This window comes from Phytoamicus setariae (assembly GCF_016722925.1).
Taxonomy (GTDB): domain Bacteria; phylum Pseudomonadota; class Alphaproteobacteria; order Rhizobiales; family Rhizobiaceae; genus Rhizobium_E; species Rhizobium_E setariae.
This window is the reverse complement of sequence record NZ_JAEQNC010000002.1, coordinates 339595-530476: the sequence shown is the minus strand read 5'-3', so window position 1 is coordinate 530476 and position 190882 is coordinate 339595. Positions and strand designations below refer to the sequence as shown.

179 protein-coding genes, 2 tRNA genes and 4 pseudogenes (1 of these 185 cut by a window edge) are annotated in these 190882 nt (G+C 58.8%); 100 read left to right on the top strand and 85 right to left on the bottom strand.

Going from position 1 to position 190882, the window contains the following annotated elements; genetic code table 11:
- Positions 1-152: 152 nt before the first annotated feature.
- A tRNA-Leu gene (locus tag JJB09_RS05240) sits at positions 153-237 on the bottom strand.
- Positions 238-441: 204 nt separating this feature from the next.
- Between JJB09_RS05240 and lipB the strand changes: the two genes are divergently transcribed.
- From lipB to JJB09_RS05205, 7 genes are all read left to right on the top strand, one after another.
- Positions 442-1158: a lipoyl(octanoyl) transferase LipB gene (gene lipB, locus JJB09_RS05235; RefSeq protein WP_201654115.1), complete on the top strand. Its 717-nt coding sequence runs from the start codon at positions 442-444 to the stop codon at positions 1156-1158.
- Positions 1159-1216: 58 nt separating this feature from the next.
- A complete protein-coding gene (gene rpe, locus JJB09_RS05230; RefSeq protein WP_201654112.1) occupies positions 1217-1894 on the top strand; it encodes a ribulose-phosphate 3-epimerase in 678 nt (225 codons plus the stop codon).
- The gene (locus JJB09_RS05225; RefSeq protein ID WP_201654109.1) at positions 1891-2637 is read left to right on the top strand and encodes a DUF2259 domain-containing protein; all 747 of its coding nucleotides are present in this window, start codon (positions 1891-1893) and stop codon (positions 2635-2637) included. Before rpe ends, JJB09_RS05225 begins: the two co-directional genes overlap by 4 nt.
- Positions 2637-3176, top strand: a complete 540-nt coding sequence (locus JJB09_RS05220; protein WP_201654106.1) for a hypothetical protein — start codon at positions 2637-2639, stop codon at positions 3174-3176. The genes JJB09_RS05225 and JJB09_RS05220 overlap by 1 nt, the downstream gene beginning before the upstream one ends.
- 91 nt (positions 3177-3267) lie before the next feature.
- Positions 3268-4569 (top strand): adenylosuccinate lyase, encoded by a 1302-nt coding sequence (gene purB / locus JJB09_RS05215; RefSeq protein ID WP_201654103.1) that lies wholly within the window; start codon positions 3268-3270, stop codon positions 4567-4569.
- 149 nt (positions 4570-4718) lie between these two features.
- Complete coding sequence (locus JJB09_RS05210) at positions 4719-6347, top strand: peroxidase family protein (RefSeq protein WP_201654100.1); 1629 nt, start codon at positions 4719-4721, stop codon at positions 6345-6347.
- Between the two features lie 120 nt (positions 6348-6467).
- Positions 6468-7235 carry an SDR family NAD(P)-dependent oxidoreductase gene (locus JJB09_RS05205; RefSeq protein ID WP_201654097.1) on the top strand — a complete coding sequence of 256 codons (768 nt, stop codon included), beginning with the start codon at positions 6468-6470 and terminating at the stop codon, positions 7233-7235.
- 25 nt (positions 7236-7260) lie between these two features.
- Here the strand turns inward: JJB09_RS05205 and JJB09_RS05200 are convergent, their stop codons facing one another.
- Positions 7261-8064 carry a DUF2189 domain-containing protein gene (locus JJB09_RS05200; protein WP_201654094.1) on the bottom strand — a complete coding sequence of 268 codons (804 nt, stop codon included), beginning with the start codon at positions 8062-8064 and terminating at the stop codon, positions 7261-7263.
- 113 nt (positions 8065-8177) lie between these two features.
- Positions 8178-9821, bottom strand: coding sequence for a long-chain-fatty-acid--CoA ligase (locus JJB09_RS05195; RefSeq protein ID WP_201654227.1), 1644 nt, complete (start codon positions 9819-9821; stop codon positions 8178-8180).
- A 214-nt stretch (positions 9822-10035) separates the two neighbouring features.
- Here JJB09_RS05195 and JJB09_RS05190 point away from each other — a divergent pair, with 214 nt between their 5' ends.
- Both JJB09_RS05190 and JJB09_RS05185 read left to right on the top strand, forming a co-directional pair.
- The gene (locus JJB09_RS05190; RefSeq protein WP_201654091.1) at positions 10036-11436 is read left to right on the top strand and encodes a hypothetical protein; all 1401 of its coding nucleotides are present in this window, start codon (positions 10036-10038) and stop codon (positions 11434-11436) included.
- 154 nt (positions 11437-11590) lie between these two features.
- The gene (locus tag JJB09_RS05185) at positions 11591-12145 is read left to right on the top strand and encodes an RBBP9/YdeN family alpha/beta hydrolase (protein ID WP_201654088.1); all 555 of its coding nucleotides are present in this window, start codon (positions 11591-11593) and stop codon (positions 12143-12145) included.
- 69 nt (positions 12146-12214) lie between these two features.
- On the opposite strand, the gene JJB09_RS05180 is transcribed toward JJB09_RS05185, so the two are convergent.
- Entirely contained in the window at positions 12215-12676 is a 462-nt protein-coding gene (locus JJB09_RS05180) for a DUF1476 domain-containing protein (protein WP_343228981.1), read from the bottom strand.
- 95 nt (positions 12677-12771) lie between these two features.
- Between JJB09_RS05180 and purC the strand changes: the two genes are divergently transcribed.
- The 5 genes from purC (at position 12772) to JJB09_RS05155 (ending at position 15409) form a co-directional block, all read left to right on the top strand.
- The gene (gene purC, locus JJB09_RS05175; protein ID WP_201654085.1) at positions 12772-13545 is read left to right on the top strand and encodes a phosphoribosylaminoimidazolesuccinocarboxamide synthase; all 774 of its coding nucleotides are present in this window, start codon (positions 12772-12774) and stop codon (positions 13543-13545) included.
- A gap of 49 nt (positions 13546-13594) precedes the next feature.
- A complete protein-coding gene (purS, locus tag JJB09_RS05170; RefSeq protein WP_201654082.1) occupies positions 13595-13837 on the top strand; it encodes a phosphoribosylformylglycinamidine synthase subunit PurS in 243 nt (80 codons plus the stop codon).
- Positions 13838-13853: 16 nt separating this feature from the next.
- Positions 13854-14177, top strand: a complete 324-nt coding sequence (locus JJB09_RS05165; protein WP_201654079.1) for a hypothetical protein — start codon at positions 13854-13856, stop codon at positions 14175-14177.
- Between the two features lie 118 nt (positions 14178-14295).
- Entirely contained in the window at positions 14296-14970 is a 675-nt protein-coding gene (purQ, locus tag JJB09_RS05160; protein WP_201654075.1) for a phosphoribosylformylglycinamidine synthase subunit PurQ, read from the top strand.
- A 49-nt stretch (positions 14971-15019) separates the two neighbouring features.
- Positions 15020-15409, top strand: coding sequence for a hypothetical protein (locus JJB09_RS05155; protein ID WP_201654072.1), 390 nt, complete (start codon positions 15020-15022; stop codon positions 15407-15409).
- Between the two features lie 15 nt (positions 15410-15424).
- On the opposite strand, the gene JJB09_RS05150 is transcribed toward JJB09_RS05155, so the two are convergent.
- Positions 15425-16288, bottom strand: coding sequence for a helix-turn-helix domain-containing protein (locus tag JJB09_RS05150; protein WP_246748578.1), 864 nt, complete (start codon positions 16286-16288; stop codon positions 15425-15427).
- A 129-nt stretch (positions 16289-16417) separates the two neighbouring features.
- On the opposite strand from JJB09_RS05150, the gene JJB09_RS05145 reads away from it, so the two are divergent.
- The 7 genes from JJB09_RS05145 (at position 16418) to JJB09_RS05115 (ending at position 23861) form a co-directional block, all read left to right on the top strand.
- On the top strand, positions 16418-17359 hold the full coding sequence (locus JJB09_RS05145) for a phytanoyl-CoA dioxygenase family protein (protein WP_201654069.1): 942 nt from the start codon (positions 16418-16420) through the stop codon (positions 17357-17359).
- 141 nt (positions 17360-17500) lie between these two features.
- Entirely contained in the window at positions 17501-19732 is a 2232-nt protein-coding gene (gene purL / locus JJB09_RS05140) for a phosphoribosylformylglycinamidine synthase subunit PurL (protein ID WP_201654066.1), read from the top strand.
- 14 nt (positions 19733-19746) lie between these two features.
- Positions 19747-19980 carry a BolA/IbaG family iron-sulfur metabolism protein gene (locus tag JJB09_RS05135; RefSeq protein ID WP_201654063.1) on the top strand — a complete coding sequence of 78 codons (234 nt, stop codon included), beginning with the start codon at positions 19747-19749 and terminating at the stop codon, positions 19978-19980.
- Between the two features lie 179 nt (positions 19981-20159).
- Positions 20160-20717: a hypothetical protein gene (locus tag JJB09_RS05130; RefSeq protein WP_201654060.1), complete on the top strand. Its 558-nt coding sequence runs from the start codon at positions 20160-20162 to the stop codon at positions 20715-20717.
- A 144-nt stretch (positions 20718-20861) separates the two neighbouring features.
- Complete coding sequence (gene grxD, locus JJB09_RS05125; RefSeq protein ID WP_201654057.1) at positions 20862-21200, top strand: Grx4 family monothiol glutaredoxin; 339 nt, start codon at positions 20862-20864, stop codon at positions 21198-21200.
- A 123-nt stretch (positions 21201-21323) separates the two neighbouring features.
- Positions 21324-22562 (top strand): multidrug effflux MFS transporter, encoded by a 1239-nt coding sequence (locus JJB09_RS05120; protein ID WP_201654054.1) that lies wholly within the window; start codon positions 21324-21326, stop codon positions 22560-22562.
- A gap of 69 nt (positions 22563-22631) precedes the next feature.
- Positions 22632-23861 carry a multidrug effflux MFS transporter gene (locus tag JJB09_RS05115; protein WP_201654051.1) on the top strand — a complete coding sequence of 410 codons (1230 nt, stop codon included), beginning with the start codon at positions 22632-22634 and terminating at the stop codon, positions 23859-23861.
- Here JJB09_RS05115 and JJB09_RS05110 read toward each other — a convergent pair.
- From JJB09_RS05110 to rpsD, 6 genes are all read right to left on the bottom strand, one after another.
- Positions 23851-24672 carry an inositol monophosphatase family protein gene (locus JJB09_RS05110; protein ID WP_201654048.1) on the bottom strand — a complete coding sequence of 274 codons (822 nt, stop codon included), beginning with the start codon at positions 24670-24672 and terminating at the stop codon, positions 23851-23853. The two genes, JJB09_RS05115 and JJB09_RS05110, sit on opposite strands and share 11 nt — an antisense overlap.
- Positions 24673-24742: 70 nt before the next feature.
- Entirely contained in the window at positions 24743-25588 is an 846-nt protein-coding gene (gene ttcA, locus JJB09_RS05105) for a tRNA 2-thiocytidine(32) synthetase TtcA (protein ID WP_201654218.1), read from the bottom strand.
- A gap of 135 nt (positions 25589-25723) precedes the next feature.
- Positions 25724-26170 (bottom strand): hypothetical protein, encoded by a 447-nt coding sequence (locus JJB09_RS05100; protein ID WP_201654046.1) that lies wholly within the window; start codon positions 26168-26170, stop codon positions 25724-25726.
- Positions 26171-26215: 45 nt separating this feature from the next.
- A complete protein-coding gene (locus JJB09_RS05095) occupies positions 26216-26779 on the bottom strand; it encodes a YceI family protein (protein WP_201654043.1) in 564 nt (187 codons plus the stop codon).
- Between the two features lie 12 nt (positions 26780-26791).
- Entirely contained in the window at positions 26792-27379 is a 588-nt protein-coding gene (locus JJB09_RS05090; RefSeq protein ID WP_201654040.1) for a cytochrome b, read from the bottom strand.
- Positions 27380-27472: 93 nt separating this feature from the next.
- Complete coding sequence (gene rpsD, locus JJB09_RS05085) at positions 27473-28090, bottom strand: 30S ribosomal protein S4 (protein ID WP_201654037.1); 618 nt, start codon at positions 28088-28090, stop codon at positions 27473-27475.
- Positions 28091-28454: 364 nt separating this feature from the next.
- Between rpsD and JJB09_RS05080 the strand changes: the two genes are divergently transcribed.
- Positions 28455-29438 (top strand): TerC family protein, encoded by a 984-nt coding sequence (locus JJB09_RS05080; RefSeq protein WP_201654034.1) that lies wholly within the window; start codon positions 28455-28457, stop codon positions 29436-29438.
- 137 nt (positions 29439-29575) lie between these two features.
- Positions 29576-29941, top strand: coding sequence for an MmcQ/YjbR family DNA-binding protein (locus JJB09_RS05075; RefSeq protein WP_201654031.1), 366 nt, complete (start codon positions 29576-29578; stop codon positions 29939-29941).
- Positions 29942-29943: 2 nt separating this feature from the next.
- On the opposite strand, the gene JJB09_RS05070 is transcribed toward JJB09_RS05075, so the two are convergent.
- Positions 29944-31452, bottom strand: coding sequence for a helicase HerA domain-containing protein (locus JJB09_RS05070; protein WP_201654028.1), 1509 nt, complete (start codon positions 31450-31452; stop codon positions 29944-29946).
- 181 nt (positions 31453-31633) lie between these two features.
- Between JJB09_RS05070 and JJB09_RS05065 the strand changes: the two genes are divergently transcribed.
- Both JJB09_RS05065 and JJB09_RS05060 read left to right on the top strand, forming a co-directional pair.
- Entirely contained in the window at positions 31634-32188 is a 555-nt protein-coding gene (locus tag JJB09_RS05065; RefSeq protein WP_343228984.1) for a flavodoxin domain-containing protein, read from the top strand.
- Positions 32189-32318: 130 nt separating this feature from the next.
- On the top strand, positions 32319-33305 hold the full coding sequence (locus JJB09_RS05060; RefSeq protein WP_210341654.1) for a flagellin N-terminal helical domain-containing protein: 987 nt from the start codon (positions 32319-32321) through the stop codon (positions 33303-33305).
- A gap of 83 nt (positions 33306-33388) precedes the next feature.
- On the opposite strand, the gene JJB09_RS05055 is transcribed toward JJB09_RS05060, so the two are convergent.
- Positions 33389-34603 (bottom strand): NADP-dependent isocitrate dehydrogenase, encoded by a 1215-nt coding sequence (locus tag JJB09_RS05055; protein WP_201654022.1) that lies wholly within the window; start codon positions 34601-34603, stop codon positions 33389-33391.
- A gap of 188 nt (positions 34604-34791) precedes the next feature.
- Here JJB09_RS05055 and JJB09_RS05050 point away from each other — a divergent pair, with 188 nt between their 5' ends.
- The 4 genes from JJB09_RS05050 (at position 34792) to murI (ending at position 37576) form a co-directional block, all read left to right on the top strand.
- A complete protein-coding gene (locus tag JJB09_RS05050; RefSeq protein ID WP_201654019.1) occupies positions 34792-35355 on the top strand; it encodes a hypothetical protein in 564 nt (187 codons plus the stop codon).
- Positions 35352-35897 (top strand): hypothetical protein, encoded by a 546-nt coding sequence (locus tag JJB09_RS05045; protein ID WP_201654016.1) that lies wholly within the window; start codon positions 35352-35354, stop codon positions 35895-35897. Before JJB09_RS05050 ends, JJB09_RS05045 begins: the two co-directional genes overlap by 4 nt.
- A 91-nt stretch (positions 35898-35988) precedes the next feature.
- Positions 35989-36792, top strand: a complete 804-nt coding sequence (locus JJB09_RS05040) for an RNA methyltransferase (protein ID WP_201654013.1) — start codon at positions 35989-35991, stop codon at positions 36790-36792.
- Positions 36776-37576, top strand: a complete 801-nt coding sequence (gene murI / locus JJB09_RS05035) for a glutamate racemase (RefSeq protein ID WP_201654010.1) — start codon at positions 36776-36778, stop codon at positions 37574-37576. Before JJB09_RS05040 ends, murI begins: the two co-directional genes overlap by 17 nt.
- 249 nt (positions 37577-37825) lie before the next feature.
- On the opposite strand, the gene JJB09_RS05030 is transcribed toward murI, so the two are convergent.
- The 5 genes from JJB09_RS05030 to recA form a co-directional block, all read right to left on the bottom strand.
- Positions 37826-38680: an AraC family transcriptional regulator gene (locus JJB09_RS05030; RefSeq protein WP_201654007.1), complete on the bottom strand. Its 855-nt coding sequence runs from the start codon at positions 38678-38680 to the stop codon at positions 37826-37828.
- A gap of 73 nt (positions 38681-38753) precedes the next feature.
- Positions 38754-40016 carry a GGDEF domain-containing protein gene (locus JJB09_RS05025; RefSeq protein ID WP_201654004.1) on the bottom strand — a complete coding sequence of 421 codons (1263 nt, stop codon included), beginning with the start codon at positions 40014-40016 and terminating at the stop codon, positions 38754-38756.
- A gap of 109 nt (positions 40017-40125) precedes the next feature.
- Positions 40126-41388, bottom strand: coding sequence for a diguanylate cyclase (locus JJB09_RS27020; RefSeq protein WP_201654001.1), 1263 nt, complete (start codon positions 41386-41388; stop codon positions 40126-40128).
- Positions 41389-41546: 158 nt separating this feature from the next.
- A complete protein-coding gene (gene alaS, locus JJB09_RS05015; RefSeq protein WP_201653998.1) occupies positions 41547-44204 on the bottom strand; it encodes an alanine--tRNA ligase in 2658 nt (885 codons plus the stop codon).
- 159 nt (positions 44205-44363) lie between these two features.
- Entirely contained in the window at positions 44364-45452 is a 1089-nt protein-coding gene (gene recA, locus JJB09_RS05010; RefSeq protein WP_201653995.1) for a recombinase RecA, read from the bottom strand.
- 234 nt (positions 45453-45686) lie between these two features.
- Here recA and JJB09_RS05005 point away from each other — a divergent pair, with 234 nt between their 5' ends.
- The gene (locus tag JJB09_RS05005; protein ID WP_201653992.1) at positions 45687-46628 is read left to right on the top strand and encodes a carbohydrate kinase family protein; all 942 of its coding nucleotides are present in this window, start codon (positions 45687-45689) and stop codon (positions 46626-46628) included.
- Between the two features lie 38 nt (positions 46629-46666).
- A complete protein-coding gene (locus JJB09_RS05000) occupies positions 46667-47599 on the top strand; it encodes a pseudouridine-5'-phosphate glycosidase (protein WP_201653990.1) in 933 nt (310 codons plus the stop codon).
- 99 nt (positions 47600-47698) lie between these two features.
- On the opposite strand, the gene JJB09_RS04995 is transcribed toward JJB09_RS05000, so the two are convergent.
- Together JJB09_RS04995 and cckA are read right to left on the bottom strand one after the other, a co-directional pair.
- Positions 47699-48241: a DUF924 family protein gene (locus JJB09_RS04995; protein WP_201653987.1), complete on the bottom strand. Its 543-nt coding sequence runs from the start codon at positions 48239-48241 to the stop codon at positions 47699-47701.
- Positions 48238-50886, bottom strand: a complete 2649-nt coding sequence (cckA, locus tag JJB09_RS04990) for a cell cycle histidine kinase CckA (protein WP_201653984.1) — start codon at positions 50884-50886, stop codon at positions 48238-48240. The genes JJB09_RS04995 and cckA overlap by 4 nt, the downstream gene beginning before the upstream one ends.
- Positions 50887-51167: 281 nt before the next feature.
- On the opposite strand from cckA, the gene JJB09_RS04985 reads away from it, so the two are divergent.
- From JJB09_RS04985 to JJB09_RS04970, 4 genes are all read left to right on the top strand, one after another.
- The gene (locus JJB09_RS04985) at positions 51168-52751 is read left to right on the top strand and encodes a flagellar biosynthetic protein FliO (protein ID WP_201653981.1); all 1584 of its coding nucleotides are present in this window, start codon (positions 51168-51170) and stop codon (positions 52749-52751) included.
- Between the two features lie 75 nt (positions 52752-52826).
- Positions 52827-53816 (top strand): sugar phosphate isomerase/epimerase family protein, encoded by a 990-nt coding sequence (locus JJB09_RS04980; RefSeq protein ID WP_201653978.1) that lies wholly within the window; start codon positions 52827-52829, stop codon positions 53814-53816.
- 2 nt (positions 53817-53818) lie between these two features.
- A complete protein-coding gene (locus JJB09_RS04975) occupies positions 53819-54733 on the top strand; it encodes a ribokinase (RefSeq protein ID WP_201653974.1) in 915 nt (304 codons plus the stop codon).
- A gap of 99 nt (positions 54734-54832) precedes the next feature.
- Positions 54833-55276, top strand: a complete 444-nt coding sequence (locus JJB09_RS04970; RefSeq protein ID WP_201653971.1) for a hypothetical protein — start codon at positions 54833-54835, stop codon at positions 55274-55276.
- A gap of 19 nt (positions 55277-55295) precedes the next feature.
- Here the strand turns inward: JJB09_RS04970 and JJB09_RS04965 are convergent, their stop codons facing one another.
- Positions 55296-55727 (bottom strand): CoA-binding protein, encoded by a 432-nt coding sequence (locus JJB09_RS04965; RefSeq protein ID WP_201654212.1) that lies wholly within the window; start codon positions 55725-55727, stop codon positions 55296-55298.
- A 73-nt stretch (positions 55728-55800) separates the two neighbouring features.
- Here JJB09_RS04965 and JJB09_RS04960 point away from each other — a divergent pair, with 73 nt between their 5' ends.
- Positions 55801-56136 carry a hypothetical protein gene (locus tag JJB09_RS04960; protein WP_246748575.1) on the top strand — a complete coding sequence of 112 codons (336 nt, stop codon included), beginning with the start codon at positions 55801-55803 and terminating at the stop codon, positions 56134-56136.
- A 6-nt stretch (positions 56137-56142) separates the two neighbouring features.
- Here the strand turns inward: JJB09_RS04960 and JJB09_RS04955 are convergent, their stop codons facing one another.
- On the bottom strand, positions 56143-56574 hold the full coding sequence (locus tag JJB09_RS04955) for a VOC family protein (protein ID WP_201653968.1): 432 nt from the start codon (positions 56572-56574) through the stop codon (positions 56143-56145).
- Between the two features lie 236 nt (positions 56575-56810).
- Between JJB09_RS04955 and JJB09_RS04950 the strand changes: the two genes are divergently transcribed.
- The 4 genes from JJB09_RS04950 to rpsI all read left to right on the top strand — a co-directional run bounded on the left by JJB09_RS04950 (position 56811) and on the right by rpsI (position 59274).
- Complete coding sequence (locus tag JJB09_RS04950) at positions 56811-57647, top strand: DMT family transporter (RefSeq protein ID WP_201653965.1); 837 nt, start codon at positions 56811-56813, stop codon at positions 57645-57647.
- Between the two features lie 31 nt (positions 57648-57678).
- The gene (locus JJB09_RS04945) at positions 57679-58116 is read left to right on the top strand and encodes a PaaI family thioesterase (RefSeq protein ID WP_201653962.1); all 438 of its coding nucleotides are present in this window, start codon (positions 57679-57681) and stop codon (positions 58114-58116) included.
- Positions 58117-58339: 223 nt separating this feature from the next.
- Complete coding sequence (gene rplM / locus JJB09_RS04940; protein ID WP_201653959.1) at positions 58340-58804, top strand: 50S ribosomal protein L13; 465 nt, start codon at positions 58340-58342, stop codon at positions 58802-58804.
- A gap of 2 nt (positions 58805-58806) precedes the next feature.
- Positions 58807-59274, top strand: coding sequence for a 30S ribosomal protein S9 (gene rpsI, locus JJB09_RS04935; protein WP_201653956.1), 468 nt, complete (start codon positions 58807-58809; stop codon positions 59272-59274).
- Between the two features lie 323 nt (positions 59275-59597).
- Here the strand turns inward: rpsI and JJB09_RS04930 are convergent, their stop codons facing one another.
- Positions 59598-59897, bottom strand: a complete 300-nt coding sequence (locus JJB09_RS04930) for a DUF982 domain-containing protein (protein ID WP_201653953.1) — start codon at positions 59895-59897, stop codon at positions 59598-59600.
- Between the two features lie 201 nt (positions 59898-60098).
- Between JJB09_RS04930 and JJB09_RS04925 the strand changes: the two genes are divergently transcribed.
- A complete protein-coding gene (locus tag JJB09_RS04925; protein ID WP_201653950.1) occupies positions 60099-60434 on the top strand; it encodes an antibiotic biosynthesis monooxygenase family protein in 336 nt (111 codons plus the stop codon).
- Between the two features lie 54 nt (positions 60435-60488).
- Complete coding sequence (locus JJB09_RS04920; RefSeq protein ID WP_246748574.1) at positions 60489-61619, top strand: transporter substrate-binding domain-containing protein; 1131 nt, start codon at positions 60489-60491, stop codon at positions 61617-61619.
- 40 nt (positions 61620-61659) lie between these two features.
- On the opposite strand, the gene JJB09_RS04915 is transcribed toward JJB09_RS04920, so the two are convergent.
- Entirely contained in the window at positions 61660-62538 is an 879-nt protein-coding gene (locus JJB09_RS04915; RefSeq protein WP_201653947.1) for a M10 family metallopeptidase C-terminal domain-containing protein, read from the bottom strand.
- Positions 62539-62732: 194 nt separating this feature from the next.
- On the opposite strand from JJB09_RS04915, the gene speB reads away from it, so the two are divergent.
- Positions 62733-63692, top strand: coding sequence for an agmatinase (gene speB, locus JJB09_RS04910; RefSeq protein WP_201653944.1), 960 nt, complete (start codon positions 62733-62735; stop codon positions 63690-63692).
- A gap of 84 nt (positions 63693-63776) precedes the next feature.
- On the opposite strand, the gene JJB09_RS04905 is transcribed toward speB, so the two are convergent.
- Positions 63777-65246: a sulfatase-like hydrolase/transferase gene (locus JJB09_RS04905; protein ID WP_201653941.1), complete on the bottom strand. Its 1470-nt coding sequence runs from the start codon at positions 65244-65246 to the stop codon at positions 63777-63779.
- Between the two features lie 385 nt (positions 65247-65631).
- Here JJB09_RS04905 and argC point away from each other — a divergent pair, with 385 nt between their 5' ends.
- The 4 genes from argC to JJB09_RS04885 all read left to right on the top strand — a co-directional run bounded on the left by argC (position 65632) and on the right by JJB09_RS04885 (position 69078).
- The gene (gene argC / locus JJB09_RS04900; protein ID WP_201653938.1) at positions 65632-66564 is read left to right on the top strand and encodes an N-acetyl-gamma-glutamyl-phosphate reductase; all 933 of its coding nucleotides are present in this window, start codon (positions 65632-65634) and stop codon (positions 66562-66564) included.
- Positions 66561-67415, top strand: a complete 855-nt coding sequence (locus tag JJB09_RS04895) for an aminoglycoside phosphotransferase family protein (RefSeq protein ID WP_201653935.1) — start codon at positions 66561-66563, stop codon at positions 67413-67415. Before argC ends, JJB09_RS04895 begins: the two co-directional genes overlap by 4 nt.
- A gap of 104 nt (positions 67416-67519) precedes the next feature.
- Positions 67520-68254, top strand: coding sequence for a LuxR family transcriptional regulator (locus JJB09_RS04890; RefSeq protein WP_201653932.1), 735 nt, complete (start codon positions 67520-67522; stop codon positions 68252-68254).
- A gap of 80 nt (positions 68255-68334) precedes the next feature.
- Positions 68335-69078: an acyl-homoserine-lactone synthase gene (locus JJB09_RS04885; protein ID WP_201653929.1), complete on the top strand. Its 744-nt coding sequence runs from the start codon at positions 68335-68337 to the stop codon at positions 69076-69078.
- A gap of 59 nt (positions 69079-69137) precedes the next feature.
- Here the strand turns inward: JJB09_RS04885 and JJB09_RS04880 are convergent, their stop codons facing one another.
- Positions 69138-70241, bottom strand: a complete 1104-nt coding sequence (locus JJB09_RS04880; protein WP_201653926.1) for a COX15/CtaA family protein — start codon at positions 70239-70241, stop codon at positions 69138-69140.
- A 77-nt stretch (positions 70242-70318) separates the two neighbouring features.
- Here JJB09_RS04880 and JJB09_RS04875 point away from each other — a divergent pair, with 77 nt between their 5' ends.
- Together JJB09_RS04875 and JJB09_RS04870 are read left to right on the top strand one after the other, a co-directional pair.
- The gene (locus JJB09_RS04875; RefSeq protein ID WP_201653923.1) at positions 70319-70543 is read left to right on the top strand and encodes a DUF2842 domain-containing protein; all 225 of its coding nucleotides are present in this window, start codon (positions 70319-70321) and stop codon (positions 70541-70543) included.
- A gap of 152 nt (positions 70544-70695) precedes the next feature.
- Complete coding sequence (locus JJB09_RS04870) at positions 70696-71934, top strand: GNAT family N-acetyltransferase (protein WP_201653920.1); 1239 nt, start codon at positions 70696-70698, stop codon at positions 71932-71934.
- 53 nt (positions 71935-71987) lie between these two features.
- Here JJB09_RS04870 and JJB09_RS04865 read toward each other — a convergent pair whose 3' ends face one another.
- Positions 71988-74207 (bottom strand): GumC family protein, encoded by a 2220-nt coding sequence (locus tag JJB09_RS04865; protein WP_201653917.1) that lies wholly within the window; start codon positions 74205-74207, stop codon positions 71988-71990.
- Between the two features lie 325 nt (positions 74208-74532).
- Here JJB09_RS04865 and JJB09_RS04860 point away from each other — a divergent pair.
- From JJB09_RS04860 to JJB09_RS04840, 5 genes and pseudogenes are all read left to right on the top strand, one after another.
- Positions 74533-75039, top strand: a pseudogene (locus tag JJB09_RS04860) (polysaccharide biosynthesis/export family protein); the annotation flags it as partial.
- Positions 75040-75043: 4 nt separating this feature from the next.
- On the top strand, positions 75044-76183 hold the full coding sequence (locus JJB09_RS04855; RefSeq protein WP_201653911.1) for a glycosyltransferase: 1140 nt from the start codon (positions 75044-75046) through the stop codon (positions 76181-76183).
- Positions 76184-76290: 107 nt separating this feature from the next.
- Entirely contained in the window at positions 76291-77850 is a 1560-nt protein-coding gene (locus tag JJB09_RS04850; RefSeq protein WP_201653908.1) for an undecaprenyl-phosphate glucose phosphotransferase, read from the top strand.
- Positions 77847-79097, top strand: coding sequence for an O-antigen ligase family protein (locus JJB09_RS04845; protein ID WP_201653906.1), 1251 nt, complete (start codon positions 77847-77849; stop codon positions 79095-79097). Before JJB09_RS04850 ends, JJB09_RS04845 begins: the two co-directional genes overlap by 4 nt.
- Positions 79094-80233 carry a glycosyltransferase gene (locus JJB09_RS04840; protein WP_201653904.1) on the top strand — a complete coding sequence of 380 codons (1140 nt, stop codon included), beginning with the start codon at positions 79094-79096 and terminating at the stop codon, positions 80231-80233. Before JJB09_RS04845 ends, JJB09_RS04840 begins: the two co-directional genes overlap by 4 nt.
- A 6-nt stretch (positions 80234-80239) precedes the next feature.
- Here JJB09_RS04840 and tmpB read toward each other — a convergent pair whose 3' ends face one another.
- Positions 80240-80827, bottom strand: a complete 588-nt coding sequence (gene tmpB, locus JJB09_RS04835) for a (R)-1-hydroxy-2-trimethylaminoethylphosphonate oxygenase (RefSeq protein WP_201653901.1) — start codon at positions 80825-80827, stop codon at positions 80240-80242.
- Positions 80824-81981: a 2-trimethylaminoethylphosphonate dioxygenase gene (gene tmpA, locus JJB09_RS04830; protein ID WP_201653898.1), complete on the bottom strand. Its 1158-nt coding sequence runs from the start codon at positions 81979-81981 to the stop codon at positions 80824-80826. Before tmpA ends, tmpB begins: the two co-directional genes overlap by 4 nt.
- Positions 81982-82074: 93 nt before the next feature.
- On the opposite strand from tmpA, the gene JJB09_RS04825 reads away from it, so the two are divergent.
- On the top strand, positions 82075-82962 hold the full coding sequence (locus tag JJB09_RS04825; RefSeq protein WP_201653895.1) for a LysR substrate-binding domain-containing protein: 888 nt from the start codon (positions 82075-82077) through the stop codon (positions 82960-82962).
- A gap of 9 nt (positions 82963-82971) precedes the next feature.
- Here JJB09_RS04825 and JJB09_RS04820 read toward each other — a convergent pair whose 3' ends face one another.
- Complete coding sequence (locus tag JJB09_RS04820; protein WP_201653892.1) at positions 82972-87615, bottom strand: beta strand repeat-containing protein; 4644 nt, start codon at positions 87613-87615, stop codon at positions 82972-82974.
- A gap of 254 nt (positions 87616-87869) precedes the next feature.
- Here JJB09_RS04820 and JJB09_RS04815 point away from each other — a divergent pair.
- Positions 87870-87946 (top strand) — tRNA-Pro (locus JJB09_RS04815).
- A gap of 219 nt (positions 87947-88165) precedes the next feature.
- Here JJB09_RS04815 and JJB09_RS04810 read toward each other — a convergent pair.
- The 7 genes from JJB09_RS04810 to JJB09_RS04780 form a co-directional block, all read right to left on the bottom strand.
- The gene (locus JJB09_RS04810; protein ID WP_201653889.1) at positions 88166-88483 is read right to left on the bottom strand and encodes a BA14K family protein; all 318 of its coding nucleotides are present in this window, start codon (positions 88481-88483) and stop codon (positions 88166-88168) included.
- A 542-nt stretch (positions 88484-89025) separates the two neighbouring features.
- Complete coding sequence (locus JJB09_RS04805) at positions 89026-89565, bottom strand: MerR family transcriptional regulator (protein WP_201653887.1); 540 nt, start codon at positions 89563-89565, stop codon at positions 89026-89028.
- 122 nt (positions 89566-89687) lie between these two features.
- Positions 89688-90011 (bottom strand): integration host factor subunit alpha, encoded by a 324-nt coding sequence (locus JJB09_RS04800; RefSeq protein WP_201653884.1) that lies wholly within the window; start codon positions 90009-90011, stop codon positions 89688-89690.
- Between the two features lie 113 nt (positions 90012-90124).
- Complete coding sequence (locus JJB09_RS04795; protein ID WP_201653881.1) at positions 90125-91096, bottom strand: beta-ketoacyl-ACP synthase III; 972 nt, start codon at positions 91094-91096, stop codon at positions 90125-90127.
- A 2-nt stretch (positions 91097-91098) separates the two neighbouring features.
- Positions 91099-92160, bottom strand: a complete 1062-nt coding sequence (gene plsX, locus JJB09_RS04790; protein ID WP_201653878.1) for a phosphate acyltransferase PlsX — start codon at positions 92158-92160, stop codon at positions 91099-91101.
- A 91-nt stretch (positions 92161-92251) separates the two neighbouring features.
- A complete protein-coding gene (locus tag JJB09_RS04785) occupies positions 92252-92812 on the bottom strand; it encodes a YceD family protein (protein ID WP_201653875.1) in 561 nt (186 codons plus the stop codon).
- Positions 92809-93360, bottom strand: a complete 552-nt coding sequence (locus tag JJB09_RS04780) for a ubiquinol-cytochrome C chaperone family protein (RefSeq protein ID WP_201654203.1) — start codon at positions 93358-93360, stop codon at positions 92809-92811. The genes JJB09_RS04785 and JJB09_RS04780 overlap by 4 nt, the downstream gene beginning before the upstream one ends.
- Before the next feature lie 265 nt (positions 93361-93625).
- On the opposite strand from JJB09_RS04780, the gene JJB09_RS04775 reads away from it, so the two are divergent.
- Positions 93626-94069 carry an outer membrane protein assembly factor BamE gene (locus JJB09_RS04775; RefSeq protein ID WP_246748590.1) on the top strand — a complete coding sequence of 148 codons (444 nt, stop codon included), beginning with the start codon at positions 93626-93628 and terminating at the stop codon, positions 94067-94069.
- A 72-nt stretch (positions 94070-94141) separates the two neighbouring features.
- On the opposite strand, the gene JJB09_RS04770 is transcribed toward JJB09_RS04775, so the two are convergent.
- From JJB09_RS04770 to ribH, 4 genes are all read right to left on the bottom strand, one after another.
- Positions 94142-96274, bottom strand: a complete 2133-nt coding sequence (locus JJB09_RS04770) for a sodium-translocating pyrophosphatase (protein WP_201653869.1) — start codon at positions 96272-96274, stop codon at positions 94142-94144.
- Positions 96275-96457: 183 nt separating this feature from the next.
- On the bottom strand, positions 96458-97690 hold the full coding sequence (locus tag JJB09_RS04765; protein ID WP_201653866.1) for an MFS transporter: 1233 nt from the start codon (positions 97688-97690) through the stop codon (positions 96458-96460).
- 12 nt (positions 97691-97702) lie between these two features.
- Positions 97703-98182, bottom strand: a complete 480-nt coding sequence (nusB, locus tag JJB09_RS04760) for a transcription antitermination factor NusB (protein WP_201653863.1) — start codon at positions 98180-98182, stop codon at positions 97703-97705.
- Positions 98183-98185: 3 nt separating this feature from the next.
- Entirely contained in the window at positions 98186-98644 is a 459-nt protein-coding gene (gene ribH, locus JJB09_RS04755; RefSeq protein ID WP_201653860.1) for a 6,7-dimethyl-8-ribityllumazine synthase, read from the bottom strand.
- A gap of 392 nt (positions 98645-99036) precedes the next feature.
- On the opposite strand from ribH, the gene JJB09_RS04750 reads away from it, so the two are divergent.
- Together JJB09_RS04750 and JJB09_RS04745 are read left to right on the top strand one after the other, a co-directional pair.
- The gene (locus JJB09_RS04750) at positions 99037-99462 is read left to right on the top strand and encodes a hypothetical protein (RefSeq protein WP_201653857.1); all 426 of its coding nucleotides are present in this window, start codon (positions 99037-99039) and stop codon (positions 99460-99462) included.
- A gap of 297 nt (positions 99463-99759) precedes the next feature.
- Complete coding sequence (locus tag JJB09_RS04745; RefSeq protein ID WP_201653854.1) at positions 99760-100098, top strand: PilZ domain-containing protein; 339 nt, start codon at positions 99760-99762, stop codon at positions 100096-100098.
- 40 nt (positions 100099-100138) lie between these two features.
- Here the strand turns inward: JJB09_RS04745 and JJB09_RS04740 are convergent, their stop codons facing one another.
- The 6 genes from JJB09_RS04740 to JJB09_RS04715 all read right to left on the bottom strand — a co-directional run bounded on the left by JJB09_RS04740 (position 100139) and on the right by JJB09_RS04715 (position 106021).
- Positions 100139-100744, bottom strand: a complete 606-nt coding sequence (locus JJB09_RS04740; RefSeq protein ID WP_201653851.1) for a riboflavin synthase — start codon at positions 100742-100744, stop codon at positions 100139-100141.
- A gap of 12 nt (positions 100745-100756) precedes the next feature.
- A complete protein-coding gene (gene ribD / locus JJB09_RS04735; RefSeq protein ID WP_201654200.1) occupies positions 100757-101848 on the bottom strand; it encodes a bifunctional diaminohydroxyphosphoribosylaminopyrimidine deaminase/5-amino-6-(5-phosphoribosylamino)uracil reductase RibD in 1092 nt (363 codons plus the stop codon).
- 64 nt (positions 101849-101912) lie between these two features.
- A complete protein-coding gene (gene nrdR, locus JJB09_RS04730) occupies positions 101913-102392 on the bottom strand; it encodes a transcriptional regulator NrdR (protein ID WP_201653848.1) in 480 nt (159 codons plus the stop codon).
- 261 nt (positions 102393-102653) lie between these two features.
- On the bottom strand, positions 102654-102920 hold the full coding sequence (locus JJB09_RS04725) for a hypothetical protein (protein ID WP_201653845.1): 267 nt from the start codon (positions 102918-102920) through the stop codon (positions 102654-102656).
- Positions 102921-103114: 194 nt separating this feature from the next.
- On the bottom strand, positions 103115-103516 hold the full coding sequence (locus tag JJB09_RS04720; RefSeq protein ID WP_201653842.1) for a hypothetical protein: 402 nt from the start codon (positions 103514-103516) through the stop codon (positions 103115-103117).
- A 96-nt stretch (positions 103517-103612) separates the two neighbouring features.
- On the bottom strand, positions 103613-106021 hold the full coding sequence (locus JJB09_RS04715) for an arylsulfatase (protein WP_201653839.1): 2409 nt from the start codon (positions 106019-106021) through the stop codon (positions 103613-103615).
- Positions 106022-106519: 498 nt separating this feature from the next.
- Between JJB09_RS04715 and JJB09_RS04710 the strand changes: the two genes are divergently transcribed.
- The 3 genes from JJB09_RS04710 to JJB09_RS04700 all read left to right on the top strand — a co-directional run bounded on the left by JJB09_RS04710 (position 106520) and on the right by JJB09_RS04700 (position 109625).
- Positions 106520-106873, top strand: coding sequence for a hypothetical protein (locus JJB09_RS04710; RefSeq protein ID WP_201653836.1), 354 nt, complete (start codon positions 106520-106522; stop codon positions 106871-106873).
- A 698-nt stretch (positions 106874-107571) separates the two neighbouring features.
- Positions 107572-108966 carry a selenium-binding family protein gene (locus JJB09_RS04705; RefSeq protein ID WP_201653833.1) on the top strand — a complete coding sequence of 465 codons (1395 nt, stop codon included), beginning with the start codon at positions 107572-107574 and terminating at the stop codon, positions 108964-108966.
- A 29-nt stretch (positions 108967-108995) separates the two neighbouring features.
- Positions 108996-109625, top strand: coding sequence for a hypothetical protein (locus JJB09_RS04700; RefSeq protein WP_201653830.1), 630 nt, complete (start codon positions 108996-108998; stop codon positions 109623-109625).
- A 48-nt stretch (positions 109626-109673) separates the two neighbouring features.
- Here JJB09_RS04700 and JJB09_RS04695 read toward each other — a convergent pair whose 3' ends face one another.
- From JJB09_RS04695 to JJB09_RS04655, 9 genes are all read right to left on the bottom strand, one after another.
- The gene (locus tag JJB09_RS04695) at positions 109674-110939 is read right to left on the bottom strand and encodes an adenylate/guanylate cyclase domain-containing protein (protein WP_201653827.1); all 1266 of its coding nucleotides are present in this window, start codon (positions 110937-110939) and stop codon (positions 109674-109676) included.
- Between the two features lie 559 nt (positions 110940-111498).
- A complete protein-coding gene (locus tag JJB09_RS04690) occupies positions 111499-111762 on the bottom strand; it encodes a hypothetical protein (protein WP_201653824.1) in 264 nt (87 codons plus the stop codon).
- A 140-nt stretch (positions 111763-111902) separates the two neighbouring features.
- Positions 111903-112388, bottom strand: coding sequence for a hypothetical protein (locus JJB09_RS04685; protein ID WP_201653821.1), 486 nt, complete (start codon positions 112386-112388; stop codon positions 111903-111905).
- A gap of 349 nt (positions 112389-112737) precedes the next feature.
- Positions 112738-113217 (bottom strand): DUF992 domain-containing protein, encoded by a 480-nt coding sequence (locus JJB09_RS04680; RefSeq protein WP_201653818.1) that lies wholly within the window; start codon positions 113215-113217, stop codon positions 112738-112740.
- A 276-nt stretch (positions 113218-113493) separates the two neighbouring features.
- The gene (glyA, locus tag JJB09_RS04675) at positions 113494-114783 is read right to left on the bottom strand and encodes a serine hydroxymethyltransferase (RefSeq protein WP_201653814.1); all 1290 of its coding nucleotides are present in this window, start codon (positions 114781-114783) and stop codon (positions 113494-113496) included.
- A gap of 243 nt (positions 114784-115026) precedes the next feature.
- The gene (locus tag JJB09_RS04670) at positions 115027-116328 is read right to left on the bottom strand and encodes a L,D-transpeptidase family protein (protein ID WP_201653811.1); all 1302 of its coding nucleotides are present in this window, start codon (positions 116326-116328) and stop codon (positions 115027-115029) included.
- 246 nt (positions 116329-116574) lie between these two features.
- Entirely contained in the window at positions 116575-117159 is a 585-nt protein-coding gene (locus tag JJB09_RS04665) for a hypothetical protein (protein ID WP_201653808.1), read from the bottom strand.
- A gap of 206 nt (positions 117160-117365) precedes the next feature.
- On the bottom strand, positions 117366-117878 hold the full coding sequence (gene ldtR, locus JJB09_RS04660) for a transcriptional regulator LdtR (RefSeq protein WP_201653805.1): 513 nt from the start codon (positions 117876-117878) through the stop codon (positions 117366-117368).
- A 166-nt stretch (positions 117879-118044) separates the two neighbouring features.
- Positions 118045-118473, bottom strand: coding sequence for a DUF6163 family protein (locus JJB09_RS04655; RefSeq protein WP_201653802.1), 429 nt, complete (start codon positions 118471-118473; stop codon positions 118045-118047).
- 114 nt (positions 118474-118587) lie between these two features.
- Between JJB09_RS04655 and hemB the strand changes: the two genes are divergently transcribed.
- Positions 118588-119601: a porphobilinogen synthase gene (gene hemB, locus JJB09_RS04650; RefSeq protein ID WP_201653799.1), complete on the top strand. Its 1014-nt coding sequence runs from the start codon at positions 118588-118590 to the stop codon at positions 119599-119601.
- On the opposite strand, the gene JJB09_RS04645 is transcribed toward hemB, so the two are convergent.
- Positions 119559-121700: a sensor histidine kinase gene (locus JJB09_RS04645; protein WP_201653796.1), complete on the bottom strand. Its 2142-nt coding sequence runs from the start codon at positions 121698-121700 to the stop codon at positions 119559-119561. The genes hemB and JJB09_RS04645 overlap by 43 nt on opposite strands.
- Positions 121701-121726: 26 nt before the next feature.
- On the opposite strand from JJB09_RS04645, the gene JJB09_RS04640 reads away from it, so the two are divergent.
- The 5 genes from JJB09_RS04640 (at position 121727) to JJB09_RS04620 (ending at position 127999) form a co-directional block, all read left to right on the top strand.
- Positions 121727-122422: a response regulator gene (locus JJB09_RS04640; RefSeq protein WP_201653792.1), complete on the top strand. Its 696-nt coding sequence runs from the start codon at positions 121727-121729 to the stop codon at positions 122420-122422.
- Between the two features lie 614 nt (positions 122423-123036).
- Positions 123037-125637, top strand: coding sequence for an Ig-like domain-containing protein (locus JJB09_RS04635; RefSeq protein ID WP_201653789.1), 2601 nt, complete (start codon positions 123037-123039; stop codon positions 125635-125637).
- Positions 125638-125776: 139 nt separating this feature from the next.
- The gene (locus JJB09_RS04630) at positions 125777-126247 is read left to right on the top strand and encodes an RDD family protein (protein ID WP_201653786.1); all 471 of its coding nucleotides are present in this window, start codon (positions 125777-125779) and stop codon (positions 126245-126247) included.
- A gap of 91 nt (positions 126248-126338) precedes the next feature.
- Positions 126339-127109, top strand: coding sequence for an arginyltransferase (locus JJB09_RS04625; protein ID WP_201653783.1), 771 nt, complete (start codon positions 126339-126341; stop codon positions 127107-127109).
- Positions 127110-127120: 11 nt separating this feature from the next.
- Positions 127121-127999, top strand: a complete 879-nt coding sequence (locus JJB09_RS04620; protein ID WP_201653780.1) for a DMT family transporter — start codon at positions 127121-127123, stop codon at positions 127997-127999.
- Between the two features lie 45 nt (positions 128000-128044).
- Here the strand turns inward: JJB09_RS04620 and parC are convergent, their stop codons facing one another.
- Positions 128045-130294, bottom strand: a complete 2250-nt coding sequence (gene parC, locus JJB09_RS04615; protein WP_201653777.1) for a DNA topoisomerase IV subunit A — start codon at positions 130292-130294, stop codon at positions 128045-128047.
- Positions 130295-130512: 218 nt separating this feature from the next.
- Here parC and JJB09_RS04610 point away from each other — a divergent pair, with 218 nt between their 5' ends.
- Both JJB09_RS04610 and JJB09_RS04605 read left to right on the top strand, forming a co-directional pair.
- Complete coding sequence (locus tag JJB09_RS04610; RefSeq protein ID WP_201653774.1) at positions 130513-130917, top strand: hypothetical protein; 405 nt, start codon at positions 130513-130515, stop codon at positions 130915-130917.
- Positions 130918-131298: 381 nt separating this feature from the next.
- The gene (locus tag JJB09_RS04605) at positions 131299-132489 is read left to right on the top strand and encodes a YdgA family protein (RefSeq protein WP_201653771.1); all 1191 of its coding nucleotides are present in this window, start codon (positions 131299-131301) and stop codon (positions 132487-132489) included.
- Between the two features lie 119 nt (positions 132490-132608).
- Here JJB09_RS04605 and JJB09_RS04600 read toward each other — a convergent pair whose 3' ends face one another.
- The 5 genes and pseudogenes from JJB09_RS04600 to JJB09_RS04580 form a co-directional block, all read right to left on the bottom strand.
- A complete protein-coding gene (locus tag JJB09_RS04600) occupies positions 132609-134549 on the bottom strand; it encodes a methyl-accepting chemotaxis protein (protein WP_201653768.1) in 1941 nt (646 codons plus the stop codon).
- 313 nt (positions 134550-134862) lie between these two features.
- Positions 134863-136308 carry a cell envelope integrity protein CreD gene (gene creD, locus JJB09_RS04595; protein WP_201653765.1) on the bottom strand — a complete coding sequence of 482 codons (1446 nt, stop codon included), beginning with the start codon at positions 136306-136308 and terminating at the stop codon, positions 134863-134865.
- Between the two features lie 212 nt (positions 136309-136520).
- Positions 136521-137006 carry an FUSC family protein gene (locus tag JJB09_RS04590; RefSeq protein ID WP_246748571.1) on the bottom strand — a complete coding sequence of 162 codons (486 nt, stop codon included), beginning with the start codon at positions 137004-137006 and terminating at the stop codon, positions 136521-136523.
- Between the two features lie 129 nt (positions 137007-137135).
- Positions 137136-137618 (bottom strand): FUSC family protein, encoded by a 483-nt coding sequence (locus tag JJB09_RS04585; protein ID WP_201653762.1) that lies wholly within the window; start codon positions 137616-137618, stop codon positions 137136-137138.
- 104 nt (positions 137619-137722) lie between these two features.
- Positions 137723-137887: pseudogene (locus JJB09_RS04580) on the bottom strand (transcriptional regulator); the annotation flags it as partial.
- Here JJB09_RS04580 and JJB09_RS04575 point away from each other — a divergent pair.
- Positions 137888-138055, top strand: a pseudogene (locus JJB09_RS04575) (SRPBCC domain-containing protein); the annotation flags it as partial. It abuts the pseudogene before it with no gap.
- Between the two features lie 67 nt (positions 138056-138122).
- Here JJB09_RS04575 and aspS read toward each other — a convergent pair.
- Both aspS and JJB09_RS04565 read right to left on the bottom strand, forming a co-directional pair.
- On the bottom strand, positions 138123-139913 hold the full coding sequence (gene aspS / locus JJB09_RS04570) for an aspartate--tRNA ligase (protein WP_201653759.1): 1791 nt from the start codon (positions 139911-139913) through the stop codon (positions 138123-138125).
- 205 nt (positions 139914-140118) lie between these two features.
- Positions 140119-141675 carry a coiled-coil domain-containing protein gene (locus JJB09_RS04565; RefSeq protein ID WP_201653756.1) on the bottom strand — a complete coding sequence of 519 codons (1557 nt, stop codon included), beginning with the start codon at positions 141673-141675 and terminating at the stop codon, positions 140119-140121.
- 424 nt (positions 141676-142099) lie between these two features.
- Here JJB09_RS04565 and JJB09_RS04560 point away from each other — a divergent pair, with 424 nt between their 5' ends.
- Together JJB09_RS04560 and rnd are read left to right on the top strand one after the other, a co-directional pair.
- Positions 142100-143239: an MFS transporter gene (locus tag JJB09_RS04560; protein ID WP_201653753.1), complete on the top strand. Its 1140-nt coding sequence runs from the start codon at positions 142100-142102 to the stop codon at positions 143237-143239.
- A gap of 128 nt (positions 143240-143367) precedes the next feature.
- Positions 143368-144534: a ribonuclease D gene (gene rnd / locus JJB09_RS04555; protein WP_201653750.1), complete on the top strand. Its 1167-nt coding sequence runs from the start codon at positions 143368-143370 to the stop codon at positions 144532-144534.
- Between the two features lie 72 nt (positions 144535-144606).
- Here rnd and JJB09_RS26890 read toward each other — a convergent pair whose 3' ends face one another.
- On the bottom strand, positions 144607-145359 hold the full coding sequence (locus tag JJB09_RS26890) for a calcium-binding protein (protein WP_201653747.1): 753 nt from the start codon (positions 145357-145359) through the stop codon (positions 144607-144609).
- 253 nt (positions 145360-145612) lie between these two features.
- On the opposite strand from JJB09_RS26890, the gene JJB09_RS04545 reads away from it, so the two are divergent.
- Positions 145613-146503, top strand: a complete 891-nt coding sequence (locus tag JJB09_RS04545; protein ID WP_201653744.1) for a calcium-binding protein — start codon at positions 145613-145615, stop codon at positions 146501-146503.
- Between the two features lie 56 nt (positions 146504-146559).
- On the opposite strand, the gene JJB09_RS04540 is transcribed toward JJB09_RS04545, so the two are convergent.
- The 4 genes from JJB09_RS04540 to JJB09_RS04525 all read right to left on the bottom strand — a co-directional run bounded on the left by JJB09_RS04540 (position 146560) and on the right by JJB09_RS04525 (position 152240).
- Complete coding sequence (locus tag JJB09_RS04540) at positions 146560-148086, bottom strand: Ppx/GppA family phosphatase (protein ID WP_201653741.1); 1527 nt, start codon at positions 148084-148086, stop codon at positions 146560-146562.
- Positions 148087-148140: 54 nt separating this feature from the next.
- Positions 148141-150327 (bottom strand): RNA degradosome polyphosphate kinase, encoded by a 2187-nt coding sequence (locus JJB09_RS04535; RefSeq protein ID WP_201653738.1) that lies wholly within the window; start codon positions 150325-150327, stop codon positions 148141-148143.
- A gap of 85 nt (positions 150328-150412) precedes the next feature.
- Positions 150413-151111 (bottom strand): DnaA regulatory inactivator HdaA, encoded by a 699-nt coding sequence (gene hdaA / locus JJB09_RS04530; protein WP_201653735.1) that lies wholly within the window; start codon positions 151109-151111, stop codon positions 150413-150415.
- A 1-nt stretch (position 151112) separates the two neighbouring features.
- Positions 151113-152240, bottom strand: coding sequence for an AI-2E family transporter (locus JJB09_RS04525; protein WP_201653732.1), 1128 nt, complete (start codon positions 152238-152240; stop codon positions 151113-151115).
- 356 nt (positions 152241-152596) lie between these two features.
- Here JJB09_RS04525 and purM point away from each other — a divergent pair, with 356 nt between their 5' ends.
- The 4 genes from purM to JJB09_RS04505 all read left to right on the top strand — a co-directional run bounded on the left by purM (position 152597) and on the right by JJB09_RS04505 (position 156740).
- Positions 152597-153670 (top strand): phosphoribosylformylglycinamidine cyclo-ligase, encoded by a 1074-nt coding sequence (gene purM, locus JJB09_RS04520; protein WP_201653729.1) that lies wholly within the window; start codon positions 152597-152599, stop codon positions 153668-153670.
- A complete protein-coding gene (gene purN / locus JJB09_RS04515) occupies positions 153667-154281 on the top strand; it encodes a phosphoribosylglycinamide formyltransferase (protein WP_201653726.1) in 615 nt (204 codons plus the stop codon). Before purM ends, purN begins: the two co-directional genes overlap by 4 nt.
- 643 nt (positions 154282-154924) lie before the next feature.
- Complete coding sequence (locus JJB09_RS04510) at positions 154925-155752, top strand: polysaccharide deacetylase family protein (RefSeq protein WP_201653723.1); 828 nt, start codon at positions 154925-154927, stop codon at positions 155750-155752.
- Positions 155753-155804: 52 nt separating this feature from the next.
- Positions 155805-156740 carry an omptin family outer membrane protease gene (locus tag JJB09_RS04505; RefSeq protein ID WP_201653720.1) on the top strand — a complete coding sequence of 312 codons (936 nt, stop codon included), beginning with the start codon at positions 155805-155807 and terminating at the stop codon, positions 156738-156740.
- Between the two features lie 10 nt (positions 156741-156750).
- Here JJB09_RS04505 and JJB09_RS04500 read toward each other — a convergent pair whose 3' ends face one another.
- Positions 156751-157338, bottom strand: coding sequence for an NUDIX domain-containing protein (locus JJB09_RS04500; RefSeq protein WP_201654194.1), 588 nt, complete (start codon positions 157336-157338; stop codon positions 156751-156753).
- Positions 157339-157417: 79 nt separating this feature from the next.
- Positions 157418-159532 (bottom strand): molybdopterin oxidoreductase family protein, encoded by a 2115-nt coding sequence (locus tag JJB09_RS04495; protein ID WP_201653717.1) that lies wholly within the window; start codon positions 159530-159532, stop codon positions 157418-157420.
- An 84-nt stretch (positions 159533-159616) separates the two neighbouring features.
- Between JJB09_RS04495 and JJB09_RS04490 the strand changes: the two genes are divergently transcribed.
- The 6 genes and pseudogenes from JJB09_RS04490 to JJB09_RS04465 form a co-directional block, all read left to right on the top strand.
- The gene (locus JJB09_RS04490) at positions 159617-160474 is read left to right on the top strand and encodes a 23S rRNA (adenine(2030)-N(6))-methyltransferase RlmJ (protein WP_201653714.1); all 858 of its coding nucleotides are present in this window, start codon (positions 159617-159619) and stop codon (positions 160472-160474) included.
- On the top strand, positions 160471-161274 hold the full coding sequence (locus JJB09_RS04485) for a metallophosphoesterase (protein ID WP_201653711.1): 804 nt from the start codon (positions 160471-160473) through the stop codon (positions 161272-161274). Before JJB09_RS04490 ends, JJB09_RS04485 begins: the two co-directional genes overlap by 4 nt.
- 125 nt (positions 161275-161399) lie before the next feature.
- Entirely contained in the window at positions 161400-161837 is a 438-nt protein-coding gene (locus JJB09_RS04480; RefSeq protein ID WP_201653708.1) for a hypothetical protein, read from the top strand.
- A 23-nt stretch (positions 161838-161860) separates the two neighbouring features.
- On the top strand, positions 161861-162514 hold the full coding sequence (locus tag JJB09_RS04475; RefSeq protein ID WP_201653705.1) for a ribonuclease T2 family protein: 654 nt from the start codon (positions 161861-161863) through the stop codon (positions 162512-162514).
- Positions 162515-162527: 13 nt separating this feature from the next.
- Positions 162528-163124 (top strand): glutathione S-transferase family protein, encoded by a 597-nt coding sequence (locus JJB09_RS04470; protein WP_201653702.1) that lies wholly within the window; start codon positions 162528-162530, stop codon positions 163122-163124.
- Between the two features lie 112 nt (positions 163125-163236).
- Positions 163237-163389, top strand: a pseudogene (locus tag JJB09_RS04465) (transposase); the annotation flags it as partial.
- A 23-nt stretch (positions 163390-163412) separates the two neighbouring features.
- Here the strand turns inward: JJB09_RS04465 and JJB09_RS04460 are convergent.
- Complete coding sequence (locus tag JJB09_RS04460) at positions 163413-163886, bottom strand: nucleoside deaminase (protein WP_201653699.1); 474 nt, start codon at positions 163884-163886, stop codon at positions 163413-163415.
- Positions 163887-164109: 223 nt separating this feature from the next.
- Entirely contained in the window at positions 164110-164748 is a 639-nt protein-coding gene (locus JJB09_RS04455) for an outer membrane protein (RefSeq protein ID WP_201653696.1), read from the bottom strand.
- Between the two features lie 360 nt (positions 164749-165108).
- On the opposite strand from JJB09_RS04455, the gene JJB09_RS04450 reads away from it, so the two are divergent.
- Positions 165109-165876 (top strand): SDR family oxidoreductase, encoded by a 768-nt coding sequence (locus tag JJB09_RS04450; protein ID WP_201653693.1) that lies wholly within the window; start codon positions 165109-165111, stop codon positions 165874-165876.
- Entirely contained in the window at positions 165873-167909 is a 2037-nt protein-coding gene (gene uvrC, locus JJB09_RS04445) for an excinuclease ABC subunit UvrC (protein ID WP_201653690.1), read from the top strand. Before JJB09_RS04450 ends, uvrC begins: the two co-directional genes overlap by 4 nt.
- Positions 167910-168542: 633 nt before the next feature.
- Here the strand turns inward: uvrC and JJB09_RS04440 are convergent.
- Together JJB09_RS04440 and JJB09_RS04435 are read right to left on the bottom strand one after the other, a co-directional pair.
- The gene (locus tag JJB09_RS04440) at positions 168543-169916 is read right to left on the bottom strand and encodes a PleD family two-component system response regulator (protein WP_201653687.1); all 1374 of its coding nucleotides are present in this window, start codon (positions 169914-169916) and stop codon (positions 168543-168545) included.
- Between the two features lie 10 nt (positions 169917-169926).
- Positions 169927-170298 carry a response regulator gene (locus tag JJB09_RS04435; RefSeq protein WP_201653684.1) on the bottom strand — a complete coding sequence of 124 codons (372 nt, stop codon included), beginning with the start codon at positions 170296-170298 and terminating at the stop codon, positions 169927-169929.
- Positions 170299-170418: 120 nt separating this feature from the next.
- Here JJB09_RS04435 and JJB09_RS04430 point away from each other — a divergent pair, with 120 nt between their 5' ends.
- From JJB09_RS04430 to JJB09_RS04415, 4 genes are all read left to right on the top strand, one after another.
- Entirely contained in the window at positions 170419-170736 is a 318-nt protein-coding gene (locus tag JJB09_RS04430) for a DUF3572 domain-containing protein (RefSeq protein ID WP_425523680.1), read from the top strand.
- Positions 170733-171383, top strand: coding sequence for a hypothetical protein (locus JJB09_RS04425; RefSeq protein WP_201653681.1), 651 nt, complete (start codon positions 170733-170735; stop codon positions 171381-171383). Before JJB09_RS04430 ends, JJB09_RS04425 begins: the two co-directional genes overlap by 4 nt.
- Positions 171384-171460: 77 nt before the next feature.
- Positions 171461-172756, top strand: coding sequence for a DNA polymerase IV (locus JJB09_RS04420; protein ID WP_201653678.1), 1296 nt, complete (start codon positions 171461-171463; stop codon positions 172754-172756).
- A gap of 147 nt (positions 172757-172903) precedes the next feature.
- Positions 172904-174142, top strand: a complete 1239-nt coding sequence (locus JJB09_RS04415) for a L,D-transpeptidase family protein (protein WP_201653674.1) — start codon at positions 172904-172906, stop codon at positions 174140-174142.
- Positions 174143-174144: 2 nt separating this feature from the next.
- Here JJB09_RS04415 and dnaE read toward each other — a convergent pair whose 3' ends face one another.
- Positions 174145-177636 carry a DNA polymerase III subunit alpha gene (gene dnaE / locus JJB09_RS04410; protein WP_201653672.1) on the bottom strand — a complete coding sequence of 1164 codons (3492 nt, stop codon included), beginning with the start codon at positions 177634-177636 and terminating at the stop codon, positions 174145-174147.
- Positions 177637-177744: 108 nt separating this feature from the next.
- Complete coding sequence (locus tag JJB09_RS04405) at positions 177745-178005, bottom strand: hypothetical protein (RefSeq protein ID WP_201653669.1); 261 nt, start codon at positions 178003-178005, stop codon at positions 177745-177747.
- Between JJB09_RS04405 and JJB09_RS04400 the strand changes: the two genes are divergently transcribed.
- Positions 177980-178585, top strand: a complete 606-nt coding sequence (locus JJB09_RS04400) for a hypothetical protein (protein ID WP_201653666.1) — start codon at positions 177980-177982, stop codon at positions 178583-178585. The genes JJB09_RS04405 and JJB09_RS04400 overlap by 26 nt on opposite strands.
- 4 nt (positions 178586-178589) lie before the next feature.
- Here JJB09_RS04400 and JJB09_RS04395 read toward each other — a convergent pair whose 3' ends face one another.
- Positions 178590-179255, bottom strand: a complete 666-nt coding sequence (locus JJB09_RS04395) for a hypothetical protein (protein ID WP_201653663.1) — start codon at positions 179253-179255, stop codon at positions 178590-178592.
- A 39-nt stretch (positions 179256-179294) separates the two neighbouring features.
- A complete protein-coding gene (locus JJB09_RS04390; RefSeq protein ID WP_201653660.1) occupies positions 179295-180194 on the bottom strand; it encodes a hypothetical protein in 900 nt (299 codons plus the stop codon).
- 251 nt (positions 180195-180445) lie between these two features.
- Between JJB09_RS04390 and pgsA the strand changes: the two genes are divergently transcribed.
- The 3 genes from pgsA to JJB09_RS04375 are packed head-to-tail and all read left to right on the top strand — an operon-like array spanning position 180446 to position 181765.
- Positions 180446-181036 carry a CDP-diacylglycerol--glycerol-3-phosphate 3-phosphatidyltransferase gene (gene pgsA / locus JJB09_RS04385; protein ID WP_201653657.1) on the top strand — a complete coding sequence of 197 codons (591 nt, stop codon included), beginning with the start codon at positions 180446-180448 and terminating at the stop codon, positions 181034-181036.
- On the top strand, positions 181033-181290 hold the full coding sequence (moaD, locus tag JJB09_RS04380; RefSeq protein ID WP_201653654.1) for a molybdopterin converting factor subunit 1: 258 nt from the start codon (positions 181033-181035) through the stop codon (positions 181288-181290). Before pgsA ends, moaD begins: the two co-directional genes overlap by 4 nt.
- A 1-nt stretch (position 181291) precedes the next feature.
- Entirely contained in the window at positions 181292-181765 is a 474-nt protein-coding gene (locus tag JJB09_RS04375; protein ID WP_201653651.1) for a molybdenum cofactor biosynthesis protein MoaE, read from the top strand.
- On the opposite strand, the gene JJB09_RS04370 is transcribed toward JJB09_RS04375, so the two are convergent.
- Positions 181762-182673, bottom strand: coding sequence for a branched-chain amino acid ABC transporter permease (locus tag JJB09_RS04370; protein ID WP_201653649.1), 912 nt, complete (start codon positions 182671-182673; stop codon positions 181762-181764). The two genes, JJB09_RS04375 and JJB09_RS04370, sit on opposite strands and share 4 nt — an antisense overlap.
- 48 nt (positions 182674-182721) lie before the next feature.
- On the opposite strand from JJB09_RS04370, the gene JJB09_RS04365 reads away from it, so the two are divergent.
- Both JJB09_RS04365 and JJB09_RS04360 read left to right on the top strand, forming a co-directional pair.
- Entirely contained in the window at positions 182722-183285 is a 564-nt protein-coding gene (locus JJB09_RS04365; protein ID WP_201653646.1) for a CGNR zinc finger domain-containing protein, read from the top strand.
- Positions 183282-183782 carry a hypothetical protein gene (locus tag JJB09_RS04360; RefSeq protein ID WP_201653643.1) on the top strand — a complete coding sequence of 167 codons (501 nt, stop codon included), beginning with the start codon at positions 183282-183284 and terminating at the stop codon, positions 183780-183782. The genes JJB09_RS04365 and JJB09_RS04360 overlap by 4 nt, the downstream gene beginning before the upstream one ends.
- 81 nt (positions 183783-183863) lie before the next feature.
- Here the strand turns inward: JJB09_RS04360 and ndk are convergent, their stop codons facing one another.
- Both ndk and JJB09_RS04350 read right to left on the bottom strand, forming a co-directional pair.
- Positions 183864-184286: a nucleoside-diphosphate kinase gene (gene ndk / locus JJB09_RS04355; protein WP_201653640.1), complete on the bottom strand. Its 423-nt coding sequence runs from the start codon at positions 184284-184286 to the stop codon at positions 183864-183866.
- 135 nt (positions 184287-184421) lie between these two features.
- Positions 184422-185111 carry a glutathione S-transferase family protein gene (locus JJB09_RS04350; protein WP_201653638.1) on the bottom strand — a complete coding sequence of 230 codons (690 nt, stop codon included), beginning with the start codon at positions 185109-185111 and terminating at the stop codon, positions 184422-184424.
- Between the two features lie 153 nt (positions 185112-185264).
- On the opposite strand from JJB09_RS04350, the gene JJB09_RS04345 reads away from it, so the two are divergent.
- Entirely contained in the window at positions 185265-185774 is a 510-nt protein-coding gene (locus JJB09_RS04345) for a DinB family protein (protein ID WP_201653635.1), read from the top strand.
- A gap of 48 nt (positions 185775-185822) precedes the next feature.
- Here the strand turns inward: JJB09_RS04345 and JJB09_RS04340 are convergent, their stop codons facing one another.
- Together JJB09_RS04340 and JJB09_RS04335 are read right to left on the bottom strand one after the other, a co-directional pair.
- Positions 185823-187430: a methyl-accepting chemotaxis protein gene (locus JJB09_RS04340; protein ID WP_201653632.1), complete on the bottom strand. Its 1608-nt coding sequence runs from the start codon at positions 187428-187430 to the stop codon at positions 185823-185825.
- Positions 187431-187432: 2 nt separating this feature from the next.
- Positions 187433-187759, bottom strand: a complete 327-nt coding sequence (locus JJB09_RS04335; RefSeq protein ID WP_210341653.1) for a hypothetical protein — start codon at positions 187757-187759, stop codon at positions 187433-187435.
- Positions 187760-188009: 250 nt separating this feature from the next.
- Here JJB09_RS04335 and JJB09_RS04330 point away from each other — a divergent pair, with 250 nt between their 5' ends.
- From JJB09_RS04330 to JJB09_RS04320, 3 genes are all read left to right on the top strand, one after another.
- A complete protein-coding gene (locus tag JJB09_RS04330) occupies positions 188010-189917 on the top strand; it encodes an ABC-F family ATP-binding cassette domain-containing protein (RefSeq protein ID WP_201653626.1) in 1908 nt (635 codons plus the stop codon).
- Between the two features lie 27 nt (positions 189918-189944).
- Positions 189945-190373, top strand: a complete 429-nt coding sequence (locus JJB09_RS04325) for a DUF1801 domain-containing protein (protein ID WP_201653623.1) — start codon at positions 189945-189947, stop codon at positions 190371-190373.
- Positions 190374-190546: 173 nt separating this feature from the next.
- Positions 190547-190882: the 5' portion of a Gfo/Idh/MocA family protein gene (locus tag JJB09_RS04320; RefSeq protein ID WP_201653620.1), read on the top strand. The gene runs 591 nt beyond the window's last position; only the first 336 of its 927 coding nucleotides appear in the window; it begins with the start codon at positions 190547-190549; the stop codon falls past the right edge of the window.

The following is a 190882-nucleotide window of genomic DNA, read 5'->3' as shown; positions in this document are numbered from 1 at the left end:
TCGTCCATAGAACCTCCGTTCTGTGTCGCGCATAAAATAGCGGTCCAAGCACGGAGGTCTCTCAACTACGATGTAGAACACGTCCAGTCCTCCACCGTAGGTGGAGGTTTACTTACTTCATAAAAAAACCCGGCACAAGGCCGGGTTGTTTTTGGTGCGGTCGAGAAGACTCGAACTTCCACGGGTTGCCCCACAGCGACCTCAACGCTGCGCGTCTACCAATTCCGCCACGACCGCATCGTGGTAGGCCGGAGCGTGTCCGGCGACGCAGCATTTAGCAAAAGGATTCTCGCGGCACAAGAGCGTATGCGAATAATTTTCCTTTTGTTTTCACATGCCTGTCACACCCGTTGATTTCCACCGGTTTGACCATCGTACCCTTGCTAAAGGGCCATAAATTATCCACATAAGCCCAAGAGTTTTCAGATGGATATATGAAGCATGGAACGCGGCAGTCTGACCTTACCAATGTTTGCTCCAGCCGGTTCTCCTCCGGTGCGTTGGCGCATTTCCGACCAGCCGGTCGACTATGCCGAAGCGGTGGAAACCATGGAAAACGAGGTCGCGCGCATAGCCAATGGCGAGGCCGAGGAACTGGTCTGGCTGCTCGAACATCCCCCCCTCTATACCGCCGGCACAAGCGCCGAATCGAAAGATTTGCTCTCGCCGAATCGATTCCCGGTGTTCCAGACCGGCCGTGGCGGCGAATACACCTACCATGGCCCCGGACAGCGGGTGGCCTATGTGATGCTAGACCTGAAGCGGCGCAGGCAGGACGTGCGCGGCTTCGTCTCGGCGCTCGAGGATGTGGTGATCGGCACGCTTGCGGATATGAACATCCGGGGCGAGCGCCGCGAGGACCGTGTCGGCGTGTGGGTCGAGCGACCGGAGCGCCCCCCGGTGGCTCCAGGGCTGCCGGCAGAAGACAAGATCGCCGCTATCGGCATCCGGCTGCGCAAATGGGTCAGCTTCCACGGCTTTTCACTCAACGTCGATCCTGAACTCGAACACTTCTCCGGCATCGTGCCCTGCGGAATTACCGGCTATGGCGTGACGAGCCTTGTCGATCTGGGGCAACTGGTGATGATGAGCGACGTCGATACGCTGATCCGGGCGAATTTCGAACGGGTCTTCGGCCCTGTTCGCAGGGACGCATAATCATTGCGGCGACCGGGTTGCGATGCTATTGCCGCCCGAAGAACCTCGGAGACACCTCATGACCAGACCCATCCGCATCGCCCCCTCCATCCTTGCCGCCAATTTCGCGAAACTTGGACAGGAAGTCACGGATGTTGTGGCAGCCGGCGCGGACTGGATCCATCTCGACATCATGGACGGGCATTTCGTGCCCAACATTTCCTACGGCCCGGACATCATCAAAGCGCTTCGGCCGCTGACGGATGCGACCTTCGACTGCCATCTGATGATTGCGCCTGCCGATCCTTATATCGAGGCCTTTGCAAAGGCCGGCGCCGACTACATTACCGTACATGCCGAGGCAGGTCCGCATCTGCACCGGTCCCTTCAGGCAATCCGCGCGCTCGGCAAAAAGGCTGGCGTCTCGATCAACCCGGCCACACCGGAAAGCGTGATCGAGTATGTCATGGACCAACTCGATCTCATTTTGGTGATGAGCGTCAATCCCGGCTTCGGCGGACAGAAATACATTCCCGCGGTCACCGACAAGATTGCCCGCATTCATGCGATGATCGGCGACCGGCCGATCGAACTCGAGGTCGATGGCGGCATTACAGCCGAGACCGCCGGCATGCCGGCCAGCGCCGGAGTCAACGTGCTGGTTGCAGGATCAGCCATTTACAAGGGAGCGGGACTCGACGATTATCGCCGCAATATCAGTGCAATCCGCGCGGCCGCGGAGAAAGCCAGGGGATGAACTTCTTCACGCTGTCGAGACTCCGTATCCGGGCCGTCGCCCTTGTCTTGTTGGTTGGCGCATCGCTCGCCGGCACATCTGCGCATGCCGGAGATTCTGCCCAGCTGGATGTGATCGGATTTTCGGCTGATGGCAGGATCTTCGCGTTCGAGGAATTCGGCGTGCAGGACGGATCCGGCTTTGCCTATTCCAACATCTATTTTCTCGACACGCAGGAAGACAAGTTCCTGCCGGGAACGCCCTTCAAGGTACTAGCCGCCGAGGAGATGACCCTTGGCAAGATTCGCAAGGCTGCGCGCGGCAAGGCGCTACCGCTGATCGACAAGTACGATCTCGAAAACAATCCGGGCCTGACCGTCGCGTACAATCCGGTTTCCGAAGCAGAGAGCAATCCGCACCGCCTGAAGTTTTACCGGTATCCGGTTTCACCGCCATTCGGCCCGGCGTTTACAGTGGAACTCAAGCCCAAGCTGTTTCCGGCACCGAAAACATGTCTCAACATGGAGGGCGCCTTCAGCGGCTTTTCGCTGTCCTTCACCGAGCCATCCAAGCATCTGATCTATGAAGACCAGCAGGTGCCTTCCAGCCGCTACTGCCCGAACGGCTACAGGCTCGGGGCGGTCATCGCCAGCGACGTCAACAGCGCTCCGGCGATGGTGATGATCCAGGTGTCCAATTTCGGCTTCGAGGGCAATGACGAACGCTGGATCGCCGTACCTGTCCGACTGACCGAGCAGCCTTGATGGCCGCGGACCTGCCCGCAACCAACAGCAATATCCTCAAGCGCCTCGGCGACAGTGTACCAGCACCGCTGCTCATTCTGCTCGGGTCCGCCATCTGGGGGATGCTGGTGGGCTTGGCCGCACTGATCGATCTCTATCTGCGCGATGGCCTGGCGACACACCGCTGGGTGGCGATCATTTCGCTCTATGTCTGTGGCGCGGCCGCGTCATTCGCACCCGGGTTGATGCTGGCAAATTTTGCCTGCGGCAGGAGCGGTGCGAAGGTGCGGTTCGTCGTTGGCGGGATCATCGGGTTTCTCTCCACCCACACCGCCACTGCCACCCTCTTTGCCCTTCAATACCGGGTGTTCTACGCCCAGTGGCATGCGGACTTCCCTTCCATCGTCTGGTGTTTCCAGCTGGTCTTCACCTCGGCTGCTGCAGTCTATCAGTTCACCGTCGATAGCCTCTATGTCTACTATCCCTGGGCAATCGTGCTGTTTGCTGCTTACGCGGTCTGGTTTGCGCGCCTGCGTGCCACAGCCGATCGATCCCGTTGATTGGACAGCGCCTCGGGATATCGCGCATTGTGATTGTCGCTGCCATTTGTTAGAGGAGCGGCAACTACCGTTACCCAGAAGGACTATCCCCATGATCCCGCGTTACTCCCGCCCCGAAATGGTCGCCATCTGGTCGCCGGAAACCCGGTTCCGCATCTGGTTCGAGATCGAGGCACATGCATGCTTCGCACTGGCGGAGATCGGCGTAATTCCCAAGGAGTCCGCCCAGACGATCTGGGAGAAGGGCAACGCGGCAAAGTTCGACGTTGCCAAGATCGACGAAATTGAAGCCGTCACCAAGCATGACGTCATCGCATTCCTGACCCATCTTGCCGAATTCATCGGCCCCGACAGCCGTTTCGTCCATCAGGGCATGACATCGTCCGACGTGCTCGACACCTGCTTCAATGTGCAGCTTGCCCGTGCCAGCGACATCCTGCTTGCCGACCTCGACAAGCTCCTGGAAGCACTCAAGCGCCGCGCCTTCGAGCACAAGGACACGGTAACCATAGGCCGCAGCCACGGCATCCATGCGGAGCCGACGACTTTCGGCGTCAAGATGGCACTGGCCTATGCCGAATTCGAACGCTGCAAGAGCCGCCTGATTGCCGCCCGCGAAGAAATCGCCACCTGCGCCATCTCCGGTGCCGTTGGCACGTTCGCCAATATCGATCCGCGCGTCGAAGAATATGTCGCCAAGGCGCTGGGCCTGAAGCCCGAGCCCGTCTCCACGCAGGTGATCCCGCGCGACCGCCATGCAATGTTCTTCGCCACGCTCGGCGTCATCGCCTCCTCGATCGAGCGTCTGGCAACGGAAGTCCGCCACCTGCAGCGTACCGAAGTGCTGGAAGCGGAAGAATACTTCTCGCCGGGCCAGAAAGGCTCCTCGGCCATGCCGCACAAGCGTAACCCGGTTCTGACCGAAAACCTCACCGGCCTTGCCCGCATGGTGCGTTCCTTCTCCATTCCGGCAATGGAAAATGTTGCACTCTGGCATGAGCGCGACATCTCGCACTCGTCCGTCGAACGCATGATTGGCCCGGATGCCACCGTGACACTCGATTTCGCCCTGTCACGCCTGACAGGCGTCATCGACAAGCTGCTTGTCTATCCCGACAACATGATGAAGAACCTCAACAAGTTCCGTGGCCTGGTACATTCCCAGCGCGTGCTTCTGGCATTGACGCAGGCTGGTGTGTCGCGCGAGGACGCTTACCGTCTCGTACAACGCAACGCCATGAAGGTCTGGGAACAGGGCAAGGACTTCCTCGAAGAATTGCTTGCCGACCAGGAAGTCCGCGCAGCCCTTTCCGAAGCCGACCTGCGCGAGAAATTCGACCTCGGCTACCACACCAAGCATGTCGACACGATCTTCAAACGCGTCTTCGGCTGAACCATGCAAGGTGGCGGCTAAAACCCGCCACCTACCGCCGGTGGGCAACATTCGGCCACTAGGTTGCATTTTGTAATTATGCAAATTTAGATTGTATTTATCTTCATAATCCAACATACTTCCGCCTTCCATCTGAGGGAGGCAGAACAATGGAACACGGAATCCATCGTACATTCGAAATCTCCGGGGAAGTCCAGTATATCGACGGAAAGCCGATCGACCCGCCGGGGCAAGGTCCCCGTTTCGGCCGCATATTCCCCCATACGCTGACCACACCGCCGTTCACGCCTGATGACTCCAGGCTTGAGGCGCTGGGTCAGGCCATGACGGAGGAATTCGAAAGCGGCGACAGCGTCATTACTGCCGGCTACACGTATTTCGGACAGTTTATCGATCACGACATCACCCGCGACGACACTGCCCTGCTGACGCCAGTTGAGCGACAAACGTTCGAGCCGGAACTGGTCAAGCAATTGCGGTCGCCGTCGCTGGATCTCGACAGCCTCTATGGCAAGCAAGGTGACGAGCAGAAGTTCATCGGCGCCGACGGATTTTCAATGCGCACCGGAAATACGACGGCAATCGAGGATGCCGGAGACTTTACTGCTGCGCGTGTTTTCGCAGGCCATGACATTCCCAGAGACAAGAACGGCGCGGGCGATATCGGCGACGACAGGAACGATGAAAATCTCTTCGTTCAGCAAACGCACACGCTGTTCCTGAGATTTCACAACAAGGTCGCGGCAGCAATTCGCGCTGCCGATGCCAGCCTTGCGCCTGCCGGGGTGTATTCCAAGGCACGCGACCTGGTGACAAGACACTATCAATGGCTGGTCCTCAATGACTTCGTCAGGCGCTTTTCCGATCCTGTGATTTTCAGCGCCATTCTCGGCACCCAGAACCTCAGCCTTGTGGATGCCATCGAGCCCAATCCACTGGTGTTCAAGATTACCGCTGCGCAGACGCCACCGATGCCGCTGGAATTCTCAGTGGCGGCTTACCGGATGGGCCATTCCATGGTCCGCGAATCCTACATCTGGAACCGGATCTTTAATTCGCCTGCGCTGGGCGATTTTCGGTTCTTCTTCCGATTCACACACCTGAAGGGCAATATCGGCAGGGATGGAGGAACCAGCACCTTTCCGTCCAACTGGGTTGCCGACTGGCGCAGGGTCTACCCAATGGAGGACGTCAAGCAGTTTTCGGACATTGACCGGGCAACCACCCCACTCAATCGAACCCGCAAGCTCGATACCCATCTTGCGCCGGTGCTTGGCAGAATTCCCTCCCCGGGCAGCGACGAGACGATCAATCTTGCCGCGAGCAACCTCAGGCGCGGCTCGCAAATGAAGCTGCAGTGCGGACAGGACATCGCGGATGCCATCATCGCGGCCGGCGACAACGAGACAGCCAAGTTGACACCCAGTCAACTGATGACCGGGCTGACAGAGACAATGCGCAAAGTCATTGCCGACAATGACTTTCACATCAAGACGCCGCTGTGGTTCTACATTCTCAAGGAAGCCGAGCTTTCGGGAGGCAGCCAGCTCGGCCGTGTCGGCTCGCGGATCGTCATCGAGACATTCCTGGCCCTCATCCGCTGTTCGCGAACGACGATCTTTTCGGCAAGCATTACCCAACCCGGCAAGCTGGACGTCTTTTCGCCCGCAGCCGACAGTCCGCTGCGCACTGTCGACGCCGAACCGCTGACCAGCATGGCTCACCTGATTGCCTTTGTCGGCGACGTCAATCCGCTTGGTGACACGCCAGGCGTCTGAACGAAGGGCTCTGGTTCCTGCGTGCCAGCGCCATCGTTCGCCTTTTGCACATAGGAGTCGTGGACACCCGCCCGATACTGGTGTTTGTATTGCTGCGATTTTCAAGGGAGGAATTGCAGCATGACAGGACGGCTTTCGGGGAAAATTGCAATCGTTTCAGGCGGCGCGACCGGTATGGGTGGCGCTGCCTCCAAACTGTTTGCGGCCGAAGGGGCAAAAGTCGCCATCATAGACCGCAATGCCGAGGCATCTGCTGCGACCGTCGCGGAGATCCAGGCCGCCGGCGGCGTGGCGATGTTTGCCACAGCCGACGTTTCCAAGGCCTCGGAGGTCAACGCCGCCGTCGCAGGGGTCGAAAAGGCCTTCGGACCGGTGACCGTGCTGTTCAACCACGCAGGCACGATCGTCATCAAGCCGTTTCTCGAAACCACCGAAGAAGAATGGGACTGGCTGCACGACGTGAATGTGAAGTCGATGTTCCTGATGACGAAGGCGGTGCTTCCCGGAATGATCGCCGCCGGCGGTGGGTCGATCGTCTGCACGTCGTCGATCTCGGCTGTAGCGGCCACGCCGATGGAAGTGCTCTATGACACCACCAAGGGCGCGGTGCACATGTTTGCCCGGGCCATCGCCGTGGAATTCCGCGACCGAAACATTCGCTGCAATGCCGTCTGCCCTGGTTTCGTTCGCACGCCGCACGGCCTTCGCGAAGTCAAGGACCTGCAAGCGCTTGGCGTCGATGTGTCGGAAGCTGCACTGGCAGCGCAGCAAGGCCGCATCTGCGAACCGGAAGAGGTTGCCCGGGCCGCCCTGTTTCTGGCAAGCGACGACGCGAGCTTCGTCAACGGCACCCATCTGTTTGTCGACAACGGGTTCACCGCACTCTGAAACGCACATGCCTTGCCGGCGCGCTTTAAAGCGCCGGCGGGCCGATCAATTTCCTGTAGAGGTGCCAGGTCGAATGGCCGAGAACCGGCAATACGACTGCCAGCCCGGCAAATATGGGTATCGAGCCGATCACCAGCAGAACGGCAACGATGAGCCCCCAGAACAGCACCGGTATCGGATTGCGGATGAGCGCCCGGATCGACGCGAGAATGGCCGGGAAAGCGCCGACATCACGCTCCAGCAGCAAGGGAAATGTCACCACAGAGACCGCCAGGGCCGCAACAGCAAAGCACAGACCTGCCAGATTGCCCCACAGCATCATCCGCCATCCATTGGTCGTGTAGAGTACATTGTGTACAAACACACTGAGTGTGGCCGGTGGCTCTGCGCCGAAATAGCTGACATACAGCTTCTGCGCCACAAGCAGCCAGATGATGAACAGTGCGAACAGCACCGAGGCCGACGCGATGATCGAGAACATGGCAGGCGAGCGCCGGACTTCCAATGCGTGCACCCAGGACGTATCGAGCCCCAATTCGCGGCGCCGGCTGATTTCATAGAGCCCTATGGCTGCGATGGGGCCGAGAATTGCGAAACCTGACGCCAGTGGAAACATCAACGGCAGCAGGTTGGCGCCCGCGCTCCACACCATCAGAACCACCCCGGCGATGGGGTACATGATACAGAGGAAAACGTAGTGAGATGGCTTTTCCTGAAAATCTTTAAGTCCGAGGCGCAGCGCGTCCAGAACTTCCAGAATGCCGATCTGCCGCACTTCAGGATAGACCATCGTGCCCTCGGCATTCGATACCACATGCAAGGTTCCCATGCTGGATCCTCCCGGGGTTATGCAATCGCGCCGAAAGAAATATCCTGCTCTTCCGGCTGATTGGCCAAGAGCGATCATATCGCATTGTCGGCGAAAAGTCGCCGAATAAAATCCTATCCCGATGGGCCGTCGACATCCGGCAGCTTGTAATCCCTCATTGTCTGCCGCAATTCTGTCTTCAGGATCTTGCCCGTCGCGGTGTGGGGAATGGCTTGCACGAACACAACATCGTCGGGCATCCACCATCGCGCGACCTTGGGCCGCATGTAGTCGAGGATGTCGGCCTTCTCAACCTGCCGGTCGGGTTTGAGAACAACGACCAGCAACGGGCGCTCGGTCCATTTGGGATGCGGCACTCCGATGACAGCCGCCTCGGCGACATCTGGATGTCCGACGGCGAGATTCTCCAGTTCGATCGATGAAATCCATTCACCGCCCGACTTGATGACATCCTTGGAGCGGTCAGTGACCTGCATATATCCTTCACGATCGATATGCGCGACATCGCCGGTATCGAACCAGCTTTCGTTGTCGAATTGCTCGGGGCTGCGGCCCTTGTAGTAGGATGCAGCGACTGCCGGTCCCCTCACCTTCAGACGGCCAAAGGTCTTGCCATCATGTGGCAACGCCTTGTTGGCGTCATCTGTGACCTTCATTTCGACGGTGAAGAACGGCAACCCCTGTTTGGCGATGACGTCGAGCCTGTCCGGCTCGGGCAAATCGGCATGCTCGGGCCTGAGCATGCTGATGGTGCCAATCGGCGACATCTCCGTCATCCCCCAACCATGCCGGACCTTGACCCCATACCTGTTCTGGAATGCTTCGATCATCGCCTTCGGCACGGCAGATCCGCCGATCACCACCCGATCGAGATCGGGCAGGCTGCCGCCTTCCCTCTCCATGTATTGCAGCAGCATCAGCCACACTGTGGGCACCGCGAGTGTCAACGTCACCTTCTCGCGCGTCAGCATCTCGTAGATCGACTTGCCATCGAGGCCCGGCCCGGGAAGAACAAGGCTGGCGCCTGCCATCGGCGTCGAAAATGCCGTTGCCCAGGCATTGGCGTGAAACAGAGGCACCACCGGCATCAGGGAATCGCTGCTGGAGATGCCGGCGACATCCGGAAACAGCGTGGCCATCGCATGCAGCACGTTGGAGCGGTGCGAATAGACAACGCCTTTCGGGTCGCCCGTGGTCCCCGATGTATAGCACATGCCGGCAGCGGTCTGCTCGTCGAACTGTTTCCAGGCAAAGTCGCCATCAACTTCCGCCAGCCATTCCTCGTAGCAGGCGACGTTGGCAAGCGGCGTCTCCGGCATGTGCTGGCGATCGGTCAGCACCACGATCTTGCGGAGCGACGGTACCTTGGGCGCGATCTTCTCCACCAACGGCAGGAATGTCAGGTCGACAAACAGCATGCAGTCTTCCGCATCGTTCATGATCCAGACGAGCTGCTCGGGAAAAAGCCGGGGATTGAGCGTGTGGTAGATCGCACCGATCCCCATGATTCCATACCAGCATTCCAAGTGGCGCCAGGTGTTCCAGGCCATGGTGGCCACCCTGTCGCCTTGGCCAACACCTTCCCTTTCAAGACGTTGGGCAAATGTAAGCGCCCGGCCGCGCACATCGGCATAGTTCGTCCGGTGGATCGGTCCTTCGACGGAGCGGGAAACAACTTCACGCGTGCCGTGCCAGTTGGCGGCATGGTCGAGGATCTTGTGGCAGAGAAGCGGCCATTCCTGCATCAATCCAAGCACCATGCCCTCCACTTATAATATTAATTCATTGGTCAGCTTAGTCCTTCGACGATTTTTCGCAAGAAGAACTCACGTTGTTGCAACACTACAAATAACAATTGAACTGCCGCCAAATAAAAGGTGCCGTACATATATTGCTGATCCAATTGTTACCGCATAGGAACAAGGCGCCGGCAAGACTAAGAGGGGCCGGCTTCGCCACAAGGGGACATGAATGAAACGGTCGAATAAAGGCGCCGCAATATCTGCGGCTCTGATTTCGCTTGGGCTGGCCTTTGCCGGCATTACGGCTGCACCCGCACACGCCGCCAGCGAGATCGAATTCCAGGCAAAGAAACTGAACGCCGATCAATTGCTGAAAAAGCAGCAGCAGGCCATCAGCTTCATCCTGAAGAACTACAAGGCCCTGCCGAAGGACAAACGCGGAAAATCCGCCCCATTCCTCAAGGCGCTATCGGCAACAGCCAAGAACATCAAGGCCGTGACTGCTGCGGCGCAGGCCAAGGACAACAAGAAATTCGCGGCAATTTTGCCGGAACTTGCAGCAAGTGTTGCCCAGGTCAACGCCACCTTCAAACTGTCCGGCATCAAGGACCATAAGGTAGCGCTCGGCGTGAAAACTTTGGACAAAGTCTGGTCCGAGTATCTCAAGCGCGTCAAGGGTGGCAAGGCGGCCAATTCGCAGGAGATCGCCACCAAGAACGGACGACGCATCAACGACATGAAGCGCCGTCTCGACACGATGGCGGCCAACAAGGCGATAACCAAGAACCAAAAGCGCGAACTCGATCAATTGCGCCGCCAGCTCGACAAGGCGTCGGATGCCAACAAACGTGGTAACCAGCAATGGTACGCGGTGATGCTGCTTGCAGATTTCGACGGTTACTACGCAGGCTATTACTACTGGTATTCCGCTTACGATCAGAACGATTCCGCATTCTATCGGGACTCATGGGAGTATTTTTCCACGACGTCGAGCTACTTCTATAGCGAAACCTCGTCCTACTACGAATCCTACTCCTGGGAGAGCTACGAGCTGAGCGTGGAAACGAGCGAAAGCTACGATTTCGAATATACGTCCGAGGAATACCAATCGTTCGAGAGCGAATACGAGAGCACCGAAGAGACGCTCGAAACGTCGGTCGAGGAAGAATATAGCGCAACCGAAGAAGACCAGTCGATCGAGCAGGCGGAAGACTACGATTCCAACGAGACCGTTGACGATGCGGCCGATAATCCGGATCCGGAAGCCGATGCTGCGTCGGATATGCAGGACGAGCAAGCCGATGCGGCCGACGACAATTCCTATCTTGACGATAGCACGGACGCTCAGGACATGACGACCGACGACCCTTCGGACGACCAAAGTGCTGACAGTCCCGATGCATCCGACGATGCCAGCGCAACAGCAGATGACGATGGACAAAACGACAGCGTCGCTGACGATGCGTCCGACGATGCCAGCATGGACAACGATAGTTCCGCTGATGAATCCTCCGCCGATGACAGCGCTTCCGATGACAGCTCTGCTGACGATAGCGCCGCAGATGACAGCGCGGCTGACGATAGTGCTGCGGATGACAGTGCGGCAGACGATAGCAGCGGAGACGAATAGTCCTTGCGCAGAGCCTCGCCCAGCCGGGCGGGGTTCATCTTGTGGCATCTGAAATTATACGTCGGGCCATCGGCAGCCGAAACCTGATCGTCCACCAGCCCCAGATTTTGCCGCAAAGCTTGACATCAGGCCGCACCGATCGCATTTGAACCGCATGAAAGCATCAGAAGCAGAAATACTGATCGTGCCTGGATACGGCAATTCGGGTCCAGATCATTGGCAGACCCGCTGGCAGTCCCGGCTGGCCTCGGCGCGCCGCATCGAACAGCATTCGTGGGACATGCCCGATCGTGAAAGCTGGGTAAGCCGGATTGCCGAGACTGTAAAGGCGGCTGAAAAGCCGGTGGTGCTTGTCGCCCACTCCCTCGGTATCGGGGCAGCCATTCACGCCTTGCCGGAGTGCAAGGAAAAGATCGCGGGGGCATTCCTTGTCGCTCCACCCGACCTTGTCCACCCCGACCTCCGGCCGTTGCACCTGAAAACGTTCGGCCCCTATCCGCGCGAACCGTTGCCGTTTCCATCGATGCTGGTGGCGAGCCGCAACGACCCGTACGGCACCTATGAACACGCGGGCGACATCGCCAACGCCTGGGGCTCGCTGCTGGTAGATGCCGGCAATTCCGGACACATCAACACAGAATCGGGACACGGCCCCTGGCCCGAAGGAACGATGGTGTTCGCACAGTTCCTTTCGCGCCTGAAAGCGTGAGACGCGGACTTTAAGGCACAAAAAAGCCGCCCCGAAAGGCGGCTTTGTAATTCGGATCTGTGTCCCGAATTAGCTGTTTTCGATCTGCTCAGCAGCAACAGGCAGAAGTTCCGCCAGTTTGGCGCGAACATCGTCGGCACCCTGCGGAAGACCCGCGGCGCTCAGGTCGCCAGCAACCTTGCGGATGACATCCTCATCACCGGCTTCCTCGAAATCAGCGGCGATGACTTCTTTCGCGTAAGCATCGGCGTCGGTCTTGCCGAGCAGAGCGCTTGCCCACAGGCCCAGCAGCTTGTTGCGACGCGCAATGATCCGGAATTTCTTATCCTGGTCATGCGCATACTTGTTTTCAAATGCTTTTTCGCGATCTGTCAGACCCGACATAGGCTTGTCTCCCGAGAATCTAGGACTACGTACTGAATTGTCGATGCCCATAAACCAAAAGCCCGCGCAAAGTGCAATCGATGTTTCTTCGCATGACAGGATCGTGACCAAACCGCTCGAATTCAGGGGATCAGGATGATCCGTCATTGTGGTGGTCGATCTTTTCAGTTAATGAGCGCATAAAAGAGTATCATGCGGCGGCATGGAAACGTGAGTCTCGCCGCCAACAAAAAGAGAAAAACATGAACAACCGCCGCCGCCGGATTTATGAAGGCAAGGGAAAGATCCTTTATGAAGGTCCGGAACCGGGTACGCTGGTGCAGTTTTTCAAAGACGATACAACCGCCTTCAACAAGAAAAAACACGAAATCATCGATGGCAAGGGCGTCATCAACAACCGGATTTCGGAGTTCGTCTTTACCCATCTGAATCGCATCGGCATTCCGACGCATTTCATCCGCCGCCTCAACATGCGCGAACAGTTGATCCGTGAAGTCGAGATGATCCCGCTCGAAATCGTGGTGCGCAATGTCGCCGCCGGAGAACTTGCGACCCGCCTCGGTATCGAGGAAGGGCTTGTTCTGCCGCGCTCGATCATCGAATTCTACTACAAGTCCGACGCGCTCGATGACCCGATGGTCTCCGAGGAGCACATCACCGCCTTCGGATGGGCAAGCCCGCAGGAACTCGACGACGTCATGGCGCTTGCCATCCGCATCAACGACTTTCTGACCGGCCTGTTCCTCGGCGTCGGCATACAGCTCGTCGATTTCAAGATCGAATGCGGCCGTCTTTATGAAGGCGACATGATGCGCATCATCCTTGCCGACGAGATTTCCCCGGACTCCTGCCGGCTCTGGGACATCGAGACCCGCGAACGGCTCGACAAGGACCGCTTCCGCAAGGACCTCGGCGGGCTCATCGAAGCCTACCAGGAAGTTGCCCGCCGGCTCGGCATCATCAACGAGAACGAACCGATCCGCGGCACGGGCCCGGTTCTCGTCAAGACAGATTGACGAAAACGCCCTCCCCGCAAGAGACCAAGAAGACGTTTAGAGGTTAGACATGATCAAGGCGCGTGTAGTCGTAACGCTGAAGAATGGCGTTCTGGATCCGCAGGGCAAGGCAATCGAGGGCGCGCTTTCGGCGCTCGATTTCTCCGGTGTCGGCGGCGTTCGCCAGGGCAAGGTTTTCGATCTGGTGATCGATCATGACGACAAGGCCAAGGCCGAAGCGGACGTCAAGTCCATGTGCGAGAAACTTCTGGCCAACACGGTAATCGAGAATTACACTATCGCTCTCTCCTGATGGTTGAGGTTGGAGCATGGCGGCGGTTGATGGTGATTTGATCCATGAAATGCTGAAGCGAATTCAGAGCGATATCTCGGCTGTGAAATTCGATATTTCTGGTCTCAAAACAGAAATGATCAACATTCGCGGCACGATGGTGTCGATCCAGATGGATATTCATAATATCTACAACCGGCTGGACCGGTCGGATCAACGTCTCGACCACATCGAAAACCGGCTGGAGTTGAGGGAGCTGTCTGAACGGGGTCAAGCTCCGCTCGATCCAAGCAGCTGTGGCATGACCTTGCCGCTGGCGAGGCTGGCGTCAACCCGCGAAGGGGTTCACATATCCTGTTGAGGGTCGACACCGCGCGGATGGCTTCGCAAGGTTATGCTTTTCTTGGCGCCGACAATGGCGTATGGCACACCGCAAAAGTCCTGCCAGAATTTTTGGCGCCCCTATCGGAGATCGAAACATGAAATCCGCTGTCGTCCAGCTCCCCGGCCTCAATCGTGACCGCGACATGATCGCAGCGCTGACCAAGATCTCCGGCAAGGCGCCAATCACCGTCTGGCAGACCGAAACCTCGATCCCCGACGATGTTGACCTCATCGTCATTCCCGGCGGATTTTCCTATGGCGACTATTTGCGCTGCGGGGCGATCGCCGCACGCATGCCGGTGATGCAGGCGATCCGTGAAAAGGCCGACAAGGGCGTCAAGGTCATGGGCGTCTGCAATGGCTTCCAGATCCTGCTCGAAGCCGGCATGCTGCCAGGCGCGTTGATGCGCAATGCCTCGCTGAAATTCGTTTGCCGCGAGATCAAGCTTGAAGTCGCCAACAACGACACCGATTTTACGCGTGCCTATGACAAGGGGCAGATCATCCGTTGCCCCGTCGCCCATCACGACGGCAACTATTTCGCCGATGCTGAAACGCTCGCGAAGATCGAAGGCGAAGGCCAGGTGGTGTTCCGCTACACCAAGGACACTAATCCCAACGGATCGATGAACGACATCGCCGGCGTCATCAGTGCGCGGGGCAATGTGCTGGGCATGATGCCGCATCCGGAAAACCTGATCGAAGCCGCACATGGCGGCAGTGACGGCAAAGGCATCTTCGCATCGGCGCTCGAAGTCATCGCCGCTTAAGGTTTACCCGCTAGAAGCTGCTGATCTGACCGATTGCCGGAGTGTATTCATGCGCCTTATCGTTTCCGCCGCTGCCCTTTCGGCGCTCGCTCTGCTTGCGGCATGTTCATCGAGCAAGAAGCCTGCGCCATCGGTTTCGATCGGCGCGCTGCCTGTGATGGAACGGGTGGCACTTGGTGCCAACCGCTGCTGGTTCAAATCCAAGGATCCGATGTTTGCCGCCTACAAACTGGCGCCGGAACTCAATTCCTTCTCCGGCACACCGCGTATCCTTCTGGTCAAGAAGCACGCCCCGGAAAGCCGGCCATTGCTCGTCGTGCAGGCGACCGGCAACCCGGCAAAGATGAGCGCGTTCGGACCGTTGATGGGTGATGGCGCCATCTCGGCTCGCGTCCACAAGGACGTCTACCATTGGGTACGAGGCGGCAACGGCTGCTAAGATCAGTGGAAGCCCCTAGCGTGCGAACGTATTCCTGAACGCACGCGGCGTGGTTCCCTTCAGCGCCTTGAACTGCTTGTTGAAATTGGAAAGATTGTCGTAGCCGACATCGGTGGCGACCAATGCGATCGGCTGTTGTGTGGCGATCAGCAACTGGCAGGCCCTGCCCACCCGAAGCTGGGAGATGTACTCGGATACGGTCATCATGGTGTGCCGTCGAAACAACCGGTGCAGCCCCGATTCGCTCAAATGCGCCGTTCTGGCAAGATCCGACACCGTCAGTCTCTCGCTATAATGCCCGTGCAGATGATCCAGGACACGCTCGATGCGCGGACGATCGCCTTCGGCAAATACCTGTTGGCGGCGATCCGGACTGGCAAGCGCCACTGACGCACCATCCTCAGACAGCAGCAGGAGTGCTTCAAGCAATCCCAACAACCGTTGTGAAGGCGATTGCTCGGTCATTGCCTCGATCAGCGGCCGGACCCTTTCGCCCATATGCTGCGAGAACTGAATTCCCCGCCCTGCCCGCGATGCCAAATCCTTCAGTCGGGAAAGTTCGGGCATTGTCTGGACAAGGCCCGAGAGCCACTCGGATGTGAACCATATGACCAGCGCCACATGCGGCCCGCTTTCGTCTTGCTTCAGGTCAGACGCCCAGGTGTGCGGCAGGTTTGGTCCGAGTAGGACCAGATCGCCATCGCCATAGGTTCCGATGTGATCACCAATGAAGCGCCGGCCTTCACTGTTGAGCGTCAGGGTGAGTTCGAACTCACGATGGAAATGCCATTGAAACGGAATCCCATCATCCAGCCGCCGGTTCAACAAAGCGGACGACTGGCCCTCGGCAATCACGGGCTTTTCAAAAAAAGGTTTCAAAAAAGGTCGTCTTCCTGTCGTTCTATGAAACTGCTTCGCCAGAATAGTATCAGAACTTGCCATTTCTTGACAACATGGCCATCTAGAATCCTGCATGATGGGTGGCAGAGCGAACAGGGAGGAAGCCTCATGAACATCCAGCCGACAGCGACCCGCGACAGCCATCCGACAACGAGGGGCATCGACGTTCAGTTGAAGGACATCGAAAAGAAGCTTCCGCTCCGGGTTCTTTCGACCCAGGATTGGCAGCACTGGATCACGAGGGGCTACGTTGTCGTTCGGCAGGTGGTTCCGTCGGCCAATATTGAGCGGCTGGTCAACCTGCTCTGGCAGTTCGATGAAAAGGACCCCAACGTGCCCTCCACCTGGTATGCGCCGCAGCGACGCGAGCACAAGATGAAGGAACTCAACAACACAGGCATGCTTGAGATCTATAATCACCAGTATCTCTGGGACAACAGACAGCAGCAGCGGGTCTACGACGTGTTTGTCGACATATGGGATCGAGAAGACCTGTGGGTGACGATTGATCGCGCCAACCTCAATCCGCCAAAGAAGGTGAAGGGTAACCCGAACGGCTTCATCCACTGGGACGTCGATACGTCGATCCGGCCGCTTCCCATCGGTGTCCAGGCTGTACTCAGCTTGAAGAAGCAGGATGGCGATGTCGGCGGTTTTCAGTGCGTGCCCGAACTCTTCTACAATTTCGACGAATGGGAAAAGACCCAGCCTGTCGACCGCGACCCCATGCACCCCGACATGACGGGTTTCTCTGCAGTAAACATCGAGATGGAGCCCGGCGATCTGCTGGTGTTCAACAGCCTGCTCGCACATGGCGTTCGGCCAAATCATTCTGAAAATCGCGTACGGATGGCGCAGTACATCTCCATGCATCCGGCCGAATGGGACAATGAAGCCGAGCGGCTGGAACGGATCCGCCTGTGGCGGGAACTCGATCATCCACAACGCGATGCCTTTCCGGGCGATCCTCGCGAATGGGAGAAGAAGAACGCCCGGACGGCAGATTTGTCACCACTCGGTGAGAAGCTACTGGGCCTCAAGCCCTGGTGACATGGCACCAGCGGCAGGCAAAACCTTGACGCCGGCAGTTTGTCCGCCCGCCCTGTTAATCCGGTCATTTTCCTGTCGCGCTTAAGTACTTCATGGTTTATAGGCAGGCGGACAGCGCCTCCCAACGAGCTTGAGATCCAGATGACCGTTTCCAACGACCGCCCCATCACCCCGGACCTGATCGCCAGCCACGGCCTGAAGCCGGACGAATATGATCGCATCCTGTCGCTGATCGGGCGCGAACCGACATTCACCGAGCTCGGCATCTTCTCGGCGATGTGGAACGAGCACTGCTCGTACAAGTCTTCCAAGAAGTGGCTGAAGACGCTGCCGACCAAGGGTCCGCGCGTCATCCAGGGCCCGGGCGAGAATGCCGGCGTGGTCGATATCGATGACGGCGATTGCGTGGTTTTCAAGATGGAAAGCCACAACCACCCCTCCTATATCGAACCCTATCAGGGTGCTGCCACCGGCGTCGGCGGTATTCTTCGTGACGTGTTCACCATGGGCGCGCGCCCTGTTGCTGCCATGAACGCCCTGCGTTTCGGTGCTCCGGACCATCCCAAGACACGCCACCTCGTATCGGGTGTCGTTGCCGGCGTTGGCGGTTACGGCAATTCGTTCGGTGTGCCGACCGTCGGCGGCGAAGTCGAATTCGATGCGCGCTACAACGGCAACATCCTCGTCAATGCGTTTGCTGCAGGACTTGCCAAGTCCAATGCCATCTTCCTCTCCGAAGCCAAGGGCGTCGGCCTGCCTGTCGTCTATCTCGGCGCAAAAACCGGTCGCGACGGCGTCGGCGGCGCGACCATGGCATCGGCGGAGTTCGACGAGTCCATCGAGGAGAAACGCCCGACCGTACAGGTCGGCGACCCATTCACCGAAAAGTGCCTGCTGGAAGCCTGCCTCGAACTGATGACGACCGGCGCGGTCATCGCCATCCAGGACATGGGTGCTGCCGGCCTCACCTGCTCGGCGGTCGAAATGGGCGCCAAGGGCGATCTCGGCATCGAACTCAATCTCGACCAGGTGCCCGTGCGCGAAGTGCAGATGAGCGCTTACGAGATGATGCTGTCGGAAAGCCAGGAGCGCATGCTCATGGTGCTCGAACCCGCCAAGGAAGAGGTCGCCAAGGCGATCTTCGTTAAGTGGGGCCTCGACTTCGCCATCGTCGGCAAGACGACCGATGACCTGCGCTTCCGCGTCCTGCATCAGGGCATCCAGGTCGCCGATCTGCCGATCAAGGATCTCGGCGATCAGGCGCCGGAGTATGACCGTCCCTGGACGCCGGCCGTCAAGCCGGCGCCGCTGGCTGCAAACGACGTGCCGCAGGCCGATGTCGCCGATGCGCTGATCAAGCTCGTCGGCTCGGCCAACAATTCTTCGCGCCGCTGGGTCTACGAGCAGTATGACACGCTGATCCAGGGCAACTCGCTGCAGCTTCCCGGTGGCGACGCCGGCGTGGTGCGTGTCGAGGGCCACAAGACCAAGGCGCTGGCATTTTCGTCCGACGTCACGCCCCGATATGTCGAGGCCGATGCGTTCGAAGGCGGCAAGCAGGCGGTCGCCGAGTGCTGGCGCAACCTGACGGCCACCGGCGCTCTGCCGCTGGCGGCCACCGACAATCTCAATTTCGGCAATCCTGAAAAGCCTGAAATCATGAGCCAGCTCGTGCATGCCATCAAGGGCATCGGCGAAGCCTGCACGGCGCTCGATTTCCCGATCGTTTCGGGCAACGTATCGCTCTACAACGAAACCAACGGCCAGGCGATCATGCCGACCCCCACAATCGGCGGCGTAGGCCTGATCGACGACTGGAAGCGCATGGCGCGGATCGGATTTGCCGAGGAAGACGAGGCCATCTTCCTGATCGGCGCACCGGCAGGATGGGGCACGCACATTGCCCAGTCCGTCTATATGCGCGACATCCACGGCCGCACCGATGGCCCGCCGCCTGCCGTTGATCTGCCGCTCGAGCGTAAGGTCGGCGATTTCGTCCGCGAACTCATTCGCGATGGGCTGGCCACCGCCGTGCACGACTGCTCGTCTGGCGGACTTGCTCTGGCCGTGACCGAAATGGCAATGGCCTCCAACATCGGCGCGACGATCGACATCCTCGAAGGTGCAGATCCGGTGGCCGTATTCTATGGTGAAGATCAGAACCGCTACGTTGTGACCGTCAAGCAGGGTGATCGCGATGAGGTACTGCGGCTTGCCGAAGCGCGCGGCATCTACGCACCGTTCATCGGCACCACCGGCGGGGCCTCGGTCCAGCTCGGTTCTGCACGCCCCGTTGCAATTGAACAATTGCAAAAGGCACATGAATCATGGTTCCCTGACTTCATGGCGGGCGAGTTGCCCGCCACCGAATAAGCAGGAGAAGTTCCATGCCGATGAACCCGGGCGAAATCGAAGACATGATCAAACAGGGCATCCCCGGCGCAAAGGTCGTGATCCGCGATCTGGCCGGCGATGGCGATCATTATGCCGCCGAAGTCGTTGCTGAGGCGTTCCGCGGCAAGAACCGCGTACAGCAGCACAAGATGGTCTATGACGCCCTGCAGGGAAAGATGGGCGGCGTGCTACATGCCCTGGCCCTGCAGACGTCCGCACCCGATTGATCGAACGCGTACCAAGCAGTCACGAATACGGCGCGCGCTTTGTCGCGCCGCACTCCTTGTATGAATCCCTTTCCGGTTGAACATTTTTTTGCGTAGCGGCCGTTTGAAATTCCGGCTGTCGCACGTTCTGTCTGGTGTGGTGCATCGCGCCGACTTGGGTCAATTTTTCAGGTGATTTCATGCTTAAGCCGTTTGCTCTCCTCGCAGCCTCGACGCTCGCCGCCGTAATCGGAACCAGTTGCCCTACCCAGGCCGGCGAGGTCGAATGCCATGCGAACAAGGAATACCATGTCGCCGTCCAGTCTTATGACGAGGATGCAGGATCGAGACTCGCCGTTACCGCGCTTAAGGGCAAGAAGAAATCCGCGCGCTGCACCTTTGATGCCTCCAAGGCGGATCTGCTTATCGGCGAACAGGGAGATCCATTGTGGTTCGACAAGCTCGCGGGCAAGTTCCTGATACTGCGACGGTCGACCGGACCTCAGGGGGATCTTGTCGTTTATGATCTCGAGAGCCGCAAACCCGTTCTGGATGTGCCTGCCGACGACTACGAACTGAGCGGCAACCGACTGTCTTTCTGGCAGAGGGAACGGCAAGCAACGGCGAAGGACTGCCCGACTTTTGCTGAAAACCAGGCGAATGGCTTGGGTTCCGTGATCTCGGTCAGGAAGACACTGGATACCAAAACGCTGAAGGTAGCTGCGACTACCGAGCAAAGGTGCGACGCGACACAGTGAATGTTCCTGCCAGACCGAGGCGCCATTTCGCAAATACCCTTCCAGTTTTGCCATTCGGCGGCTAGAATTTTTCAGGGCAGATTGCTATCTAGTGCACATGATACAAGCTGCGGATCTTGACCCCGCATGTGAAAGGACCACAAAATGAGCGGCATTAATGAATTCATCGACAATGAAGTGAAGACCAACGACGTGGTTCTCTTCATGAAGGGCACTCCGGACTTTCCGCAGTGTGGCTTCTCCGGCAAGGTCGTGCAGATCCTTGATTACGTCGGCGTGGACTACAAGGGCCACAATGTGCTTGCCGATGCTGACCTCCGTCAGGGCATCAAGGATTATTCGAATTGGCCGACCGTGCCGCAGCTCTATATCAAGGGCGAATTCGTCGGCGGTTGCGATATCGTGACCGAGATGTTCCAGTCCGGCGAACTTCAGCAGGCGCTGTCCGACAACGGCATTGCATTCAAGGGTCAGGCAGCCTGATCGCTTCTTGACTTCACGTCAGGCAATGAGGCGGGCCGGATTTCCGGCCCGTATCTTTTCCAGCTTTTTTTCTGGATGCGAGTGCTCCCGACCCGCATCAGCTTATTTAATTGCAGGTATTACATGCACGATGTCAGTTTGCAGGGCGGCGGCAGCCATGCCTCCACTCGCTCCAATTTGTCGATGTTCGAATTCATCGCGATGTGCGCGTCACTCGCGGCCGTCGCTGCCATGTCGATCGACATCCTGTTGCCGGCTCTGCCCGCAATCGGAACCGCCTTTGGTGTGGTCGATGAAAACAGCCGTCAGCTCGTCATTCTGGTGTTTGCCGTCACGTTCGCCGTTAGCCAGCTGTTCTACGGCCCGCTCAGCGACCGCTTCGGGCGCAAGCCTTTGATGGCCACTGGCCTGCTGCTCTACCTCGCTGGGTCGATTGCCGCCATTTTCACCAAGGACTTTACGTCACTGCTTGCCATGCGCGTCGTGCAGGGAGCCGGCGCGGCTGCATTGCAGGTCGTAACGATGGCGATGGTGCGCGATTGCTTTTCCGGTCAGGCCATGGGCCGCGTTCTGACGTTCGTCTTCACCACCTTCATGATCGTTCCGATCGTTGCGCCGACCATCGGCCAATCCTTCGAGCTTCTGGCGGGTTGGAAAAGCATCTTCATCTTCAACGCCGTCGCGGGCGGCCTTATCCTCATGTGGATGACGACCCGGCTCAGCGAGACGCTTGCGCAAAAGGATCGCAGGTCCCTCTCCTTCGGGAGCCTGTGGAGCGCGTTCAAGGAAATCTGCACCAACCGCATTACCGCGGGCTATGCAGTCGCCGGAACCATGACGCTCACATCGCTGTTTGCCTACATCGTCTCGGTTCAGCAGGTTTACGGCGAACTCTATGCATTGGGCACCCTGTTTCCGCTTGCATTTGGCGGCTCGTCCGTAGGCGTCGCGATAGCCGCCCTGTTCAGCGCACGGATCGTACGAAAACTGGGCATGCGGCCGGTCGCGCATGGTGCGCTGCTCATTTTCACCGCCTCCGGCCTGACACTGCTGGCACTGTCATTTGCCGGAACACCGCCATTCTGGGTAGCATTCACGTTGCTTTCCATCTGCATGATGTCTTTCGGCGTCTTGCAGGGTAATTTCAACGCGATTGCGCTTGAGCCGCTCGGCCACATCGCCGGCATTGCCGCAGCGCTCTTTGGCGTCGTGACTACCAGCATCGGCACTGTGCTCGGCGGCGTTGTTGGCCAGGCCTATAACGGCACCGTGACGCCACTGGCTTTTGCCTTCGGGATGGGCGGACTGCTTGCGACGTGCGCGGTCTTCTGGACCGAGCGCGGACGCATGTTCCGCGCCTGACGACCACATGGCCCGCGCCGGCATCCGGCTGACGTGAGCAAAAACATTACGCGTTCAGCGAGCTTTGCAATGTCCACTTCTCCCCGCACAGTATCCCGGCCCGAGTTCATCGCCATGATGGCAGCGTTCATGGCGCTCAACGCGCTGGCCGTCGATATCATGCTGCCTGCCCTTCCGAAGATGGGAGAAGCATTGCAGGTGGCTCACGAAAACGAGCGCCAGCTTGTGATCACGTCGTACCTTATCGGCTTCGGCATTGCGCAACTGTTCTTCGGCCCGCTTGCGGATCGGTTCGGCCGGCGCAAGCCGCTGATTGCCGGAGTGATCATCTACATCGTGGCCGCCGGGTTCGCTGTAATAGCCCCGACATTCGAGACCTTGTTGGCGCTGCGCTTCGTTCAAGGCATCGGCGCAGCATCGACGCGGGTCGTGGCCCAATCCGTGGTGCGGGACCGTTTTGCGGGACGCTCGATGGCCGAAGTCATGTCGCTGATCATGATGGTGTTCATGGTCGTTCCGGTCTTTGCTCCGGCGGTCGGCCAGTTGCTGCTTTTCTCAGGCCATTGGCAGCTTATCTTCCTGTTCATGGCGGCGCTGGCAATCGTCATCGGCATGTGGGGCTACTTCCGGATGGACGAAACGCTGGATCCAGGCAAGCGTCGGCCGTTGCATCCCGCCGTGGTTGCCGAGGGGTTCCGATTGGTGCTTTCCAACCGGACCGCGTTTTTCTACGGCATTTCCAGCATGTTCGTGATGGCTGCCCTGTTCGGCTTCATCGGCACCGCGCAACAGATCTATGTCGACATCTATGGATTGGGTTCATCGTTTCCGATCGCCTTCGGTTTCGTCGCGACGATGATGGCGATGTCATCGTTCCTGAATTCGCGCGTTGTCGGCGCGCTTGGCATGCGGCGCGTGGCGCATGCGGCATTGCTGACGTTTTGCACGCTCAGCGCGGTCATGCTTGCCCTGGCGAGCATGGAGATGCTGCCATTTACACCCTTCATGATCGTGTTCACATTGATCATGTTCAGCTTCGGCCTGGTCGGTTCGAACACGATGACGCTCGCCATGGAGCCGCTCGGCGCGGTTGCCGGCACTGCTTCCTCGGTGTTTGGCTTCATGCAAACGGTCGGTGGAGCCCTTATGGGCGCCATGATCGGCTATGCCTATGACGGGACGATCGTGCCCGTTGCCGCCGGCTTCTTCTTTCTGGCGCTGATCGCGATCGGCTGCGTGCTGGTCGCCGAAAAGGGCAAACTTTTCGGCGCCAGCACCCAATACGCCGTCAGAAAGTGAAAACCTCGCGTCGGAGAAGCTCCCAGGTCTCCTTGTCCGGCGTCAGGACCAGCCCACCATCAACATGGTGCGGCTGGTATGCCGAGCCATCGAAGCGTGCTGCGTAGGCACCGGCTTCCTGCGAGATCAGGGTTCCCGGCAAATGGTCCCAGGGCATCAACTTGTTGTACATGAGATAGTGCACGTGTCCCGACGCGAAGGTCCGATATTCGTGACCGGCGCAACGGTAGTTCATCAGGAAGCGGAGCTTGGCCATGTTGCCGAGCACGGTGGCACGCTTGCCGCCGGGCAGGTAGCCCGTCGAGGCCATGCCGTACATCTCGGCGAGCGGCGCTGGCGCGATGACGCTCAGCTTGGTGCGATGGCCGTCCGGCCGCACCTGCCAGGCACCGCCACCCTTTTCCGCCATGACCCAGTCATCGCCCATCGGATCGTAGATCAGGCCGGCAATCGTCTCGCCCTTGGAAACAACGGCAGCCATGACGGCAAACAGTGGAATGCCGGACGCGAAATTGAACGTGCCGTCGATGGGATCGATGACCAGCGCAAGATCGGCACCCGCCAGCTTCGGCAACAAGGCCGGATCATGGGCAACCGATTCCTCGCCGACGAACAATGCACCGGGCAGCACCGTATCAAGTCTTGCCTTGATGAAGCGTTCTGCCGCCTCATCTCCTTCCGTCACCAGATCGGAAGCTTCCGTCTTGATACGGATATCGCCGTCGCCCAGGCGACGAAAGCGCGGCAGGATTTCCGCCTTGGCGGCATCCCGCAACAGATTGGCGAGCGCTTCGATATCCAGCTTAGGCATGTTCATTGAATCCTTTCAGCGGCTTGGGAGGCGTGTTTGAAAAATTGAGTCACGTGTGAATAGTCACAGCTCAAGCCGTCAGTGCTGCAAAATCGAACAGCTTCGGGTCCATGAGGTGGGATGGATTGACGTGACCGAGCGCGCGCAACATCGTGTCCTTGCGACCGGGCATGCGCGTTTCGATATCGTTCAGCATCGCCTTCATTACATTGCGCTGAAGCCCGTCCTGTGAACCGCAGAGATCACACGGGATGATCGGGAACTGCATGGCAGTGGCAAAGCGCGCCAGATCGTCTTCGGCGGCATAAGCGAGCGGGCGCAACAGCATCACATCGCCCTCGTCGTTCAGAAGCTTCGGCGGCATCGATGCCAGCCGGCCGCCGTGGAAGAAGTTCATGAAGAACGTCTCGAGGATGTCCTCGCGATGGTGACCGAGTACGACCGCATCGCAGCCCTCCTCGCGGGCAATGCGATAGAGATTTCCGCGGCGAAGTCGTGAACAGAGCGAGCAATAGGTCGCTCCTTCAGGCACCTTCTCCTTCACGATCGAATAGGTATCGCGATATTCGATCCGATGCTTGACCCCGAGCGAGGTGAGATAGTCGGGCAGGATGTGCTTGGGAAAATTCGGCTGGCCCTGATCGAGATTGCAGGCGATCAGTTCGACCGGCAACAGGCCGCGCCACTTGAGTTCGAGCAGCAGCGCCAGCAGGCCATACGAATCCTTGCCACCCGATAGGCAAACAAGCCAGCGCTTCTGGCCGTTGAGCATGCCGAAATCGTCGATGGCCTGGCGCATGGAGCGCATCAGCCGCTTTCTCAGCTTGTTGAAGTTGGCCGATTGCGGAGCATGCGCATAAAGCGCCGCCATGGTGGCATCGCCGGCAAAGGCGCCATCGTCTTCGTCAGTCGGCATTTCGGGATTTAAGGTGAGCATCGGCCATCGCCCCTGCTGAATAAGGTCGAGACAGGCAATAAAGGATTAAGCTGCGGGGTCAAGCGATCCCCGTGCACCATCTCGCATTCACGGGTGCTTTTGACGGGCTGGGCGTCACATGCAGGGGTTCATCTCCGGGCGCCGGTTGATCTCGAGCAGCTTGTTGGTCGCAGCCTCGATCTCGGCCCTGGGTGGAATCGTCTTGGGATAGAAGACAAGCAGAGGCTGCCCCGGCACACAAACCCCGGCAGCATCGGCTTTCATGTTCTTGAGTACATCGTTGCTCAGCTTCCGCCTGCGCGCCTCAAGTGCCATCACAGATATCTTGGAGTTACGGAGGATGAAGGCATCCATCCTGCCGAGCGACCATTTCAAAGTATCGACGAATTCCGGATCCTTTCCTTTGAAGCATTTTTCCGCCACCGCGATCTGCGTGACCGTAATACTCCAGACGCAAAGTACAGGCCCACGGTTGCTGCTCAACGGTGGCTCCACTTCGGTGGCATGGGCACCCTGCCCTATCATGGAAAATAGCCCCAAAAAGAATATTACGAAACGCATGCCTTCTCCCTGAAACGACGGACCAGCCCCTGGGCAACGCCGCATCTATTGCCTGGCCCCGACCAGCATCATATCCAGCACCACGACATTCGAATAGACCGGCGCTCCGACATCCATACCGAACAACGCCCGCGACATCTTGCCGGTGACGTGGAATTTCAGCGTCCCGCCGGATCGCCCCCCGAACGCGACGGAAAACCGTGTCGGCCTGGTCACGCCTTTTGCCGTCAGGCGACCGTCGATGCTGGCGGTGTTATCGCCTGTTCGTTTTACGCTGGTGGAGCGAAACGTCACCACGGGATACTTGGCCGCATTGAAAACCGGCTCGGAACGTATGAATTCTTCCACGCGCGGATCGACCGCGCTGACGCTTGCGGGTTCCAGGGTGAAATCGACCTTTGAACGCGAGACGTCCCGACCATCCAGCTGGAACGATCCCTTGAAGCGCTTGAATTCTCCCGCGACGGCCGCGCCGCCCATCTGCGCGACGGAAAAATGTATGCGTGAGGACGGCAGCACGCGATAGCGGCCCGCCGCATCGCTGAATGCATCGGCTGAAGCGACCATCGGCCAAATAAGCAGGACGGCAATGAGCATCACTCGCTTCATACGGGCCTCCTGTCAGTTTTTATCGATACGGCTGTCCTTGCGACCGGCAAAGCCCGGCCTCACCATCTTCATCAGTATATCATCCCTGTGATGAAAATGATGCCTCAGCGCGGCAAGAATATGGACGGCAACCAGGAAGATCGCACCATAAGCGAGAAAGCCGTGAATGCTCGTCCACACCTGTTCCGAGTGCAACGAAATGCCCAGCGGAAGCGACGGGATGACGAACAGGCCGAAGAACCATGTGGCGATCGGCAAGGGTGAGGTCGAAACGACGGCCCAACCGGTCAGCGGCAGGACAAACAGTGCGAGATAGAGGAGGAAATGCGATCCCCGCGACAGCTGCTTTTCCACCTCCGGCATGCTTGCGGGCGGGGCCGGCCGCCATGAGCCCAACGCCCAGATTACGCGCAGAACAGCAAGCGCCAAAATCGTGAAACCCAACGACTTGTGCAACTGATAGAGATTGTATTGTGCCAGCAGGTCCTTGAGGCCCTGCATGTACCAGCCAATCCAGAACTGGCAGAGAAACAGCGCTGCCATGATCCAGTGGAACAGGAAGGAGACTAGACCCCAGGATTTTTCGGTGTTGCGAAGCATCATTTCATCCGGAGCGAGAAACTGGACGCAGTAGACAACAAAAAAGCCGCCCTTGCGAGCGGCTTTCTCAAAATTCGGATCGGGTTGATCAGATCAACGCGAGTAGAATTCGATGACCAGGTGCGGTTCCATGACGACGGCGTAAGGCACGTCGGCAAGCGTCGGAACGCGGATGAAGGTCGCCTTCATCTTGGAATGATCGGCTTCGACATAATCAGGAACGTCGCGTTCAGCGAGCGAAACGGCCTCGAGGACGATCGCGAGCTGCTTGGACTTATCCTTGACTTCGATGACGTCGCCGGCCTTGCAGCGGTAGGAACCGATGTTGACGCGGACGCCATTGACCTTGACGTGGCCGTGGTTGACGAACTGGCGGGCAGCGAAGATCGTCGGGACGAACTTGGCACGGTAGACGATGGCGTCCAGACGCGATTCCAGAAGACCGATGAGGTTTTCCGGGGTGTCGCCCTTGCGGCGTGCTGCTTCGTCGTAGGTGGCGCGGAACTGCTTTTCGGAGATATCGCCGTAGTAGCCCTTGAGCTTCTGCTTGGCCTTCAGCTGAACGCCGAAGTCCGAAAGCTTGCCCTTGCGGCGCTGGCCGTGCTGGCCCGGGCCGTATTCGCGGCGGTTAACCGGCGACTTCGGACGGCCCCAGATGTTCTCGCCCATACGGCGGTCGATTTTGTACTTAGACGATGCGCGCTTGCTCATCGCATTTCCTTTCGTTTTTATGCCCGTCTTGCGACCGGCTGTTGTTTAAGGAAACACGCCCTCCTCTGAGAAAGCCTTGCGGCCAACTCTGACAGGTTTCTCACATCAGCAAATGGAGAAGCCACGGGACATGCTCTATCTCCTGAGGCAGATGCCAACAGAAAACAAACACCGGGCTGGATTGGCCCGGAGTTGAGCGGCTTCTACGACCCGACCGGAAAAATGTCAATGTCAGGGTTGAAAAGAATCGTGACCTGCCCCACTTAGCGGTTCGCAACAGGATTCCGGGCCCCTCTGACGTGACTCCCGGACAGTCACGTGATGTCGGAATGAACAAGCCAACCTTGTCCGGTTCAGGTTGACTATGCAATTCCTCCATATTGAACTTATGGGCACCCCCGCATGGATGTGGGCGGTGTTTCTTTCCGTCGTTCTCGCTCTTCTGGCGCTCGATCTGGGCGTCCTGCACAAAGGCTCACGCGAAATCGGTATTCGCGAGAGCCTTTTGCTTTCCGCTTTCTACATCTCCATGGGCATCGCCTTCGGCGGCTGGATCTGGTTCCAGTCTGGCGAGCAAAAAGCCATCGAATACCTGACAGGTTTTGTCATCGAAAAATCGCTCGCGATGGACAACATCTTCATCATCGCGATGATCTTCTCGTATTTCGCGATACCCCGACAATACCAGCATCGCGTGCTGCTCTACGGCATCCTCGGCGTCATCGTGCTGCGCGGCATCATGATCGCGGCGGGCGCGGCCATCGTGGAGAACTTCCACTGGGTGCTCTATTTCTTCGCCGCCTTCCTGGTGATCACCGGCATCCGCATGCTGTTTTCGAGCGGTCACAGCGACGATCTCGAAAACAACCGCGTTCTGAAATTCCTGCGTAGTCACCTGCCGGTGACGAAGGATCTGCACGGCGAGAAGTTTCTGGTTCGCGAGGCAAATCCGGCGACCGGCAAGATGAAAACCTGGGTAACGCCGTTGTTGCTCGCCCTGATCATGGTGGAACTCGCCGACCTCGTGTTTGCTGTCGATTCCATTCCGGCAATCTTTGCGATCACGACGGATACGTTCATCGTCTACACCTCGAATATCTTCGCCATCCTTGGTCTCCGGGCGCTCTATTTCGCCCTTGCCGCAATGATCAACCGCTTTGCATACCTCAAGTATGCCCTGGCTGCGGTGCTGATCTTTGTCGGCTCGAAGATCTTCGTTGCCGACATGCTGGGCATCGCCAAGATCCCGCCTGCGCTGTCGCTCGGTATTACCGTATTCCTCCTGACGGCCGGCGTCGTCGGCTCGCTGTGGGCCACGAGGAACGAAAAACCGGCGCAGATTTCCTGACGCCAAACCAAAAAGAGGGCGCGCCGACCATAAGTCGGCGCGCCCTTCCACATTCCCCATATGCTTTTGCTTGTTGAACAACCTCGGCAAATCAGCAAGACTCCCGATACTGTGCAATGCAACACCCGGGAGGCGGCATGTCACTTTTCAAGCAAACGGCGTTCGATGCCTTCGCCGGTTCGCTGCCCGGCGTCACGTTCGTTGACCAATGGGAATCGCGTGTCGCCAAGGTCGGCGGCAAGGTCTTTGCGCTGTTGACCACCGGCAAGGACGGCCAGGAGCGCATCGTCTTCAAATGCCCCGAAGAATCCTTCGTCATCCTGACAGCGATCGACGGAATATCGCAGGCGCCCTATTTCGCCAAGCGCCAGTGGGTTTCTGTCTCGTCGCTGGCGGAGTTCCCAGAGCACGATCTCTCCACCTACCTCATGCGATCCTATAAAACTGTCTCGGCTTCGCTGACCAAGAAGCTGCAGCGCGAGCTCGGCATTATCGAGGATTAAACCTATTCCGCAGCGGGACGTTCCGCAGCGCTGTCATCCGGGTTGCCGGGCGCCGTTTCAGAACCAAGGTCCGGGAAGGCCGCAATCCTGTGGCCCAGCCGGTCCTGATGGATGACGACCAGTCCCTGTTCCTCAAAATAGGCAAGCAGCCGACGCGCGCGGCGTACCGAATGGGTGCCATAGGCCCGCGCAATCGCCGCGTCGGATGGACACGGCAGGCCAGCTATGGCGGCATTGGCCAGCACCAGGAACAGCGCCTTGAGATCATCCGTCACGCCGTGCGAAAGGCTTATCGCCTTCTGCCAGATCTCGGAGGCCTGCATTTCCTCATCGGCACCGGAGCGGATCACTGCCAATCTGTGGCGGAAATCGGGAAGAGACACGGTTCCGCCGGTCAGCCTGCGGATACGGCAACGAACGAGGAATTCCTGATAGAGCTCGGAGTCGGTGCGGAAGGCGGCGTCGTCCTTGTCGAGCACATCGGCAAGCGCCGAAGCGACCTGCTCCTCCCGTTCTTCCGGCGTCAGCTCCACACGTTTGGGGCGGGAAGGTTCGCGCGGCTCCGGGTCGATCTCGCGTGGCTTTGAGAGCTCGGCCAGGATATCGGTCGCCGGTCGGGGTGCCGGCTGCACATAACGCGGGATGGGCCGGAAAAATTCTTGCGGGTCGGGCGTTAGAATCAAATCGGCGGCGTCAGCATTGGCTTCGGGCAATGGCATCAGCTTGGGGCTAGACGAACGAGCCGAAGTCTCGACCACGCCGATCTCGACCTTCAGGGGCCGCTTGGTCAACGCCGGACCAAGCGCAACGAACGAACCGCGCGGCAGGTCGCGGAACATTTCCGCCTGCCGGCGATCGAGGCCGAGCAAATCGGCGGCGCGCGCCATGTCGATATCGAGAAAGGTGCGGCCCATAAGGAAGTTCGACGCTTCGGCCGCGACGTTCTTGGCGAGCTTGGCAAGCCGCTGGGTGGCGATCACGCCCGCCAACCCGCGCTTTCGGCCACGGCACATCAGGTTGGTCATTGCGCCCAGCGACAGCCGTCGCGCGTCGTCACTGACCTCGCCACTTGCGGCCGGGGCAAACAGTTGCGCCTCGTCGACCACAACAAGCACAGGATACCAGAAATCACGATCTGCATCGAACAGACCGTTGAGGAAAATGGCCGCGGCCCGCATCTGCTCCTCGGCGTCCATGCCTTCGAGCGACAGGACGCAGGAAACGCGATGCTGGCGCACGCGCGCCGCGATGCCGAGCAACTCGGCTTCGGTCCGCTCGCCTTCGATTGCCACATGGCCGTAGCGGTCGGCCAACGTGACGAAGTCGCCTTCTGGGTCGATGATGACCTGCTGCACCCAGCCTGCGGACTGCTCCAGAAGGCGGCGCAAAAGATGCGACTTTCCCGAGCCGGAATTGCCCTGGACCAGAAGGCGGGTCGCCAGCAATTCCTCGAGGTCGAGGGTAGAACGAGCACCGCCCTGCCCCACGCCCATGTCTATCGCTGCCGTCATCCTATTCCTCAGAAATATGCGAACCCTCCTTTAACAACGATTCGCCGTAGCGGGGCAGAAGAAATTGTCCAACTCACAGCGTTTTCACGAACCTGCGCCTGTTGCCACATGTTGATTTCGATCAACGCGCGGGACCACGGGTTCCGGCACGCTTACCTCGTCAGCATCTACCCGGAGCGATATCATAAAGATACTGATCGTTTATGCCACAATCGAGGGCCAGACGCACAAGATCGCCGAAACGATGGCTGCTAGCCTGGAAAAGCGAGGCCATGTCGTCGCCCTGACCAATTCCGCCGAGGCGCACGAATTTGGGCTGGAAAGGCCCGAGGCGGTCATTCTTGCTGCCCCCGTCCATGCCGGTCGTTACCCCACACCGTTCGTCGACTTCGTTCATCGGGAACAGGATTGGCTCAACGGCTTGGTTTCGGCGTTCGTGTCGGTCACACTCTCAATCCAGAGCGAACACGAGGATGAGCGCGCGCTGGCGCAAAAATACCCGGAAGCGCTCATGGCCGAAACGGGCTGGAAGCCGGACATGGTGCACCATGCCGCCGGTGCCCTGCGATATACCCAGTACGACTTCTTCAAGCGCTGGATCATGCGGGAGATCGCAAGGAAGGAAGGCGCCCGCCCATATGACGGCAATGACGTTGAATTCACGGACTGGACCGCGCTCGAAGGGTTTCTGGATAGATTCCTTGCCATGGCAAGTACGGCCGCAACGAAGGTTTAACCTAAACGCTAACCAAAGATTAACCCTAACGCTTAGGTGGTGATTAACTGCGACGCTGCAAGCTATGCATATGAATCAGTGCTTTGCCGGTTGCGGCGTTTTGCGACAGAAATGCTGGTTCGGTCAGGCCATGTTTTATCCATGTATTGAGTTCGGTAGCGCCGTGACGAGTATTGTTACAAATTTGGGAGCGATGGCTGCCGTCCAGCAGTTGCGCTTGATAGGAGCATCGCGGCTGGAAAGCCAGCAGCAGGTGGCGACAGGCTATCGCGTCGAGTCGGCGAAGGACAACACCGCCTACTGGTCGATCGCCACGACGATGCGATCCGATGGAAAGGCGCTTGCCGCAGCGGAGGATTCACTGGGATTGGGCGCGGCCGTCGTCGGCGTGGCCTATTCCAGCATGAACTTTGCCGTTGGCGTGGTCGATGAAATCAAGGCAAAGCTCGTTTCCGCCCGCGAACGGGGCGTCAATCTGGCCAAGGTCAATGCTGAGATTGTAGAGCTTCGCAACGAGCTCTATTCGATCGCAGACTCGTCATCGTTCAATGGCGAGAACTGGCTGCGCCGCAGCTCGCCTGCCGACGATGTCGACAAACAGATGGTAGGTTCGTTCAATCGCGATGCGAATAGCAACGTCGCGGTGACATCTCTGACTTATTCGTTTGCCAATGCCCAGGGTACCAATCACCTGATCGACGATGTCGACGGCAAAGGCATTCTCACGAGCCCACAATACGCCCGTGAACTCGGAACGGACACGGAATGGGTCCTCATGAAAGGCCGGCAAAGCGTCGGCCAGATCGAATTCACCCTGAACCAATCCACGACAACAGCAGACATTGACGAGATGATAAGCGTCACCGACAGGATGCTGCTTGCCATGACGGACGTTGCATCCAATCTGGGCTCGATGGTGTCTCGGATCAAGCTGCAGGAAAACTTCGTCATCGACTTGCAAGACAGCCAGGCACGCGGCGTTGGCCGGCTTGTCGATGCCGATCTGAATGCGGCTTCAGCACGGCTTCGCGCGGTCGAGACCCAAGGCAAGCTTGCCAATCAGGCGCTTTCGATCGCCAATGCCAGCCCGCTGGCAATGCTGCCGCTGTTGACCTGACTTTCCAGTCGACCAGACCCACATAGCAAAAACCCGGCCTCTTTCGAGACCGGGTTTTTGCGTTCAATCCAAATCAGATAAACTTAAGCGGCCATGGCCTTCTGCAGGTTCTCGTCGATCTTGTCGAGGAACCCGGTGGTCGACAGCCAGGGCTGATCCGGACCGATGAGAAGCGCCAGGTCCTTGGTCATGAAGCCGCTTTCGACGGTCGAGACACAGACCTTTTCCAGTGTGTCGCAGAACTTCGCCAGATCGGCGTTGTCGTCTAGCTTGGCGCGGTGCGCGAGACCACGCGTCCAGGCGAAGATCGAGGCGATCGAGTTGGTCGAGGTTTCCTGACCCTTCTGGTGCTGGCGGTAGTGACGGGTCACCGTGCCGTGCGCGGCTTCGGCTTCGACCGTCTTGCCATCTGGCGTCAGAAGCACCGAAGTCATCAGGCCGAGCGAGCCGAAGCCCTGCGCAACCGTGTCGGACTGAACGTCGCCGTCATAGTTCTTGCAGGCCCAGATGTAGCCGCCGGACCACTTCAGTGCCGAGGCGACCATGTCGTCGATCAGGCGATGTTCATAGGTGATGCCGAGCGCATCGAAATCGGCCTTGAATTCCGTCTCGTAGATTTCCTGGAAGATGTCCTTGAAGCGACCGTCATAGACCTTGAGGATGGTGTTCTTGGTCGACAGGTAGACCGGCCACTTGCGCATCTTGCCGTACATCAGCGAGGCGCGGGCGAATTCCTTGATCGATTCATCGAGATTGTACATGCCCATGGCGACACCGGCGCCCGGTGCCTTGTAGACTTCCTTCTCGATGACGGAGCCGTCTTCGCCGACGAACTTCATCGTCAGCGTGCCCTTGCCGGGGAACTTGAAGTCGGTGGCCTTGTACTGGTCGCCGAAGGCATGACGACCGACAACAATCGGCTGGGTCCAGCCCGGAACCAGGCGCGGCACGTTCTTGCAGATGATCGGCTCGCGGAAGATCACGCCGCCGAGGATGTTGCGGATCGTGCCGTTCGGGCTCTTCCACATTTCCTTGAGCTTGAATTCCTTGACGCGCTCTTCGTCCGGGGTGATCGTCGCGCACTTGATGCCGACGCCATGCTTCTTGATGGCATTGGCAGCGTCAACAGTCACTTGATCGTTGGTGGCATCGCGATTTTCGACCGAAAGATCGTAGTAGTCGATGTCGAGATCAAGATAGGGGTGGATCAGCTTGTCCTTGATGAACTGCCAGATGATGCGGGTCATCTCGTCGCCGTCGAGATCGGCGACCGGGTTTGCTACCTTGATCTTTTTCATGAATGTACCTCTTTGTTTTGCCGCGTTGGGATAATGGCGCGGCCCGCTTATTGGCGTCGGGTTCTGCCTATAACACCGCACGGCCCCAAGGCAAATATTGATTGCCCTTGCGACGTCGAATTGACGCAATTTTCAATCTCTGTTCCCTTGCGCCCACGATACAGGGAATCACTGCGAGGAATACTGCCATGCTTGGAACACGAACGATCGCCGCTTTGCTGCTGATGGCATCACCCGCGCTTGCAGCAGGACCGGAAGATCCGGTGAAATCCATCATGGATCTCGCCACCAAGCTCTGGAGCGACAGCGGCGCCGAGGGGCAGGACTATTTTGACAAGCAGCGACTGGATACGCTCTACTCCAAGGCTTTCGTCTCTGCCTACCAGCAAGCCGCGAAGTTTCCGATCTACGATGAGGCAGGCGGTCCGTTCGGCTATGACATCGTCACCAACAGCCAGGACGGCTGCCCGCTCAAGGATCTGGCCATCGTCAATCAGGGTGAGAAAGCCGGTGTCACCGATATCAAGGTGACGTTCAAACTCTACACTTGTTTTGACGACGACCCGACATACAAAGACGGGGTGTCGGAAGTGCATTTCGATGTCATCATGGAGAACGGCCAGCCGGTCATCGCGGATATCCATCGCGTTATCGAGGGCAAGGCGGACTCATTGATAACCGAAATGCAAGACATTGCCAAAAACGGCGGCGCCGCACCCGACGACGCGCCAACAGATCCGGAGCAGAAATGAGAAAGATAGCAGCAGCCGCCCTCCTCCTTGCCATTCCAGCCATCGCAGCGGCAGCCTCGCCGGAAGACCCGGTGCGGCGCATGATGGACGTCGCCACGGCACGCCTCGATGAACAATCATCCGGCGGCGATTATTTCGATACGCCACGGCTCGGCCGCGACTACTCCGGCCGCTTCGTTGAGGCATACACGGCTGCATCGAAGTATCCCGCGTACGACGACGGCTCGAGCAATCCCTTCGGATACGATGTCATCGCCAATGGCCAGGACGGCTGCCCCCTTGAAGACGTCACCTATCGCGAGGGCCAGAGCGATGGTGCGAAGAAGACTGTCGTCGTCAGGTTCAAGCTCTGGCAATGCATCCCGAAGGACGAGCAGGGCTATGACTCGATCAGCGAAGTCCGCTTCGACGTGGTGACGGAAAACGGCCAGCCCGTGATCGATGACATCCACCGCATGCGCGACGGCAAATGGGATTCGCTGGTCGCGGAGATGGCCGAGATCGTGAAGTTCGGCGAACAGAATGCATCGACGCCGCAATAAACCGATTCAAGTCGCTACCGCAGCGCAATGATTTTACAGGGCTAACAGCATCTGCTATCGGCGTCGGACATTTCTTTTTTCGAGATAGGCAATGTCCGGCACCAATAGCGAACTGGAACTGATCACCGGCGGCCCTGTGGTCGTACTCGTCGAGCCCCAGCTTGGCGAGAACATCGGCATGGTGGCGCGTGCCATGGCGAATTTCGGTCTGTCCGAGCTTCGGCTCGTCAATCCGCGCGATGGTTGGCCGAGTGAAAAAGCGCGTTCCGCTGCCAGCAAGGCCGATCATGTGATCGACGGTGCCGTAGTCTACGACACGCTGGAAGAAGCGATTGCCGATCTCAATTTCGTCTATGCGACAACGGCACGAGAACGCTATGGCTTCAAGCCGGTGCGATCGCCGGTTATCGCCGCCCAGACGCTGAAGAGCAGATACGACGCCGGCGAGAAGGTCGGCGTGCTCTACGGCCGCGAAAAATCCGGCCTGTCCAACGAGGAAGTGGCACTCGCCGACGAGATCGTCACCTTCCCCGTCAACCCCGCTTTCGCCTCGCTCAACATTGCCCAGGCCGTGCTGCTGATGTCCTATGAATGGATGAAACAGAGCATCGAGGCAGCCGAGCACACCCCATTTCAGGCGCTCGATCAGGAGCCCGCCACCAAGGAACAACTGTTCGGCCTGTTTGATCATATTGAAGAGGCACTCGACGCACGCGGCTTTTTCCGGCCTGCCGCCAAAAAGCCGAAAATGATCGACAACCTGCGTGCGGTCCTATCCCGCCGCGCCTTCACCGCGCCTGAAATCAAGGTGATGCGCGGCGTGATTTCCTCCCTCGACCGGTTTTCCCGCAAGCGACCGCGCGGTGCCGGCAGCCCGGATGATAATGATGAATGATACTGCAAAGCCGATCCTGGTGTTCGATTCGGGCATCGGCGGCTTGACCGTGCTTCGCGAACTGCGCGTACTGATGCCGGAGCGCAGCTTCATCTACATCGCCGATGATGCCGGCTTTCCCTATGGCAACTGGGCTGAGCCGCAGCTTCGCGAACGGCTGCTTTCGATCTTCAAAGAATTCATTCGCGATCATCAGCCAGAAGTATCCGTCATCGCGTGCAATACGGCGTTTACGCTGGCCGGCGCGGATCTGCGCGAGGCTTTCCCCGATCACACTTTCGTCGGCACGGTGCCGGCCATCAAGCCGGCAGCGGAACGCACGCGCTCCGGCCTGGTTTCGGTTCTCGCCACGCCGGGTACCGTCAAGCGCGCCTATACCCGCGATCTCATTCAGTCGTTCGCCACGCAATGCCATGTACGCCTCGTCGGCTCGCAAAACCTCGCCCGCATGGCGGAAGCCTATATCCGCGGCGATAAGGTTCCAGACGAGGATATCTCTGCCGAAATCGCCCAATGCTTCTACGAGAAGGATGGCGCCAAGACCGATATCGTCGTGCTCGCCTGCACGCACTACCCGTTCATGGCCAATGTGTTTCGCCGGCTGGCCCCATGGCCCGTGGACTGGATCGACCCGGCCGAAGCGATTGCCCGTCAGGCCCGCCGCAAAGTGCCGGCGCTGGAGCAGCTGGGCATCGAGCCGCATGTCGACCGGGCGATTTTCACATCAGGAAATCCGGATTTCTCGACAAGGCGGCTGATGCAGGGTTTTGGGCTCAGCGTTTAGTTCATGGCGCATCCCAGGCACATATGACTTCGAAGACCTCTCCGAATGCGGGCGTGAAATTATCTCGCGCACCGGGACGATGATGTTCGGGTTGGAAGTCCCTCGAGGGATGACTTTTATCGCCGATCCGCAGGGTGGAATGGAGAGCATGGAAAACATGCTCTCCATCATGATGGCTATCCGTTCTTATTATCCATAGGTCTGATGCGGCGCGAAATTTAAGATGCGACTTGCTTTAGGAAATCCCACCTACTTCAATGGCACGCAGATCTCCGTTAGCAATTCGGACGCAGGAACCTCGCGCGGATTGTTAACATAGACCTCGAAGAGTGGTGCGTCGCGCAATTCGCGGCCCGCTCCCTTCAACCACGTGCTATAGAGCCAGCGATAAGCAAGCTGCAGGTTGGCGTATGGTCCCTTGTGGGTAAGAACGGCGTAATCGCCACCTGCCGTATGAAAGCTCTTCAATCCTGCCGGCACAGTGGTCGCAGATGCCAGCACAACGCAAGCCGCCGACCGCAGTTGTTCGACCGCCACTGTATCGGGATCATCGAGGTAAAGCCCAAACATTTCCCTGACATCGCCCAGCCGGTCTGCTCCGGCCAGTTGCGAGAACAGTGTCGTGAAGGCCTTGTTGATCTCCATATACGAGCCGGCGTGGTCGATGCCGACCGCGCTTTTGTCGCTAAGCTTTCTAATACTGACGTCATACATGACGGTGTCTCCGTTTGGTTTCGGTTGCAACGGAGCGACATGCTTTCCCTGCTTTCGCCAAGCGGCCGGCGGTATTCCGTAATCCGCCCGGAAGATCCGGGTGAATGATTGCAGATTGGGATAGCCGCACTGCCTGGCGATATCGGCGATCGGCCTCGTTGTCGTGACGAGGTCGCCCGCCGCCCGATGCAGCCGGAGACGCTTGACCGTCATGGCCGGCGTCTCGCCCAGCACGGCGCGATAGATGCGGTGCCAGTGGTAGGCCGACATGCAGGCAATTTCCGCCAGCCGGTCCAGATCCAGTTCCTCATCCAGATGGGCATGGATATGGTCGGTAACGCGGCGGATGCGCTTTTCGTAGTTGATCCAGGGATTGCTGTGTTCGCTCATTTTCATTTCCGTTCGACGGAAACTCTGAACCACGGATCGATTTGACAAGTCTTGCTGACTTGCAAAATGACGATCATGCCCGGCCCGGCCTGCTACGGACCGAGATGCGGCTGAGGCGCTTCTTGGACAGGCTGATACGGCTTTCCTCGCCACCCTCGAAAATTTTCTGGAGGCGCATGGCCGGATGGAAGACGCTGGCGCGATTGCGGCCCTCGCGCTTGCTGACATAAAGTGCGTTGTCGGCCCCCGCCATCAGGTGATCGAAATCCAGTCCGGCTTCCGCAATGCTGGCAATCCCGATGCTGGTGGTTACCTTCAGCACATGGCCGTTGAAACGCATGTCGAGCGCCTCGACGCCAGTGCGAATTTTATCGATGAAGGCAACAGCTTCATCTTCCGAACGGCCCGCGACGAACAATCCGAACTCCTCACCGCCGAGACGGCCGAACACCATCCCGTCTTCCAACTCGCTCTCAACGTAACGCGCAAAAATCTGCAGGACCCGGTCCCCCGCCATATGGCCGTACGTATCATTGATTTTCTTGAAATAATCCAAATCCAGCACAGCCAGCGACGCGGCCTTGGGCTTGCGCGCAAGCAGTGCGCCCGTTTCGGAGACAAAATAGCGGCGGTTTGCGACCGACGTCAGACTGTCGACTTCAGCAGCCAGCTTGTAGCGACGTTCGGAGCGCTCGCGGATCAGAACAAGGAAAACGAAAGACGTGAATGTACTCTGCAGGAAGGCTTCGAGTGCCAATATCGTGAACCAGTTGACTTCTCGCAGGAAGGTTACCTCATCGAGCGGAAACTGATGGGCGAGCGGAATGCGCAACGAATAGAACACGGCGTGGCAGCCGTAGAAAACCACGGCCAGCAGTGCAGATGGCAGCCGCTCCTCTTTCCAGCTCGCAAATGCGGCGAATGCAGCCAGCACTGTGTAGGAGGAAACAATGGCCGAGATAATCATGATGCGAAGATTGAAGTCAGCCCGAACCGCCTCAAAGCAGATGAGCGAGAGTATCCAGATCCCCGGGCCGATCGCCAGCAAGCGCCAGTCGACCTTTTTTCGCGCAAACACCAGAAAACCTGCTCCGACCAGCGCGTAACCGGTGATAACTGCGGCGTTTCCGAGAGCGATGCCGAACCAGATGGGTGTTGATGTCCGGAACGCCAAAAGCACGAAACCGACGGTGATCATCCACATCGCCGCGCACCACCAGCCGACGGCTTTCTCATTGCGTTCGAACAGCCATACGAAGGACAGGACGAGCGCCAACACCAGTGACACCAATCCACTGCACAGCATCACAGTGAGAATACTGAAAAAATCCGGCAAAAAGCACCTCTCCTGATCAAGAGATGCAATAGCGCTAAAGGTTTAATAAAATGGCCAATACTTGCGGCGTGGCCCAATTTGACAAGCGTTGTTTACTTGCAAACCCAACCTATGCCCTGCCAGGCTTGCTGCGGATCGAAATGCGACTGAGACGTTTCTTTGACAGGCTGATGCGACTTTCCTCACCGTTCTCGAAAATCTTCTGGATGCGCATGGCGGGGTGAAAGACGCTGGCGCGATTGCGACCTCCATGCTTGCTGACATAGAGAGCGTTGTCGGCCCCCGCCATCAGATGGTCGATATCCAACCCGGCTTCCGCAATGCTGGCAATGCCGATGCTGGTGGTTACCTTGAGGACTTGGCCGTTGAAACGCATGTCAAGTGCTTCGACGCCGGCCCGGATTTTCTCGATGAAAGCCGCCACCTCCCCTTCGGAGCGATTGGCGACGAACAGCCCAAACTCCTCGCCGCCGAGCCGGCCGAACACCATACCGCCTTCCAGCTCGTTCTCTACATAGCGCGCGAAGATCTGTAGGACACGGTCACCCGCCATATGTCCATAAGTATCATTGATTTTCTTGAAGTAATCCAGATCCAGCACCGCCAGCGATGCGGCCTTGGGCTTGCGTGCAAGCAAATCACGCGTTTCGGAGACAAAATACCGGCGGCTTGCAACCGATGTCAGGCTGTCAATTTCGGCAGCCAGCTTGTAGCGACGTTCGGCGCGCTCGCGGATCAACGCGAGGAATACGAAAGACGCAAACACGCAGTGGACAAATGCCTCCAGCGAAACCACGGCATACCAGAGAGAACCGTAGTTTACCGAGACATCCTGCACCGGCGACACGATAACCATAGGGATGCGCACGACATAGAACAATCCATGGCTGGCATAGAAGGCGACGGCCGCCAGCAGCGACGGCAAGCGCTCGAGCTTCCACTGGCGCCAGCACTCCAATACCACCAGAAAGCAATATAGGCCGATCGCCAATGAACTGACGATAACTCGCTTGTTCACATCGTTGTGGACGGCTTCGAATCCATAGACGCAAACAAACCAGAAAGCCGAGCCTGCCAAAACCAGGGGCAGCTTGGCCTTCCTGCCGGCAAAGGCAGCAAATCCCGCTGCAATCAAACCATAAGCGACGATGGCCGCCGCATTGCCCAACCCTATTCCGAACCACCACGGCGTGACAGCCCGAAATGCCAGCAGGGAGGCGGCAAGCGTGCCCATCCACATGCTCAGGCACCACCAGCCAACAGCTTTCTCGCGCTTTTCGAAAATCCAGACGAAAGTCAGAGCAAGCGCGACCACCAGCGTCATCAGCGCCGTGCAGACCATGATTGTCGCTATGTTGAGTATGCCGACCACGCGCGCTCTCCATAAATCGAGAGCAGCCCTAAACCTAAAAATTTAAGAAAAAACGAAGCACATTCCATAAATTACAAGCGAGCCGGAAAATCACGTCAAATGAACACAAAAAAGGGGCGCTCGTGGCGCCCCTCCCATCAGCGAAAATCGCGTGTGCCTCAGCCGATCGCCGCAGCAACCGCCTCAATGGCGTTCTCCGCCTGTGCGCCATCGGGGCCACCCGCCTGCGCCATGTCAGGCCGGCCGCCGCCGCCCTTGCCGCCCAGTGCCTGAGAGGCGATGCGGACGAGATCAACTGCGCTGAAGCGTGCCGTCAGATCATCCGTAACCGCCACCACGGCGCTCGCCTTGCCATCATCGGACACGCCGACGAATGCTACTACGCCGGAGCCGGCCGACTTCTTGCCCTCGTCGGCAAGTCCCTTGAGGTCCTTCGGTTCCACGCCGGTCACGACACGGCCAAGGAATTTCACCCCGTTGATGTCGCGAATGCCATCGCCGCCAGCCGAACCGCCGCCGCCAAGGGCGAGCTTCTTCTTGACGTCAGCCAACTCGCGTTCCAGCTTCTTGCGCTCGTCCATCAGTGCTTCCACGCGACCGACAACGTCATCCGGCTGGACCTTGAGCACCGAGGCGAGTGACTTGACACGCTCATCCTGGGTCGAAAGGTACTCGCGCGCCGCCTCGCCGGTCAGTGCCTCGATGCGACGAACGCCTGCGCCCACCGCACTGTCACTGAGGATGCGGATCAGGCCGATATCGCCGGTCGCACCGACATGTGTGCCACCGCAGAGCTCGACCGAATAGGCTTTGCCGCTCTTGGAACCGTGCTTGGCCTTGCCCATCGAAACAACACGGACTTCGTCGCCGTATTTCTCGCCGAACAGAGCCATGGCCCCTTCAGAAATCGCGTCGTCGACACTCATCAGGCGCGTGGTCACAGGCGCATTCTGGACGACGATCTCGTTGGCCATGATCTCAACGGCCTTAAGTTCTTCCGCCGTCACCGGCTTGGGATGCGAGACATCGAAACGCAACCGCTCCGGCGCCACGAGCGAACCCTTCTGGGCAACATGCGTGCCGAGTATTTCGCGCAACGCTTCGTGGATCAAATGGGTCGCGGAGTGATTGGAGCGCAACCGGCCACGGCGGGCGTGATCGACTTCAAGCACGACGGCATCGGATACCTTGAGTGTCCCCTCGACGACTTCAGCATAATGGACAAACAGGCCGTCACCCTTCTTCAGGGTATCGCGAACCTCTGCCTTGCCGCCTTCGAACAGGATCACACCGGCATCGCCCATCTGGCCACCGGATTCGGCATAGAACGGCGTCTGGTTGACGACGATCTCAACTTTGTCTCCCGCCGAAGCGCTTTTTGCGGTGGCGCCATTGGATACGAGAGCCTGTACCACGCCTTCGGCGCGCTCGGTGTCGTAGCCCAGGAATTCCGTCGCTCCATGCGCTTCCTTGATCTCGAACCAGACCGCTTCGGTGGCAGCATCGCCAGAGCCTGACCAGTTGGCGCGGGCCTCGGCCTTCTGGCGCGCCATTGCCTTGGCGAACGCATCGGTATCGACGCTGATATTCTTCTGCCGCAGCGCATCCTGCGTCAGGTCAAGCGGAAAACCGTAGGTGTCGTAGAGTTTGAACGCTGTTTCGCCATCAAGTTCGCCGCCGTCGCTCAGGCCGGAGACGGCGTCGTTGAGCAAGCCCAGGCCGCGCTCGAGCGTCTTGCGGAAGCGGGTTTCCTCGAGCTTCAATGTTTCAGCGATCAGCCCCTCACCGCGCACCAGTTCGGGATAGGCCGCGCCCATCTGACCTACGAGCGCCGGCACCAGCTTCCACATCAACGGTTCGCGTGCACCAAGCAACTCGCCATGGCGCATGGCGCGGCGCATGATGCGGCGCAGGACATAACCGCGGCCTTCGTTGGACGGCAACACGCCGTCAGCGATCAGGAATGCGGCAGACCTGAGATGGTCTGCGATCACCCGATGGCTCGCACGGCGCTGGCCCTCGGCGTCGGTCGAGGTTGCCTCCATCGAGGCAGCGATCAGCGCACGGAAAAGGTCGGTGTCGTAGTTGTCGTGCTTGCCCTGCAGGAGCGCAGAGACACGCTCGAGACCCATGCCCGTATCGATCGACGGACGCGGCAGGTCGACCCGCTGGTCCTTGGTCACCTGCTCATACTGCATGAAGACCAGGTTCCAGATCTCGATGAAACGGTCGCCGTCTTCGTCCTTGGAACCCGGAGGACCGCCCCAGATATGGTCGCCGTGGTCGTAGAAGATCTCCGAACAGGGGCCGCAGGGGCCGGTATCGCCCATCGCCCAGAAATTGTCACTGGTGGCGATGCGGATGATCTTGTCTTCGGAAAGACCGGCGATCTTCTTCCACAGACCGAAGGCTTCATCATCGGTGTGATAGACCGTCACCAGAAGGCGATTGCGGTCAATGCCATATTCCTTGGTGATCAGGTTCCAGGCGAGTTCTATCGCGCGTTCCTTGAAATAGTCGCCAAAGGAGAAGTTGCCGAGCATCTCGAAAAAAGTGTGGTGTCGGGCTGTGTAGCCGACATTGTCGAGGTCGTTGTGCTTGCCACCGGCACGCACGCATTTCTGCGCGCTTGCTGCCGTCGAATACGGACGCGATTCAAGCCCGGTGAAAACGTTCTTGAACTGCACCATGCCGGCATTGGTGAACATCAGCGTGGGATCGTTGCGCGGTACCAGCGGCGATGAGGCGACGACTTCGTGCCCATTCCTACCGAAGTAATCCAGAAACGCAGACCGGATCTCGTTCACGCCACTCATATGATGCCCTTTATACCTGGTACGCCCGAAAGTGGCGCCTTTTTAAGTCTTTGGGCTTTTATCGTTCGGCTTTAACCATGTCCAGATAAACAAAGCGCCACCGGCATGATTTCCATGCCGGTGGCGCCACAAATTCAGGATCGTGCGCGAGGGTCTAAATCACGCCTCCAGCGCGTCGTCGCCGTCACCGGCCTCGGGACCACCATTCTCAAGGAACCGTTCGGCGATAAGACCGGCATTCTGGCGGATCGCAAGCTCGATCTCACGCGCCAGATCGGGGTTTTCGCGCAGGAACGTCTTGGCATTCTCCCGTCCCTGCCCGAGGCGCTGGCTGTTATAGGAGAACCACGCTCCGGACTTTTCGACGATGCCGGCCTTCACGCCGAGATCGACCAGTTCGCCCGTCTTCGATACGCCCTCGCCATACATGATGTCGAACTCGACCTGCTTGAAGGGAGGCGCCATCTTGTTCTTGACGACCTTGACGCGGGTCTGGTTGCCAACGACCTCGTCGCGCTCCTTGACCGAGCCGATGCGGCGGATATCGAGGCGCACCGAAGCATAGAACTTGAGAGCATTGCCGCCAGTGGTGGTTTCCGGCGAACCGAACATCACACCGATCTTCATGCGGATCTGGTTGATGAAGATGACCATGCAGTTGGAACGGGAAATCGACGCCGTCAGCTTGCGCAGTGCCTGACTCATCAGGCGCGCCTGCAGGCCCGGCAGGCTGTCGCCCATTTCGCCTTCGATTTCGGCGCGCGGCGTCAGCGCTGCAACCGAGTCGATGACCAGAACATCAATCGCGCCGGAACGCACCAACGTATCGGTGATTTCGAGCGCCTGCTCGCCGGTATCCGGCTGGGAGATCAGAAGGTTCTCGAGATCGACACCGAGCTTGCGTGCATAGACGGGGTCGAGCGCATGTTCGGCGTCGACAAACGCACAAATGCCGCCCTTTTTCTGCGCCTCGGCGATCGTCTGCAGCGCCAGCGTCGTCTTACCCGAGCTTTCCGGCCCATAGATTTCAATGATGCGCCCCTTGGGCAATCCGCCGACGCCAAGCGCGATATCGAGGCCGAGCGAGCCGGTGGGAACCGTCTCGATCTCGACCACATTCTCGTTCGAACCAAGACGCATGATCGATCCCTTGCCGAACGAACGTTCGATCTGGGAGAGAGCCGCGTCCAGTGCCTTGCTTTTGTCCACCGATTTTTCCTCAACGAGTCGCAATGAATTCTGGGCCATTCTGTCCACCTTTAGGTTAATCGTGTCAACGAAGCAATGCGCTGTCCATAGAAGACATGTACTCTATTTGTTCTCATTTGGCAATGCTGCGCCAAGTGACTGAAAAAGATATTTTTTCCGGTCTCCGTTCTATTTTTGTTTCGGCAATCTTTTCAACAGCTTGTAGGAGGTTACACTTGCCCTCGCCTGCACTTTGTCGCTAAGATGAGTAATTAACTGGATAGAATAGAGAGCATGGCAGAGATCCTCGTCCTGGGCGGTGCCCATATCGACCGGCGCGGCCGGATATCAGGCGCTACCGCTGTTGGCGCATCAAATCCCGGCGCATGGCACCAGGAGGCTGGCGGCGGCGGCTTCAATGCGGCGCGAAGCCTGGCGCGGCTCGGTCATACCGTGACGCTGATTTCGCCACGCGGTGGAGATGCGGACGGCGAAGCAGTCAGTCAGGCGGCCCGCGCGGCCGGCGTCATCGACCGGCCGTTCACGTTTCTCGACCGGCAGACTCCAAGCTACACCGCAATTCTGGAGCAAGACGGCAATCTGGTCATCGCGCTGGCCGATATGGAGCTTTACAAGCTGTTCAGCGCCCGACGGCTGTCGGTTCGCGCGGTTCGCGATTCCATTGAAGCGACAGACTTCCTGCTGACGGATGCAAACCTGCCTGCAGAAACGCTCGCCGAACTGGGCCGCATGGCCCGCCAGTTCGGCAAACCGCTGGCGGGAATCGGAATTTCTCCGGCAAAGGTCATCCGCTATGTTTCTGAACTCTCCAATTTCGACATGATATTCATGAACGAAGCCGAAGCTCGCGCTTTGACGGGCCGGGAGACGCCAAACTATCGCGAGTGGCCGTCGATCATGCGCCAAGCAGGACTGAAGGGCGGCGCGATCACCCGTGGCCGTGAAGAAGTGATTGCCTGGAACGCAACAGAGAGTGCCGCGCTGTTGCCGCCGCAACTGTCGGCTATCGGCGATGTCACGGGAGCGGGCGATGGTTTTGCCGCCGGTTTCCTGCACGCCACGCTCGAAGGCAAGTCGCTGCCGGCAGCACTTTCAGTCGGGGTCGCCTCGGCGCGGCTGGCGCTGGCCAGCGAAATGGCGACTGCGGAGAATTTGACGCAGGCATTGCTGGCCGATACGCTTGCCCTTGTGCCTGAAGCCGAAATAGTGTTGTAAACCCGCCCTTACGCATTCTTCAATTCAGGATCAGATCCATGACAACATCCGCGCGCGCCCCCTTTCCAGTGACCTATTCCGCAGAGGTCGCACAGGCCAAGACCGACGGCAAGGCGATCGTGGCTCTGGAATCGACGATCATCACTCATGGGATGCCCTATCCCGGCAATCTCGACATGGCAAAGAGCGTCGAGGCGATCATTCGCGAGAATGGAGCCGTTCCCGCCACGATAGCCGTCATCGATGGCACCCTGCATATCGGCCTGGAGGAAGATACGCTTGAGCAACTTGCCCGCACGACAGACGCCATGAAAGTGTCGCGTGCCGATCTCGCATTCGCCATTGCTGAACGCCGGACGGGCGCCACCACCGTGGCTGCAACGATGATCGCGGCCGCGCGGGCCGGCATCAGGGTTTTTGCGACAGGCGGCATCGGCGGCGTGCATCGCGGCGCAGAAGAAACCTTTGACATCTCGGCCGACCTCGAAGAGCTGGCCCGCACGCCGGTCATCGTGGTTTGCGCCGGTGCCAAGGCGATCCTCGACATTCCCAAGACGCTCGAAGTACTGGAAACGCGTGGCGTTCCGGTGGTTACGGTCGGGCAGGACGAATTCCCGGCCTTCTGGTCGCGCAATTCGGGCCTCACGAGCCCGCTCCGCCTGGATGATCCTGCCGGCATTGCCAATTTCCAGCATACACGCGAGGAACTCGGCATCGGCGGCGGCATGCTGGTCGGCAATCCCGTGCCCGAGGAAAACGAGATCCCGCGCGACGAGATGGAAATCTACATCAACCGGGCGCTCGACAATGCCGAAGAAGACGAGATCACCGGCAAGGCGGTAACACCCTATCTGCTGTCGAGCATCTTCCACCTCACCGGTGGACGCAGCCTGGCAACCAACATCGCCCTGGTTGAAAACAATGCCCGACTGGCATCGCGGATTGCCGTGGCCCTCATCGCCAAGGCCTGACCCGGCACTACGCCTGCGCTGTGGTACGTCACAGCGCAACCGGCCTTTTCGCAAAACCCCATGAATCAGAAGCGATTCATGGGGTTTTGTCTTACCCTCTTAAAAGCCCGGATTTGTTTTCAGGAATTCTGCTTCTTCATCAGTGGTGTGGCGGCCGACCACCTCATTGCGGTGTGGAAAACATCCGAAACGGGCGACGATATCGTGATGACGAACGGCGAAGTCGAGTGTGTTGGCATCGCCAAGCGCCCGGTATTGATCGACGCTGTCCTTCTGGTCGCGCAACGCCTCGCTGTGCATCAACGGCAGATACATGAACTGCCGCTCGGTCACCGACCGGCCCTGATCCAATCCCTCGGCGAGGATCGTGCGGCACAGCGTCCGCGCCTGCTGGTCGCTTTCGAATGCACGTGGCGAATTGCGAAACATGTTGCGGGGAAACTGATCCAGGACGATGGTCAAAGCCAGCGCACCATCTGACGTTTGCGCCCATTGGTTCAGCTCGCCCGCCTTGGCCCGCTCGTAGAGCGCAGCAAATCTCTGCCTGATCTCCTCGTCGAACGCATCGCTACGCTCGAACCAGAAGGCTTGTCTTTCGGGGGCGAACCAGAAATCGAGAACGGCCTTGATTTCGTCGTTCATTCCGAACCCTCCCTTTTGCTTTCGATCCCGTCAAGCATCTCGCGCACGGTGGTTGCCAGCTGCTTCAATGTAAAGGGCTTTGGCAGGAAGCCAAACTTCGACCCCTCTGGCAGGTTGCGGGCGAAAGCATCCTCGGCAAAGCCGGAGACGAAGACGAACTTCATGTCGGGATAGAGCTTGCGGATCTCGCCGAGCAGCGTCGGGCCGTCCATTTCCGGCATCACGACGTCCGAAACGACCACGTCCACCTTGCCATCAAGTTCCTCGAGGATCTCAAGCGCCTCGACGCCGGAGCCCGCCTCATGCACCGTGTATCCGCGCGCTTCCAGCATCCGCTTGCCGCCGCGGCGAACCGCTTCCTCATCCTCGACCAGCAGCACGACTGCCGATTTGCCCGTGAGATCGAGCTCTTCGGCGGCCGCCACCGGTGCCGTACCCTGGCCCGTTCGGGCTGCGTCTCCGACAGCCGGCGTCGGACCGGAATTGTCTGCACCGTTGGAATCTGCTGTTTCCACCACAATATGACGCGGCAGGAAGATATGGAAAGTCGTGCCCTTGCCGATTTCCGACTCCGGGAAAACATAGCCGCCGGATTGCTTGATGATGCCGTAGACCATAGACAGACCGAGACCGGTGCCCTTGCCGATATCCTTGGTGGTGAAGAACGGTTCGAAGATCTTGTCCATGATCTCCGGCGGTATCCCGGTTCCGGTGTCCACCACGTCGATGAGCACGAAATCCTCGGCCGGCAGGCCGCGGAAATTCAGTTCCGCCGCATCGGCAGCAGGCAGATTGCGCGTCCGGATGGTCAAGATCCCGCCGTCGGGCATGGCGTCGCGGGCGTTGACCGACAGATTGACCATGACCTGCTCGAACTGGGACAGATCGGTTTTCACCGGCCAGAGGTCGCGGCCATAATCGACTTCGAGTTTCACCTTGGTTCCGGAAAGCATGCGCGTCACCAGCATGCGCAGATCGCCGATCGCGTCGGTCAGGCTGATAACCGCCGGTCGCAGCGTCTGCTTGCGCGAGAACGCCAGCAACTGGCGCACCAGCACTGCGGCGCGGTTGGCGTTGCGCTTGATTTCCATCAGGTCGGCAAAGCTGGAATCCGACTGGCGCGCCTGCAGCAGCAGATGGTCTGAGGACAAGAGGATCGCCGTCAGCACATTGTTGAAGTCATGCGCGATACCGCCGGCCAATGTGCCCACGGCATTCATCTTCTGTGTCTGCGCCATCTGGCTTTCCAGCGCCTTCTGCTGCGTTGTCTCGACCGCATAAACGATGGCCGCCTCTTCCGGCGCCTCCTCGGACTGGTCGATCACCGCATTGACATAGAAGCGGAAATAGCGGCCTTCCTCGGTCGGGTGGCGTGCTTCGACCGGTTCGATATCGACCTTGCGATCCTTGGCGGCGGCCAGGGCGGCATGCAGTCGCTCCCGTTCGGTCTCGGGCACGATGCCGAAGAGGAAATTGCCCTCGGCCTCGCCTGCCCCTGTCACACCCGAAAACAACTTCATGAACTGGGTGTTGGTCCTGAGGATGCGGCCGCTTCCGTCAACCGAGGCGATCGCCATCGGCGTATTGTTGAAGAAGCGGTTGAAGCGCATGGCGGCGGAAGAATCGTCATGCGCACCCTGCTCCTCACGTCCGCGCTGCAGAACAATGGTGCGGCTTTCGCCCGGAGCACCATCCTTGGCGGCGGAAACGCGATGAACGATGCGCACCGGCAAGCTTTGTCCGTTTGCCTTGCGGAAATCGAGATCGAGCGTTTCGGTACGTTTCTGGCCGGGCTCGGGATGGATGGTTTCCAGCCGCGTCAGGCCCTCGCCCGCGCAGATGTCACGGATCATCATCGAGCCGGGCTCGAACTTTGTCAGATCGATGCCGAGCCAATCGGCAAGCGTCGCGTTGACATAGAAGATTTCGCCCTTGCGGCCAGCGGAAAAGAACCCCGCGGGCGCATGGTCGAGATAGTCGATTGCATTCTGCAATTCGCGGAAGAACTTTTCCTGTTCCCCACGCTCAGCGGTGATGTCGGAAATCTGCCAGATGAAGAAGGGACCGCCCGGCTCCTCCTCTATGGTCAACGGCCGCGCCTTGAGCCTGTACCACCAGGCTGGCTGCCCCTGATTGTCGCTCTGACCGAGCGGGCGTGGCAGGCGGAATTCCTCATATCCGGACTTGCCCTCCATCAGCCCGTTGGTCAGCCTATAGACCGCCTCCGTCGATTCCCGATTGCGCGACAGAAGATGTTCGAGCGAAACCGGTCCGACCTGCTCTGCACCCGTCAATCGCCCATAGGCGGCGTTGGCATAGACGATGCGCCCCTTGCGGTCCGTAATCAGACTTCCATCCGGATGGCTGTTGAGAACTGCGCGGGCGACCGTATCGGTGCGGTTCTGCGGCATCACCTCGACGAACCCGATGACAGCCGAGACCAGGAAGAAAATGCCCGCCATCGCCAGCACGCCGAGTATGCCAAGCACGATCTCGTTTTCGAGTTGATCCCTGAACCATACGAACGCAGCCGCAGTTGCCAGGAGCACGACGGCAAGCAGGACGAGGCGCAGCACAGTGCCGGGCCGTTGCGAATTCTCAACAACCGGCTTCAGGTGGTTGTTCGCTTCATTCAGCTTCGTCATCCAGTCCTCAATCTGCCGCCGGAAAGAATCCAACGCGTTGACGCTGTTCCGGTCTCGAATCATCATTATCAATTCGCAACTTCATCACAAAGCGCTTGAAGCGGTCTATTCACCATTGAATCTGATGAATCTGCTGCCAACGGCAAATGCGCTATCCACTGCGGACCTTCACGGTCACCGTCGCGTGCCATCGAAATAGCTTGCCAAGCCGGAAAAATGCCGTCAATGACCTGTATGGAGGAGCATCTTTTTGCCGGAACAGCCACTAAAAGGACCGTCTCATGCTTGAAGGATTGGCCCCCGATCTCGCACCACGCCTCGCACTCGCCATTGGTGTCGTAGCGCTTGCGTTTTTCGCCCTGATCGCCGTTCTGGTGTTTCTCAAGCGACGCAATTCGCCCCTGTTCGTCAAGGGCGGCCGCGCGCGGGAGCACCGGTTGGTCGTCCTCGATGCCGCTGCCGTCGATGCGAAGCGCCGCCTCGTTCTGGTCCGGCGCGACGATACCGAGCACCTGATCATGATCGGAGGCCCGACCGACATCGTCATCGAAACGTGCATCAACAGCCAGACACGGCAGCAATCTGCCCATGGCTCCACCAAGAACATCGGTTTCGAAGCGCCGATCGCCATCGAGACTCCGGAGCGCAACAAGCTCGCGCCGCCATTGGGGACTCCCGTCGCCGAGCGCGCGATAGCCAGGCCGGCTGCCCCAGCACAGATCGCATCGCCTGCTGCTGCTCGCAGCCAGGCCCCGGATGTCAAAGTCATCTCGGCAATGAGTGGCATGCTCTACGACGACGAGCGCGAGCCGATGGGCGGCAGCAAGCCAGTCCAGAGCGCTCCCTCGGCTGCGGCCGCACTCGACAACCCCGCGCGGGATACAGTTCCGCCAATCGTTTCAAGCCCCGATGACGTGCTCGAACAGGCGCGAAGCCGGGCTATGCCTGTCGATGGCGAGCCGATGCGGGCCGAACTTAGCAGAACGGCGGCGAGCGATGCAGCCGTCAAGGCGTTGACGGAGCGGCTGGATGCCGCCAAGGCGCAGGCACACAAGGCAGACGCCGAACGCGCCGAAGCACAACGTATCGAGGCTGAACATGCAGAGGCTTCCCGACTAGAGACTGCGCGCATGGAAGCGCTCCGGCTCGAGGCCCACCGGGCGGAAGTCGCGCGTCTGGAAGCCCAGAAAACGGCGGCTGCCCGCCTTGAAACACAAAAAGCCGAGACAGCCCGAAGGGAAGCAGAGCGTCTTGAAAATGAACGTCTAGAAGCTGAGCGTCTCGAAGCCAAAAGGCTTGAGGCCGAGCGTCTGGAAGTCCAGAGACTTGAAGCCGAGCGCCAGGAAGCCCAAAGGCTTGAAGCAGAACGTCTGGAGGCCCAGAGGCTTGAAGCCGAGCGCCAGGAAGCCCAGAGGCTTGAAGCCGAGCGCGCCGAGGCGCAGCGCCTGGAGATTCTCAGGCGCGAAGCACAGGAAGCTGCCGAGCGGGCAGAGGCTGCCGAGCGCGCTGAAACCGCGCGCATCGAAGCCGAAAGGCGGGATCAGGAAAGCCAGAAGCGGGTCGAGCCAGTCATGGTCTCCGCGGAAGCCAGGCCGATCACCCCCCAGGAGCGCGATGCGCTTGCCAGCGATTTCGAAGAATTTCTCGAGGCCGAACTGCAGAAAGATGGGCTTGTCGATGAAAAGTACATGCCCGACGTTGTCGGTGAAGTGCGTGAGCGTCCGGTTGATGTTCCCGCGGTGAATCCGGTGTCTCGCGAGCCCGCCCCCTTGGTGACGGGCGCGACGCCCGGGGCGTCGGCCGAAAAGGACATGGCCCGCCGCTTGGGCGAGATCAGCCTCAACAAGAAGAACGACGGCCTCTGATCTGTGACCTGAGACCGCCACTCCCCGAGACTCGCAGCCCGAGATTGGCAACCCTCCCGCGCAGAGAAGCAACCCATGACCCTACCCCATCGTTTTGCAGCCCGCCTCAATGCTTTCAAGATGGACGCAGCCCAATACTGGCCGGGAAAGAACAGGGTCACCACCGTCGACCTGCTGGAGCGCGCCGCAACCGTCGAAGGCCTCAACGCCGCCGATCTCAACTATCCCGACCATTTCACAGACACTTCGCCGGCCGAGCTCGCTTCGCGCATGCATGATCTCGGGATGTCGCTGAACGGCGGGGCAATGCGGTACTACACCGACCCGGGCTTCAAGCTCGGTGCGTTCACTCATCCGGATGCCCAAGTCCGACGGGCCGCGATCGAGATCACCAAGCGCGGTATCGATGCGGTCCGGGAAATGGGCGGCAATCTCATGACGTTGTGGATGGGCCAGGACGGCTTCGACTATTCCTTCCAGGCCGATTACAACAGGATGTGGGACGACACGATCGCAGCGATCCAGGAGGTCGCCCGACACGATGCCGGTTGTGAGATTGCGATCGAGTACAAGCCGAACGAACCCCGGTCCTATGCGCTGATGCCCGACATCGGAACGACGCTGCTGGCCATTAGGGAAGCCGGGGCAGACAATCTCGGCGTCACGCTGGATTTTGCGCATGTGCTGTTCGCAGACGAGATGCCGGCGCATGCCGCAGCACTTGCCGCTCGCCACTCGCGCATCCTGGGCGTTCACCTCAATGACGGATATGGCAAGCGTGACGATGGATTGATGATCGGCACTGTCCACCCGGTCCAGACGATCGAGCTGCTGGTGGAACTTCAGCGTTCCGGATACGACCGCGCGATCTATTTCGACACGTTTCCCGACCATGGTGGCCTCGATCCCGTCGAAGAATGCCGCACCAACATCATCGCAGCGAAAAAGTTGATGAAGCTGGCCGACAGGCTTGCCGGCAACAGCGAGCTCGGGCAAGCTGTCGCCAGGCAGGATGCCGCGTTCAGCCAGCGGATCATCATGCAGGAGATTTACCGGGAGGTGTAGGCATGGCGAAGGCGATTCTGGTTGCGGGCTCCCTGCATCACGACGTGATTGTGGAAGCGGAGCGCCTTCCCGCCTTCGATGAAACGCTCCCCGGCCGAGCGGTTCGGTATGTTGCCGGTGGAAAAGGGCGCAATCAGGCAGCAGCGGTCGCGCACAATGCCGGCAAGTGCTTTGTCGCCGGACGTGTCGGGGACGATGCCCAGGGCTCGTTCCTGGCGGACGATCTTCGCGAAGCGGGAGTGGATACAAGCCTGCTGCAGGTCGGCAAGGGTCAGACAACAGGCATGAGCGTTGCCGTGGTCAACCCGACGGGCGACTATGGCGCGGTGATCGTCTCCGGCGCCAACCTGGCTTTCACGACTTCGGACATCCGTATGCCGGACGGCGTCGGGCTGCTGTTGCTGCAGAACGAAATCCCGGAAGCCGTCAATCTCGAACTGGCGCGGAAAGCGCGCGATGCCGGCATCGTCACCATCCTCAATGCCGCGCCTGCCCGGCCGCTTTCGCCTGACATTGCCGAAGCAATCGATATTCTCGTCGTCAACCGTATCGAGGCCGCCGAGCTGACGGGGCTCGCGATCGACAGCCAGGGAGCCGCCGCCGATGCGGCCAGGCAGCTCTGCCATTCGGTCGGCAAAGTCATCGTCACGCTCGGGGGGGAAGGACTCGTCCATATGCGCGCTGGAGGGCGGCCGGAGTACCAACCGCCCTTCCGCGTCGATGTTGTGTCCACACATGGCGCCGGCGATTTCTTCATTGGCGCACTTGCCAGCCAGCTCGCATCCGGTTCCGAATTCGAGGCGGCAATCCACTATGCCCAGGCTGCCGCCGCATTGTTCGTATCCACCGACGTGGATAAGCGCTGGCAGATCCGCCCCGTGCAGATTCGTGCCCGACTTGGTGAGGACGAACTGTAGAAAACCGGCACAACTACCCGATTTAGTTGTTTGATTAGGATCAAGGAACGGAACGCGCCATCACCGCATATGCACCTCGAATATGCGGAGAATGCGAGAATGAACATACCCCTGGCTGCTGCCCACACCGTCGTTGAGACCCTCACGGCATGGTGGCGCGACCAAAGACGTCGGACGACCGAAATACTGGATGAAGCCGCCGCACTGAACTACCACGACCTTGAAGGGGTCGCTGCAGATTGCGGAATTTCACCCTACCAGCTTGTCCACATCATCAGCGCCGGCCCGCAAGCCAACGACGAAATTGGTGAGATCCTGCGCGCCTTGAATGTCGAGCCAGCCGCGGTCGATGCGGCCGACCACGAAAACTATCGGAAGATGCAGATAGCGTGCGCCCGCTGCGGCAGCAAGACGTTGTGCCGCAGCCTCCTGGATAGCGGAGACGCGGCAAGCAGTTATGGCGCGTTCTGCCCGAACGCGGAACGCATCAAGCAAGCCGTCATAGGCGAGCTCCGAGCCGTGCACGAACGTCTTTCCAACTGAAGACGCCACACAGGCGGGATCAGGTGCCCATTACCCTGGGAAACTCGATGGCCGGGCAGCGGTTCATGATCACCGTCAGGCCTTGTGCCTCAGCTCTCTCGGCTGCTGCATCATGGCGAACCGTCAACTGACCCCAGATCACCTTGGGCCGGTTTGGCATCGCCAGAACTTCATCGATGACAGCGGGCAGCTGGTCAGCGGCGCGAAAGACATCGACCATATCGACCGTCTCGGCGATATCGGCCAGCCTTGCGACCACCGTTTGTCCATGGATCTCACCTCCGGCGTGGCCGGGATTGACCGGGATGACGCGATAGCCCTTGCCCAGAAGGAACCTCATCACGCCGTAACTCGGGCGAGTTGGGTTGGCCGAAGCGCCGACCACGGCGATGGTCTTTACCGATTTCAGAATGTCGCGGATTACGCTATTGTCGTAGCTGTCGTGCTTCATCGTCTCACCAAGTCTGGTCTTATCATCTGCATTCATTGCTGAGATAGTATCGGGATTGCACAGGGGAAAGTAGATGCCGAAACTATTGGTGGCGACAGTCTTGACGGCAGCAGCGATTTCCGTGGCGACTTCGGTCGTGGCCACTCCACGCTACAGCGCGCTGCAATACAGTTGCGGTGCTATCCAGTCCCTGATCGAGCAACATGGCGCAGCAATTTTCCGCTATCCCTCGCCACGCAAGCCCAGCCTGACGCTTTATGATCGCTATGTAAGCAACAAGAAGTATTGCGCGCCCCATCAGATCACCGAGCGCGTCCACATTCCGTCTGCCGACACCAATCGCTGCCTAGTCAGACATTGCATCACCGCTGACTGCGACGACATAATCGGCCGCTGCCTGTACAGGTAGCCCGCGTCAATCCGGCAGCGCCACATGGCCTTCGGCATCCATCGGGAAGAACGGATTGTAGGCAATTTCCCAGAGATGGCCGTCCGGATCGGCAAAATAGCCTGAGTATCCGCCCCAGAACACCTTTTCCGGCTTCTTGATTTCTGTGGCACCGCAGGAGATCGCGAACTTGTAGACCGCATCGACGCCCCTTTCGCTCGAGACGTTGTGCGCGAGAGTCACGCCCGAAAAACCCTTGGGTGTATCAGGCACCCGAGCGTCTTCGGCCAGAGACGCGCGCGAAAAAAGACCGAGCACCGTGCCCTTCAATTGAATGAAGGTGACGGTCTCCGAAGAAGAGGCGGATTTCTGCCAGCCCAGCTTTTCATAGAAGGCCGTCGAACGCACCAGATCCTCGACGCCCAAAGTGACCAATGAAATTCTACGGTCGATCGACATACGCTAAATTCCCTTAATGTACCCTCTATGTATACTTTTTGTACTTACGTAATCATTAAAGGTCAACGCAAAGGTCAATCGTTTTGATCGGTTGCGCGCAAATGCGACCAACCTATGGCGCAAAACACAAAGCAAACGGCCTTTTCCGGGGTGTTCGGCTGTGCAATGAGGAATACGCTACATTCCGCAGGAGACTCGGTTGAGGCTCATATGCAGGTCAGTTCCCGGATTCATTCATGCCAATTGATATTGTATTTCTTGTTCTCCTCGGCGCCTGCCTTCATGCGACCTGGAATGCGCTCGTAAAATCGGGTACCGACAAGCAGCTGGACTCCACCATGGTGGCGCTGGGCGCGGCAGTGGCATCCTTATGCGCGCTTCCCTTCCTGCCGCTGCCGAATGCGGCCGCCTGGCCCTACATCATCGGCTCTGTCTGTATCCACTTCACCTATTACCAGCTGGTCGGCGCCGCCTATCGCCTTGGCGATATCGGCCTCGTCTACCCCCTGATGCGCGGCGTCGCGCCACTGATCATCGCCACCACCAGCGGCGTGGTGCTGGCGGAAACCCTTTCGCCAATGATGTTTGCTGGCGTTATCGTGATCTCCGCCGGAGTCCTGACCATCGCAGCCGACTTTCGCGGCGGCCATTCCAAGGCCATTGGCGTTGCGCTGATCAATTCCTGCGTCATCGCCCTCTATACATACGTCGATGGCATCGGCGCGCGGCTCGCCGGCAATCCGATCTCCTACACGATCTGGATCTCGATCCTGCCTCCCATCCCGCTCTTTGCCTTCGCATTCCTGATGCGTGGCGTATCACCGGTGCTAAAACACGCGCGCACCACCTGGCGGCGCGGCCTGATCGGCGGCATTGGCTCGGTGGCATCCTACGGACTGGCGCTTTACGCCATGACGCGCGCCCCGATTGCCGCCGTCGCGGCGTTGAGGGAAACATCGATCCTGTTTGCGCTGCTGATCTCGGTCCTGATCCTGAAGGAGCGCGCCAGCCCCTGGCGCTATGTCGCCGGCGGGATGATTGCGCTGGGTGCGCTAACAATGAAACTGGGCTAGCCTTGTTGGCCGCAGCTGAATGGATGCAAGCATGCCGAGCCAATTGACCGCCACGGAAATCAGCGACTTTCTCGATCGAGAGTTTCCGCAGATTCATGCGGGCGGCCGAGTGTTCGGCGTGGCAAGCGTGGCGGAAAATACCGTCACCCTCAACTTCACGCCCAATGACAGTCACCTGAGACCGGGCGGCACGGTTTCGGGTCCGTCGCTCTTCGCGCTCGCTGATGTCTGCGCCTATGCGACGCTTCTCGCCACGGTCGGCATCGATGCCGGCCGACTGGCGTTGACGAGCAACCTCAATATATCCTTCCTCCACCGTCCCGCACCCGTGCCGCTGCTGGGTGTCGGGCGGATGCTCAAGACCGGAAGGCTGCTTTCCGTGATGGACATCGGCATCCAGCGTGCCGATACGGGCCAACTCATAGCGCAAGCGACGGCAACCTACGCGATTCCACCCGGAAAAATGTGAGGTATCTCCATACCTCACAATCAACTTATTGATTTCGTTTATCTATTTTTCCCGTCAGCACATTTGTCTTTCTTGACGAAAGCCGGCGCGTTGCGTATAAGCCCAGCCAGATCGCTGTCCTACCGGGCAGCATCTTTTTTGTGGGCTCCGGCCACACAATCCAAGCAACAAGAAACGCCCCTTGCCTTCGGGTTTCGGGGATCGAACACGAAAGAATAGACATATGTCCACCTTCGTACAGAAGCCGGCAGACGTCGAGAAGAAGTGGGTGCTGATCGATGCCGAAGGGCTCGTCGTCGGCCGTCTCGCCTCCATCATCGCCAACCGTCTGCGCGGCAAGCACAAGCCGACTTTCACACCGCACGTCGATGATGGCGACAACGTCATTGTCATCAATGCCGACAAGGTCGTCTACACCGGCAAGAAATTCACCGACAAGAAGTTCTATTGGCACACCGGCTATCCCGGCGGCATCAAGGAACGCACGATGCGCCAGATTCTCGAAGGCCGCTTCCCGGAGCGCGTTCTTGAAAAGGCTGTCGAGCGTATGGTTCCCCGTGGCCCGCTCGGCCGTCGCCAGATGAAGAACCTCAAGGTCTACACAGGCGCCGCCCATCCGCATGAAGCTCAGCAGCCGGTCGTTCTCGACGTTGCCTCGCTCAATGCCAAGAACACGAAAAGAGGCTGATCATGGCTGACCTTTCTTCCCTCAAGGACCTCGGCACCGCTGTCGAAGCCTCTGCTCCGGTTCACGTCCGCAAGGTCGATGCCCAGGGCCGCTCCTACGCCACCGGCAAGCGCAAGGATGCGGTTGCCCGCGTCTGGGTCAAGGCCGGCTCCGGCAAGATCATCGTCAACGGCAAGGACTACACGGCATATTTCGCCCGCCCGGTGCTGCAGATGATCCTTCGCCAGCCGATCTTCGCCGCTGCTCGCGACGGCCAGTTCGACGTGATCGCAACGGTTGCCGGCGGCGGCCTCTCCGGCCAGGCCGGTGCAGTTCGTCACGGCATCTCCAAGGCACTGACCTACTTCGAGCCGGCGCTTCGCGGCGTGCTCAAGAAGGGTGGCTTCCTGACCCGCGACAGCCGCGTGGTCGAGCGCAAGAAGTACGGCCGTGCGAAGGCACGTCGTTCGTTCCAGTTCTCGAAGCGTTAATCGCTTCCGAAATCGGAAATACGGAAAGGCCGGGTTTTGCCCGGCCTTTTTTTCATGGCGTGTCCCACATGTTCATCCAGTCAACTGGGCTCATTTCATCTTGAATTTCGCGTGAGCAAGTGACGCTGGCACACTGAACCGGATTTCCGACGGATATCCGAGGAGGAGCCTGACGGCATCCCAGGCGACTGCTGGCCAGGTCGTTCGCGTCAACAGTTGAACATCCAACATACGGAAATGCTTGTCCCTCACAGGACGAGTTAAAAGCGGCCAGGCGGTAACCCGGATGCGATTGAAGGCAGAGGAAACTGCCCTGCAGCAACTCAGCTTGAGGCGTGCGTCGCCGCATGCGACATGGATGCGACCGGTCTGCCATGGCCACAATACAGCATAGCTTCGCTGCAAGCTGCGACGAAGGCATCATGCGCGGCTTCCGCATAGGAGGTGCGAGACAGTGCAACACGGCAAAGCCTTACCGCCTGACGGTAATGCGAGCCCTTGCGGATCGGCCATTCGTTTTCAAGGAAGTCGAGAGCATCATAAGCGCCACGAAAGAGACGGCGCATTCCACACTGAAGTTCGACGGTTACAGGCTTGGTCCATGGGATGTCTAAGATCATCATGAAGTTCTCCATTCACTGTCAACGTCATAGGGATGTGATTTGCGGGTTTCACGCAACAAAAATTTTACTAAATCCAATCAACAATTTAAGTGTGATTACGTAATGTGCTGAACCACAGGTTTTGGGCATGAGTTGCCTGAATTGCAGGCAACCTCGCGTCACAACACTGTTAACATCGCAAACGCAACAAGGAATCACCCGATGTCGCAGCCAGCTTTCGCCAGCACGCCCCGCCCGCCCTACTATGTCGTTACCTTCTCCAGCCAGCGCACCGACGGAGACAACGGCTACTCTGACATGGCCGAGAAAATGGCAGAGCTTGCCGCCAAGCAGCCGGGCTATCTCGGCGTCGAAAGCGCGCGCGGGTCGGACGGTTTCGGCATCACCAACTCCTTCTGGGCAGACGAACAAAGCATCCGCAGCTGGAAGGCCGTTCTCGATCATCTCGATGCCCAGAACAAAGGTCGCGAGAAATGGTACGAGCGCTACGAAGTGCGCGTGGGCAAAGTCGAGCGCGCCTATTCGTTTGGCCGATAGTGCCAATCGCCGGCAATCTGTCGCCTGCAACAATTTCATGCTAGAAGCCCATCCATGACTCCCACACCTTCCGATTGCGGACTGCATTATCCAAGGCGAATTTGCCGCGACGTGCTTGCACTTGCGATGATCGTGCTGGCTCTGCTCCTCTGCGCTGGAAATGTGGTTGCGCAGCAAGCAGCAACGCCGCGCACCGTGACCGCGGGGCTTTATGTCAATCCTCCCTTCGTGACGGAGGATCACGGCAAATTCTCCGGAATGGCGGTCGATTTGTGGAAGGCACTGGCCGCCGAGCTTGGAATCCAGACGACTTTTCGCGCCTATTCCACCGTTCGCGAATTGCTCGATGCCGCGGCCCGAGGTGAAATCGAAATCGCCGTCACCAACCTCACCATCACCCAAAATCGCGCTTTGAATGTGGATTTCACCCAACCCTGGTTCGATTCCGGTCAAAGAGTGATGGTGGACCAATCTCAGACGACTGACTTCTGGGACATACTCGACGGCCTGCAGGATTCCGGCCACCTTCGCGTCTATATCTGGTTTGCCGGCATCATTCTGGCGGGAACGGTGTTGCTGACGCTGTTCGACCGTCGTTTCAATCCGGAGTTTCCGAATAAATGGCTCGACGGCCTAGCGGAGAGCTTCTTTGCCGTCATGTCGATCGCGTCCGGCAAGCCAACAGGGCGGAAGAATTTCTTCGGCTGGGTCGGCCGGGTGTGGCACGGCCTGTGGCTCTTCTGCGGCATTGCCGTTCTCGCCTACGTGACGTCATCGATTGCAAGTGTGATGACGACACTTTCGCTGAACAATCAGATCGCCGGCCTTGCCGACCTGCAGGGCAAGACCGTCGGCGTGTTCGCGGGCAGCGTGTCGGAGGATTTCGCCTTATCCTCCGGATTCAGTATCCGCACCTATCCTGATCTCGAGCACTCGGTTCAGGCTCTTCAAAATGATGAGGTCGATGCCATCATCGGCGATGCGGAAGTGCTGGAATATTATGCCCACCAGCATCCGGACAAGGAAGTCGAGGTTGTCGGCGCACTTTTCGAACCCGATAAATATGGCTTCGCCCTTCCCCTTCGAAGCCCGCTTACACGCCCATTGACCGTCGAACTGCTCGGCTTGCAGGAAAACGGCGTCGTGGGAGATTTGCGGACCAAGTATTTTGGTGAAGTGAAATAGGGCACGGCCGGATCAGGCCGACAGTGCCCATTTCTCTCACTCAGCAGAACAAGAAGTCGCCGGCGTGCAGATCAAGCCCGCCCTTCACTTTCGCCACCAGTTCATCATCGACATAAAGCCGGCCACTTGCACGGTCGTAGTCGATATGGCGCTGGTACAAATCCCTGCTGCTTTCGCCTATATTGCGAGGCGTCAGATCCTGGGGCCGGTCGCCAAAATCCTCCCTTGCCCCGAGATCGACGACGATCTTGTCCGTGCCGCGCTGGAAGTCAGCGATCCTCGTCAGGCTGCCTTCTTCTCCCCGGTCTTTTCCACCCCCGACAGAGAAGACGAAGGCATCTGCCCCGGCCCCGCCATGGAGACGGTTCTCCCCGTCTTCCACGACCAGAATGTCGTTGCCGCCGCCGCCGCGAAACGTGCCGCCCGCACTGTCGAGCAGCAAGATGTCCTTGCCCGCGCCAGCATAGACGACGTTCAAATTCTCCCCAGACTTGAAGTTGTAGATCTCGTTGAAAACGGTGCCCTTCAACGGTGGAGGCGTAGCGACCTTCCAGGCATTGGTCAGATCATAGCTCATCCATTCGATGAACCGCGGATCTAACTGTTTCTGGAAGATGGTTAAGTTGAGGCTGCCCGCCCCGGCGGAATTATTGAGGAAATTGATGACGATGGTATCCTTGCCCCTTCCGCCATCGACCTCTATCTTGGCCTCCGGCATATCGTCGACCTTGGCGAGATCGAAGGTGAACCCCTTAATGATGTCGTCACCCGCACCCGCGTGCACTGAATCTGAAGCCCAGGCGTCTGACGATCCCATGCCGTTGACGTCGATCAGATCGTCACCCTGCAACCCGTAGATTTCGTCCTCGCCCCTGGTGCCATAGATCGTTTCGGATTTGTCCGTACCCCGGATAGCCACAATACCCCTCCAACATGCTCGAAATATCCTAGCTCCTTTTGAGCAGCGAAAAGTTGCGCCGAAGTTAAACTGGTCCGGCAGAATCGAGCGATCCGCCTATCAGTCGCTTATGCGGGACCTGCCTCCAGGATTGACCGCAGGCGGTTCGCCCGATTACGCTTCACGCCAGAACCAGGGGAACAGGAAGACAGCCAATGCCAGCAAAGACCATCGACAACGCCTTTACCGCCAAATCCATCAAGGGAGCGGCGACAGACCCGACCTATGCCGGCGCACTCTCCTTCATGCGGCGCAAATACACCAAGAACCTTATCGGCGTCGATGCGGTGGTGTGGGGCATTCCATTCGACGCTGCGGTCTCGCACCGCCCCGGGACCCGGTTTGGACCGCGCGCGATCCGCGAGGCATCGACGATCTTCGACAACGATCCGCAATATCCGTTCAATCTCGACCTGTTCGAGAACATGGCCGTGATCGACTATGGCGATTGCCTGCTCGACTATGGCAATCACCACAAGACGCCCGGAACGATCCAGAAGGAAGCGTCCAAGATCATCAAATCGGGGGCGTTCCTGTTTACCATGGGCGGCGACCACTACATTACCTGGCCACTGCTGCAGGCCCACGCTGCCAAATATGGCCCGCTGGCGATGATCCAGTTCGACGCCCATCAAGATACCTGGTTCGACGAAGAGCGGCGGATCGACCACGGCTCCTTCGTCGGCCGCGCGGCCCGCGACGGGATCATCGATACCGCACACTCGATCCAGGTCGGCATTCGCACCCACGCGCCGGACGATTGCGGCATCAAGATGCTATACGGCCACGTCGTCGAGGACATGTCGGCCACCGCGATCGCCGAGGCAATCATTACCCGTGTCGGCAATCGCCCCTGCTACCTCACCTTCGATATCGACTGCCTCGATCCGGCCTATGCACCGGGAACCGGCACACCGGTCGCCGGCGGACCGTCGAGCGCCAAGATGCTGTCGGTGCTGCAGAAACTAGGTCAACTCGATATAAAGGGCGCCGATGTCGTCGAGGTCTCGCCGCCCTATGATCATGGCCAGATCACCGCGATCGCCGGCGCCAGCGTGGCGATGTACATGCTAGGGCTGAGGGCGCAAAGGATGGCCAAAGATGGCGCGGGTTGAAACAGCCTTTCGCTGAAAGGCTGATTCAAGAGGCTGACACGGAGATTCCGTTTCCCGCGCCAAGCCATTGAAGTGCAATGACGATCAATCGAGCGCCAACAGCCCCGCATTGGCACGCTTCTTCAGATGCAAGTCGATTTCACTCCTGTTCTCACAGGTGTGGAAGCGGCCTGCACACAGGTCACTCAGACGGAGCAGGTCCTGAAAAACCGGCGACGTCGGCAGTTTGGCCGCTGCGGCGACGCGGGCCATCAGGTACGCGACGTCCTCTGGCTGGCTCAGTGAGGTGTAATCCACATCGACACCGAATCCGTGGACCGAGAAATAGGTCTGGTAGATGATGGACCGGAAATCGACGAAAGCATTTTCGCCATCATAGCGTTTGAGCGCAAACTCCTTGGTGGCGACTGACTGATGATCGCCAAAATCGACCAGGACGGAACCGTTGTTTCCGGGTTGCTGGCGCCTCTTCTCCAGAAACGCGCGGAAATCGAGGCGAGACGCATAGACGCGGCGCATATATTCGGAAACGTCTTCGCCTGACTTGAAATCATGCGCTGGCAGGTCGATGGTGGGTACCAGTCGGTTTGCATAGGGAGCGTGTGGAAACATCGTCTGCATTGCAATGAACAGGGGGCGTTCGTCCGACTTGCGATGTTCCTTGATGATCTTTTCGGCAAATGCGAAGTAACCGCGGTCGCGGATTTCCATCGAGGCAAGCCCCATCGCCTCTCCGTCGTAAACCTCCTGGAAACCGATCGACTTGAGGAATGGCCCCTCGTTCAGGGCGTGGAATTTCATCGGCATGATGGCGACCGTGCGGTAGCCGCAACGAGACAGCACTTCGGGAACCGCCCCCTTGATCCTGCCTTCCAGCAACTGATTGACGTAAGGAGCCTGCCACTGAAAATCCGCACTGGACAGGCCGGTCAGAACCGAAAAATTGCTCATCCAGGTGCCGCCGCCGAAAGTCTCGACAAACAGCGGCCTGATCTTTCCATCGCCCGACGTGAAACCAGATGTCACGGCATCGGGAATGTCGATCTCCGAAAACAGCAACGGCGATGTCTGGCTTTCCGAAAGGACTACAAACACATCAGGCTTTGCCACTGCCGCGTCGCATTGCACGGTATCGGCGAACCGTTCACCGGCCTGAACGTTGCTGATGACTTTCTCCAGTGGCGATTCATCAATCAGATGAGGAATGTGCCACAGGGATAGCAACAGCGACGATGCGTTGAAGCCAAAAACAAATGGGGGATCGCCCGGACGCGGCGCGGGATGGGCAGCGAAAGCAGCGCCGATACCCAGCATTACCACTGGCACCCGCAAGCGGACTGCAACGATAAGCGGCCGTTCAAAACGATAAAGACACCACAAGAAGGCCATCGCGACGAACAGGATCAGTACCGCCATAGAGAATATCGAGAAGTAGTGGGTCGCCAGGAACGACATGATCGACCCATCGGCACCTACGAAAATGACGTCGTAGACATGCAGAGAATAGCCCTTGAGTTCGAACTTCACCGCAGATGCGAATGTCTGCAGCAGCACAAATAGACCCGCAACATAAGCGGAAAATGCCGGACGACGCGAAAACAGGAATATAATTGAAGATATTGCGAATGTAACGCCCAACGTATACGGCACAAATCGCCATCTTGTATCTAGATATCTAATAATAAAAACGTATAATACCGCCAATATCACCACTACAACTGTATTTGCCATCACAGCCATTGCTATATTGATTAGCCTAAACACAACTATTTCCCTAATGCAAAAAATATACGAACAAACAACATTCAAGCTACCTATCGCAGGCAAGAAGCATACTGCGAACCCTTTGTTGCGTTAAGGTTAAATCGAACCTATATCGGTGCGAAAGCGGCACGGGACGCGGCCGCATGTCCGTGAACGAAACAACTGGCAGGTCAAAATGAAACCGAAAATCTTCATCGATGGCGAACATGGGACAACGGGCCTGCAGATCCGCACGCGCATGGCCGGCCGCGCCGATGTCGACCTGTTGTCCATTCCGGAATCAGAGCGGCGTAACGCGCAGATGCGCGAAGACCTGCTGAATTCCGCCGATATCGCCATTCTCTGCCTGCCGGACGACGCTTCGAAGCAAGCCGTGGAGATGACCGCCGCCAACAACAAAGTGCGGATTATCGACACCTCCACCGCCTTTCGGGTGCATCCGGACTGGGCCTATGGTTTCGCTGAAATGGACAATTCCCAGGGCGCCAAGATTCGCGACGCCCGCCATGTCGCCAATCCGGGCTGCTACCCGACGGGGGCTATCGGGCTCATCCGTCCGCTGCGCATGGCGGGCATCATTTCCGAGTATCATTCCGTGACGGTAAATGCCGTTTCCGGCTATACCGGCGGCGGCAAGCAATTGATCGCCCAGATCGAAGACGCTTCCAATCCAGAACACATCGACTCGCCGCATTTCCTCTATGGGCTGACGCTCAAGCACAAGCACGTGCCTGAGATGAAGATACACGGCCTGCTTGAGCGCGAACCGCTCTTCGCCCCGTCGGTGGGCAAGTTCCCTCAGGGCATGATCGTGCAGGTGCCGCTGCATGTTGACGATCTTGAAGACAACGCGACGGTCGAGAGCGTGCATGCGGCGCTGGTCGCCCATTATGCCAATCAATCGATCGTCGAAGTCGTTCCACTCGACGTCGCCGCAAAGCTGCCGCGCATCAACGCGGTCGAACTCGCCGGCAAGGACACGATGAAGCTCTACGTCTTCGGCCAGCCGGGCGGCGAACACATCAACCTCGTGGCGTTGCTCGACAACCTTGGTAAAGGCGCATCAGGCGCTGCCGTTCAGAACATGGACCTGATGCTGAGCGCATGACCGCGCTGCCGCACGACGTCGCGGTAGCCGCACGTCACTGGCGACTCGAAAACCTGTGGCAGATCGCCGATACAGCAAGCAGCATGGTTTGGCGCGCCCGCACGACGGACGCCAAACCGGTGGTGCTCAAGGCGCTGAAGCCCGCAGGCACCGAGGAACGCGCCGGATTCGACTTCCTCGCCTGGCGCAATGGCGCTGGCAGTGTGCGTCTTTTGGACCGCTCTGGCGATATGGGTCTGCTCGAAGACGGCGGCGAACGAACACTTGAAGAATTCCACGCGCGGCACGGCGAAACCCCGAGCAACGAGATCCTCGCCACCGTGCTGAAGCACATGCATGGCCCCGGCGCCGCGCCGCCTCCGGCATCGTTCGTTCCACTCGAGCTAAGATTTAGCAGCCTCTTCGAGGTCGCAGCCAATGCTTCGAGCTCCGATCTCGATGAACTATTGGCATGGGCGGCGGCTCACGCACGAGCGCTTCTGGATAGCCAAGCGAGTATCAAGCCGCTGCATGGCGACCTGCATCATGGAAATGTTATTTCAGCCGATGAAACGCATTGGCTGGCGATCGATCCGAAAGGCCTTGTCGGGGATCCGGCCTATGATGCCGCAAATATTTTTGGCAATCCGCTCGGCCGTAGGGATCTCATCTGCGATCCCGACAGGATCGATGCCCTTGCCACAACGCTTGGCGCTGCGGTTGGATGCGATCGCAACAAAATACTGCGATTTGCGGCAGCGCATGCGGCCCTGTCGCTATGCTGGCTTCGGGAAGATGGACTGTCGACCCGATCGCCAATGGCACAGGAACGCATGATGTTGGCGCGACAGATCCGTAAAATGATTGGATAACCATCCCGCAACTCCCAAATCCATCCAATCCCCGCTGTCTTTTGATTTCGGCGGTTATGTGATAGGGATCGGCAATACTTAGTTCTATTTACCGTGGAGCGGCAATGCGCTCGGCCATTGCGAATATGATGTTCGATTTTATCCAGACGCTGGAGGAAATCGGCAGCGAGGACCAGGCTTTCGCAGAGTTGCGCAAAGTGACGGATTTCTTCGGCCTCGATTCCTTCGCGATATCGGGCATTCCGGAACCGAACGAGAAGATGGACCCTTACGTGCTGCTGAACGGCTGGCCGGAGGAGTGGGCGAACCGTTACTTGCAGAACCAGTATTTCCGGATCGATCCAGTGATCCAGCGCACTCTGCTTTCCGACAACGCCTTCGTCTGGTCAGACGCGCTGCAGAATATGACAGTCGATAAGCGCGGCATGAGCTTCATGCAGGAGGCGATGGACTTCAAGTTCAACAACGGCTTCAGCGTTCCGATCCATTCCATCATGGGCTTTCGCGCAATCGTTACCTATGCATCCGACCGCGTCGACCTGTCCCAGGAAGCACGCGGTGCACTTCACATGATCTCTATTTATGCGCATAATAAAATAAAGGAGTTGAAAAGCGGCGGTAAAGGCGGGCTTATGCAACGAATTATTAACCTTACGCCACGCGAGAAAGAGTGCATTTCCTGGTGCTCAGAAGGAAAAACAGCGTGGGAAATCTCGGCAATACTAGGAATATCAGAAAGAACTGTTTCACACATATTAGAGAACGCACAACGAAAAATGAATACAACCAACCGCACGCAACTTGTTGCTGAGTCACTACGCGCGGGTCTGATCAGATAGACTGTCAACAGGGTAAATCTGCCCATAGAAGAATTCTGATCAGTTGTTCAAATGCGCCCCTTAATCGGGGGTAAATTGCTATGATCCAGGTCATTACATCTCAGAACGTTGATGATTATCCCGAACTGATGGAGCAGGTCTGGCGCTTTCGCCACCGCCAGTTCGTCGAGAGACTCGGCTGGAAGGAGCTCCGGTCGGATGACGGCCGCGAGACCGACCGTTTCGACACCGACGATGCGGTGCATTTGATTGCCACCCTCGATGACAAGGTCATCGGTTATACGCGCCTTCTCAGAACATCCGGGCCACATCTGCTGTCTGACGTTTACCCCGAAATCATGCAGGGACAGGCATGGCCGCGTTCGCGCGATGTCTATGAATGGACCCGTTGCATCTCCGATGACAGTGCCGGCAAGATCGGCAATGTCCAGGCGTCGCACATGCTGATCACTGGCGTGCTCGAATTCTGCCTGCTGAGCAGCATCAAGGGACTGATCGTCGAGACGCACCCCAAGCTGGTGACGTGGATGCTGGAAACCGGCTATCAGGTCGAGACGCTGAATGCGCCACAGATCATCAACGGCGTGCCGGTGGTACCGGTTTTCATTCCTGCCACTGCGTCAGCTTTGCAACGACATCACACGATGTTTGGTATCCGCGACAGCGTGCTGAGCATAGACGACGGCCTTACCAATCCGGTGATTGGCCATGGCTTGCTACGACATCTGCCTGGTCTTGTTGCCGCGCGCGCCAATCAACCGGCATTCCTTCCGGAAGTGGATTTCACGGCCATGCGGGAATCGGCGGGCAACAGGTCCAACTGATCCCGGCCGCGAGGTCTGGCGTGGTCTACATGTCCCGCCGGATCATATCCGCTCTCCGGCTAGCCCCGAACCTCGACGTCGGTCGGCCGAGGATATTCACCATAGAACCCGCGCCAATGGGCGACCGAGAAACCAAGCACCAGCAACGCGCATCCCTGATGTGCCAGTGCCCAGTCCAGCGGCACGGCAAACAACAACGTCATGATACCGAGGGCCGCCTGGACGACGACCAGCAGGAAGAAAACCAGTCCGCGATTGGCATGTGGCGTGCCAGGCATGGCGCGCATCAGCCAGAGCATATTGAGCAGGGCGAGTATCAGCAGGATGTATGCATTCATCCGATGCAGGAACTGCACTGCCTTGGCATTCTCGAAAGCATTCAGCCACAGTGGCTGAAGCACATCCAGCCCTGAAGGGACGATCGCTCCATCCATCAACGGCCAGGTGTTGTAAGCCAGGCCAGCGTCAAGGCCCGCCACCAGCGCACCCAGATAGATCTGCAAAAGCACGAAAACAACGAGGAGCCCGGCAAAGGCGGACGCACGACTGCGTGGCAGAAGCGCGCCCGAATGCTGACAAAGCGCCCGCCAGACCCAGGTGGTGGCGGCGAAGATCAGGCAGGCGACCGTCAGATGAATCGCCAATCGATATTGACTGACATCGACCCGTTTGGACAGGCCGGATGCGACCATCCACCAGCCAATAGCACCCTGAACGCCACCAAGTGCCAGAATTCCCAGCAGCGGCAGCTTCAGGCGCCGCTCCAGCCGCCCGGTAACCCAGAAGAAAAACAGCGGCACGGCAAAAATGACGCCAATCGAGCGGGCGATCAGCCTGTGAGCCCATTCCCACCAGAAGATGCCCTTGAACTCCTCGACGGTCATGTGCTTGTTGATCTCGGAGTACTCCGGAATCCGCTGATAGAGGCGAAACTCCTCATCCCATTCGGCAGCCGTCAGCGGCGGAACGACGCCATGGATCGGCTTCCACTCGGTGATCGACAGACCAGAATCTGTCAGCCGCGTCGCGCCGCCGACAAGAACCAGACAGAACACCACAAACAGCACGACCAGCAGCCAAATGCGCACCGCGCGGCGGTTGGCGTCAATCCGCTCAATTTCCTTGTAAATTCGGGATTCGCGGTTTATTGCGCTGTCGGTCATGGCTGTCGTCCTTTTCGCCAAAGCTCTGCTACAGGGCAATCGCCATGGCAAGACCCTAACATGCAATGTGAGACAAAATGCCCAAGACGCTCCGCAAACTGATCGGCACTGTGCTCATCATCGTTCTCGTGCTTGTCTATGCATTTCTTGCCACGATGATCGCATCGGCGACCCTCGGAAACTCGCATTGGTCGATCCACCTGCTGTATTTCTTCCTGACGGGACTGCTGTGGATACTGCCCGCCATGGGCATCATCAAATGGATGGAAAAGCCGGATCGCCCGAAGGATCGCCAAGGGTAAGCAGCAGCCCCAATTTATAACCGGACGTTAACCAGCCTCTTCCAAATAGACGTTGGCATCGTGGGCGATTAATTCTTTGTCGGCATCTTCCGCGCTAGAACCGTGACAATCGCAATCTCTCCGGGGAGCATTTTGCCGTGCATGCAGGGCAAATGAAATTCGACAACGCCATTCGGCAACCAGCCATCGGCCACGCCCCGGCCCAGACGGATCGATACGTCATGCCCGGTAATGTTTCGATCATCATCCACGACCGGATGGCGCCCCTCGAGCAGCAATGGCGCGCGCTCGAAGCCGACAACCATAACTCGGTGCACCAATCCTATGAGTGGTGCCGGGCATGGGTCGATGCCTATCAACGCCCGCTGCAAATCGTTGAAGGACGTATCGACGGTGCGCTCGCCTTCATCCTGCCGCTGGAAATCGTCCGTGGCCGCATGTTTACCAAAGCGCAGTTCATCGGTGCCCATCATGCCAACATCAATACCGGACTGGTCGCGCCGATCCTGACCGAGCGTGCGACGCCGGATCTGATGGCGGCAATCGCGGCCGGCATTCGCGACCGTATCGCCGGTGCAGATTGCATCATCCTCGGGAACATGCCGCTCAATTGGCGGGGGCATACCCTGCCCTTTTCGATGCTGCCGCATGTCGAGAACCAGAATCATGCGTTCCAGCTGCCGGTGAAGTCCTCTTTCGTCGAGACGCTTGCTCAATTGAACGCCAAGCGGCGGCGCAAGAAATATGGTGTGGGTCATCGCCGGCTGGAGGCCCTTGGCGGCTATGAGCACGTGACCGCCGATAGTGCTGCGGAAAAGAAGGAGTTTCTCGACCTGTTCTTCGAGCAGAAGGCTGCCCGGTTGGCGGAATTCGGTTTGCCAAACGGGTTTGCCTGCGCAAAAACCCGCAAGTTTCTCCACTCAGCCCTGCTCGCGTCATCCGATGACACATTTTTTCCGTTGCGCATGCATGCCTTGCGCATGACTGGTGGCGATCACAAAGGAGAAATCCCCGCCGTTGCCGGGCTATCGCGCAAAGGCGACCACGTCATCGTGCAGTTCTGCTCGATCGGCAGCGGACCTGCGACCGATGCCAGCCCGGGTGAACTTCTCTTTCATCTGATGATCGAGCAATACAATGCGCAGAACGTCTGCCTGTTCGATTTCGGCATCGGCGACATGCCGTTCAAGCGCTCGTGGTGCACGGAGGAAACGGTCCAGGTCAACGTTACGCTGCCAGTCACACCACTCGGCCGGCTCGCCGCGCTGAAGGAAGAAACGGCGACCCGCCTCAAGACGATGATCAAGCAAAATCCAGCGATCTACGCTTTCGTGCAGAAGCTGCGCACACGTGCGCAGCAACCCGTGCTGGACGAAAAGGCCGACGACTAGAGGGGGCGTTCAACGGGGAAGGAGCCGCACCATCAAACGCCGCATAAGCGGGTTCACGCCGCCTGGCGGCTGCTATCGGTTGGCGACACATCCTGCCTGCCGAACAACAGCACAACATCCTCGTAGCCCGCATCGATGAATCCGCCAGCGACTTCTTCGATCTTCTCCGCCGCGGCAGGCGACGCCGAGAGAATGATTTCGGCCTGCCCTTTGCGCGCCAGCCTTCCCACGCCGGCGACATCGGCCGGACCGCATTCGACGATCACCAGATCATAGGCTTCGGCCAATGCATCGATGACCATCGACAAGCGATCTGCGCCGCGCATCGCTCGCTTGGCGTTTGCCGTGCCATGCGGAAGGATATGGGCATCCGACGCCCGGTCGCCGTGAATCGTTTCGGCAAAGGCCGCCTCGCCAGTCAGCAAGTCGGTAATCCCAGGCAGCGATACGCTATCAGCCATCATGCGCGTGGGCAGCGCCGAGCCAGTCATGTCGATAAGAATGGTCTTGCGCCCCATCTCGGCGGCGGTCCTGGCGAGCACAACGGTTGCTGCCGATCCGCCGTCCCCGACCAGGGAAACGACGATGGCAACGTTGACATCTGCACCGACAAGATGACGCGCGACGGAATTGGGCGAAAACTCTCCCTCAACATCCTCCTCATCGCCGTCCTGCAGGTCCGTTTCGGCGGCTTCCATTTCCGGCGCGGCAAACGAAAGCAGGCTCGGGCTAATGGCCGACGGCGCAATTCCTTTTTGGTGTGCACCAACCGGGCGAGCATCGGGCTGCGCAGAGACGACAACACTTTGCCGCACCTCCTGCCGTTCCATCTCGACATGATCTCCGCCCTCAGGCTCGTCCTGCTCGTAGTTGACTGGCCGCAACGCACGACCGGAAAACAGCTCGGCCAGCATGACGAATACGGCGCTCAGGATAACGCCAGCCAGTGCCGATACAATGGTGATCGGCAGGATCTTGGGGAAATAGGGTTCGCTCGGCATGGTCGCGCGGGACACGATACGCGCATCTGCCGGCGTTGCATTCATGTCCTGCTGGGAGACGGCCTCGCGATAGCGGGCCAGATAGGTTTCGAGCAACTGACGCTGGGCGACGGCTTCGCGCTCCAGCGCGTTCAAGCCGACTTCCTTTTCCTGGGTGCTGGCGGTGTCTGCCTTCAGCGTGCTCAGTTGCTGCATCAATTGCTGCTCGCGCATGCGAGAAACGCCAGCTTCATTCTCGAGGCTGGCGAGAATCTTCTGGGTCTCGGTCCGGATCTGGCTCCGTATGCCTTCAAGTTGCGAACGCAGGCCTTTCAGGCGCGGATGGCCTTCGAGCAGCTGCGTCGAAAGATCAGCAATCTGTCCTTCGATGCCGGACTGGGTTTCCTTCAGCCGCTGGATCATCTGCGAACCGACAACTTCAGGAAGCGTATCGACGCTGCGGCCCGACGAAAGTGCGGCGCGAACACTCTTTGCGCGGGCTTCGGCAGTGGCGCGTTCCCCACGGACCCGGGTAATTTCCTGCGAAATATCGTTGAGTTGCTGTTCGGAAAACGTGTTCTGCTGGCTTGTCTTAAACAGGTCGGATGAAGCTCTGTAGGACGCGACCTTGGCTTCCGCCGCCTGGACCTTCTCGCGGAGGTTGGCAATCTCCGGCTCCAGCCACTTTGCCGTCTCCGACGTCGTATCGAGCTTGGCGCCGGACTGCAGCGACAGATACACCTTGGCCATGGCGTTGGGGATTGCAGCCGCGAGTTCAGGATCTTTCGAGGAGAACTGGACGGCGACGACGCGCGACTTCTCGGCCTGATAGACCTGCAGCTTCTGATCGAACTCCTTGATCACCCTTTCTTCGGGCGGCACGTCCAGCGGGTTCTTGGCAAAACCCAACATGACGAAAATGCGGGTAAGGATGGATGGATGAGCGCTCGGGTCGAACTCCGCACGCTCATGGAGCTTGAGATCCTTAGCAACCTGCTTGATCAGATCGGCCGATCGCAACAACTCGACCTGCGAAGCAATGCCAGCTTCGTCAACGCCCTGCGCTGGCTGGCGCGCTTCCGTCAAACGGCGCGAGAGATCTGGCGAGCGAGATTCGATGAGGATCTTCGTTTCGGCCTGGTATTTCGGCGAGACCATGCTCGCACCAAGGAAGGCCAGACCACCGAGCGCCACCGTCGAAGTCAGGACAAGCATGCGCCGCCGCCAGATCGCGAGGAACAATCCACGCAAATCTATATCGGCATCCTGCTCACGATGGCTTGCAACCGGCATACTCAACACTCCAGAAATACAATCACACGCGAAACTAAACAAACAAGGTAAGTGAAGCGTTAACCAGCAGGCCAGCAACTAGCACCGACGTAAAATTCCTCAACAATCGCCCCGGTTTACCGACTGTTAACCTTAATGGAACGATAACAGCAGCATCAGGTAGCGGATCGGGTTGCGATAATGAGTTAATCGTGCCGAGCCATGAGACGAATTATGCCGGAATAAAGTCCGGCCAAACCGGAGCGCAGAACGAATGCTTACCGTCGTTACACGGCACAGCCTTTCGATCGCCATCATCATGGCGGCTGCCGGTATTGTTTCGTCGTGCAGCTCCTATCGCCCGGCACCGAAGGCCTTCCACGAAGCCACGATCCAGCCCTATCGCGTCGATAGCGGTGATCGGCTACGGGTCACCGTCTTTGATCAAAAGGACCTTTCCAACACCTACTCCGTCGACCAGGCCGGATACATCGCCTTCCCGCTGGTGGGTGCGGTGCCCGCGCGGGGACGCACGCTGCAGGAACTCGAAGGGCAGATTGCCGCCAAGCTGCAGCAGGGCTTTCTCCGCAATCCCGACGTCACCATCGAGGTCGACCGGTATCGCTCGATCTTCGTCATGGGCGAAGTGGGCCAACCGGGCCAGTACACCTATGTGCCGGGAATGACCATCCAGAACGCGATCGCCGTGGCCGGCGGCTATTCTGCACGCGCCAACCAGGCCAATGCCGACCTGACGCGCAAGATCAACGGCGAAATCCTGACCGGCCGCGTGCTGATCTCAGACCCGGTGCTTGCCGGTGATACAATCTATATTCGCGAACGGCTGTTCTGAGACGATGCAGAACGGATCGCCGTTGCGTATATTGCATTGTTTTCGCTCCCCGATCGGAGGCATTTTCCGCCATGTGCGTGACCTTGCCATCGAGCAGAGCCGGGCCGGCCATGCAGTCGGCATCCTGTGCGACAGTTCGACGGGCGGCGTGCATGAGGAAAACCTGTTCAATTCCATCATGCCCCATCTTTCATTGGGGCTGACACGCATACCCATAGACCGGTCTGTATCCATTCGCGATGTCCCGGTTCTCTGGAAAAGTTACAAGGAAATCAGAAGTTTGCGGCCGGATGTATTGCATGGTCATGGCGCCAAGGGTGGCGCATTGGCCAGGCTCGCCGGCACAGCCTTGCGGGTGAACAGGTATCGCGTATCCCGCTTTTATTCGCCGCATGGCGGCAGCCTGCACTTCAACCCGAAGAGCCTAGCCGGGTGGGCGGTTTTCCGGCTGGAGAAGTTGCAGGAATGGATAACCGATGCCCTGGTGTTCGTCTGCGAGTTCGAGCGCAACACCTATCGGCAGAAAGTCGGGCGGATCGGCATCCGCAACGAGGTTGTCTACAATGGCGTGGGAGAGGCAGATTTCGAGCTGATCCCGGAAAAGCCCGATGCCGTCCATTTCCTCTATGTCGGCATGCTGCGTGATCTCAAGGGACCCGATGTTTTCATCGATGCATTCGCCAAGACCGAGCGCATTCTCAGGCGACCGCTCTCCGGCATGATGATCGGCGATGGGCCGCAGAAAGACAAATACCTGCAGATGATGACGATGCGCGGCCTGGGCCGCCGTATCACCATGCTGCCGGCAATGAACATCAAGGACGCTTTCGCCGCCTCGCAAACCGTCGTCGTGCCCTCGCGGGCGGAGTCCATGCCCTACATCGTGCTGGAATCGCTCGCTGCCGGTAAGACGGTGATCGCCTCCGATGTCGGCGGAATTTCCGAAGTGCTGGGTGCGGGCAACAAGGCGCTGGTCGAGGCGGGCGACGCCGATGCGCTGGCAAAGATCATGGCCGAAAGCCTGGCGTCATTGGGCTGGAAAGCCCAGCACATGCCCGATCGCCAGAAGTTCCATTCAGTGTTCAGCTCGAACACCATGGCACGCCGGATCACTGCGCTTTATCATGATCTGGCTGGCCACTGAAAACCGTTGTTTTCCCCTGACAAGACACTGCTTCCACTATAACGCGTAAGCGTTTCTTAGTTCATTTCCACTACCGTTCCGGCAAAGTTGGTATTGAGTAGATGACGATGAGCGAACCAGAAAAAGACCCCGACCTCGACGTGGACCGTCTTCGCAAGCAGGTATCCGAAATCCGGACCTTGGGGGTAGCGGACAAGAGTGAGGCCAACAAGCCGGTAGAACTCAACGGTTTCGCCAAGCGTATCGCCGAGCAATATCGGGAAGACAAGTACTCGCCCGCCATCATGAGGGGTATGTTTCGCCTCGTCGATTTTCTGGCGCTGTTCCTCATCGGTCAGGCCATCAACTTCTTCTACTCCCAGAACATCGAGATGCTGTTCTGGTACATGCCGGTGGTCGCAGGCGGCTCCGCACTCAGCGTGCTCTTCCTGCAACTTGCGGATTGCTACCAGATCCCGGTGCTGCGTACGCCCCGTACAGCGATGGGGCGCATCCTCGGCGCATGGGCGCTGTCCTTCGCGTCTATGGCGCTGACGCTGTTCTTTCTCAAGTCTGGGCATGATTTTTCGCGGTTGTGGTTCGGCTCCTGGTTCATCGCCGGTGCTGCCTACCTGGTGCCGCAGCGCTTCTTCCTGGCATGGGCGCTTCGCCACTGGCTGCGCAACGGCGTGCTCGAACGCCGCGCCGTCATTGTCTGCGGCGGCCGTCCGGCGCAGGAACTGATCCGGTCGCTGGAAAGCCAGCCCGACAACGACATCCGCATCCTCGGCGTCTTCGACGACCGCCTCGACCGCCGCTCACCCGAACTGATCGCCGGCTATCCGAAGCTTGGCACCGTGGCCGAACTGGTGGAGTTCGTCCGCCTGGCGCGTGTCGATATGCTGATCATCTCGCTGCCGATGACGGCGGAAAAGCGCATCCTGGATCTGCTGCGCAAGCTCTGGATCCTCCCGGTCGACATCCGCATCGCCGCCCATGCCACCAAACTGAAATTTCGCCCGCGCGCCTATTCGCATATCGGCCGCATGGCGATGCTCGACGTATTCGACAAGCCCATCACCGATTGGGATTCTGTCGCCAAGCGGATCTTCGACATCTTCTTCAGCATCGTGGCAATCACGCTTCTGTGGCCGATCATGCTCGGCGCGGCAATCGCCGTCAAATCGACCTCCAAGGGCCCGATCATCTTCAAGCAGAAGCGTCACGGCTTCAACAACGAGATCATCAACGTCTACAAGTTCCGGTCGATGTATACTGACCTCGGCGACCCGACAGCGGCCAAGGCCGTAACCAAAGGCGATCCGCGCGTGACGCGGGTCGGACGCTTCATCCGCAAGACCTCCATCGACGAACTTCCGCAGTTCTTCAATGTGCTCAAGGGCGACCTGTCGCTTGTCGGTCCGCGCCCGCACGCCGTGCTCGCCCAGAGCCACGACCGGGTCTATGCCGACATCGTCGAAGGCTACTTCGCCCGCCACCGCGTCAAGCCGGGCGTTACCGGCTGGGCGCAGATCAACGGCTGGCGGGGCGAAATCGACAGCGACGAGAAGATCAAATACCGCACGGCCTACGATCTACACTACATCGAAAACTGGTCGTTGCTGTTCGACCTGAAAATTCTGTTCCTCACGCCGATCCGGCTGTTCAATACGGAAAACGCCTATTGAGCACGGTCACGACGCACGTTCCCGCAACATTCAGGCCCGGCCGCGCAACCCTCAGGTTGATCGGCTCGGGCCTGGTGGCGTTCGGCGTCTTCCTTTCCGGCTTCGTCATTGACGAGCCGGCACCCTATGAAATCTTCATGGCCGCGCTGATCGGCTTCTGGTTCATCATGGGGCTGAGAATTTCGCGGACGACGGGGGCGCTGCTCGCCTTCATGCTGATCTATATGGTCGGCGGTTTTCTCACGATCACCCAGATGGAAGAGATCGGCGATGCCCCCATGTATCTGGCCGTCACCCTCTTTCTGGCCCTGTCCTCGGTCTTCTACTGCGCGATCATTGAGGAAGATCACCGCCGGTTGAAGCTGATCTTCAATGCGTGGACTGCCGCAGCCGTCGTGACGTCGATGCTGGGCATCCTGGGATATTTCAAGGCCTTTCCCGGCGCGGAAGCCTTTACCCGTTACGATCGCGCGATGGGCGCATTCCAGGACCCGAACGTCTTCGGCCCCTTCCTTGTCGCACCCTCGCTCTATCTGTTGCACGGCATCCTGACCGGCAAGCTCAAGCATCTTCCGATCCGCGGCGGCGCGTTGGCGATCATCGCCTTTGGCGTGCTTCTGTCCTTCTCCCGCGCCGCCTGGGCGATGTTTGCCTTTTCCGCCGCGATGATGGTGCTGCTGATGCTGATCAAGGAGCGGTCAGGAGCGTTCCGGCTGAAGGTGCTGGTGCTCACGCTCGCCGGGGTAATTTTCTGCGTCGTTGGCATCATCGTCGCCCTGCAGATTCCCCAGGTTGCCGACCTGCTGACCAGCCGCACCAAGCTGGTGCAGGATTATGACGGCGACCGGCTCGGCCGTTTCGAACGCCACCAGATCGGCTTTCTCAACGCCATGAGCCAACCGCTCGGCATCGGCCCGATGGTATTCAGCACCATGTTCCCCGAGGACGAGCACAATATCTGGCTGAAATCGCTGACAAGCTATGGCTGGCTCGGCTTCGTCACCTATATCGGCCTTGTCTGGACGACATTGTGGTTCGGCCTGCGCAACATGTTTCGTGACCGGCCGTGGCAACCCTATCTGTTGGCAGCATGGATCACGCTCTGCGGCCATGAGCTGATCGGCAACGTCATCGACACGGACCACTGGCGACACCATTTCGTGCTGTTCGGCATCGTCTGGGGCTGCGCTGCGCTCGAGCACAAATACCAGAGGCAGCGGTCAAGCCCCGCTTTGATCCGCACGTGACATTGCCTCCCCTCAAGATCCTGCAGGTCCTCGAACCGAGCGGCGGCGGCTCCGGCCGGCACTTCGTCGATCTCTGCAAGGGGCTTTCGGCACGCGGGCATGATGTTACGGCAATCTATTCGCCGCTGCGCGCCGAGGAACGGTTCATCGGCGAGTTACAGGCACTACGGCTCTCCGCGGTACATGCGGTGCCGATGACCCGCTCCCCTTCGCCGTCCGATTTCAAGGCCTGGCAGACGATAGCCAGCATTATCGAGCAGGGCGGGCCGTTCGACATCATCCATGGCCACAGTTCGAAAGCCGGGGCATTGACGCGCATGCGCAAACCGGGGCGTCACATCCCGCGCGTCTATACGCCCCATGCCTTCCGTACTATGGACCCCACGCTCGGAAAAAACGGCCGACGGATATTCGGCGGCATAGAGAGCCTGTTCGGCCGCTATCTCACCGATGCGCTGATCTGTGTTTCCGTTGACGAGAAACGCCATGCCATCGAGGCGCTCGGCATTGCCGCCGACAGGCTGCACGTCATCATCAACGGCGTCAGCCCACCACCATCAGGTAGACAACTTGAGATCCGCCAGCGCCTCGGCGTGCGAAAGGGCGCATTCGTGTTCGGTGCCGTGGGGCGGCTCTCCCGGCAGAAAGCTCCCGAACGGTTGATCGACGCATTCAGCCGCATTGCTCGCGAGCGACCGGAGGCCGAACTGGTGATGATCGGATCGGGCGAGCTTGAGGGCGCCGTTCGAAGCCAGATTCGCGCCAGCGGCTTGGAGCCGCGAATTCACCTGGATTCCGAGGTGAATGGCGCCGAAGCGATGCAGGCATTCAATGCCCTCGTCATGCCCAGCCGCTACGAGGCCATGTCCTATGTGATGCTTGAAGCCGCCGCATCCGGTCTACCGTTGATCTTGTCCGATGTCGGCGGGGCATCAACCGTTCTGAACAATGGCGCAAACGGCCTGCTGGTCGCCAATTCCGACGACCCGACCGAACTTGCGAATGCAATGCTGAAGGTATCGGATCGATGCCGATACGCCAGCATGCTTGCGGCCGCGAACGCCCGCAAGCATCTCTACGAACTGGAGAGCATGGTGGACGAGACCGAGCGGCTATACCGCAGCCTCGTCCCCTGACAGAGGTCAGGCTGCGGCAATCAGATGCCGGTCGACAACCCGCTGCAACAGCGGCATGTACTCCCTGAACCCGCGCGTCTGCATGCCCGCGACCTTGCCGGCCTCGTCCCAAAGCCGCACCCGCACCGCTTCGCGGAAATGCGGGCTCTTCTCGAACTCGGCCACCTCGTCAGCATTCATGGGTCCGCCCTGCAATTGCAGGCTATGGGTCGATGCGACCGACAGCTTGGAGAAATAGGAAGGATCGGTGGCACAGAGGTAGCGCTTGGCGGCCACATGAAGGCGCACGCATTCGGTGACGACTGACGGAAAGAACGGCTCGAGCACCTCCGCACCGGCGTCATCATGATGCTTGTCATGTGTGTCGTCGGGCGAATAGGCGCCGAACTCGCTTGTAAAGTGACCGACATCGTGCAGCAGTGCCGCGGCAACGAGTTCGTCGCTGGCCTTGTCAGCCTCGGCAAACCATGCGCCCTGGAGCATGTGTTCGGCCATGGTCACCGGCTCACCGAGATACTCTTCGGCTCCGCGGCGTTCAAAGATGTCGGCCAGGAAGCCTACGATCGTGGTACGGTCAAGAACTGGCGCGTTCATTCTGCGGCCTCCCGAAGCGTGGTTTCCTCAAGCGCCGCCAGGGTGGACAACAGCCCGTCCTTGTCGGCGTAGCAGCCCTGGAGCCAACGGTTGCCGCTGCCGGAAAACGACTTTCGCGCGTGCATCACACGGGTGTTGTCGACGATGAACAGCTCACCGGGCGAAAGCTTGAAGGTCACCTCCATCTTAGGATCTTCGAGGATCTCCGCAAAGCGGCGATAGGCGGCGTAATAATCCGCCATGTCGTCGAAGGGCACATCAACGATGGGGGCCGCCGAGCGATTGTTGAAACGGATTGCGATCAATTCGCCATCCGGGCCCAGCTCGATGAACGGCCGCTTAGAGCGCAGCCGGACGCCGGACGAGCCTGCATATTCGAACCGCGCTGGACAGTTCGCCAGCAGCGCAAAGCCTCGCGGATTTTCCTGCCGAAGCCGCTCGGCGACCATGAAGCCATCGACGACCATGGATTCGCCGCCGTCAACGGTGTTCTCAAGACAGGAAAGCAGCTGCAGCGTCGGCACCGGATCGCGATAGGGATTGTCGGTATGCGCCTGCAGGCCGAGATTTGTATAGGCAAGATTCGTCGGGTTGACCTCGGCACGGACCTCGAACCAGCGGCCGTAATTGGTTTCGCGGACGTAGCCGAAAAGTTCAGCGACATCGCAGAGGCTGCCGGATGTCGTCGGAACGTCAGTCAGAACTGCGAAACCGTAGCGGCGGACGGAGGCGAGCCAGTCGCGCAGGGCAGCCGGCTGCTGCCTGACGGCGTTGTAGGAACCCACCGGCACCGCATTCTGCAGTCCGTCGTCCCATCGGGTGATTTCCGGCGGCAGCCAGCCTTCGCCCGCTTCGAGGTCGCGATCATAGATGCGCGCCCGGAGCCATTCGGCGGGGAAGGTCGTCTCATGCCCATCCGGCGCGAAGGTGACGTGAATACTCCCATCCTGGCCGACGCTCGCGGCACGGATCGTCGTCTCCGGCGAAATGTCGAGAATGGTGATCAGGCGTTGGCCGTTTCCGGCGCTGCGCGTCTTGGGATCGAGGGCGTTGTCCCTCAGCCAGATTGCGTGGAATCGCGCGGTCTGCCCGTCCGCCCAAGTTATTTTCGCCGCCTTGCCGGCGTCCAGGATATCTACGTGACCTCTACTCATCGGACTTTCCCCACTGTTGGTATTCAGCCAGCTTGCGCAGAGGATCGTCATTATGCAAATTATCAATTTTGCAGCATTGGCCCGATTTTTGTTATGACAGAGAAACGCCCCTCCCCCTCCGTGCTTTGGCTACGTTCCTTTGAGGCGGCAGCACGAACGCTCAACTTCACCGCCGCGGGCAACGAGATCGGGCTTACGCAGGCGGCGATCAGCCAGCATATCAAGCTGCTGGAAGCAGAGCTCGGCGTGCCATTATTCCGACGGTTGCAGCGTGGCGTCGAATTGACCGCCGAGGGCGGCGCCTACCTGCCGCATGTGCAGGCGGCGTTCCGTTCGCTCGACCGGAGCACCAACGACCTGTTCGGGACGCGATCGCTGGAAACCCTGACGCTTCTCGGTCCGGTTTCTTTCATGACGCTCTGGCTGGCTCCACGTCTGGCGGATTTTCGCGCCACTTTCCCACATGTGCGGCTGGAGATGGCGACGATGCATCTACCCGCAGATTACCTGGCCGGCGACTATCATTTCGATATTCGCTTCGGGATGGGCGATTTCATCGGCCGCACCAGCCATCGGCTGACCACCGAGACATTTCTGCCTGCCGCGTCACCGTCACTCGTGTCAACGCTGGAGGATGCGGGGAGCTGGCCGAGCCTGCCTTTGTTGTCCGTCTCCGGGGCTCGTGAATTGTGGCCGAGCTGGTTTTCGGCTGCGGGGCTACCGCCGCCGGCCCAACCACGTTTGCGCTTCGATAGTTTCATTACAGCGCTCGAGGCCGCATGCCATGGCGCCGGCGCGCTGCTTGCATCGCGCCCGCTTGTCGATGCCCATCTGGCTGATGGCAGGCTCGTAGCACTGTCGGATTTCGAAATGGCCGCCGATGCCGCCCACTTCATCACCTTTGCCGCCGGGCGCGCGTTAAAGCCGCTCGACAGCATGTTTCTCGACTGGATGATTGCCCAGAGCCAGCCGAGATCATGAGTGTACCGATCAGACCCAGCGGAAATTATCCACCGTGAAATCGTCCCAGCTATGGTTCTTCAGCACGATGATCATGTCCGCCGTATCGTCGCCGTTGACATCCACATAGAGCTTGTCAGTGTTGTTGACAAAGTATGCCTCGGAATTGCTATCGCCGGCCGTGAAGGTCGTATTTGCCCCGAGATACCTGAATGTGCCGCTCAGCAGCCCTTCGAAGATCAGGAAATCCGTGCCGACGGTGAAGTCGTTGATGACATCGCTCGAGGTTGTCGTCGATTGCGCCACCGCAGAGAAGATGAATGTATCTGCGCCGGTGCCACCGGTGACATTGTCCTGACCGTTGGCGAACCTGATCTTGTCATCGCCCGCGCCGAGATCGACATCGGTGGTCGCATTGCCCGTCAAGAGGATGTCGTTGATGCCCGTCCCGCAAGTGATATGCTCGACATTGGAAATGGTCGCCGTGCCGCTGGATGCGAAAACAAGGTAATCGTTGCCACCGCCGAGATCGATCAAGCCGCCGCTATAACTTGCAGTGAGCGTGATGAGGTCATCTTCGGATGCGCTGGTGATATTTTCGACCGAAGTGAGCGTCGCCGTCGCGCTGCTGGAGAACGTCAGTGTATCGTTGCCGTCGCCCAGTGAAATGATGCCACCGGTCATATAGTTTTCGACAGTAATCTTGTCGCTGAACCGGCTGCCACCGATCGATTCCGCATCGTTTATCGTCAGCGTATTGCCCGAGTCGAAGAACAGAGACACCCTGTCATCGCCCACACCCAGATTAAGTACGACACCTTGAGCTGCCGTGGAGAAGTAGATCTTGTCGTCACCGCCGCCGCCAGTCACGGTCTCCACTCCGGCCAGCGTTACGTTGTTGCCTGATGACGCCAGCTCCAATGTATCGATGCCACCGCCCAGGCTTACAAACCCAGCATAGGTGGACGCGCTTATGGAAATCACGTCCGAGCTGCCGGCGCCGATGATCGTTTCGATACTTGCGATCGTCACGGTGTTGTCGCCACTGCCGGAAAGCGTCAATCTGTCGATGCCGTCGCCGAGATTGATATAACCGCCGGTAATCGCTGCCCCAAAGGTTATGATGTCGGCTTGCGCGCCACCGGAAATCGATTCCACGCCGGCAAATGTAGCCGTGACGGCGATGTTCGACCAGGTCACCACATCGTTGCCCAGACCAAGGTCAATCATCGAGATCGCGCCAGCTGATGTGATCGTCAGCTTGTCGGCATCTGTCGAACCGATGATGGATTCGACGTTCGCCACCGAGATCGTCGCGCCATCCGCAAAGCCCAGATAATCAAGGCCGTCGCCCAGGTTGATGTTGCCTGCTGTCCAGCCACCGTCCAGGATAATCCTGTCTCCGAGCGAGCCACCCACAACCGTCTCGGCATCAATAATCGTTGCCGTGTTGGCGAAGCTGGCGAATGAAACCTGATCGTTGCCTGCGGCCAGGTTGATCTCGCCGCCGGTGAAGGCCTGCGAGAATGTCACAAAGTCGGAGCCCGAGCCGCCGGTGATCGACTCGATACCGATTACGGTCAGAGTCGCACCCGCCGCATCGATCTGCAACCTGTCAGAGCCCGCGCCAAGATCGATGGTGCCGCCAGTGTAGCTCTCGCCGAGAACAACGAGGTCGTCTCCCGCGCCGCCGAGCACCGATTCCACCTTGACGATCGTCACAGTGCTACCGCCGGAGAAGAGTGTCAGCGTGTCGCTTCCCTCGCCGAGGTTTATTTCGGCAGCGACCGCCGAGCGCAGTGTGATCTTGTCTGAACCTGCACCGCCGGTGATCGATTCGGCACCATATACGCTGAGCGTGGCGCCGATTTCGCCAAGCATCAGATGATCCGAACCGCCGCCAAGATCGTAGTTGCCGGTGGTCACGGCCGCACCGAGCACGACAGTATCGTTGCCCGATGAGCCAGCGATCGACTCGATATTGATGACGGTAACCGTCGTGTTGGAAGCGCTGAATGACAGTACGTCTTCACCACGTCCAAGATCGACGCTGATGCCGGTCACTTCACCGGAAAGTGTAATGATGTCTCTTGCACTGCCGCCGGTGATCGTTTCGACATCGGCTACAGTCGCGGTATTGTCGGAATTCCAGAATGTGACGGTATCGATGCCATCGGCCAGCGAAATGGTGCCGCCGGTAACCTGGCTCGAGAAGACCACGACATCCGAGCCCACGGCTCCGATCACCGTCTCCACGGACGCCAGGGTGACAGTGCCGCCGCCGACATCAAACGTGACCTTGTCGCCGCCCGCTCCAAGATCAATCTTCATGCCCGTCACAGCAGACCCGATCACGATCGAGTCAGCCTGCGAGGAACCGTTGATGGTTTCGACGCCCTTGACGGTGATATCATGCGTAGCAGCGCTCGTCGGCGCACCGAGCACCAACACATCGTTTCCCTCTCCGAGGTCGATTTCGCCAATGAAGGCATCCACGAGCGTAATATGCTGGGTGTTGAGGTCACCTACGATCGTTTCGACATTGGCTACGCTCAAAGTCACATTCGAACCGAGAACAAGCGTATCCGAACCAGCGCCGAGATCGAGATATCCCGAGGTCTGGGAGCCGGCAATCGCAATGAAATCCGCGTAGGCGCTGCCCGTCACCGTCTCGATTGCCGTGATGGAGATCGAGACGCCATCGGTCGCGTTGGAAAGATCGAGCTTGTCGAGCCCCGTCCCGAGATCGACAAAACCCTCGGTCATCGTTCCGTCGATGTACACGACATCGCTCGAACGCCCGCCGACGATCGTCTCAACACCCTCGATGGTGACAGTGTTTGTAAATGCTCCCAGCCTGACGGTATCTTTTCCATCGCCAAGCCTGACGGCACCACCGGTCACCTGCGAACCGAAGGTAATGATGCTTGCGGCATCGGTTCCCTTCGAAGTGATGTTCTCGATGTTGAAGACAGTGAGCGTGCCGCCGCCGCTGGACAGGTCGAGCGTATCGTTGCCGCCGCCGAGATTGATGGAAAGGCCGGTCGCCGGCCCCTTTACATAGATCGTGTCATCGCCACCCTGCCCTGTCACAGTCTCGATTCCTGAGATCGAAGCCGTATTGCCGGATGAAGATAGAACCAACGTATCGACGCCATTGCCCAACTGGACAGTCAGCTCTCCACCAGTGGGCTGCGCTCCGAGATAGATGTAGTCCGTGTTAGCGCCGCCGACGATTGTTTCTGCGCCTATAATGGTCAGCGAATTCAGGCCCGTGCCCAAGGTCAGCATATCGTCGCCCGCACCGAGATCGACGGTTGCCTTGGTGAGCCCACCGGAGACAAAAATGACATCGTTGTTCGAGCCGCCAGTCAGAGTCTCCACCCCGGCGATGGTGATTGTATTTTCAAAATTGCCGAGCGTCAGGCTGTCAATGCCCACGCCAAGGTCGATGCGGCCACCGGTCAACTGATCCAGTATCGTGACCACATCCGCGCTCGAATTGCCGGTGACCGTTTCGACACCCGCAAGGCTGACTGTATTGAGGAACTTACCGAGGAACAGCTTGTCTGAACCCTCACCAAGATCAATTGTCATTCCGGCTGCCTGGGTCCCAAGCGTGATGACATCATTGCCGGATTCCGTACCCTGGATTGTTTCGACATTGCGGACCGTCAGGGTGCCTCCGGTTTCGAAAAGCACCAGCGTGTCCTCTCCCGCACCGAGGTCAACACTAATCGAGGCCGCTGCATTTCCGAGAATCACGGTATCGCGACCGGTGCCACCAACAACAGTCTCGACATTGACGAGAGATACCGTATTGGCGAAATCCCCCAACACGAGCTTGTCCCTGCCGCCGCCAAGATCAATCTCGACGTCCCGGGCCGCACTACCCATCGTGACGACATCAGCTTGAGTGCCGCCTACAAGCGTTTCCACCGACACCACTGTGACGTTGTTGGCGAAGTTGCCAAGCTTGAGACTGTCGGCGCCCTCGCCAAGCCGAATCATCGTTTTCGACGCAACCGTCGACAAGGTGATCGCGTCATCCTCGCCGCTGCCCGTGATCGTTTCGACATTGGCGACCGTCACTGTGGCCGCGGCGTCGAAAATGAGCTGATCCTTCCCCGCCCCCAGGTCGATCTTGCCGCCATCCACGGCACTGCCGATAACAACGGTGTCATTTCCGCCCACACCGAGGATCGTCTCGACATTGGAGATCGTCAGGTTGTTGGCGAAAGCCCCAAGCGTGACCCTGTCGATACCGTCCCCCAGATCGATTTCGACATCGGCCGCCTTGCCGCTGAAAACCACATACTCGCCGCCCTCACCACCGACGATCGTCTCGGTGGAAGAAACCGTTATCGTGCCGCCTTGATCGGAGAAAACCAGCTTGTCGCCATCAGCGCCAAGATCGATCTTGCCGGAAGTGATCTTGGCACCCAGCGTGATGATATCGGTGCCGTTGGAACCCTGGATCGATTCTACGTTGGACAAGGTGACCGTGTTGCCGTTGCCGTTGAGCTTGACGCGATCGATGCCACCGAGCAGATCAAGCTCGCCACCGCGCACCGAACTCGAAACGGTAATGAAATCGATACCCTTTGTACCGACAACATCGTCCAGATCGGACACGGTTTTGGTTGAATTCACTCGCACCACGGCCATCGTCATGATCCCTTCATATCGCCGGCACCGCGCCGGCCCTCCAAGCGCGATACATCCGGTGACGTCGCGCCTATTCGGCTCGCAAGGGTGATAGGTTGCGTAGCTTAAGTGAGGCTTGCCCGCCTAAATCGAGCACGGCGACAAATACAATCAACTGCGATGCGAGGAAGCGTCCTGATCGACAAACCTATGGTCAACCCAAATTTCCGCTTGCATCGGGATGCCGGAAAGTCTAATCGGAGCGGGCCTTCGGGCAGGGTCGGAGTGTAGCGCAGCCTGGTAGCGCACTTGACTGGGGGTCAAGGGGTCGTGGGTTCGAATCCCGCCACTCCGACCATTTAAATCTTTAGCCTCGGCGACGCAGCGTCTATCCCCCAGATAGTCAGTCGCCTCCAAGCCCAAACACACCGACACCTTCTTGCTGATTCCAAAAGCTCTCGCCTGCGTTTTTCGTTTGGTGTTGAACCTACTTTTGGCAGCCGTTTGCGGCACTTGCTCGAAGGCAAAAGAAAACCCGCCAGCGAGGGCGGGTCGTTCTTCGATGGTAGTGTTGGCGTTAACGCCAGCAGCGATAGCGGTTATACCTGGGGCCGCACCAGCGCCACGCCCGGGCAGGCTTGATGACAACTACTGGAGCGAAAACAACCGAGGGATACCAGTAGCCGTCGACATGACGGCGATAGCCGCGACGGGCATAGCGGTAACCACGATGGCCGCGATAATAGCCGTATTTTACGACAACCTTGGCCACCTGCTGCACATCGGTGCTGCGGCTAATTGTCGGTGCTGGCAGCGGCATTGCCTGAGTGGGTATCGCCGACGACACCCCCATCAAGGCACAAAGTGCCGCAGCGCAAATCGAAATTCTATTCATTGGCTTCACCTACGTGTTGACCCCTGTCTACCCCGACAGGCCTAGGTGAAAAAAGTTCCAGGAGCAAGACTTTGCCGCCAACATCCAGGAATACTTAATCAGTATTTACTCATATAAAGAGACAGAGTTGCGCAAAAGACTCACCCCCGAGCATTATGCCCGGCGGGAAATTTCCCAACGATTATCCGGGGTTCAATAATAAATAGGAGAGATTGGACCGTCGTCGTCCTTACCGGGTCCGGTCTCGGTTGCCTTTGCGACCAGACGTCGCCAAAGGGAGCGTTTGCGGCCTACATTTCCGCCATCGCGCTTCTCATAGCTTCGATGAATCGATGGCCTACCGGGCGAATCATTCCGATCAATGTGAGTTGAACGGACTGTGACGAATGCGGACTTGCACATGACGGCTTCCTCACTTCGATACCCGAACGGATCGCGAAGCTTTTGGTTCCCAGAATGTTCAACAATAGCGTTGTCGTTCGACCGCAGGCTAAACCCGTTCGGTGCACGATTCCGTCAGCATGGTGCCGGCTTGGCTCGCTTTAGCGAACCTGATCCAGCAGCCGCTTGCATTCGAGCAGGTCAAACAAGGCTTCCTGCAGCAGCGCACGGTCTTCCTTGCCGATTTGCTGTCCACCTGCACCCAGTTCATGGCCATCCTCGCCGTTGCCGATCAGGCCGAAAAACCGACGACTGGACGGTGCCTTCGGGCGACCGACAATCTGGTCATCCTCGGGGATGATCATTTTGGGAACGGGTGCTTCTTCCTCCTCCTCGCTCTGGGCGGCAAGTGCCTCCATGGTCGCGAGATCGCCGGAAGCTGCAGCGGCAACAAACTTGTTGCCATTGTTCTTGAGGAGTTTCTGCACGCCCTTGATCGTATAGCCGTGATCATAGAGCAGGTGCCGGATGCCCTTGAGCAACTCGACATCGTCGGGCCGGTAGTATCGGCGACCCCCGCCCCGCTTGAGGGGCTTGATCTGCGGGAAACGCGTTTCCCAGAATCGAAGCACGTGCTGCGGAAGATCTAGATCGTCGGCAACCTCGCTGATGGTGCGAAATGCATCCGGACTCTTTTCCATGAACCGTAATACTCCGGAGATGACCACATACCTGCGGCCCCGGCGGGAGCCGCGTGAATCGCTATCGATGGCCAGATCTTAGATCAGCCGTCGTGCTCCGGCAATCGCCCGCCGGACTCCGGTCAGCTCTTTGCCTTCGCCTTGCGGCTGAGGTGGCTCTTCAGTATCCGGCTCTTCAACACATTGGACGCCTTGAAGGTCATTACCCGACGTGGAGAAATCGGCACTTCTTCGCCGGTCTTCGGATTGCGACCGATCCGCTCGTTCTTCGAACGGACCTGAAACGTGGCGAAAGAAGAAAGCTTTACGCTCTCGCCCCGAACGATGGCGTTGCAGATTTCGTCAATGACGGTTTCGACCAATTGGGCGGATTCTGTTCTGGAAAGTCCTACCTTGCGAAAAACGGATTCAGCCAGATCCGCCCTCGTAACAGTTTTGCCGCTCATGATCCCCCGCTTTTTATGTCTCTGATCTTAAGTGGATAGTTGGGGAGACTATTGTTGTTGCACGCTGTGGTCAAGCGCCGTGCAATGGACCCTGCATACCTTTTTTGTGTGTATTACCAGCGCAGTAGCACGGATCCCCAGGTAAAGCCCCCGCCCATCGCCTCAAGTAGAACGAGATCGCCTTTCTTGATACGTCCATCGGCAGCTGCCGTCGCCAAAGCGAGTGGAATCGAGGCGGCCGAAGTATTACCATGCTGGTCTACTGTCACGACGACCTTTTCCATAGGTATATGCAGCTTTTTTGCCGATCCTTCTATGATCCGGATGTTCGCTTGGTGGGGCACCAGCCAGTCTATATCCTCGATCGAGATCTTTGCAGCATCGAATGCTGCGACGATGACATCGGTGATCATGCCAACCGCATGCTTGAAGACTTCGCGGCCTTCCATTTTGAGATGACCGACAGTGCCAGTACTGGACGGTCCGCCATCCACGTACAGCTTGTCCTTGTGGGCGCCATCGGAACGCAGATGTGCCGTCAGGATTCCGCGGTCGGAGGTTGCTCCTTCTCCCTCGGCCGCTTCCAGCACCACCGCGCCCGCGCCGTCGCCGAACAACACGCACGTTGTCCTGTCGTTCCAGTCTAGGATGCGCGAGAAGGTCTCGGCGCCGATGACGAGCGCGCGCTTGGCCATACCTCCGCGGATATAGAGATCCGCCGTGGCCATGGCATAGACGAAGCCGGTGCATACCGCCTGGATATCGAACGCCGCGCCATGATGAATTCCGAGACGCCGCTGGATATCGACAGACGTGGCCGGAAAGGTATTGTCTGGGGTCGATGTCGCAAGGATGATGAGATCGATGTCTGCGGGTGTCAATTGCGCATTATCGAGCGCGGCGCGTGCTGCTGCCTCGCCGAGCGAAGCGGTCGTCTCGCCCTCACCCGCGATGTAGCGCTGACGAATGCCTGTGCGCTGCACAATCCATTCATCCGTGGTGTCCACCAGCGATTCCATCTCGCGATTGGTGACTACCCGCTTTGGCAGCGATGCGCCAAAACCGCGTACGATCGATCGGATCATGCTTATATTTCCTGTGCCGTTTCCTCCTGCGCACCCGAAGGCGGAACGCGCAGAGTATGGTATTTTTTCAGGTCGGCTTCAATTTTCTCGAACAGACCGTTGCGGACCATCTCATAGCCGACCTTGATGGCTGCCGCATAGCCCTCGCCGTCCGTTCCGCCATGACTTTTTATGACAATACCATTCAAACCGAGAAAGACCCCACCATTAACCTTGCGGGGATCCATCTTTTCGCGCACGCGGTCGAAAGCGCTTTTCGCCAGGAGATAGCCGAGCTTGGCGACCCAGGTGCGGGAAATGGACGCACGAAGGAAGTCGGCGATCTGCCGCGCGGTTCCCTCGGCTGCCTTGAGCGCGATGTTGCCGGTGAAACCTTCGGTCACGACGACGTCGACAGTACCCTTGCCGATATCGTCGCCTTCGACGAAACCAAAATATTCGATCGTGTCGATATTGGCCTCGCGCAGCAGACGCCCGGCTTCCTTGACCTCTTCCTGGCCCTTGATCTCCTCGACGCCGACATTCAGCAGGCCAACGGTCGGACGGCGCACCTCGAACAGTGCCCGCGCCATGGCGCCACCCATCAATGCATAGTCCAGCAGTTGCTGGGAATCGGCCCCGATCGTCGCGCCGACGTCGAGCACGATGCTTTCGCCGCGCAAGGTAGGCCAGATACCGGCAATGGCGGGACGTTCGACATTGGCCATCGTCCGCAGACAGAATTTCGACATCGCCATCAAAGCACCGGTGTTGCCGGCGGAAACCGCAACATCAGCTTCCTTCAGCTTTACGGCTTCGATGGACTTCCACATCGATGAGGCATAGCGGCCGCGGCGAAGCGCCTGGCTGGGCTTTTCATCCATCCGGATGGCAACTTCGCAATGATGAAAAGTCGTTTTTGCCTTCAGCTTCGGATACTTTTCGAGGATCGGAAGGCACTGATCTTCAAGCCCAAATATAATGAACTGGATGTCGGGCTGCCTTTCAAGAGCCCTTGCGGCCCCATCAAGGGTAACTTCCGGCCCGAAGTCACCGCCCATTGCATCAATCGCTATTCTGATCACGCTTTCCCGTTCCTCGCTAAATTGTCGCCCCAACGGGACAAAAATAGGCTTTATAACGTCACTTACAACAAATTTATGGCGAAGGCTCCGCCTACTTTTCGACTTTCAGGTTCTTGAGAACCGCAAATGGCGATGGTTTCTTGTCAGTCTCGGCCGTGCTTTCAACATGACCGGAGAATTCTGCTCCGCTTTTGCGCGGATAGGGATCGATGCCCATGGCCGCATATTCCGCCACAAACGCACCCACATCGATCGCGTCCCCCTCGAACTGCTCGGGCAGGTCCGGGCCATCCGGATCGACAATCATTTCGCCATGGTCGTTGGCAGCGATGCGCGCAAGCGCCGAGCCTTCTGGAACGAAGATCTGGTCGATTTCCTCGTCGATCTCGGATTGCACCGGCTCGAGAGTAACAATACAAGTCTGCGTCAGGCGGCCTCTGATCTCGCCAAATACCTTGACACCATCCTTTTTCCAGCGGCGGATCTTCAGATCTGCCGAAAGCGCTTCAACGCTGACCACATTCCAAAGCTTGGCCAACGCCACGCGCTCGCGCTCGTCTGCCTCCACATGGACTTCCAGGGGATTGTGGGACACGTGACCGACCTTGACCATATAGGTAAATGCCGGCTTGTCCTGCGGCGCGCGACTCATCGGCCGTCTCCTTCATTCATCGTCATCAACGTTGCTTCTCCGCGATCCAAGATGTCGTCGGACAAAAGCTTCAGCTGGCGTTCTGCGTCCATCATATAGTGCGCGAGCACGTTCATGGATAGCGCCGGATCGTTGTTTTCCGGGTGGATATTGCGTTTGAGTGCTATCACCAATGCGTCCACATCTCCGGAATCAAGGCATTTTCCGTAAGAGTCCACCCGTCCGTAGAACATCGAGGCGAACTTTTTCATTCGCTTTGGGACGCCCTGATCGCCGATGCCGAGTTCGCGAAACGAGTGATCGAGGTCTTCGAAAAAGGCATCGACCACCTCCTGCGCTATTTCCTTGGCAAGAGCTCCTGCCCCCGCGGTGCGGCGAAAATAGAGAATGAGCATGATGCTCAACATCTCGAAACGACCAATGACGGTATCCGGCACATCGGCAACGCTATAGAAACCCTTCTGGCGCGCCGCAGCTGTCAAAACAGCGTACTGACGCTCGATTGTCTCAGTGCTGACCTTATTTTTCCGGAAGAAGCGAAATATCATCAAATTGCCCTGATTTGCCTTAGTGAAATTGGAGCCAAGGCCAAGCGCCGTGTTGCATCCTGCTGCAAGCTGGTTTACCCAAGCACGCATGAAAAGCAATGGCATTGGCACAATTGGGATGCGAACCGGTCCCTCGCCAATCTGGTCAGTATGAAATATCGGCGGGTGATGATCGATCTGGTCATAAACTTGGGAGATGTCGTTGAGAATTGAGTTTCAGCAACCACGTGCCAAACGCGCGCACGGCGTTTTCCTGGCTGTATTGATGGGCACCGCAGTCATTTCGGGATGCTCGACCAGTGAAGTGATTCACAATGGCTATGTCATCGACAAGCAGACGCTGGCTCTGGCGCCCGTCGGCTCCAGCCGCGAGCAGGTCCTCATGTCGCTGGGTTCACCGTCCGCGACGGCAACCTTCGATACAGAGGTGTTCTATTACATTTCGCAGACACGCAAGCGTGCAGTGGCTTTCATGAAGCCAACGCTTGTCGAGCAGAACATCCTTGCCGTCTATTTCAACAAAGACGGCGAAGTCGATCGCCTGGCAAACTACGCCCTTCAGGACGGACGCGTTGTCGACATGATCTCGCGCACGACACCGACCGGCGGCACCGAACTGAGCTTCATCATGCGACTGCTCAAGGGCGGCGTCAATCCGGCTGCGGCGGCACAGCAGTTGCTCGGGTCCAACCAGAACCGCAGATACTAATCGCGCAATGTACCAATGGAAAAAGGCGGGGCCATGGGCCCCGCCTTTATTATATCCGGCATCGCCGAACGATCAGGACAGAACGGCCAGCAGCAGCAGGGCCACAATGTTGGTGATCTTGATCGCCGGGTTGACCGCCGGGCCTGCTGTATCCTTGTAGGGATCGCCGACCGTGTCGCCAGTGACCGATGCCTTGTGAGCGTCCGACCCCTTCAAATGGCGGACACCGTCCTTGTCAACAAAACCGTCCTCGAACGATTTCTTGGCATTGTCCCAAGCGCCGCCGCCCGATGTCATCGAGATCGCGACGAACAATCCGTTGACGATCACGCCGAGCAGCGATGCGCCGAGTGCCGCAAAGGCCGATGCCTTGGAACCCGAGATGAGCAGCACGCCGAAATAGACGACGAGCGGCGCGAGCACCGGCAGAAGCGACGGAATAATCATCTCGCGGATGGCTGCCTTGGTCAGGATATCCACGGCGCGACCGTAATCTGGCCGTTCCGTGCCAGCCATAATGCCCGGCTTTTCGCGAAACTGCTTGCGCACTTCCTCGACGATGGAGCCGGCGGCACGGCCAACGGCAGTCATGGCAATCCCGCCGAACAGGTAGGGAATAAGCCCCCCAAAGATCAGCCCCGCCACCACATAGGGGTTGGAAAGATCGAAGGAGATCGTGCCGACATCCGCGAAGTATGGATACTGCGCGCTGTTGGTGACGAAATGCTGCAAGTCGTTGGAGTAGGCAGCAAACAGAACCAGCGCACCCAGACCAGCCGAACCGATGGCATACCCCTTGGTGACGGCCTTCGTGGTATTCCCGACCGCGTCGAGCGCATCGGTAACCTTGCGGACTTCCGGTGGCAGATGCGACATTTCGGCGATACCGCCGGCATTGTCAGTTACAGGTCCGAAAGCATCGAGAGCCACGATCATGCCCGCCAGGCCGAGCATGGCGGTCACAGCAATCGCCGTTCCGAAGAGACCTGCGAGCTGATAGGTTGCAATGATGCCGCCAACGATGACGATTGCCGGCAACGCCGTGGATTCGAGCGAGACCGCAAGTCCCTGGATGACGTTGGTGCCGTGACCGGTAACCGATGCCTGGGCAATCGAATTGACCGGCCGCTTGTTGGTGCCGGTATAGTATTCGGTGATCACCACAATCAACGCGGTCACCAGCAGGCCAACGAGTGCGCAGATGAACAGGTGTGCCCCGGTGATGCTGGCGCCTTCCTTGCCAATCGGGCCCCAGCCTACCGTTACCGACGTCGCCGCAGCGATTGCGCCGATGGAGAGCACGCCGGTGACGATCAGTCCCCGATAAAGCGCACCCATGATGTTGTTGGATGGGCCGAGCTTGACGAAGAAAGTGCCGATGATCGAGGTGATTATCGAGCCGCCGCAGATTGCCAGCGGATAGAGCATGGCGCTGTCTAGCACCGGCGTGCCCGCAAAGAAAATCGAGGCAAGCACCATGGTTGCCACCACGGTCACCGCATAGGTCTCGAAAAGATCCGCGGCCATGCCGGCGCAATCGCCAACGTTATCGCCGACATTGTCTGCAATCGTTGCCGGGTTGCGCGGGTCGTCCTCGGGAATTCCGGCTTCGACCTTGCCGACGAGATCGCCGCCGACGTCAGCGCCCTTGGTGAAGATACCACCGCCGAGACGGGCGAAAATCGAAATGAGCGAGGCGCCGAAACCGAGGGAAACGAGCGAGTCGATGACTTCGCGGCCGCCGCGCTCCATGCCCATGACATCAGTTAGGAACCAGAAATAGACCGAGACGCCGAGCAGCGCCAGGCCGGCCACCAGCATGCCGGTGATTGCGCCGGACTTGAAGGCGATGTCCAGACCGGCCGCGAGGCTCCTGGATGCCGCCTGGGCCGTACGCACATTCGCGCGTACCGAAACATGCATGCCGATGAATCCGGCAACTCCGGAAAGCACTGCACCGATGAGAAAACCGAAGGCCGCCGAAGCGGATAGCAGAACAAAGGCAAGGATGAAAACAACGACGCCGACGATACCGATCGTGGTATACTGGCGCGCCAGATAAGCTTGCGCCCCTTCACGGATATAGGAAGCAATTTCCTGCATGCGGGCATTGCCCTGGTCGGCAGCAAGTACCGACTGAGTCGCCCAGATCGCATAGGCAATGGACAACAGTCCACACACTATGACGCCAAACATTATGCTCATTCCCAAATTCCTCCAATTTGACAGCGGATGAGCCACCCGCCGGTTTCGCACGAAATATCTGACGACTCCCCTTGTCAGATGCCCCGGATTCCTCGAACCACGGCGAGATTGATGGCTGTCCGGGGCAACGTCAAGCCTCCGAACCTGCATTGGAACTCAGTAATTGAAAATTGAAGTTGTAATTTAAACTGTTTTAGCGCGCATTTTCGACCGGGCCAAAAGAAACAGCAGAAGAAGCCCCACGATAGCCAGCGGCCAGACCGGGAGAATCATCGCATCCCAGCCGAATGCATTGAAGATCTGGCCCGATGCGAAAGATGCCAGGGCGACGGTGGTGAACAGGATTATGTCGTGAAAGCCCTGCACCTTGTCGGCTTCGTTTGGGCGATAGCTCTGGGCGATGATCGCGGTGCCGCCGATAAAACCGAAATTCCAGCCGGCCCCGAGAAGCACGAGAGCTGCCCAGAAATTCCAGAGCTCAATTCCCATATGCGCGATGACGGCGCAGAACATCAGGATCGCCAGGCCGAGCGCCACGATCACTTCGGCGCCGAAACGGGAAATCAACCGCCCCGTGAAAAAGCTTGGCCCATACATCGCCAGCACATGGAACTGTATGCCCAGTGTGGCCTGATCGGAGCTGAACCCACAACCGATGACCATGGCCAGCGGTGCGCCCGTCATCATGAATGTCATCAGCGCATAGGAAACGATGCCGCAATACATGCCAGTCAGGAAACGCTGGCTGGTGACGATCTCAGACAGTGGTCGCGCAGACTGATGGCTGCTCGCGCCAACTGAATTCAGTTCCGGCAGCTTGAGGAATGAAAGAACGATCGCCGCAATCACCCCCATCGGGGCAAAGGCGATGAAGGCCCCGGCGAACATGACGGGCTCGAAATAATCCTTGGTGAAGATGGCAATCTGCGGACCGAGCACGGCCGAAATGACGCCCCCGGCAAGAATCCACGAGATCGCGCTCCCCTTGTAATAAGAGGGAGAGGCATCGGCTGCGGCAAACCGGAATTTCTGGGTGAAGCCGCCAGCCACGCCGGTCAACAGCAATCCGGCGACAAGCAGCCAGAAATCGCTCTGAAAAATAGCCACCGCGGCAATCAGACCGCCGCACGACTCCAGAAGCGCACCAATGATGAAGCTCGGCTTGCGAGAGAGATACCGAGACAGGATCGCGACGAGGATGGTGCCGAGCGCGACACCGACATTGAAACCAGTCAGCGGCGCCGTTGCCAGCGACTTATCGGCATCCAGCATCTGATAGGCGGCCAGGCCGCCGACAGCAAACGCAATCGGCGGGGCGCTGCCCAGGATAGCCTGGGCAATCGCAAGCAGAGCGACGTTGCGCCGCGCCCGGCTGAGTCCCTTCTCAAGTCCATCCGCCTCGGCAACCGCTGTCATTATCGGCAGGCCCTACTTCTTGTTTCCGCGCAGCTTTCGGGCCACAGAATCCAGCACTGCGTTGACGAGTTTGGGCTCGTCCTCCTCGAAGAAGGCGCGCGCAATCTCGACATATTCCGTCACGATTACTGCCGTCGGGACGTCCTGCCGTTCGATGATCTCAAATACGCCGGCACGGAGGATCGCGCGGATCGTAGCGTCCAGCCGCGAAAGCGGCCAGCCCTCGATGAGGGAATCGGCGATGACGGGATCGAGCTTGCGCTGATCACGGACGACACCTGCAACGATCGACCGGAACCAGGATGGATCGGCTTTCAGGTACTGGTCGCCATCGATTTCCTGGCCGAGCCGGAAGTTTTCGTATTCGCTGACTATTTCCAGCACGCCCGTTCCCGACAGTTCCATCTGGTACAGGGCCTGCACCGCCGCAAGACGCGCAGCTCCACGCTGGTTTGCCTGTTTCGGTTCGGGTTTCTGTTCTTCGTTGGACATGGTTCAGGCGCCCAGCTTGTTTTTGAGCGCGATCATCGTCAGCGCCGCCTTGGCAGCAAAGCCGCCCTTGTCGAGTTCCGAGCGCTTTGCACGCCGCCAGCCCTGCTCGTCGTTTTCAACCGTCAGGATACCATTGCCGATAGCCAGGGATTCGCTGACAGCCAGGTCCATGAGCGCCCGTGAGGATTCATTGGCGACGATATCGAAATGATAGGTTTCGCCGCGGATCACCATGCCCAGCGCCACGAAGCCGTCATACTGTGTGCCATCTTCATCGGCGGCATCCAGAGCCATTGCGATGGCAGGAGGAATTTCCAGCGCGCCCATCACGGTGACGACATCATAGGTCGCACCCGCTGCCTTGAGTGCCTCGGATGCACCTTCCAGCATGGCGTCGGCGAAGTCATCATAAAACCGTGCTTCGACGATCAGCAGGTGCGGCTTGGATTTCTCGTTCGACATTTTATCCTCGGGAAAGCAGTAGGGGCCGAAAAGCGGCATTTTGGCCGGTCAAACCACGGACGGGCGGCATTGGCAAGAAGTTTTTGTCTGTATCGACGGCCGCCACGCCCCGCGCGTCTCTTGAACCCAAGCCAGCAGCCACCCCGCAAAACCCGGCAAGCCCCTTGAAATCTGCTCGGTACCTTTCCTGCATGTCCGCAAACGGGAGAACAGGCTTGCCGACCGCGACAACCAAGGGGTATTCGAACATTAACTATTATTAATATTTATCAGCATCTTACGCCATCGAAACCGCCATTTTGTCGTTTTAAGCTTTTTCCGGCCGCGACAGAGATCCCTATTCTGATCCCCGCCGTAGGCGATGGCTCAACGCTCGTGAAAGGAGTTTCGCCATGAATAGCCTCCTCAAGACCAGCCTTCTCGCCACCATCGTCATTTCCTCTTTTGTCAGCCCCGGCTTCGCCGCCGGCATTTCCGCGACTGGCGGGCACCCGCAGGTAACGGAAGCCAAACATGGTACTCCGGCCAACCTCGTCTCGTTCGATGCCAGTGCGACGCGCAGGGCAGAGCAACTGATCGCCCACTGGAAAGGCACGCCCTTCCAAGTCCAGCAGATCGGCCAGATTGAAGACGATCTCAGCAGAGAAACCTTGCAGGACCGGCAGCGCAGCGAGCCGAACCAGGTCGCAGACCTGCAGGCAGCCATACGGCACAACCATCCACTGCTGCAAAAGCTTCGGAATGAAAATGTTGAAATCAACAACATCGTCGGGGCAGACGCCGCAATGGACGGGCAATTGACACTTTACGTCGAATAGCCCGGCCGGTTGAGAGGGCTACCCTGAGGTAGCCTTCTCAACCAATCAAGTGCCAGGGTCCAGCTAGACAGACACCTGAGGTGCGCGGCGTGCATCCTACCCAAAATCCATCAATATATATTCAAAATACACTTACATTAATTTGAAAAATACCGCTCCTACTCACCAGCACACAAATACGACTTAACACACGAACTACTTCTTAGGTTAGCGGCACATCTACATAGCTTTTAACTGCGGATTAACATGCGCATGATATATGACTAATATTGAAGACCGGAATACAGGAGCAATGTCATGCTGCATACCGTGAAGCAGGTGCCGTTCCGTACTGACGAGCGCTCGAAAGTTCGCATCTTCGGTGTTGTCAAGGTCATGAACGAGACGTCGCGTGCACGAGTCGTCGATATCTCTGCTTCCGGGATGGCGCTCGATCTCGAAACTCCGATCAAGGTGACGCCCAGTCAGATCATCACATTCGAAAGTGAAGAACTCGGTCGCCTTAGCGGCGTCGTCCGCTGGTGTCGCGACAGTCGCATTGGCATCGAGTACAAGCTGACAACCACAGCGCTCGCGCAGATCTCGGCTTACTTCCGTTTCTTTCATGAGGAAGTGAAGCCAGTACTGCGCGGCTAGTGGCGACCGATAGCAATCGACAGCAGGCGCTGGAACGACCTTAACGGAACTCCGCCAGGCGTGCGGCGTAGCGCGCCATCGTATCCACCTCGAGATTGACCTTGGCGCCAGGTTTCCGCAGCCCCCACGTTGTCACTTCCTGGGTATGGCGGATGATCAGCACGTCGAAATCGGCGCCATCAACCTTGTTGACGGTCAAAGACGTGCCATCCAGTGCCACCGAGCCCTTGGGCGCAATGAACCTGGCGTAGTCGGCGGGCGCGCGCAGCGTGAAGCGGGTGGCATCGCCCTCCTCTTTTACCGCGACGATTTCGGCCATGCTGTCTATGTGACCCGAAACGATGTGGCCGCCGAGTTCATCGCCGATCTTCAGAGCGCGCTCGAGGTTGAGCCTGTCGCCCTCTGCCCACGAACCGGCAGTCGTCAGGCGCAGCGCCTCCTCCCAGGCTTCGACCTCATGCCATCGGCTGTTATCGCCGTCGGCAGGAAGCGCTGTCACCGTCAGGCAGACGCCGGCATGCGAAATCGATGCGCCGATGGCGATCGTCGCGGGATCGTAATTCGTGGCGACCCGCAGCCGAATGCCCTCGTTGAGGGGGGTGATCTTTTCGATGGTGCCGATATCGGTGACGATGCCTGTGAACATGTTCCTGCCCTGCTAATGCCCTTTGCTGGCATGGATATAGTCGCTCATCTGGTCTGCGCCAAGCCGTTCGCGGCGGCGTAGCACGAATCCATCCGGAACGGTCTGTTCGGTGATCGGCGACTTAATCCCGCCAGTACCGACAGTTACAGGCGACGAAAACAGCGCGATCCGGTCAACGACCCCTTCGGAAAGGAATCGGCCAGCGGTTTTCGCGCCACCTTCGACGATGAGCGACGAGATGCCACGTTCACCAAGAATGTTCAGCAGTTTGCCGACATCGTCGCTGATCTCGATGACTTCGGCGCCGGCCCCTTCGAGTGCGGCTTTCTTTTCCGAATCCGCATCCGGCCCGCCAACGACCAGAAGACCGTGACAAACAGCAATTGTTCCGACCAGCTTCGACGCAAGGGGCAATTCCAGCCGCCGGTCCAGCACGATCCTGAGCGGCGAGCGCATCTCCATGCCCGGTAGCCGGCAGGTCAGTTCGGGATCATCGGCAAGCACGGTACCGATACCCACCAGGATAGCGTCGCTTTCAGCGCGCAGCACATGGGATTGGGCGCGGGCCTCACGGCCAGTGATCGCCACCTGGCCCTCGCCGAGACGACCGACCATCCCATCGGCGGAAACAGCAAGTTTCAGAATCACTTGCGGCCGTTTGCTCCGCTGGCGATTCAAGTAGGATTCAAGTTGAGATTCAGCTTCATCTGCCAGCACGCCTGACTGCACTGCGATACCTGCATCGGCCAACATGCGCAGCCCCCTACCCGATACCCTTTCGTCGGGATCCGTCAGCGCGACCACGACGCGCGCCACACCGCTAGCGATCAGGGCCTCGGCACAGGGTGGGGTCTTGCCATGATGGGAACAGGGTTCAAGTGTCACGTAGGCCGTAGCGCCACGGGCCGCCTCTCCTGCTTCCGCCAACGCCTGCGGCTCGGCGTGCGGGCGGCCTGAAAGTGCAGTAACACCGCGGCCGACAATAATCCCGTCCTTGACTATGATACAGCCGACGGATGGATTTGACGCGGTCTGCCCCAGATGCCAGCGCGACAGCCTTATGGCGGCGGCCATGAAACGTACGTCTTCATCCCGGTCAGCCATGGCTGCTGCTCGCTTCTGCATGTCGCTATCCCCAAGCCGTTAGACACTTTGGGATGGCATGCATTTATCTGTCCTCGCCGGGATCGCGGGCGATCTTGGCCGAAATCTGGGTGATCGCGGCGGAGAAATCTTCGATATGGGTGAAGTCGCGATAGACGGATGCGTAACGGACGAACGCCACATCATCGAGGCCCTTCAGCGCTTCCAGAACCTGCAGGCCGATATCCTCCGAGGAAATCTCGGTCTCGCCGGAGCTTTCGAGCCGGCGGATGATACCCGACACGGCGCGCTCGATACGGTCGCGATCGATTGGCCGCTTGCGCAGCGCGATATCGAAGGAACGCACGAGCTTTTCGCGATCGAACAGCACCTTGCGGCCGGATTTCTTGACCACTGTCAGTTCGCGAAGTTGCACCCGTTCGAATGTGGTGAAGCGGCCGCCGCAATCCGGGCAAATCCGGCGCCGGCGGATGGACGAGCCGTCTTCCGCTGGTCGCGAATCCTTGACCTGCGTATCTTCGGAATTACAAAACGGGCAACGCATGGCTAACCTTGTATGCTGAAAGCGAAATCACTCGACCGATGCAATACCGTCCAAGGGAGCGCGGGACAAGGGGAAAGGTGAGGTCGTATCGGGGCATGGCTGCTTCGCGCAGGAGGCCGAAGGCGCGCGAGTTCGCCTGCACCGCTCGCTTCATGGGCCAACGGCGATGCTCCATCTGAACCTGGTGTTTTCCAGAATGATCGAAACTGCTCTGCAATCGGCCACCAATTCTTGCGAAACCGTATTGCCGAGCAATCAAGCTCACGATTCGACAAGGATCACGATAGACTCCGGCACCACACCATCATATTCCATCGCGTCAGCAGCTGCCTTGCTTTGCAGCGCCTGCTTGACGGTGTCCATGTCTGGCACATCCATGAGAACGGCAGCCCGTGTCGGGTCCTGTCCATCGACGAATGTTCGAATGTTGGTCACGCCAAGGGCGCCAAAAAACTCTTTGCGCTTTGGCGATTTGAGCCAGTGGTCCGCGCCCTTTGTGATGTTGTGGTAGGCAACAATTGTCGGCATTGTATCCTCCCTCTTGTGATGTGGAAGTCCGACTGCGACGAGGCGTGCCAAAATCCATCCACGTCGCTTCACGGAACGCCCTATAACCCGGACTGTCAAGCAGCGTGTCAGGGGCAGAATTATTTGGGAGTACGCCCGCTCCCATTGGCGTGCACAGGCGTCCCTCGGAGTGGGATTGATTACTCAAGGAACCACTACGGCTCGGTGTCTCGCGCCCGCCAGGTAACGAGCAAGCACCACAGAGAAGTCGCTGCGTGATAGAGCACCGCAGGCCACAGCAGGATGCCGGTCATCGCCAGAGCGACAGCGGAATAGGCCAAGAGGACCGTGGCCAAGCAATTGTAGAGCGTCACTCCGACGAGGAGCCGCAAAGTGCCTTGCCCGCCGTTGTCGTTTCGCGCACCCCAGCTTGCCGTGGCAACAGCGAGCAGCGCGGCGCCGCAGATCCGCCCGATCACCAGGATTTCCGGAGTTTCAAGCCTTTTGCCAAACAGCAGAGCGAACAGGATCGACGGCACCACGAGAAGTCCTAGTCCCGTCGCACCTTCTGCGATCGCGAACAGGGATAGAAGCGAGCGTCGATAAGCAGTGTTCATGGCGAAACATTCCCGTACCCCAACCAACGCCGCCTACGAGTGATTGCGGCGTTGGACGCCTATCCAACGGGCCGCATATGCCAGGCCCTTCGTCCATCAAGGCTGCGGCCTAAGCTCTATCTTCAAGCTGCTCAGCTTGCCATTGAAGGGGAACGGCGTCTGGTAGTCGTTGTCGTCGACACCGGTTCCCGTGTCCGAGCCGACATCAAAGGTTTCACTCGCTTCGAGAGCAAAGGGGATGGTGTGAGGGAAGGTCCCGCTTGCCGCCTTGGTGCCGTCAATGGTGATTGTGCCCTTCCCACCCTTGCCGAGGCCCGGCCCATCAGACTCGAAGGTGAAGACGATATTGTGTCTTCCGGGCGTCAATGCAGCCGAACCCTCCACCCTTGGCCGGGCAAGGTCCAGTAGGTCATAGACAAAGACTGGCTTGCCCTTGAGCAGGTAGAAGCCCCATCCCCCGAAGCGCCCGCCCGCGGTCACAAGCATGCCGTCGCCGCCGCCAGCAGGCACTTCGACATCGGCAGTGATTGTGAAGGACTTATTGAGGATGCTCGGCGCCGTCCCAAGGGGCACGCCGACGATGGGTTTCGTGTAGATGAAGTTATCGCGTCCGGCGACGATGCTGGGTCGCGGGAGGATGAAGCGGGTCAAGGCCGAGGCGTCCAGCGGCAAAACTTGATACTTTGCGGCCTCAACCCAGAACAAATCCTGCAACTCTTTCAGCTTTTCGGGATTGGCGGCTACCACATTGTTGTTTTGCGTCCAGTCCTTGGACAGGTCGAACAACTCCCAGGTCACGCCGTTGACGATGTCTTTTGGAACCGGAGCCGTACCGTTCCAAGGTTCCCGATAGGGCATTGTGGAGGCTATCCAACCATCGTGATAGATCGCGCGATTGCCGAACATCTCGAAATATTGGGTCGAATGCGTCGATGGCGCATCGGCGTTTGCCTTGTCGAACGTGTAGGCCAGGCTCACGCCTTCGATAGGCGTCTGGGTGATCCCGTTGACCGTCTCGGGGGCACGGATACCCGTCACCTCCAAGATCGTCGGGACAATGTCGATGACATGATGGAACTGGTTGCGCACGCCACCGGGATCGTTGATATGGCCCGGCCATGCGATGGCCATTCCGTTGCGAATGCCCCCAAAATAGGAGGCGACCTGCTTGGTCCACTTAAACGGCGTGTCGAAAGCCCAGGCCCAGCCGACCGCATAATGCGGATAGGTTTGCGCTGAACCCCAGGCGTCGTAGAATTTGAGCTGGTCCGGGACGGGCACGTCGACGCCGTTAAAGAAGGTCATCTCGTTTGGCGTTCCAGCCGGGGAGCCTTCAGCGCTGGCGCCATTGTCGCCACTGATAAAGATAATCAGCGTGTTGTCGAGTTTGCCCATGTCCTCGACTGCTTTGACGACCCGGCCGATTTCACTGTCGGTATAGGCGAGGTACGCTCCATAGATATCAGCCTGGCGGATGAAGAGCTTCTTCTCATCTGCCGAAAGTGCGTCCCACGGCTTGAGATCCTTTTCTGGCCAGGGTGTGAGTTGCGCATCCTGAGGGACTACGCCAAGCCTTTTCTGGTTAGCAAAGATTTGGTCACGCAGCGCATTCCATCCCTTGTCGAAGAGATGCATGTCGCTGATCTTTTTGATCCACTCGGGGGTCGGGTGATGAGGCGCATGCGTGCCGCCCGGTGCATAGTAGAGAAAGAAAGGCTTCTTGGGATCGAGCTGGTTGATCTGGTTGAGATAGCTGATGGCATCGTCCGCCATATCCGTTGTCAGGTTGTAGGTAGGGTTGTTCAGATAGGGATAGACGCGCGTGGTATTGCGGTAGAGATCCGGTTGCCACTGATTGGTCTCTCCGCTGACAAAGCCGTAGAAATACTCAAATCCCATTCCGATGGGCCATTGATCGAAGGGACCTACCTGACTGGTTTGGAAAGATGGTGTGTTATGATCCTTGCCGAACCACGACGTTGCATAGCCATTTGCCTTGAGGATCGTGCCGATCGTATCTTTGTCCGCGGTTATGACACTGTCGTAGCCTGGATAGCCGGTCGAGGCCTCACTGATCACGCCGAAGCCGACCGAGTGATGATTGCGGCCCGTGATGAGGGCGGCGCGCGTGGGTGAACACAGGGATGTCGTATGGAAGTTGGTGTAGCGCAGCCCCATGCTGGCAATCCGGTCGAGTGTTGGCGTGGGAATGACGCCGCCGAAAGTGCTCGGGGCTGCAAATCCGACGTCATCCGTCAAGATCAACAGGACATTGGGCGCACCCTTGGGCGGCACAACTTGCGGCTGCCAGAATGGCGTCGACTGAAGCGCGTCGAGGTTAATCGCGCCACCGAACCGCCTTGGCGGCGGCGGGATCTGTCGGCCATCGATCGTGGTCGTCGCACTCGGTGTGCCGAGCGTTCCATTGATGACTTGAGCTGTCGCCTCCGTACCGCCAATGGAAAAGAGCGTGAGCGCAGTGCCCACCAGAGCTGCAATTTTCATGACCACACCTCCCCTTCACGCGCATTTTGTAACGCCACTGTTGAGAGCTTCCTCCTACAATTGCACTTTAGCAATGCCTAACTGATGTTTTTCAGAGCAGGAAGTGTAAGCCTATTGGTTTTGGCGTGAATCAAAAGGTGTATGGCATGATCTCTCTGTTTTTTGGGTGCCCACCAACTATGGCGGAAGGCGGCAACAGGCGCGAAGCGCCTCGTAGAGTGACAAATTCTTGAATTCAACTTGGTACATACCAGCCACTTGAGGATAATCTTACGGTTCCAGGATCGAATTTTTGTATCCACTTTGGGCCGCCAGAAATGGAGTTACCCTTGCTCCGCGCACCGATCTCAAATGGGCGGGTTGCCGCCGCCACAACCATCGCAAATTTAAGCTGAATCCTGTTGATACTGGAACTTTGCCATTCAGCCAACGTTCACTTAGGGAAGACTAATATACGCACATCGGAACGCGTTTCACTCTATAATCAGGAGTGTTCCTATGAAGAAGCTGATGATCGCGGCAATTGCCGCAATATTTGCAGCAACATCGTTCATCTCCGTGGCTGAAGCACGAGGCGGTGGTTACCGGTGGCATCATGGCGGCCATGGCTGGCACCATGGTGGCTGGGGTCACGGCCACGGCTGGCATGGTCACCATCATGGCCACTATCATGGGGGCTGGTATGGTGGCTGGTACGGTGGCTGGTGGGGTCCCGGCATCGTCATTGCGCCGGGTTACGCCGGCTACAACGGCTATTACGAAGACTATAACGATTATTGCTTCGTCAAGAAGGTGCGACGCTATGATCACAATGGACACGCCTATATTAAGCGTGTCCGCGTCTGCCGCTAGAGGACAACAAAAAGCCCGGTCTTGAGCCGGGCTTTCCGCATGCACTATGCGGATTTGCAAGGCCCTCCGTCCAGCGGGCGTTTCCATGCGGCGTCGCCGCAATCGATAGTCAGTTTATTGTCCTCGTTGCCGAATTTGATGTGGGACCGGTCGTCACCGTAGCCTAACGCGTTGTTGTCAAAAGGTTTCGCACGAGAGGGGTATGGGAAGAAGCCGCTACGAAAAAGTGACTGTCCAAACCTGCTGATATCTGAGACAATTACCTTGGGCGGATTGCTTCCACGGCTCACTCAGCCGTAGAGGACGGTCTCTAATCTGTATTTCGTTGAAGCACCCTTGATCCTGCCCCATCCGCAGCGATGAGTAGGCGTTTGCAGGTATTTAGAGCGGGTTGCGCTCAATTGTATTCAATTCTGTTGGCCCAATCCGGCCCGGTCCGCCAAGAGAGCGGTGCGTGGTCTAGCCTAAGCATAGGGCTGAACCGTTCGACACAGCAGTCGATCGGTTTCGGCCCCTGAGGACGACGCGAATTTTCGCCATCATCAACGGCTTTTGCCCCGGCCATAGGTCTATGTGCGACGTTCTGCAAAAGCCTTGATGCTGATTGACGTTCCCCGTCGTCAACCAATCCAGTTGGGCGAACCCGCTCTTGCGAACATCACTCATTGTTCAGCAAACGCGAGCCAGGAGCACGTCACATGGTAACGTGGAAACCCGATCCAAGCTTCTATCCGTCACCGAGAATGGCCATGAAGGCAGCGCCGGAGGCGCTTGCCTACGTCGCTGCCTTCGATCCGGCGCGAACGGTTCCTGATGAACTGGCTGTTGTCGATGTCGATCCCAAGTCGGCCTCCTATGGTCAGATCGTCAAATCCGTGGCCATGCCCAATGTTGGGGACGAGTTGCACCATTTCGGCTGGAATGCCTGTTCATCCTGCCTTTGCCCCAATGCGCCGCACCCGCATGCGGAGCGCCGTTATCTGGTCGTGCCGGGGCTGAGATCCTCGCGCATCCATATCATCGATACCAAGCCAGACGGCCGGAATCCAACCATCGTCAAGGTCATCGAACCCGGCGAAGTCGCCGAACGAGCGGGGTATTCCAGGCCGCATACCATTCACTGCGGGCCGGAGGGGATCTATGTCGCAGCGCTTGGCAACGCCGAGGGCAAAGGACCTGGCGGCGTGTTCCTCATGGACCACGAGACGTTCGAGGTGCGAGGCCAGTGGGAAATGGATCGCGGGCCGCAGCACCTTTCCTATGACGTCTGGTGGCATCTCGGCCACGATACGCTCATCACCAGCGAGTGGGGAACGCCGGATACTATCGAAAACGGCCTGGTCCCGGAAATCCTGCTCGGCGCGAAATATGGCCGCCGCCTGCATTTCTGGGATCTGCACAAGCGCAAGCACCTGCAGACCATCGATTTCGGCGACAAGTATCAACTCGTGTTCGAGCTTCGCCCGGCGCACGACCCGACCAAGGCCTATGGTTTTGTCAACTGCGTCCTCAGTCTCGAGGATCTTTCCTCCTCGATATGGGTCTGGCACCGCGACGGTGAGAAGTGGGCGGTGACAAAGGTGATCGACATTCCCGCGGAACCCGCCGATCCGGACCTGCTGCCGCCGATGCTCAAGGGCTTCAAAGCCGTGCCGCCTCTTGTCACCGATATCGACCTGTCGATGGACGACAAGTTTCTCTATGTGTCCTGCTGGGGAACCGGCGACCTGCATCAATACGATGTCTCCGATCCGTTCAAGCCCAAGCTGACGGGCAAGGTCCGGATCGGCGGCATCGTTTCGCGTGCTTCGCATCCGGGCGCGAAGAACGGCGCACTGAATGGCGGCCCGCAGATGGTCGAGATCAGTCGCGACGGCCGCCGCGTCTATTTCACCAATTCGCTCTATGGCGCGATCGACGAGCAGTTCTATCCCGAGGGCGTTTCCGGCTGGATGGTGAAGCTTGATGCGGGGCCGGACGGCGGCATTGCCTTCGACGAAAAGTTCTTCGTCGAATGGCCAAAGTCGCATCGACCGCACCAGATTCGCCTGCAGGGCGGAGATTGCTCGTCAGATTCATATTGCTATCCGTAAGGCACGAAAAGTAGCCGGACGAGGCACCCATGAACGAACTCTGGCCCTGGATGCTGTTGGCGGGACTGGGTGCCTTTCACGGCCTCAATCCAGCTATGGGATGGCTGTTTGCCGTGGCGCTGGGTGTGCACCGGCAGAGTGCTGCTGCGGTGGTTCAGGCGGTACCCGCGATTGCTCTCGGGCACGCCGCGTCCATCGCACTGGTGGCCGGAGCTCTGGTTGCGGCCAACCTTTACGTGGACCAGGATGCCCTGCGCACGGCCACCGGGGTAGGCCTCATTGGTTGGGCTCTCTGGCACAGCCTCTTTGGTCACCGGCGGCGCGTTCGCATCGGCATGCGCACGGGCCTTGCCGGCCTGACGCTCTGGTCGTTCCTGATGGCAACAGCCCATGGTGCCGGTCTCATGGTCCTGCCGGCGTTGATGCCCCTATGTATCGCGGATTCGCCATTGGGGACGGTCGGCGGGAATGGCTCTGCGGCCATGACATTTGCAGCGGTCGGTGTGCATACGCTGGCGATGTTGACGGCCACCAGCCTCGTTGCCTTGGCGGTCTATCGCTGGGTCGGCCTTGAAATACTACGCAGCGCCTGGATCAACGTGGATCTCGTATGGACGCTGGTACTGGTGGGCACCGGCGCCGGGCTGCTGATCGTGTAGCTACGAGGTAAATGCGTGCGGCGCCGCTGGGAATAGCAATCCACATATTCAGTGCAGGGACCAGGGGGCCGAAGTACCGGCAAGGGTGCTCCTTAGACGCTCGTTCGCTTCCACACCTGCCGCATCTGCCGAGTATTCGGGTTTCAGCCGATCGAGGAAATACATCGTCATCTTGCCCTTGCTTCTCACCTCAAGGGAACCACGCGGCGTGCAATCGAAATAACTCTTTACGTGTTGAAAAGTGCTTTCGGAAATATTCACATGGTCCGCTTCGTCGGTGCTTTCCATTCGCGATGCAATGTTCACTGCGTCGCCCCAAACGTCATAGCTGAATTTCTTCCGGCCCACCACGCCGGACATCATGCTGCCGCTGTGCAGGCCGACGCGGAGGTGCCAGGGCCGCTGCCCGATCGCGGCCAGGCGCCGGTCTGAGGCAGCGACAAAGCGCCTCATCTCGAGAGCGGCAAGGCAACTGCGGACCGCGTGGTCCTTGCGGCCCTGCATCAGGCCGCCGGCGCACATGTAGGAATCTCCCATGGTCTTCAGCTTTTCCAACCCATGCCGCGCGACAATATTGTCGAACTCGGAGAAGTACATATCGAGGTCATCGACCAACTCGCGAGGGGAGAGTTCCGCTGCGGATTTGGTGAAGTCGACGAAATCCGTGAAGAGTATCGTCGCGGAAGGATGGTGGCGAGGCTCGACCGAGCCCTTCTCAGTCAATTCCGCGGCTATATTGCGTGGCAGTATGTTGAGGAGCAGGCTGTCAGAGCGCTGCTTCTCGGCGGCCAGTTCTTCCTGAGAGCGCACAAGCTGGGCGATCTTCAGGCGCAGTTCGAGTTGGGCGGTGGTTTGGCGCGCTATGCGTCGGATGCCCTCGGCAGCCTCGAACGTCAGCTCGCGCGGCGTGATGTCCATGATGCAGAGCGTTCCCAGCGCCCGGCCGCCTGAGTCTATCAGCGGCATGCCGGCATAGAAGCGGAGGAAAGGTTCCGTTGCGATGAATGGCATCGCCCTGAAGCGGTCATCGGCGTGGGTGTCGGAGACAACAAGCAAGTCGCTGCGGCAAACCGCGTGGCTGCAGCAGACGCCGCCGCGAGGGACTTCCTCGAGATCGGGAGGAACACCGTGACGGGATTTGAGCCATATCTTGGTGTCGCCTACGATGTTGACGATCGCGATCGGGACATTGGCAATCGAGGCGGCGAGATCGGTGAGGTCGTCGAATCCGGATTCGGGGCCGGTGCCGTATACTTGATACGCCTGTACCGCGGCCAGGCGTTCAACTTCGTTCTCGGGTACGGGAAAGTCCATGCCGGCGCTCCCATTGCACGAAGGCCAAAAGGCACCGACCCGTCAGATCAGGCCTGCTCCGGTCTTTTCAATCGAAGGATCGACCTTTTTGCGGCCCTACGCTGCCTAGCTGCCTTACCGTTCATCCTAAGCCCGCTGATAGAGGAATCCTACTCCAACTACGCCAGTTGAGCAACGGCGCTGGGCGGAAAGCGAGATGTCAGGAGTATCGATGCGCGCCTTGCCAGCGGTTTCAAGGCCTCGAGCATGACGTTGCACACAAACGGTGCCAGTGCCGTCGTTCCAAGTCCATTCAACCGCCACAGAGTGAAGAGCAGAGCTGCCGCTGGCTGCAATCAGGCATCCAACGACTGCTACTCTCTTCGGTCAATGCAGCCTCTCGTTCGCGAACAGTATGTGATCCGGTGCATTCAGTTGGGTATCAAAACCCCAGGATGACCCATCAACATGTAAGCAACCAAGAAGAAGCATGCCAAAAGCACGATCGCGGCAATGACGGACTTGATCGTGGCTGTTGTTGTGGGGAGCTGAAAGATCATCGGTTTACACCCTATCTCGGCTAGGTTGTTTCCACGTCTTTCAATCGCGATGCCTCCAGTTCCTTTGGGTCGACGCTGAGATACTGCTCGGCATGTCCCAAGACGCCTATCGCCGGGATATGTAGCATCGTGGCCGAGCGTCGATAGGCGATGAAAGGGAGGCCCGGAATTTCCTCCTCGTCAGTGATGACGCGATAAGTGCCAGGCGCAAGCGGCTGAACCAGTGGAGAAAGCTGAAACGGGTGTCTAAAGGTGATCTGTGTCTCTGTGGTGCGGTCGGACATGATTGCTCACGAGGAGTTCGAGGTGGATTTTTTGGACGAAGGTACGGGTTTGGCGAAAGTCGAAACAACAGGCTGCTTTGCAGGCTTTGCCACTTTCGGCTTGCGGGCCTCCTTGTTTCCTTTGTTCTTTTCCTTGGACATCAATGTTCTCCACTGAATGATGGTGTGTTGATAGTTCGCAATGCTCGCTCGGCCTCCTGCTCGGTCAGGCCTTGCATGTTCCAGGTTCCGTATTGTGCCGGAAGCCCCGAAAAGACGTGATAGATCGTCCAGGAGCCGTCTTGCTCTGTCCGCTTGCCGAATAGATACGAAGCCCAGTCGCTTGTACGGCCAAGGCTGTCGCCCTCATGTTCCCAGCCGACATTATCGGATCTACTATCGCGCATCACAGCATCGGGAAGGCACGACGCATCCAGCACATCGAGCCGCTCTTCGAGACTGGCGACGAGTTCCGCTTCAGAGGTAATTCCTTCCTCGAAGGCATCGACGAGAAATCGCCCGAACCGCATTCTTCTCTCCAGATGCCAGGCGGTATCGATGTTGAATATGCCGGCAGTATCGAGTACCCGGCCAAGCATTTGCAGATTGAGCGATGTGAGATGCGGCAGAAACACGACGGAAGACATTTCGTCCTCCTTTCGCTTGGGGCTAAGGTTTTCAACCCTATAAAAGCAGCGCCCGCTTCAATTGCTGCCGACAATCGACCATGCGCCACAACTAGGTCGCAAGCAAGGCGGAACTGGAGGATTGTGCGAGACGGTCACGATAGGCATCGCCAAGGTTACGACATCGGTCGATCAGCCAGATTAATTTGCCGGTCGTACGCGGCAGCGGTCGTTGTCGGTACCTTCCTTCGCGATCTCCTGCCCCGTGTGCCGTTGGCACGAATACAGGGGCGACAGAACAAGCGCGCATGCTATACGGCGATAGATCCTGACCACAACCGTCACCGCCTCTCTTCTCTGGCGGCAGAGATCAGTCGGCCACGAAATCCAGCGTGACGGTTCGGACACCTGCCGCGATGTTGACGCCAACCTCGCCCTCCACCGAAAGCGGCTGCAAGATGAAGCCCTTGCCCGTGCCTCCAATCAGCGCATTGGCGCCGACTCCCAGCCCGAGCGCCGCATCCGCCTCGACGCCGCCATAATGACCAGCGAGCGCGCCAGGTTGCATGTCGGTCAAGGCGGCTGCAAAGACTCCCCAGATCATATGGCCTTCCTTAACCTCGCCCAGCTCGATACCAACATCCGTGATCTTGCCTGTATAGAGTACCGTCTGCCCGCTGACCGGCCGGAACTCGCAAGTCATCTTCTGCTTTTCGATGATGATCAGGCCAATGCCCTTGGACATGTCGCAGACGAGCATTCCGAGATTGACGGACTTGGCCGCGAGTGCATCGCCGCTGTTCACCAGAAGGCTCGCGAGTACTGTGGCAATCGAGAGAAGGCGTTTCATGATGTCGTCTCCTTTGCTTGAGAAGCGAATATTCACGATCCCGTTGGAATCTACTACTCCAACAAAACCCGACACGGTGCGAGGCTACCAAGTGAGGTGGATCCAGGTAAGTAACGTAACGGTAACATTGAACGTGAAAGCAATGTTCGCGTGTATCGCAGGGCGCGCCTCGCACCAGTCTGCCTTTCGTCTCCCCAGACCGTCCAGCTCCCGAAAACGAAAAACCCTCCCCGTTTCCGGAGAGGGTTGCAAACTTCGGCGCTAAGCCGATCAGTCTTACATATAGCCGTACATCGGGAAGCGGCCGGTCAGGGCAACGACCTTCTCGCGAACCTTGGCTTCGACGCCGGCATTGCCTTCGTCGGAGTTGGCTTCACGCAGGCCGTCAAGCACTTCGACGATCAGGTTGCCGATTTCGGCAAATTCGGCTTCCTTGAAGCCGCGGGTCGTGCCGGCCGGCGTGCCGAGGCGGACGCCCGAGGTCACGAACGGCTTTTCCGGATCGAAGGGAATGCCGTTCTTGTTGCAGGTGATGTAGGCGCGGCCGAGTGCGGTTTCGGCGCGCTTGCCGGTGGCGTTCTTCTTGCGCAGGTCGACCAGCATAAGGTGGTTGTCGGTGCCGCCGGAGACGACGTCGAGGCCGTTCTTCTTCAGCGATTCCGCCAGCGCCTTGGCGTTCTTGACGATCTGGGCCGCATATTCCTTGAACGACGGCTGCAGGGCTTCGCCCAGCGCCACGGCCTTGGCGGCGATGACATGCATCAGCGGGCCGCCCTGGAGCCCCGGGAAGACGGCCGAGTTGAACTTCTTTGCCAGATCCTCGTCATTGGTGAGGATCATGCCGCCGCGCGGGCCACGCAGCGACTTGTGTGTCGTGGTGGTGGCAACATGGCAATGCGGGAACGGCGACGGATGCTGGCCACCGGCTACGAGACCGGCAATGTGGGCCATGTCGACCATCAGGTAGGCGCCAACCGAGTCGGCGATCTCGCGGAAGCGCTTCCAGTCCCAGATACGGGAATAGGCGGTGCCGCCGGCGATGATCAGCTTCGGCTTGGTCTGCTCGGCCTTCTTGGCCACTTCGTCCATGTCGAGCAGGTGGTCTTCTTCACGCACACCGTAGGAAACAACGTTGAACCACTTGCCGGACATGTTGACCGGCGAACCGTGCGTCAGGTGACCGCCCGAGTTGAGGTCGAGGCCCATGAAGGTGTCGCCGGGCTGCAGAAGCGCCAGAAACACCGCCTGGTTCATCTGCGAACCGGAATTCGGCTGGACGTTGGCGAAGTTGACGCCGAACAGCTTCTTGGCGCGTTCGATCGCCAGTTCCTCGGCGATATCGACATACTGGCAGCCGCCATAGTAGCGCTTGCCCGGATAACCCTCGGCATATTTGTTGGTCATGATCGAGCCCTGCGCTTCGAGCACGGCGCGGGAGACGATGTTTTCCGAAGCGATCAACTCGATCTCATGGCGCTGACGACCGAGTTCCTTCTCGATGGAACCGAAAATCTCCGGATCGGCGTCGGCAAGCGTGCGGGTGAAAAAGGCTTCGGTCGCGCTCATTGTCTGTCTCGTCTCTCTTAGGAATGGATGACCAAACTGTCGAACTGCGTATTAGCGACTGACGGTGGTCAGGGCAAGACGATTTGCGCCGACAAATGTGGCGCTTGCGGCGCGATGTACAGTCGCACTTCGATTGTTGGGGACGTTCAGCGTTCCGGCCATAAAAACCGGCTTGGCCGGCGGCATAAAAAAACCGCCCGGGATGATTTCCGGGCGGTATGAGGCACACGATAAAAGACGGCGTCAGTTGGCGACTGCAGGCTCCTGATTGAGACCCGTCTGCAGAGCCAGCTCCTGCGCGCCATCCATCTGATAGATGTCGTCGCGGAACTGCACGACCCGGTCCTTGGCCGACCAGGCGGTGATGTATTTGAAATATACCGGCACCTCGACCGCAAGCTTGACCGGGTTGTTCTTGCCTGTCCTGATTGCCGCTTCCATCTGCTGGCGGGACCAGCCCGGCGTATCACGCAACAGCCATGTGGTGAGGTCGCGGACGTTCTGAACGCGTACGCAACCCGAAGATTCGAACCGCACCAGCTTGTTGAACAGGCCCTGCTGCGGCGTGTCGTGCATGTAGACAGCATGGGTGTTGTGGAAGTTGATCTTGGTCGAGGCCATAGCGTTGATCTTGCCCGGATCCTGGCGGAACATCAGGTTTGGCGCCGTGCCGTTCCAATCGATCGTCTTCGGGTCGACCTCGTTGCCCTTGCCATCGATCAGCCGAATCGAGTTCTTCTCGAGATAGCTCGGATCCTTGCGCATCAGCGGCATGATGTCCTTCTCGACGATCGAGCGCGGCGACGTCCAGTAAGGATTGATGATGACTTCGTAGATCTTGGAATCGAGGATCGGCGACGGGCGCGAAATGCGTCCGACGATTGCGGTGTGGCGTTGGACGACGCGATTGTTTTCGACTGCCTCGATATAGGCCGCCGGGATGTTGACCATCACATAGCGCTGTCCGAGATCGGTGGTGATCGCCTCGACGCGTGTCAGATTGGTGCGCAGCTGGGCGAGACGAACATCGGCCGGGATGTTCATGGCCTTGAGCGTGTACTGGCCCAGGACGCCGTCAAGCGGCAGGCCGTGACGGGCCTGGAAACGCTTGACCGCCTCTTCGACCAGAGAATCGTAGGAATTCGAAAGGCCCGCCGACTTGGCCAGGTCGCCCGACACCATCAGGCGCTCGCGAAGCTGGCGGACAGCCGGATCGATGACGCCGATCTTCAGCTTCACAGTAGTGTTGACCTGGGGCCAGCCGCCATTGGCGACGATCGACTCATAGTCGTAGATCGCCTGCTGCAGGTTTGCGGCCGCACCCGGGCCGAAAATCGGATTGTTGGAAAGCACGGCAGCAGCGGTGCGCGAAGCTTTGGCATCGAACTGGTCGTCCCAGTTGCCGCGGCGCGGCGCGTTGATGATGTCGTCGATCCCGATCTCCTGGGTCAAGGCAGGACCGGCAACGGCCGCCGCGCCAAACAGCGCAGCCGAGCGCAAGAAACCGCGACGGGAGAAAGAAGAGTGAGAATCATTGTCCGACATGCATGCTGCCTTCCGAATAGTCCGGGGAAACCTTAAACGACTCCCACCTATCATGATCGTGGTTAACGAATGGGGAAGTTCCGGCTCCTTCTGCATCGCGGCAAATGCTGCCGCAACACAATATGGACCTGTCGGCCAGCCCTACCCCACTCGCCGCACCGGTTGTGGCGGGGATGTCACATTAATGTGGCCGATTTGTGCCTGATCGAAACAGCAACGATGCGGAACGGCTGCCAAGCCGGATATCTATTTCACCACTCGAAACTGGCTGTAATCCTTGTAGTCGGCGAGACGTTGGTAATGTTTCGCAAACCATTTCGAGATCAATTCAGCCTGCTCGATCGAATCGAGCCACACGTCGGCTCCGTCACCGCCCCTGGGAAGAGTGCGACCGGCAAATATCTCGTTGAGTGTATCCATGGTGGTGATCGCACTCAACACGTAGAAGGTTGCGTCCTTCTCCGTCACGAAGGCGAGCGCGCTGGTTTCCAGCGTGGCTGGCCTATCCGCCTGATACTGACTGAAGCGTATCAGATAGTTGCCCTGTGACAACGTTTTCGCCTGAAGCACCAGTCGGCCGGGCGTGCCGTCTTCGAAGGCAAGGATATAACTGAAGCCGTTGGCCCGCGGCTGGCTAACCAGCGTCGCAAACGGCTTGTAGGAATTCTTGTCGCGATCGAACACTTCGAGCCGAAATGTCCCTGATTTAGGGAACCCCTCGACCGGATCGCCCACGCCCATCGGGTCGGCAAGGAGGGTATCCGACTGGATGGCACAGGACGCGCACCAGATAACGGCCAGCAACGTGGCGAGGATTTTCAAAAGCTTCACGTTCGATCTCCCATGGGCAACGTTCGCTCCAAGCGGGAGCGATGCGTCGATCTTGGATAAGGACGTTCCACGCGATGAATTCAATAGTGGCGCGCTATGGCGCCAACACCAAAACAGCCATAACGGCGCGTCTTCTCACGCTCCGCTATGGCTGTTCAAAACGCCGCATGACTGGAGGAAATGCGTGTCTGTCCGGCTGTGCTCGATCAGAGGCGATAGGCGATGCTATCGTTCCAGAAACGGTCGAGGCGCTGCAGCAGCTTGTTCATCTGGCTGAATTCGCCTTCGCCGATGCCGCCGACCTTGTGGATCGAGCCGACGTGGCGCTGGTAGAGTTTTGCTACCGTCTCGGCGACGTCCTGGCCCTTGTCGGTCAGCGAAATACGGACCGAACGGCGGTCGATGCGCGAACGGGCATGATTGATGAACCCGAGATCGACCAGTTTCTTGACGTTGTAGGAAACGTTCGAGCCCATGTAGTAGCCACGCGAGCGAAGTTCGCCTGCGGTCAGCTCCGACGAGCCGATGTTGAAGAGCAGCAGCGCCTGGACGGCATTGATGTCGTCGCGGCCCGAGCGGTCGAACTCGTCCTTGATCACATCGAGCAGGCGGCGGTGTAGGCGCTCGACAAGATGGACGGATTCGAGATAGAGATTGTGGATGATCTGTTCTTGCGGATCGATGGCCGCCGGGGCCTGTGCCTTGAGCTTCGTGTTCATTTTCTGCCTCACTGTTTGCCCGACGGTTCTTGTTTTTGTGATCCCGTCTTGTGAGTTCAAAACTAGCAACGACCTATAAAATTCTACTTAAATCATAGGATTAACGGGCGGTTACCCGGAAAGAACGAATTGGCATGGTAAATGTTCTGTTGCGATACACACTTTGTTAACCGCTGGCCGAGGCTGACTTTTGCGGCCACAGGAAGATGATGCTCAGTCTCAAAACCGCATAGATCACCACCGTGGCTGCGATCAGAATTATCTTGATGCCGTCTGTTCCGAAGACCTCCGGCATGACCTGATGCATGACGATTTCCATGACCGCGGCCGCGGACCACATGACCGGCCCCCACGGGCCCTTGAGCCAGAGACCGATTGCCGCGACCGGATAAAGCACGGCAAGTGCAGCAGACGCAGCCATCCTGTCGGTGCTCAACAGATCAAAACGCATCACACCTTCATGAGAGTAGCCGATCAGGTCGCCCCACAGGCGAACTGCATAGAACAGGCAGCCGAGCGCCACCAGCCTCAGGAATACAGCCATCAGGATTTGTGGCAGGAAGGGTTTTGGTGGGGGCATGGGAAGATCGGTCATGGGCGCTATCTAACCGAACATCCCGGCAAAAACCAGATCCCCGCGTCAATCTGGCTTTTTGCAATCGATATGCGAGCATGCTAACCAGCGAGCCGAAATTTCGGGGATATCACCATGACCGACAAGACCCATCTCGTTGACGAAATCACCGGCCACCGTCGCATGCGGCGCAACCGCAAGGCCGACTGGTCGAGGCGGCTGATCCAGGAAAACCACCTGACGGTCGATGACCTGATCTGGCCGATATTCCTCGTCGAGGGCACGGGCATCGTCGAACCGATCCCCGCCATGCCGGGTGTCAACCGCATGAGCATCGACAAGGCGGTGGAAGCGGCACGGGAAGCGGCCGATCTCGGCATTCCGGCGCTCGCCACCTTTCCGAATGTCGATCTGGCGCTGCGCGACGAGACAGGCTCGCAGGCGCTCGTTGCCAACAACCTCATCAACAAGGCGACTACGGCGATCAAGAAGGCGGGACTGAACATCGGCGTGATCACCGACGTGGCGCTCGATCCCTTCACAAGCCATGGCCATGACGGCATCCTGCGCGACGGCATCATCGTCAACGACGAAACGGTGGACGCGATCGCGCGCGCCGCCGTCATGCAGGCCGACGCCGGCGCCGATATCATCGCACCTTCCGACATGATGGATGGCCGTATCGGCGCGATCCGCCGGGCGCTCGACAGCGCCGGCCACCAGGACGTCGGCATCATGTCCTATGCGACAAAGTTTGCTTCCGCCCATTACGGGCCCTACCGCGAGGCAATCTCGACATCCGGCCTGCTCAAAGGCGACAAGAAAACCTATTATATCGATCCTGCCAATGGCACGGAAGCCATTCGCGACGCGGCCCTCGATGTCGAGGAAGGCGCTGATATGCTGATGGTCAAGCCCGGCTTGCCCTATCTCGACATCTGCTGGCGGATCAAGGAAGCCTTCGGCCTGCCTGTTTATGCCTATCAGGTGTCCGGCGAATACACGATGGTCAAGGCCGCTGCCGCCAATGGCTGGATCGACGGCGAGAGGGTGATGATGGAACAGCTTCTTTGCTTCAAGCGCGCCGGCTGCGACGGCATCCTCACCTATTTCGCCATGGACGTGGCGCGAAAGCTCGCGAAGGGTTGATTGCCGGGCGCGCGGCGCAAGGGAAGGACAATCGTTACTTCCGTGCCGCCTCCCGCCGCGCTTTCGAACCTGAGCATGCCATCGTGGCGTCTCACGATCGTTGCTATCATGTTCAATCCCAGCCCCATTCCCGACGTGTTGGCACTGTTCGAGGCCCTGAAGTACTTTTGGGTCAGCTTGTCCCGCTCATCGTCGGGAATGCCGATGCCGCGATCACGTACGCGGATTGCGACCCCCTCGCCTACCGGCTCGGCAGCGACATCGATACTTGCGCCGGCAGGAGAAAACTTGTCGGCATTTTCCACAAGGTTGGCGATCGCCAGGCCGATCATTGCCGGATCCAGCGCCATCGACACCCCTGACAGGGCCGGATCGATTGTCAACTCTATCTGTCGATCGACGTGAAGATCTGCCTCCCTGGAAACGACATCAGCCAGGAACGCCTCAATATTCACACTTTGCATATCGGCACTGACGGCGACGCCGTCCAACCGGCTGCGGTGAAGGTTCACATCGATCAGTTCGACCAGCCTGTCGATTGCCCGCCTGCACCGAAGCACACGCTCACGGTTGGCCAGATCGGCCGGGGCGAGAGTCCTGGCGATCGCGGCGACGCTGTTGGAGACAACCGATAGCGGTGTCTTGTACTGATGCGAGATCACGTCGATGAATCGAAGCTGCTCGCTCTGGATCTCGCGCTCGGCTTGGAGGGCCTGTTCCGCAATCTCCTTGGCGCTGGCAAGCTCCCTGGTACGCAGCTCCACAAGGCGGCTCGCCTCCTGTTCGGCGGTTCGGGCGGTTTCGAGTGCCAGTGCCTGGGCGGCCAGCCGCTCGTTTTCGGCGCGGCGTGCCCTTTGCGCCAGGGCGACCTGCATATGGAAGATAAAGACGATCATCGCCGCCTCGAAGGCATAATCCGACCACATGTTGAAACTGATATAGCCCAGCAGTCGGCCGATGGTCGTGATGGACCCAGCAAGGATCGCCAGCAGCGCAAAGCCAGCCATGGCGGCGCCCGGGACACCCCGCCGGGCCAGCCTGAAGTTTCCGATAATTCCGAGCAGAAAGTTGAGAACGCCGCTGACCAGCAACGGCCCGATGACCCATTGATAGTATCCGGCGCTTGCGGCGATGGCGGAGAGCGCAGCCAATGCGCCAAGCGCTATAAAACACTTGTGCAGCAGAGGAAAATTACGCCGGGCGTTCAGCAGGTCGCTGACGAACCAGGCCCCGACGATATGGCTGATGCATACCAGCACGCCCAAGGTGACATCGACACCAGCGCCACCACCCGGCAAAAATTCCGGAGGCAGGAAATTGTTGTTTCCGAGAAGTACGGCAGCCTGCACGAGCAGTGCAAGTCCATAGGAAAGGAAGGCGCGCTCCCTCAGGCTGAGCCAGAAGACGAGATTGGCGATCCCCATCAGCAGAAAGATGCCTTCGAACATTCCGAAGCGAATTGCCTGTACAACGGCACCGGTGATCATCGACGAGGGTGAACGCAAGCTGCCCCGAAGCGCCGTCGAACTCGACGTCTTGATCCGGATGAAGAACACGCTTTCGCCCGCAGGCACTACGACACTGGCAACGAAAGAGGGACTAAGCGCCGGGCGTCGGCCAATCTCGATGTGGTCGCCGAGAAGAATGCCTGACCGGTCCGGCACCCCTTCATTCGGCGCAGGCGCGAAAATTTCGACCTCGTCGAGAAACACCGGCCGCAGGTCCAGAAACATCGTGCGCGGCTGCGGCTCGTTATTTCGGACACGAAATCGAACCCATGCAGCGTCAGTGACGTAGCCAAGGGACAGGGTCCCATTCACTGGCTTAAAGCGCGCCATTCCTTCCGGCGAGGCGACGTCCCCGATGCCGAGCCTCGCCTCAGGGTCGAGGAAAAACTCGAGATGTCCGGCAAGTGGCACGCTTTCGAATTCAGCTCCGACAATGATCGCCTCGTTGCTCTCGTCGGCAAATGCCGCTGTGGGCACAACAGAGAACATTCCGGCTATGGCTGCGACAGCCAGCACTAGAATGCGCAGGAGCACAGGCGCTGTTGCACACATGCGGACACAGAGATAACTTGGCAACAGGCGCATGGGCATGCAGAGCGATTCTCGGGGAATTCACAGTGAACAAGGTCGTCATCGTCGAAGATGACATCGAATTGAGGGACAGCCTCGCTGATTACCTGATTGCCTGCGGGGAAGATGTGACCGGGGTTGGCAGCGCCATCGAGCTTTATCAGCTGATTGCGCAGAACACTTATGACGTCGCCCTCGTGGACGTCAACCTGCCCCACTACGACGGGCTGTCGATAACCAGCTACCTTGCCGAAAAGACCGACCTGGCGATCATTCTGATGACCGTTCAGGGCGGCATTGACGATCGCGTCCGGGGCTACAATTCAGGCGCCGATCTCTACATGGTCAAGCCCGTCAACTGCGAGGAGCTGGCAGCGGCGATCAATTCGCTTGCCAAGCGCCGTAAGCGCACCGCGCCCCCGGACAAGGTTGCTGCGACACAGGAATGGTGCGTCGACCGATTGCAATTCCGGCTCGCGCCCCCCGCCGGTGGCGTTGTTCCGCTGACCCGCAAGGAAATCCAGTTTCTGGAAATGCTCGCCGACAACCCCGGCAAAATCGTTGCCCGTAACCAGGTGATGAAAACCCTTGGCTACAACTCGGCCGATGCGGAAAGCCGTGCGCTGGATGCCGCAATCAGCCGCCTGCGCAGCAAGGTGTATGCCGAAAGCGGCACCCCCCTACCCGTCCAGACCATTCAGGGTTCGGGCTACGTGTTCTCAGGCTCCATCCGGCTCGCCTGAACCTGATCACCAGATCTCCCACACGCCAAACAAGCAAAAACAATCAATACAAACTAAACTTTGGTTACGTTGTTACATTTGTGTATTGATGTATTTTTTTTGAAGTTTATCCACAGTTAAAGCAAAAATTTACTTATGTACGCGTATACATTTATTTAAGATTTCCAAAGTTACTTTCAGCCAAAATCACGCTATTCATCCAGCGCGATCTGACCAATAGGCAATCACATCCAGGGGCCGCGGCCTGCTGGCCGGCTGACGCATCGAGGGAATTTTGAATGACAACGCACATTGGTGGCACCGAGACGGTCGTAAACGCCGTCGTCACCGGCAACCAAGGCTCACCGTACATATAGGCGAGCGGCCATGACACGGTCAGTGGCACCGGCAACTACAAGTAGCCCCCCCCCATGAATCATCGCTGCATGAATGTCTTTACCCACCTCGACGTCGCCAGTGACCTCACCCTGAAGGGTGTCGACCTTGGCGACCCGAACCAGGACCATTTCCTGTCCTGAACGACACACCGATCCACACAGCTTCGGCCGCGGCAAGCCGCTGCGGCCCACACCTGAAAACCGCCTCGTCACGGGCGGCAATAATGAGGCATACGCATGACGACTTCCTACACCCAAGGCTCGACGACACTGGTGAACTCCACCACAACCAGCGCGCAGCAGTATTCCAGCGTGGCCGCGTTTGCCGACGGCGGCTGGGTGGTGACCTGGCACTCCTACGGCCAGGATGGCGACCTGGCGGGCATCTACCAGCAGATGTATCATGCCGACGGAACCAAGAATGGCTTGGAATCCCAGGTCAATTCACACACCACTGGCAACCAATACAATCCCCAAGTCGTGACGCTCGCGGATGGCGGCTGGGTGGTAACCTGGACGTCTAACGGCCAGGACCTGGCAGGCACCGATGGGGGGATCTACCAGCAGCGCTACGATCTTGACGGCGACCCGGTTGGCGTCGAGACCCTCGTGAACACCACGACATCAGGCAATCAGTCCGGGCAAAAAGTCACGGCGCTCTCCGAGGGAGGCTGGATCGTCACCTGGCAATCGGGCTATAGCATCCACATGCAGCGCTTCGACGCCGCTGGCGATCCGAACGGAAACGAAGTCGCCGTCTACTCGAGTGCGCATAATTCCTATGAGCCCTCGATCACCGAACTGGCGGACGGCTTTGTCGTCACCTGGACCAGCTCGGGCCTCGACGGCAGCTACCAGGGCGTGTTCCAGCAGCGCTACGATTCGAACGGAACCGCAGTCGGACCCTATAGCCAGGTCAACACCACGGCCCTCAATGATCAGCTCGCATCCTCGGTTACGCCGCTCGATAATGGCGGATGGGTCGTAACCTGGTTCACCTGGGCGACCTCTCCGGGGGCCGCAAATAGCATCTGGCAACAGCAATTCAGCGCGAACGGCATCATGGTTGGCGGAGAAACGCTGGTCGGCTCTTCGGATGGCAATTCCGCGAATTCGGTCATCGGTCTGCCTGGTGGTGGCTGGGCCGTTGTTTGGAGCCGCTTTAGCATCCAACTGCAAATCTATGATGCGAATGGAGAAAAGGTCGGCTCACAAGTCAAGCTCAGCACAGATTCCCTCGATAATTCGCCGTCCCTTGCGGTGACCGATGATGGCGATCTTGTCGTCACCTGGCATTCTTTGGCTGCCGACGGCGACCAATGGGGCGTACAGCAGACGGTATTGTCGCCAGGCAATCTGCCCGAAGGCAGCGACAAGACGCTCACGCTGCAGGAAGATGGCTCGCACACCTTCTCACAGGCGGACTTCGGGTTCAGCGATGGTGATGGCGACACACTCGCTGCGATCACGATCACGGCGATCCCGGCCAATGGCGCGTTGAAGCTGAATGGCACCGTGGTCAAGGCGAACGACGTGATCGCCGCAGCCGATATCGGAAAATTGGTCTGGACGCCGGACGCCGATGCCTTTGGCAAAACGCTTGCCTCCTTCAAGTTCAAGGTGACCGACGACAAGGGCGAAACGTCAGTATCCGACTACAAGATTTCGTTCGATGTCAACGCGGTCAACGATACGCCTACCGCGAAGGGCAGCACGATCGACCTGGAAGAAGACGGTTCGCACACCTTCACCCAGTCCGACTTCGGTTTCAGCGACAAGGACAACGATCAGCTTGCGTCGATAACGATCACCGAAATGCCGGCAAACGGCACCTTGAAGCTCAACGGCCAATTGGTGAAGGCAAACGATGTGATCGCCGCCGCCGATATCGGAAAACTGGTCTGGACACCTGATGCCAATGCCTATGGTGACGCACTCGCATCCGTGACGTTTAAAGTGACCGACACCGGGGGCGCGACATCGGCATCCGACTACACTATCCTCTTCGACGTCGCCGGCATCAACGATGCGCCGTTGGCTGTGGATGATGCCGCAAGCCTGAAAGAGGGCGATCAAAGCATCATCGATGTGCTTTCCAATGACATCGACGTGGAGGGCGACAAGCTGTCCGTATCAGCCGCCAGCGTCACATCCGGCAACGGAACGGTTTCGGTCAACGAGGACGGCAAGCTTGTGGTTGCCTACACCGGCGCCAACCTCGCGGCCGGCGCAAAGGCTGACATCACCATCAGCTACACCTTGTCGGACGGCGCTGGCAGCGATGGCGGTGCACTGACCGTTACGGTCACCGGCGTCACCGAAGGTGGCTCCGACATTATCGGAACGGCAGGAAAGGACAGACTGAAGGGAACCAATGCCGGCGAGAAAATCATCGGCCTTGAGGACAATGACGTCATCGACGGTCGAGGTGGCGACGACATCATCCAGGCGGGTGAAGGCAACGATCGGATCGACGGCGGCAACGGCAATGACACGATCAGCGCGGGCTTCGGCAACGACACCGTCGAGGGTGGCGCGGGTAACGATATTCTCATGGGGCGCGGCGGCAATGACCGTCTCACGGGCGGACAGGGTGCCGATACCTTTGTCTTCCACAAGCAAAGTGGCAATGACACGATCACCGATTTTGCCACCGCCGGCAAAAACCACGACATCATCGACCTGCAGGATCTCGGCAGCATCAACACCTTCAAACAGTTGGTCGCCATCATGGATCAGGTTGGCAAAGACGTCGTGATCGACCTTGCCGGCGACAACGACATCACGTTGAAAAATGTCGATCTCGGCGACCTGACTAAGGACCACTTCCTGTTCTGAGGCGGCAAGCCATCCCCGACCAAACAGCCGGCGCAGCAATACGCCGGTTTTTTTGCGGCAATTCTTGCGCTCGCCGGTCGTCATACCCACATCTTTGGTCCTGACGGACTCTAGCATCACGCCGTGCCGGGAGATTTCTATGGCTGACGCCTTTCGCAACGAACGCAATTTCACCGCCGACCTTTTCGACGGCCTGTTGAGCCGCCGCGTCATTGCGTTCCTTATCGACTACACGATCGTGCTGTTGCTGATGTTCCCAGCCGCGGTGCTGCTGTTCGTCTTTTCGATCCTCACCCTGGGACTGGGCTTCTACCTCTACCCGGTGCTGTTCTTCCTAATGGCAGGCCTCTATTTCAGCCTGTCGCTGTCTTCTTCCGCGAGCGCCACGCCCGGCATGCGGGTGATGGACCTGATGATGACCACAGAAAGCGGCCAGGGGCCCGACTTTCTGACCGCCCTGCTCCATCTCGTAGTCTTCTGGATCCTGAATTCGGTGCTGACACCCTTCATCCTTCTGGTGGGCCTGTTCACGGACCGCAAGCGACTGCTGCACGACATCGCGCTCGGCACGACCACCGTCCGGACAAGCCGGTGGTACGAGATGAACTGAGGTAATGCCTCCGTTGAGGGAGTTGACCTTTTTCAATCTTTCGGCATGCTGGTACGATGCAGTCCGAAAGAGTTGAGATTCTCTCCGCAGAATGAACACGCAGGCACATCCATCTCCGCAGTTCTTCATGACCGCGCCAGCGACCTGCCCTTATCTGCCGGGTCAGGTCGAGCGGAAGGTATTTACGCATCTCGTCGGGCAGCGCGCGCCGGAAATGAACGACATCCTCACCCAGGGCGGATTTCGCCGGTCGCAAAACATTGCCTATCGCCCTGCCTGTGAAAGTTGCCGCGCCTGCGTGTCGGTGCGCATTCTCGTCGATCAGTTCCAGCCGACGGATTCGATGAAGCGCGTCCTGCGCAAGAACCATGATCTGGTCGCGAAGGAATATGCCGCCGAGCCATCGACCGAACAGTTCACGCTCTTCCGTAAATATCTCGACAGCCGCCACCAGACCGGCGGCATGTCCGACATGAGCGTCTTGGACTATGCGATGATGGTCGAGGATACCCATGTCAACACGCGGGTCATCGAATACCGTATCCGCGAGGAAGGCGATGGTGTGCAATTGCGCCCCGGCGGCCGGTTGATCGCAACGGCACTGACCGACATCATGTCCGACGGCCTGTCGATGGTCTATTCATTCTACGATCCAGACGAGGAGAGCCGGTCACTTGGCACCTGGATGATATTGGATCATGTCAACCGAGCGCGGGCCAGAGGGCTGCCGCATGTTTACCTGGGCTACTGGGTCGACGGCTCCCGCAAGATGACCTACAAGACCCGCTTTCGCCCACAAGAGCACCTGCTCTCCCAGGGCTGGACGCTGTTTGAGCCTCCAGCCGACCATCCCGATCCCTGACAAGAGTCATTATGCCGCCTTCATCGATGTCGCCCCATATGAAGGGCGTTCTCCTTACGTTTCTGGGCGGCCTTGCGCTTTCCTTCGATATACCGCTGGTAAGGCTCGCCGATGGCAACGTTTGGGCAATTCTTGCGACGCGCAGCATCTGCACCCTTCTGGTCGTCCTTGCGGCATGGATCATCCTGCGGCGAATCTACGGCAAGGCGCCGGTGCTTGTGCCGGGTTGGCCTGGTGTTATCGTCGCGGTGTTCTATGCGCTCGGCACCGTATTCTTCATGCTGTCGGTGTTCAACACGACGTCGGCCAATGTCGCCTTCATCCTCGCCTTCAACCCGATGTTCGGCGCTCTGTTGTCGTGGATCTTTCTCAGGGAGAGACCCCGGACCGCGACTTTCGTCGCCATGGGCGCCATGACGATCGGGGTTCTCATCATCGTCGGAAGCGGGCTCGAAAGCGGCCATCTGTTCGGCGACCTGATGGCCGCCATGTCGGCTTTCGTGACCGCTTGCGCGCTAACCTACAGCCGCGCTGCTGGTCGTGATTTTGGCTTTGCTCCACTGGTTGCAGCATTTATTCCTGCATCCATCGGCATTTTGGCTGCCGCTGGCACCGGCTTTTACATCGCCGATCCGTTCTGGATCATTTTCAACGGGCTGTTTGTAACGCCCTTCGCCTTCTGGGCGCTCGCGCTCGGACCGCGCTACCTCTCGGCGGCCGAAACCGGCATGTTCTACCTCCTGGAAACGGTGCTCGCGCCGGTATGGGTCTGGCTCGTGTTCTCCGAAAACCCGTCAACCGCGACGCTTGTCGGCGGTGCGATCATACTGATCGCCCTCGTCTGGCATTCGACACACACGATGCGGCGGGATAAAATCCCACTGCATTGAGCGACGCCCCCAAAGGCGTGCACTCAGTTTTGTGACGGCAGGCAGTTATCCGGCAAACTTGCCCGAACGCGGGAAACCCTTGGGCACCGTACGGCCGGCTGCGGCGCGATCGCCAAGCCACTCCGACAGTTCGTCCTTCGTGCGGTTGAAGTTGCGGCCAGCGCTATCGTCCCAGGAAAGACCATCATCCATCCTGAAGACTTTGATGTCTGCAACGCCGCCATCCTTGTAGCGCTGCAGGCGTACGCCCTTGCCGCGGCTCATCTCCGGCATCTGGGCAATCGGGAAGACAAGCATCTTGCGGTTCTCGCCGACGACAGCAACATGGTCGCCAATCGCATGCGTCACAAGCTTGGCCTCGTCGGGCATGGCCACATTGAGGATCTGCTTGCCCTTGCGGGTATTGGCGACCAGATCGGCCTCGGGGACAATGAACCCGTAACCGAGATGCGACGAGACCAGCAATTTGCGCTGGGCGTCAAAGACGAAGGCCGTCAGCACGTCCTGATCGTTTTCCATGTCGATCATGATGCGCAATGGCTCGCCATGGCCGCGCCCGCCTGGCAACTTGTCGGCGCCCAGAGTAAAGGCCTTGCCGCCAGTGGTAAACACGATGATCTTATCTGTCGTCTGGGCGTTGAAGGCGATCTTGAGGCTGTCGCCTTCCTTGAACTGCAGGCCGGAATGGTCCGAGATGTGGCCCTTGAGCGCGCGGATCCACCCCTTTTCTGAGACGACCACAGTGACCGGTTCCTTTTCGATCATCGCCTGCTCGATTGCTGCGCTGTCGGTCGAGGGCGCGTCGGCAAAATCCGTGCGGCGGCGGCCAAGCGGCGTCGCCTTGGCGAACTTCTTCTTCACCTCGCCAACTTCCCAGGCCACCGTCTGCCACTGTTTCTCATCGGATGCGAGCAACGCCTCGATGCCGGCCTTTTCGGCGGACAGCTGGTCGAACTCGGTGCGGATCTCGAATTCCTCGAGCTTGCGCAAGGACCGCAGCCGCATGTTGAGGATCGATTCCGCCTGAAGGTCGGTCAGGTTGAACCGCGCCATCATCGTCTGCTTCGGTTCATCCTCCTCGCGGATGATCCGGATGACCTCATCGATATTGAGATAGGCGACGAGATAGCCGCCCAGGATTTCCAGCCTGCGATCGATCTCCGCAAGGCGGTGACGCGAACGGCGGACCAGCACTTCGCGGCGATGGGCCAGCCACTCGACCAGCACCTCCTTCAGCGACATGACCTTGGGCACTTTGCCCATGGACAGCACGTTCATGTTCAGAGAGACGCGGCTTTCGAGCTCGGTGAGCCGAAACAGCGACTCCATCAGCAGGTTTGCATCGACTGTCCGGTTCTTGGGGATCAGTACGATGCGCACATCTTCGGCGGATTCGTCCCTGATATCCTCGAGCAGCGGCAGCCTGCGGGCAATGAGCAACTCGGCAATCTTCTCGATCAACCGCGACTTCTGCACCTGATAGGGAATTTCGGTGACGATGATCTGGTAGCCGCCGCGACCGAGATCTTCCAGATTCCATTTGGCGCGAACGCGGAAGCCGCCGCGGCCCGTTGCATAGGCATCGAGGATGCTTGCCCGGCTCTCGATGATCGTGCCGCCCGTCGGGAAGTCAGGCCCCTGAACAAACTCGACCAGATTTTCGACCGTCGCATCGGGATGCTTGATCAGGTGCAGTGCCGCATCGCAGATTTCGTGGACGTTGTGCGGCGGAATATTTGTCGCCATGCCGACCGCGATACCCGACGAACCATTGGCAAGCAGATTGGGAAACGCGCCCGGCAGCACGATCGGCTCACGGTCTTCCTCGTTGTATGTGGGGCGAAAATCGACGGCGTCCTCGTCGATGCCCTCCAGTATCAGCGCCGCGACCTCGGTCATGCGGGCTTCGGTATAACGCATGGCGGCGGGGTTATCGCCGTCAATATTGCCGAAATTGCCTTGTCCGTCGACAATCGGATAGCGGATGGCAAATTCCTGGGACAGGCGCACAAGCGCGTCATAAATCGACTGGTCGCCATGCGGGTGGAACTTACCCATCACGTCGCCGACGATGCGGGCGCATTTCTTATAGGCACTGTTGGGACGGATACCCATCTCGCTCATCGCATGCACGATGCGGCGATGCACCGGCTTCAGCCCGTCGCGCACATCCGGCAGGGCTCGATGCATGATCGTCGACAGCGCGTAGGCCAGGTAACGCTCCTCGAGCGCTATCCTCAGATCCACCGGCTGAATATGGTCCCCGCCACCCGGCGGCAATTCGCTTTTTCCCATGATTGATGCTCTAGCCGAACAAGGCGCAACCGGCAAGGATTCCAGTCAATCAGCCTGTGGACAGCGATTCGCTGGTGGCGCAAATATTAGACCGAAAAACATTTCAATCTTTAGATTGCAAAGACTATCTTTCTGATTGCAACAAAAATAATCTTCCATTACTGGGGAAACTCTGAAACTCGGCATATCGCCAAAGTATCCAATTTGAATGGCCTCGCATGACTTTCCGCCCTATCTTTGCTTTGACAGTTCTTGCTTCCACCCTTTTCGCCGTCCCCGCATCCGCAGAAGACAGGGTCGTGCCCGCCGGCAAGACTTCTCCGATTCTGTTTTCGGTGGTCTATGACCCGCAGACTTGCCATTCCGGCTCGAAACCCAAGCCACGCATTTCCATCGAACCCGAGCACGGTTCGCTGGACTTCAAGTGGATCTCGCACAAGATCGAGGACGGAATGTACAACTGTAACGGCAAGATGACCAAGGGCATGCTGGTCACTTACCGCCCCGACAAGGGGTTCCGGGGCAAGGATGTCGTAAAATTTTCGCTGATCGGCTCGGGCGTCCATCCCGGAGCAGGCTACGCCCTGAGCAGCAGCTACAACTACGACATCAGCGTCAAGTGACGGCGTCGCTCCACTATCCCGCTTAAATCCAAGAGTCCTCAAGATGAGTCACATCCTCGCGGCTGAAATTTTCGCTTCCGGCTCCGGCGTGCATCCCGGCGCAACGCTCAGTCTCGGCCGCGGCTTCCGCTACGACCTGACGATCAAGTAAGGGCTTGACCGGCTCAGATGACGAAGTGGGGCCGCCTCCTTCCGGGGCGGCCTTTCTTTATTGCGACCAGTCCACACAATTCGCTCGCGGAGAAACCAGCTAAATTACCTCAGCTCAAAAAAGTCTGTTTTCCGGTAGATATCGTCACGACTGAGAATATAACAGTCGCATCATCCGTAGATAGCACTGGATAAGTCATCCAGATTTCGTCTAGTGAAAGGGACAATTCGATGAAACTAAACCGCTCGATCAGCCTGATGCTCGCCAGCACGGCCTTCATCTCGATCGCCAATGCGGCCTTTGCGCTGGACGGCAACGATGTCCTCGCCAAGCTCAACGCGCTTTCGTCACCTAACGGCACCAGCTTCGCCGCTCAGGGCAGCGAAGTGGACGGCACCACCGTCAAGCTGAGCGGCGTCACGGTAACCATGTCGAGCATCGACAACAAGCAGTTGCCGATCGGCGACGTAACACTTACGGGCGTGACCGAGGAAGACGGCGGCTATGAAATCGAGAAGGCTTCCTTCTCCGACCTGAACGTCGTCGAAAACGGCTCTGGCATTCATGCAAAGGACATTTTCATCGAGGGCATCAGCCTGCCTGCCCAACCGGAACCTGGCACAATCTCCTCCCTGATGCTGGCTCAATCCTTCCATGTCGGCGAAACGAAGATAACGTCCGACAACAAGGAAGTGGCGAGCATCGGCGCGTTCACCGCCGACTACAAGATGGCCGATGACGAAAGCAAGCTCGACATGGAAGCTGCCGTGTCCGACATCAAAATCGACACCAGCGCAACGCCGGACCCGAAGGCGAAAGAAGCGATCGAAGCCCTGGGCCTCGCAAACCTCAATGGTGCGCTCACCATGAAGGGCACTTGGACACTTGCCGACGGCAAGATGGATGTCACCGAATACGCCCTGGATTTCGAGAATCTCGGACGATTGGATGTCAACTTCTCGATTTCAGGCTACACGCTCGAATTCGTCAAGAGCCTGCAGGAAGCCATGAAGGCTGCCAACGACAATCCCGACAAGGCAGCTGGCCAGCAGGCCATGAGCATGGCGATGATGGGGCTGATGCAGCAGCTTTCCTACAACGGCGCTTCCATTCGCTATGACGACGCCGGCATCGCCCCGAAGGTGCTGGATTATGCCGGCAAGCAGCAGGGCGTTGATGGCAAGCAGTTTGCCCAGTCGATCAAGGGGATGCTGCCGCTTCTGCTCGCTCAGCTGAACATGCCCGAGTTGCAGAACCAGATCGTAGAGGCTGCCAATGCATTCCTCGATGATCCCAAGAGCATCGAAGTGACGGCCGAGCCGGCGCAGCCGATGCCCTTCCCGCAGATCATGGGCACGGCGATGGGCAACCCGGCCGATCTGGCAAAAACACTCAACGTTCAGATTACCGCGAACGACTAACCGCGTTTTACAGCTCGAGCTATTCAAACCCGGGAGGTCCGCCTCCCGGGTTTTTCTTTGTGCAAATGAAAAGGGCCGCGCTTTGCACGGCCCTTTTCTGATTGCACCGAATGCGCGGATCAGAACTCTTCCCAGGACTGGTCTTGCACCGCAGCGGCGGACGCCCGGCCGCCGAAAGCATTGGCAAGCCGGCTGCTGAGCGCGCGAGCCGGAGACGGCGCGGGTCGGGAAACGTCCGTCGCGACCCTGACGACCGCTGCGGACCTGGCTTCGCCACCAAGCTTGAACTGCGAGAGCAATTGATTGAGGCTCGACGCTTCCCTTGCGAGGCTGTGGCTTGCCGCCGTCGACTGCTCGACCATCGCCGCGTTCTGCTGCGTGCCCTGGTCCATGGTGTTGACTGCCGTGTTGATTTCCTGAAGGCCGACAGACTGTTCCCTGGCCGATTCCACGATCGCGTTGACGTGCTGGTTGATTTCCTGGACCTCGTTGACGATCAGTTCGAGTGCGGTTCCAGTCTCGCCGACGAGTTCCACGCCGGCTTTGACCTGCTGGCCGGACGTGTTGATCAGCGCCTTGATTTCCTTGGCTGCATTCGCTGAACGCTGGGCGAGTTCCCTCACCTCCTGGGCCACGACGGCAAAGCCCTTGCCTGCGTCACCGGCGCGTGCCGCCTCGACACCCGCATTGAGGGCAAGCAGATTGGTCTGGAAGGCGATTTCGTCGATGACGCCGATGATGTTGCCGATCTCGCCAGATGACTTTTCGATCCCCTGCATGGCCTGCACCGCGCGGCGAACCACTTCGCCCGATTTTTCCGCACCGGCCTTGGCACGTGCCACCAGCGCACCCGCTTCTTCGGCGCGACGCGTGGAGTCCTTGACCGTCGTGGTGATCTGTTCAAGGGCTGCCGCGGTTTCCTCGACCGAGGCCGCCTGCTGTTCGGTTCGCTTGGACATGTCGTCGGCTGCCGAGCGGATCTCGTTGGAACCTGCATCGATGCCACGGGCATTGTCGCCGACGGCCCGCAAGGCGATGTTCAACTTCTCGAGTGAATTGTTGAAGTCATTGCGAAGGTTGTCGAGCCGGGCTACGAACGGCGTATTGATGCGATAGGCCACGTCGCCATCGGCAAGGCGTCCAAGGCCGGTCGCAAGGGCATCTACTGCCAATTTGGACTCTGCGGCTTCGCGAGCCTTTTGCTCTTCACGCTCCAGACGCTCCTTTTCGCTCAGGGAACGGTTTGCTTCCGCCTGCCGCTCCATGGCGACCTTGGCGACAGCATTGTCCTTGAAAACTGCAACGGCCTTGGCCATGTCGCCGAGCTCGTCGCGTCGACCGAGGCCGGCGATTTCCGCATCCGTCTCGCCGGCTGCCAGCGTCGCCATCCGTTCGCGCAGGCCAGCAATGGGCGTAGTGATGCCACGGCTGGTAACGAAGAGGGCTGCGGCGATGGCCAGGGCGAAGACTGCACCGAGGCCCAGCAACGAATAGAGGATGGTGGAGGCGGTCTGGGCGGACAGCTCCTGGCTGCGCGCCTTCACATGCGCGAGATAATCGGTCAGCCATGTGCGGATATCTTCTTCCAGGGGGGCGATCAACCGGTCTGCCTTGGTCATGGAGGATTGCGCCTCGACATCGCTGCCGACCGAGGCAAGGTCGATGACCCTGTCGCTGATCTTGATGATATCCAGCGCGCGTTTGCGGAAGGCGTCTACGGCTTCGCCATGTTCAGGCACGAGCGTCTTGACCAACGTCAGGCGCTCGTCAACTTGCTTCGTGTTTCTCCGGTACTGCTCGATGATGCCCGCGTAGAAATCCTCCGAGGCGTCGTAAACGATCGCCTGGTAGGCGCGGTAGCCCATCGCCTGGATGTTCCTGTTGACGCGCAGCATTTCGACGCTCGCCACTTCATCGGTCGTGATGAAATCCAAATATACTGCGTCGGCCTGTTTGTATTGCGTGGAGATGATCGCCGCGCCGCCAATGCCGACAAGGCAGATGGGCAGGATGAGGGACAGGATCTTTGTCCTGATGCTGGCGTTCTGGAGAAATGACATGAATATTCCCTTTGAGTGCAGGAATACTATCGGCATGCATGGTGGTCTTGGCGAAAACGTCGCGGGAAATCGTCCGAGCGAGATCCCGCACGAAACTCGGGCGGATGGAGCATGAATGCTGGATAATATCCCTTGCCAAACTGATTTGGTAAGCAATGACAGTCTGAAATTGCCATCATGCAAAAAGCCGTGCCCTGTCTACCGAGACGTAGCTCGAAACAGTTTCCGTTCTATTAAAAATCGAATGTTTTGAATGCGCTAATGATCCCGATAACTCATATCCCGGGCGGCGTTAACCGCCCGGGAATTGCATTCACCGCGATTGCTTGGCTCCCGACCAGTCAATGTTGCGGGTGAAATACATCGTAACGGCGATCGTTACGAAAGAGATGATCGCCCCGGCGAGCAGAGCATATTCGTCCTCGCGCAGGATGAGATACATCACCGCATAAGTCAGCCCCAGCACCGCGGCCAGAGAAAGCCCGCTTTTCCGGCTTGCGGTTACCGACCCGACATAAGTTGCGATCAGCAACGTCGTGGCGATGGCAGCGATGCTGTAGGCGCTCGCAAAGCCGACATGTTCCGAAAGTGCCAGAAGCAGGATGTAGAAGATGATCAGCGCCAGCCCGGTCAACACATACTGAACCCAGTGGACCATGCGCCCGCTTTTCAGCTCGATGATGAAAACCGCAAAGAACATCAACGAGATAAAGCCAATCGAATATTTCAGAGTACGCGAAACGATCTGGTAGAATTTGACCGGCTCCACCAGATTGACCGACATCAGATTGCCGGCTAGCGGCATTGCCTGCCCCCACGACACCTTGTCGATGCCGCGCGCCAGATAGGGTATGGTCCATCCCGCCTTGAAGCCCTTCGCGTCGATGGTCTTGCTTTCGGGAAGATAGAGACCTTCAAAGCCCGGATCGGGCCAGTTTGCGGCGACCTCGAGCCTGGTGGTCTGGCCCGCGGGCGCCACCGACAAGCGTCCCGAGCCATTGAGCGACAGCTCCATATCAAAGGCAAAGCCCTTTTCGATCATCGCTCTGGTGACCGGCCTGTTGATGCCGGTCTCCGAACGCTGGGGATCGCCGTACTGGTATGAGCTGAAACTGGGCCTGGACGACACGATGCCCTTCATGCCCGGTTCGAAGGCCTGTGCCACGTCATCGTCGAAACGGATCTCGGCGTCGGAGCGAATACCCGTGATATCGCCGATGTTCATGACCAGAAAAGCATTGTCCAGATCGGGCGTACCTTCCAGCCGGGCAAGGTTATCCTTCATCGATGCGGCAAACGCACCCCTGATGGACAATTTTGCATTATAGACCGGCAGCGAATAGATCGACAGCTTGCGCGCTTCGGTGACAAGCGTCGTGTCGATGTTCAGCTCTTCCGGCATCAACAGCATCCATTCGGTCTCTCGTTGCCAGGTCACGCTGCCGTTCTGATTGGTATGACTGCGATTGACACTGATCGGTACGGCCAGATACGGCCCATTGACGACCTGCTCACCACCCCAGCCGGCGGCGATCTTCTGGGAGACTTCGGTGGCGCGCTGGCTGCGCTCCTCCACCATCGCCCAGACGAGCAGCGTGGGTACCAGGAGCATTACCGAAATAATGCCGACGATGATGAACTTGACGCCCGGCAGGCGCATGAACGCGGCAAATGAGCCCGGCCGTCCTTGCTCCCGCTGGTTGGTGAAATCGGGTGGCGGCAAATCCGCTTCCCGGTCTGCTTCGTCCTGTGTGGTCATGAATTTCCCCTGTCATATCAAAGCGGGTAACCCGCATCGCGGAGGTTGCAGGGGGATTGCGGCTCAATCACCGCTGAATTTCGACGGGACATGGGCGGAATCCTGACAAATTCGGGGATTTCAGGAGATCATAAGGCAGCCGTAGCCATGCTAGCCGGGAACCCGCACCCAATCATGCGCGATGTTGCACCGGAAGGCTCGGAGCATTGACGTCAATCTTGCAAGTCGAAGCGGGAACGAAAGAAGATAATGGCAAATGACATGCCTATCGCCACTCCGATCACGAGGTCGAGAAAACGGCTGAGACCCGCGTTCTCGGGCCCAAGCAAGATGACCAGCAAGGCGGACGCGCCTGCCTGGATAGATACCGTCGAAGCCATGTTGAAGGCCGAAGCAATCAACATGGAGACAAAGGCCGCAATCGCAAATCGGAGTTCGCCGAGGTCGTAGGGAATACGAAATATCAGCCCGCCGCAAAGAATGCCGATCGAAACGCCGGCAAGCAGATTGATGCTCTGGCGAAAATGATTGAGCACGCCCGGTGCGAGACAAATGATGGCGCTGATCGCCGCAAAAATCGGCTGATTGTGGCCGAGCAGAAGATTGGCCAGCCAATAGGCAAGCCCGGCAGCAATTGCCGAGGCCAGCACACGCGTAAAAGCGGCCTTCATATGCGCGATGGCTTCGAACAACCACATCAGCCAGCACCCTCCCGAAGAACACTCGGCCATCCTGGTCGAAATCGCAGACCACGACAATGTCGGCCGACCAGCGGAATGCCAATGCAAGATTCCGTGCAGTCGCTGGAGAATACCTGCGACGGAACCTCAGTCACTGATCTTCAGCCGGCTTCGGAAAAACACGACGGCGATCGTCAGGCCAACCACGATGCCGATAATGACGTCGAGAAAACGCGGCACCCCTGCGGTCTGCGGCCCCATCAGGATAACGAGCAAGGCGGAAACACCCGCCTGTATGGGCACGACAGGAAGCGGACTGAGCGCGGAGCCGAGGAACATTGCGACAAACACCGCAATGGCTATGCGCAGTTCACCAATTTCCTGCGGAATGAGGAACACAAGTTCGCCCATGACGATGCCGATCGTGACACCGATCAGCAAATTAACGCTCTGGCGGAAATGATTGAGGATGCCGGGCGCCAGGCAAATGATGGCTGTAATCGCGGCGAAGATCGGCCGCGGCTGGCCGAGCAGCGCGCGCGCCAGCCAGTACGCCAGAGCGGCGGCGACCGCGGAGGCGACAACACGCGTGAAAGCCGCCTTCAGCCGCGCTGCAGCCTCGGACCACATCAAACCCCACTCCTCGAAAAGCATATGCTTTTGTTTAGCCGGGATCTCGCGTGTGAGCAATGCCGGCCCCCATTGGCTCTGCTGATGGCTTCCGAGTACGACGTTCACAATTCATCGCGCAGGGCGGCGAGAACGTTCATGGCATGACCGGCATATTGACTGATCCAGCGGTCGTGAAGCTCCTGGATCGGAAGCGCGTTGAGATGGTTCCAACGCTCGCGGCCCTCTCGGGTCACGATCACCAGCCCGGCACTCTCGAGTACCGGTAGCGAGAAAACGATCGCGGCCCGACGAGCTCTTACATGAACTGCGAGGGCTGGTCGCAGATGCTGGCCTGCATGAAGGCCTATGTCGAATACGGCATCAATCTCCGGCTCGGATACTATCCGCGCGAGCTCAGGGGTGAAGTCGCCTCGGAGCAGAACATCGAGATGTGAGCAGGCCACAGCGCAAACGAAAATCCCGGCGATTGCGCCGGGATTTCAATTTCGTCATGCCAAAGGCTCAGTCTTTCTTGACCGGCGGAATGACCCGCAGCGACAGTTCCATCAACTGCTTGGGCATGGCCGGAGCCGGTGCGTTCATCAACAGGTCCTGCGCCTGCTGGTTCATCGGGAACAGCGTGATCTCGCGCAGGTTCTTGGCGCCGACCAGCAGCATCACCACGCGGTCGATACCGAATGCGCAGCCGCCATGCGGAGGCGCGCCGTACTGGAATGCCCGGTACATGCCGCCGAAGCGCTCTTCCACATCCGACTGGCTGAGGCCGACAAGTTCGAATGCCTTGACCATCAGTTCCGGCGACTGGTTACGGATCGAGCCCGAGGCGATTTCGAAACCGTTGCAAACCGCGTCGTACTGGTAGGCTTTGAGCGTCAGCGGATCCTGGGTCTCAAGCGCCTCGAGGCCACCCTGCGGCATCGAGAACGGATTGTGGGCGAAATCGACCTTCTTTTCTTCCTCGCTCCATTCGTAGAACGGGAAGTCGATGATCCAGCAAAGCTCGAAACGGTCACGGTCGACCAGGTTGAGATCCTCACCAGCCTTGGTGCGTGCCTCGCCCGCGAACTTGTAAAATTTCGACGGCTCGCCGGCAACGAAGAAGCAGGCATCGCCCGCTTCGAGCCCGAGCTGGGTGCGAACCGCATCCGTGCGCTCTTCGCCGATGTTCTTGGCAAGCGGACCGGAGCCGGCCGTCTTGCCGTCCTCGTCCTTCCAGAAGATGTAGCCCAGGCCCGGCTGGCCAAGGCTCTGCGCCCAGGCATTCATGCGGTCGCAGAAGGCGCGCGAACCGCCAGTCTTGGCCGGAATCGCCCAGACTTCGACCTTCGGGTTGGACGCGATCATGCCCGCGAAAACCTTAAATCCCGAACCGGCGAAGTGTTCGGTGACGTTTTCCATGACGATCGGGTTGCGCAGATCCGGCTTGTCGGAACCATACTTGCGGATCGCTTCGTCGTAGGGAATGCGTGGCCATTGCTTGGTGACCGGCTTGCCGTCTGCAAACTGCTCGAACACGCCGGTCATCACCGGTTCCATGGTGTTCCAGACATCTTCCTGGGTCACGAAGCTCATCTCGAGATCGAGCTGGTAGAATTCGCCCGGCAGACGGTCGGCGCGCGGGTCTTCGTCACGGAAGCACGGCGCGATCTGGAAATAGCGGTCGAAACCAGCCACCATCAGCAGCTGCTTGTACTGCTGCGGCGCCTGCGGCAGGGCGAAAAACTGGCCGGGATGGATACGGCTCGGCACGAGGAAGTCGCGCGCGCCTTCCGGTGAAGAGGCAGTCAGGATCGGGGTCGAATATTCCGCGAAACCCACATCGTTCATGCGGTTGCGCATGGAAGAGATGATCTGGGTGCGCTTGACGATGTTCTTGTGCAAGGTTTCGCGACGCAGGTCGAGGAAGCGGTACTTCAGGCGCACGTCTTCCGGATAGTCCGGCTCGCCGAATACCGGCAGTGGCAGTTCCTTGGCGGCGGACAGCACTTCGATTTCCTGTGCGTAAAGCTCGATCTCGCCGGTCGCCATATGCTTGTTGATGGTGTCTTCCGAACGCGCCTTGACCACGCCATCGATGCGGATCACCCATTCGCCGCGCACTTTCTCGGCCGTCTTGAAAGCCGGAGAATCCGGATCGGCCACGACCTGCGTCATGCCATAATGGTCACGCAGATCGATGAAAAGCAGGCCGCCGTGATCGCGAACGCGATGGACCCAGCCAGAGAGGCGGACGGTGGAGCCGACGTCGGCGGTTCGGAGGGCGGCGCAAGTGTGGCTGCGATAGCGGTGCATGGTTTTGTCCTGCAATCTTTATCTTGAAGCCGGGCAAAATGAGAGATTCCCGACCAATTCAAATCCGGCGGGACAAGCGCATGATGCGCCCGATTTGTCAAGGCGCAAGGCGTGCGCCCGCCCCTGCCACGCAGGCAGAAGATGCAAAAGCCGGCGGCATGTCATGCCCCCGGCTTCTGGAATTCAATCGCGACGTTGCGATGGCTTACTCGGCCGGCGGCAACCGCGGCAGACCGCTGGAATCCATCGGCAGCGTCAGTTCGCCTTCGAGCGTCGCTACCGCTGCGCTGCTGGCCCGCAAAGCCTTCTCAGAAATATCGATGATCGGCAGCGTCGTCTCGGAACGACCTGTCCATTGCAGAGGATCTGCTGCTGGCTCAGGTATCGACGGGACGGCGGCGATACGCGAGCGGTCGCCGCGTGCGGCTTCCAACTGGCCGGTCAGGATGGCATGTTCGGTCTTCAATTGGCGAGCTTCCGTGCGTGCAATCTCGAGGCTTGTCCTAAGCTGGCTGATCTCGAAGCGATCGGACTCGGCGCGTGCGTCCATCTCGCGTTTGAACGAATCCGCCTCGCGATCACGCCGGGCCCGGCTCTCCTCGACTTCCCGCAGTCGGGCGGTCAGCTCGTTGCACTGCGAGGCGAGTTCACGACGCGCCGCTTCGCTTTCGGAACCGATCGAACGGGAGCGCACGAGCTCCTCGTTGGAGCGCTCGCTGCGCGAGGTCAGCGTTGCGAGGTCGGTCTTGACCCGCTTGAGTTCGGCTTTTGCCAGATGCAGTTCGTCGTCGGTCACCCGGTTGCGGCCATTTGCGGTGGCAAGAAGCTTTTCGGCGAGAATAACCTTGGAATTCATCGCTTCCTGCCGGCTCGCCATCTGGGCGCTTTCCATCGCCGATGTGGCTTGCAGGTTCTCGAATTCCGTCTCGAGACGCTTGTGCCGCTCTTCGATGCTCGCAAGCTCCTGGCGCAGATTGGCAAGGTTCATCTGCAGGCTGCGGACCAGCGTTTCCTGTTCGGTCATCGTGACCTTCAACTGGCCGCGCTCCTCATTGAGCCGCGCGATCTCACGGGACTGATTGGCCGCATCGCGCTGGGTTGTTTCGGCAAGCAACTGATGCGCGGTGGTTTCCGTTTCGAGCCTTTCGCGGATCGATGTCAGTTCGCGGCTGCGCGCATCGAGCTCCTGCTGGGCGCGCTTCATCAGAAGCGCTGCTTCGTCGTACTGGCGAACCTGGGCTTTTAGTTCGCCTTCGGCATCAAACAGCCGCGCTTCGAATATATTCCGCTCTTCCGAGGTGACCTGATACAGCGCCTGAACCTTTGTGAATTCCTGCCGGAACACATCGGCCTCGATCCGGAGCTGGGCAATGTCGGACGCCATGCCCCGGTTTTCGGCGGCAAGGCGTACGCTTTCCTCATCCAGCCTGGTACGGGCGGACGTTTCCTGCTTGAGCATCGCGCTGACGCGGGCATGTTCGGTACGGAGCCGGCCAACTTCCTGCAGTGAGCGCCCGTGATCCTCGATCAGCCCGCTCAAGCCGGTCTGTACGGTCGAAATGCCCGAGAGCAACATGGTGGAGGACTGTTCGTGCTCCTCCATCGCCGTACCAAGCGCTTCAAATTCACGTGTTTCCAAAGGCGCATACTGTCCCTGCGGCTGGCCGCTGTCAGCAGGCATGGTCGAAGCCATCGGCCGCTCCTGCCCTTCATAAGAGGCGCGCACGCCGACCTTGTCATCACCGCGTCGAAAGAAACTCATGACCATCCTTGCGTCCTGAAATCCGAACTCATGTATCTGCATAAATATCGATAAAATATTGCAGACTGCCCCTGGCCCTACCACCCAACGCGGATGGGCGCCCCCAGCGCGCAACTATGCCGGCGCAAATCAGCCTGTCAAAACGATTGCGGCCCGCACTCCGGACGGGAGCGGGAAATTAACAGGTTTTTATGAATTGTGTCGCTTCCGTGACCGTCAAGTGAATGCGGCTATATTGTCGTCGCGCCCGTATCCACTTCAAACCGCGCGAAAAACCACGAATGGCGCCAAGGAAGGTAGAGAATCACTTCACGGATTTTTACCCGCTAGCGTCGCATTTGCCTCTTACCTCACACGCGTTTGCGGATAAGGTTGTCACATCCCGAGTGAGTCCTCGCCCGCCCTGCCTTCAGTCTGCCGCATCATGAAAAAACTCGCACCGCTCTTTCCCCTGCTCGTGTCCGCCGCGTTCCTGATCTTCGGCAATGGATTGCAGGCGACACTCATCGCCTGGCGCGGCTCGGAACAGGGATTTGCGACCTCGCTGATCGGCATCATTACTGCGGCCTATTATCTCGGCTTTGCAATCGGCTGCATCCACATCACACCCCTGATCCGCAGCATCGGCCATATAAGGGCATTCTCGGCGATGGCGGCGGTATCGACCGCGACGATCATCCTCGCCGGCCTTGCCGTCGATCCGTGGCTGTGGATGGTGCTGCGCCTGGTCAACGGCTACTGCCTGGCGATCCTGTTTGCGGTCATCGAAAGTTGGATCAACGCCAAGGTCGACAACTCCATCCGGGCGCGAACCCTGTCGATCTACCGGTATGTGGATCTGACATCCAACACATCGGCGCAATATTTCCTGCCCTGGTTCGGCGGCGAAGGCTTCGTATTGTTCGGTATCTCGGCCATCGCGTTTGCACTGTCGATCACGCCGATCTCGCTTGCCGACAAATCCAGCCCCTCCCCGCCCGACAAGATGAACTTCAACCTGAAATTCTTCTGGCAGATCTCGCCGCTGGCGGCCACCGGGTGCATCGCGGTGGGCATGACCAACACCGTCTATCGCTCGCTCGGCCCGGTCTATTGCCGCGAACTCGGCTTTGACACCGTCGCCACCGCCTGGTTTCTGAGCGCCAGCATCATATCCGGCGTCGTGCTGCAATATCCGCTCGGTTATGTCTCCGATATCCGCGATCGCCGTTCGGTGATCCTGGCGGCGACGGCGGGCGGGGTTGTGGCCAGCCTGCTGCTGTTCTTCTTCGCCGGCAACAGCGTCTGGGCAAATGTCGCGGGCATCTTCCTGCTCGGCGCCTTTTCGATGCCGCTCTATTCTCTCTGCTCTGCGCATGCCAATGACAGGGCGGGGCCCGGCCAGTTCGCGGTTGTTTCCGCCGGCCTGCTGTTCTTCTGGGCGGCAGGAGCCATCATCGGCCCGGCGGTTGCGGCGACGATCATGGGCTATCTCGGGCCGAAATCGCTGTTCGGGTTCACAGCCGCGACACAGTCGATTTTTATCATCTACACGTTGACGCGGGTCATTCAGCGGCCCGTCTAGAGCGAAATAAGGCAAAAATCTGGCGATAAGAATCAGAAAGCCTTGATTTTTCTCATTAACGGGCTGAAGAACAACCGTTCACCGAGACCACCCCAGCGACAGCCCGGCACGACGGATCGAGAGTTTTCATGAGAATCATTTCAGATACCAACGCGCTCACCGAGGCTTGCGAGCTGTTGGCGAAGAGCGACTATGTTGCTGTTGACACCGAGTTCCTGCGCGAGACGACCTTCTGGCCGCAGCTTTGCCTCATTCAGCTGTCCGGCCCGGAGCTTGACGCGATCGTCGATCCTCTGGTTGACGGCATCGATCTTGCCCCGTTCTTCAAGCTGATGGGCGATAGCTCGGTCACCAAGGTTTTCCATGCAGCCAGGCAGGATATCGAAATCATCTTCAACCGGGGCAACCTTATCCCGCACCCGATCTTCGATACACAGGTCGCGGCCATGGTCTGTGGGTTCGGCGATTCCGCCTCCTATGACTCGCTGGTCCAGAAGATAAAGAACGTCCAGCTCGACAAATCCTCGCGCTTCACCGACTGGAGCCACAGGCCACTGAGCGACAAACAGCTCGATTACGCGATAGCCGACGTCACGCACCTCAGGGATGTCTACCTGCATCTCAAGGCCGAACTCGAGCGTGAAAACCGCACGGAGTGGCTGGCCGAAGAGATGGCGATCCTTGAATCGCGAGAAACTTACGACCTGCATCCGGACGATGCCTGGATGCGTCTTAGAATGCGGATCCGCAAACCCATCGAACTGGCGATCCTCAAGAACCTCGCCGGCTGGCGGGAACGCGAAGCGCGCAATCGCGACGTGCCGCGTGGCCGGGTGCTGAAGGACGATGCCATTTTCGAGATCGCCCAGCAGCAACCTAAAGACACCGACGCTCTCGCGCGGCTTCGCACCATCCCCAAGGGCTTCGAACGCTCCCAGAGCGGGGCTGCAATCCTTGCCGCGGTCAATGCGGCTCTCGCGATCCCCAAGGCGGACCTGCCCAAGATACCGCGGCCCACAAATCTGCCGGAGGGCACGGGTGCCGCAGTGGAAATGCTGAAGGTGCTGCTGAAGCTGATTGCCGAAAAACAAGGCGTCGCCGCCAAGATCATCGCCTCGGGCGACGATCTCGACATGCTTGCGGCCAAGGGCGAGGACGCAGATGTCGCAGCGCTGCACGGATGGCGCAGAGAGATCTTCGGAACACCGGCTTTGAAGATGATCAGTGGCGAGATGGCCTTGCGCTTCGTCAACAAGCGGGTTGACGTCGTGGATGTGGCACCGCAAGCCGAGTGACCGATGAAACCTGCACAAAAGACAAATGGCCCGGGATCGCGCCCGGGCCATTTGTCGTTTTGCTGAAGCTTTTTAGAATATGAAATCGCGGGCGTCGATATCCCTGATGTTGACGTCCTTGAGGATCAAGTGATCGCCATTGCCGAAGTCGATATCGACATCGTGCCGGCCAAGTTTGTCGATATCGAGATTTTTAAACTTCAGGTTCGCGCCGAAATCATCGAGGTCGATGTGATCCTGGCCTCGACCTGAGGCGGTGAAATCGGCGATCGTGTCGCGGCCATCACCCTTGATGAAACTGAATGTGTCGGCGCCAGCGCCGCCCGAAAGCTGATCGGCGCCCTTGCCGCCCAGGATCGTGTCATTGCCGGCACCACCGAACAGCCGATCGTTGCCGCCTAGGCCGGAAAGCTGGTCATTGCCGCCATTGCCGTTGATCTTGTCCGCCATGCCGGCGGCCGAGATGTCATTGGAGCCGTTGTTTCCGTTGATCGTATAGGCCTGACGTTCAAAATAGCTGTGTATGCTCGCCTCGGACTTCACATCCGCCCTTAGAATGTCCAGGTCCGTCACCGTCAGCTGTGCCTTGCCATTTTCCACGAGCTTTAGGCTGTCTACGGAACGGATCACGTCATAGGCCTCTGCATTCGACCAGCCGGACGAGTAATTGAACTTCCCATGTAGTTCCACATAGTTGTTCTTGTTGTCGCCATACTTGAGCGTCGAAGTGCCGATCGAGTACCAGTCGCCACTCATCGACAAGGAGAAGTTATCTACCTCGAATGAGTAATTACCGGCGGCTTCCGAAATTGTGATGCTGGCCATTCTGGGCTCCGAAAAGGCGGGGATGAACGTTTCGAAGGGCAATCTAGCGGCCAACCATTACCGAGCCCGAAGAAAGATAATTACATTTTTAAAAACCGTCTGATTTCGTTTTTCCGGAATTCTGTGTTCTTCCCGACCACTAAAAGTCGAAGCAATCGATTTACACTTGTTTGACCCGCGATCCGTAGATTTCCCGGGGCCATGGATTCCAGCAGGATCCGGCGCGCGCAACGGTGAAGTTTCGGGGTGACCTATGGGTTTGAGAAAGCGGTACGAGGACGACGATCACGATGACAATCGCGATCACGGCCATCACGACGACTGGCGGGACGACGACAATGACGACGAGTCCGATTTCGACTTCGATACGCCCGAACTGTTCAAGTTCGACTTCGACGGCCTCAACCTGAAGAAGTTCGGCAAGATCACCGACTACGACATCAGCCACGACCACCTGAGCGTGACGTTCGGCAATGTCTGGACTTTCAGTGTCGATGGCGACGGCCTGGACTTCACGCTCAAGGGCAATTCCAAGCTTCCAGCCGTCACCGGCGGCACCATCGACAGTTTCACCATCGATGGCCCTGGCAAGGCGGATTTTGCGATTTCCGACCTCGATATGTCCGCCAAGGCGTTTTACAAGGCTCTGGTCAATCTCGACGGTCACCAGCTCATCAATCTGGTACTCGGCGGAGATGAGACGATTTCCGGCTCAGGCTTCGGCGACTTCATCCATGGGGGGCGCGGCAACGACGCGATCCTTGGCAACAAGGGTGCAGACAGGCTGGCTGGCGACAGCGGCAACGACGTGATCGATGGCGGCGCGGGAAACGACTACATCTCGAGCGGCAGTGGCGCCGACACACTCGTCTTCGCTCCGAAATCGGGGCATGACCTGGTGGCGGACTTTGATGCGAGCAACGATGTGCTGGACCTGACGGCCTATGGCATCCAGGGCAGTGTCGAGGACTTCCTAGCCGAACATGTCCGTTTCGGCGACGATGACCACGGCGGACGATGCCGCGATGACGATGACAATGACGACGATGGCGGCGACGTGATCATCGATCTTGGCCAGGGCAACGCGATCAAGCTCGAAGAAATCGATCGCTGGGACCTGGGCGAGCACAATATACTGCTTTGATCGGCCCTCTACCTCTCATCCCGGATGCGGGATGGGAGGCGATCCGGACGGATCGCTCACTCGAACCGGAAGGCGAGTTTCTTGCCCGTCAGCTTTGACAGCTGCTGCAAACGGCCGTCGAGCCGTTCGCCGGCGAACTCGGAATATTCCGGCGGGACCACGAATTCGAGATCGATGTCACTCGCCGCAGCCCGCGGCGGCTCGAAACGCAATTTCCCGATGACACCCGGCATCGATGCCGAAAAGAGATAGACAACCCGCAGCATGCCGCCGAGCAACTTGGCCAGCATCAGCAGGCGGGACGTGCCGATCGCCGCAAGCGGGCTTGTTGCGCTGTCGTCGCTCAGGCCTTCGAACCGATAGTAGTTGGCAAGCGCAAGATAGGCGCGCCCGGGATGGGTAATACCGATGAACGACGAGTGCGCGATGATATTGAGTGCCTGCAGTCCGCGATAATCGGGATGCGCCCGCCAGCTAATGTCGGCAAGCAGGCAGGCAGCCTGTCGATAGCGCGCCTCTTCCTCCGTCTCGTCCACACCGAAAGCCGGCATCATGCGTCCGGTCCAGTCGGCCAGTTCCCGAGCATGCTCCGGCGAGCGGGCGCGCAATACCGCGAGTTCACCTGCGGCGCTGAGCAGCGGATCCTGGTGGCGGACGGATTCCGGCAGCAGGGAATAGAGGTAGCCCTCGCGCACGCCCTGTACCGAGAACGAAACGGCTTCCGGCTTCATTTCCGCCAGCACTTCGCGCATGGCAATGGCGCCAAAGGGCAAGAGCGCGCGGCGGCTGCGCGCGACTGCCTGATAGGCAGGCTCCTTCTGCTCCTTGTTGCGGATCACATTGTCTAGAAATGCCACCGCGTCTGCAAAGTTCAGGCGGTAGTCCTGAACCATGTGCAGCGGGTAGCCATTGAGCTCCATGTGCAACTTGGCAAGGCTTCGCCAGGTACCGCCCACGGCGTAGAAGGTCCGGCCTTCGCCGGCCTTGAGAAAATCCACCTCGCGAACGAGCTTTCTCGCGTAGTTCGCTGCCTTGGCGAGCGAACCGCCGGAATATTCCGACAGTCTCAGTCCACCCAACGGCGTGGTGATGCCGTTGGCGTGGCTCTTGCCCCTGATGTCCACGAGTTCGAGAGAGCCGCCACCGAAGTCGCCGGCGATGCCGTCGGCTTCGTGATAGCCGCTGATGATGCCGAGAGCAGAAAAATGCGCTTCTTCCTCGCCGGTCAGCAAACGCACTTTCCGACCAAGAATTTCTTCAGCCTTGCGGAGGAAATCCGGGCCATTCTTGGCTTCGCGTGCCGCCGCCGTCGCCACGACATAGACCGTCCGCGCCCTCGCCTGATCAGAAAGTGCCCGAAAGCGATGCAATGCCGACAGCGCGCGCTGTACACTCCCCGCATCCATACTGCCGGTCTGCGCAAGCCCCTTGCCGAGACCGCACATGACTTTTTCGTTGAACAGAATCGCTGGCGCGCGATTTAGGCCTTCGTAGATTACCAATCTTATGGAGTTCGAGCCGATATCCACAATCGAAATCGGCTCTATGCCGGGCAATCGCCCCTGGGCTTCTGACTCTACCATGTAGATCCAATCAGAGGTCGACGAACATCCTGCTACAGACAATTCGGCGAACTATTACTTCCTACTGGAGGAGAACCTCCCGGCGATCAGCTTCGGCGCACTGGATTTCAAGGCTTCACCGCGTCCGGACAGACTCGGATTAGTCATGAAATAGAGCTGCGCGTTAAACGGCTCCTCTCCGTCACGCACCTCTATGCGCTTCGAAGTTCCGTCGGGCAGTATCTCGTAGGACTGCTGGTTGTCAATCAGATTGGCCAGCATGATCTGTGACAGCACTTGCTCGTGCACAGTCTTGTTGATGAGCGGAACAAGCGTCTCGACCCGTCGATCCAGGTTGCGAGGCATCATGTCTGCCGAGCCGATATAGACCAGCGCCTTGTCGCTTGGCAGGTCGAAACCGTTGCCGAAGCAGAAGATGCGACTGTGTTCGAGGAAACGACCGACAATCGACTTGACGCTGATATTTTCCGACAAACCCGGCACCTGTGGCCTCAAGCAACAGATGCCGCGCACGACGAGTTCGACCTTCACACCCGCGCCGCTCGCCTTATAGAGCGCGTCAATGATCTCCGGATCGACAAGCGAATTCATCTTCATCCAGATCCCCGACGGCCGACCTTGCCGGGCATGCTCGGTCTCTTCGGCGATGTGCTGGAGAATGCGCGGACGCAACGTATTGGGAGAGACTGCCAGCTTCATGCCGGCTTCGGGCTCGCCATAACCAGTGATGAAATTGAAGACATTGGCCATGTCGTGGGCAATGATCGGATTGCAGGAGAAGTAGGAAAGATCGGTATAGATCTTGGCCGTTACCGGATGATAGTTGCCGGTGCCGAGGTGGCAATAGGTCCTGAGCCGCCCTTCTTCACGTCGCACCACCATGCTCATCTTGGCATGTGTCTTCAGTTCGATGAAGCCGAAAACGACCTGCACGCCCGCCCGTTCGAGGTCGCGCGCCCAGCGAATGTTTGCTTCCTCGTCGAAACGGGCCTTCAGCTCGACAAGCGCAGTTACCGACTTTCCCGCTTCTGCCGCGTCGATCAGCGCACGAACAATCGGGCTGTCGTTGGAGGTGCGATAGAGGGTCTGCTTGATGGCCACGACATCGGGATCGTGGGCGGCCTGAATCAGGAACTGCACCACCACATCGAAGGATTCATAGGGGTGGTGGACGATCATGTCCTTCTCGCGAATAGCCGCGAGGCAATCGCCGGCATGCTCGCGCACCCGCTCGGGGTGACGGGCATTGTAGGGCGGAAAGCGCAGGTCGTCGCGCGGCGCCTTGGTGATTTCCGAAAGCGTATTGAGCGCCAGGAACCCCGGCAGAACCGCAATCCGGTTTTCCGGCACGTTGAGTTCGTGGGTCACGAACTGGCGCAACGACTGCGGCATCTCGCTGTCGGTCTCGATGCGGATGACCGAGCCCCGCCGGCGGCGCTTCAGCGCCGTCTCGAAGAACCGGACGAGATCTTCCGCTTCTTCCTCGACTTCGATATCGCTGTCGCGGATGATCCGGAATGTCCCGGAGCCGTTCACCTTATAGCCGGGAAACAGCTTCTCGATGTAGAGCAGCACCGTGTCTTCCAGGGTGATGTAGCGAAGCACGCCATCGAGATCCGGCAGGCGTACGAAACGGTCCAGCGCCTGCGGCAGACGGATCAGCGCCGTCATCGGCTCCTTGTCGCTGATGCTGGTCAGTTGCAGTCCCATCGAGAAGCCGAGATTGGGAATAAATGGAAATGGATGAGCCGGATCTATGCACAGCGGCGTCAGCACCGGAAAGATCGCCTCGTCGAACTCCCTCTCCAGCCATTTGCGATCATCCTTGCTGACCGCACCGGGGCGAACAATCAGGATGTCCTCGCGCGCCAGGTACTGCTGCAACACCGCAAGCGCAGCCTGCTGCTCCATCTGCAGGTTGTTGATCTCTTTCAGGATGTCTTCAAGCTGCTCGGTCGGAGCGCGGCCGTCCGGACTCTTGATCGAGATGCCGGCACGCACCTGACCTTCGAGACCAGCCACGCGGACCATGAAGAATTCATCGAGATTGTTGGCGGAAATCGACAGGAAGCGGACGCGCTCAAGCAGCGGGTGGTTGGTGTTCAGGGTTTCTTCCAACACGCGACGATTGAACTGTAGCCAGGAAAACTCCCTGTTGATGAAGCGCTCCGGGCTCGACAGCAGGGCCGCTTCGGCGGTGATTGCCTCGGGTTGGAGAATTTCTGGCGCGCTTACATTCATGCTGCTGATCCGTCTGAAAATGTATGTCACTAACTTTTGGTGGGTGACTATTACAGAATGACGACAGTTCGATGACAGTCAAGCATCAGCAACCATCGGCGCTCATTTCGTTGAGGATCTCGCCCGCCAGCGTGCGGCTGATCTTGACACCGCGAGCGAGCGCAAGCCGGTCGAGCCGATCGACGATCTGTTGGGCGGCATCGAGCGAACGCTCCATCCGGCTGACGATATAGGCCGCGAGCTTCTCGTCGATCAACAATTGCCGATCGGCAAAAAGCTTGAAGAGGATCTGTGTAAGCAGCGCATCGTCGGGCGCCCCGATTTCCACCACGGTCGCCGCCTTCAGACGCGAGGCGAGATCGGGCAACCTCACGTTCCAGGCCGAGGGCCAGGCGCGCGCGGTGATCATCAGGCTGGTGCCATGGCTTTTTACGGCATTGATGACGTGGAAAAGCGTCGTCTCGTCCAACGCCGAGCGGTCGGCATCCTCAAGCAGCACCGCCCCCTGTTCGGCGAGCAACACCGGATCAGCGCTGCCGCCATCCATGATTTGCGCTGCCGCGCTCGCCCTGCGCCAGACTTCGGCGAGGTGGCTCTTTCCAGATCCCGGCGGGCCGGTGATGATGACGACCGGCGACGGCCAGTCTGGCCAGCGGTCCACGATCGAGGCGGCGGCGCTGACCGGGTCGGAAATAACCAGATCGTCGCGACCGGTCGCCGGCTCGTGGCCGAAGGAAAGCGGCAGTTGCTGCGCGCGAGGTGTCTTTCTATCTGTCAGGCTCATGTCATTTCTCAGCTGTCAATGCAGCTTCCTTGGCGGGCGCGATCCTGTCCGCCTCGCCATGATACAGATCGCTTTCAAGATAGCGGGAAATAGCATAGCGAACCAGCACTCCGATGGAGGCGGAGGCCGGCACAGCCACCATCAGCCCGACGAAACCGAACAATGCGCCGAAGGCAAGCAGCGAGAACATCAGCCAAACCGGATGCAATCCGACCTTCTCGCCGATCAGTTTCGGCTGCAGCACATATCCATCGACCACCTGACCGAAGAAAAAGATTCCGCCGATCAGGATAACCCACGGATAATCCGGCCAGAATTGAACGAGCGCTACGCCAACGGACAGCACCAGTCCGAGCAGCGATCCGAGATACGGAATGAACGAGACGAGCCCGGAGACGATACCGATCAGCAGGCCGAAATTCAGCCCCACCAATGACAGGCTGCCACCATAGAAGATCGCCAGGATCAGGCAGATAGTACCCTGCCCGCGCACGAAACCGGCGATGGCGTCGTCCATCTCGCCGGCAAGCCTGCGGACCACATGCAACCAGTCGCGCGGCACCCAGCTGTCGAGCTTGGCAATCATGTTGTCCCAGTCGAGCAGGAGATAGAAGGCGACGACCGGTGTGATGACGAGGAGCGACAGAACATCGACAAGCGCCTTGCCGGACGCCCAGATCTGCACGAATAGCCCGGCGATGAAGCTTGCGCCCTCACCGACATACTTGGCGAGATTTTCTTTCAGCGTACCCATCTGGCCCTTGAGCCAAGTCGGCATGTAGTTCGAATTTGCATCACTGACGATCAGCTGCATAGACGTAATGTAGCCCGGCACCTTCTCGGCGAAATCCACCGCCTGACTCGCAAGAAGCGGAATGATGATCAGCAGCCCCAGGATCAGCAGGACGATAAAGGACAACAGGATAACCGCGGTCGCTGCCATGCGCGACAGGCCCCAGCTCTCCAGCCGGTCGGCGACCGGATCGAGGAAATAGGCCAGCGCCATCCCGGCCACGAAGGGCAGCAGGATCGTCGAAAACAGCATCAGGAAGGCGATGAACAACGCCAGTACGACCAACCAGAAGAAGACCTGCCGACGTAGGCTCTGGCCTGTGATGTGGGAGATCATGGGTACTTCCGCTCGCTAAAAATGGGTCCCGTAGGCAATACGGTGATGAGGCGGATGGGTCAAGGTCGAGGGGGCTGGGGATAACGGGTATGAATGGTCGGAAAAGCGATTAGAAATTGCACACATTCGATCCCATGGTTGGCCTGTAACATCGACGAGAAGTGTGATCCACCGGTCCAATTGGCGTGCGGACACAAAGGTGCGACGCGCTTGTCGATGCAATTACCGATATGGTTCTGCGTGTTACAGGCCCGAGAACTGCCGATTTCATCTGGATTGGCACATCGAATGCTTGAAACCTCGGTCGCATCATGCCATTGCGCGAGAAACAAGATCTATCCCACCGGAGACCCGCGATGACCGACGCGAAGAAAAACGGCCTGACCTACAGCGATGCAGGCGTCGATATCGATGCCGGCAACCTGATGGTCGAGAAGATCAAGCCACATGTGCGCTCGACGCGCCGGCCCGGCGCAGATGTCGAGATCGGCGGTTTTGGCGGCCTGTTCGACCTCAAGGCCGCTGGCTTCAAGGACCCGATCCTGGTTGCCGCCAATGACGGCGTCGGCACCAAGCTGAAGGTCGCTATCGATGCGGGCAAGCATGACACCGTGGGCATCGACCTTGTAGCGATGTGCGTCAACGATCTTGTCGTGCAGGCCGCAGAGCCGCTGCTCTTCCTCGATTATTTCGCCACCGGCAAGCTCGACCCGGACCAGGGCGCCGAGATCGTCGCAGGCATCGCCGAAGGCTGCCGTCAGGCGGGCTGCGCACTGATCGGCGGCGAGACCGCCGAAATGCCAGGCATGTATCGCGATGGCGACTACGATCTGGCGGGTTTTGCCGTCGGTGCGGCCGAACGCGGCCAGTTGCTGCCTGCCGGCGATATCAACGAGGGTGACGTCATCCTCGGGCTGGCCTCCTCCGGCGTACATTCCAACGGCTATTCGCTGGTCCGCAAGATCGTCGAACTTTCCGGCCTCGGCTGGGATGCGAAAGCCCCCTTCGATGCGGACAAGTCTCTCGCGGAAGCGTTGCTCGAACCGACCCGGATCTACGTCAAGCCGCTGCTGAAGGCCATCCGCGAGACGGGCGCGATCAAGGCGCTCGCCCACATCACCGGCGGCGGCTTTCCTGAAAACATTCCACGCGTGCTGCCGAAGACGCTCGCCGCAGAGGTCGATCTGGCCGCAATCCCGCTCAAGCCCGTGTTCCGCTGGCTGGCTTCCACCGGTGGAGTCGCGGAAAAGGAAATGCTGCGCACCTTCAATTGCGGCGTCGGTATGATCGTTGTCGTTGATGCCGACAAGGCCGGGCTCGTCGCTGACGCGCTCACAGCCGAAGGCGAGACCGTTGTAACGCTCGGCCGAATGGTCGCTCGTGCCGAGGGCGCGGCCGGCGTCATCTACAAGGGCCAGCTCGCCCTATGATGAAGAAGAAGGCGGCGATTTTCATTTCGGGCGGCGGATCCAACATGCTGGCTCTGATCGAGGCAGCAAAGGATCCCGCCTACCCCGTCGAGTTTGTCGCCGTCATTTCCGACAAGAAGGATGCGGGTGGCCTCGCCAAGGCAGAGGCCCGGGGCATTCGTACTGCCGCGTTCGAACGCAAGGACTATGACTCCAAGGAGGCACACGAATCCGCCATCCTCGAATTCCTCGCTGGTCTGCAGCCGGATTTCCTCTGCCTCGCAGGCTATATGCGGCTGCTTACCGGCAAATTCATCTCTGCCTACGAAAACCGCATCGTCAACATCCACCCATCGCTGTTGCCGTTGTTCCGCGGCCTGCACACCCATCAGCGGGCCATCGAAGCTGGCATGAAAGTGGCCGGCTGTACCGTGCACTACGTAACAGAAGGGATGGACGAAGGCCCGATCATCGCGCAGGCCGCAATACCGATCCTCGACGGCGACACATCCGATACGCTCGCCGCACGCGTGCTGACCGCCGAGCACCGGATATACCGCGACGCCCTCAAAAAGGTTGCCGGAGGGATACTGGCGACCGATGATACCGCACGCGTCATATCATTCGGCTGATCGCCGCAGATAACGCCCTGCGGGCAATTTCTGATTACCCCGAGAAGCGAAGAGGCGTAGAATTGCGGGATAGCAGAGATCGACAAATACGATCGGAGCCATCCCATGCCCCATCTGTCAGCTTTGCCAATCGCCGCGGCGATCTTTCTCGATCTGTCGTTTGCCAGCACCGCACATCAAACCGATAGCGGATGGACATATCCGCCCGCCTGTTGCAGGGCTAGCAATCTCGGTGGAGATTGCCAGCGCATCCCGGGAGATGACGTCAGAAAAGGCACTCTCGGGTTTTCAATATTTCTCAAACCGGGTGACCACAGGCTGGCCACCAGGGCGCATCGGTTCCTCATCCCGTATGGCAGCGAGATCCCGTCCGGCGACGGCAACTTTCATATTTGCCTCCATCCAACCGAATATCATGTGAATTGCTTCTTTGCGCCGCCGGACGGCGTTTGATCCCGGCCATACAGATTGCTGCAGCCTGTCTCAAAATGGGACGGAACATTAAATTTCTCGGTAAATCGCAAGCCATCCGGCAAGCAGGAATCGGAACATCCGGTCCTCGTTGCTGTTGTGGGGCAGACTGTTAAGGTCACCTTAAGGGCACGCACTGCTCAGTGGCGGGGCAATATCCAGATGGCGGGTCATGAAACAACTCTTTGCGTATTTTTCGTCGCTGACGAAGGGGCAGCAGCGCTTCCTTCTCGCCTTGCTGGTCATGGTCCTGATACCGTTCAGCCTGCTCGTGGGCCTGCAGATCTATAACGCAGTCAACCTTGCGATGCTGGGCAACGATCTTGCCGTCAAGGAACGGGTATGGAAGGCGCAAGCATCGGCCCTCGACGACCGTGTCGACCCGGAAAGCCTAAAAAGCCCATCCAATCAGTTTGCCTACCGGCTGCTTGCAAAGCACGCCGAATTGGTCCCGGAACGGCGGGTGGTCGTGACCGTGCAGATGCCGCTGGGCGACCTCAAGCCGAAGAAGGGCAACAAGATCACCGAGGACGACCTGCTCAATCGCGCCGCCGAGAATATTCAGGCCATGGGCGAGTCCGAATGCGCATTGCTGATCGGCACGCTCGCCACGCAATGCACGGTCATGTCGGCAACCGGCAAGCCCGCGGGCAAGCAGGTGTATGAATATCAGCTGCAGCTCGCTTTTGCAGAGATCAATCCGTTCGGCAAATCCGATCCCGCTGCCCGGTACGAATTCATCATCAGCAAATCGAGCCCCGGCAAGGCGGCAACCCGTCAGCGCATCTATTTCGAAAATGCGGCGCGCCAGCGCCAGCGCATCTATCAGGATGTCGCCGACACCTGCGCGGCGATCCGCAAGAAATCCGGCAATTGCAGCGTCACCGGGCTTTCCATCGGCACGCGGCTGGATCGCGGAACCCCCATGGTTCGCCTGTCGGCGTCGGCAGCTTACGCGAGCCTTGTAACGGCAGCGGAACTGGCTGCCAGCACGCATTGAACATGGCAATTCGCTCCCGTATCCTGCCTCAGCGCGAGATGGGGGATTCGCAATGGGCTTGCAGTTACGGACAGCGGCGGCGATCGGGATGCTGATCGCAGGCGGGCAATGCGTTCTTGCCGCCGACATGGAGGCCCAATCCGCGGATGGCACAGTCAGTATTTCGGGCAGCTACGGGCTGACCTCCCTGAAAGCCAACGAGTTCGTCTGGGAGGGCTCGACCAAGGTCTCGCAGCTGAAATGGAACAGCAAATATGTCAGCACCTTCACCGGCGATCTCAAGCTGGAACTTCCGAAGGACTGGTATCTCAATGCCCGCGCGACGATCGGCCTCGACGGCAACGGCCACATGGCGGATTTCGACTGGATGGCGGCCGGCCAGCCGTGGTCGCACCGCTCGCTGCATCCCGACACGCGCCTCAATCACTATCTGGTCGGTGGGGTCGAGGTCGGTCGGGAACTTCTTTCGCATGAGGGAACGGATATCTCGCTCGGTGCCGGCTTCAAATACACCGACGTGAAGTGGGCGGCGTGGGGCGGGTCCTATGTCTATTCGACAAGCGGATTTCGCGACGACCGGGGCAATTTTCCCGACGACGAGAAAGGGATTTCATACCGCCAGGCCTGGCCTGTCCCCTATCTCGGCGCCAATCTCAGCCACACCGAGGGCGCCTGGACCTTCGCGGGCTCGCTTCAGGCAGGCGTGGCGGTGGATGCATACGGTACGGACGACCACTGGATGCGCGACCTGCGTTTCTACGACTACTATTTCACCAAGCCGGCAGTCTCAGTAAGCGCTTCGGCGGAGTATGCGCTACGCGACAGTATGCTGCTCTTCGTCAGCGGCTCGTTCGACAAGATGTTCAGCGCGCGCGCAGACACGCGGGTCGTCAACAAGAACAATGGCAGAGAAAGCTGGTTCGACGACGGCGCGGGCGGTGATTTCCGCGCGATGACCGTATCCATAGGGCTCAAGGCAGCTTTTTGAGCGGAACCCGTCAGAGGCCGTATTTCATCGCAGCCCATTGCAGCAGCATGATCGTCTTGGCATCGCAGATCTTGCCGGTCGAGATCATATGGAACGCCTCGGCAAGCCCGAACTCGAGAACTTCGATATCCTCGCCTTCCTCGTCAAGTCCCCCGCCCTTGCCGGTTCTGGCAGTCGCATCGATCTCGGCGGCGAAATAGCTGACGCGTTCGGTCAGGGCACCCGGCGACATGTAGGCATCGAACAGATATTCGGCGCGGTCGATGCGATAGCCGGTTTCCTCCATCGCCTCGCGGATGATGGCACTCAGCGGATCGTCGCCATCGAGCAACCCCGCCGGCGTCTCGATCAGGAACCCGTTGTCGCCATTCAGGATCGGCGCGACACGCAACTGACGAACAAGAATAACTGACTTGCGGCTGGGATCGTAGAGCAGGATAGTCGCGGCGTTGCCGTGGTCGTGAACCTCACGTTCGATGGTCAGTTGACCGCCAGCCAGCGTCTCGTGCTCGACAGTCAATCGCTGCAGATGCACGAAACGCTTGTGGAGCGTCTCGGATTTGCGGATTTCCACTTTGCGGGCGAGCTTGGCATCCATCATCGGACCTTCCGTTCAACGTCCCGGATTTTCCCGGCCGAAGGCTTCCGTTCGCATGAAACGCTTCGGGGGTCGAGTGCTATTTGCGCAGCCAGACGCGATTGTCGTGCAGGCCGACGCCACCGAACGGCGCGACGTTGTCGGCCCCCGTCAGTACGTTGATGCCTTCGCCATCGAGATGGGACTTGTTCGGCCAGATGCCCTCGGCGATCAGCACGCCAGGCTTGACCGCATCCGTAACCTTCGCATGGATGCGGACAGAGCCCCTGATGTTGCCGATGGTGACGACATCGCCATTCTCGATCGAATTGCGTGCGGCATCGACCGGTGAGATCATCACTTCGGGACGCCCCTCCTTGTCGCGCGAGGTTTTGGTCTCGGCAAAGCTGGAATTGAGAAAATTGCGTGCGGGCGGCGTCGCCAGCCGGAAGGGATGATCCTCGTCGGCCAGTTCGATCACGGCGCAGAAATCCGGATATTCCGGCAGTTGATCTGCCGGCCCCAGCACGCCGATGTTGTCGGGCGGACGTACCGAGCCCTGCTGGCCCAGCCAGTCCGGACGGAAGCGGAATTTCTTGTCGGGATGGGCAAACCCATTGAGATAATGGCTTGTCTCGAAATCCGGCTGGCGGTCGAACCACTTGTCGTTCAGCAGCGTGTCGTAATCCGGCAACCCGTCGACATTCAGGATCGCCTCGATATGCTGGCGCTCCGTCAGCCCGAAGCCCGGCATGTCTGCCACGCCGAGACGTTTTGCCAGTTCTTCGATGACAAAGAGATTGGTGCGCACGTCATCCGGCGGTTCCACCAGTTTCGGTCCCGGCGTGATGTGGTTCTGGCCGCCGGCTCGATAGATATCCTCGTGCTCGACGAACATGGTGGCTGGCAGCACGATATCGGCAATCTCAGCCGTCTCGGTCATGAACTGCTCGTGGACGGCAACGAACAGGTCGTCGCGCATGAAGCCGCTCTTTACCAGCCGCTGCTCGGGGATGACATTGATCGGGTTGGTGTTCTGGATCAGCATGGCCGTAACAGGGGGACCATTGCGAAGTGCGCGGGGATCGCCCGTCAGAATTCGCCCGACCTCGGACTGGTCGAGCTGACGAACATCGGGATCGGCAAACGACTGGCCGGTCAACAGGCGGTTGTCCATCTTGAAGATGCCGGAATTGGAATGGAAGCCGCCGCCGCCCTCATATTGCCAGGAGCCCAGCACCGTCGGCAGGCTGAGTGCCGCATGCATGGAGACCGCACCGTTGCGGCTGCGCGAAAAACCGTAGCCCAGCCGGAAATAGCTCTTCCTCGTCGTGCCCACCAGACGCGCGAACGCTTCGATCTCCTCGACCGAGAGGCCGGTGATCTCGGAAGCCCATTGCGGCGTCCTGGTTTTCAGATGCGCTTCAAGCCCGGCAGGATCGTCGGCGTATCGCGCCATGTAGTCGCGGTCGGCATAGCCGTCGCGGAAGGCGACATGCATCGCAGCACAAGCAAGTGCGGCATCCGATCCCGGCTTCAGGATCAGTTTCATGTCCGCCTGCTTCATGGTCGGGTTGTCGTAGATATCGACGACGACAATCTTGGCACCGCGCTCCTTGCGGGCGCGGATCGCATGGGTCATGACGTTGACCTGGGTGGCGACCGCATTGGTGCCCCAGATCACCACGCAATCGGATTTCGCCATCTCGCGCGGGTCGGGACCGCGCAGCGCGCCGGTGCCCATGAAGTAGCCTGTCCAGGCCGGATTGACGCAGATGGAATCGAAGAAGCCGGAATATTTCTTGGCATGCCGCAGCCGATTAATAGAATCGCGCTGCACCCAGCCCATCGTGCCCGCATAGTAGTAAGGCCACACCGTCTCGGCACCATATCGACCTTCGGCCTTGACGAAGGCTTCGGCGATCTCGTCCAGCGCATCGGTCCAGTTGATCTGCTGCCAGCTTCCTGCCCCCTTCGCCCCCGTGCGTCGATAGGGATGCATCAGCCGATCAGGATGATAGAGCCGCTCGGCATAACGGGCCACCTTGGCGCAGATGACGCCGGCCGTATAGCTGTTGTCAGCAGCGCCGCGCACCTTGCCGATCCGTCCATCGGCATGGACTTCGATATCCAGCGCGCAGGTGGAGGGACAGTCATGCGGGCAAGCGGAATGACGCACAGTGATATTTTCGGGAAGACGGGTCGCAATGTTCATGCAATGTGTATAATCGAAGCGAGCACGCCGCGAAAGTTGTTGCGACGCACATCGAAAAATATCATCCGAGCTTCACCCGAAATCATGAATTACCGCCATATATACCACGCAGGCAATTTCGCCGATGTCCTGAAACACGCGGTGCTAGCGCGGCTGGTCGAATATCTCAAGCAGAAAGACAAGGCGTTCCGGGTGCTCGACACCCATGCCGGTATCGGCCTCTATGACCTTTCGAGCGAAGAAGCACAAAAGACCGGCGAGTGGCTGGACGGCATAGGCCGCCTGATCGACGAGCCCCTGCCCGCAAATGTCGCGTCGCTTCTGGCGCCCTATCTTGATGCCATCAAGGCGCTGAACCCGGATGGCGGCCTGACTTATTACCCAGGCTCCCCGAAGCTTGCCCGCGGCCTTCTGCGCCTGCAGGACAGGTTGTCGTTGATGGAGCTGCATCCCGCCGATTTCGAGGAACTGCACCGCAATTTCGACGGTGATTTCCAGACACGCGCCACGCATCTGGACGGCTGGCTGGCGATGAACGCCCATCTGCCGCCGAAGGAAAAGCGCGGGCTGATCCTGGTCGATCCGCCATTCGAACTGGAGGGCGAATACCGTCGCATGGTCGACAATTTCGCCAAGGCCTACCGAAAGTTCCCGACCGGGGTCTATTGCCTGTGGTATCCGCTGAAGAACGGCGCGCCGATCCGCGAATTCCACAATGCCTTCGCGGAACTTGAAATTCCGAAAATTCTCTGCGCCGAGCTTTCGGTGAAAGGCGACCGCGATAGCACCGGTCTGTCGGGTTCTGGCCTGATCATCGTCAATCCGCCCTACACGCTGAAGGGCGAACTGGAGATTCTGCTACCTTTCCTCGAAGAAAAGCTGGCTCAGGATCGTTTTGCAAATACCAGATGCTTCTGGATCAGGGGGGAAGAACAAGCATGAAACTCATCCATATTTCCGACATCCACATCAATTCCTCGACCATCCTTGGTCATGACCCGGTCGAGAATTTCAAGCGGTGCCTTGCGCATGTCGAGGAATTCCAGGCGGACGCCGACCGGATCGTCATCACCGGCGACCTGACGCATCGCGGCCAGGAGGAAAGCTACCACCTGCTCAAGTCGCTTCTCGCGAAGTCGCCGCTGCAGGGCAAACTGGCGCCCCGCCTGCTCATCGGCAACCACGACAGCCGCACCACCTATGCCGGTGTCTTCGACGGCGCGCAGCGGGATGCAAACGGCTTCGTTCAATGGACTGAGGAGACCGAGGCCGGCCTGTTCGTCTATATTGATACGGCTGAGCCAGGCACGCATGCCGGTCACTATTGCGCCGCCCGCCGGGCGTGGTTGACGGATGTTCTGGAAAGTGCGCGCCAGTCCGACAGACCAGTATGGCTCTTCATGCACCACAACCCGATTGCGGTCGAAGTCGCCAATGCCGACGAGATCGGAATCGTGCAGGAGGCGGAATTCCAGGCCATTCTTCGCCAGTATCGGGATACGGTCCGGCACATTTTCTTCGGCCATTGTCACTTCACGCTAAGCGGCCAGGTCTGCGGCATTCCCTTCTCGGCGCCACGCTCCACCAACCACGCCTGCTGGCCCGATTTCTCCGGCATCGTCGAGCGCATGGGTTATGGCGCCCTAGCCCCGAACTACAACGTATGCTTTCTCGGCAGTACCGGAACCATCATCCATTCCATCGATTTTCTCGATGCGGGCAAGGTGCTCTGGGTCGTCTGACACAAAGCGCGCCAAAAGCTCTTAACAGACTGTTACTGTTGCGGCTTTGCACTTGACCGGGCGCGCGCAGTTAGATCATGGTGCCGCCAAAGAGCCTCGCATGGCTCTGCTTCCGGAGATTTTCCATGTTCGCCTCCCGTTTCGCGCTCGCGCTCGGCCTTCTTGTTTCGTCCATTCCGCTGCAGACGGCCAGCGCATTCGAACTGCCGCGTTCCGAGGACTTCTGCAATACCGGGTGGGTGCTTTCATCACTGAAGACCAAGGTTGACGGCAAGTACCGCAAGTACAACGGCACCAAACTGTTCCTGATCGATATCATCAATCCGAAAATGCGCTATGAGCGGGAGCGCGATTCGCTTCACCGCGTAGGCCGCAAGTTCTGCCACGCCACCGTGCGCATGAACGACGGCCGCAAGCGCGACATGTGGTATCTGCTGGAAACCCCCGGTGGCTTTGCCGGAGCGCCGAAATTTGCAGGCCTCGAATTCTGCATTGCGGGCCTCGACCCCTGGCATGTTTATGGCAAGGACTGCTCGACCATCCGCAATTCCATCGGCTGGTAGCACCACATCGGGGAGCCTGAACGATGCGGCAAGGGCTCCTTACATGGCTTCTGGGATTATTGCTCGCCGCTCACCTGTCCCTGATTGACGCTGGCCGGGCCAAGGCCGCCGACTTCGACTATTACGTCCTATCGCTGTCTTGGTCGCCTAGCTGGTGTTCTGAAAGAGATCCGGGCGGCCGCACGTCCCAATGCAACGGCAAGCGCCGCTACGGCTTCATCGCCCATGGCCTCTGGCCGCAGAACGAACGCTCCTGGCCCGAAAACTGCGAGAGCCCAGAGCCCGGCCGAGTGCCAGATGCACTGGCCCGAAGCCTGAACGACATTATTCCATCGGCAGGGCTCGCAGGGCACGAATGGCGCAAGCACGGCACCTGTTCGGGGCTCAGCCAGAGGGCCTACTTCAATACGCTGCGCGCCGCCTACGCAAAAATCGTGCTACCGCAAGTGATCTTCAACGGCGCGATCGACCGAAACATTTCGACCGATCAGATCGAATCCCTGATGATCCGTGCCAACCCTGGCCTGAAAAGGGACGCGCTGGCCGTGACCTGTGACGACGGTCAGATCAGCGAACTGCGTATCTGCATGACCAAGTCACTCGGGTTCACGTCGTGCCCCGCGGTCGATCGGCGCGCCTGTCGCCAACGCAACATCTCCATTCCCGCTATTCAGTGAGGCAAGACCCAGAATGAAACTCCTCTACTCCTCCACATCGCCCTATTCAGCCAAGGTCCGCATGGCCGCGCACCACCTCGATCTCGGGGTCGCCAGCGAAGCGGTCAAGACGGACGATGAACCGGCCGTGCTGCTCGCCAGCAACCCGCTCGGCAAAATTCCGGTGCTGTTGCGCGAGGATAAGGCGCCGGTGTTCGACAGCGTTGCCATCATGCAGTTCATGAACCGCGAAGCCAAAGGCAAGCTTTACCCCCGCAACCCGGAAAAACGCACGGAAGCGGAGGTGCTGGAAGCCGTCTGCGATGGCATTGTGGATTGCCTGATCGCCATCATTTATGAACGACGATTCCGTCCGGAGGAACGGCTTCACCAGCCCTGGATCGACAAGCAATGGTCCAAGGTGACGCGCGGGCTCGACTACCTCAACGCCAATCTGCCGAAGACATCGAAGAGCCTGCATGGCGGGCATTTCGCGCTGGCCGCGCTGATCGGCTATCTGAACCTGCGCTTTGAGGGGCAGTGGGAAAAAGGCCGGCCAAAACTGAAGAACTGGCCGCAGAAATTCGAGAAATTCTTCCCGGATTACTCCAAGATGCGTCCGCAGGTATAAGCAGCATTCAGGGACTTGGCTCCCAGCCGATCGCCTAGGCTCAGGACCTATTGATTTGATTTGTGATGTGCTTCACGGTGTTGAACAGGACGCCGTGATAGTCCCATGTCCCTACGACAGGGCACTCTATCGCCAGCGTCACAAGGTCGAGAACCTCTTCGCCAAGCTCTAAAACTGGCGGCGCATTGCAACCCGATACGACCGATGCGCGCATACCTTCTTTTCGGCGATCTGCATCGCCGCAACCGTCATCTTCTGGCTCTAAGCAATGAGTCCTGAGTCGAGGCTCTAAGCCTTGCCTAGATGCTTCGGCCAGAATCCCTGATGTACTTCGGCAGCTTCGTCTTCGAGGTTCGTCGGGCCCACCACAGTGACCATGCGGGCGCCGGTTTGCAACACCGCCCGGCTCGGCACGTTCAACCCGATCCCAGCAATCTCGCCAAGCCGCGCTTCGGAGCACGCAAACACCATACGCCCGATGCCCGACCAGTAAATCGCCCCAGAGCACATCGCGCACGGCTCCGTGCTGGTATAGAGCGTGCAGTCAGCGAGAAAAGTAGTGTCGTAGTGTTGCGCCGCCAGTTTAACCAGGTTCATCTCGGCGTGGTTCGTCATATCGTGGCCGGTGAAGACGCTGTTTTCGGCGCGCAGGATTACTTCGCCGTCCTTCACCAGCACCGAGCCAAACGGTTCGTCGCCGCGTTCCATCGCGGATTTAGAGAGCGCAATCGCCTCGCGTAAAAGCGGCTCGTGGTTTTCCATCAGAGTCTCCCCAAAAAGCTAAAGCAGGATGATCTTGTCTTGATTCAGAGGGATTTCCAAGGGCTGCAAATCAGATTCAAGTCGGCGATCTGTATCGCCGCACCGTCATCTTCTGGCTCTAATCAATGAGTCCTGAGTCTAAGGCTCAACGAAAAAGCCCCGCTGTCGCCAGCGGGGCAAAAATGGAGGTCAATGTCAGCCGGTATGCCGGCCGTTTTCTGACTTAGAAACGGACGCCGAGACCGATGTTGATCTGGTGTTCCTTCAGGCTGCGATCCTTCGCGCCGCTGTCGAGCTTGAAGGTCTGGTCCTGATAGTTGGTGAAGCGGTATTCGGTACGAGCCGTGATCGTGTCGGTGATCTTGGTTTCGACGCCGGCGCCAACGGTCAGACCGATCAGGGTGTTGCTGTCGGACGACGTCGCATCGCTGGCCTTGAGGCTGGTGGCAGCAAGACCGGCAGTGCCGTAAACCAGAGCCGGCTCGAGGTCGTAGCCGACGCGGCCGCGAACAGAACCGTTGAGGCGCTGCTTGGTTTCGACGCCAGCGGACGTGGAGTCGATGCCGGAGTAGTTGAGGTCGGCTTCACCGCCGTACACCAACTGGCCGTCCTGCATGTTGTAGCCGCCGTAGAGACCACCGCCGAGACCGATCGCATTGTATGCGCCGCCTTCCTTGACCTTGCCGCGCTGGTAGGTGCCCTTGGCGCCGACATAACCGCCTTCCCAGCCCGACACAGAGCCCATGGTGTCCTGAGCTTCAGGCGCCAACGGCACTTCATCGATAGCGTCGGCTGCATGAGCGATGGACACCGCACCCAGAACGAGCACGGAAGCAGCGAGGGACTTGATCAGATTACGCATTCTATTCTCCTTGATGTGCCAACGCTGAGCAGGCATGAACCATGCATCGACGCCAGTTATGAATTCCAATCCCGGGTCGGATTGTTAGAATTGATGAGCACTTATTGGACAATCGACGTTACGAAAGAGTAAATGAAACAAGGCAATGTTGTGTCATTTTCTAATGAATCCTTAGTCCCGACAGACTTATTAATGAACAAGACATTTTACAATTTATTATCCATAATTATTTACTTAAACTATTTTCAAATATACCTATGTATACCATGGTAAACAAATTATTTAACCGGGGATTTGTCGTCTGCGCATAGCCGATATATCTTTTAACCCCTGACAAGAAATGATTCTGAAAGACTGAATTTGACATCCAGAAATATCAGAACTGCCCTGGTAACCGGCGGCGCGGCGAGAATAGGCGCAGCAATTGTCCGCGACCTTGCGCGCCACGACTTTGCTGTTGCAATCCATACCAACAATTCTGCCACACAGGCGCAGGAACTGGCCGCGGAAATCGTCTCGGCCGGAGGGCGAGTCACCGTTGTTCAGGGCGATCTTTCCGACCCGGTTGCCTGCAAGAAAGTCGTCGAGGAAGCCGCTGCCGGCCTCGGGCCGCTCGGCCTTCTCGTCAACAATGCCTCCATCTTTCGCGACGACTCCATCGAGGCGCTCGATACCGGGATCCTCGACCAGCATTTCGCCATTCATGTCAGGGCTCCCTCGATTCTCACCGGCGATTTCGCCCGGCAATTGCCGGCCAACAGGCGGGGGCTGGTCGTAAACATCATCGACCAGCGCATCTGGGCGCTGAACCCTCGCTTCTATTCCTACACCCTCTCCAAGTCCGCACTCTGGACCGCTACGCAGACGCTCGCCCAGGCGCTCGCGCCGCGCATCCGCGTCAATGCGATCGGCCCCGGCCCGACCCTGCAAAGCGCATCACAAACGGAGGAAGACTTTCAAGCACAGGTCAACGGACTTATATTGAAGGCTGGTCCCCGGCTGGAAGAATTCGGACAGACGATCCGCTTTCTCTATGATACGCCATCGATCACCGGCCAGATGATCGCGCTCGACGGCGGCCAGCACCTGGCCTGGCAGACGCCGGATATTGCGGAGATAAATGAATGACACCCCGCGCGCCACAAGATGGCGGCATACTCTACGACGACAACTTCATCGACGAGGACGACGACGACAACACCGAGTCGGAAACCATCCCGGCGCCGGTGAAAGACGCGACGATTGCCTGGCGCGAAACCCCGCTGCCCGAGACCGGCTTGACCGGAATGGATTTGATTGCCGAATTCGTCAAGCAACTGCCGAATAGCCCCGGCGTCTATCGCATGCTGAATGCAGAGGCGGAGGTTCTCTATGTCGGCAAGGCGCGCTCGCTGAAAAAGCGGGTCGGCAATTATGCTGCCGGCCGGGTGCACTCCAACCGGATCGGCCGGATGGTGCATGAAACGGCGAACATGGAGTTCGTCATCACCCGTACAGAGACCGAAGCGCTGCTGCTCGAAGCCAATCTGATCAAACGGCTCAGGCCCCGCTTCAACGTTTTGTTGCGAGACGACAAATCCTTTCCCTATATCCTCTTGTCGGGAAACCACCGTGCGCCGGCGATCATGAAGCATCGCGGCGCGCGCGTCCGCAAGGGCGACTATTTCGGCCCGTTCGCCTCGGCGACGGCGGTGGGCCGAACGATCAACTCGCTGCAGCGCGCCTTTCTTCTGAGGACGTGCACGGATTCAGTGTTTGAATCGCGCACCCGCCCCTGCCTGCTCTATCAGATCAAGCGTTGCTCGGGGCCGTGCACCCATGAAATCAGTGATGCCGACTACGACGAACTGGTTTTCGAGGCCCGGGACTTTCTCTCCGGCAAAAGCCAGAATGTGAAATCGACGATCGCAAAGGCGATGAACCATGCCTCTGAAGATCTCGACTTCGAGCGTGCCGCCGTTTATCGCGACCGGCTGGCGGCCCTTTCGCATGTGCAGAGCCATCAGGGCATCAACCTGGCTTCCATCGAGGAGGCGGATGTGTTCGCCATCCATCATGATGGCGGCCTGTCGTGCATTCAGGTGTTTTTCTATCGCACCGGCCAGAACTGGGGCAACCGCGCCTATTTCCCGAAAGCGGACCCCTCGCTCTCCGCTTCCGAAGTGCTCGACGCGTTCCTTGCGCAGTTTTATGATGACAAGCCCTGCCCTCGGCAGATTCTCCTTTCCGAGCAGATCGAGGAAATGGAACTGCTATCCGACGCGCTGACGGAACGTGCCGGCTTTCGTGTCCATATCAATGTGCCGCAGCGGGGCGAAAAGCGCGAAGTGGTCGAACATGCGCTTAACAATGCCCGCGAGGCGCATGGTCGCAAGTTGGCCGACACGTCATCGCAGACGCGCCTGCTGGCGGGTTTCGCCGAGACTTTCGGATTGCCACATCCTCCCCGTCGTATCGAGATTTACGACAACTCCCATATCATGGGCACCAATGCAGTCGGCGGCATGGTGGTGGCCGGGCCGGAAGGGTTTGCCAAGAGCCAGTACCGCAAGTTCAACATCAAGAATGAAGAACTTACCCCCGGAGACGATTTCGGGATGATGCGGGAGGTAATGACCCGCCGTTTTTCGCGACTCATCAAGGAGGCTGGAAAGCCCGATCGCAGCCAGCCGCCCATCGACGACGAAACCATCCCCATCTGGCCCGACGTTATCCTGATTGACGGTGGCCAGGGGCAGATGACAGCCGTTCGCGCCATTCTCGAAGAGCTTGAGATTACTGACTGCGTGGTTGCCATCGGCGTCGCCAAGGGGGCCGACCGTGAGGCCGGCCGAGAACGTTTCTTCCAGGCCGGTAAGCAATCCTTCACGCTGCCGCCGCGCGATCCTGTGCTCTACTTCATCCAGCGCATGCGTGACGAAGCGCACCGCTTCGCGATCGGCACCCATCGCGCCCGCCGCAAGAAAGAACTGGTCAAGAATCCGCTCGATGAAGTTTCCGGCATCGGCCCGACGCGCAAACGCGCGCTGCTCCAGCATTTCGGCACCGCCAAGGCCGTCTCCCGCGCCGGCATCCCCGATCTGCTATCGGTTCCGGGTATATCCGAAACTGTCGCCCGGCAGATCTACGCGCACTTCCACGATACCGTACCCGACAAATAAAAACGCCACCATTCTCTCGAACGATGGCGTCTTATTGGGGGTCGGTCAGAAAGTAACGGCAGAACGAGGACTCCGCGTATATTACACTCTGACCGACCGGCCCCACGATACAGGGGATGCGGCGGACCTGAACATCATGGGGTAGACAAGCTTGTTGAAACAAATCTGCCTCGTGTTTCTTTCATGAGGAAACATGACGTGATTTCGCGAGGAAATCAACGAGCTATTCATCTACTACTCTTGGCTACCCACAACCTATCGGCTAGTTTTACCGGCAGGCGGCGCTTTTTAAGGCGAATATCGTGTTGTTTTCCATGGAATTCGCATAAACGCGATGCACGGGCCAGCGTTAGACTTCGTCCGCGCCATTGAAACGGGACACGACCTCGGATCACACCAGAATTTCATTCTATATATTTGTATTTGTTAGATTTATTTCTTCAGGACGTATGAGAGGCGTTTTTGCTTCGCGTGGCGAAGGGCAAGCACGCAAGAGTTGCTTTATTGCTCGCGGCACGGTTCCAGACACGCATGCCAAAAAGTGTGATGGAAAAGTCGCGCTGAAGAACGGTTTTTCAACAAAACTGTGGATAACCTATGCCCGCGAGCCAATTCATAAGCAAAAACAAATACTCATGCGGCCGCGGCAACGACTCTATTTCGCCCGCCGTGCTTGGCTTCGTAAAGTGCGCGATCGGCCTGCTTCAACAATTGATCCGCGGACTGTGCGCCCCAGACCGTCGACGAAATGCCGACCGACGCCGTGATGTTCAGCGAAATGCCCGCAGACCGGAGCTCAAACGGCTCGGCTTCAATAATCGAACGCAGCCGCTCCGCAACGGATGCCGCCGTATCCAGCCCGGTATCCGGCATAACGACGACGAACTCCTCGCCCCCGTAGCGGCAAGCAAGATCGGCCCCGCGTACGGTCGAACGGATACGCGCCGCGAACTCCCGTAGCACTTCGTCGCCCGCATCGTGTCCATGCGTATCGTTAACCAGCTTGAAACGGTCGATATCGGTAATGCACAGCGAAAGCGGCCTGTCGCGCGCGGCGGCACGGTCAAACAACAGCTTGAGGTGCTTGTCGAGGTAGCGACGGTTGTTCAGGCCGGTCAGCCCATCCGTCACCGCCAGCTCGATCGTCTGTTTGACGCTTTCGCGAAGCTGGTCGTTATAGTGCTTGCGGCGGATCTGCGTCAGGCTGCGGACGATGAGTTCGTTGGTCTCGACAGGACGCAAGATGTAATCGTTGATGCCGATCTCGAGAGCGCGGGCAGCCATCTGCTCGCTTCCCTGATCGACAACCAGCAGGATCGGGATGAAGCGCGAGCGTTCCAGCGAGCGCAATTGCGAGCAGAGTCGCAACGGATCGTAGTCGTCGAAATTGGAGTTGACGATGGCGAGGTCGAACGCCCCCTCGGCGGCTTCGAACAGCGCCGCCTGCGGGTCGCTCTGGACCGTCACCTCGGCGATCGGCTTTAGCGCACGGGCAATCCTCTCCTGGGAGTTGGCGCGTCCATCGACAAGCAGAACGCTTGCTGGCTCCTGAAAGCGAGCGGCGGCGGCCGCGGCCGGATCATCCATGCCGATGTTGCGTGCGGTTTCCGCCCTGAGGCGCAGTTCGTCGCTGAGCATCTTCAGCCGCACCAGGCTTTTGACCCGGGCCATCAGCTGGATGTCGTTGACCGGCTTGGTCAGGAAATCGTCGGCTCCGGCCTTCAGCCCGCGAATGCGATCCTCCTGCTGATCCAGCGCAGTCACCATCACAACCGGGATATGGGAGGTTTTCGGATTGGCCTTCAGGCGCTCGCAAACCTCGAAACCATCGATACCGGGCATCATGATGTCGAGCAGGATGACGTCCACCTGCACCTTGTTGCAGATTTCCAGGCACTGATGGCCGTTTTCGGCGGTCAGCACCTCGAAATACTCGGCTAGCAACCGTGCCTCAAGCAATTTCACATTTGCGGGTATGTCGTCGACAACCAGGATACGCGCAGTCATGAAGGCTCCCTCAGGCGTCGCCGAGATAGGTCTTGATGGTTTCCAGGAACTTGGGAACGGAGATTGGTTTGGAGACATAGGCTTCGCAACCGCCCTGGCGGATACGTTCCTCATCGCCCTTCATTGCAAAGGCCGTGACGGCAATTACTGGAATGACATGCAGTTCGTCATCTTCCTTCAGCCACTTCGTCACTTCGAGACCCGAAACTTCCGGAAGCTGGATATCCATGAGGATGAGGTCGGGCCGGTGCTTGCGCGCAAGCTCCAATGCCTCCATACCATTGCGGGTCTGGATGGTCTTGTAGCCGGACGCTTCGATCAGGTCGCGGAAGAGCTTCATGTTCAGCTCATTGTCTTCGACTATCATTACCTGCTTTGGCATGGCGCCACACTCGAACCCCGTTTTTGCATGCCGGACCAATAGGTCCTATATAGTGACGACACGCAGATTCTTATCGTTCCGTAGGCTAACCTACGGGTATTAGGTTTAAAAAGACGTAATATGACCCCGACAAAACCGGGCACCGTAAAAGTGCCAACTCCCATGCAGGGCGAAGCCGACGCACTTGCCATCGTCATCCTTACCTGGCTTGGCAGCCAACCCGACCTGATGGGCCGTTTCCTTGCCCTCACCGGCATCGATGTATCCGCCCTCAGACAGGCGGCACAGGAGCCCGGCTTCGGCGGCGGGCTGACAGGTTTTCTGATGAACCACGAACCGACGCTGATGTCCTTCTGTGCGGACAACGACGTAACGGTGGAGTTCGTTCAATCCTGTCATCGGCTGTTGACCGGCCCAACTGAAGGGGTCTGGCTATGATCGACGATCTCGTACACGAACTTCGCGCCTCGACGCGGCCACTGGTCATCTGCGACATCGACGAGGTGGTGCTTGAATTCCTCGACCCGTTCCAGGATTTTCTCGCATCGATGCAATACCGGTTGCATGCAGATTCCTTTCACCTGAAGGGCAACGTCCGCAGCGTCGTCGATGGCTCGGCTGCCTCGCATGAAGCGATCCACGAATTCGAAGAAACGTTCTTCGCGACCCAGGACCGCTGGCAGCGCCCTGCCCGCAACGCAAAATCCGTGCTCGATGCGCTGCATGAAATGGCCGACATCGTTTTTCTCACCGCCATGCCTCCGCGTCACCACGCTGTGCGACGTACGCTGCTCGACAACCTCGACATCCGTTTTCCGATGATCTCTACCGACGAAGCTAAGGGACCGATCGCAGCCGGACTGATCGGCGCAGCGGGACGGCCCTCGGTGTTCATCGACGATCTCCATACCAATCTTCATTCCGTGCGCTCCCATGCGCCCGATTGCATGCTGATCAACATGATGGCCAGCGACGTATTCCGGGCCCTCGCGCCGCCTCCTGGTGAAGGAGTCAATCTGGCGCTCGATTGGAACCATGCCGACAATCTCATTCGCGCGCATTTTGCCAGCCTGCGCGCCCTGTGAATAAGGCCCACGGGGACCTTGAACGCATGAACAATAGACCCTAATGTCTCGTTGTTCAACTTTTGTTCCGGTCCCCAATGGCAACGCATCCGACATATCCGGGCTTTTGTCGCGATTGCCTTGCGCCCGCTGCCGCGGGCAGGACGCGCTGCAGCAAATGCGGCAGCCCTAGGCTGCTGCACCATCAGGAGCTTGACCGGCTCACTATTGCCCACATCGACTGCGACGCTTTCTATGCCTCAGTCGAGAAACGCGACAATCCCGACCTTGCCGACAAGCCCGTCATTATTGGTGGCGGCAAGCGCGGCGTGGTCTCGACCGCCTGCTATGTGGCGCGAATCCACGGCGTCAAGAGCGCCATGCCGATGTTCAAGGCGCTGGACCTTTGCCCGAACGCCGTGGTCATCAAGCCCGATATGGAGAAGTATGTCCGGGTCGGCCGCCAGATCCGTTCGATGATGCACGACCTGACGCCACTGGTGCAGCCACTTTCCATCGACGAAGCATTCCTCGATCTGGCCGGCACCGAGCGCCTGCACCACGCAACACCGGCCCTGACGCTTGCGAGATTTGCGCTGCGTGTCCAACAAGAGGTGGGAATTACCGTCTCCGTCGGCCTGTCCTATTGCAAGTTCCTCGCCAAGGTGGCCTCGGACATGAACAAGCCGCGCGGCTTTTCCGTAATCGGTGAAGCCGAAGCGGTCGAATTCCTGAAACCCAAACCAGTGACGCTAATCTGGGGCGTCGGCAAGGCGTTTGCCTCCACGCTCGAGAGGGACGGGATCGTAACGATCGGCCAGTTGCAGGTGATGGAGGAAGGCGACCTGATGCGCCGCTACGGCATCATGGGCAAGCGGCTCTTCAACCTCGCCCGCGGCATGGACGAACGCAAGGTTCACCTGAACGATGAGGCCAAGAGCGTTTCCGCCGAGACGACCTTTTTCGAGGACTACAGCCGCCCGGAAGACCTGATTTCACCGCTCAGGGCGCTTTCCGAGCAGGTGTCGCACCGGCTGAAGAAAGCGGCGATCGCCGGCCACACGGTGGTGCTGAAACTGAAAACCGCCGACTTCAAATCACGCACGCGCAACCGCAGGCTGGACGCCCCTTCGCAGCTTGCAGACCGGATTTTCCGCGAAGGGCTTTCGCTGCTGGAGAAGGAAATCGATGGCACGCGGTACCGTTTGATCGGCATTGGCGTGACCGATCTTTCCGACGCCGGACAGGCCGACCCGCCGAGTCTGATCGACGAGGGCGCCGGCAAGCGCGCCGCCGCAGAAGCGGCCATGGATGCGCTGCGCAACAAATTCGGCACCAAGAGCATTGAGACCGGCTATACGTTCGGCAAGGGCAAGCGCGGCCACGCACCCTGAGGCCATTTTTTGGGATTGCAACATTCATCCTTTGTTAACCGCGTTGCAAGGGCATTGGATGTTCATGTGGATAGGCGCCTTCGCGCAAATTTTCATTAAATATTGAATCCTAATGTTGGGCGCCGAGAGTATTGCGTAGGAGTCCACATGTTCACCCGGGTTTCGCTGGGCATCGCGTTTGCCACGTCGATGCTGTTTGCTACAACAGCAATGGCCACGGATGCGCCGCTACAAATCTTTGTTTCCAAGGACACGCAAAGCCTTGTGGTCTATGATGGCGAGCAGGTGGTTGCCACCAGCAATGTCTCGACCGGCAAGGCCGGGCACACCACGCCATCGGGAATCTTTTCCATCCTCGAAAAGAAGAAGACCCATTTTTCGAATCTCTACGACGACGCGCCCATGCCGTTCATGCAGCGCATCACCTGGTCGGGAATCGCGCTGCACGAATCGGGCAGCGTTCCCAGCTATCCGGCCTCCCACGGCTGCATTCGGATGCCGCGCAAATTCGCCAAGACGCTCTATCAAATGACAAAGCGCGGTTTTCACGTGGTGGTCTCTGATCGGAAAATCGCTCCCCATACCATAACCACCGCCGAGCTGTTCAAGCCGCGCTTTCCCCACCCCTCCCCACAGCTGTTGAGCGACGCCGCGTTGCGGCCAGCCATGCCTAGCGATGGTGCCCGGATCGAAGTCGCCATGGCCGAAACACTGCCGAAGGCAGGCGCCACGGCCGTCGCCACGCTGCCGCAGAAGATCGCGCCGGTGCGCGTGCTGATCACCCGCGCTTCCGACACCGATCGTGCCGCAACCATCCAGGCGATGCTCAACCGGCTTGGCTACGATGCCGGTCCGGTGGACGGTCTGCACGGGATAAAATTGCGCGCCGCTATCAAGGCCTATCAGGACCTGCACGGCCAGAAGCCATCAGGCGAGATGACACAGCAGTTCGTTGCCTCGATCTATAAGGTCATGAACCGCAAGGTGCCGACCGGTTGGCTGTATGTCAGGCAGAACTTCAAACCGATCTTCGATGGCCCGGTGGAGATCGCCGATCCGGAGATCGCGCTCGGCACGCATTTCTTCACGGCATCCGATGTCAACGCCGCCCAGAATCATGTTCGCTGGCATGGCGTGACGCTGGACAACCATATTCCGGACAAAACCGCCCGCCGACTGGGGATTACTCGGCCAGCCGAAAGCCTGGCGTCCGATGCTGCTGAACGGGCCTTCCTGCGTATCGGCATTCCCGACGATATGCGCGAACGCGTCGAGACGATGCTGGGTGACGGCTCTTCGATCACCATCACGGACAACGGCACCCAGCACGAAACCGGCTTGGGCACCGACTTCATCACCATTACCCGAAAGGCGCCGAGGGGCTGATATCAGACCAGTTCGACATCCACCACGCCGGGGCTTGCACGCATGGCAGCCGCAATCTCCGGCGAGATACGGTAACGCTCGGGCAAAGCGACCTCGATTTCACGCTTGCCGTCATCCTTGATGACGATGAAGGATACCTGCCCCTCTCCTTTGACCGCGAGATGGCTGCCCAGCACCTTGAGCGGAGCGGCATCGCGCAGGAAGATCCGCATCGCCTTCTGCATCTGGACCGACTTCTCTTCCAGTGACTGCACGCTCTGGATCCGTAGACTTATACCCTCCGGCCGTTCTTCCGCCTCGACCATGATGACGAAGGATTTGCCGGTTTCCAGAATGTCCCGATATTGGGCAAGCGTCTCGGAAAACATGATAGCCTCGAACTGGCCCGACGAATCCGAAAACGTCACGATGCCCATCTTGTTGCCGGTGCGCGTCTTGCGCTCCTGCTTGCTGGTGACGGTTCCTGCAAGCCGTCCCGGAGCCTTGCCTTGTTTGACCGCGTTGGAGAAGTTGGCGAAGGTCTGCACCCGCAGTTTCGCCAGTGTATGGCTGTAGGTGTCCAGCGGGTGGGCGGTGAGGTAGAAGCCGAGGACCTGGAATTCCTTGAGAAGCTTCTCCGATGCGAGCCAAGGCGATACCGGCTGGAACAAGATTTTTTCCGGACCGGAAGAAGAACTGCCGAACATGTCGCTCTGGCCGCTCGCCTTGTCGGACACGGCGCGTTGCGAATAAGCAAGCAGCCGATCGAGGCCGTTGACCAGCAGGGCACGGTCGACACCGAAGCAATCGAAGGCACCGGCCGAAATCAGACTTTCCCAGACGCGCCGGTTGATCATCTTGGGATCGGTGCGCAGGCAGAAGTCCTCGATGCTGGCGAAGGGTGTGTCGCCGCGCGCCGCTGCGATGTGGTCCACGGCCGCCTCGCCCACGCCCTTGATCGCGGCGAGCGAAAAGTAGATGCAATTGTCGCCCGTCTCGAAGCGGCGGAAAGATGTCTGCACCGATGGCGGCACCACCTTGATGCCGAGCCGCACCGCATCCTGACGGAAGTCGTTGACCTTTTCGGTGTTGGCCATGTCGAGCGTCATCGATGCGGCAAGGAACTCGACGGGATGGTGCGCCTTGAAATAGGCCGTCTGGTAGGAAACCACGGCATAAGCCGCCGCATGCGACTTGTTGAAGCCGTAGTTGGCGAACTTCGCCAGCAAATCGAAGATCAGGTTGGACTGGGCCTTGGACACACCGTTTGCAATTGCGCCCTCGACGAAACGCGCCCGCTGTTGGTCCATTTCCTCCTTGATCTTCTTACCCATGGCGCGGCGCAGCAGGTCGGCTTCGCCGAGCGAATAGCCGGAGAGCACCTGAGCGATCTGCATGACCTGCTCCTGGTAGACGATAACGCCCTGGGTTTCCTTGAGCAGGTAGTCGATCTTCGGATGGACGGACTCGATTTCCTCGTCGCCATGCTTGCGGGCATTGTAGACAGGAATATTCTCCATCGGACCCGGACGATAAAGGGCGACGAGGGCGATGATATCCTCGATGCAGTCCGGCCGCATGCCGAGCAGCGCCTTGCGCATGCCGGCACTTTCCACCTGGAACACGCCGACAGTTTCGCCTCGCGCCAGCATCTCGTAGGTGAGCGCGTCGTCCAACGGCAATGCCGAAAGATCGACCTCGATCCCGCGCTTCCTGGTGAATTCCACAGCGGTCTTGAGTACGGTCAGGGTCTTGAGGCCGAGGAAGTCGAACTTCACCAGCCCCGCCTGCTCGACCCATTTCATGTTGAACTGTGTAACAGGCATGTCCGAGCGCGGATCCCGGTAGAGCGGCACCAGCTTGGCGAGTGGCCGGTCGCCGATGACGATACCGGCGGCGTGGGTGGACGCATGCCGGTACAGACCCTCGATCTTCTGGGCGATATCGAGCAGGCGGGCGACCACCGGCTCCTTCTCGGCCTCCTCTTTCAGCCGCGGCTCCTCCTCGATGGCCTTGGAGAGCGGGGTCGGATTGGCGGGATTGTTAGGCACCAGCTTGCAGATGCGGTCGACCTGGCCATAGGGCATTTCCAGCACGCGGCCGACGTCACGGAGTGCGGCACGCGCCTGCAGCGATCCGAAGGTGATGATCTGCGCAACCTGTTCGCGGCCGTATTTCTCCTGGACGTAGCGGATCACCTCTTCGCGGCGATCCTGGCAGAAGTCGATATCGAAGTCCGGCATCGACACGCGTTCTGGGTTGAGGAAGCGCTCGAACAGCAGCGAAAAGCGCAGCGGATCGATGTCGGTGATCGTCAAGACATAGGCGACGAGCGAGCCCGCGCCCGAGCCGCGGCCCGGACCGACGGGAATATCGTGCAGCTTGGCCCATTTGATGAAGTCGGCAACGATCAGGAAGTATCCGGGGAACTTCATCCGTTCGATGATCCCGAGTTCGAATTCCAGCCGCTCCCGGTAGTCCGTTTCGGTGTAACCATCCGCCAGGCCGATTGCCTTCAGGCGAAGGTCCAGGCCTTCCCAGGCCTGCCGCGCAAGTTCGTCGGCTTCGGCCTTCTCGGCAGCCTCACCATCGGCGGCACCACCCGTGAACCGCGGCAGAATCGGTGCAACCGTCTTGAGCGTGAATGCGCAGCGCCGGGCAATTTCGACCGTATTTTCTATCGCCTCGGGCAGGTCCGCGAACAGGGCCGCCATCTCGGCGCGGCTCTTGAAATAGTGGTCTGGCGTCAGCCGGAAGCGGTTCTCGTCGGAGACCAGCGAATTCTGCGCCACCGCCATCAGTGCATCGTGCGCCTCGAAATCGCCGGCTGTCGGAAAGAACGGCTCGTTGGTCGCCACAATAGGCAGTTCCATGCCGTAGGCCAGTTCGACAATCTTGGCCTCGTGGCTGCGGTCGTAGGCGCCATGGCGCTGCAACTCGATATAGAGCCGATCATCGAACAGCCGATGCAACGTCGCCAGCCGGCGCTCCGCGAGATGTGCATTGCCGTCGCGCAAAGCCATGTCTATCGGACCGGACGCTGCGCCAGTGAGCGCAATCAGTCCCGGCATGGCCTCGCCGAACCAGGAAATCTTCGCGTGGATGGTACCCGGGCCATCGCCTTCCATGTAGGCCCGGCTGACAATTCCGGACATCAACTGGTATCCCTCGGCGGTGGCTGCGAGCAGCACGATCGACGGCAGCTTCTTCAGTTGCGTCTGACGCCCGCCGCGCTCCTCGACCGCGTCCTCCTCGAAATCGATGGCCATTTGGCAACCGATGATCGGCTGAATGCCTTCACCGGAGGCCGTCTTGGAAAATTCGAGGGCTGCGAACAGATTGTTGGTGTCGGCAAGCCCGAGTGCTGGCTGTTGATCAGCCGCCGCCTTGGCGATGATTTTCTTGATCGGCAGCGCCCCTTCCAGCAGGGAGAACGCCGAATGGAAGCGCAGATGGACAAATTGCGGGCTGTCGCTCAATCCCGAACGCGCATCAATATGTTCGATATTTTCCATGCCGCATCATCCCGGGATTCGTCTCGTTTCCCTTTCATAGCGACGTTGGGTGCGGCGCGTCCAGCTTTCAGGGCCTGGTCGTGCCAGCGCACACACCCTATCCCCACCTTAGAGGGATACCATCAGAACGGCGAAACTCGCCACGAACATGACGACTGAAGTGAATGCTGCCATATCACGTAGAAAATCGGTCATTTGCGCCTCCTGTTCTCTAATGTTCTTTTTATGTTCTATTATTGTTCTTGTGTCAACGATATCCACGGATACAAGGTTAAAAAAGTATTGATTGCGGGATGCCGACTTGGCTTTATCGCGCCATTGTGAAGACGGAAGGGAATCGCCCATGTTGAAGCCACCCGGTGCAGCCATTGCCCTAGCCTGCCTGTTGGCGTCACCCGCCGCAGCCGAGCAGATCGACGCAGCAAGCTTTGTCGCGGCCATTACCGGTGATTGGAACAAGGACGGTGCCGAAGATCTGGCACTGCTGAGCCGCGGCCAGGAAGATATGGACCTGCATTTCTTCCTTCAGGACCCCGAGCGGCAGTATCTCAAACCTGCGGGCGTTGCCCGCGGCAAGGTCTGGGGTCGCGCAGGCCCGGATACATTTTTTGGCCAGGAACCCAGCCTGAAAGCCCTGCCGAACGGGTCGATACAAGTGACAACGCGCAACGATACCATCGGGCGCGACCGCTGGAGCCAGACCTTGACGCTGGCGTATCGCAACACCGATTTTGTCGTCGCCGGCTTCACCTACAGCTACTACGACACGCTCGATCTGAACAGCAGCGGCGACTGCGACCTCAATGTCTTGACGGGCAAGGGCATCGCCAGCAAGCCCGACGGCAAGGGTGGACACATCAAGCTTCAAATCGCCGCCGGCGCGGAGTTCATCCCCTTCAAGGACTGGCCGGCAGATGGCGGGATGAAGGTCTGCGGAATCGGCGGGTAATCGCTCAGAAGCTGAACGTCAGCCCGACCTGAACGACCGGGTAAATCTTGAAGGGAGATATCCGGTCACGCGCCCGTTCGATCTCGTTGCGGATCTGGTTTCGGGAAACACCAAATATATAGGCGCGGGAGTTGACTGCGAGATCCGGCGTCCCGGCATAGAGGGCGCCGAGATCGAAGTTCAGCGACACCCGCTCGTCCACCTTCACAGAGTAGCCCGCGCCAATATACGGCTGGATCGCATTCTGCTCCACCCTGTAGGTGGTCAATGGATCGGGGACCTCAATCGTGGCACCGCCCTTGACGCGGGCTCTGAGGTTTTTCATGCGACCTTCGACCTTGTTGGCCGATAGCCGCACTCCGGCGGAAACATGAAAATCCCCGGCGAACGGATAATAGTCCGCAGTCAGCCCTGCGTTCAGCAGCGTCAGGCGCGAATGCAGGTCGGACTTTTTCTGATGGTAGACATAGTCGGCCTGAAAGCCGTTGATGCCGGCGCGCGCGCGCCAGTTATCATCAAAGCGCAGGCCGAGCTCGACGCCCGGCCCCAGCGTGCCGGCGTAAGACGACAGCGTCATACGCTCCAGCAAGGACGTCTCCTGTGCGTGCGCCACCATCGCCGCGGCCGCCAGTGCGCAAGTCAATCCAAGCTCGATCAGTATCCGTCGCATTGTCGCCCCTTGGACGCAACGCGCGCCCAAGAGAGGCTTCTAGAGCAATCTGGTTGCCGGAGCCCTAATGCCGGCAGCAGCCTGAGGAAAATAGTACCCAGTGCCGGTCTGCCTGCAATTGTCGTTTGCCTGCTGCGCCGCCTCGCAGACGATCTGGAGCAGGCGCCCGTTCCAGCGGCAATACTGGCGGAGGTGGTAACCGCTCATCTTGAGGCTGTCCGACCCCTGCTCGCCCTCCCATCCCAGAATGGCGGCTTCTTCTGCAAGCCGAAACAGCCGATAGATCGTGCTGCGGGACATGGCGAAATCACGAGCCCGCTGGGCAATGCTGAACGCCGACACAGCGATCGAATCCTTGCAGCAGTCCGTGGGATCGATGTGGGTGAGCAGATCGTTCATCACCAACCAGCCGCCGCGTATGTCCTGCATCAGCCCGACGTCGATCGGCGGCCGGACATAGGAAGGCGTTCCGACCAGTCTGCCGGCACTGCGAAGATAGATGTGGCGAAGCGTCACATCGTCATCGAGGGTGATCTCCCCGACGGGCGAAATTCCGGCAAGCTGCACACCGACCCACTCGCCGAGGATTTTTTCGGTTTCGCGGGAAAGCGCCACAAGTTTCATGCGCTTGTCGGAGTCGCATTCGCGCCTGACGAGATAGCCATACGCAGCCAACTGACCAAAGAAGGCGAGCGTGGTATTGCGCGAGGCAATGCCGATGTCCTGCGCCCGTTCGCATATCCAATTGGCGGCAACGCCCTCAGCGCTGCCGGCGCATGTATCGGCAATCATGTGCATCAGCATCCATTTCTGGTGGGAATCGACAAATCTCAGAAACCGGCTGTGGCGGCGGTGAAACGCGAGCACGTGGCTGGCCTGTCGCTGGCTTGCGACAAAAAGCGCTTCATGACCTTCGAGCCCTGTGTGTAACGTTCGCATTGTGATGACCCTCTCGAGTTCCGGCGGCGGAATCTCATCCGCCCTCAACCACCACTTTGCGCATCATGGAACGGCGCGATGTTCCCCCGGGAACAACTCAAAAAAGCCGCTGAAAACCGAATAAATTTGGATGCTGCAACGTGCATACCTATTTTTTGCCGGAAGAGCGGCGCAATCAGATGGTCAGACGGCTTGACCTTTGGGTCGCGCGACTATCATCTGATACCATCCTGAGTCCAAGTCACGAAATCATGGCAAAACGCGCATTCAATATTCCCAACATGCTCACCTACGGGCGGATCCTCGCGGTTCCGTTGATCGTACTCTGCTTCTTCGTCGAGGGGCGTCTGCAAAGCTCGGATTTCGCCCGGTGGACCGCGTTCTGGCTTTTTGCGGTTGCCTCGGCCACCGACTTTCTTGACGGCTATCTCGCACGCATATGGAAGCAGACGTCCAATATCGGCAAGATGCTCGATCCGATCGCCGACAAGCTGCTGGTCGCCTCAGTTTTGTTGCTGGTCGCAGCCGATGGCACGATCGCCGGCTGGGCGTTGTGGGCGGCCATCATCATCCTGTGTCGCGAAATACTGGTTTCCGGGCTGAGGGAATATCTCGCGGCACTGAAGGTGTCGGTGCCGGTCACCCAGATCGCCAAGTGGAAGACGACGACGCAGATGGTGGCAATCGGCTTCCTGCTCGCTGGTCCTGCCGGCGAAAAAGTGTTGCCCCATACCACGACCATCGGGCTTGTGCTGCTCTGGATCGCGGCCTTGCTGACCATCTATACCGGCTACGATTACTTCAAAGCCGGGCTCAAGCATGTGGTGGATGAAGAGGAATGAAGCTGGATCTCGTCTATTTCGCCTGGGTGCGGGAGCGGATCGGCAAGTTTGCCGAGACGATCGATGTGCCTGAGAGCGTCATGACGGTCGGCGATCTCTTGAATCATCTCAAAGGTCTGGGCGAAGAATATCAGGAAGCGCTTCAGCATGACCGGGTCATCCGCGTCGCTATCGACCAGGAGCACGCCGAACACGACGAGAAGATTGCCGGCGCTCGAGAAATCGGCATTTTCCCGCCGATGACCGGTGGCTAGAATGTCTGCCGCAATAAAACCGCGGATACTGGTGCAGCGCGAAGATTTCGACGTGGCTGCCGAAATCGCGCTTCTGTCTGAAGGCAGAACCGATACCGGCGCAGTCGTCACGTTCACTGGCCTTTGCCGCGACGAAGCCGGCCGGCTTTCGGCACTCGAGCTCGAACACTATCCCGGCATGGCCGAGGCCGAAATTGCCCGGATCTGCACCGAAGCGGCAGGCCGCTGGCCATTGCTCGGCATAACTGCCATTCACCGCTTTGGACGGATCGCCCCCGGCGAAAACATTGTACTGGTGATCGCCACGTCCACACACCGGCAGGCGGCATTCGACGCGGCGAATTTCGTGATGGATTTTCTCAAGACATCAGCCCCCTTCTGGAAAAAGGAGCATTTCGCTGATGGGACCGAAGGCGGCTGGGTCAGCGCCAAGGACGCAGATGATACGGCGAGACAGAAGTGGGAGAAGGATTAGATCCGCCGCTCCTGCCTGAGTAACACAGCGAGCAGCACCAGCATCGAAAACATCGCGAGATCTCGCCAGATGTATCCGACATAGGCGCCCCAGAAGGTCTCCACTACGCCAAACAGGGCAGCGCCCAGCGCCGATTTTGCCGGCGATGACTGATCGCCGATCGCAGCGATCATCACCACTTTCAGGCCGAACATCAGCCCCGAGCCGAAATCCATCGAGCCATAGTATGCCGTCGCCAGGATGCCCGAAGTGGCGGAGAAGGTCGCCGTCACCAGCGCCGCGCCCACCAGGGTGGCATCAGCATTGACCCCCATCAACTCCGCTGCCCGGCCATCGTCGCAGACGGCACGCCAGTTCCTGCCCATCGCGCTCCTCGTCAGCACCATCGCCGCAATCGCGACGATAGCAGCCATGACAAGGGTGTTGACGACCTGCAGCGCCGTCATCACCACGGGAAAGGCTGGCAGCCCCCAGAAAACGATGCGTTGGTTGAGAAAGGGGGACAGCCAGACCTCTCTCGTGTTCGCAGCCAGGCGCACGGTCTCCATCAGCGTGATCATCACGGCCAGCGAAGCAATAATCACGGCGTTTGGCGAGACCGCGGCGAGCGGACGGGTGACCTTGGCGCCGATCAGCGCGGATGCGAGCAGCGTGTAGGACAGTGCGGCGACGACCCCGACGCCAAGCGCTGCCGGATAGACCAGCCACAGCCGCTCGTAACCGAAGGCAGTGAAGAGGACGAAAATCTGCCCGGCGAAGGCGAAAAGCGCCCCCGGGGTGAAATCGACCCGCTTCGTCAGCCCGAAACTCAGGCAATAGCCGAAAGCAAGCATGGCATAGAGCGCCGCGGATGGCGCGGCGTTGAGGCATTGCTGGAGGAAATAGGCGAGCGAAGCCTCGGTCAGCATGCAAGGAATATAACTGGTGTAACGATTTTTACCAGTTATAATTACGTCATGAGCTTTATCTGGACGCCTCACCGTTTTGCCGGCGGCGCGCTGGCGCTTGACGTCGCCAACAGCGTTATCCTGCGCTTCGATCCCGAACGCCGGATCGACCGCTTTGCTGTGCCTTCCCAATTGCGCGATTTTGCCGACGCAGCCGGCCATCTGTCGGCGGAGCGATCTGCTTTTCCGGCGCTCGCCCCTGTTGCATCTGAGGGTGCGAGCCATTTCCTGAGACTCAGGGAAGCGACTGACGCATTCTTTCGGCATAGGGTTGGCGAAGGTCGCGACGACCCGTCGATGCTGGCCGAATTGCTCGAGACAATCGCCTCGACCATACGTAGGCACGGATATGTCACCTCGCCTTTGCCGGTCGATCTGGCGACGGCCCATTCCGCCCTCAAGCTGGTCAGCCAACCCGAGCCGGACCGCATGAAAGTCTGCCCGAACTGCGGCTGGCTGTTTCTCGACAAAAGCCGGAACCGCAGCCGCAACTGGTGCGACATGGCTGTCTGCGGCAACCGCGCCAAGGCCCGGTTGCACTATAGCAAGAAGCGGAAGGAAGGTGCATCATGAAGCGAATACTGCTGGTTCCGCTCCTGGCCTTGCTGTCGTTTACGGCCTCCTGCCAACGCGACGAGGCCGAGTATGTCAAAGTCAACGGCAAGGTTTTCATCTTCAATGTCAGGCTCGCGCGCGCTTTCTATATGCTGACGCTCAACCGCCTGGAGCCCCTGCCCGACAACGCCGTCGTGCGGGCCGAATTCGAGGATCCGGCAGGCGGACCACCGCTGATCAGCGAGCAGAAAGTCTTTGCGAAGATGACCCGCATCGACCTGCAAAGTCCCGATCTGGCCTGTGTCGTTGCCGACAAGCCCTACGCAATCCACGTGATCGTCAGGGCTACAGACGGAAAAGTGCTGCAGACGCTCGATACCACGCTGACCTCGACGCTTGACCAGACGGTACTTCCGGCCCACGCGCTGGTGCTAGGCGCTGCCTATGACAGGAATCCAGAGGCATTCGGCAAGGATGGCAAGATCCAGTTCCAGCGAGCCTGCAAGAAGGGCTGAAGACAACAAAAAACCGGAGCGTTTCCACTCCGGTTCTTTGTTTCAATTCATGCTCTTGAGGCGCTTGCCTCAAAGCTTGATTCAGCCGACGATTTCGGTGCCGGAGAACCAGTAAGCAATTTCTTCGACTGCAGTTTCCGGAGCATCCGAACCGTGAACCGAATTTTCGCCGATCGACAGCGCATGCGTCTTGCGGATCGTGCCTTCGTCGGCGTTGGCCGGGTTGGTGGCGCCCATGATTTCGCGGTTACGAAGAATGGCGTTCTCGCCTTCGAGGACCTGAACGATGGTCGGGCCGGACGTCATGCCTTCAACCAGCTCGCCGAAGAACGGACGTTCCTTGTGAACGGCATAAAAGCCTTCTGCCTGGCGCTTGCTCATCCAGACGCGCTTGGAAGCGACGACGCGCAGGCCGGCATCTTCAAGCATCTTGGTGATAGCGCCCGTCAGGTTGCGCTTGGTTGCGTCCGGCTTGATCATCGAAAAGGTGCGTTCAATCGCCATTTTCATATCCCTTTAATGTTGAATTCCTCAGGTGGGCGGCTCAATACCCGCCTTCCCGGCCGAACACAAGGGGGACCACCCGCAGCTGGCCGCGAATGGCTGAAATTCACCGAACTGTCATCTGTGTGCAAGGCGCTATGCCGCTTTGGCGGCCCTGCCCTGTCCATCATGGAGATCCAGGCAGCGCTCGAACCAGTCATGGACGGGATCACCTGCCGCCAGAAGTGATTTTGGCGAGGCAACACGCGCCCATTGCAGCGCGCCGAAGACGATGTAGTCGGCAAATAGCGGCCCGTCGCCACCGAGCCAGGGCTGGAACTTGAGCGCATGGCGCAGTGGCTCGAGCTTTGACGAAAAGCCAGCGAGTTCTTCGTCCGCAGCGGCAGCTACGTCCTCCAGCGTCTTGCCGAAGCGCGCCTCCCGGCTAGACCGGAAGTAAGTCTGGTCGGCGGGTGCGAGAAGATCATGAATGTCCATGATCAGGATCTTTGCCAAGGCCGGATGAAGGATGAACTGCGAGTAGCCCTCGATGGCGCGCGACAGGGCCTTGCCGCCCTCACCGCCGAACAGGCTCGGCCGTTCGGGATAGCGCTCCTCCAGATAGAGCGCGATGTCGAAACTCTCGCGTACGAGCTCACCATTGTCGTTGATCACGGGCACTGTCGGTGAGAAGCCGATCTCAACGGACCGGATCGACGTGAACGGCGTCGGCACTTCCTGGAAATCGAGCCGTTTGTGGCTGAGCGCCATGGCGACCTTCCACACATGGGGAGAAAAGCGGCAGTCGGCATCGGCGCCGCAAAGGGAATAGAGCAGTCTGGTCATGTCAGTCTCGTAAGCGGGTTTCGGCACCATAAATGAGCGCAAATGTACTGTTGCCACAATTCAAAAGATGTCATGGAATCCATCAGCAAATGCCGCTTGATCCAGCCCTCGCCATAGGTCTAGCGTCGACAGATTGCCGATGAGGATAATTCGATGAAAAGCACGCTACAGATGTTCGCCGCCTATAATGCCTGGGCCAACCGCGTGATCTACGCCGCCGCCAAAGACCTGACGGCAGAGGAACTCACGCAGAACAAGGGCGCATTCTTCGGATCTCTAATCGGCACGCTCAACCACCTGCTCGCCGCAGATCGTATCTGGTTGAAGCGGATCACGGGCACGGGCGAGGCCCCGGCAGCACTTAACACGATGCTCTATCCAGAGCTAGCTGATCTAACCGGGGCGCGGATCAAGGAAGACGAGCGGATCATCGCGCTGATCGATAGCCTGGATGACGCGGTCTTTGAGGGTAATTTCACATACACACCGATCACCACGCCCGAGCCGGTTACCCAGCGCCTCGCCTCGGCGCTGTTTCACATCTTCAACCACCAGACCCATCACCGTGGTCAGTGCCATATGATCCTGACCGCGTTGGGCAAACCATCCGTCACTCTGGACATGGTCTATTTCCAGCGCACGGCGGGAAAGCGGTGGATATAGCAAGGCCGCCCGTAGGCGGCCTCGGCAGATCTTCGGGCTCTGCGTCGATCAGGCGGCGCGGCGCCGTTCCGGCATGTGGCCATGGCCACCGGCCGCTTCATTCAGCGTGAACTTGGCAAGCAGGTTTTCCAGCGCCGCGGCTTCCTGAGCCAGCGAATGCACGGCTGCTGTCGATTCCTGCACCATGGTGGCGTTGTGCTGGGTGTTCTGGTCGATCTGGTCGATCGTGCCATTGATATCGCGAATGCCCCCGGACTGATCCCGCGCGGCATGCACTATCAACTGAACCTGGCTCGAAATCTGATGGACTTCCGTTTCGATTGCTTTCAAAGCCTGCCCCGTCTGGCCAACGAGGTCGACACCGCGCTGGACCTGGTCATGCGAGGCGTTGATCAGCGTCTTGATTTCCTTGGCGGCCGTGGCCGAGCGCTGCGCAAGTTCACGCACTTCTTGTGCAACGACAGCAAAGCCCTTGCCGGCATCACCCGCGCGCGCCGCCTCCACGCCCGCATTGAGCGCGAGCAAATTGGTCTGGAAGGCAATCTCGTCGATGACGCCGATGATCTGGCTGATCTGCCGCGAAGAGTCTTCAATCCGGCTCATGGCCTCGACAGCGGTAGCGACGATCGTGGCTGAACGCTCCGCCCCGTTCTTGGTGCTGCCTACCAGCCGATCGACCTCCACGGCAAGTTTCGCCGTGTCCTCTACAGTTCCGGAAATCTGCGAAAGCGCACTTGCGGTCTCCTCGACGGACACGGCCTGCCGTTCGGTGCGGCTGGCCAGTTCCTGATTGGAGCCACTGATCGCGGCGGCATCATGCCGGACGCTGCGTGCAGCATGGCCGACTTCGTTGAGCGCCTGCTCAAGCTTTTCCAACGATGCGTTGAAGGTGAGCCGGAGGCCGTCCATACGGCCATGCAGAGGCAGCGCAATGCGATGAGAAAGATTTCCGACGGAAAGCTGCTCCAGCGCACCTGCCAGACTATCGACGGCGAGTTCTATCCGGCGCGCTTCCTCAGCCTTCTCCACCTCACGCGCTGCACGCTCGGCTGCGGCCTTCTCACCAGCCTTCTGGGCCTGCTCGGCATTCACAGCGGCTTGCTTATGGGCAGCAATCGAACTATCGGCTGCGTTTGCGGCCATGTCGAATGAACGGACCACCGCACCGGTCAGAGCGATCAGGACACCCGATTGAAGGATCAGGATCATGGCATGCAGAAGCACCCGGCCGAAATCGGATTGGCCAGGGAAGACGGCCGCCGGAACCGCGACGTATAGTACCAGGTGATGCACGGCCACCAGCGCCGCATAGGCGATGATCGCGCGCCAGTCCACCCAAGCCGCAGTGATCGCAAGCGTCGCGAAGAAGTACATGTGCATATCAATCTGATAGGCCGAGCCGGAGAATGCATAAACCAGCATGCCGACCTGCGCTGCTAGGGCCATCGCGTTGACAACGCGCGTCGTCGGCCCCGCCTTGTCCCGGAGCCAGAACATTGTTGCGGTCGCGGCCAGCAAAGCGCAACCGATAATCGAAGCGACCGTGTTGGTGCCGTGGCCGGTCAGTGCCACAGCACATAGAATGGCGACATTGACCCACAGCAGCCCGGTGGCTCCATAGGATGCCTTGTGCCTGAGATTGTCCAAAGCAGTCATATTCATTTCCTTTCAAGACAACCGGACGCAAACGATTGGTCCAGCACCAGCATTGCACCAGAGGAAAACAGCCGGGCCGCGAAACCGACACGGTCTGAATGGGCTACGGCAAGCCATTCGAGATTTCCGGAAGCCACAAACGTACCGCCGGCACGCCCAATGATATCCATCATCTGCGCTTCATCGGCGTGCGGCGTCCCGACAACGAGAACAAATTCGCCACGCGGCCATGCGAGGACCGCAAGCAAGAACGTAGAAAACATCACGAATGTAATGGCGATAGCTTTAATATTTAGATTTTCACGCGACACGCATTCACACTTGGTCAAGTATCGGTCGGGCAATTCCGCCGCGCTGCTGAGCTGAAATCAATAAAGAAAACCGCTTAATTTAACGTAAATTGTCCAAGTTAAGCATGATACCTGCGATTCTTGATGTGCGGTCACAAGCTCCGCAGGTTGTTGTCTCGCCCGTTCGGCATGCTTCCTGGGCGCGCGCGGACTGCCGGGACGGCAGATATCCTTGCTGCGTTGCACCACTTCACTTTCCCTTGGCGCGTTTTTGCGCTATGGCCCGGGCATGATCAAGATTACCGAACTTTCCGCCCGCATTGCCGGGCGCCTGCTCATCGACCACGCCACCATTGCGCTTCCCTCCGGAACGAAGGCAGGCCTTGTGGGCCGCAATGGTGCGGGCAAGTCCACACTCTTCCGCATCCTGACCGGCGATCTCGCTGCCGAGACAGGCTCGTTCTCGATGCCCAAGAATGCCCGCATCGGCCAGGTTGCCCAGGAAGCGCCGGGTACCGATGAAACGCTGGTGGAAATCGTGCTTGCCGCCGACAAGGAGCGGACCGCGCTGCTGGCCGAAGCCGAAACTGCGACCGATCCACACCGGATCGCCGAGATCCAGATCCGGCTGGCCGATATCGACGCCTATTCGGCCGAAGCACGCGCAGCTTCGATCCTCGCCGGCCTCGGCTTCGATGAAGAAGCGCAGCAACGGCCGGTCAAAAGCTTTTCCGGCGGCTGGCGCATGCGCGTGGCGCTGGCCTCGGTTCTGTTTGCCGAACCCGACCTGCTGCTGCTCGACGAGCCGACCAACTATCTCGACCTTGAAGGCACACTTTGGCTTGAAGAATACATCAAGCGCTACCCACACACGGTCATCATCATTTCGCACGACCGCGACTTGCTGAATTCCGCAGTCAATTCGATCATCCATCTGCATCAGCAGAAGCTCACCTTCTATCGCGGCACCTACGACTCGTTCGAGCGACAAAAGGCCGAAGCCGACGAGCTGCAGACAAAGGCCAAGGTCAAGAACGAGGCCGCCCGCAAGCACCTGCAGAGCTTCATCGACCGGTTCAAGGCCAAGGCAACGAAGGCCAAGCAGGCTCAGAGCCGCGTCAAGGCGCTGGAGCGCATGGGCACGGTTGCGGCTGTCGTCCACGACCATGTGCAGGGCTTCAAGTTCCCCGACCCGAAACGGGAAGCCGCCTCCCCGATCATCGCCATCGAAAACGGTTCTGTCGGCTATACGCCTGGCAAGCCGATCCTGAAGAATCTCAACCTGCGCATCGACACCGACGACCGGATTGCGCTGCTCGGTTCGAACGGCAACGGCAAGTCGACATTCGCCAAGCTGATCTCGGGACGGCTGAAATCCGAAACCGGATCGCTGACCGTGGCGCCGAATCTGAAGATCGGCTTCTTCGCCCAGCATCAGCTCGACGACCTGATCCCGGACCAGAGCGCGGTCGAGCATGTGCGCAAGCGCATGGTGGGAGAACCCGAGGCCAAAGTGCGGGCCCGCACCGCCCAGATGGGCCTGCCGACGGTAAAGATGGACACCCCCGCCAAGGACCTTTCCGGTGGCGAAAAGGCCCGCCTGCTGATGGGGCTCGCCGCATTCGACGCGCCGAACCTGCTGATCCTCGACGAACCGACCAACCACCTCGACATGGATAGTCGCCGAGCGCTGATCGAAGCGCTCAACGACTATACTGGCGCCGTCATTCTGATTGCCCACGATCGCCACCTGATCGAGGCGACGGTGGATCGCCTCTGGGTCGTCAACAATGGCAGCGTCAACGTGTTCGAAGGCGACATGGACGAATATCGCGATCTCGTCGTCGGCAGCTCGAAGAAGGGCAAGAAGGCGCGACAGGCCGAAGCAGCTGCACTGGCCGCCACGGCTGCTGCTGCCGCGGCGGCTGCGGAAGCGGCAAAGCCAGTCGAGGCCAGGCCGCGGACGAACCCCGCCGTGTTGAAGAAAAAAGTCGAGGATCTCCAGGGCTTGATCGCAAAGATTGAGAGATTGATTCAAGGCATCGACACCGAACTCGGCGATACGACGATCTATTCGAAGAACCCGACACGGGCAGCCGAGTTGACCAAGGCGCGGGCAAATGCTGCCCAGAAGCTGGCTGACACCGAGGAAGAGTGGCTGATGCTTTCGGGCGAGCTGGAAGAAGCAGCCAGCTGATCAAAACTAGACGGCGGAGGGAGTTGCATGCAGGACAACATGATCGCCCCTCCGCTGCCGACGCCCCTCGCTGACGTCATCGACCGCTATGCGGAACCTGTCCGCGAGAAGCTGCTCGCACTCCGTGCCGTCATTCTGGACGTCGCAAGAGACGAAAATGTCGGCGCTGTTGAGGAAACCCTGAAATGGGGCCAGCCATCCTTCTTGTGCAAAGCCGGGACCACCGTCCGCATTGATCGCGACGAGACGCATGGCGGGGCAATTGCGCTCTATGTGAATTGCAAGACCAGCCTGGTCGAGGAATGGCGCGAACGCTTTCCTGAACTCAGCTTCGGTGGGAACCGCAGTCTCCATATCACCCTGGAAGGCGACCTCGGCGATGCTCGATTGAGAATGTGCATCGCCAACGCGCTGACCTATCGTCGCCGTAGGGCGGCCAAGCAGACTACTGCATAATTCTACAGCGTCCTTTGCGCGCACTGTGGGCAGCGCATGCGACACCGACACACCGAATGCAACGAAGACGGGCGGCGGAAAATTTGCTGGACCCGTTCGTCGCATGCTTGCCGATTTCCAAGCTTCTGGTAAAAGACCAGCACAATAATCATACTTTTGGGGAAGAGGCATTCATGGCACCCATCAAGCTCGCAATCGTCGGCGTCGGCAAGATCGTCCGCGATCAACACGTGCCGGCAATTGCTGCCAACCCGGATTTCGAGCTGGTAGCCACCGCTAGCCGCCACGGCACGGTAGAAGGTGTGCCGGCATACAAATCCATCGATGAAATGCTTGCGGCCAGGCCGGAGGTTCGAGCGGTGTCACTTTGCATGCCGCCGCAGTTCCGCTACGAGGCGGCGCTTGCCGCCCTCAATGCTGGCAAGCACGTATTCCTCGAAAAACCGCCGGGAGCGACGATATCGGAGGTCGAGGATCTCAAGCGCATCGCCGCGAGCAAGGGCCTCAGC

Coding starts and splice junctions, on each gene's coding strand:
- lipB (WP_201654115.1), top strand. CDS start 442: ATGGAACGCGGCAGTCTGACCTTACCAATGTTTGCTCCAGCCGGTTCT.
- rpe (WP_201654112.1), top strand. CDS start 1,217: ATGACCAGACCCATCCGCATCGCCCCCTCCATCCTTGCCGCCAATTTC.
- JJB09_RS05225 (WP_201654109.1), top strand. CDS start 1,891: ATGAACTTCTTCACGCTGTCGAGACTCCGTATCCGGGCCGTCGCCCTT.
- JJB09_RS05220 (WP_201654106.1), top strand. CDS start 2,637: ATGGCCGCGGACCTGCCCGCAACCAACAGCAATATCCTCAAGCGCCTC.
- purB (WP_201654103.1), top strand. CDS start 3,268: ATGATCCCGCGTTACTCCCGCCCCGAAATGGTCGCCATCTGGTCGCCG.
- JJB09_RS05210 (WP_201654100.1), top strand. CDS start 4,719: ATGGAACACGGAATCCATCGTACATTCGAAATCTCCGGGGAAGTCCAG.
- JJB09_RS05205 (WP_201654097.1), top strand. CDS start 6,468: ATGACAGGACGGCTTTCGGGGAAAATTGCAATCGTTTCAGGCGGCGCG.
- JJB09_RS05200 (WP_201654094.1), bottom strand. CDS start 8,064: ATGGGAACCTTGCATGTGGTATCGAATGCCGAGGGCACGATGGTCTAT.
- JJB09_RS05190 (WP_201654091.1), top strand. CDS start 10,036: ATGAAACGGTCGAATAAAGGCGCCGCAATATCTGCGGCTCTGATTTCG.
- JJB09_RS05185 (WP_201654088.1), top strand. CDS start 11,591: ATGAAAGCATCAGAAGCAGAAATACTGATCGTGCCTGGATACGGCAAT.
- JJB09_RS05180 (WP_343228981.1), bottom strand. CDS start 12,676: ATGACGGATCATCCTGATCCCCTGAATTCGAGCGGTTTGGTCACGATC.
- purC (WP_201654085.1), top strand. CDS start 12,772: ATGAACAACCGCCGCCGCCGGATTTATGAAGGCAAGGGAAAGATCCTT.
- purS (WP_201654082.1), top strand. CDS start 13,595: ATGATCAAGGCGCGTGTAGTCGTAACGCTGAAGAATGGCGTTCTGGAT.
- JJB09_RS05165 (WP_201654079.1), top strand. CDS start 13,854: ATGGCGGCGGTTGATGGTGATTTGATCCATGAAATGCTGAAGCGAATT.
- purQ (WP_201654075.1), top strand. CDS start 14,296: ATGAAATCCGCTGTCGTCCAGCTCCCCGGCCTCAATCGTGACCGCGAC.
- JJB09_RS05155 (WP_201654072.1), top strand. CDS start 15,020: ATGCGCCTTATCGTTTCCGCCGCTGCCCTTTCGGCGCTCGCTCTGCTT.
- JJB09_RS05145 (WP_201654069.1), top strand. CDS start 16,418: ATGAACATCCAGCCGACAGCGACCCGCGACAGCCATCCGACAACGAGG.
- purL (WP_201654066.1), top strand. CDS start 17,501: ATGACCGTTTCCAACGACCGCCCCATCACCCCGGACCTGATCGCCAGC.
- JJB09_RS05135 (WP_201654063.1), top strand. CDS start 19,747: ATGCCGATGAACCCGGGCGAAATCGAAGACATGATCAAACAGGGCATC.
- JJB09_RS05130 (WP_201654060.1), top strand. CDS start 20,160: ATGCTTAAGCCGTTTGCTCTCCTCGCAGCCTCGACGCTCGCCGCCGTA.
- grxD (WP_201654057.1), top strand. CDS start 20,862: ATGAGCGGCATTAATGAATTCATCGACAATGAAGTGAAGACCAACGAC.
- JJB09_RS05120 (WP_201654054.1), top strand. CDS start 21,324: ATGCACGATGTCAGTTTGCAGGGCGGCGGCAGCCATGCCTCCACTCGC.
- JJB09_RS05115 (WP_201654051.1), top strand. CDS start 22,632: ATGTCCACTTCTCCCCGCACAGTATCCCGGCCCGAGTTCATCGCCATG.
- JJB09_RS05110 (WP_201654048.1), bottom strand. CDS start 24,672: ATGCCTAAGCTGGATATCGAAGCGCTCGCCAATCTGTTGCGGGATGCC.
- ttcA (WP_201654218.1), bottom strand. CDS start 25,588: ATGCCGACTGACGAAGACGATGGCGCCTTTGCCGGCGATGCCACCATG.
- JJB09_RS05100 (WP_201654046.1), bottom strand. CDS start 26,170: ATGCGTTTCGTAATATTCTTTTTGGGGCTATTTTCCATGATAGGGCAG.
- JJB09_RS05095 (WP_201654043.1), bottom strand. CDS start 26,779: ATGAAGCGAGTGATGCTCATTGCCGTCCTGCTTATTTGGCCGATGGTC.
- JJB09_RS05090 (WP_201654040.1), bottom strand. CDS start 27,379: ATGCTTCGCAACACCGAAAAATCCTGGGGTCTAGTCTCCTTCCTGTTC.
- rpsD (WP_201654037.1), bottom strand. CDS start 28,090: ATGAGCAAGCGCGCATCGTCTAAGTACAAAATCGACCGCCGTATGGGC.
- JJB09_RS05080 (WP_201654034.1), top strand. CDS start 28,455: ATGCAATTCCTCCATATTGAACTTATGGGCACCCCCGCATGGATGTGG.
- JJB09_RS05075 (WP_201654031.1), top strand. CDS start 29,576: ATGTCACTTTTCAAGCAAACGGCGTTCGATGCCTTCGCCGGTTCGCTG.
- JJB09_RS05070 (WP_201654028.1), bottom strand. CDS start 31,452: ATGACGGCAGCGATAGACATGGGCGTGGGGCAGGGCGGTGCTCGTTCT.
- JJB09_RS05060 (WP_210341654.1), top strand. CDS start 32,319: ATGTTTTATCCATGTATTGAGTTCGGTAGCGCCGTGACGAGTATTGTT.
- JJB09_RS05055 (WP_201654022.1), bottom strand. CDS start 34,603: ATGAAAAAGATCAAGGTAGCAAACCCGGTCGCCGATCTCGACGGCGAC.
- JJB09_RS05050 (WP_201654019.1), top strand. CDS start 34,792: ATGCTTGGAACACGAACGATCGCCGCTTTGCTGCTGATGGCATCACCC.
- JJB09_RS05045 (WP_201654016.1), top strand. CDS start 35,352: ATGAGAAAGATAGCAGCAGCCGCCCTCCTCCTTGCCATTCCAGCCATC.
- JJB09_RS05040 (WP_201654013.1), top strand. CDS start 35,989: ATGTCCGGCACCAATAGCGAACTGGAACTGATCACCGGCGGCCCTGTG.
- murI (WP_201654010.1), top strand. CDS start 36,776: ATGATAATGATGAATGATACTGCAAAGCCGATCCTGGTGTTCGATTCG.
- JJB09_RS05030 (WP_201654007.1), bottom strand. CDS start 38,680: ATGAGCGAACACAGCAATCCCTGGATCAACTACGAAAAGCGCATCCGC.
- alaS (WP_201653998.1), bottom strand. CDS start 44,204: ATGAGTGGCGTGAACGAGATCCGGTCTGCGTTTCTGGATTACTTCGGT.
- recA (WP_201653995.1), bottom strand. CDS start 45,452: ATGGCCCAGAATTCATTGCGACTCGTTGAGGAAAAATCGGTGGACAAA.
- JJB09_RS05005 (WP_201653992.1), top strand. CDS start 45,687: ATGGCAGAGATCCTCGTCCTGGGCGGTGCCCATATCGACCGGCGCGGC.
- JJB09_RS05000 (WP_201653990.1), top strand. CDS start 46,667: ATGACAACATCCGCGCGCGCCCCCTTTCCAGTGACCTATTCCGCAGAG.
- JJB09_RS04995 (WP_201653987.1), bottom strand. CDS start 48,241: ATGAACGACGAAATCAAGGCCGTTCTCGATTTCTGGTTCGCCCCCGAA.
- cckA (WP_201653984.1), bottom strand. CDS start 50,886: ATGACGAAGCTGAATGAAGCGAACAACCACCTGAAGCCGGTTGTTGAG.
- JJB09_RS04985 (WP_201653981.1), top strand. CDS start 51,168: ATGCTTGAAGGATTGGCCCCCGATCTCGCACCACGCCTCGCACTCGCC.
- JJB09_RS04980 (WP_201653978.1), top strand. CDS start 52,827: ATGACCCTACCCCATCGTTTTGCAGCCCGCCTCAATGCTTTCAAGATG.
- JJB09_RS04975 (WP_201653974.1), top strand. CDS start 53,819: ATGGCGAAGGCGATTCTGGTTGCGGGCTCCCTGCATCACGACGTGATT.
- JJB09_RS04970 (WP_201653971.1), top strand. CDS start 54,833: ATGAACATACCCCTGGCTGCTGCCCACACCGTCGTTGAGACCCTCACG.
- JJB09_RS04965 (WP_201654212.1), bottom strand. CDS start 55,727: ATGAAGCACGACAGCTACGACAATAGCGTAATCCGCGACATTCTGAAA.
- JJB09_RS04960 (WP_246748575.1), top strand. CDS start 55,801: ATGCCGAAACTATTGGTGGCGACAGTCTTGACGGCAGCAGCGATTTCC.
- JJB09_RS04955 (WP_201653968.1), bottom strand. CDS start 56,574: ATGTCGATCGACCGTAGAATTTCATTGGTCACTTTGGGCGTCGAGGAT.
- JJB09_RS04950 (WP_201653965.1), top strand. CDS start 56,811: ATGCCAATTGATATTGTATTTCTTGTTCTCCTCGGCGCCTGCCTTCAT.
- JJB09_RS04945 (WP_201653962.1), top strand. CDS start 57,679: ATGCCGAGCCAATTGACCGCCACGGAAATCAGCGACTTTCTCGATCGA.
- rplM (WP_201653959.1), top strand. CDS start 58,340: ATGTCCACCTTCGTACAGAAGCCGGCAGACGTCGAGAAGAAGTGGGTG.
- rpsI (WP_201653956.1), top strand. CDS start 58,807: ATGGCTGACCTTTCTTCCCTCAAGGACCTCGGCACCGCTGTCGAAGCC.
- JJB09_RS04930 (WP_201653953.1), bottom strand. CDS start 59,897: ATGATGATCTTAGACATCCCATGGACCAAGCCTGTAACCGTCGAACTT.
- JJB09_RS04925 (WP_201653950.1), top strand. CDS start 60,099: ATGTCGCAGCCAGCTTTCGCCAGCACGCCCCGCCCGCCCTACTATGTC.
- JJB09_RS04920 (WP_246748574.1), top strand. CDS start 60,489: ATGACTCCCACACCTTCCGATTGCGGACTGCATTATCCAAGGCGAATT.
- speB (WP_201653944.1), top strand. CDS start 62,733: ATGCCAGCAAAGACCATCGACAACGCCTTTACCGCCAAATCCATCAAG.
- argC (WP_201653938.1), top strand. CDS start 65,632: ATGAAACCGAAAATCTTCATCGATGGCGAACATGGGACAACGGGCCTG.
- JJB09_RS04895 (WP_201653935.1), top strand. CDS start 66,561: ATGACCGCGCTGCCGCACGACGTCGCGGTAGCCGCACGTCACTGGCGA.
- JJB09_RS04890 (WP_201653932.1), top strand. CDS start 67,520: ATGCGCTCGGCCATTGCGAATATGATGTTCGATTTTATCCAGACGCTG.
- JJB09_RS04885 (WP_201653929.1), top strand. CDS start 68,335: ATGATCCAGGTCATTACATCTCAGAACGTTGATGATTATCCCGAACTG.
- JJB09_RS04880 (WP_201653926.1), bottom strand. CDS start 70,241: ATGACCGACAGCGCAATAAACCGCGAATCCCGAATTTACAAGGAAATT.
- JJB09_RS04875 (WP_201653923.1), top strand. CDS start 70,319: ATGCCCAAGACGCTCCGCAAACTGATCGGCACTGTGCTCATCATCGTT.
- JJB09_RS04870 (WP_201653920.1), top strand. CDS start 70,696: ATGAAATTCGACAACGCCATTCGGCAACCAGCCATCGGCCACGCCCCG.
- JJB09_RS04865 (WP_201653917.1), bottom strand. CDS start 74,207: ATGCCGGTTGCAAGCCATCGTGAGCAGGATGCCGATATAGATTTGCGT.
- JJB09_RS04855 (WP_201653911.1), top strand. CDS start 75,044: ATGCAGAACGGATCGCCGTTGCGTATATTGCATTGTTTTCGCTCCCCG.
- JJB09_RS04850 (WP_201653908.1), top strand. CDS start 76,291: ATGAGCGAACCAGAAAAAGACCCCGACCTCGACGTGGACCGTCTTCGC.
- tmpB (WP_201653901.1), bottom strand. CDS start 80,827: ATGAACGCGCCAGTTCTTGACCGTACCACGATCGTAGGCTTCCTGGCC.
- tmpA (WP_201653898.1), bottom strand. CDS start 81,981: ATGAGTAGAGGTCACGTAGATATCCTGGACGCCGGCAAGGCGGCGAAA.
- JJB09_RS04825 (WP_201653895.1), top strand. CDS start 82,075: ATGACAGAGAAACGCCCCTCCCCCTCCGTGCTTTGGCTACGTTCCTTT.
- JJB09_RS04820 (WP_201653892.1), bottom strand. CDS start 87,615: ATGACGATGGCCGTGGTGCGAGTGAATTCAACCAAAACCGTGTCCGAT.
- JJB09_RS04810 (WP_201653889.1), bottom strand. CDS start 88,483: ATGAATAGAATTTCGATTTGCGCTGCGGCACTTTGTGCCTTGATGGGG.
- JJB09_RS04805 (WP_201653887.1), bottom strand. CDS start 89,565: ATGGAAAAGAGTCCGGATGCATTTCGCACCATCAGCGAGGTTGCCGAC.
- JJB09_RS04800 (WP_201653884.1), bottom strand. CDS start 90,011: ATGAGCGGCAAAACTGTTACGAGGGCGGATCTGGCTGAATCCGTTTTT.
- JJB09_RS04795 (WP_201653881.1), bottom strand. CDS start 91,096: ATGATCCGATCGATCGTACGCGGTTTTGGCGCATCGCTGCCAAAGCGG.
- JJB09_RS04785 (WP_201653875.1), bottom strand. CDS start 92,812: ATGAGTCGCGCGCCGCAGGACAAGCCGGCATTTACCTATATGGTCAAG.
- JJB09_RS04780 (WP_201654203.1), bottom strand. CDS start 93,360: ATGATATTTCGCTTCTTCCGGAAAAATAAGGTCAGCACTGAGACAATC.
- JJB09_RS04775 (WP_246748590.1), top strand. CDS start 93,626: ATGGGCACCGCAGTCATTTCGGGATGCTCGACCAGTGAAGTGATTCAC.
- JJB09_RS04770 (WP_201653869.1), bottom strand. CDS start 96,274: ATGAGCATAATGTTTGGCGTCATAGTGTGTGGACTGTTGTCCATTGCC.
- JJB09_RS04765 (WP_201653866.1), bottom strand. CDS start 97,690: ATGACAGCGGTTGCCGAGGCGGATGGACTTGAGAAGGGACTCAGCCGG.
- nusB (WP_201653863.1), bottom strand. CDS start 98,182: ATGTCCAACGAAGAACAGAAACCCGAACCGAAACAGGCAAACCAGCGT.
- ribH (WP_201653860.1), bottom strand. CDS start 98,644: ATGTCGAACGAGAAATCCAAGCCGCACCTGCTGATCGTCGAAGCACGG.
- JJB09_RS04750 (WP_201653857.1), top strand. CDS start 99,037: ATGAATAGCCTCCTCAAGACCAGCCTTCTCGCCACCATCGTCATTTCC.
- JJB09_RS04745 (WP_201653854.1), top strand. CDS start 99,760: ATGCTGCATACCGTGAAGCAGGTGCCGTTCCGTACTGACGAGCGCTCG.
- JJB09_RS04740 (WP_201653851.1), bottom strand. CDS start 100,744: ATGTTCACAGGCATCGTCACCGATATCGGCACCATCGAAAAGATCACC.
- ribD (WP_201654200.1), bottom strand. CDS start 101,848: ATGGCTGACCGGGATGAAGACGTACGTTTCATGGCCGCCGCCATAAGG.
- nrdR (WP_201653848.1), bottom strand. CDS start 102,392: ATGCGTTGCCCGTTTTGTAATTCCGAAGATACGCAGGTCAAGGATTCG.
- JJB09_RS04725 (WP_201653845.1), bottom strand. CDS start 102,920: ATGCCGACAATTGTTGCCTACCACAACATCACAAAGGGCGCGGACCAC.
- JJB09_RS04720 (WP_201653842.1), bottom strand. CDS start 103,516: ATGAACACTGCTTATCGACGCTCGCTTCTATCCCTGTTCGCGATCGCA.
- JJB09_RS04715 (WP_201653839.1), bottom strand. CDS start 106,021: ATGAAAATTGCAGCTCTGGTGGGCACTGCGCTCACGCTCTTTTCCATT.
- JJB09_RS04710 (WP_201653836.1), top strand. CDS start 106,520: ATGAAGAAGCTGATGATCGCGGCAATTGCCGCAATATTTGCAGCAACA.
- JJB09_RS04705 (WP_201653833.1), top strand. CDS start 107,572: ATGGTAACGTGGAAACCCGATCCAAGCTTCTATCCGTCACCGAGAATG.
- JJB09_RS04700 (WP_201653830.1), top strand. CDS start 108,996: ATGAACGAACTCTGGCCCTGGATGCTGTTGGCGGGACTGGGTGCCTTT.
- JJB09_RS04695 (WP_201653827.1), bottom strand. CDS start 110,939: ATGGACTTTCCCGTACCCGAGAACGAAGTTGAACGCCTGGCCGCGGTA.
- JJB09_RS04690 (WP_201653824.1), bottom strand. CDS start 111,762: ATGTCCGACCGCACCACAGAGACACAGATCACCTTTAGACACCCGTTT.
- JJB09_RS04685 (WP_201653821.1), bottom strand. CDS start 112,388: ATGTCTTCCGTCGTGTTTCTGCCGCATCTCACATCGCTCAATCTGCAA.
- JJB09_RS04680 (WP_201653818.1), bottom strand. CDS start 113,217: ATGAAACGCCTTCTCTCGATTGCCACAGTACTCGCGAGCCTTCTGGTG.
- glyA (WP_201653814.1), bottom strand. CDS start 114,783: ATGAGCGCGACCGAAGCCTTTTTCACCCGCACGCTTGCCGACGCCGAT.
- JJB09_RS04670 (WP_201653811.1), bottom strand. CDS start 116,328: ATGTCGGACAATGATTCTCACTCTTCTTTCTCCCGTCGCGGTTTCTTG.
- ldtR (WP_201653805.1), bottom strand. CDS start 117,878: ATGAACACGAAGCTCAAGGCACAGGCCCCGGCGGCCATCGATCCGCAA.
- JJB09_RS04655 (WP_201653802.1), bottom strand. CDS start 118,473: ATGACCGATCTTCCCATGCCCCCACCAAAACCCTTCCTGCCACAAATC.
- hemB (WP_201653799.1), top strand. CDS start 118,588: ATGACCGACAAGACCCATCTCGTTGACGAAATCACCGGCCACCGTCGC.
- JJB09_RS04645 (WP_201653796.1), bottom strand. CDS start 121,700: ATGCCCATGCGCCTGTTGCCAAGTTATCTCTGTGTCCGCATGTGTGCA.
- JJB09_RS04635 (WP_201653789.1), top strand. CDS start 123,037: ATGACGACTTCCTACACCCAAGGCTCGACGACACTGGTGAACTCCACC.
- JJB09_RS04630 (WP_201653786.1), top strand. CDS start 125,777: ATGGCTGACGCCTTTCGCAACGAACGCAATTTCACCGCCGACCTTTTC.
- JJB09_RS04625 (WP_201653783.1), top strand. CDS start 126,339: ATGAACACGCAGGCACATCCATCTCCGCAGTTCTTCATGACCGCGCCA.
- JJB09_RS04620 (WP_201653780.1), top strand. CDS start 127,121: ATGCCGCCTTCATCGATGTCGCCCCATATGAAGGGCGTTCTCCTTACG.
- parC (WP_201653777.1), bottom strand. CDS start 130,294: ATGGGAAAAAGCGAATTGCCGCCGGGTGGCGGGGACCATATTCAGCCG.
- JJB09_RS04610 (WP_201653774.1), top strand. CDS start 130,513: ATGACTTTCCGCCCTATCTTTGCTTTGACAGTTCTTGCTTCCACCCTT.
- JJB09_RS04605 (WP_201653771.1), top strand. CDS start 131,299: ATGAAACTAAACCGCTCGATCAGCCTGATGCTCGCCAGCACGGCCTTC.
- JJB09_RS04600 (WP_201653768.1), bottom strand. CDS start 134,549: ATGTCATTTCTCCAGAACGCCAGCATCAGGACAAAGATCCTGTCCCTC.
- creD (WP_201653765.1), bottom strand. CDS start 136,308: ATGACCACACAGGACGAAGCAGACCGGGAAGCGGATTTGCCGCCACCC.
- JJB09_RS04590 (WP_246748571.1), bottom strand. CDS start 137,006: ATGTGGTTGTTCGAAGCCATCGCGCATATGAAGGCCGCTTTTACGCGT.
- JJB09_RS04585 (WP_201653762.1), bottom strand. CDS start 137,618: ATGTGGTCCGAGGCTGCAGCGCGGCTGAAGGCGGCTTTCACGCGTGTT.
- aspS (WP_201653759.1), bottom strand. CDS start 139,913: ATGCACCGCTATCGCAGCCACACTTGCGCCGCCCTCCGAACCGCCGAC.
- JJB09_RS04565 (WP_201653756.1), bottom strand. CDS start 141,675: ATGAGTTTCTTTCGACGCGGTGATGACAAGGTCGGCGTGCGCGCCTCT.
- JJB09_RS04560 (WP_201653753.1), top strand. CDS start 142,100: ATGAAAAAACTCGCACCGCTCTTTCCCCTGCTCGTGTCCGCCGCGTTC.
- rnd (WP_201653750.1), top strand. CDS start 143,368: ATGAGAATCATTTCAGATACCAACGCGCTCACCGAGGCTTGCGAGCTG.
- JJB09_RS26890 (WP_201653747.1), bottom strand. CDS start 145,359: ATGGCCAGCATCACAATTTCGGAAGCCGCCGGTAATTACTCATTCGAG.
- JJB09_RS04545 (WP_201653744.1), top strand. CDS start 145,613: ATGGGTTTGAGAAAGCGGTACGAGGACGACGATCACGATGACAATCGC.
- JJB09_RS04540 (WP_201653741.1), bottom strand. CDS start 148,086: ATGGTAGAGTCAGAAGCCCAGGGGCGATTGCCCGGCATAGAGCCGATT.
- JJB09_RS04535 (WP_201653738.1), bottom strand. CDS start 150,327: ATGAATGTAAGCGCGCCAGAAATTCTCCAACCCGAGGCAATCACCGCC.
- hdaA (WP_201653735.1), bottom strand. CDS start 151,111: ATGAGCCTGACAGATAGAAAGACACCTCGCGCGCAGCAACTGCCGCTT.
- JJB09_RS04525 (WP_201653732.1), bottom strand. CDS start 152,240: ATGATCTCCCACATCACAGGCCAGAGCCTACGTCGGCAGGTCTTCTTC.
- purM (WP_201653729.1), top strand. CDS start 152,597: ATGACCGACGCGAAGAAAAACGGCCTGACCTACAGCGATGCAGGCGTC.
- purN (WP_201653726.1), top strand. CDS start 153,667: ATGATGAAGAAGAAGGCGGCGATTTTCATTTCGGGCGGCGGATCCAAC.
- JJB09_RS04510 (WP_201653723.1), top strand. CDS start 154,925: ATGAAACAACTCTTTGCGTATTTTTCGTCGCTGACGAAGGGGCAGCAG.
- JJB09_RS04505 (WP_201653720.1), top strand. CDS start 155,805: ATGGGCTTGCAGTTACGGACAGCGGCGGCGATCGGGATGCTGATCGCA.
- JJB09_RS04500 (WP_201654194.1), bottom strand. CDS start 157,338: ATGGATGCCAAGCTCGCCCGCAAAGTGGAAATCCGCAAATCCGAGACG.
- JJB09_RS04495 (WP_201653717.1), bottom strand. CDS start 159,532: ATGAACATTGCGACCCGTCTTCCCGAAAATATCACTGTGCGTCATTCC.
- JJB09_RS04490 (WP_201653714.1), top strand. CDS start 159,617: ATGAATTACCGCCATATATACCACGCAGGCAATTTCGCCGATGTCCTG.
- JJB09_RS04485 (WP_201653711.1), top strand. CDS start 160,471: ATGAAACTCATCCATATTTCCGACATCCACATCAATTCCTCGACCATC.
- JJB09_RS04480 (WP_201653708.1), top strand. CDS start 161,400: ATGTTCGCCTCCCGTTTCGCGCTCGCGCTCGGCCTTCTTGTTTCGTCC.
- JJB09_RS04475 (WP_201653705.1), top strand. CDS start 161,861: ATGCGGCAAGGGCTCCTTACATGGCTTCTGGGATTATTGCTCGCCGCT.
- JJB09_RS04470 (WP_201653702.1), top strand. CDS start 162,528: ATGAAACTCCTCTACTCCTCCACATCGCCCTATTCAGCCAAGGTCCGC.
- JJB09_RS04460 (WP_201653699.1), bottom strand. CDS start 163,886: ATGGAAAACCACGAGCCGCTTTTACGCGAGGCGATTGCGCTCTCTAAA.
- JJB09_RS04455 (WP_201653696.1), bottom strand. CDS start 164,748: ATGCGTAATCTGATCAAGTCCCTCGCTGCTTCCGTGCTCGTTCTGGGT.
- uvrC (WP_201653690.1), top strand. CDS start 165,873: ATGACACCCCGCGCGCCACAAGATGGCGGCATACTCTACGACGACAAC.
- JJB09_RS04440 (WP_201653687.1), bottom strand. CDS start 169,916: ATGACTGCGCGTATCCTGGTTGTCGACGACATACCCGCAAATGTGAAA.
- JJB09_RS04435 (WP_201653684.1), bottom strand. CDS start 170,298: ATGCCAAAGCAGGTAATGATAGTCGAAGACAATGAGCTGAACATGAAG.
- JJB09_RS04430 (WP_425523680.1), top strand. CDS start 170,419: ATGACCCCGACAAAACCGGGCACCGTAAAAGTGCCAACTCCCATGCAG.
- JJB09_RS04425 (WP_201653681.1), top strand. CDS start 170,733: ATGATCGACGATCTCGTACACGAACTTCGCGCCTCGACGCGGCCACTG.
- JJB09_RS04420 (WP_201653678.1), top strand. CDS start 171,461: ATGGCAACGCATCCGACATATCCGGGCTTTTGTCGCGATTGCCTTGCG.
- JJB09_RS04415 (WP_201653674.1), top strand. CDS start 172,904: ATGTTCACCCGGGTTTCGCTGGGCATCGCGTTTGCCACGTCGATGCTG.
- dnaE (WP_201653672.1), bottom strand. CDS start 177,636: ATGGAAAATATCGAACATATTGATGCGCGTTCGGGATTGAGCGACAGC.
- JJB09_RS04400 (WP_201653666.1), top strand. CDS start 177,980: ATGTTGAAGCCACCCGGTGCAGCCATTGCCCTAGCCTGCCTGTTGGCG.
- JJB09_RS04405 (WP_201653669.1), bottom strand. CDS start 178,005: ATGGCTGCACCGGGTGGCTTCAACATGGGCGATTCCCTTCCGTCTTCA.
- JJB09_RS04395 (WP_201653663.1), bottom strand. CDS start 179,255: ATGCGACGGATACTGATCGAGCTTGGATTGACTTGCGCACTGGCGGCC.
- JJB09_RS04390 (WP_201653660.1), bottom strand. CDS start 180,194: ATGCGAACGTTACACACAGGGCTCGAAGGTCATGAAGCGCTTTTTGTC.
- pgsA (WP_201653657.1), top strand. CDS start 180,446: ATGGCAAAACGCGCATTCAATATTCCCAACATGCTCACCTACGGGCGG.
- moaD (WP_201653654.1), top strand. CDS start 181,033: ATGAAGCTGGATCTCGTCTATTTCGCCTGGGTGCGGGAGCGGATCGGC.
- JJB09_RS04375 (WP_201653651.1), top strand. CDS start 181,292: ATGTCTGCCGCAATAAAACCGCGGATACTGGTGCAGCGCGAAGATTTC.
- JJB09_RS04370 (WP_201653649.1), bottom strand. CDS start 182,673: ATGCTGACCGAGGCTTCGCTCGCCTATTTCCTCCAGCAATGCCTCAAC.
- JJB09_RS04365 (WP_201653646.1), top strand. CDS start 182,722: ATGAGCTTTATCTGGACGCCTCACCGTTTTGCCGGCGGCGCGCTGGCG.
- JJB09_RS04360 (WP_201653643.1), top strand. CDS start 183,282: ATGAAGCGAATACTGCTGGTTCCGCTCCTGGCCTTGCTGTCGTTTACG.
- ndk (WP_201653640.1), bottom strand. CDS start 184,286: ATGGCGATTGAACGCACCTTTTCGATGATCAAGCCGGACGCAACCAAG.
- JJB09_RS04350 (WP_201653638.1), bottom strand. CDS start 185,111: ATGACCAGACTGCTCTATTCCCTTTGCGGCGCCGATGCCGACTGCCGC.
- JJB09_RS04345 (WP_201653635.1), top strand. CDS start 185,265: ATGAAAAGCACGCTACAGATGTTCGCCGCCTATAATGCCTGGGCCAAC.
- JJB09_RS04340 (WP_201653632.1), bottom strand. CDS start 187,430: ATGACTGCTTTGGACAATCTCAGGCACAAGGCATCCTATGGAGCCACC.
- JJB09_RS04330 (WP_201653626.1), top strand. CDS start 188,010: ATGATCAAGATTACCGAACTTTCCGCCCGCATTGCCGGGCGCCTGCTC.
- JJB09_RS04325 (WP_201653623.1), top strand. CDS start 189,945: ATGCAGGACAACATGATCGCCCCTCCGCTGCCGACGCCCCTCGCTGAC.